At 70.6% G+C, this 209,152-nt stretch carries 165 protein-coding genes, 2 tRNA genes, 3 pseudogenes and 1 riboswitch; of the genes and pseudogenes, 97 read left to right on the top strand and 73 right to left on the bottom strand.

The features are described from left to right. The first annotated feature begins 164 nt into the window (after positions 1 to 164). The 5 genes from ACYVM4_RS10575 to ACYVM4_RS10555 all read left to right on the top strand — a co-directional run bounded on the left by ACYVM4_RS10575 (position 165) and on the right by ACYVM4_RS10555 (position 4,863). On the top strand, positions 165 to 932 hold the full coding sequence (locus ACYVM4_RS10575) for a hypothetical protein (protein WP_368821780.1): 768 nt from the start codon (positions 165 to 167) through the stop codon (positions 930 to 932). A 62-nt stretch (positions 933 to 994) separates the two neighbouring features. Beyond that, positions 995 to 1,067, top strand: a tRNA-Gln gene (locus tag ACYVM4_RS10570). A 232-nt stretch (positions 1,068 to 1,299) separates the two neighbouring features. Next, positions 1,300 to 2,796, top strand: coding sequence for a bifunctional UDP-N-acetylglucosamine diphosphorylase/glucosamine-1-phosphate N-acetyltransferase GlmU (gene glmU, locus ACYVM4_RS10565; protein WP_460668574.1), 1,497 nt, complete (start codon positions 1,300 to 1,302; stop codon positions 2,794 to 2,796). A 2-nt stretch (positions 2,797 to 2,798) separates the two neighbouring features. Then, positions 2,799 to 3,782: a ribose-phosphate diphosphokinase gene (locus ACYVM4_RS10560; RefSeq protein WP_368821782.1), complete on the top strand. Its 984-nt coding sequence runs from the start codon at positions 2,799 to 2,801 to the stop codon at positions 3,780 to 3,782. A gap of 46 nt (positions 3,783 to 3,828) precedes the next feature. Next, entirely contained in the window at positions 3,829 to 4,863 is a 1,035-nt protein-coding gene (locus ACYVM4_RS10555) for a chitinase (RefSeq protein WP_460668535.1), read from the top strand. Here the strand turns inward: ACYVM4_RS10555 and ACYVM4_RS10550 are convergent. The 4 genes from ACYVM4_RS10550 to ACYVM4_RS10535 form a co-directional block, all read right to left on the bottom strand. Then, a complete protein-coding gene (locus ACYVM4_RS10550) occupies positions 4,829 to 6,070 on the bottom strand; it encodes an acyltransferase family protein (protein WP_460668534.1) in 1,242 nt (413 codons plus the stop codon). The genes ACYVM4_RS10555 and ACYVM4_RS10550 overlap by 35 nt on opposite strands. After that, positions 6,057 to 8,357, bottom strand: a complete 2,301-nt coding sequence (locus ACYVM4_RS10545; protein ID WP_460668533.1) for a bifunctional polysaccharide deacetylase/glycosyltransferase family 2 protein — start codon at positions 8,355 to 8,357, stop codon at positions 6,057 to 6,059. The genes ACYVM4_RS10550 and ACYVM4_RS10545 overlap by 14 nt, the downstream gene beginning before the upstream one ends. 587 nt (positions 8,358 to 8,944) lie before the next feature. Next, positions 8,945 to 10,108, bottom strand: coding sequence for a CAP domain-containing protein (locus ACYVM4_RS10540; RefSeq protein ID WP_460668532.1), 1,164 nt, complete (start codon positions 10,106 to 10,108; stop codon positions 8,945 to 8,947). After that, entirely contained in the window at positions 10,105 to 12,000 is a 1,896-nt protein-coding gene (locus tag ACYVM4_RS10535) for a GH25 family lysozyme (protein ID WP_460668531.1), read from the bottom strand. Before ACYVM4_RS10535 ends, ACYVM4_RS10540 begins: the two co-directional genes overlap by 4 nt. Positions 12,001 to 12,327: 327 nt before the next feature. On the opposite strand from ACYVM4_RS10535, the gene ACYVM4_RS10530 reads away from it, so the two are divergent. Next, a complete protein-coding gene (locus ACYVM4_RS10530; RefSeq protein ID WP_460668530.1) occupies positions 12,328 to 12,939 on the top strand; it encodes an arsenate reductase/protein-tyrosine-phosphatase family protein in 612 nt (203 codons plus the stop codon). A gap of 96 nt (positions 12,940 to 13,035) precedes the next feature. Here ACYVM4_RS10530 and ACYVM4_RS10525 read toward each other — a convergent pair whose 3' ends face one another. From ACYVM4_RS10525 to ACYVM4_RS10515, 3 genes are read right to left on the bottom strand one after another with little or no spacing between them, the layout of a single operon-like run. Next, the gene (locus ACYVM4_RS10525) at positions 13,036 to 13,776 is read right to left on the bottom strand and encodes a hypothetical protein (protein ID WP_460668529.1); all 741 of its coding nucleotides are present in this window, start codon (positions 13,774 to 13,776) and stop codon (positions 13,036 to 13,038) included. Further along, positions 13,773 to 14,693, bottom strand: coding sequence for an ABC transporter ATP-binding protein (locus ACYVM4_RS10520; protein ID WP_460668528.1), 921 nt, complete (start codon positions 14,691 to 14,693; stop codon positions 13,773 to 13,775). Before ACYVM4_RS10520 ends, ACYVM4_RS10525 begins: the two co-directional genes overlap by 4 nt. Continuing rightward, entirely contained in the window at positions 14,690 to 15,085 is a 396-nt protein-coding gene (locus ACYVM4_RS10515) for a GntR family transcriptional regulator (RefSeq protein ID WP_460668527.1), read from the bottom strand. Before ACYVM4_RS10515 ends, ACYVM4_RS10520 begins: the two co-directional genes overlap by 4 nt. 351 nt (positions 15,086 to 15,436) lie before the next feature. On the opposite strand from ACYVM4_RS10515, the gene ACYVM4_RS10510 reads away from it, so the two are divergent. The 3 genes from ACYVM4_RS10510 to ACYVM4_RS10500 all read left to right on the top strand — a co-directional run bounded on the left by ACYVM4_RS10510 (position 15,437) and on the right by ACYVM4_RS10500 (position 20,162). Further along, entirely contained in the window at positions 15,437 to 17,539 is a 2,103-nt protein-coding gene (locus ACYVM4_RS10510; RefSeq protein WP_460668526.1) for a M36 family metallopeptidase, read from the top strand. 10 nt (positions 17,540 to 17,549) lie between these two features. Then, the gene (locus ACYVM4_RS10505; RefSeq protein WP_460668525.1) at positions 17,550 to 18,821 is read left to right on the top strand and encodes a M28 family metallopeptidase; all 1,272 of its coding nucleotides are present in this window, start codon (positions 17,550 to 17,552) and stop codon (positions 18,819 to 18,821) included. A gap of 162 nt (positions 18,822 to 18,983) precedes the next feature. After that, positions 18,984 to 20,162, top strand: a complete 1,179-nt coding sequence (locus ACYVM4_RS10500; protein ID WP_460668524.1) for a PP2C family protein-serine/threonine phosphatase — start codon at positions 18,984 to 18,986, stop codon at positions 20,160 to 20,162. Positions 20,163 to 20,246: 84 nt separating this feature from the next. Here the strand turns inward: ACYVM4_RS10500 and ACYVM4_RS10495 are convergent, their stop codons facing one another. The 3 genes from ACYVM4_RS10495 to opgC all read right to left on the bottom strand — a co-directional run bounded on the left by ACYVM4_RS10495 (position 20,247) and on the right by opgC (position 23,657). Continuing rightward, entirely contained in the window at positions 20,247 to 20,681 is a 435-nt protein-coding gene (locus ACYVM4_RS10495; RefSeq protein ID WP_460668523.1) for an ATP-binding protein, read from the bottom strand. After that, positions 20,674 to 21,006: an STAS domain-containing protein gene (locus tag ACYVM4_RS10490; protein ID WP_460668522.1), complete on the bottom strand. Its 333-nt coding sequence runs from the start codon at positions 21,004 to 21,006 to the stop codon at positions 20,674 to 20,676. Before ACYVM4_RS10490 ends, ACYVM4_RS10495 begins: the two co-directional genes overlap by 8 nt. 152 nt (positions 21,007 to 21,158) lie before the next feature. Continuing rightward, positions 21,159 to 23,657 (bottom strand): OpgC domain-containing protein, encoded by a 2,499-nt coding sequence (gene opgC / locus ACYVM4_RS10485; protein ID WP_460668521.1) that lies wholly within the window; start codon positions 23,655 to 23,657, stop codon positions 21,159 to 21,161. Positions 23,658 to 23,857: 200 nt separating this feature from the next. Here opgC and ACYVM4_RS10480 point away from each other — a divergent pair, with 200 nt between their 5' ends. Together ACYVM4_RS10480 and ACYVM4_RS10475 are read left to right on the top strand one after the other, a co-directional pair. After that, the gene (locus tag ACYVM4_RS10480) at positions 23,858 to 25,810 is read left to right on the top strand and encodes a glycosyltransferase (RefSeq protein WP_460668520.1); all 1,953 of its coding nucleotides are present in this window, start codon (positions 23,858 to 23,860) and stop codon (positions 25,808 to 25,810) included. A 72-nt stretch (positions 25,811 to 25,882) separates the two neighbouring features. Next, on the top strand, positions 25,883 to 26,887 hold the full coding sequence (locus ACYVM4_RS10475) for a glycoside hydrolase family 26 protein (RefSeq protein ID WP_460668519.1): 1,005 nt from the start codon (positions 25,883 to 25,885) through the stop codon (positions 26,885 to 26,887). Between the two features lie 19 nt (positions 26,888 to 26,906). On the opposite strand, the gene ACYVM4_RS10470 is transcribed toward ACYVM4_RS10475, so the two are convergent. Next, the gene (locus ACYVM4_RS10470) at positions 26,907 to 29,309 is read right to left on the bottom strand and encodes an ATP-binding cassette domain-containing protein (protein ID WP_460668518.1); all 2,403 of its coding nucleotides are present in this window, start codon (positions 29,307 to 29,309) and stop codon (positions 26,907 to 26,909) included. Positions 29,310 to 29,503: 194 nt separating this feature from the next. Between ACYVM4_RS10470 and ACYVM4_RS10465 the strand changes: the two genes are divergently transcribed. Together ACYVM4_RS10465 and ACYVM4_RS10460 are read left to right on the top strand one after the other, a co-directional pair. Continuing rightward, positions 29,504 to 30,124: a ClpP family protease gene (locus ACYVM4_RS10465; protein WP_460668517.1), complete on the top strand. Its 621-nt coding sequence runs from the start codon at positions 29,504 to 29,506 to the stop codon at positions 30,122 to 30,124. Next, complete coding sequence (locus ACYVM4_RS10460) at positions 30,121 to 30,723, top strand: ClpP family protease (protein ID WP_460668516.1); 603 nt, start codon at positions 30,121 to 30,123, stop codon at positions 30,721 to 30,723. The genes ACYVM4_RS10465 and ACYVM4_RS10460 overlap by 4 nt, the downstream gene beginning before the upstream one ends. A 25-nt stretch (positions 30,724 to 30,748) precedes the next feature. Here the strand turns inward: ACYVM4_RS10460 and ACYVM4_RS10455 are convergent, their stop codons facing one another. After that, positions 30,749 to 31,147, bottom strand: a complete 399-nt coding sequence (locus tag ACYVM4_RS10455; protein WP_368821804.1) for a helix-turn-helix domain-containing protein — start codon at positions 31,145 to 31,147, stop codon at positions 30,749 to 30,751. Positions 31,148 to 31,271: 124 nt separating this feature from the next. Between ACYVM4_RS10455 and ACYVM4_RS10450 the strand changes: the two genes are divergently transcribed. Further along, positions 31,272 to 32,948 (top strand): LuxR C-terminal-related transcriptional regulator, encoded by a 1,677-nt coding sequence (locus ACYVM4_RS10450; RefSeq protein ID WP_460668515.1) that lies wholly within the window; start codon positions 31,272 to 31,274, stop codon positions 32,946 to 32,948. A 123-nt stretch (positions 32,949 to 33,071) separates the two neighbouring features. Further along, positions 33,072 to 33,908 (top strand): class I SAM-dependent methyltransferase, encoded by an 837-nt coding sequence (locus ACYVM4_RS10445; RefSeq protein ID WP_460668514.1) that lies wholly within the window; start codon positions 33,072 to 33,074, stop codon positions 33,906 to 33,908. 163 nt (positions 33,909 to 34,071) lie between these two features. Here ACYVM4_RS10445 and ACYVM4_RS10440 read toward each other — a convergent pair whose 3' ends face one another. Continuing rightward, positions 34,072 to 35,085, bottom strand: coding sequence for a hypothetical protein (locus ACYVM4_RS10440; RefSeq protein ID WP_460668513.1), 1,014 nt, complete (start codon positions 35,083 to 35,085; stop codon positions 34,072 to 34,074). Between the two features lie 304 nt (positions 35,086 to 35,389). Between ACYVM4_RS10440 and ACYVM4_RS10435 the strand changes: the two genes are divergently transcribed. From ACYVM4_RS10435 to ACYVM4_RS10420, 4 genes are all read left to right on the top strand, one after another. After that, on the top strand, positions 35,390 to 35,683 hold the full coding sequence (locus tag ACYVM4_RS10435) for an ArsR/SmtB family transcription factor (protein WP_460668512.1): 294 nt from the start codon (positions 35,390 to 35,392) through the stop codon (positions 35,681 to 35,683). Continuing rightward, a complete protein-coding gene (locus ACYVM4_RS10430; RefSeq protein WP_460668511.1) occupies positions 35,680 to 36,087 on the top strand; it encodes a VOC family protein in 408 nt (135 codons plus the stop codon). Before ACYVM4_RS10435 ends, ACYVM4_RS10430 begins: the two co-directional genes overlap by 4 nt. Before the next feature lie 226 nt (positions 36,088 to 36,313). Further along, entirely contained in the window at positions 36,314 to 36,682 is a 369-nt protein-coding gene (locus ACYVM4_RS10425; protein WP_460668510.1) for a hypothetical protein, read from the top strand. Between the two features lie 5 nt (positions 36,683 to 36,687). Further along, positions 36,688 to 37,800, top strand: coding sequence for a M14 family metallopeptidase (locus ACYVM4_RS10420; RefSeq protein WP_460668509.1), 1,113 nt, complete (start codon positions 36,688 to 36,690; stop codon positions 37,798 to 37,800). 61 nt (positions 37,801 to 37,861) lie between these two features. Here ACYVM4_RS10420 and ACYVM4_RS10415 read toward each other — a convergent pair whose 3' ends face one another. Then, positions 37,862 to 38,056: a ferredoxin gene (locus ACYVM4_RS10415; protein WP_460668508.1), complete on the bottom strand. Its 195-nt coding sequence runs from the start codon at positions 38,054 to 38,056 to the stop codon at positions 37,862 to 37,864. A 9-nt stretch (positions 38,057 to 38,065) separates the two neighbouring features. Continuing rightward, positions 38,066 to 39,313 carry a cytochrome P450 family protein gene (locus ACYVM4_RS10410; protein WP_460668507.1) on the bottom strand — a complete coding sequence of 416 codons (1,248 nt, stop codon included), beginning with the start codon at positions 39,311 to 39,313 and terminating at the stop codon, positions 38,066 to 38,068. Positions 39,314 to 39,677: 364 nt separating this feature from the next. Here ACYVM4_RS10410 and ACYVM4_RS10405 point away from each other — a divergent pair. After that, positions 39,678 to 39,818: pseudogene (locus ACYVM4_RS10405) on the top strand (VOC family protein); the annotation flags it as partial. A 192-nt stretch (positions 39,819 to 40,010) separates the two neighbouring features. On the opposite strand, the gene ACYVM4_RS10400 reads toward ACYVM4_RS10405, so the two are convergent. After that, positions 40,011 to 41,282, bottom strand: coding sequence for an RNA-guided endonuclease InsQ/TnpB family protein (locus tag ACYVM4_RS10400; protein ID WP_460668506.1), 1,272 nt, complete (start codon positions 41,280 to 41,282; stop codon positions 40,011 to 40,013). 104 nt (positions 41,283 to 41,386) lie between these two features. Between ACYVM4_RS10400 and ACYVM4_RS10395 the strand changes: the two genes are divergently transcribed. Then, positions 41,387 to 41,644 (top strand): VOC family protein, encoded by a 258-nt coding sequence (locus ACYVM4_RS10395; RefSeq protein WP_460668505.1) that lies wholly within the window; start codon positions 41,387 to 41,389, stop codon positions 41,642 to 41,644. An 86-nt stretch (positions 41,645 to 41,730) separates the two neighbouring features. On the opposite strand, the gene ACYVM4_RS10390 is transcribed toward ACYVM4_RS10395, so the two are convergent. From ACYVM4_RS10390 to ACYVM4_RS10375, 4 genes are all read right to left on the bottom strand, one after another. Then, the gene (locus tag ACYVM4_RS10390; RefSeq protein ID WP_460668504.1) at positions 41,731 to 43,431 is read right to left on the bottom strand and encodes a tyrosine-protein kinase domain-containing protein; all 1,701 of its coding nucleotides are present in this window, start codon (positions 43,429 to 43,431) and stop codon (positions 41,731 to 41,733) included. 44 nt (positions 43,432 to 43,475) lie between these two features. Further along, a complete protein-coding gene (locus tag ACYVM4_RS10385; protein WP_460668503.1) occupies positions 43,476 to 44,477 on the bottom strand; it encodes a GDP-L-fucose synthase family protein in 1,002 nt (333 codons plus the stop codon). 14 nt (positions 44,478 to 44,491) lie between these two features. Beyond that, positions 44,492 to 45,523 carry a GDP-mannose 4,6-dehydratase gene (gene gmd, locus ACYVM4_RS10380; RefSeq protein ID WP_460668502.1) on the bottom strand — a complete coding sequence of 344 codons (1,032 nt, stop codon included), beginning with the start codon at positions 45,521 to 45,523 and terminating at the stop codon, positions 44,492 to 44,494. A gap of 79 nt (positions 45,524 to 45,602) precedes the next feature. Further along, complete coding sequence (locus tag ACYVM4_RS10375; RefSeq protein ID WP_460668501.1) at positions 45,603 to 46,838, bottom strand: glycosyltransferase; 1,236 nt, start codon at positions 46,836 to 46,838, stop codon at positions 45,603 to 45,605. 174 nt (positions 46,839 to 47,012) lie between these two features. Between ACYVM4_RS10375 and ACYVM4_RS10370 the strand changes: the two genes are divergently transcribed. The 9 genes and pseudogenes from ACYVM4_RS10370 to ACYVM4_RS10330 all read left to right on the top strand — a co-directional run bounded on the left by ACYVM4_RS10370 (position 47,013) and on the right by ACYVM4_RS10330 (position 55,412). Further along, positions 47,013 to 47,594 (top strand): LbetaH domain-containing protein, encoded by a 582-nt coding sequence (locus ACYVM4_RS10370; protein WP_460668500.1) that lies wholly within the window; start codon positions 47,013 to 47,015, stop codon positions 47,592 to 47,594. Positions 47,595 to 47,683: 89 nt separating this feature from the next. Beyond that, positions 47,684 to 48,973, top strand: coding sequence for a polysaccharide pyruvyl transferase family protein (locus ACYVM4_RS10365; RefSeq protein WP_460668499.1), 1,290 nt, complete (start codon positions 47,684 to 47,686; stop codon positions 48,971 to 48,973). A gap of 17 nt (positions 48,974 to 48,990) precedes the next feature. Continuing rightward, positions 48,991 to 50,211, top strand: a complete 1,221-nt coding sequence (locus tag ACYVM4_RS10360) for an MATE family efflux transporter (protein ID WP_460668498.1) — start codon at positions 48,991 to 48,993, stop codon at positions 50,209 to 50,211. Between the two features lie 419 nt (positions 50,212 to 50,630). Continuing rightward, the gene (locus tag ACYVM4_RS10355; protein ID WP_460668497.1) at positions 50,631 to 51,671 is read left to right on the top strand and encodes an O-antigen ligase family protein; all 1,041 of its coding nucleotides are present in this window, start codon (positions 50,631 to 50,633) and stop codon (positions 51,669 to 51,671) included. Beyond that, positions 51,668 to 52,723 carry a glycosyltransferase gene (locus ACYVM4_RS10350; RefSeq protein ID WP_460668496.1) on the top strand — a complete coding sequence of 352 codons (1,056 nt, stop codon included), beginning with the start codon at positions 51,668 to 51,670 and terminating at the stop codon, positions 52,721 to 52,723. Before ACYVM4_RS10355 ends, ACYVM4_RS10350 begins: the two co-directional genes overlap by 4 nt. Next, complete coding sequence (locus ACYVM4_RS10345; RefSeq protein WP_460668495.1) at positions 52,723 to 53,667, top strand: glycosyltransferase; 945 nt, start codon at positions 52,723 to 52,725, stop codon at positions 53,665 to 53,667. The genes ACYVM4_RS10350 and ACYVM4_RS10345 overlap by 1 nt, the downstream gene beginning before the upstream one ends. A 1,029-nt stretch (positions 53,668 to 54,696) precedes the next feature. Then, positions 54,697 to 54,807 (top strand): annotated as a pseudogene (locus tag ACYVM4_RS10340) (hypothetical protein); the annotation flags it as partial. 157 nt (positions 54,808 to 54,964) lie between these two features. After that, on the top strand, positions 54,965 to 55,135 hold the full coding sequence (locus ACYVM4_RS10335) for a hypothetical protein (protein WP_460668494.1): 171 nt from the start codon (positions 54,965 to 54,967) through the stop codon (positions 55,133 to 55,135). 49 nt (positions 55,136 to 55,184) lie between these two features. Further along, positions 55,185 to 55,412 carry a transposase gene (locus ACYVM4_RS10330; RefSeq protein WP_460668573.1) on the top strand — a complete coding sequence of 76 codons (228 nt, stop codon included), beginning with the start codon at positions 55,185 to 55,187 and terminating at the stop codon, positions 55,410 to 55,412. Positions 55,413 to 55,595: 183 nt separating this feature from the next. Here ACYVM4_RS10330 and ACYVM4_RS10325 read toward each other — a convergent pair whose 3' ends face one another. After that, entirely contained in the window at positions 55,596 to 57,134 is a 1,539-nt protein-coding gene (locus ACYVM4_RS10325; RefSeq protein ID WP_460668493.1) for a sugar transferase, read from the bottom strand. 303 nt (positions 57,135 to 57,437) lie between these two features. After that, positions 57,438 to 57,899, bottom strand: coding sequence for a hypothetical protein (locus tag ACYVM4_RS10320; RefSeq protein ID WP_460668492.1), 462 nt, complete (start codon positions 57,897 to 57,899; stop codon positions 57,438 to 57,440). Positions 57,900 to 58,237: 338 nt separating this feature from the next. On the opposite strand from ACYVM4_RS10320, the gene ACYVM4_RS10315 reads away from it, so the two are divergent. Then, positions 58,238 to 59,788: a Mur ligase family protein gene (locus tag ACYVM4_RS10315; RefSeq protein WP_460668491.1), complete on the top strand. Its 1,551-nt coding sequence runs from the start codon at positions 58,238 to 58,240 to the stop codon at positions 59,786 to 59,788. A gap of 67 nt (positions 59,789 to 59,855) precedes the next feature. Here ACYVM4_RS10315 and ACYVM4_RS10310 read toward each other — a convergent pair whose 3' ends face one another. Continuing rightward, the gene (locus ACYVM4_RS10310; protein ID WP_460668490.1) at positions 59,856 to 60,272 is read right to left on the bottom strand and encodes a VOC family protein; all 417 of its coding nucleotides are present in this window, start codon (positions 60,270 to 60,272) and stop codon (positions 59,856 to 59,858) included. A gap of 234 nt (positions 60,273 to 60,506) precedes the next feature. Between ACYVM4_RS10310 and ACYVM4_RS10305 the strand changes: the two genes are divergently transcribed. Together ACYVM4_RS10305 and ACYVM4_RS10300 are read left to right on the top strand one after the other, a co-directional pair. Next, complete coding sequence (locus tag ACYVM4_RS10305) at positions 60,507 to 62,234, top strand: cation:proton antiporter (protein ID WP_460668489.1); 1,728 nt, start codon at positions 60,507 to 60,509, stop codon at positions 62,232 to 62,234. A 114-nt stretch (positions 62,235 to 62,348) separates the two neighbouring features. Beyond that, entirely contained in the window at positions 62,349 to 63,227 is an 879-nt protein-coding gene (locus ACYVM4_RS10300) for an alpha/beta fold hydrolase (RefSeq protein ID WP_460668488.1), read from the top strand. A gap of 350 nt (positions 63,228 to 63,577) precedes the next feature. Here the strand turns inward: ACYVM4_RS10300 and ACYVM4_RS10295 are convergent, their stop codons facing one another. Both ACYVM4_RS10295 and ACYVM4_RS10290 read right to left on the bottom strand, forming a co-directional pair. Continuing rightward, entirely contained in the window at positions 63,578 to 63,997 is a 420-nt protein-coding gene (locus ACYVM4_RS10295) for a hypothetical protein (protein ID WP_460668487.1), read from the bottom strand. A gap of 196 nt (positions 63,998 to 64,193) precedes the next feature. Further along, positions 64,194 to 64,964 (bottom strand): IclR family transcriptional regulator, encoded by a 771-nt coding sequence (locus tag ACYVM4_RS10290; protein WP_460668486.1) that lies wholly within the window; start codon positions 64,962 to 64,964, stop codon positions 64,194 to 64,196. Positions 64,965 to 65,159: 195 nt separating this feature from the next. Here ACYVM4_RS10290 and ACYVM4_RS10285 point away from each other — a divergent pair, with 195 nt between their 5' ends. Both ACYVM4_RS10285 and ACYVM4_RS10280 read left to right on the top strand, forming a co-directional pair. Continuing rightward, on the top strand, positions 65,160 to 65,981 hold the full coding sequence (locus ACYVM4_RS10285; protein ID WP_460668485.1) for a maleate cis-trans isomerase family protein: 822 nt from the start codon (positions 65,160 to 65,162) through the stop codon (positions 65,979 to 65,981). Positions 65,982 to 65,993: 12 nt separating this feature from the next. Next, positions 65,994 to 67,391, top strand: a complete 1,398-nt coding sequence (locus ACYVM4_RS10280) for an SLC13 family permease (RefSeq protein ID WP_460668484.1) — start codon at positions 65,994 to 65,996, stop codon at positions 67,389 to 67,391. 59 nt (positions 67,392 to 67,450) lie between these two features. On the opposite strand, the gene ACYVM4_RS10275 is transcribed toward ACYVM4_RS10280, so the two are convergent. Together ACYVM4_RS10275 and ACYVM4_RS10270 are read right to left on the bottom strand one after the other, a co-directional pair. Continuing rightward, positions 67,451 to 68,083 carry a flavin reductase family protein gene (locus ACYVM4_RS10275; RefSeq protein ID WP_460668483.1) on the bottom strand — a complete coding sequence of 211 codons (633 nt, stop codon included), beginning with the start codon at positions 68,081 to 68,083 and terminating at the stop codon, positions 67,451 to 67,453. Positions 68,084 to 68,346: 263 nt separating this feature from the next. Then, the gene (locus tag ACYVM4_RS10270) at positions 68,347 to 69,831 is read right to left on the bottom strand and encodes a sugar transferase (protein WP_460668482.1); all 1,485 of its coding nucleotides are present in this window, start codon (positions 69,829 to 69,831) and stop codon (positions 68,347 to 68,349) included. A 352-nt stretch (positions 69,832 to 70,183) separates the two neighbouring features. Between ACYVM4_RS10270 and ACYVM4_RS10265 the strand changes: the two genes are divergently transcribed. From ACYVM4_RS10265 to ACYVM4_RS10250, 4 genes are all read left to right on the top strand, one after another. Next, positions 70,184 to 70,978, top strand: coding sequence for a WecB/TagA/CpsF family glycosyltransferase (locus ACYVM4_RS10265; protein ID WP_460668481.1), 795 nt, complete (start codon positions 70,184 to 70,186; stop codon positions 70,976 to 70,978). A 246-nt stretch (positions 70,979 to 71,224) separates the two neighbouring features. Next, positions 71,225 to 71,842, top strand: coding sequence for a 50S ribosomal protein L25/general stress protein Ctc (locus ACYVM4_RS10260; protein ID WP_460668480.1), 618 nt, complete (start codon positions 71,225 to 71,227; stop codon positions 71,840 to 71,842). Positions 71,843 to 71,940: 98 nt separating this feature from the next. Further along, positions 71,941 to 72,519: an aminoacyl-tRNA hydrolase gene (gene pth, locus ACYVM4_RS10255; protein WP_460668479.1), complete on the top strand. Its 579-nt coding sequence runs from the start codon at positions 71,941 to 71,943 to the stop codon at positions 72,517 to 72,519. Beyond that, positions 72,516 to 73,286 carry a hypothetical protein gene (locus tag ACYVM4_RS10250; RefSeq protein ID WP_460668478.1) on the top strand — a complete coding sequence of 257 codons (771 nt, stop codon included), beginning with the start codon at positions 72,516 to 72,518 and terminating at the stop codon, positions 73,284 to 73,286. The genes pth and ACYVM4_RS10250 overlap by 4 nt, the downstream gene beginning before the upstream one ends. Before the next feature lie 47 nt (positions 73,287 to 73,333). Here the strand turns inward: ACYVM4_RS10250 and nhaA are convergent, their stop codons facing one another. Then, the gene (nhaA, locus tag ACYVM4_RS10245) at positions 73,334 to 74,629 is read right to left on the bottom strand and encodes a Na+/H+ antiporter NhaA (RefSeq protein WP_460668477.1); all 1,296 of its coding nucleotides are present in this window, start codon (positions 74,627 to 74,629) and stop codon (positions 73,334 to 73,336) included. Between the two features lie 112 nt (positions 74,630 to 74,741). Next, entirely contained in the window at positions 74,742 to 75,239 is a 498-nt protein-coding gene (locus ACYVM4_RS10240; protein WP_460668476.1) for a DUF2505 domain-containing protein, read from the bottom strand. Between the two features lie 271 nt (positions 75,240 to 75,510). Between ACYVM4_RS10240 and mfd the strand changes: the two genes are divergently transcribed. Next, positions 75,511 to 79,230, top strand: a complete 3,720-nt coding sequence (mfd, locus tag ACYVM4_RS10235; protein WP_460668475.1) for a transcription-repair coupling factor — start codon at positions 75,511 to 75,513, stop codon at positions 79,228 to 79,230. Positions 79,231 to 79,380: 150 nt separating this feature from the next. Here mfd and ACYVM4_RS10230 read toward each other — a convergent pair whose 3' ends face one another. The 3 genes from ACYVM4_RS10230 to deoC form a co-directional block, all read right to left on the bottom strand. Next, positions 79,381 to 79,824, bottom strand: coding sequence for a hypothetical protein (locus ACYVM4_RS10230; protein WP_460668474.1), 444 nt, complete (start codon positions 79,822 to 79,824; stop codon positions 79,381 to 79,383). A gap of 262 nt (positions 79,825 to 80,086) precedes the next feature. Beyond that, complete coding sequence (locus ACYVM4_RS10225) at positions 80,087 to 80,524, bottom strand: hypothetical protein (RefSeq protein ID WP_460668473.1); 438 nt, start codon at positions 80,522 to 80,524, stop codon at positions 80,087 to 80,089. Between the two features lie 267 nt (positions 80,525 to 80,791). Then, entirely contained in the window at positions 80,792 to 81,445 is a 654-nt protein-coding gene (gene deoC, locus ACYVM4_RS10220; RefSeq protein WP_460668472.1) for a deoxyribose-phosphate aldolase, read from the bottom strand. Positions 81,446 to 81,954: 509 nt separating this feature from the next. Between deoC and ACYVM4_RS10215 the strand changes: the two genes are divergently transcribed. Both ACYVM4_RS10215 and ACYVM4_RS10210 read left to right on the top strand, forming a co-directional pair. Beyond that, the gene (locus ACYVM4_RS10215; protein WP_460668471.1) at positions 81,955 to 83,010 is read left to right on the top strand and encodes a chitinase; all 1,056 of its coding nucleotides are present in this window, start codon (positions 81,955 to 81,957) and stop codon (positions 83,008 to 83,010) included. A 113-nt stretch (positions 83,011 to 83,123) separates the two neighbouring features. After that, on the top strand, positions 83,124 to 83,474 hold the full coding sequence (locus ACYVM4_RS10210) for a hypothetical protein (protein ID WP_460668470.1): 351 nt from the start codon (positions 83,124 to 83,126) through the stop codon (positions 83,472 to 83,474). A gap of 112 nt (positions 83,475 to 83,586) precedes the next feature. Here the strand turns inward: ACYVM4_RS10210 and ACYVM4_RS10205 are convergent, their stop codons facing one another. The 3 genes from ACYVM4_RS10205 to cobA form a co-directional block, all read right to left on the bottom strand. After that, positions 83,587 to 85,995: a bifunctional polysaccharide deacetylase/glycosyltransferase family 2 protein gene (locus ACYVM4_RS10205; RefSeq protein WP_460668469.1), complete on the bottom strand. Its 2,409-nt coding sequence runs from the start codon at positions 85,993 to 85,995 to the stop codon at positions 83,587 to 83,589. A 933-nt stretch (positions 85,996 to 86,928) separates the two neighbouring features. Further along, on the bottom strand, positions 86,929 to 87,777 hold the full coding sequence (locus ACYVM4_RS10200; RefSeq protein WP_460668468.1) for a uroporphyrinogen-III synthase: 849 nt from the start codon (positions 87,775 to 87,777) through the stop codon (positions 86,929 to 86,931). Next, positions 87,767 to 88,789, bottom strand: coding sequence for a uroporphyrinogen-III C-methyltransferase (gene cobA / locus ACYVM4_RS10195; protein ID WP_460668467.1), 1,023 nt, complete (start codon positions 88,787 to 88,789; stop codon positions 87,767 to 87,769). The genes ACYVM4_RS10200 and cobA overlap by 11 nt, the downstream gene beginning before the upstream one ends. 142 nt (positions 88,790 to 88,931) lie before the next feature. On the opposite strand from cobA, the gene ACYVM4_RS10190 reads away from it, so the two are divergent. Continuing rightward, entirely contained in the window at positions 88,932 to 89,654 is a 723-nt protein-coding gene (locus ACYVM4_RS10190; protein ID WP_460668466.1) for a sirohydrochlorin chelatase, read from the top strand. Between the two features lie 417 nt (positions 89,655 to 90,071). Here ACYVM4_RS10190 and ACYVM4_RS10185 read toward each other — a convergent pair whose 3' ends face one another. After that, positions 90,072 to 91,571, bottom strand: coding sequence for an amino acid permease (locus tag ACYVM4_RS10185; RefSeq protein ID WP_460668465.1), 1,500 nt, complete (start codon positions 91,569 to 91,571; stop codon positions 90,072 to 90,074). A gap of 155 nt (positions 91,572 to 91,726) precedes the next feature. Here ACYVM4_RS10185 and ACYVM4_RS10180 point away from each other — a divergent pair, with 155 nt between their 5' ends. The 7 genes from ACYVM4_RS10180 to ACYVM4_RS10150 all read left to right on the top strand — a co-directional run bounded on the left by ACYVM4_RS10180 (position 91,727) and on the right by ACYVM4_RS10150 (position 105,402). Then, positions 91,727 to 92,767: an alpha/beta hydrolase gene (locus ACYVM4_RS10180; RefSeq protein WP_460668464.1), complete on the top strand. Its 1,041-nt coding sequence runs from the start codon at positions 91,727 to 91,729 to the stop codon at positions 92,765 to 92,767. A gap of 429 nt (positions 92,768 to 93,196) precedes the next feature. Continuing rightward, positions 93,197 to 97,204, top strand: coding sequence for a Pls/PosA family non-ribosomal peptide synthetase (locus tag ACYVM4_RS10175; RefSeq protein ID WP_460668572.1), 4,008 nt, complete (start codon positions 93,197 to 93,199; stop codon positions 97,202 to 97,204). Continuing rightward, positions 97,194 to 98,414, top strand: coding sequence for a heparan-alpha-glucosaminide N-acetyltransferase domain-containing protein (locus ACYVM4_RS10170; protein WP_460668463.1), 1,221 nt, complete (start codon positions 97,194 to 97,196; stop codon positions 98,412 to 98,414). The genes ACYVM4_RS10175 and ACYVM4_RS10170 overlap by 11 nt, the downstream gene beginning before the upstream one ends. Positions 98,415 to 98,812: 398 nt before the next feature. Further along, entirely contained in the window at positions 98,813 to 100,216 is a 1,404-nt protein-coding gene (locus tag ACYVM4_RS10165; RefSeq protein WP_460668462.1) for an MFS transporter, read from the top strand. A gap of 44 nt (positions 100,217 to 100,260) precedes the next feature. Next, positions 100,261 to 102,414: a molybdopterin oxidoreductase family protein gene (locus tag ACYVM4_RS10160; protein ID WP_460668461.1), complete on the top strand. Its 2,154-nt coding sequence runs from the start codon at positions 100,261 to 100,263 to the stop codon at positions 102,412 to 102,414. Then, positions 102,411 to 104,012 (top strand): FAD-dependent oxidoreductase, encoded by a 1,602-nt coding sequence (locus ACYVM4_RS10155; protein WP_460668460.1) that lies wholly within the window; start codon positions 102,411 to 102,413, stop codon positions 104,010 to 104,012. Before ACYVM4_RS10160 ends, ACYVM4_RS10155 begins: the two co-directional genes overlap by 4 nt. 166 nt (positions 104,013 to 104,178) lie before the next feature. Then, positions 104,179 to 105,402, top strand: a complete 1,224-nt coding sequence (locus ACYVM4_RS10150) for a heparan-alpha-glucosaminide N-acetyltransferase domain-containing protein (RefSeq protein ID WP_460668459.1) — start codon at positions 104,179 to 104,181, stop codon at positions 105,400 to 105,402. Here ACYVM4_RS10150 and ACYVM4_RS10145 read toward each other — a convergent pair. Next, the gene (locus tag ACYVM4_RS10145; RefSeq protein ID WP_460668458.1) at positions 105,384 to 106,526 is read right to left on the bottom strand and encodes a uroporphyrinogen-III synthase; all 1,143 of its coding nucleotides are present in this window, start codon (positions 106,524 to 106,526) and stop codon (positions 105,384 to 105,386) included. The two genes, ACYVM4_RS10150 and ACYVM4_RS10145, sit on opposite strands and share 19 nt — an antisense overlap. A gap of 391 nt (positions 106,527 to 106,917) precedes the next feature. Here ACYVM4_RS10145 and ACYVM4_RS10140 point away from each other — a divergent pair, with 391 nt between their 5' ends. Beyond that, on the top strand, positions 106,918 to 108,150 hold the full coding sequence (locus tag ACYVM4_RS10140; protein ID WP_460668457.1) for a heparan-alpha-glucosaminide N-acetyltransferase domain-containing protein: 1,233 nt from the start codon (positions 106,918 to 106,920) through the stop codon (positions 108,148 to 108,150). An 87-nt stretch (positions 108,151 to 108,237) separates the two neighbouring features. Here the strand turns inward: ACYVM4_RS10140 and nirB are convergent, their stop codons facing one another. Beyond that, the gene (gene nirB / locus ACYVM4_RS10135) at positions 108,238 to 110,856 is read right to left on the bottom strand and encodes a nitrite reductase large subunit NirB (RefSeq protein ID WP_460668456.1); all 2,619 of its coding nucleotides are present in this window, start codon (positions 110,854 to 110,856) and stop codon (positions 108,238 to 108,240) included. 226 nt (positions 110,857 to 111,082) lie between these two features. Between nirB and nirD the strand changes: the two genes are divergently transcribed. The 3 genes from nirD (at position 111,083) to ACYVM4_RS10120 (ending at position 114,036) form a co-directional block, all read left to right on the top strand. After that, positions 111,083 to 111,469, top strand: a complete 387-nt coding sequence (gene nirD, locus ACYVM4_RS10130; RefSeq protein WP_460668455.1) for a nitrite reductase small subunit NirD — start codon at positions 111,083 to 111,085, stop codon at positions 111,467 to 111,469. Between the two features lie 48 nt (positions 111,470 to 111,517). Next, a complete protein-coding gene (locus ACYVM4_RS10125) occupies positions 111,518 to 112,549 on the top strand; it encodes an alpha/beta hydrolase family protein (RefSeq protein ID WP_460668454.1) in 1,032 nt (343 codons plus the stop codon). A gap of 191 nt (positions 112,550 to 112,740) precedes the next feature. Continuing rightward, positions 112,741 to 114,036: a heparan-alpha-glucosaminide N-acetyltransferase domain-containing protein gene (locus tag ACYVM4_RS10120; RefSeq protein ID WP_460668453.1), complete on the top strand. Its 1,296-nt coding sequence runs from the start codon at positions 112,741 to 112,743 to the stop codon at positions 114,034 to 114,036. Positions 114,037 to 114,100: 64 nt separating this feature from the next. Here ACYVM4_RS10120 and ACYVM4_RS10115 read toward each other — a convergent pair whose 3' ends face one another. After that, on the bottom strand, positions 114,101 to 115,855 hold the full coding sequence (locus tag ACYVM4_RS10115) for a phospho-sugar mutase (RefSeq protein ID WP_460668452.1): 1,755 nt from the start codon (positions 115,853 to 115,855) through the stop codon (positions 114,101 to 114,103). A 69-nt stretch (positions 115,856 to 115,924) separates the two neighbouring features. Continuing rightward, positions 115,925 to 116,746, bottom strand: coding sequence for a purine-nucleoside phosphorylase (locus tag ACYVM4_RS10110; protein ID WP_460668451.1), 822 nt, complete (start codon positions 116,744 to 116,746; stop codon positions 115,925 to 115,927). 77 nt (positions 116,747 to 116,823) lie between these two features. On the opposite strand from ACYVM4_RS10110, the gene ACYVM4_RS10105 reads away from it, so the two are divergent. Beyond that, entirely contained in the window at positions 116,824 to 118,248 is a 1,425-nt protein-coding gene (locus ACYVM4_RS10105) for an NAD(P)H-quinone dehydrogenase (RefSeq protein ID WP_460668450.1), read from the top strand. Positions 118,249 to 118,321: 73 nt separating this feature from the next. Here ACYVM4_RS10105 and ACYVM4_RS10100 read toward each other — a convergent pair whose 3' ends face one another. The 14 genes from ACYVM4_RS10100 to ACYVM4_RS10035 form a co-directional block, all read right to left on the bottom strand. Continuing rightward, positions 118,322 to 119,734 (bottom strand): MFS transporter, encoded by a 1,413-nt coding sequence (locus ACYVM4_RS10100; RefSeq protein WP_368820750.1) that lies wholly within the window; start codon positions 119,732 to 119,734, stop codon positions 118,322 to 118,324. Positions 119,735 to 119,923: 189 nt separating this feature from the next. Next, on the bottom strand, positions 119,924 to 121,003 hold the full coding sequence (gene sbnB, locus ACYVM4_RS10095; protein ID WP_460668449.1) for a 2,3-diaminopropionate biosynthesis protein SbnB: 1,080 nt from the start codon (positions 121,001 to 121,003) through the stop codon (positions 119,924 to 119,926). Then, on the bottom strand, positions 121,000 to 121,998 hold the full coding sequence (locus ACYVM4_RS10090; protein ID WP_460668448.1) for a TauD/TfdA family dioxygenase: 999 nt from the start codon (positions 121,996 to 121,998) through the stop codon (positions 121,000 to 121,002). The genes sbnB and ACYVM4_RS10090 overlap by 4 nt, the downstream gene beginning before the upstream one ends. Before the next feature lie 20 nt (positions 121,999 to 122,018). Next, positions 122,019 to 124,535, bottom strand: a complete 2,517-nt coding sequence (locus ACYVM4_RS10085; RefSeq protein WP_460668447.1) for a non-ribosomal peptide synthetase — start codon at positions 124,533 to 124,535, stop codon at positions 122,019 to 122,021. Continuing rightward, positions 124,532 to 127,390, bottom strand: a complete 2,859-nt coding sequence (locus ACYVM4_RS10080; protein ID WP_460668446.1) for a Pls/PosA family non-ribosomal peptide synthetase — start codon at positions 127,388 to 127,390, stop codon at positions 124,532 to 124,534. Before ACYVM4_RS10080 ends, ACYVM4_RS10085 begins: the two co-directional genes overlap by 4 nt. After that, the gene (gene sbnA, locus ACYVM4_RS10075; RefSeq protein ID WP_460668445.1) at positions 127,387 to 128,460 is read right to left on the bottom strand and encodes a 2,3-diaminopropionate biosynthesis protein SbnA; all 1,074 of its coding nucleotides are present in this window, start codon (positions 128,458 to 128,460) and stop codon (positions 127,387 to 127,389) included. The genes ACYVM4_RS10080 and sbnA overlap by 4 nt, the downstream gene beginning before the upstream one ends. A gap of 769 nt (positions 128,461 to 129,229) precedes the next feature. After that, positions 129,230 to 129,937 carry a 4'-phosphopantetheinyl transferase family protein gene (locus ACYVM4_RS10070; protein ID WP_460668444.1) on the bottom strand — a complete coding sequence of 236 codons (708 nt, stop codon included), beginning with the start codon at positions 129,935 to 129,937 and terminating at the stop codon, positions 129,230 to 129,232. 10 nt (positions 129,938 to 129,947) lie between these two features. Next, the gene (locus ACYVM4_RS10065) at positions 129,948 to 130,862 is read right to left on the bottom strand and encodes a thioesterase II family protein (protein WP_460668443.1); all 915 of its coding nucleotides are present in this window, start codon (positions 130,860 to 130,862) and stop codon (positions 129,948 to 129,950) included. 19 nt (positions 130,863 to 130,881) lie between these two features. Continuing rightward, positions 130,882 to 132,675 (bottom strand): acetyl/propionyl/methylcrotonyl-CoA carboxylase subunit alpha, encoded by a 1,794-nt coding sequence (locus ACYVM4_RS10060; RefSeq protein ID WP_460668442.1) that lies wholly within the window; start codon positions 132,673 to 132,675, stop codon positions 130,882 to 130,884. Positions 132,676 to 132,816: 141 nt separating this feature from the next. Then, positions 132,817 to 133,452 (bottom strand): Maf family protein, encoded by a 636-nt coding sequence (locus ACYVM4_RS10055; RefSeq protein ID WP_460668441.1) that lies wholly within the window; start codon positions 133,450 to 133,452, stop codon positions 132,817 to 132,819. 148 nt (positions 133,453 to 133,600) lie between these two features. Further along, on the bottom strand, positions 133,601 to 135,148 hold the full coding sequence (gene exaC / locus ACYVM4_RS10050; RefSeq protein ID WP_460668440.1) for an acetaldehyde dehydrogenase ExaC: 1,548 nt from the start codon (positions 135,146 to 135,148) through the stop codon (positions 133,601 to 133,603). A 133-nt stretch (positions 135,149 to 135,281) separates the two neighbouring features. After that, on the bottom strand, positions 135,282 to 136,487 hold the full coding sequence (locus tag ACYVM4_RS10045; RefSeq protein WP_460668439.1) for a transcriptional regulator: 1,206 nt from the start codon (positions 136,485 to 136,487) through the stop codon (positions 135,282 to 135,284). 157 nt (positions 136,488 to 136,644) lie between these two features. Beyond that, on the bottom strand, positions 136,645 to 138,069 hold the full coding sequence (locus ACYVM4_RS10040) for a dicarboxylate/amino acid:cation symporter (RefSeq protein ID WP_368820737.1): 1,425 nt from the start codon (positions 138,067 to 138,069) through the stop codon (positions 136,645 to 136,647). A gap of 73 nt (positions 138,070 to 138,142) precedes the next feature. Continuing rightward, a complete protein-coding gene (locus ACYVM4_RS10035) occupies positions 138,143 to 139,885 on the bottom strand; it encodes a DUF885 domain-containing protein (protein WP_460668438.1) in 1,743 nt (580 codons plus the stop codon). A gap of 41 nt (positions 139,886 to 139,926) precedes the next feature. Here ACYVM4_RS10035 and ACYVM4_RS10030 point away from each other — a divergent pair, with 41 nt between their 5' ends. Then, positions 139,927 to 141,180, top strand: a complete 1,254-nt coding sequence (locus ACYVM4_RS10030; RefSeq protein ID WP_460668437.1) for an MFS transporter — start codon at positions 139,927 to 139,929, stop codon at positions 141,178 to 141,180. 139 nt (positions 141,181 to 141,319) lie between these two features. Here the strand turns inward: ACYVM4_RS10030 and ACYVM4_RS10025 are convergent, their stop codons facing one another. From ACYVM4_RS10025 to ACYVM4_RS10015, 3 genes are all read right to left on the bottom strand, one after another. Continuing rightward, positions 141,320 to 141,550: an acyl-CoA carboxylase subunit epsilon gene (locus ACYVM4_RS10025; RefSeq protein ID WP_368820734.1), complete on the bottom strand. Its 231-nt coding sequence runs from the start codon at positions 141,548 to 141,550 to the stop codon at positions 141,320 to 141,322. After that, complete coding sequence (locus ACYVM4_RS10020) at positions 141,547 to 143,130, bottom strand: acyl-CoA carboxylase subunit beta (protein ID WP_368820733.1); 1,584 nt, start codon at positions 143,128 to 143,130, stop codon at positions 141,547 to 141,549. Before ACYVM4_RS10020 ends, ACYVM4_RS10025 begins: the two co-directional genes overlap by 4 nt. Positions 143,131 to 143,289: 159 nt before the next feature. Next, the gene (locus tag ACYVM4_RS10015) at positions 143,290 to 143,592 is read right to left on the bottom strand and encodes a YciI family protein (protein WP_460668436.1); all 303 of its coding nucleotides are present in this window, start codon (positions 143,590 to 143,592) and stop codon (positions 143,290 to 143,292) included. Between the two features lie 210 nt (positions 143,593 to 143,802). On the opposite strand from ACYVM4_RS10015, the gene ACYVM4_RS10010 reads away from it, so the two are divergent. From ACYVM4_RS10010 to ACYVM4_RS09980, 7 genes are all read left to right on the top strand, one after another. Continuing rightward, positions 143,803 to 144,687, top strand: a complete 885-nt coding sequence (locus ACYVM4_RS10010) for a biotin--[acetyl-CoA-carboxylase] ligase (RefSeq protein ID WP_460668435.1) — start codon at positions 143,803 to 143,805, stop codon at positions 144,685 to 144,687. A gap of 2 nt (positions 144,688 to 144,689) precedes the next feature. Next, positions 144,690 to 145,370: a hypothetical protein gene (locus ACYVM4_RS10005; RefSeq protein WP_460668434.1), complete on the top strand. Its 681-nt coding sequence runs from the start codon at positions 144,690 to 144,692 to the stop codon at positions 145,368 to 145,370. A 3-nt stretch (positions 145,371 to 145,373) separates the two neighbouring features. Beyond that, positions 145,374 to 146,531, top strand: a complete 1,158-nt coding sequence (locus tag ACYVM4_RS10000; RefSeq protein ID WP_460668433.1) for an adenylate/guanylate cyclase domain-containing protein — start codon at positions 145,374 to 145,376, stop codon at positions 146,529 to 146,531. Then, positions 146,528 to 147,424, top strand: coding sequence for a PP2C family protein-serine/threonine phosphatase (locus tag ACYVM4_RS09995; RefSeq protein WP_368820728.1), 897 nt, complete (start codon positions 146,528 to 146,530; stop codon positions 147,422 to 147,424). Before ACYVM4_RS10000 ends, ACYVM4_RS09995 begins: the two co-directional genes overlap by 4 nt. Before the next feature lie 115 nt (positions 147,425 to 147,539). Continuing rightward, positions 147,540 to 148,514 carry a hypothetical protein gene (locus tag ACYVM4_RS09990; protein ID WP_460668432.1) on the top strand — a complete coding sequence of 325 codons (975 nt, stop codon included), beginning with the start codon at positions 147,540 to 147,542 and terminating at the stop codon, positions 148,512 to 148,514. A gap of 98 nt (positions 148,515 to 148,612) precedes the next feature. Further along, positions 148,613 to 148,975 (top strand): ArsR/SmtB family transcription factor, encoded by a 363-nt coding sequence (locus ACYVM4_RS09985; RefSeq protein WP_368820726.1) that lies wholly within the window; start codon positions 148,613 to 148,615, stop codon positions 148,973 to 148,975. 14 nt (positions 148,976 to 148,989) lie between these two features. Beyond that, complete coding sequence (locus tag ACYVM4_RS09980) at positions 148,990 to 149,487, top strand: SRPBCC family protein (protein ID WP_460668431.1); 498 nt, start codon at positions 148,990 to 148,992, stop codon at positions 149,485 to 149,487. Between the two features lie 169 nt (positions 149,488 to 149,656). On the opposite strand, the gene ACYVM4_RS09975 is transcribed toward ACYVM4_RS09980, so the two are convergent. Together ACYVM4_RS09975 and ACYVM4_RS09970 are read right to left on the bottom strand one after the other, a co-directional pair. After that, positions 149,657 to 152,014, bottom strand: coding sequence for an acyl-CoA dehydrogenase family protein (locus ACYVM4_RS09975; protein ID WP_460668430.1), 2,358 nt, complete (start codon positions 152,012 to 152,014; stop codon positions 149,657 to 149,659). Between the two features lie 88 nt (positions 152,015 to 152,102). Further along, the gene (locus ACYVM4_RS09970) at positions 152,103 to 152,870 is read right to left on the bottom strand and encodes a TetR/AcrR family transcriptional regulator (protein ID WP_368820723.1); all 768 of its coding nucleotides are present in this window, start codon (positions 152,868 to 152,870) and stop codon (positions 152,103 to 152,105) included. 69 nt (positions 152,871 to 152,939) lie between these two features. Between ACYVM4_RS09970 and ACYVM4_RS09965 the strand changes: the two genes are divergently transcribed. The 3 genes from ACYVM4_RS09965 to ACYVM4_RS09955 are packed head-to-tail and all read left to right on the top strand — an operon-like array spanning position 152,940 to position 156,733. Further along, positions 152,940 to 154,313 carry an acetyl-CoA C-acetyltransferase gene (locus ACYVM4_RS09965; protein WP_460668429.1) on the top strand — a complete coding sequence of 458 codons (1,374 nt, stop codon included), beginning with the start codon at positions 152,940 to 152,942 and terminating at the stop codon, positions 154,311 to 154,313. Positions 154,314 to 154,364: 51 nt separating this feature from the next. Further along, positions 154,365 to 155,747 carry a 3-oxoacyl-ACP reductase gene (locus ACYVM4_RS09960; RefSeq protein WP_460668428.1) on the top strand — a complete coding sequence of 461 codons (1,383 nt, stop codon included), beginning with the start codon at positions 154,365 to 154,367 and terminating at the stop codon, positions 155,745 to 155,747. 2 nt (positions 155,748 to 155,749) lie between these two features. Then, complete coding sequence (locus ACYVM4_RS09955) at positions 155,750 to 156,733, top strand: MaoC/PaaZ C-terminal domain-containing protein (protein ID WP_460668571.1); 984 nt, start codon at positions 155,750 to 155,752, stop codon at positions 156,731 to 156,733. 96 nt (positions 156,734 to 156,829) lie between these two features. On the opposite strand, the gene ACYVM4_RS09950 is transcribed toward ACYVM4_RS09955, so the two are convergent. Both ACYVM4_RS09950 and ACYVM4_RS09945 read right to left on the bottom strand, forming a co-directional pair. Next, positions 156,830 to 156,952, bottom strand: a complete 123-nt coding sequence (locus ACYVM4_RS09950; protein WP_460668427.1) for a hypothetical protein — start codon at positions 156,950 to 156,952, stop codon at positions 156,830 to 156,832. Beyond that, positions 156,949 to 158,226: an AI-2E family transporter gene (locus tag ACYVM4_RS09945; RefSeq protein WP_460668426.1), complete on the bottom strand. Its 1,278-nt coding sequence runs from the start codon at positions 158,224 to 158,226 to the stop codon at positions 156,949 to 156,951. Before ACYVM4_RS09945 ends, ACYVM4_RS09950 begins: the two co-directional genes overlap by 4 nt. 334 nt (positions 158,227 to 158,560) lie before the next feature. On the opposite strand from ACYVM4_RS09945, the pseudogene ACYVM4_RS09940 reads away from it, so the two are divergent. Further along, positions 158,561 to 159,520, top strand: a pseudogene (locus tag ACYVM4_RS09940) (glycoside hydrolase family 15 protein); the annotation flags it as partial. On the opposite strand, the gene ACYVM4_RS09935 reads toward ACYVM4_RS09940, so the two are convergent. Then, positions 159,498 to 160,250: a ZIP family metal transporter gene (locus ACYVM4_RS09935; protein ID WP_460668425.1), complete on the bottom strand. Its 753-nt coding sequence runs from the start codon at positions 160,248 to 160,250 to the stop codon at positions 159,498 to 159,500. The pseudogene ACYVM4_RS09940 and the gene ACYVM4_RS09935 overlap by 23 nt on opposite strands. Positions 160,251 to 160,505: 255 nt before the next feature. On the opposite strand from ACYVM4_RS09935, the gene ligA reads away from it, so the two are divergent. The 3 genes from ligA to ACYVM4_RS09920 all read left to right on the top strand — a co-directional run bounded on the left by ligA (position 160,506) and on the right by ACYVM4_RS09920 (position 164,830). Beyond that, a complete protein-coding gene (ligA, locus tag ACYVM4_RS09930; protein ID WP_460668424.1) occupies positions 160,506 to 162,812 on the top strand; it encodes an NAD-dependent DNA ligase LigA in 2,307 nt (768 codons plus the stop codon). A 2-nt stretch (positions 162,813 to 162,814) separates the two neighbouring features. Further along, positions 162,815 to 163,654: an inositol monophosphatase family protein gene (locus ACYVM4_RS09925; protein ID WP_460668423.1), complete on the top strand. Its 840-nt coding sequence runs from the start codon at positions 162,815 to 162,817 to the stop codon at positions 163,652 to 163,654. A gap of 459 nt (positions 163,655 to 164,113) precedes the next feature. Then, positions 164,114 to 164,830: a transglycosylase family protein gene (locus ACYVM4_RS09920; protein ID WP_460668422.1), complete on the top strand. Its 717-nt coding sequence runs from the start codon at positions 164,114 to 164,116 to the stop codon at positions 164,828 to 164,830. A 117-nt stretch (positions 164,831 to 164,947) separates the two neighbouring features. Here the strand turns inward: ACYVM4_RS09920 and ACYVM4_RS09915 are convergent, their stop codons facing one another. After that, positions 164,948 to 165,514: a hypothetical protein gene (locus ACYVM4_RS09915; protein ID WP_460668421.1), complete on the bottom strand. Its 567-nt coding sequence runs from the start codon at positions 165,512 to 165,514 to the stop codon at positions 164,948 to 164,950. A gap of 138 nt (positions 165,515 to 165,652) precedes the next feature. On the opposite strand from ACYVM4_RS09915, the gene gatC reads away from it, so the two are divergent. From gatC to ACYVM4_RS09895, 4 genes are all read left to right on the top strand, one after another. After that, a complete protein-coding gene (gene gatC, locus ACYVM4_RS09910) occupies positions 165,653 to 165,949 on the top strand; it encodes an Asp-tRNA(Asn)/Glu-tRNA(Gln) amidotransferase subunit GatC (protein ID WP_368820713.1) in 297 nt (98 codons plus the stop codon). A 4-nt stretch (positions 165,950 to 165,953) separates the two neighbouring features. Further along, positions 165,954 to 167,600: an Asp-tRNA(Asn)/Glu-tRNA(Gln) amidotransferase subunit GatA gene (gene gatA / locus ACYVM4_RS09905; protein ID WP_460668420.1), complete on the top strand. Its 1,647-nt coding sequence runs from the start codon at positions 165,954 to 165,956 to the stop codon at positions 167,598 to 167,600. Continuing rightward, the gene (gene gatB, locus ACYVM4_RS09900; protein WP_368820711.1) at positions 167,600 to 169,114 is read left to right on the top strand and encodes an Asp-tRNA(Asn)/Glu-tRNA(Gln) amidotransferase subunit GatB; all 1,515 of its coding nucleotides are present in this window, start codon (positions 167,600 to 167,602) and stop codon (positions 169,112 to 169,114) included. Before gatA ends, gatB begins: the two co-directional genes overlap by 1 nt. Positions 169,115 to 169,187: 73 nt before the next feature. Then, complete coding sequence (locus tag ACYVM4_RS09895; protein ID WP_460668419.1) at positions 169,188 to 170,315, top strand: NAD(P)/FAD-dependent oxidoreductase; 1,128 nt, start codon at positions 169,188 to 169,190, stop codon at positions 170,313 to 170,315. 74 nt (positions 170,316 to 170,389) lie between these two features. Here the strand turns inward: ACYVM4_RS09895 and ACYVM4_RS09890 are convergent, their stop codons facing one another. Further along, positions 170,390 to 170,563 carry a hypothetical protein gene (locus ACYVM4_RS09890; protein ID WP_368820709.1) on the bottom strand — a complete coding sequence of 58 codons (174 nt, stop codon included), beginning with the start codon at positions 170,561 to 170,563 and terminating at the stop codon, positions 170,390 to 170,392. A 63-nt stretch (positions 170,564 to 170,626) separates the two neighbouring features. Then, positions 170,627 to 172,798 (bottom strand): S9 family peptidase, encoded by a 2,172-nt coding sequence (locus tag ACYVM4_RS09885; protein ID WP_460668418.1) that lies wholly within the window; start codon positions 172,796 to 172,798, stop codon positions 170,627 to 170,629. Between the two features lie 111 nt (positions 172,799 to 172,909). On the opposite strand from ACYVM4_RS09885, the gene ACYVM4_RS09880 reads away from it, so the two are divergent. After that, on the top strand, positions 172,910 to 173,689 hold the full coding sequence (locus ACYVM4_RS09880) for a CPBP family intramembrane glutamic endopeptidase (protein ID WP_460668417.1): 780 nt from the start codon (positions 172,910 to 172,912) through the stop codon (positions 173,687 to 173,689). 36 nt (positions 173,690 to 173,725) lie between these two features. On the opposite strand, the gene ACYVM4_RS09875 is transcribed toward ACYVM4_RS09880, so the two are convergent. Beyond that, the gene (locus ACYVM4_RS09875; protein ID WP_460668416.1) at positions 173,726 to 174,364 is read right to left on the bottom strand and encodes a VOC family protein; all 639 of its coding nucleotides are present in this window, start codon (positions 174,362 to 174,364) and stop codon (positions 173,726 to 173,728) included. Positions 174,365 to 174,505: 141 nt separating this feature from the next. After that, positions 174,506 to 174,621: riboswitch (SAM riboswitch) on the top strand. Positions 174,622 to 174,697: 76 nt separating this feature from the next. Between ACYVM4_RS09875 and ACYVM4_RS09870 the strand changes: the two genes are divergently transcribed. Both ACYVM4_RS09870 and metX read left to right on the top strand, forming a co-directional pair. Further along, on the top strand, positions 174,698 to 176,110 hold the full coding sequence (locus ACYVM4_RS09870; protein ID WP_460668415.1) for a bifunctional o-acetylhomoserine/o-acetylserine sulfhydrylase: 1,413 nt from the start codon (positions 174,698 to 174,700) through the stop codon (positions 176,108 to 176,110). Then, positions 176,107 to 177,291 (top strand): homoserine O-acetyltransferase MetX, encoded by a 1,185-nt coding sequence (metX, locus tag ACYVM4_RS09865; protein ID WP_460668414.1) that lies wholly within the window; start codon positions 176,107 to 176,109, stop codon positions 177,289 to 177,291. Before ACYVM4_RS09870 ends, metX begins: the two co-directional genes overlap by 4 nt. Before the next feature lie 15 nt (positions 177,292 to 177,306). On the opposite strand, the gene ACYVM4_RS09860 is transcribed toward metX, so the two are convergent. Beyond that, positions 177,307 to 178,164, bottom strand: a complete 858-nt coding sequence (locus ACYVM4_RS09860) for an SGNH/GDSL hydrolase family protein (protein ID WP_460668413.1) — start codon at positions 178,162 to 178,164, stop codon at positions 177,307 to 177,309. 82 nt (positions 178,165 to 178,246) lie between these two features. Between ACYVM4_RS09860 and ACYVM4_RS09855 the strand changes: the two genes are divergently transcribed. Then, positions 178,247 to 178,933, top strand: a complete 687-nt coding sequence (locus tag ACYVM4_RS09855) for an alpha/beta hydrolase (RefSeq protein ID WP_460668412.1) — start codon at positions 178,247 to 178,249, stop codon at positions 178,931 to 178,933. Here the strand turns inward: ACYVM4_RS09855 and ACYVM4_RS09850 are convergent. After that, positions 178,917 to 179,159: an RNA-binding S4 domain-containing protein gene (locus ACYVM4_RS09850; protein ID WP_368820701.1), complete on the bottom strand. Its 243-nt coding sequence runs from the start codon at positions 179,157 to 179,159 to the stop codon at positions 178,917 to 178,919. The two genes, ACYVM4_RS09855 and ACYVM4_RS09850, sit on opposite strands and share 17 nt — an antisense overlap. Positions 179,160 to 179,356: 197 nt before the next feature. Between ACYVM4_RS09850 and ACYVM4_RS09845 the strand changes: the two genes are divergently transcribed. From ACYVM4_RS09845 to ACYVM4_RS09815, 7 genes are all read left to right on the top strand, one after another. After that, positions 179,357 to 180,739, top strand: coding sequence for a glycine--tRNA ligase (locus ACYVM4_RS09845; RefSeq protein ID WP_460668411.1), 1,383 nt, complete (start codon positions 179,357 to 179,359; stop codon positions 180,737 to 180,739). Further along, on the top strand, positions 180,739 to 181,719 hold the full coding sequence (locus tag ACYVM4_RS09840; protein WP_460668410.1) for a GNAT family N-acetyltransferase: 981 nt from the start codon (positions 180,739 to 180,741) through the stop codon (positions 181,717 to 181,719). Before ACYVM4_RS09845 ends, ACYVM4_RS09840 begins: the two co-directional genes overlap by 1 nt. 101 nt (positions 181,720 to 181,820) lie before the next feature. Next, complete coding sequence (dusB, locus tag ACYVM4_RS09835; protein ID WP_368820785.1) at positions 181,821 to 182,999, top strand: tRNA dihydrouridine synthase DusB; 1,179 nt, start codon at positions 181,821 to 181,823, stop codon at positions 182,997 to 182,999. A gap of 30 nt (positions 183,000 to 183,029) precedes the next feature. Further along, positions 183,030 to 184,361 carry a deoxyguanosinetriphosphate triphosphohydrolase gene (locus ACYVM4_RS09830; protein ID WP_460668409.1) on the top strand — a complete coding sequence of 444 codons (1,332 nt, stop codon included), beginning with the start codon at positions 183,030 to 183,032 and terminating at the stop codon, positions 184,359 to 184,361. A 115-nt stretch (positions 184,362 to 184,476) separates the two neighbouring features. After that, complete coding sequence (locus ACYVM4_RS09825; RefSeq protein WP_460668408.1) at positions 184,477 to 185,805, top strand: MFS transporter; 1,329 nt, start codon at positions 184,477 to 184,479, stop codon at positions 185,803 to 185,805. A 99-nt stretch (positions 185,806 to 185,904) separates the two neighbouring features. Next, positions 185,905 to 187,785, top strand: coding sequence for a DNA primase (gene dnaG / locus ACYVM4_RS09820; protein ID WP_460668407.1), 1,881 nt, complete (start codon positions 185,905 to 185,907; stop codon positions 187,783 to 187,785). A gap of 79 nt (positions 187,786 to 187,864) precedes the next feature. Next, positions 187,865 to 187,940: transfer RNA gene (locus ACYVM4_RS09815), tRNA-Asn, on the top strand. Between the two features lie 396 nt (positions 187,941 to 188,336). Here ACYVM4_RS09815 and ACYVM4_RS09810 read toward each other — a convergent pair. Next, positions 188,337 to 188,732, bottom strand: coding sequence for a hypothetical protein (locus ACYVM4_RS09810; protein WP_460668406.1), 396 nt, complete (start codon positions 188,730 to 188,732; stop codon positions 188,337 to 188,339). Between the two features lie 208 nt (positions 188,733 to 188,940). Between ACYVM4_RS09810 and ACYVM4_RS09805 the strand changes: the two genes are divergently transcribed. After that, on the top strand, positions 188,941 to 189,408 hold the full coding sequence (locus ACYVM4_RS09805; protein ID WP_460668405.1) for a hypothetical protein: 468 nt from the start codon (positions 188,941 to 188,943) through the stop codon (positions 189,406 to 189,408). 109 nt (positions 189,409 to 189,517) lie between these two features. After that, a complete protein-coding gene (locus ACYVM4_RS09800; protein ID WP_460668404.1) occupies positions 189,518 to 190,633 on the top strand; it encodes a DNA methyltransferase in 1,116 nt (371 codons plus the stop codon). Positions 190,634 to 190,828: 195 nt separating this feature from the next. Here ACYVM4_RS09800 and ACYVM4_RS09795 read toward each other — a convergent pair whose 3' ends face one another. Further along, complete coding sequence (locus tag ACYVM4_RS09795; protein WP_460668403.1) at positions 190,829 to 191,986, bottom strand: hypothetical protein; 1,158 nt, start codon at positions 191,984 to 191,986, stop codon at positions 190,829 to 190,831. Between the two features lie 1,732 nt (positions 191,987 to 193,718). Between ACYVM4_RS09795 and ACYVM4_RS09790 the strand changes: the two genes are divergently transcribed. The 3 genes from ACYVM4_RS09790 to ACYVM4_RS09780 all read left to right on the top strand — a co-directional run bounded on the left by ACYVM4_RS09790 (position 193,719) and on the right by ACYVM4_RS09780 (position 195,415). After that, positions 193,719 to 194,225: a hypothetical protein gene (locus ACYVM4_RS09790; RefSeq protein WP_460668402.1), complete on the top strand. Its 507-nt coding sequence runs from the start codon at positions 193,719 to 193,721 to the stop codon at positions 194,223 to 194,225. Positions 194,226 to 194,264: 39 nt separating this feature from the next. Next, positions 194,265 to 194,834 carry a dihydrofolate reductase family protein gene (locus ACYVM4_RS09785; RefSeq protein WP_460668401.1) on the top strand — a complete coding sequence of 190 codons (570 nt, stop codon included), beginning with the start codon at positions 194,265 to 194,267 and terminating at the stop codon, positions 194,832 to 194,834. Between the two features lie 404 nt (positions 194,835 to 195,238). Beyond that, on the top strand, positions 195,239 to 195,415 hold the full coding sequence (locus tag ACYVM4_RS09780; protein ID WP_460668400.1) for a hypothetical protein: 177 nt from the start codon (positions 195,239 to 195,241) through the stop codon (positions 195,413 to 195,415). A gap of 270 nt (positions 195,416 to 195,685) precedes the next feature. On the opposite strand, the gene ACYVM4_RS09775 is transcribed toward ACYVM4_RS09780, so the two are convergent. Beyond that, positions 195,686 to 195,955: a hypothetical protein gene (locus ACYVM4_RS09775; RefSeq protein WP_460668399.1), complete on the bottom strand. Its 270-nt coding sequence runs from the start codon at positions 195,953 to 195,955 to the stop codon at positions 195,686 to 195,688. A gap of 206 nt (positions 195,956 to 196,161) precedes the next feature. Here ACYVM4_RS09775 and ACYVM4_RS09770 point away from each other — a divergent pair, with 206 nt between their 5' ends. Together ACYVM4_RS09770 and ACYVM4_RS09765 are read left to right on the top strand one after the other, a co-directional pair. Next, positions 196,162 to 197,304 carry a hypothetical protein gene (locus ACYVM4_RS09770; protein ID WP_460668398.1) on the top strand — a complete coding sequence of 381 codons (1,143 nt, stop codon included), beginning with the start codon at positions 196,162 to 196,164 and terminating at the stop codon, positions 197,302 to 197,304. After that, complete coding sequence (locus tag ACYVM4_RS09765; RefSeq protein ID WP_460668397.1) at positions 197,232 to 197,690, top strand: ice-binding family protein; 459 nt, start codon at positions 197,232 to 197,234, stop codon at positions 197,688 to 197,690. Before ACYVM4_RS09770 ends, ACYVM4_RS09765 begins: the two co-directional genes overlap by 73 nt. 107 nt (positions 197,691 to 197,797) lie before the next feature. Here ACYVM4_RS09765 and ACYVM4_RS09760 read toward each other — a convergent pair whose 3' ends face one another. Beyond that, entirely contained in the window at positions 197,798 to 198,061 is a 264-nt protein-coding gene (locus ACYVM4_RS09760; protein ID WP_460668396.1) for a hypothetical protein, read from the bottom strand. Between the two features lie 465 nt (positions 198,062 to 198,526). Here ACYVM4_RS09760 and ACYVM4_RS09755 point away from each other — a divergent pair, with 465 nt between their 5' ends. Next, positions 198,527 to 199,675, top strand: coding sequence for a heparan-alpha-glucosaminide N-acetyltransferase domain-containing protein (locus ACYVM4_RS09755; RefSeq protein WP_460668395.1), 1,149 nt, complete (start codon positions 198,527 to 198,529; stop codon positions 199,673 to 199,675). Positions 199,676 to 199,825: 150 nt separating this feature from the next. Here ACYVM4_RS09755 and ectB read toward each other — a convergent pair whose 3' ends face one another. Next, positions 199,826 to 201,145 (bottom strand): diaminobutyrate--2-oxoglutarate transaminase, encoded by a 1,320-nt coding sequence (gene ectB, locus ACYVM4_RS09750; protein ID WP_460668394.1) that lies wholly within the window; start codon positions 201,143 to 201,145, stop codon positions 199,826 to 199,828. A 768-nt stretch (positions 201,146 to 201,913) separates the two neighbouring features. Here ectB and ACYVM4_RS09745 point away from each other — a divergent pair. From ACYVM4_RS09745 to ACYVM4_RS09730, 4 genes are all read left to right on the top strand, one after another. Beyond that, complete coding sequence (locus tag ACYVM4_RS09745; RefSeq protein WP_460668393.1) at positions 201,914 to 206,044, top strand: Pls/PosA family non-ribosomal peptide synthetase; 4,131 nt, start codon at positions 201,914 to 201,916, stop codon at positions 206,042 to 206,044. 6 nt (positions 206,045 to 206,050) lie between these two features. Further along, complete coding sequence (locus ACYVM4_RS09740; protein WP_460668392.1) at positions 206,051 to 207,187, top strand: pyridoxal-phosphate dependent enzyme; 1,137 nt, start codon at positions 206,051 to 206,053, stop codon at positions 207,185 to 207,187. A gap of 514 nt (positions 207,188 to 207,701) precedes the next feature. Further along, positions 207,702 to 208,088, top strand: coding sequence for a hypothetical protein (locus ACYVM4_RS09735; RefSeq protein ID WP_460668391.1), 387 nt, complete (start codon positions 207,702 to 207,704; stop codon positions 208,086 to 208,088). 159 nt (positions 208,089 to 208,247) lie between these two features. Next, entirely contained in the window at positions 208,248 to 209,102 is an 855-nt protein-coding gene (locus ACYVM4_RS09730; protein ID WP_460668390.1) for a phage holin family protein, read from the top strand. Positions 209,103 to 209,152 lie beyond the last annotated feature (50 nt).

Below are 209,152 nucleotides of genomic sequence, written 5' to 3'. Positions count from 1 at the left end.
ATGAGGGGCTAGAACTGGGGACTCGGCGGGATGGTGGTGCAAGGGCTGGGGGCTCGGCGGGCCAGGGGAGGGGCCCGGGAGGTCGGGGGTTGGCGGGGGGAGCGCAGATGTGCGGACAGGAATTTCTCAGCGCCGGCTCAAGCTCGGGTGAGAGCATAGGGGCCATGGAGCAGAACCCGACGGAGCGATCCTCCTCGACCCCGAGCACGCGTCCCCTGGGCACCAGGCTGGACGGGATCAGGGACCTGGAGACCGCCGTCCGCGCCGTGACGGAGCACCCCGGACCCGTGGAGATCCCGGCGGGACCCGGCCAGCTGATCGGGCGCCACCTCGGCTCGGTGCCGCAGCGGCAGGTGGGGGAGGCGCTGCGCGGAGCGGGCGCCGACCCCCTGATGCTCCGGGCGGACATCTCGATCGACGAGGACATCCCGGACGAGGGCGTCATCGCGGTCCTCGACGACCACCTCTCCCTGGCCGCGGGCGTGGGCGCGGAGTACCTCGTGGTGCCCCGGGCCGGGGTGGGCGGACGGGGCCGCAGCGAGGACCGGATCTTCTCGATGCTCGCCGCCCTCGACGAGGCCGCCTCGGCCCACCGGGTGCACCTGCTGCTGGAGACGGAGGGCGCCACCGCGGACGAGGTGGAGCTGGTCCAGTACCTGGAGCGCGCCCGGGAGGCGGGGACCCTGGACGTGGAGCCGCAGTTCGTGGCGTCCGTGGCCTGGAACGTGGCCGCGTCCTCCGAGGCGGGGGAGGGGTCGGCCGCCGCGTTCGAGCGGATGCGGCCCCTGCTGGACCGCGCGCCGCTGATCATCTCCGGGGTGGACGAGGACTCGGTCGAGGACCTGTTCGCCGCCGTCCCGGAGCTGCGGGAGGCCGCCGCCACGGCCCGGATCATCGTGATCCTGGGGCGCCCGGGAGCGGCCGGGGCCTGACGCCCGAGTGGTAGGGTGACTGCCTGTGCACAGCGTGCACCACTGCCGTTCCACGGCGGTGCTCCGCCTTGGTGTAATCGGCAGCACCCCGGCCTTTGGAGCCGTGGAGTCTAGGTTCGAGTCCTAGAGGCGGAACGTCCGCATCCCGCCAGAAAGCCCGGAAGCTCGAACGTCCCAGAGCCGAAGAGCGCACAAGCTAGTGAGACGGAACAGAGCCGGAGCCGGTGAGCCCACCGGCTCCTCTCTCAGATCGACGACCGAGGAGCTGCATCCCGCTGTGAGCACCCCCCAGACCCCTGCGAACCGTCCGGGGGCGGCCGTCGGGCCCGCCGCCGTCATCGTCCTGGCCGCCGGCAAGGGCACGCGCATGAAGTCCAAGACCCCCAAGATCCTGCACCGGATCGGGGGTCGTTCCATGGTCGGGCACTGCCTGGTGGCCGCCCGGAGCCTGCACCCGCGGCGGCTGGCGGCCGTGGTGCGCTTCGAGCGGGACCTGGTGGCCCCGCACGTCCTCGAGCAGGACCCCGAGGCGCTGATCGTCGACCAGGACGAGGTCCCCGGCACGGGCCGGGCCGTCCAGTCGGCCGTGGAGGCGCTCGACGCCCAGGAGCGGCTGGCCGGCACCGTGGTGGTCACCTACGGCGACGTCCCCCTGCTGACCCCGGAGGTCCTCCAGAAGCTGGTCGCCCACCACGAGGAGCGCGGCAACGCGGTGACCGTGCTGACCGCGGACCACGAGCAGCCCGGCGGCTACGGCCGGATCCTGCGGGACGCCGACGGCTCGTTCCGTGAGATCAAGGAGGCCAAGGACGCCACCGAGGCCGAGCTCGCGGTCGCCGAGATCAACTCCGGCATCTTCGCCTTCGACGCCGACGTGCTGCGCGACAGCCTCGCGAAGGTCACCTCGGACAACGCGCAGGGCGAGATGTACCTGACCGACGTCCCGCTGCTGGCCCGCGAGGCCGGCCACGCGGTGGACGCGCTGAAAATCGAGGACCGCTGGGAGGTCGAGGGCGCCAACGACCGCGTGCAGCTCGCCCAGCTCGGCGCCCACCTCAACCGCCGGATTCTCGAGGCGCACATGCGCAACGGCGTGACGATCGTGGACCCGGCCAGCACCTGGATCGACGTGCAGGTCCGGATCGCCGCGGACGCCACGATCCTGCCGGGCACCCAGCTGCACGGGGGCACCCGGGTGGGCGAGGACGCCGTCGTCGGCCCGGACACCACCCTCACGGACGTGGAGGTCGGCCCGGGCGCGCACGTGGTGCGCACGCACGGCTCCGGCTCCGTGATCGGACCCCGCGCGAGCGTGGGCCCGTTCGCCTACCTGCGCCCCGGCACGGTGCTCGGGGAGCAGGGCAAGATCGGGACCTTCGTGGAGACGAAGAACTCCCGGATCGGCACCGGCTCGAAGGTCCCGCACCTGTCCTACGTGGGGGACGCCACGATCGGCGAGCACTCCAACATCGGGGCCGCCTCCGTCTTCGTCAACTACGACGGCGTGCGCAAGCACCGCACCGTGATCGGCGACCACGTCCGGATGGGCTCCGACAACATGTACGTGGCGCCCGTGCAGGTCGGCGACGGCGCCTACTCCGGCGCGGGCACCACGATCCGCAAGGACGTGCCTCCCGGGGCCCTGGCCCTGACCGAGGGGGCGCAGCGGGTCGTCGAGAACTGGGTCGTGGAGCACCGTCCCGGCACCGCCGCAGCCGAGGCCGCGGCGCGTGCCCTGGGCAACGGCGCCGCGACCGCGTCCGGGACCGGCGCGTCCGGGACCACCGAGCACTCCAGCGCAGGAACCGGCGCCGGCACCACGGCGCACGGCACGGCCGGGGACACCACTGAGGAAAGCGAGTAGCAATGACCACTGCCATCACCAACGAGGGCGCCAAGCAGCTGGTCCTGGTCTCGGGACGGGCCCACCCCGAGCTCGCCGAGCGCATCGCCACGGAGCTGGGCACGGAGCTGATCCCCACGGACGCCTACGACTTCGCCAACGGCGAGACGTACGTGCGGTTCGGGGAGTCGGTGCGCGGCACGGACGCCTTCCTCATCCAGTCCCACCCGGCCCCGATCAACCAGTGGATCATGGAGCAGCTGCTCATGATCGACTCCCTCAAGCGGGCCTCCGCGAAGTCGATCACCGTGGTGTCCCCGTTCTACCCCTACGCCCGGCAGGACAAGAAGCACCGCGGCCGCGAGCCCATCTCGGCCCGCCTCATCTCGGACCTGTACAAGACCGCCGGCGCGGACCGGCTGATGTCCGTGGACCTGCACACCGCGCAGATCCAGGGCTTCTTCGACGGCCCGGTGGACCACCTGATGGCCATCCCGCTGCTGGCGGAGCACGTGCGCTCCGTCGTCGACGTCGAGAACGTCACGGTGGTGTCCCCGGACACCGGGCGCGTGCGCGTGGCGGAGCAGTGGACCGAGCTGCTGGGCGGCTGCCCGCTCGCCTTCGTGCACAAGACCCGCGACATCACCCGGCCGAACCAGGCCACCTCCAAGGAGGTCGTGGGTCAGATCGAGGGCCGCACCTGCGTGCTGATCGACGACATGATCGACACGGGCGGGACGATCTCCGGCGCCGTGCAGGTGCTGCGCGAGAAGGGCGCCAAGGACGTCATCATCGCCGCGACCCACGCCGTGTTCTCCGACCCCGCCGTGGAGCGGCTGTCCTCCTGCGGCGCCATCGAAGTGGTCGTCACGGACACCCTCCCGGTGCCGGCCGAGCACCAGTTCGAGAACCTCACGGTCCTCTCGATCGCGCCGCTCATCGCCCGCGCCATCCAGGAGGTCTTCGAGGACGGCTCCGTGACCAGCCTGTTCGACGGCAGGTCCTGACCTGGCCCGGAAAACGGTCGACGACGACGCAGCCCCTCACCGCGCGGTGGGGGGCTGCTCGACGCGGAGCTCCCGGCGCCTGCGGTCCCTGGGGCTGCTCGGCGCCGCAGGACTCGCCCTCACCGGGTGCGGGGCCCAGCAGGAGCCGTGGTTCGGCGGCTACGTCAACACCACGTCCTACCCGTACTTCGACTTCGGGACGGAGGCCGCGGGGCAGTCCCGCACGGTGCTGGGCTTCGTGGTGGCCGACCCCGAGGACCCCTGCACGCCCTCGTGGGGCGGCTACTACGGGCTCGACGAGGCCCAGGAGACCCTGCGGATGGAGCAGCAGATCGCCGGGCTGCGCGAAGCCGGCGGTGACGTGGTGGTCTCCTTCGGCGGTGCGGCCGGCGACGAGCTGGCCACCGCCTGCACCGACCGGGACCGGCTGCTCGCGGCGTACCGGACGGTGCTTGACCGCTACGACCTGCGCACCGTGGACTTCGACATCGAGCTGGACGACCTCGAGGACCAGGAGGCCAACCAGCGGCGGGCCGAGGTGCTGGTGCGCCTGCAGGAGGAGCGCGACGAGCCCCTGGAGGTGTGGGCGACGCTGCCGGTGGCCCCGCACGGACTGGACCAGGATCCGGTGGAGGTCGTGGCCCAGCTGCTCGCGGCCGAGGTGGATCTCGCCGGGGTCAACCTCATGACCATGAACTACAGCGAGAGCAAGCCCGCGGGGCAGTCCATGGCGGCGGCCTCGGAGGAGGCGGCCCGGTCCGCGCACGGCCAGCTCACGGCGCTGTGGGGCGCGGCGGGCCAGGACCTCTCCGCGGAGGAGGTGTGGCACCGCATGGGCCTGACCCCGATGATCGGGGTGAACGACGTCCCCGGGGAGGTCCTCGAGCCGGACGCGGCCGCCGAACTGGGCGAGTTCGCCCGGGAGCAGGGCGTGGGGCGGCTCTCCCACTGGTCGCTGAACCGCGACCGGCCGTGCACGGCCGAGGACGGGGACCCGGCCGAGGCCAACGACTTCTGCAGCGGCCTCGAGGTGGAGGCCGGGGAGTTCACCCGGGTCCTTCACCAGGGTTTCGAGGGCTGAGCGCCGCCGGCGGTGCCGTCTCCCGCACGGAGCGCGGATAGAGCCAGGATCCGGCTGGGAGGCCGCTGCCCGTGGCCCCCTGTCCGGAGACGGAGCCCGAAGCGGAAGCGGGGGCGGGCCGCACCGGCCACAGCCGCGGACGCCGTCCCGCGGCGAGGTCCTCCATCCAGCCCACGGCGAGCACGACCGCGGCGAGCAGCGGCCAGACCAGCACGAAGGACAGCCACGGGCTCTCCAGCAGCCCGGGCACGGCCGTGGCCAGGACGTCGCTGCTCCACAGCACGTCGACGAGGAGGACGGTGCCGACCAGCAGGAGGTTGTGCCACAGGTAGACGGTCATCGCCCGGGAGTTCAGCAGGGTCACGGCTCCGTCCAGGAAGCGCAGCGGCCGGGGCAGCTCCCGCCAGGCCGGGGAGATGCGCAGCAGCACGGCACTGAAACCGAACGACCACAGGGCCTGGGCGAACGGGATCTCGTTGAGGTCCCAGTCCGCCTCGCCCTGGTGCCCGGAGGCCCACCCCAGGCCCAGGACCATCACCGCGGGCCCGGCCACGAGTACCACCCTGCGGGGGATGCGGCGCAGCATCCCGCTCTGGTGTGCGAAGCCCAGGATCCAGCAGGAGCCGTAGGTGGTGAAGTCCGTCACCGGGGCGTCGGCCCAGGAGGGCAGCGGCACCACTCCGAGGGCGAGCAGGCCGCTCAGAACGAGGGGGGCCAGCAGCACCGGCCACGGACGCGCCCGGAACGCCCGCAGCAGGACGGGGGAGAGGATCATGAACCAGAAGTAGGCCCGGACGTACCAGAGGATCTCCCCGGCCTGCACCGCCCAGCTCGGATCCACCGTTCCTGATCCGACGCCCTCCGGGAAGACCGGGTCCCCGACCGGGAGGAACCAGAGGAGCACCTGCCCCCAGGACCCGTCGTCCCCGGGGGACCAGCCCTGCGCCACGAGCAGTGCCAGGACCGTGGCGGCGTAAACCCACAGCGGCACCAGCACCCGGCGGGCGCGGGACCGGAGCACCGTGCCCGCCGGCCGGCGCAGGGACCGGGCCATCAGGACCCCGGCCAGGGCGAACATCACGCCCATGGCGGGGAACACGAGGCTGAAGACCGCGCCCGCGAACGTGTGGTACGCGACGACGCGGACCAGCGCGATCGACCGCAGCAGGTCGAGGTACCGGTCCCGGCCGGGCTCAGACCCGCTCACCGCGCCGGCCCTCCTGCCACGGGGCCGCGGGGCCGCCGGCATCCGCCGCGGGGGTCAGGTCGATGACGCTGTTGGTGCGCTCGGGCTTGTACCAGCCGATCATCCGGCCTCTCAGCGCCTGGAGCAGCGAGGCGTAGAGCAGCCAGGCGCGCAGGGGCTCGTAGATGATCCGGTACACGGGCACGACCAGCAGGTGGCTCCAGGACTCGCCGACCATGCGGATCGCGATCACGCAGATCACGGTGTGGATGGCCAGCACGAAGGCGGCGAAGGCGGCGATGGGGGCCCAGTTGCCGGCGGCGAGGTTGAGCACGGCCATGAGCACGGTCAGGGGCAGGAAGACCAGCGGGACGAGGGTGGCGAGCAGGGTGTAGGGCAGGGCCACCATCCCGAGGAAGCCGTAGCGCGGCCGGAACAGCATCCCGGCGTGCTTCCACATGGCCTGGAGGTTGCCGTAGGTCCAGCGCAGCCGCTGCTTGGCCAGACCGCGCACGGTCATGGGGGCCTCGGTCCAGGCCACGGCCCGGTTCTCCTGGACCACGGCCCAGCCCAGCTTCTGCAGGGTCATGGTGAGGTCGGCGTCCTCGGCGAGGGTGTCGTGGGAGTAGCCGCCGGCGGCCTGGAGGGCGTCCTTGCGCCAAGCCGCGCACGCCCCGGGGACGATGGAGATCGCCCCGGCCACGCCCTCGCCCATGCGGGTGACGCAGATCCCGGAGATGTACTCCAGGGACTGCCACATGGTCAGCAGCCCGCGGCGGTTGCCGACCTTCACGTGCCCGGCCACGGCGCCGACCGGGCGCTTCGTGTCCTGGGCGGTGAAGTGGCGGGCGAACATGCGGATGGTCTGGGGCTCGAAGAGGGTGTCGCCGTCGAGGGTGACGACGATCTGCCCGCGGGCTGCCATGATCCCGTGGTTGGAGGCGATGGACTTCCCGCCGTTGGGCTGGGTGAGCACCCGCAGGGCGGGCCACTGGGCGGCGTAGTGGCGCAGGATGGTCAGGGTGGCGTCGGTGGAGCCGTCGTCGACGGCGATGACCTCGAGGTTCGGGTAGTCGCTCGCGCGCAGGGCGGCGAGGGTGCGGGCGATGACGGGTTCTTCGTTGAAGACGGGCAGGATCACCGAGACCAGGGGCAGGTCCTCCTCGGGGATCTGCGGCCAGATCCGGCGGGTCTGGCGGCGGTGGCCGATCAGGGCCAGCACCACGTAGAGGGCGGACATGAGGGTCAGGGAGCCGATGCCGAACCAGAACAGCCACGTCATCACCACGTCCGGGGCCACGGTGAGCCCGGCCACGGCCAGGGCGGTGGCGTCGTCGGCCAGCACGGGCTCGGTGTCCGCGACCGGCAGGTAGTCCTCGGGGAGGACCGGGGCGAGGGTGGAGAAGGTGTAGCCCTGGGACTTGGCCTCGGTGATCAGCTCCTTCAGCGCGGTCACGGTGGCGGTGCGGTCCCCGCCGCCGTCGTGCATCAGCACGATGTGGCCCTCGCCGTCGAGCGCGGGCAGCTCCACGGTCTCCCCCGGCGCGGCCTCCCAGTCGTGGGTGTCGTAGTCGAAGTCCACGTGCAGGTACCCCAGCTGCTGGGCCTCGAGGATGGGCAGGGCCTTGTTGTCGGGGTCGCCCGTGGGCAGGCGGAACAGCCGGGTCGCGTAGCTGCCCACCGAGCGCATGGCACGGTCGGTGCCGATGAGCTCCTCCCGGTTGCGCAGGTCGTCGTCCCAGGCCGTGGTGTGGGTCATGGTGTGGTTGCCCACCATGTGCCCCTCCCGGACGATCCGGCGGAAGAGATCGGGCTGACCCACGACGTTGGTGCCGACGTTGAAGAACGTGGCTGGTACGCCCTCGGCCGAGAGCACGTCGAGGATCTCACCGGTGTAGGTGGCGTCGGGTCCGTCGTCGAAGGTCAGCATGAGCTGCCCGTCCGGCAGCTGCCCGAACCGCTCCATCGCGTAGGGGCTGTCCCCGACGAGCTCCTGCTCCTGTTCGGTCAGCGCCCGGAAGACCTCGTCGCTGAACGGGCTGCGCAGCACGGTCCCGGTGTCCGTCCGCTCGACGAGACCGATCCGGCTGAAGGGGTTGGCCGCGTCCCCGAGCAGCGGGATGTTCTCCTGGTCGCCGGTGGCGATCAGCTCCCGCGGGTAGCCGCTCTGCTGGTGGAGCGGCCGCTCCCAGGGCTGGGCGAGCGCCTGCGGGACGATCCAGGTGACGGCTCCTGCCACGATGGCCAGGAGCACCACGAGGGTCGCGAGGATGCGGTACCAGCGCTTGCCGCTGGGGTCGAAGAACACCGGCGGCGCCACCGTGCTGCCGGAGCGATCGGCTCGTCGACGGTGCGGAGAGTCGTGATGGTCCTGCCTGTGGCGCACAGCATGCTCGTTCCCCCGGACGGCGATCCGCCACGTCGACGGATCGGCCGGCTCGTCCCCCCCGGACGGACCGACGTGGTCAGCGTGCCAGGCGGGGACCGCCCTGTCACAAGCGCAAACATGTGCGGACGCACACCTTTTTCATCGGACAGCATGCATGTGGGAAAGCAAACCCCCGTCGGTGTCGAGCATGGTCGTACCGCTCGGTACTTAATGTTGGGGAATGGCCCCGAAGAGGGGGACAACTGCGGGCAGATCTGTCCCCCTATGTGCGGACGCAAAAAGTGACGGAGCGCGGATGTGGAGGCCGGGGCGACCGCCCGGAACGGTCCTCGATGTGAGACAGACCACGTTCTGACCTGTTGTTCCGTCCCCGCGACCCTCGTGCGGGGGACATGCGAGCGTGCGCCCGCCCGTGGCCGCCGATCGGGGGACAGGGGGACAAGGCTGTGGGCAGCAGAACGCCCGGCCGGGCAGTCCGGCCGGGCGTTCTGGAGGCGGCGAGAAGGTCAGCGGGTGACCCAGGTCCGCTTCGTGATCGAGGACCAGTGCACGGTGTAGCCGTTCGAGAACCGCTGGCGCACCTCGGAGCCGTACCGGTACTCGTCGGTGCTCGGGTAGCCGTAGCCGCGCTCGTAGCCGGCGGCCTTCCACCGCTGGCCGACCGCGCTGTTCTCCTTCACGGTCTTCGCCCCGGTGCGGGGGCTCCAGAGCACCTTGTGCACGTTGGCGCCGCTGCGGAACACCTGGTAGGCGCCGCCGCCGGGAAGTCCGCCGCGCTCCTGACCGCTGGGGTAGCCGTAGCCGCGCTCGTACCCGGCGGCGGCGTACTTCTGGCCGATGGCGCTGTTGAGGCGCACGGGCCAGGCGCCGGTGGGGGCGCTCCAGTAGAAGGTGGCGCTCTTGGCGAAGCTCTGCAGGGCGCCGCCGCCCACCAGGCCGCCGCGCTCGTTCATGGTGGGGGCGCCGAACACGGCGGCTCCGCCCAGGGCGCGGTACTGGTTGCCGATCCCGCCGCGCACCTGGTACCCGGCGGAGGTGATCGGGGCGGTGGGGGGCTTGGGCGCCGGGACCGTGCCCACCGTGGTGCGGGCGTCCGCGGGGGCCTGGCCGGCGGCGTAGCCGTAGGAGCCCACGGTGCCCACGAGCTTCCAGCCCTGCTTGTTCCGGGCCAGCTGCCCGTCCACGTAGGTCAGGCCGATGCCGACGACGTCCATGTCGGGGTCGGTGAGCACCTTGTTGTGCGCCTTGGAGCCCTTCCACCAGGTCATGAGCTCGGTGACGGTGCCCTGCCAGGACACGGAGTGGATCTCGCCGACGGCGTCCCAGTTCCCGGCGCGCTTGTCCTTCCAGAAGTCGTCCGTGTGGTCGATGACCTCCTCGCGGACCAGCCGGCTGGACTGCTCCTGGCTGATCTGGGAGAGCGTGGCCGAGTACTTCACCGGGGCGAGGCCCTTGGCCTTGCGGTGGGCGTTGATCAGGTCCAGCAGCCGCTGGGTGTCGGCCGAGCGGGTGCTCGAGGAGACGCTGACGATGTCCGAGCTCGCCGCGGTGGCCGGGGCCGCCGCGAGGATCCCGGTGGCGGGGACCGCGAGGGCGAGGGTCGCCGCGGTCAGCGCCAGGCGGCCGGGGGTGCGGGTGCGCGCCGTGGCGCGGTGCTTGGCGTTGCTCATCGGGTGGCCCAGGTCCTCTTCGTGGTGGTCGAGTAGTGCACGGTGAAGTTCTTGGAGAACTTCTGGCGGACCTCGGTGCCGTAGCGGTACTCGCCGGTGGTCGGGTAGCCGTAGCCGCGCTCGGAGCCGGCGGCCTTCCACTCCCGGCCGATCGCGCTGTTCTCCTTCACGGCGTGGGCGCCGGAGGCGGAGCTCCAGAGGACCTTGTGGACGTCGTTGCCCTTGCGGAACAGCTGGTAGGAGCCGCCGTTGACCAGACCGCCGACCTCGGGGGTGGAGGGGTAGCCGTAGCCGCGCTCGTAGCCGGCGCGCTTCCACGCCCCGCCGATCCCGCTGGTCTCCCGGACGGGCTGGGCGCCGGTGGCCGAGCTCCACAGCACCTTGTTCACGGTGCCGCCGCTGCGGAAGATCTGGTACGCGCCGCCGCCGGTGAGCCCGGAGACCTCGCGGCCGGTGGGGTAGCCGAAGCCGTTCTCGTAGCGGTTCGCCGCGAACTTCCGGCCGATGGCGCCGTTGAAGTTCACGGGCCACGCCCCGGTGGGGGAGCTCCAGTAGAAGGTGTGGTTCTTGGAGAACCGCTGGTGGACGCCGCCGTTGACCAGTCCGCCGCGCTCGTTCATGGTCGGGGTGCCGAAGACCGAGGACCCGCCGAGCGCCCGGTACTGGTTGCCGATGCCGCCCGTGACCACGTATCCGGCGGGGGCCACCTGGGTGGGGGTCCCGGTCGGGGTGCCGGCCGGTGCCCGGCCGCCGATCGGCTTGTGGTAGCGGTTGCGGACCAGGTCCCGCAGCTGCGTCGCGCTGCCGCGGTAGACGTTGGCGTCGATCCGCTCGTTGAAGCCGGCGTCGGTGTACTGCCAGAAGTCGTAGGTGCTCCAGGCGCTGGGCACCCGGGGCGCCGTGGTCCCGTAGGAGGCGATGTGCATGGGGTGGTCGTTGAACGCGGCGGAGTTGCCGGTGCAGTCCTGCCACCAGTAGTAGTTCGTGTAGATGGCCGGCAGTCGCCCGGTGCGGGCCTTGTACCGGTTGGAGAAGTCGCGGATCCAGCCGACCATCTCGGCCTGGCTGAAGCCGTAGCACTGGTTGCCGTACAGGGAGGGGTACGGGTTGTTCTCGACGTCCAGCAGACCGGGCAGGGTCTTGCCGTCCGCGGACCAGCCGCCGCCGTTGTTGACGAAGTAGTCCGCCTGCTTCGCGCCGGAGGAGTCACGGGTGGGGATCGCGAAGTGGTAGCCGCCCCGGTACATGCCCACGGCTCCGGCGCCGGCGTACTGCTGCTGGAAGAGGTTGTTGCGGATGCTGTCGCCCTCGGAGGTCTTCACGTAGGCGAAGCGGGAGCCCTGGTTCCACAGGCTCGACCAGTTCAGGGACGGCTGCCAGTTGGAGACGTCCGTGCCCTTGATGCCGCTGGGGGCCCAGGAGGCGGCGGCACCGCGGGGGTCGGCCGACGCGACCCCCGCGACGGCCTCCTCCGCGGTGTCGGCGTCCGTGGCGCCGGGAGCAGCGCCGGTCCCCGCGTCGTCGTCGGTGACCCCGGAGAGTTCCTCCGCCGTGCGGGCGGAGGTCGCCGCCAGCTGCTCGAAGTGGTTCTCGGACTTCGCCCACTGGCCCATCACGGCGCCGCCGTGGGGGTCGCCGGCGGCCGGATGCGTGCCGGCGCGCGCCGGGTCGGGGAGGACCGCCTCGCCGGTGGCCGCGTCCACCAGGGTGGAGACGATCTCGCCGTCGGATTCCACGACCTTGGAGACCAGGCTGCCCTGGCGCTCCTCGGAGAGAGTGGTGGATCGGGGGGTGGCGGCCTCGTCCAGGGCCGCGACCGGGGTCAGTGTGGTGATGGCCAGCACCGCCGCCGTGAGGGCAGCGGGCAGCGTCAGTCGGGGGGATGCTTTCACGCTGGAACGCCTATCTCGCATGGATCGTTGGGGGAACGACTCGTGCAAGGCCATCGGGATGGGGGGAAGATCCTCAGAGCCACGTCGAGTATAAAGGCGCGTTTGCATAAATAATCAATAACGATGGGCCGTGTTACGCACCCGTACCTCTCTGCGCGTAGTGATTGGGTCCGGGTGTTTCGCTCCGAGTGTTTCGTTCCGAGGGACGACGACGGACCCTTTGCGCTTCCACTCCCGTCGGCGGCGCGATCCCGGTGGGCGGGATGGGCCCGGCCCGGGACCCGGTGCCGGATACGATGAACCGGACTCGACCCCCAGAGGAGAACCATGGCCCCCACGCGCATCCTGACGGTCTGCACGGGCAACGTGTGCCGCTCACCCATGGCGGCGGTCGAGCTCGACCACGGCCTCAACGAGATCTCGCCCGGCGGCTTCGAGGTGACGAGCGCCGGGATGCACGCGCTGGTGGACGAGGGCTTCGAGCAGCGGGTCGGCAGGCTGGCCCGGGACCGCGGCCTGGAGGCCGCCGCGGACCACCGGGCCCGGCAGGTCACCCCGGACGTGCTGCGGGACGTCGACCTGGTGCTCGTGATGGCCCGGGAGCACACCCAGCCGGTGCTCCAGCAGTCGCCGCGGCTGCTGAAAAAGGTCTTCACCCTGCGGGAGTTCGCCCGGATCCTGCTGTACCTCTCCACCGACCCGGAGCTCGACCGGGCGGTGCCGGCGGACCGCGCCGAGCGCTGGGCCTGGCTGGTCCAGCAGGCGCCGCGGCTGCGGCAGCGGGTGCCGGTGCGCCACCCCGAGCGCAACGACGTGATCGACCCCTACCGCCAGGAGGACGCGGTGCTCCAGCAGATGGCGGACGAGCTGTTCGAGGCCACGGACGCGATTCTCTCCTTCGAGCGCCGCTACGCGGAGCGCGTGCCCACGGCCCAGTAGTGCGCCGGGCCGCCGTCGGGCCCGCCACGACCTCCTCGGGGGTGGTGGATTCCGGCCCCGGGGACCTGCCTCTCGTGGTCGGCGGTCATCCGCTCGTCAGGCGGGCATCCTGCGCAGCGTGAGATAAGAGCCGATCGCGAGCAGCGTGCTCACCAGGACGGCCCACATCGTCAGGCCCAGGGAGCCGGTCTCGAGGATCCACGTCCCCACCTCCGGCCAGGCCTGCCGCAGGCTCACCAGGGCGATGAGCCCGACGACCACGAGGCCGATCGCGAGCATGACGATCACGAGCCTGGTCGTGCCGAACCGCTTGAAGACCGTCGCGAACCAGAAGCCGATGATGAAGAACAGCATCGTCGACACGAAGTACGTCAGGCCCGCCGCGAGCGGCCCCGCCGCCCACACCCATTCGAGGTAGGCGAAGTACCCGTTCATGCCGTACCCGTCGGTCGCCTGCTCGATCAGTCCGAGCAGCACGAAGATCAGCGACATCCCGAGGCCGCTCACTGCGGCGGCCGCCAGGGAGCCGACGTAGAACTCCCGGCGCGTCAGGCTCATCGCCTGCGAGAACGGGAACGTCAGCGTCATGGCCTGGACGCCGACGACGAGGAAGTACCACAGCGGCGCCTGCGAGCCCCCGCCGATCTTGACGTCGACGCCGCCGGCACTCTGGATGATCCAGTAGATGAGCAGAGTGAGCACCCAGGCGCCGCCGAGCACGAGCGCCGGCACCCAGACGAACGTCTGCGTGTTCACGAACTGCAGGCGCACCACGTTGAGCGTGCGATGGCGCACCGCGGCGGGGCGCGTGACGCTGCCGGCATCGAGGGCGGTCATCGGAGGGCTCCTTCCTGGGCGGCCGCGGTGAACGCGTCGCGGCCGGGGGCGCGCCGCTGCGTGCGGCGCACGATGAGCTGCTGCAGCGAGACGGGCGCGAGCTCGAGTCCTGCCGCGGCGAGTGCGGCGCGCTCGGTGTCGTCGAGGCGGCCGAGGAACGTGACGGACGAGACGCGGCCCAGGCTCTCGCGGTGGATGACCTCGCGGCCGCGCAACGCCTCCTCGACCGCGGCGGCGTCGCCGACGACGTTCGTGGCCTGTGCGCGGGCGTCGTCGGTGGACTCGTCCAGGATGATGCGGCCCTCGTCGATCACGAGCACCCGCTCGAGGAGGTTCGCGACCTCGTCGATGAGGTGGCTCGAGAGGAGGACCGTCCGCGGGTGCTCCGCGTAGTCCGCCAGCAGGCGGTCGTAGAAGCTCTGCCGCGCGACGGCGTCGAGGCCGAGGTACGGCTCGTCGAAGAAGGTGATCTCCGCGCGGGACGCGAGGCCGAGGATGACGCCGACGGCCGAGAGCTGCCCGCGGGAGAGCTTCTTGATCGTGCGCTTCAGCGGCAGCTGGAACTCGTCGACGAGCTCGTCGGCGAGCTCCTGGTCCCACCGCGGGAAGAACAGCCGCGCGGAGGTGAAGGCGTGACGCGGCGTGGCGTCGTCCGGGTACTTCTGGCTCTCGCGCACGAAGCACATGCGACTGAGGACCCGTGCGTTCTCGTAGGGGTTCTCGCCGAACACGCGCACCTCACCGCTCGTGGGGAGGTTCTGTGCCGTGAGGATCGACATCGCGGTCGTCTTGCCCGCGCCGTTGCGGCCCAGCAGGCCGTAGATGGTGTCCTTCTGGACGTCGAAGCTCACGTCGTCGAGAGCAACCTTGTCCTTGTAGCGTTTCGTCAGGTTCCGGACCTCGATCACGGGATTCATGGTGTCCTTCGATCTGGCGTGGCTGGTGAGGTCGTCCGCTCGGCACCGGCCCGGACGAGGTCGGCGACGTCGTCGGGTCCGAGTCCGATCTTGCGCGCCTCCGCCAGTAGCGGCTGCACGTAGCGGCGGGCGAAGGCGCTGCGGCGCTCCTCGAGCAGAAGGTCCCGGGCTCCGGGGGCGACGAACATCCCGATTCCCCGGCGCTTGTAGAGCACCTTCTTGTCGACCAGCATGTTCACGCCCTTCGCGGCGGTGGCCGGATTGATGCGGTAGAAGGCGGCGAGTTCGGTCGTGGACGGAGCTTGCGCCTCCTCGGCGAGGCTTCCGTCCACGATCGAGTCCTCGACCTGTTCGGCGATCTGCACGAACAGGGGCTTGCCTTCCTCGATCAACGCGGCCTCCGGGTTCTCTGGTTAGTTACTCCACCAGTACACCCCAGGAGTAAAGGTGCGTCAAGGGTGTCGCTGGATTCCCGTCCTGCGTCCGGCGCCCGCACCGGGCTGTCCGGCACGGGAACGTCCGGCACCGTTCGCACCGGCAGGGCGTGCAACCCGGGGGGCGCGGCCGGTGCGGGACGTGCGAGGGCAGCGAACGAGCACGTCACACGCCTGTTCGCGGCTTGACCGGCGAACCGGGCCAGTCCCTTAATGGAGCCCAGGTCGGCCACGCCGTCGAGGAGAATCCGTTCCCGGACCCGTGGGCGACGATCAGGCGGTGCACCGATCGTTCGCGAGGAGTTCCTGATGCCTGCTGACCGAGCCCTGCCGGAGGACTTCCACGCCCTGTACGACACGGGCGCCCGGACCGCCCGCGGCACCGCGCCGTCCGCCGCCCCGCCGCTCGCGTCGCCGGGCCTCCGCCGGTTGGACGCCCAGCTCGGCGACCTGGAGGTGGACTACGACCGGGCGACGGCACGGCCGAACCGGATCACGCGGCGGGCCCCGGCAGCCGGGCTCTCGGGGGAGGTGGGCGCGTCGCCGGAGGAGACCGTCCAGCGGTTCGTCACCGAGCACGGCGATCTGTGGCAGTTGTCGGAGGCAGACGCGCAGGGCGTCGAGGTCGTGACGGTGAGCGGACGGGGGCTGCGCACGGTGCAGCTCGTGCAGCGGGCCGACGGCACGGAGGTCTTCAGCTCCGAGGCGACCGCGGCGATCGGCCCGGACGGCGATGTGATCTCCGTGGCCGGCCAGTTCTTCCCCGGCGCCGCGGAAGCCCGCAGCACCCGCTCGGCCACCGCCACCAGTACCACTGCGGAGGAGGCGATCGCGGTGGCGGCGCGCGACCTGACCGGTGTCGAGTACGCCTCCACGTCCTTCACCGAGGCGAGCGCCGAAGCCGGCGACTCCGCCGGCGGCACCTACCGATTCTACCGCTCCACCGCGCCGGCCGGTGCGGGGCGGCCCGCGTTCGAACGGGCGGTGCGCGTGAAGGACGTGCTGTTCCCCCTGTGGGAGCAGCAGTTCACCCCCGGTTACTATCTCGAGCTCTGGATCGAGGGCTTCCCCTCCTTCAGCTACGTGATCGACGCGCTCGGGGAGCCGGAGGTGCTGTTCCGGAAGAACCTCCGGGCCGACGCCGCCTTCACCTACCGGGTGTTCAACACCGGCGACGCCCTGTTCCGCCCCGAGGACGGGCCGGCGCCCGGGTCCCCGCACCCGACCGGGCGCCCGGACGGCTTCCAGGCCGCGACCATCCCCGACCGGCTGGTCACGCTCGAGAGCCTTCTCCCGGCCGCTCCGTGGCTGCCCGAGGACGCCACGACCACCCGGGGCAACAACTGCATCGCCTACGCCGACCTCCGGGCCCCCGACGGGAACCAGCACGGCGACGTGGACGGCCGGATCACGGGGCCGCACACCTTCGACCACGCCTACGACCCCACCCGGCCCGCCGGCGACCCCACCAATCTGCAGGCCAGCCTCGTCGGCATGTTCTTCCACGTGAACTGGCTGCACGACCGCTGGTACGAGGCGGGTTTCGACGAGGCGGCCGGCAACGCCCAGCAGGTCAACCTCACGGGCTCCGGCCTCGGCGGGGACCCGATCCTGGCCGAGGGCAACGACTTCAGCGGCACCGACAACGCCAACATGCAGACCCCGGCCGACGGCGCCAGCCCGCGGATGCAGATGTACGAGTTCCGCGGCGTCGCCCCGCTCCCGTCACGCACCAGCAACTTCGACGCGCTGATCACCTACCACGAGCTGGGCCACTACATCACCAACCGTCTCGTCGGGAACGCCGCCGGGCTGGCCAACCAGCAGGGCAGGGCGATGGGCGAGGGCTGGGGCGACTTCTTCGCCATCACCATGACCTCCCAGGCCTCCGACGACTTCGGCACCGGCGCCTTCCCCGCCGGGGGATGGACCGACCTCACCTCCGGCTTCACGGACAACTACTACTTCTCCATCCGCCGCTTCCCCTACTCCGCGGACCTGGCCAAGAACCCGCTGACGTTCAAGCACATCAGCAACGGGGTGGTGCTGCCGGCCGGGGCGCCGCGCCATCCGCACGGGGGTGGGCCGAACAGCGAGGTGCACAACGCCGGCGAGGTCTGGTGCGCCGCCCTGTGGGAAGTGTTCGTCAACCTCGTCGCCGCGCACGGCCACGTGGAGGCCGAGCGCCGCGTGCTCGAGTACGTGGTGGGCGGGCTCAAGCTCACACCCAGCATGCCGACCTTCACGCTGGCGCGCGACGGCATCATCACCGCCGTCTCCGCCCTGAACCCCGGGGACCTCGACGCGGTGTGGCGCGGTTTCGCCAAGCGCGGCCTGGGCACCGGTGCCGTGTCCCCGCCCAGCACCTCCACGTCGCTCGCGGGCGTGGTCGAGAGCTTCAACACGCCGTAGGAGGCGCACCATGACGGCCCTCCGCTTCGACGTGGGGAAGACCCCGGGGAACGACGACGTGCCCCGCGCCGCGGCGCCGGACGCACTGCGGACACTGACCACCGCGGCCGCGGACGCCGGCGCCGCCTGGACGCGGCTCGACGACACGCTCCTGGTGACCGGGGCGCCGGCCCAGCTGGAGCGGGCGCGCGCCGGCCGCGTTCCCGCGGAGCGGATCGAGGTCCCGGCCGCCCGCCTGCACCTGGTGATCCAGAACGGCCGGCAGTTCCAGCAAGGGCATCCCGAGGTCCCGGTCCTGGTCGACCGGGGCCGCTACCTCGTCGTCGACCTCGACCCGGCCGAGGCCGGTCAGCTCGTCGAGCCGTCCGAGCGGCACCTGCCGTGCTTCGGCGTCCGCCCCCTGCCGGCCGACACCGTGGTGTTCGAGCAGCGGCCACCCGCACCCGCACGGGCGCGGGCCGTGGCCGAGCCACGCGTGGCCGCCGTGTCCCGCGACGCCTTCGTGGCGGACCTGCGCACGCTTGCCGGGTTCCGGACACGGCACTCGACGAGCACGGAGTTCGGCACAGCCCTCGACTGGGCCGACCGCGTGCTGAGCGCCCTGGGCTGCGTGACCCGGATCCAAGCGGTGGCTCTCCCTGGAGGCAGCACGCAGAACCTCATCGCCGAGCGGCCAGGCCTCGGCGGCGACGGCCGCGCGGTGCTCGTCACGGCGCACCTCGACTCCATCAACGTCCGGGACGGCGCCGACGCACCGGCACCGGGCGCGGACGACAACGGGTCCGGTGCCGCCGGGGTGCTCGCCGTCGCCCGGGCTCTGCATGACCACCCGGGCGCTCGCGACCTGCGCCTGATCCTGTTCGGGGGCGAGGAGCAGGGGTTGTTCGGCAGCCGCCACTACGTCGCGGAGCTGGCTCCGGCGGAACGGGACCGCATCCACGCGGTGCTCAACATGGACATGATCGCGAGCCGGAACACGCCCTCGCCCACGGTGCTGCTCGAAGGGGCCGCCGTGTCCCAGGCCGTGCTGGAGGAACTGGCCGCCGCGGCGCAGGTCCACACGGGCCTGACCGTGCAGACCAGTCTGATGCCCTTCAACAGTGACCACGTCCCCTTTCTCGACCACGGCATTCCCGCCGTGCTCACGATCGAGGGAGCCGACGGCGCCAACGACCGCATCCACACCGCCGGCGACACCCTGGAGCACCTCGACCACGACCTCGCCCTCGAGATCCTGCGGATGAACGTCGCCTACCTCGAACAGGCCCTCGGGCGGGCATGAGCCGGGGCCGGCGCCGCACGCCTGCCTGATTCCCACCACCGGTGCCCTCCCCGAGGGCGTGCGCACGGCCCTGAACCGGGACGCCACCGTCTCGCGACTCGGGCCCACCCCCGGGGTGCACCCGGCAGTCGTCGGGCGGAATGGGCCGGTAGCGTAGGGGCCATGACAGTGGAAACTGAGACGCCGGAGGAGGAAGCCCGGGTCCGCGCCCTGCACGCGCTGCACATCCTGGACACGCCGCGGGAGGAGCGCTACGACCGAGTGGTGCGCATCGCCCGCGAGGTGTTCGGGGTGAAGGCCGCCGCGGTGAACCTCATCGACACCGATCGCCAGTTCACGAAGGCCGAGACCGGTCTGGACGGGCTGATCCACGCCACGCGCACCGACTCGTTGTGCGCCCGCACCGTGGAGGCCGACGAGATGCTGGTCGTGCCGGACGCAGTGACCGACGAGCGGTTCACCGGCAGCTCCTTCATCACCGCACCGGACCCGGTGCGGTTCTACGCAGGGCACCCGTTGCACGCCCCCGGCGGGGAGACCGTGGGGTCGCTGTGTCTGGTCGACGACCACCCGAGGGAACTGGACGAGCGGGAGCGGCGCCTGCTGGGCGAGATGGCCGGGTGGGTCGAGCGCGAGCTGGCCGCAGCCGAGGAGATGGACCGGGCCGAGCAGGTGCAGCAGATGCTGATGCCCCGCACCGGCCTCACGACCCCCACGATCGAGGCTGCCGGACGGTGCCTGCCGGCGAGATCGCTGGGCGGGGACTTCTACGACTGGATGGTCCAGGGCGAGCAGGTGCAGGTCATGGTGGCCGATGTGATGGGCAAGGGGATCCCGGCCGCCCTGCTGGCCGCCTCCGCCCGAGCGGTGCTGCGCGGCACGTTCCAGTACAACGCCGCGCCCGAGGCGATGGCACGCGCGGCCGGGGCGTTGACCCCGCTGCTGGAGAATGCCGGGGCGTTCATCACCACGTTCATCGCCCGGCTGCACACCTGCAGCGGTGACCTCGAGTACATCGACGCCGGCCACGGCCTGGCGCTCATCCTGTGCCCCGACGGGACCTGGCGTCAGCTGGTCTCCTCCGGACCGCCGCTGGGTGTGATGCCGGACTGGACCTGGGACCTCCACACGGACACTCTGCAGCCGCGGGAGACGCTGCTGGTGGTCTCCGACGGGTTCCTGGACTTCTTCGCCGACCTCGAGGAGGCCGTCGCCACCGCCGCGGCGCTGAACACCCTGGCCACGACCGCCGAGGAGCTCGTGGCGCTGTGCATCGACTACGCCGACTCCTCGGCGGCCCAGGACGACACGACGGTGCTGGCCCTGCGCCGTACCGCCTGATCCGGGTCTGCGCTCCTGACGCCGGCGGTGTCCAGCCGGCGCCGACGAGGTGCCGCCGAGGCCGGTGCCGTCTTCGGGATGCTCCTACGGCTGGTCCCGGTGGTACTCCCTGCGCAATTCCCACATGTTGGTATCGCCGTGGCGTTCGAACACCACCGTGCTCACCAGAGCCTGGATCAGTGCCATGCCGCGGCCGGACTCCTCCAGTTCCGTCACGGCATGGGCGGCCTCGGGATCCAGGACGGCGGGAGCGGCACCGATCTCGTAGATCTTCGCCTGCAGCCGCTGCGGTGCGGCGGTCACGTCCACCTCGAGTTCCAGGGGCGCTTCGGTCGCGGGCACGGCATGCTCCACCACATTCGTCGCGGCTTCGACCACCGCCAGGGTGAACGCCATCCGGTCGGCCTCCGGGACGAAGTCCGCCTCGTCCCACAGACTGTCGAGGTCGTCGTGCACCGCCTCGACGGTCTCGGCCCACGCCGGCCCCCGGCGGGACCGGTGCGCAGTGGCCTCAGGCATCGGGAAAGGCCTCCTGCACGGAGCCGTAGGGGGTGAGCACGCGGTCCATGCCGGTCAGCTTCAGCACCATGCGCACCTGGTCGTTCACCTGGGCGATGCGCAGGTCGCCGCCGGCCTGGCGGGTGAGCTTGAGGCAGCCGATCAGGGCGCCGAGACCGGAGGAGTCCACGAACTCCACCCCCGCCATGTCGAGGACGACGTGGTGGTGGCCGGCGGCGACCACCTCGGCCACGACCTCTCGCAGCTTCGGTGCTCTCACCATGTTCAACCGGCCGGTGCCGGCGATCACGGTGTAGCCGGGAGCGTGCTCAACAGTGAACTCCAACGGTCGTCCTTTCCTCCGGGAGTGTCCCCGGGCGTGATGTCCGGCGCAGAGCGCCGGGGTGTCGGCCACCCACGATCCTTGCATCACAGTACCGAGCAGTCGATCGCCTCCGGGGGAACACCGGTGGCATGTCGACCTCGGGCGCCGTCACCTCAGCGGGGAATGATCCGGAACAGGAAGCGCGTCTTCACCATCACCCAGAGCAGACCGAGGACGACCACGTAGGCGCCGGTGTTGAGCCACAGGTTCCCCTGCTGCAGGACGGGGACGTTGGCGGCGAGCAGGATCAGGAACACGTGGAGGATGAAGACGTAGAGGGTGGCCTGGCCCAGCGGGATCAGGAACCAGCCGAGTGCTCGCTCCAGCGGTCGCCAGTAGGCGCTGAGCAGCGCGTAGGCGGTGACGACGAGCAGCAGCACGTTGACCAGCCGCCCCACGCCCAGATAGGTCCGTTCGAAGAAGCCGTCGTAGACGGTGTGGAACGTGCTCTCCGGAAGCAGGGCCAGCCGGACGTCGTAGGCGTTGGTGAAGTACGGGCTTGACCAGGAGAAGGCGGCGAACGCGACGGTCAGGAGCACGCAGGTGATCAGCAGCGCCCGTCGTGGTGGCGCCGAGAACCAGGTGACGATCCGGCGCCGGTAGTAGCCGGCGACCATGCCCAGGACGAACAGCACCTGCCACACCAGCAGCGGGAACGAGTCCTCGAACTGGGAGGGCAGCAGCCGGAAGCGGGTGGTCGTGCCCACGGCGTAGAGACCCAGGCTGACGATCAGCACCAGCCACGCCCTGCCGCGTGCCAGGGCCGCCAGGACCAGAGGACTCAGGGCCAGCAGGATCACGTAGAGGCCCATGACGTTGAACTGCCACGGACCGACCTGCAGCAGGAACACCGAGGGGATCAGGTGGGCGGGGACGGGGAACGCGAAGAACCCCTCCATGCCGGCGTAGAGATCGTAGGTGCTCCCGGCGCCGCCTGCGCCGGTGCCGCCGGTGCCCTGGTCGGTGAAGGTGGTGACGGCGGTGGCGTCGAGGAAGGGCAGGCGGCTGAGCAGGAAGACGAGCAGCACGACGGCGAGGGCGGTGACGTAGAGCTTCCAGGCACGTCTGCTCGTGCGGTCCACCACGTCCCCGAGTCCTTCCTTGGCCCGGGGGCCGTACGCCATGCCCAGCACCGCGCCCGAGAGCAGCACGAACAGCTCCGCGCCGGAGACGACGCCGATGGTCTCCTGGGTCAGCAGCTGGAACAGCGAGGTCAGACCGACATGGTTGACGACGACGAAGACGATGGCCACCCCGCGCAGCATGTCGATGCGCGCGTCCCGCGAGGAGTCGCTCGCATAGGCCCAGCGTCGGACGGGTCCTCGCCGGAGCGGGACCAGGCAGAGGACCAGGGCCAGAGCCAGGGCGGCCACCGCCACGGTCCAGGCCGTGGCACCGTCCAGCGCCGTGCCCGTGGCGGACGGGGCTGCTCCCTGCAGGACGGACTGCTCGACCACCGGCCCGCTCACCACCCCGGAACGGTCCACGTCCTCGGCGAAGGCGTCCGCCAGCCCGGTGCCGGCCGTGACGCGCCAGTCGACGGTCAGGGCGCCGTCCTCGCGCTGGTCCACCGTCTCGTTCCACACCACGGCACCGATCCGGTCGTACTCCCCGGCGGAGGCGGTGGCGAGCACCTGCTCCCACCAGGCACTCTTGACCTCGAGCTCGGAAGGGCCTTCGGCGCCGGGGCTGAAGAACGCCCCGGTCTCGACCATCAGGGGCTTGCCGCGGCCGGAGGCGTAGGCGGCGTAGAAGTCCTCGGAGGCCGGTGGTCCGGTCGTCGAGGCCGGACCGATCAGGGCGGCGAACTCCCCGGACCCGGGAACAGCGTTGGGCACGGAGGCCCCGTCGGACTCGTCGTGGTAGGCGGTGAGTCCCACCCAGTCCACGACGTCGTCCCCGGGGTAGTACGGGCTGTAGGCATCGTCGTCGACGTCCCACACCCCGTCCCCGGTGGTGTCCAGGGCACCCAGGGCGCCGCCCTCCGGGCCGGTCGTGGACGGCGCCCGGAAGGGGTAGTCCTCGGCCGCGGTGGGGGACCAGACCAGTACCGGGTCCTCGAGCTCGGCGTCGAGGGCGGCGGCCACGGTGCGGAAGGCCTCGGTGTAGGCCACCGGCTGCTGTCCCCACGGGACCCAGGAGGCGTTCATCTGCGGGGCGAAGCGGATGAACACGGTGCCGTCGTACCCCTCGGCGACGTCGGCCACCTGGGCGGCCAGGACCGCGGCCCGCGCGTCGTCCACCCGGGCCAGGGGCACCTCGGGCCGGATGGTGAGCAGGGCGTGGGCCCCCTGGGCCGAGACCTGCCCGAAGTAGTCCCGGAGGTAGCCCTGCTCCTGCTCGCTCATCGGCAGCGGGACCGGCCGGCCGTAGATCGCCGCGGGCGCGCCGAGGCGTTCGGCGTGGCCGGCGGCGGTGTCCGTGGCCCAGTCCAGCATCGCCCCCAGGTACGGGCCCTTGTCCGGGGCAGCCGCCGGCTGCGGGTTCCCGGTGGCCCGCGCGGGGCCGGCATGGACCAGACCGAGCACGGTCATCAGCAGGACCAGCAGCAGGACCAGCAGCAGGGGCGCGGCCACGGCCGAAACCCAGGACCGGTGAACGGTGGAACTCATGGTGCCCCCAACCATCGTCGCAACGGGATGTGAACGATCTGTCCGAGGCCCCGTCGGACCACCACAGAGGACGCCCTTCGGCCCATGCCTGAAGCAACCACGGAAAAGATACTGTTCAGCAACCGTGGCCGTGTCTGCCACTAGGCTGGGTGCCCGTGGGCGGGTGAGCCCTCGCCGCAGGACACCGACAGGGAGATGATGTGCACCGTTTCTGGATCCGCCTGCTGGTCGTGCTGACCGTCGTTCTCGGAGTGAACTACGTGGGCTGGCGGTGGATGGAGTCGCTGAACTGGTCGGCGTGGTGGATCGCGGTGCCGCTGGTGCTGGCCGAGACCTACAGCCTGATCGACGTGATGCTGTTCGGCCTGACGATGTGGCGGCTCAAGGAGCGCACGCCCCCGCCCGCTCCGACGGGTCTGACCGTGGACGTCTTCATCACCACGTACAACGAGCCGCTGGACATGGTCATGGACACCGCCCTCGCCGCCCAGCGCATCCGGTATCCGCACGCCACGTGGATCCTCGACGACGGGGCGCGCGAGGAGCTGCAGGAGCTGGCCGAGGCGCACGGCATCGGCTACCTCACCCGCAGCGCGGAGTGGAAGGACCGGCCCCGCCACGCGAAGGCGGGCAACCTCAACAACGCCCTGATGCTCACCCAGGGCGAGTTCATGCTCATCCTCGACGCCGACCAGGTTCCGGAGCCGGAGATCCTGGACCGGACCCTCGGCTACTTCAACAACCGCAAGGTCGCCCTGGTCCAGACCCCTCAGTACTTCGTCAACGTCCCCGAGGACGATCCGCTGGGCAGCCAGGCGCCCCTGTTCTACGGTCCGCTGCAGCAGGGCAAGGACGGCTGGAACGCCGCCTTCTTCTGCGGCTCCAACGCGATCCTGCGCCGCGAGGCGCTGATGCAGCTGGGTCTGGTGGGCTACGTGGAGGAGGTCGAGCGCAACATCCGCAATGCGCTCAGGGGGTCCGGCTCGGCGGTGCGGAAGGCGCGCCGGTCCGCGCAGGCGGCTGACCCGGTGGTCTCCCGGCTGCTGGACGAGGTGGAGCAGGCCACCCGGAAGGCCCAGACGGATCTGAAGGCCGGGCGGTCCTTCAGCGAGATCACCTACGAAGTGCGCCGCGCGGTCGACGACGCCGTCCAAGAGCTCGTCGCCGCGGACGTCTCCGCGCTGCAGGCCGACCTGGCGGAGATCTCCGCGATGGGCCTGGACAGCGGCCACGGGCACCTGTCCCCGGAGGAGGTCGAGGAGGCGGTCGCGCAGCTCTCCGCCCGGGAGTGGTCCCCGCTCGGGGCGCTGGAGTCCGTGCAGGCGGTGCTCGACGCCATCTCCGTGGAACGCGGCGACGAGGCGCAGCCGGTCATGCCGTTGGCGACGATCTCGGTGACCGAGGACATGGCGACTGCGATGCGGATGCACGCCCTGGGCTGGCGCAGCGTGTACCACCACGAAATCCTGGCGCTGGGCCTGGCGCCGGAGGACCTCAAAACCATGCTCACCCAGCGGCTGCGCTGGGCGCAGGGCACCATCCAGGTGCTGCTGCGGGAGAACCCGCTGTCCAAGCGGGGCCTGAAGTGGACCCAGCGCCTGATGTACTTCGCCACCATGTGGAGCTACCTGTCGGGCTTCGCCGCGGTGGTCTACATCGCGGCGCCGATCATCTACCTGCTGTTCGGCGTCCTGCCCGTCGCCAGTCTCAGCGCGGACTTCTTCGTCCGGTTCATCCCCTTCATGATCGTCAACCAGGTGCTGTTCGCGGTGGCCGGGCGGGGGGCCAAGACCTGGCGGGGGCAGCAGTACAGCCTGGCCCTGTTCCCCACCTGGATCAAGGCGTGCACCACTGCCGCGCGCAACGTATGGTTCGGCCGCCCGCTCGGCTTCGCCGTCACCCCGAAGGTGAAGGAGGGGGACAGCCGCGACTGGCACCTCATCCGGCCCCAGCTGGTCGCCATGGGCCTCCTCGCCGCGGCGGCCGTCGTCGGCTCCGTGCGTCTGGCGGTGGGGTTGAGCGAGCCGGTCGGCACCCTCGTCAACGTGGCGTGGGTGGTCTTCGACCTCGTGGTGCTGAGCGTGCTGATCAAGGCGGTGCGCTACGAAGGATTCGCGCCGGAGGAGGAACCCGCACGCACCGAGGCGCACTGACATCGCCTCTCGCTCCGTGAACCGGGCAGGGTCTCATCGACAGGCTCTGCCACGAGTCAGGCAGGCACGACCATGGACATCCACCACCCGAACCGTCGCTCCGTGCTCACCGCCGCAGGGGTGGCGGCCCTGGTGACCGCCTGCGCGGAAAGGACCACCATCGAGACGTTCCCTCCCCATCACCGCGTGCACCCGCTGGAGCACGGGGTCTTCCTGCCCCACGGGCCCCAGGACGGACCGGCCTTCACCACCATGATCGGTGCTGCACCACAGTGGATGCTGCTCTTCCGGGACTGGACCCACGAGTCCCCACCGGTGGGCGCCCTCGAGGCCGTGCGGGCACAGGGGGCCACCCCCGTGCTCACCTGGGAGCCCTGGTACGCCCCGCCCATGGACACGGCGCCCGCGGACGCCTCGCACCAGCCGGCCTTCGCGCTGGCCCGGATGGCGGCCGGGGACCACGATCACCGCATCGGCACCTGGGCGGAGGCGCTGGCCTCGTGGGGCCACGACGTCGTCCTGCGGTTCGCCCACGAGATGAACGGCCACTGGTACCCGTGGGGGGCAGGCGTCCTGGGCAACACCGCCGATCAGTACGTCCGCGCCTGGCACCACGTCCACGACACGTTCGCCGCGGCCGGGGCCGCCAATGTCCGCTGGTGCTGGGCCCCCAACATCCCGGCCTCCGGACCAAGCACGGACGGTGCACGGCTTGCCGACTTCTTCCCCGGGGACGACGTGGTCGACGTCCTGGGCATCGACGGCTACAACTGGGGGTTCCCGAACCCTCCGCTGTCCTGGACCACGCCCGCGGAGCTCTTCGATCCCGGCCTGGCGGAGCTCCGCGGCCTGGGCACCCGGTTGCCGATCGTGGTGACGGAGACGGCGTCAGCCGAAGGGCACGGCCCCGGGCACTCCAAGGCCGAGTGGATCTCCCAGCTCTTCGACTACCTGGACCGACAGGGAGACGTGCGTGGCGTCCTCTGGTTCCACGAGCGCAAGGAGCGCGACTGGCGGGTCGACTCTTCTCCGGCCGCCGAGACCGCGTATCGCCGCGCCGTGGCGAAACTGCGCTGACCCGCGCGGGGTGTCCCGCTCAGGCGCCCACGTAGGCCGCGAGGTGCTCGCCGGTGAGGGTCGAGCGGGCGGCGACGAGCTCGGCGGGGGTGCCTTCGAAGACGATCCGGCCGCCGTCGTGGCCGGCCCCGGGACCGAGGTCGATGATCCGGTCCGCGTGGGCCATGACCGCCTGGTGGTGCTCGATGACGATCACCGACTTGCCGGAGTCGACCAGCCGGTCGAGCAGACCCAGCAGCTGCTGCACGTCGGCGAGGTGCAGACCCGTGGTCGGCTCGTCGAGGACGTAGACGCCGCCCTTCTTGCCCAGGTGGGTGGCCAGCTTGAGCCGCTGCCGCTCGCCGCCGGAGAGCGTGGTGAGCGGCTGGCCGAGGCTGAGGTAGCCCAGGCCCACGTCGGCGAGCCGGTCCAGGATGGCGTGCGCGGCCGGGGTCCGGGCGTCCCCGGCGCCGAAGAACTCCTCGGCCTGCTCGACCGGCATCGCGAGCACCTCCGCGATGTTGCGCCCGCCGAGGGTGTACTCGAGCACCACGGCCTGGAACCGCTTGCCCTCGCACTCCTCACAGGTGGTGGCCACGCCGGCCATCATCACCAGATCGGTGTAGATGACGCCGTTGCCGTTGCAGGCGGGACAGGCGCCCTCGGAGTTGGCGCTGAACAGCGCCGGCTTCACGCCGTTGGCCTTGGCGAAGGCCTTGCGGATCGGATCCAGCAGCCCCGTGTACGTCGCCGGGTTGCTGCGGCGGGAGCCGCGGATGGCGCCCTGGTCGATCGACACCACGTCCTCCCGGCCGAGCACCGACCCGGAGATCAGCGAGCTCTTGCCCGAGCCGGCCACCCCGGTCAGCACCGTCAGCACGCCGAGCGGGATGTCGACGTCCACGGAGCGCAGGTTGTGGGTGTCGGCGCCGCGGACCTCCAGTACCCCGGTGGGGGTGCGCACCGAGGACTTCAGGGCGGCGCGGTCGTCCAGGTGCCGCCCGGTGAGGGTGCCGCCGGCGCGCAGACCCTCGACCGTGCCCTCGTAGCAGACGGTGCCGCCGGCCGTGCCGGCGCCGGGGCCGAGGTCGACCACGTGGTCGGCGATCGCGATCGTCTCCGGCTTGTGCTCCACCACCAGCACGGTGTTGCCCTTGTCCCGCAGCCGCAGCAGGAGGTTGTTCATCCGCTCGATGTCGTGCGGGTGCAGCCCGATGGTCGGCTCGTCGAAGACGTAGGTGACGTCGGTGAGCGAGGAGCCGAGGTGACGGATCATCTTGGTGCGCTGGGCCTCGCCGCCCGAGAGCGTGCCCGAGGACCGGCTGAGCGAGAGGTAGCCGAGCCCGATCTCCACGAAGGAGTCGAGGGTCTCGCCCAGGGCCGTGAGCAGCGGTGCCACGGACGGCTCATTCAGCTCCCGCACCCACGCGGCGAGGTCGCTGATCTGCATCGCACAGGCGTCGGCGATGCTGATCCCGCGGATCTTCGAGGACCGGGCCGCCGCGCTGAGCCGGGTGCCCCCGCACTCGGGGCAGGCGGTGAACGTCACTGCCCGCTCCACGAAGGCACGGATGTGCGGCTGCAGGGCGGCCACGTCCTTGGACAGGAAGGACTTCTGGATCCGGGGGATCAGCCCCTCGTAGGTCAGGTTGATGTTGTCGACCTTGATCTTGGTCGGCTCCTTGTGGAGCAGGTCGTGCAGCTCGGTCTCGGTGTAGTCGCGGATCGGCTTGTCCGGGTCGAGGAAGCCGGAGCCGCCGAAGATCCGGCCGTACCAGCCGTCCGCGCTGTAGCCCGGGATCGTGAGCGCGCCCTCGTTGAGGGACTTGGACGCGTCGTAGAGCTGGGTCAGGTCGAAGTCGTTGACCTGGCCCATGCCCTCGCAGCGCGGGCACATGCCGCCGGTGATGGAGAAGCTGCGCCGCTCCTTGATCGTCTTCCCACCGCGCTCCATGGTGACCGCACCGGCGCCGCTGATCGAGGCGACGTTGAAGGAGAACGCCTTGGCCGTGCCGATGTGCGGCCGCCCGAGCCGGCTGAAGAGGATCCGCAGCATCGCGTCCGCGTCGGTGGCGGTGCCCACGGTGGAGCGGGCGTTGGCGCCCATCCGCTCCTGGTCCACGATGATCGCGGTGGTGAGCCCGTCGAGGACGTCGACGTCGGGCCGGGCCTGCGTGGGCATGAAACCCTGCACGAAGGTGCTGTAGGTCTCGTTGATCAGCCGCTGGGACTCCGCGGCGATCGTGCCGAACACCAGGGAGCTCTTCCCGGAGCCGGAGATCCCGGTGAACACCGTCAGCCGGCGCTTCGGCAGCTCCACGCTGATGTCCCGCAGATTGTTCTCCCGCGCGCCCTGGACGCGGATCAGGTCGTGGCTGTCAGCCATGTGCGGCGCAGCCGACGGTGCGGGGGACTGCGGGTCCTGGTGCGGTGGTGTGCTCATCGTGTCTCCATCCCTGGGGCGCCGACGTCGGGAATCCACAACGCTGCCCGGTTCGATCCGACCGCTTCCGAGCATACGTGCGGCCCGCCCGGCGGTGGCGGAGTCAGCGCCGCTGAGAGCGGAGCCGCTCAGGGCAGAGCCGCGCACAGCAGAAACGGGTTCCGCTCGAGGGAGCCCGGGTCCACGCTGGGCCCATGAACACCACCACCGCACCACCCCGGACCCCGATCGACGACGAGCTCGCCTCCCGGCTGCTGGAGCAGCGCATCATCGTGCTGGGCGCCGAGCTGGACCAGACCACCGGCAACCGGCTGTGCACGCAGCTGCTGCTGCTCTCCGCCCAGGACCCGCGGCGGGACATCAGCCTCTGGATCAACTCCCCGGGCGGCTCCGTCCCGGCCATGCTCGCGATCATGGACGTCATGCGGATCATCCCCAACGACGTGTCCACCCTCGCCATGGGGCTCGCCTGCAGCGCCGGGCAGTTCCTGCTCTCGGCCGGCACCCCGGGCAAGCGCAACGCCCTGCCGCACGCACGGATCCTGCTGCACCAGGGCTCGGCCGGGATCGGCGGCACCGCCGTGGACATCGCCATCCAGGCCGAGGACCTGCGCCACACCCGGGACACCGTGCTCGGGCTCATCGCCGAGCACACCGGCCAGCCGCTCGAGCGGATCATGGCCGACTCCCAGCGGGACCGCTGGTTCACCGCCGAGGAGGCCCTCGCCTACGGCTTCGTGGACCGGGTCATCGCCGGGCTCGACGACGTGCGGCCCCGCTCCGCCACCACGGCCGCCGCGGGGGTGGGGTCGTGAGCAGCTACGCCGTGCCCTACGTCGTCGAACGCACGCCGAACGGCGAGCGCAGCATGGACGTCTTCAGCCGCCTGCTGGTGGAGCGCATCGTCTACCTCGGCACCGAGATCGACGACGGGGTCGCGAACGTCCTGATCGCCCAGCTGCTCTACCTGGACTCCTACGGCTCGGATCAGCCGATCGGCTTCTACATCAACTCCCCGGGCGGGTCCACCACGGCGATGCTCGCCGTCTACGACGCCATGCAGCACGTGGCCGCGCCCGTGGAGACCACCTGCGTGGGCCAGGCGGCCTCGGCCGCCGCGGTGCTGCTGGCCGCCGGCGCCCCGGGGCGCCGCTCGGTGCTGCCCCACGCCCGGGTGGTGCTGCACCAGCCGGCCGCGCAGGGCCAGGGCACCATCCCGGACCTCATCCTCGAGGCCGAGGAGATCGCCCGCACCCGGGCGCAGCTGGAGCAGGTGCTCGCCCGGCACACCGGGCGCAGCCCGCAGCAGGTGCGGGTGGACACCGACCGGGACCTCGTGCTCACCGCCGAGGAGGCCGTGCGCTACGGGGTGGCGGACCGGGTGGTGACCCCGCGGGAGGTCCGGGGCCGGTGAACCAGGCGGGACCCGGGGGGAGCGCTCAGACGGCCAGGGCCACGGGCCCGGCCAGGCAGACCGGCCCGCCCGGGACGGCGCGGGCGGCCGGAGCGCTGTCGAGCAGCACCCCGGTGGTCCCCTCGGTGAGGTCGACCAGGTTCAGCCCCAGGGCACCGACCACCGCGGCGATGATCTCCGACGAGGGGTCCTTCACTCCGCGCTCGATCTCGGAGAGGTACTGCGTGGAGACCCCGGACGTGCGGGCCACCTGCGCCAGCGTCAGCCCCTGCGCCAGACGGTGGCGGCGCAGGAACATCCCCAGCACGGACCGCCACAGCGGGTCCACCGGCGCTCGCGGCGCGGCGCGCTCCCGCGGTGCCGGCACCCGGGCCGGACCGATCGTCGCGCTGGGAGCCGGTGTGGGGCGGATCACGCTGCTCATGGACCCATGCTAGGTCCGCCCCCGGTCCGGCGGGGAACTGCTCTGCTGTGAGCAGATCACCTGCTCGCTCCGGGCAGATCACCCCAGCCTGTCCCCGGGGCGGGTGCGGTGGGATACTGCTGGCATGCAGTCGCCACAAATGGGCGATCTAATCCACGCGGGCACGGAGGCGCTTGAACGGTCCGACTGGGCCGGCGCGCGCCTGGTGTTCGAGCGCGTCCTGGACGGCGACGGATCCGCCGTGAACGCGGAGGCCGCCGAGGGTCTGGGCCTTGCCCTGTGGTTCCAGGGCCAGGTCGCGCAGGGCATCCAGTGGCGCGAACGGGCCTCCACCGCGTACGCGGCAGAGCGGTGTGCCGACGACGCCGCCCGGGTGGCGGTCTGGGTGTCCGATCAGCACATGATCGCCGGCCGCCCGTCCGCGGCGCGGGGCTGGCTCGCCCGGGCCGAGCGGGTGGTCGAGGGCACTCCCGTGAGCACTGGGCACGGATGGGTGGCGATCGGGCGGGCCGAGCACGCGACGTCCGTCGAGGAACAGGCGAGACAGGCGGAACGGGCGCTGCGCATCGGCCGGGAGACCGGCGCCGAGGACCTCGAGGTCCTCGCGCTGAGCCTCCTCGGCCGGGCGGAACTGGCCGCCGGTCACCGGGAGCCGGGCATGCGCCTGCTCGAGGAGGCCATGGTTGCGGCCACGGCGGGACGGGTCCGCAACATCCACACCGTGGGCTCGGCCTACTGCCACCTGGTCACGGCCTGTGCCGAGGCGGAGGAGTGGGACCGGGCCAGGGAGTGGTGCGAGCACGTCGAGGCCTTCGCGCAGGCCCACCGTGCGGCGCCGCTCATGGGGGTCTGCCGGACGGTGCACGCCGACGTGCTGCTCGCCACGGGCCACTGGTCCGAGGCCGAGGTGGCGCTGGAGTCCGCCGTGGCGGCCCTCGACCGGTCCATCCCGGAGCTGAGCGTCCCGGCGCTGGCCTCCCTGGCCGAGCTGCGGATCCACCAGGGCCGGCTGCGCGAGGCGGAACAGGTGTTGTCCGGGCGCGAGGAGCACCCGTCGTCGTTGCGGTCCCTGGCCCTGCTCCACATCGCGGAGGGACGACCGCAGGTGGCCGTTTCCCTCCTCGAGCGCGGCCTGTCCGAGACGGAGGGGCACGCAGTGCGCACCGCGCAGCTGCTGGCGGCCCTCGTCGACGCCTGCCTGGCGGCCGGGGACCTCCAGGCCGCGGAAACGGCCACCGAGCAGCTCGACCGGCTCGCCGCGGAGTCCGGGATGCGTCTCGGCTCGGGGCGCGCGGATCTGGCCGGAGCACGGTGCGCCCTGGCCGGTGGCGACCGGGGCACGGCCGCCGAGCGCGCCCGGCGGGCGCTGCGCGCCTTCGGCGCCCTGGCGATGCCACTGGACGCCGCCCTGGCCCGGCTCGAACTGGCCCGCTCGGTCATGGGCGATTCGCCCGAGCTGGCGCGGGAGGAAGCGCTGGCCGCCCAGCGCGCCTTCCGCGCACTCGGCGCGTCCCGGGAGCTGGACGCCGCGGCCCAGCTCCTGCGCGAGCTGGGGGGCGGCACGGGCCCCCGGCCGAGGAACGGGGGAGACCTGACGTCCCGGGAGCACGAAGTGCTCGACCTCATCGCCCTCGGGATGTCCAACGGGCAGATCGCGAGAGCCCTGCGGATCAGCGAGAAGACCGCCGGGCACCACGTGAGCCGAATCCTGATGAAGCTGGGCGTGCACAACCGCGCGGAGGCGGTGGCGCACGCGGTGGGAAGGGACCGGGGACATGAACCCGGGATAGGGCACGAATAGGGAGTTCTCCCGATGTTCCGTCCTGTCGATCGGCGGATGCTGGGACGCATGGCACAGCTGAACAGCACTCCAGCAGCAGGCCTCGACCCGAGGCGCCCGACCCATCGACCAGGAGACCCCGTCATGAGCCAGACCACCACGAACCAGACGGCAGACCAGCAGCTCAAGGCCAAGCACCGCGCCATCTGGGCCTCGGGCGACTACCCGACCATGGTGGACACGTTCCTGCTCCCGCTCGGCCCGCGCCTCGTCCAGGCCGCGGGCATCGGCGCCGGACAGCGCGTCCTCGACGTCGGCGCCGGCAACGGCAACGCCTCCCTCCCCGCGGCCGCCACGGGCGCCCGCGTCACCGCCAGCGACCTGACCCCTGAACTGCTGGCCAGCGGCCGGGAGCGCGCCGCGGTCGCCGGACTCGACCTCGAGTGGGTCGAGGCCGACGCCGAGCACCTCCCGTTCGCGGACGCCTCCTACGACGTGGTGATGTCCTCGATCGGCGCGATGTTCGCCCCCCACCACCAGCAGACGGCCGACGAACTGGTCCGCGTGGTCCGCCCCGGCGGGACCGTCGCCCTGCTGAGCTGGACGCCCGAGGGGATGGTGGGCGAGCTCTTCCGCACGATGAAGCCCTTCGCCCCGACCCCGCCTCCGGGGGTGCAGCCCCCGCCGCTGTGGGGGAGCGAGGAGCACCTGAGGGGGCTCTTCGGCGGACGGGTGGAGTTCCACACGGTCCGCCGCGACGTCCTCGAGGTCACGGCGTTCCAGCGGGCCCGCGACTTCGGCGAGCACTTCAAGGCCAACTACGGTCCCACCATCGCCACCCGGGCGAATGCGGACCGCGAGGGCCGCGCCGCAGATTTCGACGAGGCGCTCGACCAGCTCTGCGACGAGTGGAACCAGGGCACGCCCGATCGAGCACGGTTCGAGATCGAGTACCTGGTGGCGATCGGCACCCGGCCGTGACCGACGTCGGGTGAGCCCGTCGGGCCACCGGCCTCGGTGACCGTTGCCAGAGCCGACGGCCCAGCGGATCCGGGACGGGACCACGTCTCGTCAGTCAGGGCGGGGGACGCACAGCGTCCCCCGCCCTGCATCCTGCCCTCGGGGTCGGGCTCTGCGGCCAGTCTCAGGAGCAGGTGTTGCGGCGCTGCTCCGCATTGGACGGGTTGTTGTAGCAGGTCTGACCGGTGCCACGCGTCGAGGTCATCACGACCGGCTCGCCGGGGCGGCTGGTCTCGGCGCTGAGGGGCGCGAGTTCACGCCGAGTCGTCGTGACGGCGGGATCAGCGGGCGTGCAGGTGGGTCCGGTCACGATCGGCTCACCGGGCAGCGTCTCCCTGGTGGTGCTGGGCTGGATCGGAATGGTGGTGGTCTCCTCGAAGGGATCGGCCGGTGCACTCTGGGTCGAGACGCGCGGGTTCGTTCCGCCTCCCGGAAAGACAATGAGTTGCAGCTCATCACGGCCGTTGTACGAGTAGGTGGTCGTGGTCGTCGTGGTGATCGTGCGCTGTCGGTACGAGATCGTCCGGTCCTGTACCTGGCCCTGCGTCGTCGTCCGCACGAAGCTGGTCCGCTGCGTCGTCGTGGTGCAGGTTTCGCGCGCCTGCGTCGTGACCGTGTGCTCGGTCTGCGGCGTGGTGACCGTCGTGTACACGGTGGTGGGAGTCGTCGTGGTCGTGACCACTGCGCGCTCACACTTCTCGACCGGCTTCTTCGCGTTGTCGTTGTTGACCCGCTTACATCTGATCGTGCCGGGGGCTTCGGTGCTGGTCGGCGTGCCGCGCTCGGTGCGATCCGTCGTCCTGGGCGTGCCCGGAACGACCGTCACGACGTCGGTCGACTCGCCGACATCGCGCTGCTCGGTTTCAGTCGTGGGCGCTCCGGTCGGGGTCGTGGGACCGTCGACGAAGATCGGGCTCGTGCCGTCGGGCCGTGGTTCGCTGACCGTGGTGGTCGGCCCACCGAACGGTCCGGTGACGGATTCGCTTGTCGTGACGACACAGCGGTCCCCGCCTCGAGTCGCCCCGGCCGTGAAAGCCCCGCCTCGCTGCTCACACGTGTGGGGGCGCGTGTGGTCCGCATGCGCCGGAGGCGCTGCAAGTGCTCCTGCGAGAAGCAGTGGTGCTGCGACGGCGATCACGCTACGAATCCTGAACATGAGTGGTCTCCTTCAAGTTACAGGGGGGTAGTTGCAGACGTTACGGACTGGACCGGCGCTCGACCAGACTTTTGTCCAGGTTACGATTGCAAGCCTTCCGTATGCGGCGCAGCACTGTGGACAACCTGAACGGTGGGTTTCATGGCAACGACGTCCTGCCCGCGGGCACTGGTGTATGCCCATCACCAACGGCGAGAATCCGGAGGGTCCGATGTCGATGGAGACGGCGATGACGATCAACCTCGGACCCTTGACCGGCAACCAATAGGTTGCCTATTCTCAGTGCGTGGACATCGTGTTCCAGGCCTTGGCCCATCCCGCGCGGCGGCTCCTGCTGGAGGAGCTCGCCGCGCGGGATCGCCAGAGCCTCTTCGAGCTCACCGTGCGGCTCGTCAACGACCACGGCCTGGCCATGACCCGGCAGGCCGTGACCAAGCACCTGGCCGTGCTGCGCGAGGCCGGCCTGGTGACCACCACCGTCCAGGGGCGCACCACGGTGCACCACCTGGACACCTCCCCGCTCACCGACGCGCGGCAGTGGATGGACTCCCTGCCGCCCCCGCCGAAGGACACGCCGTGATCATCACCTACGCCTCCGTCTTCGTGGACGACCAGCAGAAGGCCCTGGAGTTCTACACCGACAAGCTCGGCTTCCAGCTCAAGGTCGACGTGCCGACCGGCCCCTACCGCTGGCTGACCGTGGTCTCGCCCCAGGCCCCGGACGGGGTGCAACTCCTGCTGGAGCCCTCCGAGCACCCGGCCGTCCACCCGTTCAAGGAGGCCCTGGTGGCCGACGGCATCCCGTTCAACAGCTTCGGCGTCGAGGACGTGCAGGCCGAGTACGAGCGGCTCACCGCCCTGGGCGTGCACTTCGTGCAGGAACCGTCGCCGATGGGCCCGGTCACCACCGCGGTGCTCGACGACACGTGCGGGAACCTCATCATGATCGCGGAATTGACCGACCCGGAAGCCGCTGGGCAGTGAGCGCGGCACGGGGCATGGCCGTCCTTGGGAACGGAAAGCCTGCCCCTCCGCCTCGAGGTGGTCCGATAACGCGGTAGTCACGCCCTGGTGATTGGATGTCTGGTACGGCGACGCAGGCGCGGCGTCGGCCGCGGGGCGAGATCATCGCGCCCCTGGCCACTCGGTGCCGCCCGGCCGCAGTGCGGGCGGCGGAGGAGCTGCTCCCCGCGCCGGTGAGGAGGATGTCATGAGCAACGAACCCGATCTGCCCCCGCTGATCCACGTGGAGGTCCGGGCAGCCGAGCTGGAGGACCTGCGGGTCTTCGCCCGGGAGACCGGCGCGGATCTGGGCTGCCGGGCGACACCGCGGCGCGAGGCCGACGACTGGGTCGTGGACGCCTACCTGCCGGAGGACCGGCTCGCGACCGCCCGGAGCTTGCGCGCCGCCGGCCGGGTGCAGCTGGAGGCCCGGGAGAACGCCACCGCCGTCGGCCGGGAACGCCAGGCCGAGGTCGGCACCGGCAACCGGTTCAGCGGCGGTGACGTCACCCGCGGCGGTCAGACCGTCCGCGGCACGGATCTGGCCCCCGTGCGGGGCCTCGGGGAGAAGCGCTGATCACCATGGCCTACCTCAATGTCGACGAGATCGAGACGGCCCTGCAGTCCCTGGCCGCCGAGTACCCCGAGCTCACGGAGCTCATCGACCTCCCGCACCCCACCCACGAGGGCCGCCGCACCCGCTGCCTGCGCATCGGGGCCGACCCGGATCGGAACGGCATATTGCTCCTCGGCGGCGTCCACGCCCGGGAGTGGGTGCCGCCGGATGCCCTCGTGTCCCTCGCCGCCGATCTGCTGGAGGCCGGCGCCCTCGGCACGGGCCTGGTCTACGGGAATCACCAGGTCCCCGCTGAGCGGGTGCAGCAGGTGCTGGAGGGCACCAACCTCTACGTTTACGCGTGCGTGAACCCGGACGGTCGGCACCACAGCCAGACCGTGGAGCCCATGTGGCGGAAGAACCGCCGCCCCCACCCGGCCGGCGGCCTCTGCACTGGGGTGGACGTCAACCGCAACTTCGACTTCCTCTGGGACCACACCACGGCGTTCCACCCCGGGGCCGAGGTGGCAACCTCCGCGGATCCCTGTGATCCCCGTCAGGTCTACCGTGGGCCCTCGGCCGCCTCGGAGCCGGAGACCCGCAACGTGGTGCACCTGCTGGACACCCGGCCCGGGATCCGCTGGCACGTTGACGTGCACAGCTTCGTCCCGGTGATCCTGCACAACTGGGGCAGCGACGAACACCAGACCACGGACCCGCCGCAGAACTTCCGCAACCCCGCCTTCGACGGGCTGCGGGGGATCCCCGACGACACCGCCTACCGCGAGCACCTCCCCGCCGCGGACCTCGACGCCGAGATCGCGCTGGGGACCGTGATGAGCGACGCGATCCGGCAGGTGCGCGGCGACGTGTACCCGGTCGTGCCGTCCTTCGGAGGGCTGTATCCGACCTCCGGGACCAGCGACGACTACGCCTACAGCCGGCACTTCACCGACCCGTCACGCTCCCGGGTGCTGGGCTTCACGATCGAGTGCGCGCACAGCTTCCAGCCCACGTGGGCCGAGGCGGAGCACGTCATCCGCGAGGTGTCCGCGGGCCTGCTGGCCCTCGCCGCAGAAGTCGCCGACGCGGTCGCCGGCGAAGGACAGGCGTCCACCGCTCAGGAGAGGACGTCCTGAGCAACACGTCCGGTGGATCGGGACCCGGGGCATCCGGGTCCGGGCGATCACGACAGGCCGTTCAGTCCTCGGCCACGCTCAGGGCACCGGACGGGCACCTCTCGACCGCTTCACGAGCCGCATCCTCCTGCGCGGCCGAGGGCGTGTCGGTGAGCAGGACGACGACGGCGTCCTCGTCCTGGTCGAAGAGGTCAGCGGCGACGAGCACGCAGTTGCCGGAGCCGATGCACACGCTGCGGTCGGCGCAAATACGCATGACGTCCTCTCAGCCCAGGTGCACGGGCAGGGCGCGGTAGCGCAGCCAGAGGGGCAGGGGCTCGACCTCGAGCTCCGAGCGGTCCACGGCCAGACGCAGCCCGGGATTGCGCTGGACGAGGACGCCCACGGCGATGCGAGTCTCCAGGCGGGCCAGGTTCGCCCCGAGGCAGAAGTGCACGCCGTGGCCGAACGCGAGATGATTGTTGGGCCGGCGGTCGATGTCGAACCGGTCCGGGTCGGGAAACTCCCGGGGGTCGCGGTTCGCGGCGTGCAGCAGCGGCACGACGGAGGCCCCGGCCGGGATGGTGGTGGCGTGCCAGGTGACGTCCGTGACGGCGGTGACCGGCTCGGTGCCGCCGATGGGGCTGCCGTAGCGCAGCAGCTCGTCGATGGCGCCGCGCCAGAGCCCGTCGTCGTCGGGTGCGGCGCGCAGCCTCTCGAGTTCCTTCGGGTGGTCCAGCAGGGTGAGGACCGTGTTGGTGATCAGGTTGTAGGTCGTTTCGTAGCCGGCCGTGACCAGCAGGAACACCATCGCGGTCAGCTCGTCGTCGCTGAGGCGGTCGCCTTCCTCCTCCGTCTGGATCAGTCCGGTCAGGATGTCCTCGCCGGGTGCGGAGCGCTTGTGCTCGATCAGTGCACGGACGAGGTCGGTCAGCGCGTTCACGTCCCGGGACCAGCTGTCCTGGCCGAGCGCGGTCATGCCGGCGATGAGGGCCTGCACTCCCTGCTGGAACCGGTCCCGGTCGGCGAGGGGAACACCGACCATCTCGTTGATCACCGTCGTGGGGATGGGCAGGGCGAACTGCTTCCGGAGCTCGATCTCGCCGGCCGGTTCGAGCCGGTCGAGCAGGTTGTGGGACAGCTCCCGCACCCGGTCGCCGATGCCGGCGATCGCCCGCGGGGTGAAGGACTTGGCCACCAGTCCACGCAGCCGCCGGTGCGCGGGATCGTCCATCAGGATCATGCTCGAGGTGGTCAGCAACCGCATCGGTTCCTGCACGGACTCGGAAAACTGGTCCAGCAGCGCCGGGCCTCGCCCACCGGGGGAGCGCTGGAACCGCGCGTCGGACAGCAGCGCTCGGCAGTCGGCGTAGCGCGAGAGCATCCACAGGTCCTGCTCGCCCATGTACGCCATCCGCCCCTTGTAGACCGGGGCGTTGTCCCGCAGCCACGCGTAGTGGGAGTCGGGATTGGCCAGGAACTCGGGGCTTCCGACGGTAATGGGGTGGACGATCGAGGAGTCAGCGGCGTTCATGACGGTTCCTGCTCACCTCAGGGCGGACCGACTCCCGCCCATGCCGACCGACCATCCGTGCCATGGCTGCTCCTACCGTCCACATTCAACGGTAGTAAGGCAGCAGGGCGCCTTCAAGGGCAGGAAGCGCGGTTGCCGCGCCACGGACGACGGGCGGATTCCACGGTGGGTGCCGGCGGGCGTCGTCGACCCTGGCATGCAGCTCGGGGCGCCTTCCCGCAGGAAGGCGCCCCGTGGACGGCATGGCCGGAGACCGGCCGGGCTCAGTGCCCGGTGGCCGACGATCCGCTGGACGAGCCGGACCGGTTCCACGCCTCGAGGCCGAGGGTCTCATGCGTGGGATAGACATCGGCGTCCGCCGACGCGCCTCACCGCCTTGGGCGTGCGCTTCGTGCAGGAGCCGACCGCGATGGGCCCGGTCACCACCGCGGTGCTTGATGACTCGTGCGGCAACCTGATCCAGATTGCCCACTTGAACGATCCGGCGGCGCATGCCGCCCAGTGAGTAGACCGTCGGCAGGTATCCGCAACGCGCATGGGTCGCCGTCGGTTGCTGATTGTCGAGGCGCTCAGCGCGAGGTGCGGTGACGGCTATCTGCCCGACGGATGTCGGTACTGACGGTTCGTCTGCATTCGAGTAGCAGCTTTCCCGTAATAACCGTATTGACTTCCTCCCCATCCTGGCGGATGCGGATTCCTACGCGGCCGCTCGGGTGCGGTCCGTTCGGTGGGTTCCTGCTTCGCTGGGGTTCGCGCACGCGAGCGTACGTCTGACATCCCCTCCACAGGCGTTTAGGGTCTCCGCCAGCCCGGCGGCGACCATAATATTCACAGCAGCGTTGTAGTCTCGGTCCAGCCGCGCGCCGCACGCTTCACAAGTCCAGATGCGTATGTGCAAAGGCTTGACGCCGTCCTGCACTCCGCACACGGAACACACCTGGCTGGTGGGCTCCCATCGGTCGATCCGTACCACGGTGCGCCCGCGCGCGATGGCTTTCTCTTCAACAAGCCGCCGGAGCGTGCCCCATCCGGCGTCGTGAATAGACTTGCCCATCCGTGTCCGAACCAAAGCGATGATGCTCAATGTCTCCAAGGCGACCGTTTGGTTCTCACGGACGAGTCGGAGAGCGAGCTTGTGGTGGTGATCCAGTCTAGTCTCGCGCACCTTCCGGTGCAGCACGGCAACCCGATGACGGGCTTTTTCTCGATTGTGGGAGCCTTTCTGTTTACGGGATAGAGCTCGTTGGGCTCGAGCAAGTCGCCGTTCTTCCGACCGGAGCCACTGTGGGTTGCCAATTTTCTCCCGCGTGCCGTCCGAGCAGGCGATGGTGGCGAGGTCAGTGAGTCCGACATCGACTCCTGCAACTCTCTCGATTGCGGGCAACGGCGGTAGTAGTGGAGTTTCTACCACGAATGAAACGAAGTACCGGCCGTCAGCCTCCAGGATGACCGTCACCGAGGACGGGACCGAGGGTAAAGGGCGAGAAGAAGCGAACCGAACCCGCCCTACCTTCTGCAAGTTGATGTGACCGACACCGTCGGCAGTTTGCTCCACCTTGAAGCGAGCGTTCGCAGTGAACCGTGCAGATTGTTTGCCACGCCTGGACTTGAACCTCGGAGCCCCGACCTTCTTGCTCTTCTGATTCTTGGCGAGCGCGGCGAAGTAATTCCGGTACGCCCTGTCCGCGTCCCGGAGAGACTGCTGGAGCGCAACGCTGGACACCTCCGCCAGCCACGCTCGTTGCGGAGTACGTTTCGCCTCCGTAAGCAACCGCTTTGAAAGCTCTCCGACGGTGGGAAATGGTTCCCCGTTGCGCCGGGCGGTCTCACGGGCTGCTATTACGTCGTTGTAGACCACTCGGGTGCACCCGAACACCCGGACAAGGTGTTTGACCTGGTCACCTGTGGGATAAGCGCGGTATCTGTAACGCTTGAACACACTCATAACCGTAGACACAGCCTCAGACATTTTTATTGCTGTATCGCCAAGCCCGAACGACGCCGCGAACCCTCGTCGTGTTGACCGAGGCCTTCGGGTAGCTGGCCGTCGTCTCGCCGCAAACTCCAGCTGGGGTGCCGCTGCTGCTCGAGCTCTCCGGCCGCCCGGGTTCCCACCCATTCAAGAAAGCCCGGGTCTCCTACGGCATCGCGTTCAACAGCTTCGAGGTCGAGGGTGTCCACTCTGGGTACGAGCGGCTCGACGCCCTGGGCGTGCGCTTCTTGCAAGGGCCGACCGCGATGAGCCCAGTCACCACCGCGGTGCTCGACCACACCTGCGGCACCGTGATTTGGGTCGCCCAGATGAACGACTCGGCGAATGCTGGCCATTAGGCACGGCACTGGGTCGGCAACGACTAAGGGGCGCCTCCCGCAGGAGGCGCCCCTTGTGGGCGTTCGAGCCGGAGCCCGGCCGGGGGTCAGTGCCCCGTGGACGTGGACCCGGTGGAGGACCCGGACCGGCCCCAAGTTTCGAGCCCGAAGGTCTCGCACTCAGTGGACTCGGGGGCCTTGGTCTTCTCCGTGCGCGGGGCGGGTGCGGCGTCCTCGGCCGACGGAGCCGTCAAGTCATGCTGGGCCCGAGGCGTGACCGGCTGCGGGGCCTCGCCTGACTCGGGACGCGTCTCCGTGCCCCACGGCTGCTGCTTGCCGACCGGTGCAACGACGACCGGCTGAGCGCCGGTCTTCCGCGCCGGCTGCTCGTCCGAGTTCGCATAATAGGATTTGCCATAGTATCCGTAATACCCCGCGTCCATACCAGTGGTAGGCACCCGGTTGAGCACCACGCCGAGCACGTTGCCGCGCACCTGGTGCAGGTTCCCCAGCGCCTTGGACAGCTCGTCGGTGGTGGTCCGCTGTGCCGTGGCCACGATGATGGCGCCGTCGGCGGAGGCCGTGAGCAGGGCGGCGTCAGTGACCGGCAGCAGCGGAGGAGCGTCCACCAGGACCAGGGCGTCCTCGGCGAGGGTTTCGAGCATGGCGTGCATGGCCTTCGAGGACAGCAGCTCCGTGGGGTTCGGGGCGGTCCGGCCGGCACCGAGCACCTGAAGGTTCGGGAACTTGTCGTAGGTCTGGAGGACCTCGTCCACCTGCACCTGCCCGGTCAGCACGTCGGTGACGCCCACGCCGGGCACGAGCCCGAACAGGTCAGTGACCACGGGACGGCGGAGGTCGCCGTCCACGACGACGACGTTTCGCCCGGTCGAGGCGATGGCCACCGCCAGGTTCGCCGTGATCGAGGACTTGCCCTCACCCGGCAGGGAGGAGGTGACCACGATCATCTTCGGCGGATTGTCCACGGAGACGAAGCTGAGGTTGGTGCGCAGCTCGCGCAGGGCCTCGGAGAACTCGTGGTGGCCGCGCCCGGCGGAGAAACCGGTCTCGATGATCTCGCGGTGGTCGGCCAGCCGGTCGTCGGTGGGGATGACACCGAGCACCGCGACGCCGAAGCCGTCCCGGATCTCCTCGACGGACTTGATGCGACGGTCCATCTTGTAGCGGGCAAAGGCGTAGAGCAGACCCAGGCCCAGACCGCCCACGAAACCGAGGGCCAGGTTGAGCTTGAGGTTCGGCGAGGACGGCGCCAATGGCAGGGAGGCGTTGCTGAGCGGCTGGACGGCGACGCGGTTGATCGCGTCCTCGTCGCCCTGGCTCTCGAGCTCCTGCACCTGGCCGGCCAGGGCCACGACCCAGGCGTTGGCCAGGTCGGCGGCCTCCGTCGGGTCCTCTGCCTCGGCGGTGATGCGCAGCTCCGGGGTGTCCAAAGGGACGTCCGTGGCGATGCGCGGCAGCAGCTCCTCCGGCGTGGCGTCGAGGTCGAGCTCGTCGATCACGGACTCCGCGACCGGTCGGGACGTGGCCAGGGACTCGTAGGAGACGGCCTTGGACTGCGCCAGGTTGTTGCCGGCCAGAGCGCTGGCCAGGTCCTGTTCGCCCGTGGCGACGACCAGACCGGACGCGGTGGCCGAGTAGATCTTCGGCTGGATGAGCGTCCAGCCGAGTGCGAGCAGCGTGCACAACAGCGTGATCAGCGTGATGGCCCGCCAGTGCGTGCGCACGAGCCGGAGGAGATCCCGTGCATCCAGAGCGGGGGCCTCCCGCTCTGCGTCAAGGTGCTCCATGGTTCTCCTCGGGATCGGCTCGGGGGTGGGGGGATGGATGGGCGTCACTCGCGGATGCCGTCCTGGTGCTCACGGAACCAGTCGACGGTGGACCGCAGACCCTCCTGCAGGGGGATCCTGGCGGTCCAGCCGGCGTCGGCCAGCTTGGAGACGTCCATGAGCTTGCGGGGGGTGCCGTCGGGTTTGGTCGTGTCCCACTCGATGGCACCTTCGTAGCCGACGGCCTCGGCGACCAGGCTGGCGAGCTCCTTGATGGTCACATCCGTGCCAGTGCCCACGTTGACGTGGGAGTCCCCGTCGTAGTGCTCGAGCAGATGCAGGCAGGCCTCGGCCATGTCGTCCACGTGCAGGAACTCCCGCAGCGGGGACCCGGTGCCCCAGTTGGTCACCGACTCCGCCCCGGACAGACGGGCTTCCTCGTAGCGGCGGATCATGGCCGGCAGCACGTGGGAGCCGGTGGGGGAGTAGTTGTCCCCGGGCCCGTACAGGTTGGTGGGCATCGCCGAGATCCATGGCAGTCCGTACTGGCGGCGGACGGCCTGGATCTGCAGGATCCCGGCGATTTTGGCGATCGCGTAGGCGTCGTTGGTGGGCTCCAGGTGCCCGGTGAGCAGGTACTCCTCCTTCAGCGGCTGCGGGGCCAGCTTCGGGTAGATGCAGGAGGACCCCAGGAACAGCACCCGTTCCACCCCGTGGGTCAGGGCGGCGTCGAGGACGTTGACCTGGATCCGCAGGTTCTCGCTCAGGAAGTCGACCGGGTAGGTGTTGTTGGCCAGGATCCCGCCGACCTTCGCCGCGGCCAGCACCACGTACCGCGGCTTCGCCTCGGCGAAGAAGGCGAACACCGCCTCCCTGTCCTTGAGGTCCAGCTCGGCGGAGGACCGGCCGATGAGGTCGGTGAAGCCCTCGGCCTGGAGCCTGCGCCAGATCGCGGAGCCGACCAGTCCGCGGTGGCCGGCCACGTAGAACGGGGCGGTGCGGTCCAGCGGGCCGGGCGTGAACGACGTCGTGGCCTCGGCGGTCTTCTCGGTGGTCTCTGCTGTCATGGTGCGGCCCTCCGTCACTTGGCCCAGGAGGCGAGATCGACGGTGTCGATCCATGCGTCGTTCTCGAGCAGGGCGATGTCGGCGTCGACCATGAGCCGGGCGAGCTCCGGGGCCTTGACGGTGGCCTCCCAGCCGAGCTTGTCCTTGGCCTTGGCGGGGTCCCCGATGAGGGCGTCGACCTCGGTGGGGCGCAGGTAGCGCTCGTCGAACTCGACGTGCTCGCGCCAGTCCAGCCCGGCGTGGTCGAAGGAGATCTCCAGGAACTCCCGCACTGTGCACGGGTGGCCGGTGGCCAGGACGAAGTCCTCGGGCTCGTCGGCCTGGAGCATCCGCCACATGCCCTCGACGTACTCCGCGGCGTAGCCCCAGTCGCGGATGGCCTGCAGGTTGCCCATGTAGAGCTTGTCCTGGGTACCGGCCTTGATGGCGGCCACGGCCCGGGTGATCTTGCGGGTCACGAAGGTCTCACCGCGGCGGGGGGACTCGTGGTTGAAAAGGATCCCGTTGACGGCGTACATGTCGTAGGCCTCGCGGTAGTTCTTCGTGATCCAGTAGGAGTAGATCTTCGCCGCCCCGTAGGGGGAACGCGGGTAGAACGGGGTGTCCTCGTGCTGCGGCGGCGGAGTGGCGCCGTAGAGCTCACTGGTGGAGGCCTGGTAGTAGCGGGCGTCCACGTTGGCCAGGCGCATGGCCTCGAGCAGGCGCACGGTGCCGAGGCCGGTGGTGTCCCCGGTGTGCTCGGGCTCTTCGAAGGAGACCTTCACGTGGGACTGGGCGGCGAGGTTGTAGACCTCGTCCGGGCGGATCTGGGCCATCAGCGTCACCAGCCGGGATCCGTCGGAAAGGTCCCCGTAGTGCAGGAACAGCTTCGCGTCGGCCTCGTGCGGGTCCGTGTAGAGGTGGTCGATCCGGTGGGTGTTGAAGGTCGAGGCGCGACGGATCAAGCCGTGGACCTCGTACCCCTTGGCGAGCAGCAGCTCCGCCAGGTAGGAGCCGTCCTGACCGGTGATGCCCGTGATGAAGGCCTTCTTGGGGGTGGCGTGCATGATCGTCCTTCGGGGGGATGAAGCGTGGGCCGTTGGGGGGACAGCTTTATGCTAGTGAATGAACCGACAAAGCCGGTGATCAGAGCCGGACATGTTGCGTCAAAGACCGGAGCACATCGTCCCACCGGCGCATGGCGGCCTCCGCGGCGAGGTGCTCGGCAACGTATCCGGGACCGCGCCCGCCGATCTCCGAGGCGAGCGCCCGGTCGCCGCCGAGCTCCTCAGCGGCCTGCAGGAGTCCTGCAGGGTCCCCGGACGGAATAACCTTGCCCGCTCCAGAGGACTCGATCTCGCCGGCGGACGAGCTCTCGTCGTCCACCGCAGCCAGGACAGGGCGCCCGGTGGCGAAGTAGGACGTGAGCTTGCTCGGCACGCACATCTCCCGGAGCTCGGGCTTCTCGTTGACGAGCAGGACGTCCGCCGCGGCCAGGGCCGCAGTGTACTCCTCGTCGGGCAGGGGCTCGACGAACTCCAGACTCTTGATGCCGGCTGCCAGCTCCTTGAGCCGCTGCAACTGGTTGCCCGCACCGAGTAGGACAAACCGCACGCGAGAGCCCCGCTCATCGGCGAGCCGGGCGGCGTCCACCACGTTCTCGAGGTACTGCTTCACGCCCATGTTGCCGGCGTGGAGGACCACCACCTCGTCCTCCGACCAGCCGCGACGAGCGCGGACCGCCGCGGTGTCGATCGCGTGCTGCGGGGTGATGTGGGACCAGTTCCGGTGGATGAGTGCCCGCTCGGACACCACGCCCAACTCGTTCACCGCGTGGCGGCGAAACCGGTCATGGATGACGATCACGCGGTCCATGGCGCGAAGGACCAGGCCCTCGACCTGTCGCATAACCGGAGCCAGAGCGGCGGCGGAGGTGTGCACCTCCTCGAGCCCTCGGGAGTACAGGTCCTGAATCCAGATCGCCGTTCCGGGGCGGTGCCGACCGAGTTTGGCGCGGAGAGCCGCGATGCCGGAGGAGAACAGGCCGGGATTGACGAACAGGACCACGTCCGGACGGCCCCAGTCCGCCATCGCGGCGCGGAGACCGAAGTGGACCTCCATGAGCAGCCTATTGAGCAGCTTCGGCTCCGCGGGCACGTAGTGACGCAGGCGCAGGACGTGGACCCCGCTGTGATCCTCTTCCAGCGTCCGGCCGTCGTAGCCGTCATAAACCTGCCACTGCGGGTAGTGCGGGAAGCCGGTGATGACCCGGACGTCCCACCCGAGCCCGGCCATCCCTTCGGCGAGGGCCGTGGTGTAGGGAGCGTTGCCGCTGGACTCGGGTGCGTAATTGATGCCGATGATCGTCAGACGTGGGGGCATGGGGATGCTTTCGTCACACTGGGAGCAACGCCGAGGGGGATCAGCGGCCCACCGAGGGGGATGGGGTATAAATCGAACGATACATGTGAGCGCATTCAGCCCCAGGACGACGCCCCACGTCGACCCGTCGTTCAGCTCACATGACCTCCCCGCCCCCCACACGCAGAGGTATTCATGGCCACCGGCGCTGAGCGCAGCCCTGCCGATCCCGACGTCCCTGTCATCGACCTCTCCCAGGCGCCCGGTGAGGGCGAGGCCTGGAACAGACCGAAGTGGATGATCTACCTGTGGTCAGCCACCGAGCTCGTCCTCGTTACCAACCCGTGGCAGATCAGCTCCGGCCTGCGCACTAAGGCGCTCCGCGCCTTCGGCGCCAAGATCGGCGATGGTGTCATCATCCGGCCGCGTACCCGCATCAAGTTCCCCTGGAACCTGGAGATCGGTGACCGCTCCTGGATCGGTGAGGGCGTGTGGATCCATAACCAGGACCAGGTCACCATCGGCCACGACGCGGTCGTCTCGCAGGAGACTTTCATCACCACCGGCAGCCATGCCCACCGCAAAGACATGGGTCTCATCACCCGCCCGGTCACGATCGCCGACGGCGCCTGGGTCACTTCGCGCTGCGTCGTGACCGGGGGAGTCAAAATTGGGCGTTCAGCCCTAATCCAACCGCTCACATTGGTCAACCGAGACGTCGAGCCAAACATAGTTTTAGGGCCACCTGTAGCCCAGCCAAGGGGATACCGACACTAGCCCGTCAATATAACCGCGCCTATAAAATACGTACCCAATCAAGTTCGAGTCATATCAATTGAGCGAAAAACAGATCGAGAGTCAAATCTATGCCTGACGAACTCGTAAGCGGCACACGTGAAGCACGCAAAAAGGTCGTCGTAACAAACGCTGTACTATCGAACACGGGCGACGCCGCGATATACGCAGGCATCATTAGGAGTCTTGTTCAAGAAGAATTCACAGGCAGTGAAGACGTCCATGTCATGGATAGCGATGCACCAGCGACGAAGCAACTCTATCCCGACTGGCGGGTGCACCAGCAAGTGGCAATGCCCTCGTCTCACAAACACCGAATGCTCCGCGTCCTCGAAAGCAAGGCGCGCTATGCGCTGTGCGAAATAATAAGTCAGTACCCTAGCAAAGCGCCGCACATCGCCCGTATATTGCGACTCATTGGACAGACAGACATGTCAAAAAGCCTTGAGGTGATGATTGAGGCTGACCTCGTCATTAGTAGCGGCGGCACGTATCTAGTTGACCATTACAATTTTACGTCGAGGATCGCTGAGCTAAAAATGGCCAAAGCCCTAGGGGCCGAGGTAATACTATGGACTCAGTCCATGGGGCCGTTTGAGGATGTGCGATCCAGGCGCGCAATGGAAGATCTTAGCGGGGTTGTTAGCGCAGTATATGTGCGCGACGTGCCCTCCCGAGAAGCCCTCCGGAAGGTATTGCCCAGCCTCAATAAGGTTTACATAGCCCCCGACATTGCATTTGTACTAGCCCCACCGGAAAAACAACAAACGACCCTGCCATATGGTGAGTCCATTATAGTGTCAGTGCGAAACTGGTCCTCGTCGGTTTCCGGCGGAGAATTTAGGTTTGAGTCTTATGTTCACGCGATGAGGTCCTTTGCCAGAAAATTGACCGAAAATGGTGCGACAATGCGCGCTATGTCAACGTGTCAAGGCGTGGCAGCGTATAACGTGGACGATTCAGTGGTAGCTAGAGAAATTTTTCGGGATCTACCGGTGGAAATAGATTGCGAGCACCATTCGCCAAACCAGCTCTTAACTGAAATACAAAAATGCACTCTAGTTGTCACTACAAGGATGCACCTCGCTATCCTAGCCTTGGCAGCCGGAAAACCGGTGATCGCAATAGCTTACGAATTTAAAACCCTGGAGCTATTTAAGAAGCTCGGATTCTCAGAAAACGTATGTCTCATAGAAAATGTTTCAGCTGAGTGGTTGATAGAACGTACAAAAGAGGCACTCATAAACCCAAAAGAATTTGGCCTTACGTCGAGGCGTAGAGCGGAGTTGGCTTACGAAGCATCAATGCCTGCCAGGCATCTCGCAGACAAGCGTGAATCGCGCGCAAGACAGCGGACGTAGGCCCTGCGTTGTTAAGAATGCTCCCGCGAAAAAGTAATCACTTATGGACCGTCGTTGACCAAGGCATTAGCAGCATATCCAATCTTGGACTTTCAATCGCTGTCGCACGCCAGTCGTCTCAGGAATCTTTTGGAGCATTTGCGCTGGTGTTCGCCGTGTATCTGCTCTGTCAGGGATCTGTCCGAGCCATATTTGGAGAAATACTACTTCTAAAAGCCAACCAATGGTCAGCGGAGACCATACGTTCCAAATGGACTGCAAACACGAGCGGCGTGCTAATATTCTCCATTGCCCTTGGCGGCATCATAGCTACCATCTCCGTTTTCACTCCCGATGTCATCGCGGCTACCCTTTTAGCTCTCGCATTTTCTTGTCCCTTCCTCTTGCTCGCTGACAATTTGCGGTACTGGGCATACGCAACAAAAGTCCCCGCGCGAGCGGCTATGATCGACGCGATCTGGCTTTTCTTCCAAATCGCTGCCTTTTCCTTTCTACTGATTAACGACGTGCAGGGCAGTAATCTTTACGTTCTCAGCTGGGGTCTAAGTTCCGCGTTTCCTGTATTGGTAATACTCGTCGCAAGGAAATGGTCTCTCCGTCCAAGCCCGGCCTTGGCCATGTGGAAGGAATCCCGCGTCCCATCAAGTCACTACTTAGGTGAGTACATCACCCTATCCGCCGTGCAGCATGCGACTACATTCGCGAGCGCTGGTTTTGGCGGACTTGCAGCGGCCGGCGGCCTTAGGGCGGCCCAGACTATTATGGGCCCAGCCAATGTTGTTACTGGAAGTGCCAACGTTGTAGTTCTTCCTATAATGGCGCAAGTTTGCGCTTCCAATCCTAAACGACTGCCCGCCGTATCAACTATGGTCTCGTGTACCTGGGCGATCTTTATTGTTTGCACTGCGCTTCTGGTGCAACTTATTCCGGACGATTTAGGTGCAGCTTTTCTTGGGGAAAGCTGGGAAACTGGACAGTATCTGACGGCTATATTGGCAGTGACACTTGCCTTCAATGGCGTCTCATATGGGGCCACAAGTGGCCTGAGGACCTTGGGAGCATCTGCTAAGAGCCTTACATTCCGTCTAATCGCCGCTCCACTCACATTGGGTGCAGTTTGCCTGGGTGCATTTCAAGGTGGAGCATCTGGGGCTTTGATGGGTTTAGCTGCGTCGACGATCGCTCAGACCCTTGGTTGGTGGATCTTATACATATCAATTTGGAATAAACAAATTTAGTAACTAGTTCAGTTACCTATTAAGGCAAAGTAGTTCGATTCACAGTTTCGAGCAAAGCGTTTCTTGTACCTTGGCGGAAAGGCCGGTAAGCCCAAGTGACACTATTTTTAATACCACCTATATTGGCGGGATTGTGCGCAGTGTGGCAATGGCCACGGCTATTTCTTCTCATTGGCCTGGTCGCGCTAGTCTCCAGCCGAACATTGATTGCTGTGTGGCCGAACGACCTGAGCCGCTTTATCGATGAGGCAATTGTCGTCGTCGCTTGCCTAATATTTCCCACAAGGCGCATCGCCTCCGGGCGAAAACTACGAACTTTCCCAGGTTTGAGGTGGTTTATTGGGTTTTTCGTAATGGGAGCTACTGGAGCTTTATTGGCGGGAGTGCCTCTCGGTACTATGCTCACAGGAGCTTTCCTGATGATTAAGGGACCATTGTTTGGATGGTCTGTATGTCAGTTGGACTGGAACAACAAGCATCTTAAGGTTCTTGTTCACTGGGTCTCTTGGCTGCTTATAATAGTTTTCTTATGCGTTGTCATTAATCTACTCGCTCCGGGCGTGTGGCTAACCTGGCTCCTTGAGGATTTCGCTTACGCTGAGCGATCGAGATTTGGACTTCCCATTGTTGTGGGGCCATTCGCCCATCCTGGCTATTTCGGCACTTTGATGGCGATGTCTGCTCTAGCGCTACTCACTTTCCGACACGAAGTGTCAAGGTCATTATTTTCGGCTTTTCTGCTGGCCGGTTCCCTTTTGTCCGTTGTAGTCGGATTTAGACGTAAGACCCTTATTTCACTTCCTCTTTCTGTCGCTGCCTACGCGTACTTTGCAAAAAGGCGTTGGTTGCCCTTAATTTTGTCCCCGGCCATAATTGCGCTGGCGATAGTTTCCTGGAATTTTGTCGCAAACGTTCTCCGGTCAACAGCTCAGGAGTATTTGGAAAATCCTGACCAAGTTGCTCGACTGCGCTTGACCATGGACGCACCGGTTCTAGCCCGTGATCATTTTCCCTTTGGAGTCGGTTTTGGTCGTTTTGCAAGCGGTGCGGCCAGGCAGGATTACAGCCCTGTCTACACCGAACTGGGGTACGAAGGTATTTGGGGACTGGGACCGACGGAGGAAAACGGCAAATTCTTGACTGACACTTTTTGGCCGGCCATTGTCGGTGAGTCAGGATTCCTGGGTACATTTTTCTTCGTTGGAGGTCTGGCGGCAATATTTGTGTATGCCAGACGTCGTCACCGGAGTGAGGATCAGTGGGGGCGATGGTTAGGTCTGACCGCAATTCTCTGGTCAATGCATTTGTTTTTCGAATCCTTCGTAGAGCCAGTTTATTCATCGACTCCGGTATTCGGACTATTTTTCGGATTTATTGGCATTTTGGTGGGGTATCGCAGTTACTCATCTGTTCGACCGCCGAAACTTATGGCCGCAAATAAGGTGAGGAAAACTAAATGACCGTACAACGAGTGATTCTAGTGGGGCCCGATTGTAGGGGAATTGGGGGCATTGAGTCCGTTTTGCGTGCCTACGGACAGATTGGTTTGCCTGGGTATGATTTCGAATACTTGACGACCTGGAATAAGACAATCGCTGATCGCAAGCGCGTTCCAGTTTTCGCCAGGGCGCTGGTTGATTATGTCCTTCGTCTCCGTGAGTGGCGTCAGGTTCGCCCATTATTCCACGTTCACCTTAGCCATAAGGGTTCATTTTTGAGGGAAGGCTTGTTTCTTTTTGTTAGTCGCGTATTAGGATTCAAAACGTTCGCGACCGTGCACGGATCGGCTTTTGTAAGAACGGCCCATGACTCACGCTTTTGGTTCATGGTTTACAAGATTTTATTAAAATTTGCTTGTCGCATCTCTGTTTTAAATGAAGACGCGTTAGCCGCGGCACGACAGTTGGGTTTTCACAATGTCGTCATCATGAACAATCCGGGACCCGTTTTCAACTCGAGCGAGTTTACGTCTGCTGGCGATTGTCCGCCTATTGCAGTGTTTGCTGGGTCTGTCGGGCGGCGAAAGGGAGTGGATACGTTGCTGGCGGCTTGGAAGATCGTTAACTCACGGGTGCCGGACGCCGAACTGTTCATTGTAGGTCCTGCTGAAGACGCTGAAGTCGTTGAGGCTGCAGGTTCGTACTGGAAAGGGCCCATGGATGCGTCAAGCTTGTTTCAGCTGCTTGGGTCTAGCCGGCTTGCAGTTCTGCCTTCGACTGCCGAAGCGATGCCCATGTTTCTTATTGAAGCTATGGGTTGTGGACGGCCGTTGGTGGTCACGAATGTGGGGGCAATGGCTGGACAAGCTGAGGACTGTGGGCTTGTATCAGTCGTGGGAGACGTTCAGCAATTGGCGTCCGCGATTGTGGCCTATCTGTCAGATCGAACTCGGGCCAGCGAGCACGGTTCCATTGCACTAGAGAAGTATAATCAGTTGTACGGTCGTAGCGCTGTGAATGCGGCTTTGAATCGCTTTTTCGGGAGCGTCGTTAAGAGCATGGAGTTGAGTTGATGTCAAGGACCATTTTGGCTGCTGGGAGTGGCGGTCATCTTATGCAGTTGTATACGCTTCGCAAGCGTATGTTTTTTGCGGAGAAACCAATCTGGGTAACGGATGACACGCCGCAAAGTCGCTCTCTCCTACGGGGTGAGGAAGTAATCCAGTTGCCTTATGCGGCGCCTCGGAATGTTTCTGCGGTGCTCAAAAATGGTCTTCTCTTGCATCGGATCCTTGACGGGGTTAGCGTTGATCAGTTTGTTAGCACCGGTGCAGGTGTTGCGTTGTCTTGTGCGGTCTCTGCTGCGAGGCGCAGAGTTTCATTGGTTTACATTGAAAGCGCGACAAGGGTTTCGGGTTTGTCCTTGACGGGGCGCGTCTTAAGCCCATTGCCGTATGTGCGCAGATATGTACAGTACCCCCACCTTGCCAACAGTCGCTGGCAATATGAGTTCTCTGTTTTTGACGACTTTAGCGTCGAGTCCTCTGAGCGTATTGCTGCAGTGGAAAGATTAAAAATTTTTGTTACTGTAGGCGCGAATAAGCATTATGGTTTTCGCCGTTTGGTCGACGCGGTTGCACGGAGTGCGCCGAAAAATGCGGAAGTGTTCGTGCAGTATGGGCCAACTGGCATGGCGGGCATCGAGTTTGATGGGAGTTCGTCGATGTCGTCGAGTGAGATGGATGATCGTATTAAATGGGCAGATACGGTTGTAGCGCATGCTGGCACGGGGTCAGCCCTGTCGGCACTGAAGCTCGGCAAGTTGCCCGTCCTCGTCCCGCGCAGTTCGGCCCGAGGTGAGCATGTAGATGAGCACCAGCACGATTTATCTTCTTTCCTTGCAAAGAAGGGGCTTGCGGTGGAAAAAGAAGCCGAGGATTTGCGTGTCGATGATTTATGGTTTGCCGCTTCGAAACGCGTCTTGACTCGCACTAGCGCGTCCATAATTGCGTTGTAGAATTTTTGGCACACTATCTAGTGTTGGTCTTGAGATTTGAAGTAGTTGCGGGCTGTTCGCATTGATTTAGTCGCCTAGGAGTGCTTTAGGTGTTTCTAACAAGGTAACAAGTGTTTGTTTTGGGCAAAATGGCGTCAATGTAGGAGGCATTGACTGGGGTTTGTGTGCCTTAAGGCTTTAGTGCCGTTGCGTGGATGAGATGCTGGTCCGCCGTTTTACTTTAGAATGGACGTGCTTATTTAAACCGTCCACAGAATGGCAGCCGGCGTACCTCGTTAGATTTATGCGTGACCGGGGCGCGTAGTGGTGGCTGTTAGGGGTCCTTCTCCAATGAGCGTGGGTAAGCGTTCGAGCCGGGTGCGTGTCACGAGACTTGGGTAGAGGTTGGGGCCTCCAGGATGGGAGTGTTGAATCCAGCCGTCCTCGAAGGCCTCGACTTGTCTCATGTTTGTTGCGCGCTGGCGTGCGCGCTTTCTGATCTGCCCTATGTCCACGTGCTCACGATTGAGCGTTACCGGTCCTCCTTCACCATGGTCATTGAGACTGTGTCCTCGCAAACGGGCTGCCCCTCCTGCGGTGTGATCCCCGTCGGCCACTGAAGGGTGCTGGTGTTGTTGCACGACCTGCCCTGCGCCGGAGTGCCCGTGCGCGGCGTGTGGCGCAGGAGCCGCTACCGTTGCCATGACACGGCGTGCGAGGCGAGGATTTCCAGGGATGGCCGCGAACAGGCCGCGCCGCGGGCCATGCTCACCACCCACTCGATCGCCTGGGCCGTGTCCCAGCTGCGCGCCCACGACATCGCAGTCTCGCGCCTGGTCCAGACGCTGGGAGTCGCCTGGAACACCGCCTGGGACGCCATCGCCCCGGTCTTCGAGGACCAGTTTAGCGCCGATGAGCGGTTGGCCGGGGTGAACGCCCTGAGCCTGGACGAGTACGTCTGGCGCCACGAGGGCCCACCCGGGACCCGGTTTGGTCACCGGCATTCTGGGCCACTCCCGCGACGAGCACGGCCGGCTCCGGGCGAGGTAGCTGGGTCTGGTAAGGGGCCGCACCGGGGCGGCCTACGGCGACTGGCTGGCTGATCAGGGAAAGGCTTTCACAGATGGGATCCACACTGCGACGCTGGACCTGTTCCACGGCTATGCCAATGCGATCCGCGACGAGCTCTCGGTGGCTGACACGGTGTTCGACGCCTTCCACGCCCGTGTTCCTCGGCGGGCAGGTCGTCAACGGAGTACGTCGTCGCGTGCAGTAGGGCACTTTGGGTCCCCGCGGTCGTGCAGGGCATCCGCTCCACGTGATCCGGCGCACACTGCAGATCGAGGCCGAGGACCCCACCGAGAAACAGGTCCGGCGACCCAACGTGAAGCTGGCGGCCGGGGACCCGCACCACGAGGTGATACTGGCCTGGTACTGCTACCAGAAGCTGCGGGCCGACTACTGCGCCTGCTCTGACCTGGGACGCTAGCACGTGATCGAGGTCCTCGCCGGCCTCCCGACCTGCCCCATCTGAAGAGATCGCGCGCCTGGGACGAACCCTGCGAAGGTGGCGGTCGGCGATCCTGGCCTACTTTGACACCGCAGGGGCCTCGAACGGTCCCACGGAGGCGATCAATGGCGTGATCGAGAAGATGCGCCCGGTCGCCCGCGGCTTCCGGAACTTCGACTATTACCGGTTACGAGACTTGCTGGCTGCAGGCAGCCACCGGCCCTGGCGACAGGCCCTCACCCACACTCAATCGTGACAGGCCACCATACTGCTCATTGCGGCCACCGCCGTTCCCTTGAAACGTCGCAACTTCCAAGGATCACGCGGTGGCCGACCCCACGCCAGAGCGCGCAACACATCCATGGGGATCGCCAGCCTCAGGGGTCAAACGGCGAGCTAAGTGCGAGTAGCTCTAGTGAATCCGGTCTATGACGCATTTTTAGTACGCGCCTTCCTTGGCTACGACGGCCTTAAGCGTGCGCCCTAAGATGAGCATGTCCTGCACCGGCGACCAGTTCTCCACGTAGTAGAGGTCCAGGCGCACCGACTGCTCCCAGTCCAGGTTCGACCTTCCGGAGACTTGCCACAGGCCGGTGATGCCGGGTTTCACCCGCAGCCGGCGGTGGACGTAGTCCTCGTACTGCTCCACCTCCGCGGGTAGCGGGGGACGGGGGCCGACCAGGGACATCTCGCCCTTGAGGACGTTGAGGAACTGGGGAAGCTCGTCCAGGCTGTAGCGGCGCATCCACTTGCCGGGGGCGGTGACGCGGGGGTCGTCCTTCATCTTGAACAGCAGACCGGCGCCCTCGTTCTGCTCCTTGAGGCGCTGCAGCACCTGCTCGGCGTCGGTGCGCATGCTGCGGAACTTCAGCATTCTGAAGCGGGAGCCGTCTTGGCCGATGCGCTCCTGGGCAAAGAAGGCGGGGCCCTTGTCGTGGGCTTTGACGATCAGGGTCAGGGCGAGCAAGAAGGGGGAGAGGACCAGCAGGGCCGCTCCGGAACCGAGGATGTCCATGAGGCGCTTGGTCATGGCGCGGCTGCGGCTCAGCTTGGGGGTGGCCACGTGGATGAGAGGGAGGCCGGCCACCTGCTGCATGTGGATGCGGGGGCCGGCGATGTCGGTGAGTCCGGTGTCCATGACCAGGCGGATGTGGGCGTCGGCGAGCTGCCAGCTGAGGTGGCGGATCTCCGTGGTGCCCAGCGGGACGTTGGAGGACAGGACCACGGTCTCGATGTCGCGCTCGTGACAGGCGTCGACGATGCCTTCGACGGTGGGGCGTTCACCCGGTGCGAGTGCGTTGGGCGGGAGGCTCATGCGCTGCAGCTCCGCGGGGACTGACTTGCGGGTCTCGGGAACATAGATGGCGGCCGCGTCGAGTCCCGAGGTCGGGTGCTGGCGCAGGGACTTGATGAGGTCGCACGTGCCGGCCAGCCGACCCACCACCATGGTCCGGGAGAGTGCATCACCCTTGTACCGGGCCTTGACCAAGCGGTCCCGCACAATGAAGCGCCCGAGGATCAGGAATCCCAGTCCCAGGGGAAGGGCCAGCAGAACGTAGCTGCGTGCCATGGGGAGGTCGAAACCGAAGGAGATGATCGCGATGGCGCCGAAAAGGATGAGGCTCGAATGCACCACCTGCCGGGTCTCCTCGAGGCCGTGGCCGATGAGCCGGACGTCCCGGGCACCGCGGGCGCCGAGGTGCATCCACCAGACCAGGGCCAGGGCGACGCCGACGGTCCAGTAGGGGACCGAGAAGTCGCCGCCGAGGTGCAGGCCGGCGTTCTCCAGCTGGAAGCGGAGCAGGTGGGCGCCGAAGAGGGTGACGATCAGCGCCAGGCCGTCGGCCCAGCGCATCCGGGTCAGGTAGGTGGACCGCCAGCCGGACCGGGATGCGGGGTCGCGGGCGGTGGTGCGTGCGGCGTTGAGCTGCGGACGCCGGTGGTCGCCCGCTCGGCTGATCTCGTTGGCCTTGAGCATGCTGGTGCTCCCTCCCCGAAAAGCACGCGGCCACCTGGGGTTGTCTCTTCCCAGCCCGTGGGGGAGACGGTGGACCGCGCGCTGCATTGCACTTGTCACCAGTTTAGTGGCGCAAATCGATGAAATCGGCTCTATGACGAAAGGTGTTTGCAGTTGCACTTGACTGTGCCGGGAACCCGCGGAACGGCATTGTGCCTAGTGGTGACGGGGGTCACGACGTCGGGCGGGGAAGTTGACCCCGACGCGGACTATGCCGTCCCGTGTCCCCCAACCGGGGGACCGTGGTGCCGTCGGACGTGCAGCTCAGGCGGCGCGGGCCTGTGAGCCGGTGTGGCCGGCGCTGCGGAGGTGCTCGGCCTTGAGGCGGCGGAGGTTCAGCGCCAGGCAGCTGGGGGCGTAGGCCGGGCGGAACACGACGGGCGTGCCCTCGTAACCATGGGTGGCGAGAATCTCGCCCAGTGCGGCCTCGTGACGCTCGAGGAGCACGTGCCCGAAGTAGTGCTCGTTGAAGAGATACGCCAGGTCCAGGGCGTAGGCCCAGGTGGGGGTGCCGACCTCCATGGACGCCTTCGGGCAGTCCCAGTCGCTCGGGGTGCCGGCCGTGCGCAGCTGGGTGCGCAGCACGCGGTCGAGGGCCTCGGGGGTGAAGGCCAGGGTGAGTTCGGCGACGTCCTCGACGATGTCGAGCTCCAGGAGGGTGAGGCCTGCGGGGGAGCAGGACTCGAGGTAGCGCTGGACGTCGGTGGCGAGGGGGGTGGTACGCATCGGATTCTCTTTCGTCCGTCGAGGGGTACGGATCTTCGGGCACTCCGAGCGTATCCGGGTGACAGCCCTAGTGGGGGGCTGTTTCTGTCCCCACATGGTCCCCATCGGACCGGACAAAAGTCTATTGTCACGCCCTTGTTCCTATGCGGAGAGTGATTGGGTATGGACCATTGTCCAGTACGGATTTCCAGGATGTGTCGGGGACCACACAGGCGCTGCTCTCTGCTCGGCAAGCGTGCGTGAATTCATACGTGTACTGACTTCTTTCCGGGCGCGGATACGCTGGAACAGTGAAGTCTCCTGAGCGAGCGCGGGGCAGACGGTCGTCGCCCGGACCGGTGCTCCTCGCCGAGCTGGTGCACGCGATCGGGGGAACGCTCGCCACGGACGACGTGCCGGGAGACCTGGAGGTGTGCGGGGCCGTGGAGGACCACCGCGAGGCCGGCCAGGGCGACCTCTTCGTCGCCCTGCAGGGCGGTCGGGGCCACGGCGTCCAGCATGCCGCGGCTGCCGTCGGTGCCGGTGCGGTCGCGGTGCTCACCGACCGCCAGGGTGCGCAGCTCCTGGAGCAGGGAATCAGGGTGCCCGTGGTCGTCGTCGACGAGCCGCGGGCCGCGCTGGGCCCGGTGGCGGCCCGGCTGCAGGGCCACCCGGCCGGGGACCTGACGATGCTGGGGATCACGGGCACCAACGGAAAGACCACCACCGCCTATTTTCTCGAGGCGGCACTGCTCCGCCTGGGCCGCCGCCCCGGTCTGCTGAGCTCTCCGGAGACCGTGGTCGGCGACCGGCGCCGGCGCAGCGTGGTCACCACCCCCGCCGCTCCGCAACTGCAGGAGCTGCTGGCACAGATGCGGGACGCGGGCAACGACGCATGCGTCATGGAGGTCAGCAGCCACGCCCTGGACCAGCACCGGGTGGACGGCATCCACTACGACGCGGTCGCCTTCACCAATCTCTCCCACGAGCACCTGGACTACCACGGGGACATGGCGTCCTACTTCGCCGCCAAGGCCCGTCTCTTCACCCCCGGGTTCGCGTCCCGGGCGGTGGTCGTGGTCGACGACGACGGCGGGCGCCGCCTCCGCGACCTGGCCGGCCGCCGCGGGGTGCCCGTGGTGAGCCTGGCCAACGATCCCGGGGCGGACGCGCAGTGGCACATCGTGGGGGAACGGGGCGAGGACGCCTTCTTCCTGCGAGGGCCGGACGGCAGCCTCGCGCTGCGCACACCCTTGCCCGGGGAGCACAACCGGACCAACACCGCGGTGGCCGCGCTCGTGCTGCTCGAGCTCGGTGTCCCGCCGTCTGAAGTGACGGCCGCGCTCGCCGGGCCGGTGAGCGTGCCGGGCCGGATGGAGCATGTCGACCTCGGCTCGGGGTGGCCCCGCGTCGTCGTTGACTTCGCCCACACCCCGGACGCGCTCTCGTCCTCGGCGGCCGCCCTGCGGGCGCGCACTTCCGGGCGGCTCGTGGTGACGGCGAGCTCCGGCGGAGACCGCGACCCCTCCAAGCGGGAACCCGCAGGCGTCGCGGCCGTGGAGTCCGGCGCCGACGTGGTCCTGGTGACGGACGACAACCCCCGGTCGGAGGACCCGGCCGCCATCCGTGCCGCGGTGATGCGGGGAGTCCGCTCAGCCGTGGCGGCGCGGAAGTCGGCCGGTCTGCCCGTGCCCGAGGTCCACGAGCTGCAGACCCGGCGGGAGGCCATCCGCTTCGCCCTGGAGACGGCCGGGCCGGACGGCACGGTGGTGCTCAACGGCCGGGGGCACGAGCAGTGGATGGAGATCGGCCCGCGGGGAAGCCGGGTCCCGTTCGTCGACCGAGACGAGGCCCTCGCGGCCGCCGCCGCGATCACCCTCGCCAGGAACGCTCCTCGTCCCGGCCTCTAACGGCGCTTGTCGCGTCTGCGTGCGGCACCGGTGTGGCCCGGGCTGTGCGGTGGAGTTCTGGGCGGGCCTACGCGACGAAGATGCAGAACGGGTGCCCCGCCGGATCGGCGAACACGTACAACGGTTCGTCCGGGTCGTCCGTGCGGTCGAGCAACTGCTCGGCGCCCAGTTCGAGGGCCCGTTCCCGCTGGAGCTCGAGCGCCTCCTGGTCCGGGACGGTCAGGTCCAGGTGCAGCTGCTGCGCGACCCCGGAGGCGTCGGGCCATGTCACCCGGGGAAGAATGGGGACGGCCTGGAACGCCAGCTGCCGCGCTCCCTGCGCGTCGGTGAGGACCAGCCAGTCGTGCTCGTCGGCAGATCCGTGCGCCGGGGGCTCGTCCCCGGTCCGGTACTGTAGGCCCAGCAGCTCCCGGTAGAACTCCGCCAGCTTTCGGACGTCCGTCGCGTCCAGCACGGTGGTCTGCAACTGCGGATAATCGGCCATGCGTCCACTCCCTGCGCTCGGTGTCACCGCTCACGGTAGCCAATGGCCGGCCGCAACGGCACCGTCCGTAGGGGGCACGTGACTTCGCCCGTGCAGCATGAAGACTCCGCCGACGACCCTGCCGAAGGCCGCTCCGGGCGCCGTCTCGTCGCCCGAGCGGGACGGCGTCGTGGCGTTGTCGTCGGCCAGGGGCACAAGCTGGGTGCGGCGGGTGGCCCTGGATAGAGTGCGGGGATGGGACTGGCAATCGTGGGTGTCCTGGTGATCGTGCTGATGGTGGCGGTCACCGGTCTCTCGAGGCGGCTCGGTGTCGCCGCCCCGCTGCTCCTCGTGGTGGTCGGCCTGGCGCTGTCCTACGCCCCCGGCGTGCCGGCCATCGAGGTGCCCCACGAATGGATCCTCATCGGGGTGCTGCCACCGCTGCTGTACGCCGCTGCGATCAAGGTCCCGGTGATCGACTTCCGCCGCAATCTCGGCGCCATTACGAGCCTGTCCGTGGTGCTGGTGCTGGTCTCCGCCCTGATCACGGGGCTGGTGCTCTACGCCCTGCTGCCGGACCTGAACCTGGCCGCGGCCATCGCTCTGGGGGCCGTGGTCAGCCCGCCGGACGCGGTCGCGGCCACGTCGATCGGCAAGCGGCTGGGCCTGCCGCCGCGGCTGGTGACCGTGCTCGAGGGCGAGGGCCTGGTCAACGACGCCACCGCCCTCGTGCTGCTGCGCAGCGCCCTGGCGGTGACGGCGGGGACCATGTCGGGGGTGTGGAGCGGGGTCGCAGACTTCGGCTACGCCGTGGTCGTCGCCGTGGTCGTCGGCCTGCTCGTCGGGGTGGTCACTGTCTCCGTGCGCTCCACGATCCACGACCCGGTGCTGGACACGGCCCTGTCCTTCGTCGTGCCGTTCATGGCCTTCATTCCCGCGGAGGAGCTGGGGGCCTCCGGGGTGCTGGCCGTGGTCGTGGCCGGGCTCTACACCGGCCACCGCAGCGCCAGTGTCCTGGACGCGCCGGCCAGGATCAGCGATGACGTGAACTGGCGCACCGTACAGTTCCTGCTCGAGAACGCCGTGTTCCTGCTGATGGGCCTCGAGCTGCGGCACCTGGTCGAGGACATCGACCAGGAGCTCCTGAGCATTCCCCACACGGTGCTGATCGGCCTGCTGTTCACGGCGGTACTCATCACGATCCGCGTCGCCTGGGTGTTTCCACTGGTCCTCCTCCTGCGACGGCGCGCCGGCCGGGCGGAGCGCCGGACCATGCGCCTGTGGCTGGGGCTGGACCAAGCCAGCGCCCACCTCGCGGATCCCCGGCAGGAACGCCGGCGTCGCCTGCGCCAGCGCGTCTACGCCCAGCGCCGGGCCGACCTGGAGCAGGAGCGCCGCGAAGGGCTGGGCTGGCGGGGCGCCGTGGTCCTGGGCTGGTCCGGCATGCGCGGGGTGGTGACCCTGGCTGCGGCCCAGTCCCTGCCCGGCTCGGTGCCCTACCGGGAGCAGCTCGTGCTCATCGCCTTCACCGTGGCGGTCACCACGCTGCTGCTGCAGGGCGGCACCCTGCCCGCGCTCATCCGGGCCCTGGGCATCCGCGGCGTTGACACCACCGCCGACCTGCGGGAGTCCGCCGCCCTGTTCGACGAGATCGCCGACGCCGGGCTGCGGGTCCTCGACGCGCCGGGCGCGGTCCTGGGCCCCGGCACCGAGGTGGACCCCGACGTCGTCGAGCGCGTCCGCCAGGACACCTTCCTGCGCAGCGAGTCCACGTGGGAGAGAGCCCACGCCCGCGAGGAGAAGGACGCCCCCACGCCCCACCACCAGTACCGGCAGCTGCGCCTGGCCGTCGTCCGCACGGAACGGGAGGCCCTGCTCGCCGCGCGCCGGGAGGGGAAGTACCCCTCGCGGATCCTGGCCGACGCCCAGAGGATCCTCGACGTCGAGGAAGCGCGGCTGCGCCCGCGCGCCGCAGGGCACTAGCGAGTCCAGCGCCGCTCGCGGTCACAGCACTCTGGTGTCCGCGAGCGCCGGGGTGCATGACGTGTCGCTGATCACCTCATGGCTCGATGAGCGCGGTGCGGCGATGATGGGCGCATGGAGAAGTTCGTGCGCGTGAACGAGCACTACGAGCTGTGGGTCCAGGACACCGGTGTCCCGGAGGCGTCCCCCGTGCTGCTGGTCATGGGCGCCAACGCCTCGGGGCTGGGGTGGCCGGAGGAACTCGTGGAGCGGCTGGCCGTACGGCACCGGGTGATCCGCTACGACCACCGGGACACCGGCCGCTCGACGTGGGCCTTCGCTGCGCGCCCCTATGCGGTGCGGGAGCTGGCGGAGGACGCGATCGCCGTCCTGGATGCCCTGGGCATCGACAGGGTCCATGCGGTGGGCATGTCGATGGGTGGCACGCTCGTGCAGCTGCTCCTCCTGGACCATCCCGACCGGCTGCTCAGCACCACGCTCTTCGCCACGTCCGCTCTGGGCGCGGGCCTGGCCGATCCCACTGGGCACTCGGAGCTGCCGGGCCCGGACCCCCGTCTGCTGGAACTCTGGTCGCACCTGGCTGACCCCCGCGCACCCGAGGAGGAACTGGCGTGGCGCATCGAGCACTGGCGGATCCTCCACGGCGACGCCCTGCCCTTCGATCCCGACGAGTTCCGCCGGCTGGAGGAGCACGTCATCGCCCACGCCGGCACCGCCGGCAACCCCGCCGCGCACGCCCTGGCCGACCAGTCCGGTCTGGACCGCGCCGCAGAGCTCGCCGAAGTGACGCTCCCCGTGCTGGTGATCGAGGCGCCGGAGGACCCGGTCAACCCGCCCCCGCACGCCCAGCACCTCGCCGCCGTCATCGGGTCCGCCCGGCTTGTCAGTATCCCCGGACTCGGCCACGCCCTGCCGGCCACGGTGCTGGCCCCGCTGGCGGACGCGATCCTGGAGCACACCGTCGCGGCGGATCACCGGGAACCCACCGGCTGAGACGCCCGGGATCGCCGGTGTTGTCCCCTCAGTGTTCCGGTGAAGCAGCGCCCAGGTGCTCTGTCATCTGTTGTTCGGGGTGCCGTCCGCACCGCGGCGGCGTGCTGTGCGGGCCTGCGCGACGAAGATGCAGAACGGGTGCCATGCGGGATCGGTGAACACGTGCAGCAGTTCTTCGGGGTCGTCCGTGCCCCATCAGCTTTCGGTGGGACTCCGCCCCGTCCCAGGAGTGGAGCGGGGGGCCGCGCCCGCGCAGCGCGCGGACACCGTCGTCGGCCTCGTTCGGCATCGGAGTGCAGGAGTGCCCCGCCGACGTCTCGGCGGGGCACTCCTCGGGTGTGGCTGATCGATCAGTACTTGTTGTCGGCGTACTGAACCTTGTACCACGTGTTGTGCTTCTTGTACTCGCAGACCTTGTACCAGTGCTTTACGTCGTACTTCTCGATGTGCTTGGCTTGCTTGTGAGCCCAGTCGTACTTGACGTGGCACTTGTCGGCGGCGTACTTGGCGGCCCAGTTGTGGTGGCTGTGCGTGTAGTGGTGCTCTTTGTGCCACTTCTTGTACTGGTGGTCGTACTTCCAGTGACTGACCTGAATGTAATGGTCTTGCTTCTGGTCAGCCTTCTTGTCGGCGATCTGCCGACTGACCGCAGCAGTGTCGGAACTGGACTCCGACACTCCCGCCATGGCCGAGGCCGGGGCGACAAAAGCTCCGGACATGAGCGCGCCGGCCATCATGGTGGCGGCGAGCCTCCCGCGCAGATTTTTCATGATTCCTCCCGAAGATCTGGCACTCACAAGGCTACGCCCCTAGTGAGAGGCCACTTCCGGGATGAGGTGAAGATCCGGCACCGGGTGGGTCACGGAGCGGAACTACTGCGACGTATGCTCTTCGATCGAATTGGGGGGATGTCCCTGCACTCGGGACCTTGGGGCTTGTGTGCCCAGGCTGCGGGCACCAGGCGACTCAGGGGACGTGCCCCAGGGCCTTGCTGGCCTCGATCGCTGCCTGCTTCACGATCGGACCCAACCGGGGGACGTCGTCGGGGCTGACCCGCTGCGTGGGGAAGCCCAGGCCCAGCACGCCGGCCAGCCGGCCGGAGTGGTCGAAGACCGGGGCGCTGATGGATCCGACGTCCTCGTGGCGTTCTCCGAACGCCGCGTAGTATCCCTGGTCGCGGGCCACGGCCGCCTGCGTCTCGAGCGTCGTCAGGGTGTCGGGGGTGGCAGGGGCGAACTTGGTCAGTGGTGCGTCCTGGAGGGCGTCCCACGCCTCGGGATCATGGGCCAGGAAGATCTTGCCCGGAGCACCGGCGTGGATGGGCATGACCTGGCCGACCCTGAACGGCCGCATGACCACGTGTCGGGTCTCGGCGACGGCCACCACGGTGCGGAAGGCCCCGTCCCGGATGTAGAAGCAGGCCGTCTCCCCGGTCTCGTCGCGCAGCCGTTGCAGGATGGGCCGCACCAGGCGCACCACGTCCAGGCCCACGGTCCCCGGCGTGGCCCACCGGACGAGACCGATGCCGATCCGGTACCGGTCGCCGTCGCGGTCCAGGAAGCCCTCCCGCACCATGTTCTGCACCAGCCGCTGGCAGGTGCTGGAGGGAAGACCCGTCTTCTGGATGAGCTGCTGCAGCGTGGGCTCGGGCTCCTCGACCGAGAAGCAGTCGAGGATCTCCACCACCTTGTGCAGCACCAGAAGGGGCGCCGCCCCCGAGGGCTGTTTTGTTGCCACTGTGCCTTCCCTTGCCGCTGCGGCCGTACCGATGAGCGCCTCTAGCCTAGCCACTGCGGATCGCGGGCGACCTCGCCTGAACGGGCCGGTCGCAAAGTGTGATCTGGTTGACACTCCTCTTCGAGCACCCACATACTGGTTTGACATCCCACGAAGTGGGTTTCTGTCGCATCGCATCGATCCCATGGAGCATCTGTGAACCTCTCTGACATCACCGGCGAGACCGCCCCCGAGCCCAAGGCGCCCCGCACCTCCCGTGTGGGCCTGATCGTTCCCAGCTCCAACACCACGATGGAGACGGAGCTCCCGGAGCTCTTCCGCCGCCAGTCCGAGGCCACCGGGCAGCACTACACCTTCCACTCCGCCCGGGCGGGACTGAAGCAGGTCAACCGCGAGGAGCTCCTGGCCATGGTGGACAAGGCCGGTGACTGCGCTCGAGCGGTCTCCGACGCCGACGTCGACGTGATCGCCTACGCCTGCCTGGTGGCGGTGATGGCCCAGGGCCCCAACGCCCACACCGGTTCCGAGGACGTCATCGCCTCGGCCGCGCAGGAGAACGGCCACCCGGCCGAGGTCACCAGCAGCGCCGGCGCCCTGGTGCGCACCCTCCAGGAGATGGGGGCCCGGAGGATCGCCATGGTGGCGCCCTACATGCTGCCGCTGACCCAGATGGTGCGCGAGTACATCGAAGGGGCCGGCATCGAGGTGCTGGACGCCATCAGCCTGGAGGTCGACGACAACCTGGCTGTCGGGGCCCTGGACCCGCACAAGCTGCCCGAGATCGCCAGGGACCTCAAGCACGAGGGCGCCGACGCCATCATTCTCTCCGCCTGCGTGCAGATGCCGTCCCTGCCGGCCGTGCAGGCGGTCGAGGACGAACTGGGCCTGCCGGTGATCACCGCCGCCACGGCCACCACCTACGAGATCCTCAAGGCCCTGGGCCACACCCCATCCATCACCGGCGCCGGCGGGCTGCTGTCCGGGGCCTACACCGCGGCCGCTGCCGACCGCGGATAACCAGGGGGAGCCATGTCCTTGTCACTCATCGCGTTCCTGGTCCTGATCGCAGCCTTCGCCCTGGGATCTTTCACCCGGGTCAACGCCGGCCTGGCGGCCACGGTCGCGGCCTTCGGCGTGGGCACCCTGGTCGCCGGCATGCCGATCGCGGACGTCATCGCCGAGTTCCCCTCCGGGCTGTTCTTCATCCTGGTCGGGGCCACCCTGCTGTTCGGCATCGTGCGGGTCACCGGCACGATCGACCTGCTGGCGTACTGGGCCGAGCGGCTGGCCGGGCAGCGCAGGCTCCTGGTGCCGGTGCTGATGTTCCTGCTCACCGCGCTCCTGGCCTCGGCCGGGGCGTTCACGCCCGCGGCCATCGCCATCGTGGCTCCCGTGGCCCTGGCGCTGGGCGCCCGGTTCGGGATCAGCGCCCTGGCCATGGGCCTGGTCATCGTCCAGGGCGCCAACGCCGGGGCGTTCTCCCCGGTCAACCCCTTCGGCGTGCTGGCCAACGTGATGCTTGACGAGGCAGGGGGAGGCGCCCAGGACACGCTGAAGCTCTACGTCTACTGCTTCGTCTTCAACGCGATCCTGGCCGTGCTCGCGTATTCCGTCGTCCAGACGATCATGAACCGCCGCAACGGCCGGGCCGACGGTTCGGCCCCGGGCTCGGCAGGGGGCTCCACCGCCGCCGAACGAGTGGCGGAGGAGGCCTGGAACGATCCCGAGGAGGAGGCCGAGGCCGCCGGCTCGCAGAGCGGTGTCCTGACCGCAGCACCCCGGACCAAGGAGACCCCGGCGTCCTCCGGAGACGGCCCCGTCAAGGTGGCCGTCACCCCCATGCGCCTCCTGACCCTGACCGGCCTGGCCGCCCTGCTCGTGCTCACCACCGCCTTCGGGCTCGACGTCGGGGTCGCCTCTCTGGTGATCGCCCTGGTGCTCATCTGCGTGAAGCCCGCCGTCCAGAAACCGGCCGTGGAGGGCATGCCGTGGTCGGCGATCATCCTGGTCACCGGCATCGTCACCTACGTGGGGATGCTGGAGTCCATGGGAGCCCTGGAGGAGCTGCAGGCCGGCATCGCCAGCTTGGGCAACAGCTCCGTGGCCGCACTGATCACCAGTTACGTGGTGGGCATCGTCTCGGCCTTCGCCTCCACCACCGGCACCCTCGGAGTGATCAGCCCGATCGTCACCCCGATCGCCGCCGACCCGCTGCTGAGCCCGATCGGCGTCGTCACCGCCATCGCCATCAGCTCCTCGGTGGTGGACGTCAGCCCGATGTCCACCAGCGGAGCGCTGCTCATGGCCAGCGCCCAGCCCAAGGACGAACGGCTCTTCTTCCGGGCCCTGCTGCTGTGGGCGATCGCCATGATCGGCATCGTGCCCCTGCTGGTGTGGTTCGTGTTCGTGCAACTGGGCATCGGCTAGTCCGTCCACGCACACGAGAGGCGCCCGGGAAGTCCCGGGCGCCTCTCGTCGTCACGGGCTCAGGAAGCCGGCCCGCCCTTGCCCTTGAAGTGGCCCGGCCAGTCCGCAGCCCGGATCCGCCGGATCTCGCGGATCGGACCGGTGGTGCCCCACTCGTTGCGCCCCAGCCGAGCCAGCGGCTCCAACAGGTCCATCTGCGGATGGGAACCGTCCAGCACCTCGGCCGAGACCGCGGCATGGGTGATCTCACCGAACACCAGGGTGCAGTCGCCCATCGGCAGCGTCCGGTGGAGCCGGCACTCCAGCGCCACCGGTGATTCCTTGACCCTCGGGGGTCCCACCGTGGTGCTGGGTTCCCGGGTCAGCCCCACAGCGTCGAACTCACTGATCTCGGCCGGGAAGTCGGTGCCGGTCGCGTTGACCTCCTCGAACAACCAGGCGGGGGTGAGGTTCACGACGAACTCCCCTTGCGCCTCGATGTTGCGCAAGGAGTCCTTCTCCCCGACCGACGTGAACTGGACGATCGGCGGGTTCACGGAGGCGACCGTGTAGAAGGAGTGCGGAGCGAGGTTGTCCACACCGGTGTCGGAGGTGCTGGAGACCCAGGCGATCGGCCGCGGCACCACCACCGCCGTCAACAGCCGGTAGAAATCCCGCGACGACATCTCATGGGGGTCGAAATCTGCTCGCATGATGAGTCCTCCATCCTCTGTGCAGCCCAGGCCTGGTGCCGCCCTCGTCGGGCACGTCTCCTGGAACTGTACGACGAGCAGCCGAGATGGGCGTGAGCCATTGACGACGGTCACGCCAGGGAGACCGTCACGGTCGGCCCGCTCAAGACGGCTGCGACGGTGCGCCCTCCGCTGCACCTGTCGGCTCCCGGTTGAGCCCTGCACATAGGGGCGAAGCCTTCGCAACGGCTGACGGCGCCCGGCCCCGCGCCCTGCCGGAGGAGCTAGTGCGCGCCTTCCTTGGCGACCACGGCCTTGACGGTGCGCAGCAGGATCACGAAGTCCTGCACCGGGGACCAGTTCTCCACGTAGTAGAGGTCCAGACGCACGGCCTGCTCCCAGTCGAGGTCGTCGCGGCCCGAGACCTGCCACAGCCCCGTGATGCCCGGCTTGACCCGCAGCCGGCGGTGGACGTGCTGCTCGTACTGGGCCACCTCGGAGGGCAGCGGCGGGCGCGGGCCCACCAGGGACATCTCGCCCTTGAGGACGTTGAGAAACTGCGGGAGCTCGTCGAGGCTGTACTTGCGCATCCACTTCCCCGGGGTGGTGACCCGGGGGTCGTTGGCCATGAAGAACAGCACCCCGCCCTTGGCGTCGTTGGCGGCCATCAGCTCGGCCTTGCGCTCCTCGGCGTCGGTGTACATCGAGCGGAACTTCAGCATCCTGAACGTGGAGCCGTCCAGTCCGGTGCGCTCCTGCGCGAAGAGCACGGGTCCGCCGTCGTGCGCCTTCACGATCGCGGCGAGCACGAGCATGACGGGGGACAGGACCACCAGCGCGGTGACGGCGCCCATGATGTCGACCAGGCGCTTGAGCATCCGCCGGGAGCGGCTCAGCCGCGGGGTGGAGACGTGGATCAGCGGCAGCCCGGCCATCTGCTGGGTGTGGATGCGCGGACCGGCGATGTCGGTGAGCCCGGTGTCGAGGACCAGGCGGATCCGCTCGTCGGCGAGGTACCAGGACAGGTGCCGGACCTCCTCCGAGCTCAGCGGCGCGGACGCGGCCATCACCAGGGTCTCGATCCGGTGGGCGCGGCACGCGGCCACGATGCCCTCCACACTCGGCTTCTCCCCGGCCGGCAGCGTGTTCTCGGGCACCGGCACCCGTGACAGGTGGTGCGGCAGGACCCGGGACGACGACGGCGCGTAGACGGCCACCGGGGCGAAGCCCGCGGCCGGGTTCTGCTGCAGGGACTTGAGCATCTCCACGACCCCCGGCACGCGCCCGACCACCAGGGTCCGGGACATCGCCTCGCCGGCCAGCCGGCGGCGGGTCAGCCCTCGCCGCACCAGGCTGCGTCCCGCGAGCAGCAGGACCGTGCCCAGCGGCAGGGCGATGACCACGTAGCTGCGGGCCATCGGCACGTTGAGCACGTAGGACAGGATCGCCATCGCGCCGAAGAGCACGAGCGTGGCGGAGACCACCTGCCGGTTCTCCTCCACGGCGTAGCCGATCAGGCGGACGTCGCGGGCGCCCCGCAGTTCCAGCCAGCCCCACCAGGCCCCGCCGAGCACGGTACCCACCAGCCAGTACGGCACAGTGAGCCGGTCGGTCACCAGCGCCTCCTGCTCGAAGCCGAAGCGCACCAGCTGCGTCAGCACGAGCGTCACGGCCAGTGCCACCGCGTCGACGCGGCGCAGGCTGCTGATGTGGGTCTCCCGCCAGGCGGCAGGGCGCACGGACATGTTCTTCTTCAGCACGTTGGTCACTCCCCCCGAGTGTGCGGGGGCCGGAACACTCCTCCTACGCCCCCCGGCGTGGTTCCGGCCCCCGTCGATGACTTTACAAGTGCACATCGATGCAAACAGGTGCTTAACAGGGGACAGTTCCGAGGGGGTCGATGCTCCACTGTCTTTGCTAGCGTAAATGCAGGTGCATGTTCGTCGATCGCCAGGGCTGGTGGTCGTGGGACGTGCGCCGCAGGGGGTGCCGGTCCGCCGGCGGGATCCGGGGGGATCCTGCGGCGCCACGGACAGTACGTCCTGCGAAGACGCCGGCCCGGTCTCCGGGTCCCGGCGGGGGAGCGAGGCGCCGCAGAGGCGCAGCACAGGGGGAATTCGCATGTTGAAGCACCAGACCCGTGCCCCGAGCACGGGCCCGATCGAGATCCCGGTCAGCGGTGTCCGCGTGACGCCCATGGACGCCGAGGAGCTGCACCGATGGATCTCGGCCACGTGGCTGGAGCGGCGCAAGGCCGCTGTTCTCGCCCACAATCTGCACAGCCTCTACACGTGGGAGGTCAACCCGACCTTCCGTGCCTTCTACGAGAAGGCCGATGTGGTGCTGACGGACGGCTTCCCCGTCCTGAAGCTGGCCAAGTGGCGGTCCGGCCGTGCGCTCAGCGCCAAGCGGCACCGCCTGGGCACCCTGGACTGGCTGCCCGGCCTCATGGGGCGCACCCCGGTGCGGCGCGTCGCCGTCGTCGGCGCGACCCCCGAGGGCAACGCCCGTACCGTGGACATGCTCCGGCGGGACGCGCCCGCCGGGCGGATAGAGGGCTGGCCGGGGGAGGGCTGGAACCCCGTGCTCGAGGAGCACGTCGTCCGGTCCCTCCAGGAGTTCCGGCCGGACTTCGTCATCGTGGGCCTGGGCATGCCGCTGCAGGAGGAGTTCCTGAGCCGGCGCTGGGAGGAGCTGCCCACGGCGATCTACGCCGCCGTCGGAGGCGGGATCGACGAGTACGCGGGCATTCAGAAGCCGCCGCCCCGCTGGCTCGGACCGATCGGACTGGAGTGGGCCTATCGGCTGGTGACCCAGCCGCGCCGGCTGGGCCACCGGTACGTCGTCGAGCCGTGGATCCTGGCCTACCTCTTGGTGACCAAGGGCCTTCGGAAGGATGCGGCGCCGGTCGCCTGAGGCTGAGCGGAGACGTCACGGCGGGCCCGGCCCATGCCTCCGGGCCCCTGGAACCGACCACCGTGCTAGCCTTGTCCGGTTGCCAAGGCGAGGGGACCCCTGCGGGTCCCGTGATCGACGACGGCTGGTTGAACGTTCCCGCCTCGCGGGCGCGGCCGCTCCTGAGGAGCCCGCGGCACCGGGGGAGGGTCTGCGGCCGGTATCGCCTGGCCATTCACACGACAGACCCGACTTCGAGGAGTTCCCATGGCTGACACCATCCGCATCCCCGCCACCACGCGCAGCAACTTCGGCAAGGGCTACGCCCGCCGCATCCGCAACAACAGCCAGATCCCCGCGGTGGTCTACGGCCACGGCGCCGAGCCGCAGCACGTGGTCATCCCCGGCCACGAGACCATGCTCGCCGTGCGTCACTCCAACGCCGTGCTCGAGCTCGACGTCGAGGGCGCCACGCAGCTGGTCATGGTCAAGGACATCCAGCGCCACGCCACCCGCCCGGAGATCCTGCACGTGGACCTGCTCGCCGTGCGCCGCGGTGAGAAGGTCGAGGTCGAGATCCCCGTCCACGTCATCGGCGAGGTCGACCAGACCGCCGTGCACAACGTCGAGGAGAACACCCTCACGGTCGAGGCCGACGCCCTGAACGTGCCCGACGCCGTGACCATCAACCTCGACGGCCACGGCGTGGGCGACCACGTCTACGCCGCCGACGTCCGCCTGCCCGAGGGCGTGACCATGGTCTCCGACCCGGAGCTGCTGGTCATCAACGTCTCCGAGCCCCAGGCCCAGGACCTCGGCGAGGAGTCCGCCGGCGGCGAGGACGCGACCCCCGAGGGCGACGTCGTCCCCGAGAACGAGGCCTGAGCCTCACCGCTCAACCGATTCTCCGAAGTGCGGGGCGGCTCACCAGCCGCCCCGCACTTCGCATGACCGCTCTCTTCTCAACTTCGATGGAGGCACTGATGGCCGACGCATGGCTGGTCGTGGGACTGGGCAACCCCGGCCCCGAGTACGCCCGGACCCGGCACAACGTGGGGCAGATGGTCCTCGACGAGCTCGCCTCCCGGCTGGGCGGCGCCTTCAAAGTGCACAAGGCCCGCGCCCAGGTCCTGGAGTCCCGCCTGCGCCCGGGCGGGCCGCGCGTGGTGCTGGCCAAGCCCTTGACCTACATGAACCTCTCCGGCGGGCCCGTGGCCGGGCTCGCCAGGTTCTACGACATCCCCGCCGAGCGGGTCATCGCCGTGCACGACGAGATCGACATCCCCTTCGCCGCCCTCAAGCTCAAGATCGGCGGGGGAGAGGGCGGGCACAACGGACTGCGGGACATGTCCAAGGCCCTGTCCACGAAGGACTACTACCGGGTGCGCGTGGGCGTGGGCCGTCCGCCCGGTCGGATGGACGCCGCCTCCTACGTGCTCAAGCCCTTCTCCTCCACCGAGGGCAAGGAGCTGCCCTTCCTGCTCGACGACGCGGCCGACGCGGTCGAGCACCTCGTCGAGAACGGACTGCTCGAGGCGCAGCAGAAGTTCCACGCCCGGTGACTCCCGCCCGCGAGCTGTGGACGCGGGAGCTTGCCGTGCCCTGGCCCGTGCGGATCGCAGGTGCGGCCATGGTGGTCAACGCGCTGCTGCTGATCGCCCACGTCCTCCACCGCGGTGGATTTGTCCTGGACCCGGACGACAGTTCGTATCGACCTTTCCGCTCGGGCGCCCTCTGGAACGGTGGAGCTGACGGCTCACTGATGGAGCTGTTCGGGCTGATCCAGCTCGGTGCCGCCGCGGTACTTCTCCTTCACATGGGCCTGCGCGATGCGGCGCAACGCGTGCTGGCCGCGTGGGGCGGTGTCTTCCTGCTGCTGGTCTCCGACGACCTCTTCCGCATCCACGAGCGGGTGGGCGCCCGCCTCGGCCTGGACCGGCTGGTGCCTTCGCTGGGCGCGACCACCGCCCAGGAGCTCGGCGGACTCGTCTTCTGGGCGGTGTCCGGACTCGTGCTGGTGGGCGGGCTGATCCGGCTGCATCGAGCGAGCGCGCCGACCGCCCGCTCCGAGTCCTGGGCGCTGCTGGCCACCGTGGTGCCGTTCGTGCTCGTCGCCGTGGGCTACGTCCTGGTGGGCGCCGCCCGTCCCGGCCTGTTCGACGGCCCCTGGGGCGAGGTCGCGGCGATGGTGCGGATCACCCTGAAGCTGCTGACCATGACGCTCCTGCTGATCCGGGCCATGAGGATCGTGGGCCTCCACCCGGAACTGACGCCGCGTCCAGACCCGCCCGCCGGACTGCTCCCCGGCGGAAGGCCGTTGTCGTACTGAGGGTTCCAGTACTCCGGTCATCGACGAGGAGCACGTGTTCCGGATCGTCAGTCGGGGGCGTCCAGCTTGTCGACCTCCACGCCCTGCGCGCGCAGCTTCTTGTAGTGGGTGTTGCGCACGGCCAGCAGGGAGCCGCCGAGCACTGCGGCGATCGCGGAGCCGGTGAGGATGCCGACCTTCGCGTGCTCGTTGTGGGGGCTGCCGACGCCGAAGCTGAGCTCCGCCACGAGCAGCGAGACGGTGAAGCCGATGCCGGCGACCACGGCCAGCCCGCCGAGGTCCAGCCACGTGTAGTCCTCGTCCTTGGCGGCCGGCGTGAACCGGTCCATGAGCCACGCGGAGCTGAAGATGCCGATCATCTTGCCGAACACCAGGCCCAGGACGATGCCGATCGCCACGGGGTCGGTCAGGGACGTCATCACGCCGTCCAGTCCGCCCACGGCCACGCCGGCGGCGAAGAAGGCGAACACGGGGATGGCCAGCCCGTTGGTCAGCGGCCGGAACCGGTGCTCCAGGGCCGGGGCGAGGCCCAGCTCGGGCTCCTCCTGGCGGATCACCCGCGGGGCGACCTTCTTGACCGGGACCACGAAGCCCAGCAGCACTCCGGCGATGGTCGCGTGGATGCCGGCCTCGAGCACGAAGAGCCAGGTGATCACCCCGATGGGCAGCAGGATGACCCAGGCGGCCCAGTGGTGCTCCATGAAGAAGTCGGGGAACTTCTGGACCAGGAAGGCGTAGATGCCCACCGGCACCAGGGCCAGCAGCAGGAACAGCGGGCTGAGGTCGTCGGTGTAGACGAAGGCGATGATGACGATGGCGATGAGGTCGTCCACCACGGCGAGGGTCAGCAGGAACGTGCGCATGGCCACGGGCAGAGATGCCCCGACCACGGCGAGCACCGAGACCGCGAAGGCGATGTCGGTGGCCGTGGGGATAGCCCACCCGTCGATGGTGCTCGGGTCCGCGCTGCTGATCAGGTTGACCACCACGTAGATGAGCGCCGGCACGATCACGCCGCCGAAGGCGGCGACGACGGGCAGCATGGCCTTGCGGATGTTGCGCAACTCGCCGTCCACGAACTCGGTCTTGAGCTCCAGACCCACCAGGAAGAAGAAGATGGCGAGCAGGCCCTCGGAGGCCCACTCGCCCACGGTGTGGTCCAGGCCGGGGAAGTCGATGCCGATGTGGGTGTCGCGCAGCGCGAAGTAGCGCTCGGCCAGCGGGGAGTTGGCGATCACGAGCGCCGAGAGCATCGCGACCAGGAGCAGAACACCGCCCACCAGGTCCTTGCGGAGGAAGTTGCCCAGTCCGGGCCCGTGCTGGTCCGTCTCGCCTGCGCTCACAGTGGGACTCCTCGTTCGTCGTCGGAAATATCGGGGTCGGTCTACGAGCGTACTGTGAGGCCGGTCTCCGGCCGACCGTGACCCGAGGCCCCGGGGCCGGCGGCTGAGCGGCTCAGCGGCTTGCGAGCCAGGCCTCGGCCTCCTGGGACTGCAGGGACAGGGCCTTGCCGATGAACGGCTCGGCGGCCTCGGCGACCATCTTCCCCACGAAGGGGATGTTGGCCTTGACCACGCAGTGCACGTGCACGTCGGTGGACTCGCCCTGCGGGGTGAGAGTCTGGGTGGCGGATCCCGAGACCGGCAGGGCGCCCACGGAGATCTCGGTGCGCACCACCCGGATACCGTCGGCGTCGGCGGTGGAGTAGGTGTCCACCTGGGTGAGCTGCACGGAGGAGCCCACGAACTTCCGGGCCATCTCGGGCAGCTTGTCCGCGGTCATGTTGCGGACCGTGGTCACGGCGAACTGGGCCTCGACGTCGCCGACGACCTCCACCGACTCCAGGGTGGCCCCGGCGCGGTGGGTCACGTGCCGGATGAACTCCTCGTCGGAGAAGGTCACCACGACCTGCTCGATGTGGGCGGGGACGGTGGTGGTGGCGGTGACGGCCATGAAGGGCTCCTCGGCATCGGTGAACGGACGGCGGTGGTCGCGTGCTCCCATGGTAGGCGGGCACCGGTCCCCGGCGTCCGCGGACGCCGAAGCATGGGCGCTGGGGCATAACTCCCGGGCCGAAGCCGGTGAGCCGCAGGATTCCGGACGGTGTGTACCGGGCCGGGGCCCTGTCGGGGTCCGGGAGTAAGCTGGGACCCGCGAACGTTGGCTCCGACAGCCTCTGTGCTCCACCAGCACCCCACTCAGCGTCCCAGGAGACTGTTCACCTATGACCTTGTCCGGACTGCTCGCCGCCCTCGGGGCGGAGCGCTCCTTCGCCAATCTGCGCACCCAGGCGGGCCTGCCGCCGGGGGAGCGCAGCGCCGAGACCGTGATCAGCGCCCCGGACGGGATGCGCGCGGTGCTCACGGCCCAGCTGAGCCGCGCCCTCGACGACGCCCCGGCCCCGGCCGCCCACCGGGCCCCGGTGCTGCTGGCCGTGACCGCGACCGGCCGCGAGTCCGAGGACCTCGCCGCGGCCCTGGGCGGGTACCTGCCGGCCGAGGAGGTCGCGGAGTTCCCGTCCTGGGAGACCCTGCCGCACGAGCGGCTCTCGCCGCGCTCCGACACCGTGGGCCGCCGCCTCGACGTGCTGCGCCGGCTGGCCGGCCACGACGCCGAGCGCCCGCTGCGGGTGGTGACGGCCCCGGTCCGCTCCGTGCTCCAGCCCGTCGTCGAAGGCCTGGGGGACTTGGCCCCGGTGCGCTTCGCCCGGGGCGAGGAGCTCGACTTCGACGCCGCCGTGACCGCCCTGGCCGAGGCCGCCTACGCCCGGGTGGACATGGTCACCCGGCGCGGGGAGTTCGCCGTGCGCGGCGGGATCATCGACGTCTTCTCCCCGGTCGAGGACCACCCCGTGCGCATCGAGTTCTTTGGCGACGAGGTCGACGAGCTGCGCTGGTTCGCCGTGGCCGATCAGCGCACCCTGGCCACCGGGGACCACCCGGACCGGCTCGTGGCCCCGCCGTGCCGCGAGGTGCTCATCACGCCGTCCGTGATGTCCCGCGCCGCGAAGCTCAAGAACTCCTTGCCCGGCGCGGAGTCGATGCTCGAGCGGATCGCCGGCGGCATCTACGTGGAGGGCATGGAGTCCCTCGCGCCCCTGCTGGTGGACGGCCTGGTGCCCATGCTGTCCCTGCTCCCGCCCGGCTCGCTCGTGGTGGTCATGGAGCCCGAGAAGGTCCGCACCCGCGCCCACGACCTCGTGGCCACCAACGAGGAGTTCCTCCTCGCCGCGTGGGAGTCCGCCTCGGACGGGCAGTCCGCGCCCATCGACATCACCTCCGCGGAGCACGTCGTCCGGAACGACGACGGCGAGGCCCGCACCCTGGCCTCCGGGTCCTTCCAGACCCTCGCCGAGGCCCGGGCCACCGCGCTGGAGACCGGCCTCGGCTGGTGGGCCGTGACCGCGCTCAACGTCAACGCGGTGGCCGGCCAAAACGTGGACGCGGACACCGCCGCGGAGGACATCGCCCTCATCGACTCGGACGCCGACACCCTCACCGTGGCCGCCCGGGACCCGCTCGGCTTCCACGGCGACGTCGAGGCCATGCTCGAGTTCCTGCAGGGCCGGGTGGCCGACGGCTGGCGCGTCGTCGCCGTCACCGAGGGCCCGGGCCCGCTGGCCCGGATCGCGGAGCTGCTGCACGAGGCCGGGATCCCCGCCGCCCGCCGCGAGACCCTCGCCGAGGAGCCGCAGCCCGGGATCGTGGAGCTCACCACCGCCGTGGCCGGCAAGGGCTTCGCCCTGGACGGGCCGCGGATCGTGCTGCTCACCGAGGCGGACCTGCTGGGCAAGGCCAGCCCGTACACCACCAAGGACATGCGCAAGCTCCCGGTGCGGCGCAAGCGCAACGCCGTGGACCCCCTGGCGCTGAGCCAGGGCGACTTCGTGGTGCACGAGCAGCACGGCATCGGCCAGTTCGTGGAGCTCATCCAGCGGCCTATCGCCGGCGCGATGATCAAGCCCGGCCAGCCGAAGCCCGTGCGCGAGTACCTGGTGCTCGAGTACGCCCCCTCCAAGCGCAACGGCCCGCGGGACCGCCTGTTCGTGCCCACCGATCAGCTCGACCAGGTCACCAACTACGTGGGCGGCGAAGCGCCCACGCTGTCCAAGATGGGCGGGACGGACTGGAACAAGACCAAGCGCGCCGCCAAGCGGGCCGTCCGGGACATCGCCAACGAGCTGATCCGCCTGTACTCGGCGCGCATGGCCTCCCGCGGGCACGCCTTCGCGGAGGACACCCCGTGGCAGCGCGAGCTCGAGGAGGCGTTCCCCTACATCGAGACGCCGGACCAGCTGACCACCATCGACGAGGTCAAGGCGGACATGGAGCGGGAGGTCCCCATGGACCGGCTGATCTCCGGGGACGTGGGCTACGGCAAGACCGAGGTGGCCGTGCGCGCGGCGTTCAAGGCCGTGCAGGACGGCAAGCAGGCCGCCATCCTGGTGCCCACCACGCTGCTCGCCCAGCAGCACGCCGAGACGTTCACCGAGCGCTTCTCCGGCTTCCCGGTGCGCCTGGCCGCGCTCTCCCGGTTCCAGACCGCCAAGGAGACCAAGGAGACGCTCGCCGGGCTCAAGGACGGGTCGATCGACGTGGTGATCGGCACCCACCGGCTGCTGTCCAAGGAGGTCCAGTTCAAGGACCTCGGCCTCGTGGTCATCGACGAGGAGCAGCGCTTCGGTGTGGAGCACAAGGAGAAGCTCAAGGCGATGCGCACCAACGTGGACGTCCTGGCGATGTCCGCGACGCCCATCCCGCGCACCCTGGAGATGTCCCTGACCGGGATCCGCGAGACCTCCACCCTGGCCACCCCGCCGGAGGAGCGCCACCCCGTGCTCACCTACGTGGGCGCCTACACCGACAAGCAGGTCTCCGCCGCCGTCCGGCGCGAGCTCATGCGCGAGGGCCAGGTCTTCTACATCCACAACCGGGTGTCCTCGATCGAGCGCAAGGCCAAGGAGATCGCCGAGCTCGTGCCCGAGGCGCGCATCGCCGTGGCGCACGGACAGATGTCCGAGTCCCGGCTGGAGCAGATCATCGTGGACTTCTGGGAGAAGAAGTTCGACGTCCTGGTCTGCACCACCATCGTGGAGACCGGCCTGGACATCGCCAACGCCAACACCCTGATCGTCGACGGCGCGGACCGCTACGGCCTCTCGCAGCTCCACCAGCTGCGCGGGCGCGTGGGCCGCGGCCGGGAGCGGGCCTACGCCTACTTCCTGTACCAGGCCGAGAAGCCGCTCTCCGAGACGGCGCTGGAGCGGCTCAAGGCCGTCGCCGCCCACAACGAGCTCGGCGCCGGAATGCAGCTGGCCGTCAAGGACCTCGAGATCCGCGGCGCCGGCAACCTGCTGGGCGGGGAGCAGTCCGGGCACATCGCCGGGGTGGGCTTCGACATGTACCTGCGCCTCGTGGGCGAGGCCGTCGCCGAGTACCGCGGCGAGGAGGACGAGCGGCCCACCGAGATGAAGATCGAGCTGCCGGTCAACGCCTACCTGCCGCATGACTACGTGCCGGGGGAGCGGCTGCGCCTGGAGGCCTACCGCAACCTCGCCAACGCCGCCACGGAGGAGTCGATCCAGGAGGTCGCCGACGAGCTCGTCGACCGCTACGGCGAAGTGCCCGAGCCGGTGCAGAACCTGCTCGAGGTCGCCCGGTTCCGGGTGGCCGCCCGCGCCGCCGGCCTCACCGACGTCGCGGCGCAGGGCAACATGGTCCGCTTCGCCCCCGCCGACCTCCCCGAGTCCCGGCAGATGCGGCTCACCCGCCTCTACCCGGGCGCCCAGGTCAAGGCGGTGCCCGGCACCGACACCTTCCAGGTGCTGATCCCCAAGCCCAAGACCGAGCGGATCGGGGGCAAGGACCTCGTGGACGGCGCGGTGCTCGCCTGGGCGCGCGGCGTGGTCGAGGCGGTCTTCGCCAAGGAGCCCGCCACCGCCTGACTCGAGCGCGCGGTGGCCGCCCCGGTCCACCGGGCACGGAAAAGGTCCCCTCCCGCTGCGGGAGGGGACCTTTGTGGTTCGATCCGTCAGCGCCGTCGCTGGACCTGTCGCCTCCGGACCCCGGTCAGCCGGGGTCCGGCCGATACGGTGCTACTCGGTGGCCTTGCCGTACTTGTCGTCGTGGTGGACGGCAGCGGTGTGGGTGTCGCGCTCACGGATGTCCCGGGGACCGTCGTCGAACTCGGCGGCGGTGCCGCCCTTGCCCATCCGGGGCACCTCGGTGGACGAGGGGACGTCCATGGCCACGGCGCGCCCGCCCACGGACTTCTTCGCGGTGCTGTTGTGCAGGATGGTCACCGGGATGAGCAGGGCCAGGGTGTAGAGGCCGAGGCCGATGAACCAGATCAGCGGGCTGTTGGGGTAGCTGGCGAAGGCGATGAAGCTGCCGATCATGATGGCCATGCAGACCGCGAGGAACACGAGGTTGTTGACCGTGCGTCCCTGACCCGAGTGCGAGCGAACGGTGGCGCCACCGCTGCGGCCGGTCGACGAGTCCGCCGAGGTGCTGGTGGACGACTGGGCTCTGTTGGCCATGGATCTAACCCTTCTGGCGGTGGGAGGCGGCCGGTCACGGGCGGCCGCGAAGCATTCGCGTCCAGTCTAGTCCCACGGACCGACGCCCCGGACGTTCCGCGTGGCCACCCCCGGCCGACCACGACGGGCGGCCCCGCGCCGACCCACGTGACCCCATTCCACCCGGGCGGCCCCGGACGTTCCGCGCGGCCGCCCCACGGGAACCGCGACGGCCCCCGCCCGCGAATGCGGGAGGGGGCCGTCGGTCGCCGTGCGGGGTGGACTACTGGGTGGCCCTGCCCAGGGCGTCGTCCTGGTGCTCCGCGCGGACCTGGGCGTCCCGGGTGCCGATGTCGCGGGGAGCGTCCGGGAAGCTCGCCGCGGTGGTGGGCTCGCCGGCGACCTCCGTGGTCGGCGGGACGTCCATGGCCAGGGTGCGCCCGCCCTCGGCCTTCTTCGCGGTGCTGTTGTGCAGGATGGTCACCGGGATGAGCAGGGCCAGGGTGTAGAGGCCGAGGCCGATGAACCAGATCAGCGGGCTGTTGGGGTAGCTGGCGAAGGCGATGAAGCTGCCGACCATGATGGCCATGCAGACCGCGAGGAACACGAGGTTGTTGACCGTGCGTCCCTGACCCGAGTGGGAACGCACGGTGGTGCCGCTGCGGCCGCTGGGCGTGGCGTCCGCCGAGGTGCTGGTGGACGACTGGGCTCGGTTGGCCATGGATCCAATCCTTCTGACGGTGGGAGCGGCCGGCCGCGGCGGCCGCGGGGAGTTCGCGGTCAGTCTAGTCGCTCGGGTGCGGCCGGCGGCGGCGCGCCGCGGAGGGTGCGGCGGACCCGGCCGAGCAGGACCCGGTCGAGCAGGGCCCGGTCGAGCAGGGCCCGGCGTGCTCAGCCGGGTCAGGGCGCGGCGGGTCGGCTCGAGCCGGGTCCGGCGCCTTCGGCCCGGTCGGGGTCCGGCGGGCCGAGCCGAGCGGGATCGGCGTGCTCAGCCGAGGAGCGCGGGACCGCTGCTGGCGCCGATCCGGGAGGCGCCGGCCTCGATCATTGCCAAGGCGTCCTCGCGGGTGCGGATGCCGCCGGAGGCCTTGACGCCGATCTCCGGGCCCACGGTCGCCCGCATCAGCCGGACGTCCTCCACGGTGGCCCCGGCCGTGGAGAAGCCCGTGGAGGTCTTCACGTAGTCCGCTCCGGCGGCCACGGCAGCCTCGCAGGCGAGAACCTTCTGCTCGTCGGTGAGCAGGCACGTCTCGATGATTACCTTGAGCCGGGCCCCGCCCTGGTGGGCCGCCTCGGCGACGGCCCGGATGTCCTCCTCGATCCGCTCGCGCTCGCCGGCGCGGGCGGCGGCGATGTCGATGACCATGTCGATCTCGTCGGCCCCGGCGGCCACGGCCGTGGCGGTCTCGAACGCCTTGACCTCGGTGGCGGACGCGCCCAGCGGGAAGCCGACCACCGCGCAGGTCAGCACGTCGCTGCCCGCCAGCTGCTCCCGCACGAAGCCGGTCCACACCGGGTTGGTGCACACCGAGGCGAAGCCGTACTGCCTGGCCTCCGCGCACAGGGTGGCGATCTGCTCACGGGACGCCTCCGGCTTGAGCAGCGTGTGGTCGATGTAGGGGGCGAGCTGGGGGGTGGTCACGGGCGGCCTCTCGACGGTTGGGCGGGTCGGCGCCCAGCCTACCGGCCGCCGCTCGCCTCTTCCCACGGGTTCGCACGGGCGTGCTGCACTCCGGCACGTGAGATCGCTGGCTCGGGCCATGACGGGGCGGTTGGTCTCCTCCACGATCTGCGCGAGAGCGATGACGCTGCAAGTGTGCCCTGGCTGTGGTTCCCCGATCATTGCGGGCAGGCTCTGTAGGACACGACGATGCCGACGGTGGTGCCCGGCCGCTGTGACTGTGATCATTCTGTACTTCCGGTGTCCGATCAGATTCGACATCGGTGGTGTCCTCGTCCCGGTCGTTCTGCGATACCCGTTCCGGGCCCTCACGTGCTGGTGCTCGGTGCATCGGTCCCGCGGTGACACCAGTAGAATAATGCGGGCGTGCCGCCAGGCCGCCGAATCGGCCGGCCCGCGTTGCCACCGTGCCGTACGGGCATGAGTGGGGCCCCGGAGCGGGCTACGAACGGTCGAACGGAGGGGGCTCCATGGTGCTGAGACGACAAGGCGGCAGCCGGCGGCGTGCCGTCGGTTGCCTTCTGCTGGCCGCTACCACCACCGGGCTCGTCGCCTCGTGCTCTTCCGGCCCGGAGCTCAACGATCCGTGGTTCGCCGGCTATGCGTACTTGGCCACGGCCCCTAGGTATGAGCTGCAAAAATCAAATCTCGGCGGAGGCGGAGCGGTCTTCTCGTTCCTCGTGGCGGACGCACACGACTCTTGCACCCTCACATGGGGCGACGCCGGATCCCTGGAGGATGCTTCGCGCGAGTTCGAACTCGAGCAGCAGATATCCGGCCTCCGACACAACGGCGGCGATGTGGCGCTCTCCTTCGGCGGCGCGGCCGGGGATGAACTGGCGACCGTATGCCACGACGTGGAACGTGTTCATGAAGCCTACGACGAGGTCTTGAGCCGTTACCGGGTCGATACGGTGGACTTCGACGTCGAGCTGGACGATCTGGGGTACGAGGATGCCAATGTCAGGCGTGCCCAGGCCGTGGCGGAGCTGCAGGACGAGCGCATCTGGAACGATCCGCTGCAGGTCTGGCTCACACTGCCGGTGACTCCGCGGGGGCTCGACGCCGATGCAAGCGATGTCGTGGCGCAGACACTTGACGAAGGTGTCGATCTCACCGGCGTGAACCTGATGACAATGAGCTTCGGAACCGGCAAGGAACCAAGCCAGAGCGTGTCAGAGGCTGCTCAGTCTGCGGCTCGTGCGGCGCACGGACAGCTAAAGGGGTTCTACCAGGAGGCCGGGGTCGAGCTGACCGACGAACAGGTATGGAATCGCATCGGGCTTACCCTCATGATCGGACAGAACGACGTCCCCGGAGAGGTCCTCGACCAGGCTGATGCTCGAGAGCTGGGGCAGTTCGCGCGGCAACTGGGCGTGGGCCGGCTGTCGTTCTGGGCACTCAACCGGGATCGTCCCTGTCCTGCAAACCGGGTCGCTGACCCCATGGCTTCGGTCGAGTGCAGCGGGGTGGATCAACAGGTGGGGGAGTTCGCCGGTCTGCTGGGAGCAGAGTTCGTCAGGTAGACCGAGTTCATCGAGGTGGCATCGCCGCGAACGTGCCGCGTCGAGCGAGAAATTCCGCGACCTTGCTCGTAGGCTGATAGTGACGCTCCCCCCACGTCACCGGAAGGCCCCCCATGGACCTGCTCCAAGCGCTCATCGTTGCACCGTTCATGTTCACGCTGTTCGCTTCACGGATCGTTCGGCGTCGCCGTTCGATCCGGCTGGACGTGATTCTTGCCGAAGTCGAAGCAGCCAGCGCCCTCGTCATCGCGGATTGGCCCCACACGCACACGTCAGCTCGCCTCGAGCGGCTCGCTCTGGAACGACGGCTGCGCAGTGCTTCCTACAAGCAGGGGTGGCACACGGCGGCCAGCCGTGAGATCGACTACCTGCTGCTGCAAAGGATCGGAGTTGCGGAGAAGCGGCTGCGGACAGCGCGGGACATGGCTTGCAAGACCGCGGCCGTGACTGCAGATCACCACTGACCAACGTAACGGACCCAGCAACCGTGCAGTTGCTGGGTCCGCGGCGAGCGGATCATCGACGGTATCTCACCGAAGGTGGTTCTCGCCCATGAACCGAGGGCGCTGTAAGGCCTCAGCCTTGTTTCGCACGCTGTCCCACAGGAACAGCACCCATAGCGTCGACGCTGTCGATGTCGATAACGCTGTTGGTGCGGTCCGGTTTATACCATCCCACGACGCGGCCTTTCAAGACCTGAATCAGAGACGCATAGATCACGTAGGCGCGCAAAGGCTCGAAAATGAATCGGTAGATAGGCACGACAAGAAGGTGCATCGGGCTCTCCTTGACCATGTACATCGCGATCAAGCAGAAAATCGCTTGGACCACGGCTCCAATGAGCACAATGAATGCGAAATGCTCCCAGTCGCCGGATACGAGGCTCAGAAGGATGAGCACCATGACAAGGGGTAGGAACACCAGGTGGATCACAAAGGAAACGAGATTGTAGGGAAGGGCCGCCATTCCCAACGCCCCGTACCTCGGATTGAAAATCATGCTGGAGTGCTTGCGCAGGGCCTGTAAGTTCCCGTACGTCCACCGGACACGCTGCTTGGTAAGCGCACGGAGGGCCATCGGCGCTTCTGTCCACGCCACAGCCTCGTTCTCCTGCACCACCGCGTAGCCTTGACGATGTATGGACAGCGTCAGGTCCATGTCCTCAGCCAGCGTGTCGTGAGAGTAGCCGCCGGCGCTCTCAAGTGCTTCACGGCGCCAAGCCGTGCAGGCGCCGGGGGCCACAGATATGGCGCCTGCTACTCCAGCAGCCATGCGGTTGATACAGATGCCGCACATATACTCCAGGCTCTGCCACAGTGTGAGGACGTTTCTCCGGTTACCGACCTTAACTTGGCCTGCCACGGCTCCGACCTGACGGCTGCCGTCGTGGTCATAGAAGTGCCGGGCCAGCATGCGAATGGTGGAGGACTCGAACAACGTGTCGCCGTCGATGGTGATGATGATCTCTCCGGTGGCATGGAGGATGCCCCGGTTGCTGGCGACGGACTTGCCGCCGTTGGACTGTGTGTGAACCCGGAGCTGCGGCCATGTGTCAGCGTAGGCTTGGAGGATCGCCAGGGTCCGATCTGTGGATCCGTCGTCGACGGCGATCACTTCCAGTGCCGGGTAGTCACTGGAGCGCAGAGCGTTGAGCGTCCGCTCGACGACCGGTTCCTCGTTGAAGACGGGCAGGACGACGCTCACCAGAGGCAGCTCGTGATCGGGCAGCGCACGCCACTGGCGACGCTTCCGGCGCCGGTGGCCGTGCAGTGCCAGGACCACTGAGAGCACGGAGAGCAGCACCAGTGACCCGGTCCAGAACCAGAAGAGCCAGCCGCTGATCACACCGGGGAGCACAGTGGCGGTCGACAGCGCCGCAGCCGTCGCGTCGTCGGCTAGAAGTGGTTCTGCGTCGGGGTCCGGGACGTACTCGGCTGGGAGCAGCGGCTCCAAGGTGGTGAACTGGTAGCCCTGGTCCTTGGCCCGTTCGATGAACTTTTTGAGCATGGACACCGTGGCCGTACGGTCGGTGCCCCCGGCGTGCATGACCACGACGTGCCCTTGGCCGTCCAACTCCGGCAGAGGGACCGTCTCGTCCGGCCCGTACTTCCAGTCCCACGTGTCCAGGTCCATGTTCACATGCAGGTACCCGAGCTGTTGGGCGTGCAGCAATGCCAGGGGTTTGAGCTCAGGATTTCCCTCGGGGAAGCGGAACAGACGGCTTCCGTAACTCGCCACGGACCGCATGGTGCGGTCGGTCCCTATGAGCTCTTCCCGGTGCCTGAGACCAGGATCCTCCCAACCGATCATGTGGGTCATGGTGTGGTTTCCCACCATGTGCCCTTCCTCGACCGTCCTGCGGAAAACTTCCGGGTGCTCCACAATGCTGCGCCCAGTGTTGAAGAAAGTGGCAGGTACCTGTTCCTGCGCCAGCACATCGAGGATCTGCGGTGTGAAGGTGGAGTCGGGACCGTCATCAAAGGTCAGTATCAGCTGACCCGGACCTGGCTCGCCAAAACGCTCCATGGCGTAGGGGCTGTCGCCGACCTTTCTCGCCTCCTGCGGAGTCAGCTCACGCAGCTCTTCGTCCGTGAACGGATCCACGAGGACTGTCCTTCCGGCCTCTCTTTCCACCAGCGTCATGCGGACGAAAGCGTTCTGGCTCAGATTTCCGACCACCGGGATGGCCTCAGGGTTGCCTGCGGCGAAGAACTCCTCGGGATATCCGAGATGCTGGTTCAACGGCTGCCCCCACGTCTGTTGCAGAGCCTGCGGCAAAATCCACGCTGCTGAGCCGAGAGCCATCACCAGCACGATGGCGAGCCCTATGAGAATCCGATGCCAGCGGCGGCCGCTCTTGTCGAAGAAGACCGGAGGCGCGACGTCGTTCTCGGGATTCTTTCTTGACGCACCGTTGATTCTGTGGCTTTCATAGGCCCAGCCGTCTGAAGACAGCAGGGTGTGATGATTAGGTGGATTTGCCAAAATTCACTCTTTCAAGATCGATGCGAGCCCATCGCAGCGGGCTGATCGATTCGTCCCCCTGACGAACCGCATGGGTAGCATCGTGGCAGGGTGGCGGAGTGCTGAGCAGAAATGAACGTCAATTCATCAACCCTTGCAGGGTTGAATCTCAGGGGATTTGCGAACCCAACTAGGTGATATGTCGTCTTCCTTCTCGTGCTGGTCATGGAGCCGTCGCGTCACGGCGTGGGCTATGTGGGGGACAAGAGGGCAATCCTTTGTCCCCTTTATGGCTACATTGTGCCGCTTCCGGCAGTCGCTCATGTTACGCACGGCAAGTACTCAGATTTCTTTCCGTTGCGCGTTGCGGAAGCCCCCGGCCCCCGATGGCGCGTGCACGCGCCTCCTCCGTCTCCCCTGAATGTCGCTCCTGGGGTGAACCGGCGGGAAATGCTGGCTCCAAGCAATGAGGCGGGTTCCGGCTGATACGGTCCCACTGTCCCTGTCTATCGAGAACAGGTGACACCGCCCGAGCTGGGCTCCAGTGGCACCCTGGCACGGCCTGGGGTCAGAGCAGGTGTCGCAACGGCCTCCTCGGCGCGGCGCGGTCTGACCGTGACCGTTTCGTCACCATTACATCAGGAAAGTGTTCGCTAATCCGGCACGGTCTGCTACATTCGATGCACGGCGAACGATTGTCCGCCCGACCTGCGGCCTTGGCAGTTGCCGAGCGGTCGCAGGGGTGCGTCGGGATACCCCCGGTTCCCCTGACCCCCATCCTGGCGCGCCCCCGCAATCGTCCCGCGCCCGCCGAGGCACCGATCGGTTGTCGATCCACCATCGGTCGCGCGTCCACTGCCGTTCGCGCTTCCGCGACCCGGCCCGCCTCCGCTGCCAGACTGCTCCTACCGCCGCGCCCGTTCACCCCATCGGGTGCCGCAGCAGTCGGAGCGGCTACCGTCCGTCGTCGGGCTGCGCGCCGGACAGGGCGTCCGTGAGCTGCTTGAGCATCGCGCCCATCCGGAACCGCTCGGGCACGAGCGGCTCGATCCCGAGCTCCAGCAGCGGCGCGGCCGTCACCGGCCCCACGGTCGCGGCGAGCATCCCGCCGCGGAACGCCGCCAGCAGCTCCTCGTGCAGCCCCAGCTCCTCGGCCGTGCTGAACAGCGCGTCCACGGCCGGGGCGGCGGTGAACGTCACGGCATCCACCCGCCCGGCGGCGGCCTCGCGCACGAGCACCGGCACCTGCCCGGCGTCGTCGGCGGAGGCCCACCGATAGGGGGTCACGGTGAGCACGCGGGCCCCGGCGTCGGTGAGCCGGCGGCGCTGGACCACGTCGGCGATCCCGTGCAGCTGCAGGCCGATCGTGCGTCCGGCGAGGTCCCCGCCGTGCTCGGCCAGGACGAGGTCCACGAGCCCGGCGGTGGTCTCGTCCGCGGACATCCCGGCGTCCTCGAGGCCCAGGCCGCGCACCGCGCCCCGGCCCTTGGGCCCGCGCACGTAGACGGCGGCCTCGCGCAGGCACAGCAGCAGGTCCGCGTCGAAGCCCTGGGCCACGGCGGCGTCGTGCCAGCGGCGCAGACCGTAGCCCGTAGTCAGCAGCACCAGGTCGGGGCGGGCCTCGAACATCGCCCGGGAGGCGGCGGCGAGACTGGCGTCCTCGCCGATCGGCTCCACGCGCAGGGCGGGGGCGTGCAGCACGCGGGCACCGCGGCGCTCGAGGGCCGCGATCTGGTCCTCGGAGCGGCGGTGCGCGGTCACGCCCACCACCCGCCCGGCCAGGGGCAGGTCCTCAGCAGCCATGGGCGGTCACCTCCGCGAGGAACGCGTCCCGCTCGGCGGTCGCCAGGCGGACCACCGGGCCGACGACGACGACGGCGGGCGAGCCGCAGCCCGCCGCCGCGGTGTCCGCGACCGCGGTCGCGAGCGTGGTGACCGTGGAGCGCTGCCGGTCGGTGAAGCCGCGCTCGACCACGGCCAGCGGGGTCGCGGGATCGGCGCCGGCCCGGACCAGGCCGGCCACGAGGTGGGGGAGGGTCGCCACGCCCATGAGCACCACGAGCGTGCCGCCGCCCGCGCCGAGTCCGGCGAAGTGGGCGAGCTCCGCCTCGGAGAACGGCACGTGCCCGGAGGCGACCGTGAACATCCGGGACACCTCGCGGAAGGTCACCGGGATCCCGGCCGCGCCCGGCACCGAGACCGCGCTGGTGATGCCCGGGACCACGTCCACGGGGATGCCGTGGGCGGCGCACGCGGCGAGCTCCTCGGCGCCGCGGCCGAAGACGTAGGGGTCCCCGCCCTTGAGCCGCACCACCGAGCGGCCGGCCAGGGCGTGCTCCACCATGAGGTCCTGGATCTTCGCCTGCGGGACCGGGTGGTGGCCGGGGGTCTTGCCGACGGGGACGATCTCGGCGCCGGGGGCGGCGGCGGCCACCGCGCCCCCGGGGGCGAGCCGGTCGACGAAGACCACGTCGGCGTCCTGCAGGGCCGCCACGGCGCGCACGGTGAGCAGGTCGTCGGCGCCGGGCCCGCCGCCGACCAGGGTCACGCGGCCGCCGGTGCGGGCGGCGGGCTCCTGCACCACGGGCACGCGCGCGCCGGCCGCGTCCAGGGCCTCGCGCCAGCGCGGTGCCGCCCGTCCGACGACCACGGCGAGCGCGACGCCCGCGAGGTCCGCCGGGCCGAGCAGATCCGGTTGGGTCACGGATCGGACGGCCGCCCCGGCCGCCTCGTAGCGGCGACGGGCGCGCCGGGTGTCGTCCGGGACGCCGAGGACGAGCACCGGGACTCCGGTGAAGTCGGCGGTCAACAGCATGCGGTCCTCCAGGGGGCGAGCGGGGGTCGTGGCGGGCCGGCCACCACTACCAGGATGAGGCACGCGTGTTACAGCACGGTTGCCCGCGTGACGCCGCGTGACGCCGGCGCCGCGGTCCGGGCCCCGATCGTAGGCTGGATCCATGACGACCACCGAGCCCCCCGTCCTGCTCGCCTGCGCCCACGGCACCAGCTCCCCGGCCGGCCGCACCGCCGTGCAGCGTCTCGTGGACGCCGTCGCCGCCGAGCTGCCGGACGTCGAGGTGGTGCCCACGTGGGTGGACGTCCAGACCCCCGACCTGGCCGAGCGCACCGAGCAGTACGCCGGGCGCCCCGCGGTGGTGGTCCCGCTGCTGCTTTCCGCCGGCTACCACGTCTACGTGGACGTGGCCGAGGCGGTCGCCGCCGACGACCTCCACCGGGTCTCGGCCGCCCTGGGCCCGGACCGGGAGCTGGCCCGGCTGCTCGCCCGGCGGGTGCACGAGGCGTGCACGGCCGCCGGGGCGCCGCTGGGCGAGCACGACGCCGTGGTGCTCGCCACCGCCGGGTCCTCGGACCGCCGAGCGGTGGCGGACTGCGCCGCGGTGGCGGACCTGCTGGCCGAGGAGCTCGACCGGCCCGTGGCCGTGTCCTACCTGGCCGCCGCGCGCCCCCGCGTGAAAGAAGCGGTGTCCGGCGCCCGCGCCGGCCTGGCGGACGGCGGCCGCGTCGTCGTCGCCAACTACCTGCTGGCGCCCGGCTACTTCCTGGACCTCTCACGGAAGGCCGGCGCGGACGTGGACACCGAGCCGCTGGCCGTGCCGGAGGGCGAGGTCCCCGCCGAGCTCGTGGACGTGGTGGTCTCGCGCTACCGCTCGGTGGCCTGAGCCCCTGCCCGCTCAGCCCACCGGGTGTGCCAGGTGTCCAGGTGCACTCGCCCGGGCCACTTGGTGCGCCGAGCCCCCAGTGCACGCGCTCCCTGCATCGAGTCCCCGGTTTCTCTCACCCTTCTGCGCCGAGCCCCCAGTCCCGGCGCAGATCCCCAGATGTAGTTTGGGGAGCTGCCACGGGGTTGGGGACTCGGCGGACATGCCACCCGCACAGTGGGGACTCAGCGCCAGGGCAGCCGCGGCGCTGGGGTACACGGCGAGGGTGACACCTGGAGTCTGGGGACTTGGTGGGCGTTTCGCCGGGAGCTTGGGGACTCGGCGGAAGTGTCGCCGGGGACTCGGGGACTGGGTGGAAGTGCTGCCGGGATCTTGGGGACTCGGCGCCGGGGTGGCCGGGCGTGGGACCCGGGGCGGTCAGTCGCGCGGGCGGGCGAGGTCCGCGTCCTCGTAGCGGACCATCTTCGACCCGGTGACCAGCTTGTGGCCGAACCACAGGGCCAGGAACAGCGGCAGGCCGATGTAGGCGGTCAGGGCGGCCATGAGGTCCATGTCGCCGATGAACGCCTGGTAGTTCTGCCCGAGGATCACCACGGCGCACAGCACGAGCGCCACCACAGGACCGAGCGGGAAGAACCGTGCCCGGTAGGGAAGATCGGCGAGGTCGTGGCCCTGGGCGGTGTAGGCCTTGCGGAAGCGGTAGTGGCTCCAGGCGATGCCCATCCACACGATGAACCCGGCCAGCCCCGAGGCGCTGACCAGCCACACGTAGGCGTCCCCGTCCCCGATGAACGTGGTGAGGAAGGACGCCCCGCCCACCAGCGTGGTGGCGATCAGCGCGTTCATGGGCACGCCGCGGCGGTTGACCTTCGCCAGGAAGCGCGGCGCCTTGCCGCCCTTGGCCAGCGCCCAGAGCATGCGGGTGGAGGCGTAGAGACCGGAGTTGCCGGCCGAGAGGATCGCGGTGAGGATCACCGCGTTCATCACGGACGCCGCCGCCAGGACGCCCGCGTTCTGGAAGACCAGGGTGAACGGGGAGATGGAGATGTCCTCGACGCCGCTCGTGAGCAGGTTGGGGCTGGTGTAGGGGATGAGGAAGCCGATCACGGTGATCGCGCCCACGTAGAACAGCAGGATCCGCACGAACACGGTGCGGATGGCCTTGGGCACGTTCTTCTCGGGGTTCTCCGCCTCGCCGGCGGCGACACCGACGAGCTCGGTGCCCTGGAAGGAGAAGCCGGCCACCATGAAGATCGCCAGGATGCCGAGGCCGCCGCCCACGAAGGGCGCGTCCCCGGTGGTCCAGTTCTCGAAGCCGGGCGACTCCCCGCCCAGGATCCCGACGATCATCAGGATGCCGAGCCCCAGAAAGAGCACGATCGTGACGACCTTCACGAGGGAGAACCAGAACTCGCTCTCGCCGTAGGCCCGGGCGCTCAGCGCGTTGAGGGCGAACAGGATCGCCAGGAAGGACCCGGACCAGATCCACGAGGGCGAGTCGGGGAACCAGTAGCGCATGATCAGCGCGGCGGCCACGAGCTCGGCGGCCACGGTGATCGCCCAGTTGTACCAGTAGTTCCAGCCGATGGCGAAGCCGAAGGAGGGGCTCACGAAGCGGGTCGAGTACTCCTCGAACGCGCCCGAGACCGGCAGGTAGGTCGCCATCTCGCCGAGGCTCTGCATCAGCAGGAAGACCATGAAGCCGATGACCACGTAGGCCAGCAGCGCCCCCCCGGGACCGGCGGTGGCGATGGTGTTGCCCGAGGCCACGAACAGGCCGGTGCCGATGGCCCCGCCCATCGCGATCATGGTCAGGTGGCGCGGCTTGAGGCTGCGGCGCAGCTTCTGCTGGGACTGCAGCTGCTCCTGGGTCGCAGGAGGGCTCTGCTCGGCCCGAGGACGTGCGGTGCTGGTCACGCGGAATCTTCTCCTCTGGTGCGGTGGACGGACCACGGAAGGAGGAAGTGGGGGGCGCCGTCCCCCCGAACGGTCCTGGCCGATTATGGAGGACCGGTTGCGAAACCGAAATTCGGCAGGAGGCGGCTGCACGTGCTTCCACCTAGAATGGACGGGTGAAAACGCATGCGGATCCGGGCGAGGCCGCGCCGCGCCGCGGATCCCGCTGGGTCGTGGATGTGGCCATTCTCACCGGCGCCCTGCTGGCCCTGGTCATCGCGACGCTCGCCGTCCGGTGGTCGTGGACGCCGGCCCCGGGGCCGGAGGAGCAGGTCTCCTGCGCCCCCTACGGCCTCGAGGGCGTGAGCACCGCCCCGCGCGGCGGGGCCCGCCCGCTCAGCACCGGCCCTGCGCTCACAGGGGGGCTGCGCTGGGCGGAGGGGACCTCGGACCGGCTCGACGTCGCCTTCGAGCACGACGGCACGACCAGCAGCTACCACGTCTTCGCCGACGGCATCGACTGGAGCGAGCCGGTCGGCGTGGTCTTCCGCCTGCACGGGGACGGGGCCTACGAGTACCACCACCCGGAGCACAAAGTCTCGTGCCTCGCGGAGGTCGCGCGCTCGCACAACGCGGTGCTCGTGACTCCCCGCACCCCGGACCGGCAGGGCGAGCCCACGTGGTGGGAGGACCTCGACGGCAACGCCGACTGGTTCGTGGCCCTGGCCGAGCACCGGATCCTCGCCGAGTACGACCTCGACCGCTCCCGCACGTGGCTGCACGGCTACTCCGGGGGCGCCGAGTTCATCAGCTACGAGCTGCTGGCGGACCGCGCGGACTTCCTGGCGGGCGGAGGCGCGGTGCTCTCCGGCGGCGGCGGGGCGCCGTCCACCGGGTCCTCGGAGCCGACGGACGAGCAGCTCGAGCAGCTGGTCCTGCACTGGGACGTGGGTCTCGACGACGACGGCACCGACCCCGACGCACCGTTCGACGCGCTCTCCGCGGCGGCGGCCGGGCGCGCCTGGTACCAGGACGCCGGCTGGACGCGGACCAGCGTGCGCTACCGCGAGGGCGTGGACCACTTCGAGCTGCCCGAGGCCCGGGTGCTCGACGCCGCCATGACCGCCGGGGGGTCCGCGTCAGGGCCCTCGGCAGAGCTCCCGCCCGGCCTCCCGGCAGACCCCGCGACGGAGCCATCGGCACCCGGACGTGACTGATCTCTCGTCGTCGTCCCCGGTCAGCGGACGATCCGCGGATTGGCGCGGCCCAGCGGGGGAGGGAGCGCTCCCGGAGCGGACCGCCGCTCCCCTCTCGGCTTGCACATGCAATAACACCGACCGTACGGTGCAGTAAGCAGAGCTGGCAGGGGAGCCGGTTCAGGGGGAAGGCCGATGCCGGGGGCATCGAGGCCGAACAACCGCTTCCGGTACGGCGCTGATCCGCGCATGCCTTTAGGGAGCCTTCCCACCGGTCCGTCCGGCACCTGAGCCCATCTCTCCCGCCGGCACCGGCCGTTGTGCAGATCCGCAGCGGCAGTGAAGTCGATGGGGGAATCAATGACAGTGCGCCCAACCACGCGCAGCGGCTCGACCCGCCAGGGAGGCGGTCGGCACCTGCTCGAGGACCGGTACCCGGGGCAGGATCCGATGGAGGACAGCGAGGTCCTCGACCGAGCCCTGCACACGCAGCCCATGCCGCAGGTCCCGGGCCGCGCCGTCTTCCCCGTCGCGTCCGCGCCGGCCCCGCGCACGCTCGTGGACATCGTCATGGACACCGTCTCGCGCCACCCGGACGCGGTGGCCGTCGACGACGGGAGCACCGTGCTCAGCTACGCCGAGTTCCTGGAGCGCGTCGAGGCCCAGGCCCAGCGCCTGTGGGACCTCGACATCGGCCGCGGGGACCGCGTCGGCATCCGTGTCCCCTCCGGGACCGTGGACCTCTACGTGGCCGTGCTCGGCACGATCTTCGCCGGCGCCGCCTACGTCCCGGTCGACTTCGACGACCCCGACGAGCGCGCCGACACGGTCTGGGAGGAGGCGGGGGTGTGCGCCGTCTACGGCGCGGGCCTGTCCCTCCGGCCCCGCGGCGGCGTCCGCGCGGGCGCGGATTGCCGGCAGCCCGGCACGGGCGACGACGCCTGGATCATCTTCACCTCCGGGTCCACCGGCAAGCCCAAGGGAGTGGCGATCAGCCACCTCTCGGCCGCCGCCCTCGTGGACGCCGAGGCCGAGCTCTACCTGCCCCGGCGCCCCCTGGGCCCGGGCGACCGCGTGATGGCAGGGCTCTCCGTGGCCTTCGACGCCTCGTGCGAGGAGATGTGGCTGGCCTGGCGCTCCGGCGCCGCCCTGGTCCCGGCCCCGCGCGCCGTCGTACGCTCGGGCACCGACCTCGGCCCGTGGCTCGTGGAGCGGGGCATCACCGCCGTCTCCACGGTGCCGACGCTCGCGTCGATGTGGCCGGCCGAGGCGCTGAGCCGCATCCGCCTGCTCATCTTCGGCGGGGAGGCGTGCCCCAACGAGCTCGCCGCCCGCCTGGTGCACCCTGGCCGCGAGGTCTGGAACACCTACGGCCCCACCGAGGCCACGGTCATCGCCACCGGCGCTGTGCTCACGGGCGAGCCGCCCGTGCGCATCGGCCTGCCGCTGCCCGGGTGGGAGCTGGCCATCGTCGACACCTCCGGCAATCCGGTGCGCTGGGGCGAGGAGGGCGAGCTGATCATCGGCGGCGTCGGGCTGGGCCGCTACCTGGACCCCGCCAAGGACGCCGAGAAGTTCGCGCCCATGGACTCCCTGGGCTGGGAGCGGGCCTACCGCTCCGGCGACCTCGTGCGCGCCGACCCCGAAGGCATCGTCTTCGTGGGCCGCGCCGACGACCAGGTCAAGATCTCCGGCCGGCGCGTGGAGATGGGCGAGATCGACGAGCAGATGTCGCGGCTGCCCGGCGTGCAGGCCGGCGCCGCCGCCGTGCACACCACCCCGGCCGGCAACCAGGTCCTCGTGGGCTACCTCGTGGCCGAGGCCCCGGGCTCGGTGGACCTCGCCGACGCCCGCCGCCTGCTCGCCGACCGGCTGCCGGGCCAGATGGTGCCGGCGCTGACCCTGATGGACGAGCTGCCCCTGAAGACCTCCGGCAAGGTGGACCGCAAGGCCCTGCCCTGGCCGCTGCCCTCCGCCGGCGCCGCCGCGGAGGCCTCGCAGATCGACGCCGAGCTCGAGTGGCTCGCCGCCCTGTGGGCCGACCAGCTCGGCCCCCTGCCCATCGACGAGGACAGCGACTTCTTCGTCCTCGGCGGCACGTCCGTGGCGGTGGCCAAGCTCGTCTCCGAGATTCGCCGCACGTACCCGGACGCCGCGATCGCGGAGATCTACCGGCACCCCACGCTGGCCGGGATGCACGAGTACCTGGCCGCACTGGCGCCCGTCGACGTCGTCGCCCAGGAGGCCGCGCGCGAGCGGCGGGTGGCGGACGTCCCCCGCTGGAACGGCCTCGTGCAGGTCCCCTTCCTCACGGGCCTGTACGCCGTCTCGGGGCTGCGCTACGTGCTCGGCGCCGCGATCGTCGTCTGGCTGCTCTTCAACGTGCTCGGCGCGGGCTGGGTCCCGAACCCGCCGCTGCTGCCGCTGGTGGTCGGCTGGCTCGTGCTCTTCGCCCTGCCCGGCCGGCTGGTGTTCACCGCCCTGGTCATCCGGCTGCTGACCTTCCGGCTGCGCCCCGGTGCCCACGCCCGCGGCTCCTGGACCCACCTGCGGGTCTGGATGGCCGAGCGGGTCCTGATCCTCAACAAGTTCGAGCCCCTCATGGGCACCCCCGTGATGGTGCTGTTCTTCCGCCTGCTCGGCAACCGGGTGGGCCGCCACGCCCACCTCGACACGATGCCTCCCGTCAGCGGCATGGCCCGCATCGGCGACGGCGCCGCCGTCGAGCACGAGGTGGACCTCTCCGGCTACTGGCTCGAGGCCGACGTCTTCCACCTCGACGGCGTGACCGTCGGCGAGAACGCCCGGGTCGGTACCCGCACGCTGCTGAGCCCGGGTGCGGTGGTCGAGGCCGGCGCGGAGGTCGACCCCGGCTCCCACGTCACCGGCACCGTCCCCGCCGGCCGCCTGCAGGGCGGCTCCCCGCTCGTGGACCTCGGCGCCGCCGGGGAGTCCTGGCTGGAGTGGGCCCCGGGCCGCAGCAACCGGTTCCTGACCGGGCTGCTGTACGCGCTGGGCCTCGGCACGGTGGGGGTCCTGCCCGTGCTGGCCGTGATCCCCGGCGCGCTGATCGTCTTCACCCAGGTCCGCGGGCTCGAGCTCTACGAGCTCGTCTTCCCCGTCATGGCCCTGTGGGTGCCCGTCTTCGCCGTGCTCACCTTCCTGGTCTACCTCGCCCTGCTCGTGCTCGTCGTGCGCGCGCTCGCCCTGCTGATCCGTCCCGGCCACCACCCCGCCGACGGGACCGTGGGCTGGGCCGTGTGGCTCACGGGCGTGCTGCTCCAGAAGAGCCTCGTCTCCACCTACCCCGTCTACGCGTCCATCGCCACGCCGTTCTTCCTGCGGCTGCTGGGCGCCCGCGTGGGCAACCAGGTGGAGATCTCCACCGTGGAGACCCTGCCGCACCTGACCACCTTCGAGTCCGGCTCCTTCATGGCCGACCACTCGATGGTCAGCTCCGCCCGGATCGGCTTCGGTTGGATCCACGTGGGCCCCTCGACCGTGGGGGAGCGCTCCTTCGTGGGCAACTCCGCGATCGTGGGCCCGGACCGGGACGTCCCCGAGGACTCCCTGGTCGCCGTGCTCTCCTCCGCCCCGGCCGACGCCGAGCGCGGCACCTCCTGGCTGGGCCGGCTGCCCGAGCCGATCAGCCGCGTCACCGACACCGCGGACGAGGCCGTCACCTACCGGCCCCGCCGGCGCCTGGTCGTGGCCCGCACGCTCGTCGAGTCGCTGCGCGCCGTGCCGTTCATGGTCACCGCGTGGCTCGACCTCGCGATCGTGTTCGTGCTCACCACCGTGTACATGCGCGCCGGGGGAGGCCTCGACGGCATCGTCTCGGCCTTGCTGTGGGCCACGCCCGTGGTCCTGGCCGCCGGCGTGGTGGCCGCCCTGATCCCCGTGCTGGTCAAGTGGGCCCTGATGGGCCGCTTCCGCGAGGGCGAGCGCCCGCTGTTCAGCTCCTTCGTGTGGCGCAACGAGCTCGCCGACACCTTCGCGGAGTCCCTGGCCGTGCCCGGACTGATCCGACTGGCCGTCGGCTCCCCGGTGTTCAACGTCTGGGCCCGCCTCATGGGCGCCCGGATCGAGCGCGGCGTGTGGTGCGAGACCTGGTGGCTGCCCGAGTTCGACCTCGTGCACCTGGGCCGCGGCGTGTCCGTCAACCGCGGGACCGTGCTCCAGACCCACCTGTTCCACGACCGCATCATGCGGCTCCAGCCCGTGTCGATGGAGGCGGGCTCCACCCTGGGGCCCAACAGCTTCGTCCTGCCCGGTTCCACCGTGGAGGCCGGCGCCACCGTGGGCCCCGGCTCCCTGGTCATGGCCCAGGAGACCGTGCCCGCCGGCAGCACCTGGGGCGGCAACCCGATCCGCCCGCTGCACGCCGACGCCCTCGAGACCGTGTCCGCCGGCGCCCTCGGGACCGTGGCCGCCGGAGGGACGACCCGTGAGCGCTGAGCACGCGGCCGCCACGCGTGGCGGGGGCACCGCGGTGCTCAACGTTCCCGGCGCCTCCGGCCGACGCACCCGGCGGCGGCTGGTCGGCGTGGACGCCGCCCGGGGCTTCGCCCTGCTCGGGATGGTCGCCGTGCACACCCTGCCCTACTGGGACGCGGAGAACGAGCGAGCCTCGCTGAGCTGGTCCCTGTTCGCCGGGCACTCGGCCGCGCTCTTCGCGACACTGGCCGGAGTGAGCCTCGCGTTCCTCTCCGGGGGCCGAACCCCGCACACCGGCCGGCGCCTGGCCGGGGACCGGGCGGGGCTGGTGGGCCGCGCCGCGGTGATCGCCCTCGTCGGGTTCCTCGTGGGCTTCGTGGCCCCGCCGGTGGACAACATCCTCATCTACTACGGGATGTTCTTCCTGCTCGCCATCCCCTTCCTGGGCCTGCGCATCCGGCACCTGCTGATCAGCGCGGCGGCGTTCACCGTGCTGGCCCCGTTCCTCATGCAGTGGGCCGTGGACGTCCTGCCCGCGCACGTGTACGGCAACCCCACGCTGTGGAACCTCGTCACGGAGCCGGTCACCGTGCTCTCCCAGCTGCTGCTGACCGGCACCTACCCGGCCCTGCCGTACATGGCCTACCTGTGCGCGGGGATCGCCCTGGGCCGGATGAACCTCACGAGCCGGCGGGTGCAGCTGTGGCTCGTGGGCGCCGGCGCGGCACTGGCCCTGCTCTCCTGGACGGTGTCCATGGCGGCGCTGCTGGCCCTCGGGGTCTACGACCGGATCTGGGAGGCCACGCCGTGGCTGACCGAGGAGCAGATCGACGAGATCCTCGTCTTCGGCCCGGACCCGTCCCTGCCGACCACCACCTTGTGGTGGCTCATGGTGCCCGCCCCGCACAGCAACACGCCCGTGGCGCTGCTCCTGAGCCTCGGCATGGCCGCGTTCGCGCTCGGGGCGTTCCTGCTCCTGGCCCGGCTGATCGGCAAGGCGCTCACGCCGCTGGCGGCCGCCGGGTCCATGACGTTCACGCTCTACACCCTGCACCTGCTGTTCCTCGCCACCGAGGTCTACGACCTGCACCCGGCGTTCTGGTTCTGGATGCAGGTGGCCGCCTTCGGCCTCCTGGCCGTGGCGTGGCAGCGCGCGGTGGGCCAGGGGCCGCTCGAAAAGCTCGTGGCCCGCACCTCGAAGCGCATCTCCCAGAGGGTGGCTGAGCGCTGACCTGACGCCGAGTCCCCAACCCGGTGGCAATTCCCCACGCAATGACATGGGGGATTGCCACCGGGTTGGGGACTCGCCGCGTGGGAGCGCCGGTGGTTGGGGACTCGGCGCACCGGGGTCACCGGTGGTTGGGGACTCGGTGCACCGGGGTCACCGGTGGTTGGGGACTCGCCGCACCAGGGGCGCCGGTGGTGGGGAACTCGGCGTGCCAGGGGGCACCGGCGACCCGGGACTCGGAGCAGCGGCGGGGCGACCTCACACGGGGGCCGCGGTCGTGTGAGTGAAAGTGCATCGGGGCGTTACCCCTGCCGTCGGGGACGGAAACACGGGGTTCGTAGCGTGGGAGCATCGCACGCCGCCGTCGCCGTGCTCCGCCCCGCTCGCCCAGGAGGTCACCCGTGAGCTCAGAACTGCATCCCGACCCCGTCACGACGGCGGCGACCACGCCCGCCCCGCTCGCGCTGCGCGAGCGGCCCGGCCGCTGGCTGGACGGCTACCGCCCCGAGGACCCCGCGTTCTGGGAGTCCACCGGCCGCCCGATCGCCCGCACCAACCTCAAGTGGTCCATCTTCGCGGAGTTCCTCGGCTTCGCCGTCTGGCAGCTCTGGGCCATCACCGTGGTCTTCCTGCCGGGCGCGGGCTTCACCTTCAGCGACTCGCAGATCTTCTGGCTGATCTCCATCCCCTCGCTGGTGGGCGCCACGCTGCGCATCCCGTACACCTTCATGGTGGGCCGTTTCGGCGGCCGCAACTGGACCATCGTCTCGGCCCTGCTGCTGCTGATCCCCACGGTGGGCCTGGCCCTGGCGGTCGGCAACCCGGACACCCCGTTCGGGGTGATGCTGCTGCTGGCGGCCACCGCCGGGTTCGGCGGCGGCAACTTCGCCTCCTCGATGGCCAACATCACCTTCTTCTACCCGGTGCGGGAGAAGGGCTGGGCGCTCGGGTTGAACGCGGCCGGCGGCAACCTCGGCACCGCCGTGGCCCAGCTGGTCGTCCCGATCGCCGTCTCGCTCGTCGCCCTCGGCGCTACCGGCCTCTCGGTGGCCGGGTGGATCTGGGTGCCGTTCATCCTCTTCGCCGCCTGGGGCGCGAAGAAGTACATGCACAACCTCTCCCACGCCAAGGGGGATGTCGCGGGGTCCCTGGCCACGGTCAAGGAGCCGCACTTCTGGATCATGTCCTTCCTCTACGTGGGCACGTTCGGCTCCTTCATCGGCTTCTCCAGCGTGTTCCCCAAGCTCATCGCGGACACCTTCCCGGAGTTCTCGTCCTTCAGCGTGGGCGCCGCGGCCCTGTCCCTCGCGTTCCTCGGCCCCCTGGTCGGCTCGGTCTCCCGCCCCTGGGGCGGCCGGCTCGCGGACCGCTTCGGCGGCGCCCCGATGACGGTCGCCGTGTTCGCCGTCATGGCACTGCTCGCGCTCGCCGTGGTGCTGACGCTGCCGCTGGCCGACTTCTGGCTGTTCCTGGGTCTGTTCCTGCTGCTGTTCACGGCGGCGGGCATGGGTAACGGCTCCACGTACCGGATGATCCCCTCGATCTACCGGGTGCTGGGGCTGCGGCAGCAGCAGGACGTCGCGGTCTCCACCGAGCGCAGGGCTTCGGCGGCCCTCGGCCTGATCGGGGCGGTCGGCGCGTACGGCGGCTTCCTGATCCCGCAGGCGCTCAACCTCTCGAACAGCACCACCGGCGCCTACAGCGCCGCGTTCTACGGCTTCGTGGCGTTCTACCTCGTGGCACTGGGCGTGACCTGGTTCTGCTACCTGCGCAAGGGCACCGAGATGGGCGACAGCCACATCTGAGCCCGCGCCACCCCGTCCGGACGGCACCAGGAGGTTCTCCCCGCATGAGCACGACGGCGACCCACTGTCCCTACTGCGCCCTGCAGTGCGCGATGACCCTGGACACGGGGTCGGACACCGCTGCCGAGCAGGGCTTCCCGGAGGTGCTGGGACGGCAGTTCCCGGTGAACCAGGGCGGGATGTGCCGCAAGGGCTGGACGTCGTCGGAGCTGCTGGCCAACCCCGCGCGGCTCACGGCGCCGCTGCTGCGCGGAGCGGACGGGGTCTTCCAGGAGGTCTCCTGGGACGTGGCCTTGGACCGGATGGCCGGGGAGTTCCGGGCCGCCCAGGAGCGCTGGGGCCGGGACGGGGTGGGGATCTTCGGCGGCGGGGGCCTGACCAACGAGAAGGCCTACCAGCTGGGGAAGTTCGCGCGGGTGGCTCTGCGGACCTCGCGGATCGACTACAACGGCCGGTTCTGCATGTCCTCCGCGGCGGCCGCCGCGAACCGCTCGCTGGGGCTGGACCGCGGCCTGCCCTTCCCGGTGACCGACCTCGACGACGCCCACACCGTGCTGCTGCTGGGCACCAACCCCGCCGAGACCATGCCGCCGTTCGTCCAGCACCTGCAGCACGCGCAGCGGCACGGCGGCCTCGTCGTCGTCGATCCCCGCCGCACCGCCACGGTGCGGATGACCGAGGACGGGGGCGGACTGCACCTGCAGCCCACCCCCGGCTCGGACCTGGTCCTGCTGCTGGGGATGGCCCACGTGGTCCTGCACGAGGGCCTCGCCGACCGGGAGTACCTCGAGCGGCGCACCACCGGGCTTGAGTCCTTCCTGCCCAGCGTCAACGCGTGGTGGCCGGAGCGGGTCGAACAGGTCACCGGCGTCCCGGCGGAGCGGATCCGCCGGGCCGCCCGCCTGCTGGCCCGCGAGCGCAGGGGAACCTACGTCATCACCGGGCGCGGCGTCGAGCAGCACGTCGACGGCACGGACACCGCGACGGCCGCGATCAACCTGGCCCTGCTCCTCGGTCTGCCCGGGCGCGAAGGCTCCGGCTGGGGCACCCTCACCGGGCAGGGCAACGGGCAGGGCGGGCGCGAGCACGGCCAGAAGGCGGACCAGCTGCCCGGCTACCGCACGATCACGGACCCCGCCGCCCGCGAGCACGTGGCCGGCGTGTGGGGCGTGGACCCCGCCGACCTGCCCGGCGCCGGGATCCCGGCGGTGGAGCTGCTGACCACCCTGGGCACCGGGCACGGTGTCCGCTGCCTGTGGGTCAACGGGTCCAACGTGGTGATCGGCGCCCCGGACGCGGACGCCGTGGTCCGCGGCCTGCAGGCACTCGACTTCCTGGTGGTCTGCGACTTCTTCTTCTCCGAGACCGCCGAGTTCGCCGACCTCGTCCTGCCCGTCCTGCAGTGGGCCGAGGAGGAGGGCACCATGACGAACCTCGAGGGCCGGGTGCTGCGCCGCCGCCGGGCGGTGGACCCGCCGCCCGGGGCCCGGGACGAGCTGTGGATCATGTCCGAGCTCGCCCGGCGGCTCGGGGCCCCGGGCACGTTCAGCACCGTGCCGGAGGAGGTCTTCGAGGAGCTCCGGCTGGCGTCGGCCGGGGGCAGGGCCGACTACTCGGGCATCAGCTGGGCCGCCCTGGACGCGGGCGAGGCCTGCTACTGGCCCTACCCCGCCGGCGGTTCCGCGGGCACGCCGCGGGCCTTCCTCGACCGCTTCGGCCACGAGGACGGGCGGGCCGTGCTGGTCCCCGTGCGCACGCGCGCCGCCGGCCGGGCCGTGGACCCCAGCCCGCGCGGGCATCGCCGGGAGCCCCTGCACCGGGTGGGGACCCTGACCCTCGTGACGGGCCGGTACCTGGAGCACTACCAGTCCGGGAACCAGACCCGGCGGGTGCACTCGCTGCACGAGGCCCGGCCCGAGTCGATGATGCAGATCCACCCCGCGACGGCGGCCTCTCTCGGCATCCGCGACGGCGCCGCGGTGGCGCTCACGAGCGCCCGCGGCCAGGCCGTGGCCCTCGCCCGGCTGACCACGGACATCCGTCCCGACACCGTGTTCCTGCCCTTCCACTACGCCGGGGACCAGACCGCCAACAAGCTCGTGTCCTCGGACGCCGTGGACCCGATCTCGTCCATGCCCGAGTTCAAGGCCGGCTCCGTGACCGTCCGGGCGATCGACCCCGAGGAGACGACCCGATGACCGTGCACCGTCCCACCCGTGCCCACGGCACCCCGATGCGGCCCGGCGAGCACGTGGTCGTGATTGGCTTCGGCCCCGTGGCCGCGCGCTTCGTCGACGACGTCGCCGACCTCGCCGCCGCGGGCACGATCCGGCTGACCGTGATCGGCGGGGAGCCCGACCCCGCCTACAACCGGGTGCTCGTGGGCGAGCACGCGATGGGCCGCACCGAGCTCGCCGTGATGGGCCTGGCCGACCCGGAGTCGCTGTCGCAGTCCGGGATCGACGTCCTGCTCGGCACGGAGGTGACCCGGATCGACCGCTCCCGCCGGGTCCTGCACCTGACGGACGGACCGACGGGGGAGGCCCGCGAGCTCGGCTACGACCGCCTGGTCCTCGCCACCGGCGCCCGCCCCAACCTGCCCGTGCTGCGCGGGATCAATCCCGATCCCCGTGCCTACGAGCACCTCCCGGCCGGCGTCACGGCCCTGCGGGACCTGCGCGACGCCCGGGCCGTGCGCGAGGTCGTCGACCGGCGGGGCCGCGTGGTGGTCCTGGGCGGCGGCGTCCTCGGGCTCGAGGCCGCGCTCGCCGCGAGCGAGGTCGGCTGCCCGGTGACCGTGGTCCACCACGCCCCGTGGGTGATGACCCGCTCCCTCGACGCGGCCGGTGGGGCGCTTCTGGGCCGCGCGCTCGGGGACGCGGGCGTGGGGGTGGTCTCCGGGACCCAGGCGCGGGAGGTGCTCCTGGATGAGGACCGGCGCTTCCGCGGCCTCCTCCTGGAGGACGGCCGAGAGGTCCCCGGCGAGCTGCTGCTGCTCTCGATCGGGGTCACGGCCCGCTCCGAGCTCGCCGAGGGCGCCGGTCTGCGCACCGCCCGTGGGGTCGTGGTGAACCACGAGCTCGAGGCCGACGTGGAGCAGCGGGTGTTCGCGATCGGCGACTGCGCCGAGGTGCTGTGCAAGGACGCGTCCTGCCAGGTCTGCCCGGGCCGGGAGGGCGTGGGCCCGTCCGGGCTCGTCGGCCCCGGCTGGCGGCAGGCGGAGTGGCTGGCCGCCCGGTTCCACGCCGATCTCGAGGCCGTGGCCGACGGCGGCACGGCGGTGCTCGCGCCGCTGACCAGCGGGCCCGCCGGCGCGGTGCGGCTCAAGGCGCACCAGGTGGAGCTCGCCTCCGCCGGGGCGGTCGGCGGGCTGCCGTGGGAGTTCCGTCCGGACGGCGGATCCGTGGTGCAGTGGGCGGACGGTGGGGCCGGGACCTACGCGAAGCTCGTGCTCGGCCCGGACCGGACGCTGGAGGGATACATCGTGCTCGGCCTGCCCCGCTCCGCGGCCGGCATCGGGCTGCTGTACGACCGCGGCGAAGCGGTGCCCGAGGACCCGAGCGTCCTGCTGCGCCTCGACGGCCCGGACGCCGGGAGCGGGGAGAGCCCGATGACCCCGGAGTCGACGGTCTGCCACTGCGCGGGCGTCACGATGGGCCGGATCACGGACGTCGTCGAGGAGGGCGCCGCCACGGTCGAGGAGGTCGGCTGCGCCACCCGGGCCTCCACGGGCTGCGGCGGCTGCAAGGCCGCGGTGGCCCGGATCATCGAGGTCCACCGCGGAGTGGCCGTGTGAGGAGGGCCGATGCCCCGGGAGGACCACCGTTGCGGTACGCGCTCCCGCACAAGGGTGGACGCCGTCACCGTCCCGTTCCGGTTGGCCGGTGTGGCCCGGGGTGCGAAGATGGTCGCGCCCGTCGCCCGTCGCCGCGGGCCGGCCCCGACGAAGAGGACGACCATCCATGAGGGAGCGCCCCACCGAGAACCGGCCCCCGGCGGCCGGGACCCGCAGCGCCGCACGGCGTGCCTCGAGGCGCCTGGTGGGCATCGACGCCGCCCGCGGGCTGGCGCTCGTGGCCATCATGTGCGTGCACATCCTGCCCGCGTCCTACACCGCCACGGGCAGGCCCACGGTGACGTGGATCCTGTTCCCCGGTGACTCCCCGGCCCTGTTCGCCCTGCTGGCCGGCACGGGGCTGGCGCTCACCTCCGGCGGCCGCCGCCCGTTCCGGGGCCGCGAGATGACGGCCGCCCGGGCCGGCATCGCGGTGCGCGCGCTGCTGCTCCTGGTCCTCGGGCTGCTCATCGGCCTGCTCATGCCGCCGGAGCCCCCGGCGCTCAACATCCTGATCTACTTCGCCGCGTACTTCGTGCTCGCCCTGCCCGTCCTGGGGCTCGGGCCCAGGGCCCTGTTCCTCGGCGCGGCCGTCGCCCTGGTGGCCGGCCCGCTGCTGCTCCACTTCGCGGGGGGCTCGCTGCCGGAGTTCTCTTCGTACAACCCGACCTTCGGCACCCTGGTCGGCGAACCGCTCGCGGTGCTCGGGCAGCTGCTCCTGACGGGGACCTACCCCGCCCTGCCGTACCTGGCCTACCTGCTGGCGGGTCTGGCCATCGGCCGGCTCAACCTCCGCCGCCGCGACGTCCAGGTCCGGCTGGTCGTGGTGGGCGCGGCGCTCGCGGTCACGGCGAATCTCGTCTCGCGGCAGCTGCTCTACGCCGGGGACGTCTACACGAGGCTGCTGTTCAGCGACCCGGACCTCACCGCGGCGCAGCTCGAGAGCGTGCTGATCTACGGTCCCGACGGGAGGCTGCCGACGACCTCGCCGTGGTGGCTCGTCCTCACCACCCCGGACGTCAACACGCCGTTCTCCGTGGCGTGGAGCCTCGGGGTGAGCCTGGCCGTCGTCGGGACGTGCCTGCTCCTCGCCCGCCGGCACAGCGCGTGGCTGCTGCCCGTGACGGCGATGGGGGCGATGAGCCTCACCCTGTACACGGCGCACCTCGTCTTCCTGTCCTTCGAGGTGTTCTACACCGCCCCGATGCTCTGGCTGGTCGCGAGTCTCGTGCTCTCCGTGCTGTTCGCCCTCGCCTGGCAGCGGGCCTTCGGGACGGGCCCGCTCGAGCGGGCGATGAACGCGGTGGTCCGGCCGGTCCGCCGGGCGGTGGCTCAGGGGTCCAGCCGGTAGCCGCGCTTGATCACGGTGGCGACCAGGGGAGCGGGCAGGATCCTGCGCAACCGGGAGATCACCATCTCCAGGGCGTGCTCGGTCTCCAGACCCGGCACCGCGGACAGCAGCAGCCCCCGGGAGACCACCGCCCCGGGGTGCGCCGCGAGCGCCCGCAGCACCGCGACCTGGGCGTCGGAGAGCGGGACGAACGCGCCGTCCAGGGCGGCGCCGGTGCTCATCAGCCGCAGCGTCCCGTGCCGGGTGGGCACCACCAGGGTGCGCTCCTCGACCGCGTGGGTGCACACCGCCCGGACCAGGGCGCCGAGCCGGAAGCGCTCCGGCACGAGCGGCTCCACGCCGACCTCCAGCAGGGGCCCGGCGCACACGGGTCCCACCGCGGCGGCCGTGACGTCCGTGCGCAGGGCCGCCACGAGGTCGTCGAAGCAGCCCAGCTCCTGGGCGGTGCTGAACAGGGCGTCCACGGCCGGGGCGGCGGTGAAGGTCAGCACGTCCAGGCGGCGTTCGCACACGTCGCGGATCAGGGCCGGCAGGCGCTCGCCGTCGTCGGCGGACAGCCACCGGTAGGGGGAGACCGTGTCCACCTGCGCCCCGGCGGCGACGAGGCGTTCCAGCTGGAGCTCGTCCGTCAGCCCGTGCAGCTGGACGGCCACGCGGGCGCCGGTCACCCCGTCGGCCAGGAGCCGGTCGACCACCGAGGAGGTCCGCTCGTCCTCGGAGACCTCCGCGTCCTCGAGCTCGAGGGAGAGCACCTGGCCCCGGGCCTTCGCCCCGCGGGTCAGGACCCGTGCGGCCCGGAAGGCGTCCCGCAGGTCCTCACCGAGGCCCGCGGCGTCGGCGGCCTCGAACCACCGGCGCAGCCCGTAGGCCGTGGTCACCACGACGATCTCGGGCCGGTGGGCGAGCAGCGTGCGGGTGTCCTCGACCACCCGGGTGTCCTCGGCGACGGGCGAGATCATCAGGGCGGGCGCGTGCACCACCTGCGCGCCGCGGCGCTCCAGGGCGGCGATGAAGTCCGTGGCGCGGCGGTGGGCCGTCACGCCGACGCGGAACCCGGTCAGTTCGCCGAGCCCGCCGGGCGTGCCGTGGTCACCGGGTGCGGGGGCGGTGGGTGCGGCGGTCATGCTCCGAGCGTAGGTCGGTCCTGTGACCACGGTGTTTCCCCGTGTTTCCGTTTCCGCACCCTCTGCTCCACGGACGCGGTACGGCTCTCGGTGCGCCGTGGCCGGAATCCCTGCGGGGGCACCGGCCACTGCTCCGGAGCACCGGGTGTCCGGCCTGTGGGGTGCCGGCCACCCCGGCGACCGCAGGGCGCTGGACGGGCAGGACGGATGTCCCGCTGACGTGCACGGTGGCCCTCGCAGAACTTCATGGAATCTTGAGGTCCGCTCGACGGGAGCGCCGGGTGCGGCAGTGATCCTGAGTCCGGAACGGTCCCGGAGTGCTGGGACCTCGGATGCGGCTCGGTTCCGGACCCTGGGAGGGCCGGGGCGGGACCGGGAGGTCGGGGGAGTCATGAGCTGGACGTCCAGAACGGAGAGTTCCGCCCCGGTCGACGCCACGGGCGGCGCGGGCAGGTCCCCGACGTGGTGGGCGGGCATCGACGCGGCCCGCGGTCTGGCGCTGATCGGGCTGATGTCGGTGCAGTTCCTCCCCGTCCACGACCCCCGGACCCAGGCGCCGACCTGGACGAACCTCCTCTTCCCGGAGGCTTCGGCGGCACTGTTCACGCTGCTGGCCGGGGTGGGACTGGCGCTCGGTTCCGGGGGGCGGTTTCCGCACGAGGGCAGATGGCTGGCCGCCGATCGGGCGGGGGTGGCCGCGCGGGCGGTGCTGATCGCCGTGGTGGGTCTGGGGATCGGGGCGCTGATGCCCGAGGACGCCCCGGCGGACAACATCCTGATCTACTGCGGGCTGTACTTCGTGCTGGCCATCCCGTTCCTGCACCTGTCCGCGACGGCGTTGTTCGTCTGCGCGGCGGTCTTCTGGATGGTGGGTCCGCTGCTGATGCAGGCCTTGACGGATGTCCTCCCGGCACACTCCTCCTCCCACCTCTCGTGGGCCGACGTGGTGGAGGAGCCGGGTGGGACGGTCTCCCAGCTGCTGGTGACCGGCACCTACCCGGCCCTGTCGTACATGACCTGTCTGCTGGTCGGGCTGGGGGTGGGGCGGGTGCACCTGCGCGACACGGGGATCCAGGTCCGTCTGCTGGCGGTGGGGGCGGGACTGGTCGTCCTCGCCCGGACCGCCGACACCTTCGGACCCTATGCCTTCGGCGGGCACGGCCGGGTGCTGACGACCAGCGGGACGGGCGCGGACGAGCTGGGGGAGGTGCTGGTGAAGGGCCCTGACTCGTTGCCCACCGGCACCGCTCGGTGGCTGGCGGTCAGCACCCCGCCCACCGACACCGTGTGGGCGATCGCCGCCGGCCTGGGGGTGGCCCTGCTGGTGCTGGGGAGCTTCATGCTGGTCTCCCGGAAGTCGTCCGGGGCGTGGTTGCTGCGGCTGTCGGCCATGGGCGCGATGGCCCTGAGCCTGTACACCGCCCACCTGGTGGCGCTCTCCTGCGAGGGCGGGTACGACCTCCCCGTCATCGGGTTCATCGTCCACCTGGGGGCGGCGGTCCTGTTCGCCGTCGGCTGGCCACGAGCGCTGGGCGAGGGGCCGTTGGAGCGGGTACTCAGCGCCGGGGAGGAAGCCGCCCGCCGCACCGTGCTCCACTTACACCGCCGGTTCCACCGGACGTGAACCCCGGTGCTGCGGCCCCTCCGGCCCGGTTCCGGCCGGGATCTCGATCCGGACCCGGACGCATCCCGCCGGCGGTCCCGGGCCGCATCAGGACCCGGGGGTCGCGGCGCCCTCGCGCACCGGGATGCGCGGACCGGTCAGCAGCACGGGGCCGTCGCCGGCCTCGGCGGCGGCGCGCTCGGCGTCGGTCGCGGGGCGGCGCTGACCGCGCTCCAGCACGTAGTCCTGGGAGTCGTCCGGGGCGGCGTCGTTGACGAAGGAGCGGAAGCGGCGCAACCGCTCGGGGTCCTTCAGCGTCGCGGCCCACTCGTCCTCGTAGCGGTCCACGTGCCGGGCCATCGCGGCCTCGAGCTCCTCGCCGATGCCCAGGGAGTCCTCGACGACGACGGCGCGCGCGTGGTCGATCCCGCCGTCGAGCTCCTCCTGCCAGCGCGCCGTGCGCTGCATCCGGTCCGCGGTGCGGATGTAGTACATGAGGTACCGGTCGATGTACCGGACCAGGGTCTCGTCGTCCAGGCCCTGGGCCAGGAGCTGGGCGTGGGCGGGGTTCGCGCCGCCGTTGCCGCCGGTGTAGAGGTTCCAGCCGTCGGTCGTGGAGATGATGCCCACGTCCTTGCCGCGGGCCTCGGCGCACTCACGGGCGCACCCGGAGACGCCCATCTTGAACTTGTGGGGGGAGCGCAGCCCCCGGTAGCGCAGCTCCAGGCGCACGGCCATGCCCACGGAGTCCTGCACCCCGTAGCGGCACCACGTGGAGCCCACGCAGGACTTCACGTTGCGCAGCGCCTTGCCGTAGGCCTGACCGGACTCGAAGCCGGCGTCCACGAGCTCCCGCCAGATCTCCGGCAGCTGCTCGAGCCGGGCCCCGAACATGTCCACGCGCAGGGCCCCGGTGATCTTGGTGTAGAGCCCGTACCGGCGGGCCACCTCGCCGAGCACGATGAGCTTCTCCGGGGTGATCTCACCGGCCGGCACGCGCGGGACCACGGAGTACGTGCCGTCCTTCTGCATGTTGGCCAGCGCCCGGTCGTTGGTGTCCTGCAGGGCGCCCCGGCCGGCGTCGAGCACGTACTCGTCGCGCTGGGAGGCGAGCACGGAGGCGACCACGGGCTTGCAGATGTCACAGCCCAGCCCGGTGCCGAAGCGGGCGACCACCTCGTCCCACGAGGACAGGTCGAGGGCGCGCACGGCCTCGAAGAGCTCGGCGCGGGAGAGCTCGAAGTGCTCGCACAGCGCCCTGGAGACCTCCACGCCGGCCTTCGCCAGCTCCAGGTCCAGGGTCTTCTTGAGCATCGGGAGGCAGGACCCGCACTGCGTGCCGGCCCGGGAGCACGTCTTGAGCTCGCCGATCTCGTGCACGCCGCAGGAGATCTGCTCCCGCACGGCCCCGGTCGTCACGTTGTTGCAGGAGCAGATGACGGCGTCGTCGGGCAGGTCCCCGGCCGGGGCGTCCGCGCCGGAGGCGGAGAGGTAGGCACCGGGCTCGCCCGGCAGCTCGCGGCCCAGCAGCGGGCGCAGCGCGTTGTACGGCTCGGCGTCGCCCACGAACACCCCGCCCAGCAGGGTCCTCGCGTCCTGGGTGACCACGACCTTCTGGTACATCCCGCGGGCGGGGTCCGCGTAGACGACCTCGAGGCAGTCCTCGGTCTCGCCGTAGGCGTCGCCGAAGGACGCCACGTCCACGCCGGAGAGCTTGAGCTTGGTCGCGGTGTCGAAGCCGTCGAACGTGGAGCGCCCGCCCGCCAGCCGGTCCGCGACGATCTCCGCCATGGTGTTCGCGGGGGCCACGAGGCCGAGGCACTCCCCGTTCCAGGAGGCGACCTCCCCGATGGCCCACACGCGCTCGGCGGAGGTGCGGCACGCCTCGTCGATGACCACGCCGCCGCGCGGGGCGGTCTCGACGCCCGCGTTGAAGGCCAGGCGGTCCCGGGCCCGGATGCCGGTGGCCACGATGACCAGGTCCGCCTCGAGGTCGGCGGAGTCCCGGAACTCGACGGCGCACACCTCGCCGTCGGACTTGCGCAGCCCCACGCCGGAGGGCCGCTCGCCCAGGTGCAGGCGCACGCCGCGCGCGGCGATGAGGGCGTTGAGGGAGCGGCCGGCGCCCTCGTCGAGCTGGGCGTTCATCAGCCACTTGCGGGAGTGCACCACCGTGGCCTCCGCGCCGAGCTCCTGGAGCCCGCCCGCGGCCTCGAGGCCCAGCAGGCCGCCGCCGATGACCACGCCGCGCGGGGTGCGCCCGTAGAGCGAGCGCAGCCGCTCGACCTCGGCGCGGATGCCCGCGACGTCGTCGAGGGTGCGGTAGACGAACGCGTGGTGGGCGCCGGGGACGTCCAGGCGTGCGGCGTCGGAGCCGGTGGCCAGGACGAGCTCGTCGTAGCCGGTCACGGTCCCGTCCGCCGCGGTGACCGTGCGGGCCGCAGGGTCGATCTCCCGGGCCTTCACGCCCAGGCGGAGATCCACCCGAGGGTCCTGCCACACGGTGCCCCCTCCCAGGGTCAGGTCGACGGCGCCGGCGGGGCCCGTCAGCGCCTTGGACAGCTGGACGCGGTCGTAGGGGACCCACGGCTCGTCGGCGAACACGGTCAGGCGCACGTGGTGGTCCTCCGCGGACAGCACCGCCTCCGCGAACCGGTGGGCGGCGGGGCCGCCGCCGACCACGACGACGTGCTGTGGGGACTGCGGGGAGAAGGGGGAGCGCGGCACGGGGACCTCCGGGAGCTGGCGGGCGGCTGGGGCGTTCCCCCCGACTCTAGGGAGACGGGATTGCCCTGCCGTTGCCCCGCCGTTCCGGTCGCTTTTCGCTTCCCTCACCGGTGCCCCGGCCCCGTGTGAGCGGGCTTTGACCGGCGCGAAACCGACCCGGAGCACGCGCGACATCGGCCGCGCCTAACGTCGAGCACGACGTTCCCCCGAGCCGCAGGAGGCCCCCATGACGACGACCCTCACCACGACCACGATCGCGGCGGACGCCCCCGCTCCGGCGGCCGGCACGACGTGGCACGACGTGTGCGCCCTGGCAGACCTCGAGCCCCTGTGGGGCGAGGCCGCCCGGGTGGCGGGCCGCCAGGTGGCCCTGTACCGGGTGGACGCCATGACGGTTCTCGCGGCCGACCACCGCGACCCCCGCACCGGGGCCTGTGTGATGGCGCGCGGCATCCTCGGCTCCCGCGGCCTGGCCGTCACGGTCGCCTCGCCGCTGCACAAGGAGGTGTACGACCTCGCGACCGGCCGGTGCCTCACCGGGGACGGCCCCGCCCTGCCGGTGCACCCTGCCGAGGTGCGCGACGGCCGGGTGCTCGTCGGCCTTCCCCGCTGACGGCACGTCGTCGGCGTTCTCCCAGGAGCCCGTCCGTAAGATGACCGGGTGACACGACAACACCCTCGGCGCGGTCCCCGGTGGCCGTGGTCCTGGCTGCCGCACCGCCACCGCGGCGGGACGTCCGGGCGTGCCCGGCGACGGCTGCGCCTGCTCGGGGCCGGTGCCCTGGCGCTGGTGCTCCTGCTCGTCGCGACCGTGGCCCTCCTGCTCGGCCGGGACGAGGAGAGCCCGGAGGCCGAGGCCCCCGAGACCGTCTCCTGCGCCCGCTACGGTCTCGACGGCGTCCGCGTGACGGCCCGTGGGCCCGGCGGGCCCACGGACGGGGCCGTGCTGGACGCCCGCGTGTTCGGCCCCGGGGCGGAGCGGCAGGACCGCTTCCAGCTCGACCACGAGCACGACGGGATCACCAGCTCCTACCACGTCTTCGCCGAGGGCCTGGACTGGGACCGGCCGGTGGGCGTCGTGTACCACTTCCACGGGGACGGCGCCTTCGAGTACGAGAGCCCCCAGTACACCGCCTCCTGCCTGGCGGAGGTCGCGCGGGAGCACAACATGCTGCTGGTGGTCCCGCGGACCCCCGACCGTGCGGGGGAGATCACCTGGTGGGAGGAGCGGGACCTCAACGCGCGGTGGTTCCTGGCGCTCGTCGAGGAGCGCCTCGAGCCCGAGTACGACATCGACCGCTCCCGCACCTGGCTGACCGGGTACTCGGGCGGGGCCCAGTTCATCAGCCAGAAGCTGCTGGCGGACCACATCGACCTCGTGCGGGGCGGTGGCGCGATCATGATGGGCGGCGGCCAGGCCCCGGACTCGCCCTCCGCGGAGCCCACCCGCGAGCAGCTCCAGGACCTGCGACTGCGCTGGGACGTGGGCACGGAGGACGACGGGGACGACCCGCAGGCACGGTTCAACGCCCTGTCCGCGGCGTGGGACGGGCACCGATGGTACGAGGAACAGGGCTTCGAGCGCGCCCGGATCCGGTACCGGGACGGCGTGGACCACTTCGGGCTGCCGTACGCCCGCATCCTCGACCGCGCGCTGGACGCCGCCGAGGAGGACTCCCAGGACAACTCCTAGGTCGATGCCCGGCACGATTCCGGGGTCGGAGGCCCGCTGGGCGTTTGCTCTAGTAAGCTGGAGCGTGCACCAGTGCTCCGCGCGGCGGTCGACCACGACGCCCGGGCGGGCACCGGGCGCCGTGCCGGGGGGCGCGGACGGGGCCGACCTCGGCGCGGGTGCACGGAACGACCGATTCCTGGGGGAACCACATGTCCGAAGAACGCACACCGCCGTCCGGGACGGCCACCGCCACCGGGGCCGTGACCGGAGGGCCGGGACAGGACGTCGCCGAAGTCACCCGGCCGACCCGGCGCCTCCTCGGTGTGGACGCCGCCCGCGGCCTGGCCCTGTTCGGCATGGTCGCCGTGCACACGCTTCCCTCGTGGGACGAGCAGACCGGCGAGGCGGACCTGTCCTGGACCCTGTTCGCGGGCCACTCGGCCGCGCTGTTCGCCACGCTCGCCGGCGTGAGCCTGGCCTTCAGCTCGGGCGGGCGCACTCCCCGGACGGGCCGGCGGATGACGGCTTCCCGGTGGGCGCTGGCAGGGCGGGCGGGGCTGATCGCGCTGGTCGGCTTCCTCCTGGGCTTCCTCGAGCTGCCGGTGAGCAACATCCTCATCTACTACGGGATGCTCTTCCTGCTGGCCGTGCCCTTCCTGCGTCTGCGGACGCGGTCCCTCATGCTGTGCGCCGCGCTGTTCGCGCTCGTCGCACCCTTCCTCATGCAGTGGTCCGTCGACGTGCTGCCTGGTCTCGAGTACGAGAACCCCAGCCTCGTCGACCTGGTCGTCGACCCGGGCACCGTCCTGTCGCAGCTGTTGCTGACCGGCGTCTACCCCGCTCTGCCCTGGATGGCGTTCCTGCTGGCCGGCCTGGCCGTGGGCCGCACCGACCTCACGAGCCGGAAGGTGCAGACGCTGCTCGCGGCGGTCGGGGCCGCCGTCGCGCTGCTCGTGTGGTCGGCCTCCGTCATCGCGCTGCGAGTGCTCGGCGGCTACGAGGCGATCGTCCGGGGCACGCCGTGGATGGACGAGTCGGAGATCGACGAGGTGATGGTGTTCGGCGGGGACCCCGCGCTGCCGACCGACACCCTGTGGTGGTTGCTGATCCCGACGCCGCACTCGAACACTCCGGTCTTCCTGGCACTCAACGTGGGCCTGGCGCTGTCCGTCCTCGGCATCTGTCTGCTGCTGGAGCGCGTGGCCGGCCGGGTCCTCGCGCTCATCGCAGCGGCGGGCGCGATGACGTTCACGCTCTACACGGCCCACCTGCTGATCCTCTGGCCGGAGTACTACGATCTCGCGCCCTCCGTCTGGACCTGGGGGCAGATCGTGGGGTTCACGCTGTTCGCCCTGCTGTGGAAGCGTGCCCTGGGCCAGGGCCCGCTGGAGAAGGTGGTCACCCGCTCCACCCGGGCCATCACGCGGCGGGTCATGGCGCGCGGCGGGGACGAGGCGCGGTCTCCGGCTCCCTGGTCCGGGCCGCGCGGACGGGACCGGCCGTAGCAGCCGACGACGTCGGAGGCGCCGCACGGTCAGGCCCGCGGCGCTGCCTCAGTCGGCTGCGCCGTCAGAGCCCCAGCGCCGCCTCGAGCTCGGCGCGGATCCGCCCGAGCCGCTCCTGCGCCTCGGCGCGGGCGGCGGGCAGCGCGGCACGGCCGGCCACCGGGGCGACCACCTCGAGGTAGCACTTGAGCTTCGGCTCCGTCCCGGACGGGCGCACGATCACCCGGGTGCCGTCCGCGGTGACCAGGCGCAGGCCCTCGGTGGGCGGCAGCCCGGTCCCCGGGGCGGCGAGGTCCGCGACCTCGACGACCTCGGAGCCGCCCAGCGCCGCCGGAGGAGCGTCCCGCAGGGCGGCCGCCATGACCGGGATGCGGCCCAGGTCCGCCACCCGGATGCTCAGCTGGTCGGTCGCGTACAGCCCGTGGGTCACGGCGAGGTCGTCCAGCACGTCCAGCAGGGTCCGTCCCTGCGCGCGCAGCTCGTCGGCGAGCAACGCCACCGCCACGGCCGCGCTGATCCCGTCCTTGTCCTTGACGACCTCCGGCGCCACGCAGTAGCCCAGCGCCTCCTCGTAGCCGAACGCGAGTCCGGGGACGCGGGCGATCCACTTGAAACCGGTCAGCGTCTCCTGGTGCGCGATCCCCGCCGCGGCGGCGATCCGCCCCAGCAGGCGCGAGGAGACGATGGAGTTCGCGAACACCGCGCCGGCGCGGCCCGCGCACCGGGCCGCCGCGGCGTGGCCGAGCAGCGCGCCGACCTCGTCGCCCCGCAGCATCCGCCAGTCCTGCGCCGTGCCCGCGACGCCGCCGGCGCCGGGCACCGGGACGGCCACGGCCACCCGGTCGGCGTCGGGGTCGTTGGCCAGGACGAGGTCGGCGCCCACGGCGCGGGCCGTGGCCAGGGCCAGGTCCAGGGCCCCGGGCTCCTCGGGGTTGGGGAACGCGACGGTGGGGAAGTCCGGGTCCGGCTCCGCCTGCTCCGGGACCACGTGCACGTCGGCGAGACCGGCCCGCCGCAGGGCCTCCGTCGTCGTGCGCCCGCCCACCCCGTGCAACGGGGTGAGGACGATCCGGAGGCTCTGCTCAGCGCCCGCGGCCGCAGGGACGACGGCGTCGAGGTAGTCCTGCTCGACGTCGGCGGGCAGGACGGTCCACCCGTCCTGCGCCCGGGGGATGTCCTCGACGGGGCCGACGGCCGCGATCCGCTCGGCGATCATCCGGTCGTGCGGGGCCACGATCTGGCAGCCGCGGGCCTCCGGCTCCACGGCCCGGCCGCCGAGGTAGACCTTGTAGCCGTTGTCCGCCGGCGGGTTGTGGCTGGCCGTGACCATGACGCCCACCTCGGCCTTGTGGGCCCGGACGGCCCAGGCGAGGACGGGGGTGGGCAGCGGGGCGGGCATCAGCAGCGTCTCGATGCCGGCGGCCGTGAACACCGCGGCGGTGTCCAGGGCGAAGACGGCGGAGCCGTGCCGGGCGTCGTAGCCGACCACCGCGCGGGGGCGCCGGGCGGAGCCCGCCGTGTCCTCCGTCGAGGTCTGCACGGCCAGGACGTGGGCGGCCAGCCCGGCGGCGGCGCGCAGCACCACCACCCGGTTCATCCGCATCGGCCCGGCGCCCAGGGCCGCCCGCAGCCCGGCGGTGCCGAACTGGAGGGTGCCCGAGAAGCGGTCGGCCAGCTCCGCCCCCGCGGCGGCGTCACCGGCGGCGGCCGCCTCGACGAGGGCTTCCAGCTCGGCGCGGGTGACGGGGTCCGGGTCGGCGGCCCCCCACGCGCGCGCGGCGTCGAGCAGCTGCGGCTCGGGGCGGGAGTCGGTGGTCATGGCGCGGCCTCCTGGGGGTGTCCGGTGCGCCGGGGTGCCGGGCCGGGGTCCGTCCCGGCCCGGGGCCGGTCAGAGCTGGGCGACGATGCGGGCGAGCAGTCCGGAGATCCTGGCGCCCGCGGCCCGTCCGGCCTCGAGGACCTCCTCGTGGGAGAGCGGGGTCGAGGAGATCCCGGCCGCCTGGTTCGTCACCAGCGAGATCCCGAAGACCTCCATCCCCGCGTGCCGGGCGGCGATGGCCTCCAGGGCGGTGGACATCCCGACGAGGTCGGCGCCCAGCACCCCGGCCATCCGCACCTCCGCCGGCGTCTCGTAGTGCGGACCGGGGAACTGCGCGTAGACCCCCTCGTCGAGGGTGGGATCCACCCCGCGGGCCAGCTCCCGCAGCCGCGGGGAGTACAGGTCGGTGAGGTCCACGAACGTGGCGCCCTCGAGCGGGGACCGGCCCGTGAGGTTGAGGTGGTCGCTGATCAGCACCGGGGTGCCGGGACCCCAGGACGGGTTCAGCCCGCCGCAGCCGTTGGTCAGGATCATGGTGCGCGCCCCGGCGGCGGCCGCGGTGCGCACGCCGTGGACCACGGGGCGCACGCCGCGGCCCTCGTAGTAGTGGGTGCGGGCGCCGATCACCAGCGCGTGCCGGCCCGCGGCGGTGCGCACGGAGCGCAGTGTGCCCACGTGGCCCTCGAGGGCGGGCGGGCTGAACCCGGGGATCTCCGCGGCCGGGATCTCGGCGACGGTCTCGCCGATCAGCTCGGCGGCCTGACCCCACCCGGAGCCGAGGGTCAGGGCGATCTCGTGCGTGTCGACCCCGGTGGCCCGGCGGAGGGCGTCCGCGGCCTCCTGGGCGAGCTCGAAGGGGTCGGCCCGGTCGGCGCTGTGCTCTGTGTCCACCCGCCCAAGCTACCGCATGGTCAGCGGTCGGGGCGGTGGCGGACCCCGTCGTCGGACACCTCTGCAAGAATGGCCGGGTGACTGCACACAGCGAATTCTCCATCCAGAAGCTCGTCATCATCGGGGGCGGACCGGGCGGCTACGAGGCCGCCCTGGTCGCCGCCAGCCTCGGCGCCGACGTGACCATCGTCGAGCGGCAGGGCCTGGGCGGCTCCGCGGTCCTGACGGACGTGGTGCCCTCCAAGACGCTCATCGCCTCCGCCGACGCCATGACCCGCTTCGCCGAGGCCGCGGACCTGGGGGTGCACGTGCGCGGCGGCAGCAAGGACGGCGACGAGATCAACGACCTCGCCGTGGACCTGGAGAAGGTCAACACCCGCCTCCTGCGCCTCGCGGCCACCCAGTCCCGCGACATCAAGCGCGGGCTCGAGCGGGTGGGGGTGCGCGTGATCGCGGGCACCGGCCGGCTGCTCAGCCCCACCAGCGTGCAGGTCACCACCGACGACGGGCTGGAGTACACCCTCGACGCGCAGGCCGTGCTGCTCGCCGTCGGGGCCTATCCGCGGGAGCTGCCCTCCGCGAAGCCGGACGGGGAGCGGATCTTCAACTGGAAGCAGGTCTACCACCTCACCGAGGTCCCCGAGCACATGATCGTGGTCGGCTCCGGCGTCACCGGTGCCGAGTTCGCCTCGGCCTACCGGGGCCTCGGGGCCGAGGTCACCCTCATCTCCTCCCGGGACCAGGTGCTGCCCGGCGAGGACCAGGACGCGGCGGCCGTCCTCGAGAACGTCTTCGAGCGCCGCGGCATGAACGTGCTCAGCCGCTCCCGCGCCGACTCCGTCGAGCGCACCGACAACGGGGTGGTCGCCACGCTCTCCGACGGGCGCAAGATCGCCGGCTCGCACTGCCTCGTCGCCGTCGGTGCGATCCCGGCCACCGACGACCTCGGCCTCGAGGAGGTCGGGGTGGCCCGCGCCGAGTCCGGGCACATCAAGGTCGACGGCGTCTCCCGCACCACCGTGCCGGGGATCTACGCCGTGGGCGACTGCACGGGCGTGCTCCCGCTCGCCTCGGTGGCGGCCATGCAGGGCCGGATCGCCGTGGCGCACCTCATGGGCGACGCTGTCAAGCCGCTGCGCACCCACCTTGTCGCCTCCAACATCTTCACCTCGCCGGAGATCGCCTCCGTGGGCGTGAGCGAGAAGGCCATCGAGGACGGCACCTACCAGGCGGACACCATCATGCTGAAGCTGTCCACCAACCCGCGCGCCAAGATGATGGCGCTCGAGGACGGCTTCGTGAAGATCTTCTCCCGCAAGGGCTCCGGCACGGTGATCGGCGGCGTGGTGGTGGGACCCCGCGCGTCCGAGCTGATCTTCCCCATCGCCCTGGCCGTCACGCACAAGCTGCACGTCGACGACCTCGCCGACACCTTCACGATCTACCCGTCCCTCACGGGCTCGATCTCGGAGGCGGCCCGGCGCCTGCACGTGCACGTCTGAGTCCTCCGAGCACGCGGACGGCCGCATCCCGGAGGGGATGCGGCCGTTGCGCGTGCGGGGCCGAGGAGACGGGTCAGCGGCGGGTGACGACGTTCTCCATGTCGACGTCCTTGGTCTCCGGGGAGAACCAGAGCGCCACGAGCGTCAGCACGGCGCCGAACGCCAGGTAGAGCCCCACGGAGCCCACGCCGTAGTTCGCGTTGAGGGTGACGGCGACGTACGGGGTGATGGCGGCCCCGAGGATCGAGGCCGTGTTGTACGCGACGCCGGAGCCGGTGTAGCGCACGTTCGTGGGGAACAGCTCGGGCAGGATCGCCGACATCGAGCCGAAGGTCAGGCCCATGAGGGTCATGCCCACCGTGAGGAAGAACAGCACGCGGGCCGTGCTGACGTCCTCCCCGGTCCCGACCGCGGCCGGGTCCATGAGCAGCCCGAAGCTCAGCCCGAAGAGCAGGATCACCGAGGTGATCACCAGCTGCGAGCTGCGCCGGCCGAAGCGGTCGGCGACCCATCCGGAGACGGGGACCATCGCGGCGAACAGGAGCACGGCGAGCAGCTGCAGCACCAGGAAGTCGCGGTAGGGGATGCCGAGGCCGCCGTTGGCGGGGCTGCCGATGCCGTAGGAGAGGATCCACGCGGTCATCAGGTAGAAGAGCATGTAGGTGGCCAGCATGATGAACGTGCCCTGGATCATCTGCAGCCACGAGCCGCGGAACGCCTCGACGAGCGGGGTCTGGACCTTCTCGCCCTGGTCCAGGGCCTTCTGGAAGACCGGGGTCTCCTCGAGCTTGAACCGCACGTACAGACCGACGACCACCATGATCACGGAGGCGAGGAACGGGACGCGCCAGCCCCACGCGAGGAACGGGTGGTCGGCGCCCTGCTCGGCGACCGAGACGAAGCCCATCACGATGGTCAGCAGCAGGAAGAAGCCGTTGGCCAGGATGAAGCCGAACGGGGCGCCGAGCTGCGGCCACATGGCGGCGCGCGCCCGCTTGCCCTCCTCGGCGTACTCGGTGGCCAGCAGGGCCGCGCCGGACCACTCGCCGCCCAGGCCCAGGCCCTGGCAGAAGCGCAGGATCGTCAGGATGAGCGGGGCCCAGATGCCGATCGAATAGTAGGTGGGCAGCAGGCCGATCAGGAACGTGGCGATGCCCATGGTGAGCAGTGCGCCGATCAGGGTGGCCTTGCGCCCGATCCGGTCGCCGAAGTGCCCGAAGATCACGGAGCCGATCGGGCGGGCCACGAAGGCCGCGGCGAAGGTCGCCATGGAGGCGAGCAGCTTGGCCGTCTCGTCCTCGCCCGTGAAGAACAGGGCGGGGAACACGGCCACGGCCGCGGTGGCGTAGACGTAGAAGTCGTAGAACTCGATCGTCGTGCCCACGAGGGAGGCCAGGATCACCCGGCTGCGGGGCACGCGGTCGGACAGGGGGAGCGAGGGGGCGGACGCGCCGGTGGCGTCCTGCCCGGTCACCGAAGAGGACATGGGGAAACCTCGGTCGTAGCAGTGGGCGGGGACAAGTTCCCGATAGTACGCCCGGGTGTCCGCATCCCGGGTGTCCCGTCTCACATCCTGGAACGGCGGCGCGGCCAGGGGCGCGCTCGACGTCGACGCCGCGCCCGGGCGTCCACCGGCTGGGCCGGACCCGGCCGGTGGACGTCCAGGGGGCGGACGTCACCCGTAGCGACGGACTTCGTGGAAGAAGGAGTCGATCGTGTGCAGGCCGACGGTGTCGGCGACCGTGTCGTAGACGTGCTTGCCCACCGCGAGGTCGAGCACTCCCAGGCCGAACGGCGAGAAGACCACCGGCCGGTCTGTCGGCACCTCCACGGCACCGGTCATGACGTCGTACAGCGTGCCGGCGAGGAAGTCCCGCGAACCCGTGAGCTGCTCGGTCAGGTGCACGGACGTCTGGGCCTTCAGGCAGTGGTCCACGTCGTCGACGATGTTCGTGGCGGCGAGGATCACCTCGGGGCCGAGATCGCGCAGCGAAATGTGGAGCACGATCGGGTGGTGCTCGAACCAGGACGGCTCGGTGACGTGCGGCTCTGCCGCGGTGGTCGCGAACACGACCAGGTCGCTCGAGCGGACCAGTGACTCGGCGTCCTCGTGGACGGTGACCGTGCTCTCGGGCGCGGAACGCTCGAGGTAGCCGCGGAAGCCCTCGCAGCTGCCCGGCAGCAGGTCGAAGACCCCCACCTCCTCGAAGTCCCACCCCGTGTCCGCCAGGAACGCGTGGACGAAGCGGGCGATGAGCCCGACGCCGAAGAAGCCTACCCGCGTGGGACGGCCGCGCTTCCGGCTGAGCCAGTCCGCAGCCAGGGCCGCGGAGGCTGCGGTCCGGGAGGCACTGATGATGGAGCTCTCCAGACAGGCGAAGGGGTAGCCCGTGTCGGGATCGTTGAGGATCAGCACGGCCGAGGCCCTCGGGATGCCGAACTCCACGTTGGTGGGGAAACTGGAGATCCACTTCAGGCCGTCCACGGCGTCGGGTCCGCCCAGGGAGGCCGGCAGTGCGATGATCCGCCCTGTGGGGCGGTCCGGGAACCGCAGGAAGTACGACGGCGGGTTCACCGTCTGTCCGTTGCCGTGAAGGCGGTAGGTCTCTTCCACCAGCGCGACGATTTCCGCCCGGTGTCCCTGCAGCGCCTGGTCGACCTCCGCGCCGGAGATGACCGCGAAGGACGGGATGGTCGGTCCCCGTCCCGGGGTGTCCGGCCTCCGATCCGTGTCGGGCCTGTCCGTCAGTGTCATCGTCCCTCCTCCTTCGAGGTCGCGTCCTGGATCGAGACCGGGTCGCTCATGGCGACGAGGATCTCCCGCTCGCCCTCGTACGGCTCGCGGCTGTGCGCCGTCCGGACGTTGTCCACGAGCATCAGGTCGCCCGCACGCCAGGGCTCGCGCAGCGTGTGGGCCTCGTAGATCTCGTTCAGCATGACCACGACGTCCTCGCCGATCGGGTCGCCATTGCCGAACGCCGTCGTGAAGGGGAGGCCGTCGTGCTCGTACATGTCGATGAGGTACTCGCGGACCTCCGGGTCGATGGTCCACTCGCTGAGGAAGGCGACCTGGTTGAACCAGCAGCGCTCCCCGGTGACGGGGTGACGGACGATCGCGGCACGGCGCTGACGCGTGCGCAGGCCGCCGTCGGGCTGCCACTCGAACTCGATCCGGTTCTCCGCGCAGTAGCGTTCGACCGCTCCGCGGTCGTCCGTGCCGAAGGCGTCCGCGACGGAGGCGCCGATCTCGTCGTTGTAGCTGCGGATCAGCATCCAGCCGTCGCGCTCGAACCGTGCGACCAGGTCCGCGGGAAGGGCGCCCAGCACCGCCTGGGAGTCCGCCACACCGCTCACGCCGCCGGCGGCCGGGGCGGTGAGGCAGGCGAGGAGCAGCAGCCCGGGGGCGTGCAGGGTGTAGCTCAGCTCGTGATGCATGCACATGGGCTGGTTCGCCGGCCAGGTGGCCGAGGAGTACACGCCCGGCTCATAGGACCTGCGGGCGGCGAAGGCCTCCCGCTCGGTCATCAGCTCGGAGCCGACGGCCCGGAAGACGGCCGCGACCTGCTCGGGGTGGGACAGCCCGAGGCCGCGCACGAGTACGGCCCCGTGCCGGGCGACGGTTGCCCGCAGCGCGTCACGGTGCTGCTGGGCCCAGGACACCGGGTCGCCCGGGGGAGAGACCAGGGCAGTGGCCGGCGCACCCGGGCGCGCTTCGACGTCGAGCTCCGGAGGTGCGGATGTGGCGGACATGGTGGTTCCTTCCGGTGGGATCACGGTTCGGTGGGTGAGCCGGCCGCGGCGGACCTGGAGTCCAGCTCCGTGGCGAGGTCGGTGAGGACCGGGTGGCTGAGGAGGTCCTTGAGCGAGACCTTCCGGTCCAGGGCGATGGCGAGCCGGACAGCGGTCAGCGACGTGCCGCCGCGCTCGAAGAAGTGGTCACGACGGTCGATCCCGCCCTCCGGCACGGCGAGCACGCGCGACCACGCCGCCGCCAGCCACTGCTCGGTGGGGGTGCGCGGAGGCTCGAGAGAGCGGCCCTCGAGCTCGACGTCCGCCGCCAGTGCGGTGAGGCGTTTGCGGTCGATCTTGCCGTTGGCCGTCAGCGGGAGGGCCAGCTGCCACTGGAACACCTGCGGGACCATGTAGCCGGGCAGCGACCGCGCCAGGCGCTCGCGCAGCGTGCCGAAGTCCAGCGGCTCGGGCGCGTGGTAGAAGGCCACCAGGTGCTTGCCCCGGTCCGGTCGCTCCGCCACGACGACCGCCCCATCGCGGACTCCGGGAACCCGCAGGAGGGCGTTCTCGATGTCGCCGATCTCGATGCGGAACCCGGAGATCTTGACCTGGCTGTCCCGGCGGCCCAGGTACTCCAGTCTGCCGTCCGGTGACCAGCGTCCGTAGTCACCCGCCCGGTAGAGTCGCGCGCCGTCCACGTAGGGGTCGGTGGAATACGCCTGTGCCGTCCGCTCCGGGTCGTTGACGTACCCACGGCCCACGCACACTCCGGAGAAGGCGATCTCGCCCGGTGCTCCGAGCGGCACGAGCCGCTGCCGCTCGTCGAGGATGTGGATCCGGACGTTCGGGACCGGCCGGCCCAGCGGCACGTGATCGCCCGCCGGCGCGGCGCTCATCACCTCGTGGTTCGTGTCGTCCGAGGTCTCCGTCAGCCCGTAGGCGTTGACGAGCTTGACGTCGGGCAGCACCTCGAACCAGCGGCGGACCAGCTCTTTCTTCAGGGCCTCCCCGGTCGCCGAGACGCTGCGCAGACGGGGCAGGGGGCGGGGCCTGCTCTCGAGGTAGGCCACCACCGCGTCCAGGTACGAGGGGACGACCTGGAAGACCGCGACCCCGCCCTGTTCCACCGTGTCGACGAAACGCTCGACGTCGAGGATCCGGTCCTGGCCGACGATGAGGGTGGTGCCGCCGACGAGCAGGGCCGAGACCAGCTGCCACAGGGAGATGTCGAAGCACTGGGGGGCGCTCTGGGCCACGACGTCGCCGGGGCCGATTCCCAGGTCCTCGATCTTGGCGTACAGGTGGTTCAGCATCCCGTCGTGCTCGCACATCGCGCCCTTCGGTTCACCCGTGGAGCCCGAGGTGAAGTAGACGTAGGCGAGCTGGTCCGGACCCACCTCCAGGCCGAGGTCGTGGGTGGCGTGCCCCTCCGCCTCGACGTCCTCGACGAGGAGCTTCGTCACGGCAGGCATCCCGGCGAGCGCTCCGTCCAGCGAGGTGGTGCTGCCCTCCTCGGTCAGCACCGTCCGGCACCCGGCTCGGGTGAGCGTCCTGGCGATCCGGTCGGCGGGGAAGTGCGGTTCGAGCGGCAGGTACGCGCCTCCGGCCTTGAGGATGCCGATGACGGCGGCCATCCACTCCAGGTTCCGCTCGGCGACGACCGCCACGACGTCCTCCGCTTGCAGTCCGCGCGCGAGCAGGACGCGGGCAAGCCGGTTGGCGCGGGCATTCAGCTCCGCGTACGTCCACTGTCGCGTGTCCTGGACGGCCGCGATGCGTTCGGGATGCTGCCGCACGCGCTCCTCGAAGAGCTCGTGGAAGCGTCGCTCGGGCCGGGGCCGCACGGGCCCGGCCAGCTGCTCGAGCTGGAGGCGCCGCTCGTCCGGAGCGACCAGGTCGGCGTCCACCGGCTCCGCCTCGGGGTCGGCGGTCAGGTGGCGGAGCGCGGTCAGGTGGTATCCGGCGATCCTGAGGGCGGCATCGGCGTCGAGGACCTCCTGTCGGTACCGCAGGCGGAGCACCTCGCCCCCGGTCACCTGCTGGAGCGAGACGCCGAGCACGACGCCCTCCGGCAGCTCGGAATCGGCGTCCTGGCGGGTGTCGAGGACCACCTCGTACCCCGCAGAAGCCGCCTGATGCGGAGCCTGCCCCCGCCCGGACTGCTCGGCGCGAGCCTGGATCTGCCGGACGTGCAGCTCGCGGACCAGGGCTCGCCAGGACCGGTGGCCCAGGTCGAGGTGGCACCGCCAGGTGCCCGCCGTGTCCGTGCAGCCGGTGGTGATCTCCGTCTCGCCCGACAGGGCCTGGAGCACCCGCGCGTGGGCCGCCAGCCAGATCGAGCCCGGTGCCACCTCCGAGTCCCGGGCGAGGGACCGCACGGCGGTGCGCAGGTCCTCGGGCACCTCCACCTCGACCTGTGCCTGACCCGGCCGGCGGTCCTGCGTCCACCGGGGGATCTGCGTCGGTGCGGCCGCTGGGAGGACGGGACGGTCGCGGGCCGGATCCGTCGAGTGGTCGGCGACGGCCCTGCAGGTGAGCGCACGGGTGGTGGTCATGACAGGGGCCTTTCCAGGGCGACGGGGGACGTGGTGGCGGCACGGACCTCGTCGGCCGGGTTGCCGCCCCACAAGGATCCCCGGGTGAGGGTCGTCCCCTTCATCACGAAGGAGTCGGTGGCGACGACGACGCCGTCCTCGACGGTCACGCCGTAGTGGACGAGGGCGGCGACACCGAGCGTGACGTCGTCACCGATGACGTCCTGGTCGGACTTGAACATGCCGTCCTCCTGGGAGTGGCACTGGATGCCGGTGCCGACGTTCAGCGTGCAGCGGGAGCCGATCGTCACCAGGCTCCGCTCGGGGATCGAGCAGCCGTCGTCGAAGACCCGGTTGCCGATCCGCACGCCCAGCAGACGCCAGATCAGCGGCTTGAACGGCGTCCCGTTGAGCATGTTCATGCGCCAGTTCACGATCTGCAGCTTCCAGTACCGCTCGTGCCACCAGAAGTACGGACGGTAGATGGAGCAGAGCTGAGGCTGGAGCGCCCGGGAGCGCGTCACGATCTGCTCGATGCCGATGGGGACCAGCACTCCGATCAGGAGCATCATGACGAACGACGCGGAGAAGGCGAGGACACCGAACCTGTCGGACAGCTCGAGGGCGGCGAACGCGGCCACCATGGCCAGGGAGGCGTTGAGCCACCGCACCAGCAGGAAGAGGGCCATCGTGCGCAGATTGTGCTTGTTCTTGGCCGAGAGGACCCGTTGGAGCTGGGCGGGGTCCGTGTGCTCCGCGAGCGGGGCGTCCCGCAGGACCGAGCGGGGGATCTCGAACGCCGGTGACCCGAGCAGACCCACGTCATGACGCACCGGTCCGTCGAGGGGGACCATCACTTTGGTCGCGAGCAGACAGTTGTCCCCGGTCCTGGCCCCGGCCGGGTAGAGCACGAAGTTGCCGAGGAAGCTGTGCGCGCCGATCGTCACCGGACTGACCGTGAACGACGTCGCCGAGTAGTCGGTGTTCATGAACGACACCCCGTCGGCGATCATCGTGCCGGTGCCGATCGTCGACAGGTACGGATTGTCGTGTTTAAACTGCGTGCCCAGGTTCGAGCCGGTCTGCTGGAGGTGCGGCTGGTCGTACCCGAGGGCCCGCACGTAGTTCACGACGTACGAGCTGTCGCCGAACAGCGTTCCGAGCATGGGCCTGTTGGTCAGCCTCTCGACCGCTCGCTCCGCCGCGTGCCGCAGTCCGAACAGCGGATATACCGTGTCGGGCTTCAGCGCGAGCTGGAGCACCCGCGGCACGGTCGTCATGACGATCAGTGTCACGATCGTTCCGCCGAGGACGCCCACGCCGGCAAAGGCGACGGCGTCGGCGTAGAAGACCCAATTGGTGAACGCGTCCGGATGCGACTCCAGGAGCGCCGCCACGCGCGGGAACGCCAGAACGGTCAGGATCATCGCCAGTCCTAGCATGACGCGTCCCAGCGCGAGCGTGGCCAGGAGCTGTGCGGCGGCGTACACGGCGCGCCGCCACGGGCGGTAGGGCGCGGCGGCGACCGTGCCGAAGTCCGTCTCCGTGCGCCGGCCCGGCGAGCCGTGCCATCGCTCGCCCGCGGGCACAGTCTGACCGGTGTACAGAGTGGACCGGTGGCCCAGCTGGGAACCGTCTTCCATGGCCGTGCCGACGTCCAGGACGCTGCCCTCGCCGACGATCACGTCACGGCCCAGCGTCACGGCACCGATCTGGATGACGCCGCCGTGGGCGCGGTAGCCGTTGGCGTACACGTCCTTGCGGATCACCGTTCCCTCCCCGATCGTGAGCAGATCGGTGCAGACCGGCAGGTGAGTGGTCAGGATCGTCACGTTGCGGCCCACCCTGGCGCCCATGGCTCGGAGATAGAAGGTCGTCAGCGGGGAACCGGTCATAAGCGCGAGGGGCGAGGTGCGCATCAGGGTCTTGACCAGCCAGAATCGGAAATAGCCCAGGCTCCAGATGCGGATCTCCCGGGGCCTGAAGCGCCCGATGAGGATCCACTTTCCCGCCACGGGCAGGATGCACAGCAGCAGGAACGTCGCCGCGCCGAGGGCGACCGACCGCAGATAGAGCTCCCAGACACTCATCCCGTGGCCCACCCAGTGGTGGTTGCCCGGCCCAGCGACCGGGAACACCCACAGGTACCCCACGACCGCGACTGCGCCGGCGAGCAGGCAGTAGCCGAGGTAGACGAGCACCTGCAGGACGCCACAGGTGACGTACTCCCACGTCCGCGCGTCCATGGGCGGCGGTGTCGACGGCACGGAGGCCACGACCGGATCGGGCCCCTGCGGCTTGTCCTGCTGCGCGGCGCCGCCCATCGCCGCGGCGAGTGCGGAGACACTCGGATTGCTGTAGACGTCCTTCATGGACACCGCCGGCAGGTCCGGCTGCTTGCGCACCCGGGCGCAGAACCGTGCCATCACGAGCGAGTCCGCGCCCAGGTCGTCGAAGAAGTCGGCGTCCGCCGGCACCTGCTCCACGCCCAGCACCCCGGTCAGCACCTCGGCCAGCCGGTCCTGCACGGCCGCAGGCACCGGCTCCGGCGGCGCCACGGCCCCGGCCAGCCCCGTGATCGTCGGGTGCTGGTAGACGTCCTTCATGGACACCGCCGGCAGGTCCGGCTGCTTGCGCACCCGGGCGCAGAACCGCGCCATCACCAGCGAGTCCGCGCCCAGGTCGGCGAAGAAGTCCGCGTCCACGGGGACGTCGTCCTGCTGCACCACCGAGGCGAGGAGATCCGCCAGCCGGCGCTCGAGGGGCAGGTCCGCGCCGGTCCCCTCGACGGCCGGTGCGGACGGGGGCTCGCGCCTGGTGGGGACCGAGATCGGGGGGAGGGGGGACGCCGGGGGGGCGTCGGCGAGCTTCTTCACTGCGAGAGACTCCTCGGTGAGGTGGTGGCCGCGGAACCGGTCTCCGGTGTGGTGGCCGCCTGCCGACGCCATGACACTTGGTGAGGCGGTCGGGCCCGAGCGGCCGTCGAGTCGGAGCCGGCGAGCGCCTCGGCCCCGAAGTGGTCGAGGACCCAGTCCGGCTGGTAGATGGTGTCCAGGTACGGGCGGCCCAGGTCGGGGGAGATGGCCACCGCGGTGACGTCCTCGGCGTGGTGGTCCGCGAGCCATGTCATGGCGCCGTGGACCACGGTCCCGGTGGAGCCGCCGAGCAGGAACCCGCGCCCGGCCAGGCGGTGGCAGGTGCGCACCGTGTCCAGCTCCTCGACCATCACTACGTCATCGATCAGGGACTCGTCGAGCTGGGGCGGCCGCACACTCATGCCGAGCCCGGGGATCAGACGGGTGGCCGGCCGGCCGCCGAACGAGACGGAACCGGTGGCGTCCACCGCGACGATCCGGACGTCGGGCCGGTGCTTCTTGAAGTACCGCGCGCAGCCCATCAGCGTGCCCGTGGTCCCGGCCCCCACGAAGAGCACCTCGAGCTCGGGGAACTGGGCCTCGATCTCGGGGGCGGTCCAGCGGTAGTGCGCCCCCCAGTTGCCGGGACTGGTGTACTGGTTGAGCCAGACGTACCGCTCGTCGGACCTGCACAGCTCCCGGACGTGGTTGAGCCGGGCGCCGAGGAAGCCGTCGACGGGATCCGGCTCGGTGACCAGATCGACGTGCGCCCCGAGCGACTCCATGAGCTGCCGGGTCGCGGGGTTGCAGCGCGGGTCGATCACGCACACGAAGCTGTACCCCTTGCTGGCGGCGATCATGCTGAGCGCGACGCCGAGGTTCCCGGAGGAGGACTCCACGAGCACGGAGCCGGGGCCGACCCTCCCTTCCCGCTCGGCCCGCTCGACCATCTCCCGGGCGGGCTTGAGCTTGATCGAGCCGGCGAAGTTGAACCCCTCGATCTTCAGGTAGAGGCGGCGGCTCAGCACGCCCTCCAGGTCGATGAACAGACTCTGCTCGTTGAACAGGTGCGGAGCCTTGATGACGGTCATGGTCTTCCTCGTTCTCTCGCCGTGCGCTCGGTCCGTGAGGCAAGCGCGGGGACGGCGTTCTGCATTCGGGTCGGCTCGTAGCTCGGCTGACGGGCACCGCAAGGACCCTCTTCTCGGCATGCCGATCGATCACGGCTCCGTCCTGCGGGGCGCCGCCTCGACGGATCGGTTCAACGCTGCGCTGCGAGCCCGGAGCGATCGACGGATGTGAGTCCCCCACTCGCGGCAGGAGCCGCAGGACAGTGGTGCCAGCCGCGAAGGCGGCGGTCGTGACTGCTCAGGTGATTCGTCTCATGGGTCTGTCCCATCCGGTGGAGAAGCGAGATCCGCTTCGCGACTGGTGCTGGCCGCTGGCGCGTTCCCCCGAACGCCCGTTGGGCTCTGTGTATGGTTCGACGTCACCAAAGTAATCTCAGGTCAGGGGGTCTCGACCAAGATTTGCAAAGATGACGGACACGATTCGGACACGGCCCCGGTGGAGGCCCGGATGATCGCGGAACCGGCTCTCCTCGTCAGCGCAGGAATCCGGGTGCTGAGAAGGGCGCATGACGGATGCTCCAGACGTGACGGAGTGGCTGGACCGGGAAGGTGCTCCGCTCCGGGATCTCGAGGAAGCACGGCACAGGGCGATTGAGTTGTTCGCCGCTCCCGCCGGACCCTGTTCCCTGAAGGGGGCCCGACATGCTTCAAGGGTGACCGACGGGTCAGACGTTGTAGTCCGCCTCCGGTTGGAGAAATCCAGTCCACCGGTGGTTGTACGCGGTGACGGTCACGGGACGCGGACGGTCAGCGCCGCCCGCGACACCTCACCGGCCGGGCCGGGGGCCGGTGGAAGATCCAGGTCCAGGATCCGCCACCCGGCCACGGGCCGCCCCGGGACGGGACCAGCACCGACCTCGTCGACGGAGGGGTCGCGGAACAGTCCGGAGCCCATGGCCTTGAGCAGGGACTCCTTGCGCGCCCACACCGTGGTCACGGCGGCCGGCCGGTCCGCGGGGGGCAGGACCTGCACGGCGGCGATCTCGGCGGGGTGGAGCAGGGGGAGCACCTGCTCGGCGGCGACCGGGTCCTGGAGGTGCTCGACGTCCACCCCCACCTCGCGCTCGGCGGTGGCCACGAGCACCAGGTCGCCGCTGTGCGAGAGGGAGAAGCGCAGGGCGTGGTCCTCGAGCCGCGGCTTGGGCCGGGACCCCCGGGCGGGGACGGGCGGTCCCAGGCGCAACGAGGCCGGGGCCGCGCCGGTGCGGGCGGCGAGCACGTGGCGCAGCACGCAGTGGGCGACCACGAACCGCCGCCGGTCGGTCTCGTGGCGGAACGCCGCGGCCCGGGCCCGCTCCTCGTCGTCCAGGCAGTCCCGGACCGACTCCGCCCAGCCGGCCAGCGGGGCCACGCGGGCGAGCACCACCCTCACGTCCGCGGGGGCGCCCGCCACCGGCAGCTCGACCACGCCGGGCACGCTCGGCGGGACCTTCGTCACGACGACGGGCTCACCGGGACCGGCCGGGAGCGGCGCACGCCTCGAGGTCCTCGAGCAGGCGGTGCCGGTTCCCGGCGAGCGGGTGGTGGCCGCCCGGGTACTCCCGCCGCTGCACGGGTCCGGTGCTGACCGGGCGCCAGGCGTCCATGCCGGCGTCGTCCACGGTGTGGTCCTCCGTGCCGCGCAGCAGCAGGAGGGGCGCCGCGACCGGGGCGGGCAGCCGGTCGTGGGCCATCGAGACCAGCAGGTCCGCGCGCAGGGCGGGCAGCTGCAGGGCCAGCAGCTCGGGGTTCGCGAGCACCGCCTCCGGGGTGCCGCCGAGCTGCCGCAGCCACCGGGCGAGCGCCTCGTCCGCGCCCGGGTCCTGCGGGTCGAGCCCGGCCCGCAGGTCCTCGTCCCCGTCGTTCGCCACGTCCACGGCGCCCGGCGCGGACTTCGCGGACAGCGCGAGCAGCGACACCCGGATCCCTTCCCGGTGCTCGAGGAGCGAGGCGAGCTCGGCCGCGACGGACGCGCCCATGCTGTGGCCCAGCACGACGAGCGGGACGTCCGAGGACGCCCCCGGGGACGATGCGGTGGACGTCGCCGCGGACGACTCCACGGTCGCCCCCGAGGACGTGACGGCCGATGTCTCCGCCGACGCCCACGGGGCCGCGGCGACCGCCTCGGCCGCCTCCGCGGCGAGAGCGGCGACCGAGGGGGCCGCAGGCTCCCGGAAGCGGTTCTCCCGTCCGGGGTACTGGACGCCGAGCACGTGCACGTCCTCGCGGACCAGGAACCGCCAGTAGCCCGCGGCCGCGCCCGAGGGCGGGCAGCACAGCACCCGCAGCCGCGGCGCCCGGGCGGGGGCGCCGGTGCGCAGCCGGTCCTGCGCGGAGAGGTCCACGAGGCAGCGCCCGGGGGAGCCGGTCGGTCGGGTGCTCATCGGGGCCGGACCGCCCCCGTCAGGAGATGGTCGCCAGGACGGCGCCGGCGGAGACGGTGTCGCCGGGGCTCACGGAGAGCCCTGAGACCGTGCCCGACTTGTGGGCGGTCAGCGGCTGCTCCATCTTCATGGCCTCGAGCACGAGCACGAGATCGCCCTCGGCCACCTCGTCCCCGTTGTCCACCGCGATCTTCACGATGGTCCCCTGCATCGGGGAGCTCAGGCTGTCGCCGCTCGCCGCCGGGGTGCCGCCGCCGCGCGCCGAGCGGGACTTGCGGGGCTTCGCTGCGGTCCCGTTGGGCTTGGCCGTGCCGGACAGCGCGGGAAGGACCACCTCGAGGCGTTTGCCGGACACCTCGACGACGATCGCCTGGCGCTCCTCCGCCTCGGGCCCGGCCTGCGGGACGCCCTCGAACGGCGGGATGGTGTTGTCGAACTCGGTCTCGATCCACCGCGTGTGCACGGAGAACGCGGTGCCGTCCGCGGGGGCGAACGCAGGATCGGCGACCACCGCGCGGTGGAAGGGGACCACGGTGGGCATGCCCTCGATCCGCAGCTCCGCCAGCGCCCGGCGGGAGCGCTCGAGCGCCTGCTGCCGGGTGGCCCCGGTGACGATGAGCTTGGCGAGCATCGAGTCGAAGTTCCCGCCCACGGTCTCGCCGGCCTGCACGCCGGAGTCGACGCGCACGCCGGGACCGCCGGGCAGGTCGAGGGCGGCGATGGTGCCGGGGGAGGGCATGAAGTGCCGTCCGGGGTCCTCGCCGTTGATGCGGAACTCGATCGAGTGGCCGCGGACCTCCGGGTCGTCGTAGCCGAGGGCCTCGCCGCGGGCCAGCCGGAACTGCTCGCGCACCAGGTCGATGCCCGTGACCTCCTCGGACACGGGGTGCTCGACCTGCAGGCGGGTGTTGACCTCCAGGAACGTGATCGTGCCGTCGCGGCCCACCAGGAACTCGCAGGTGCCCGCGCCCTGGTAGCCGGCCTCGCGCAGGATCGCCTTCGAGGACGCGTAGAGCAGGCGGTTCTGCTCCTCGGACAGGAACGGCGCCGGCGCCTCCTCCACGAGCTTCTGGTTGCGCCGCTGCAGGGAGCAGTCCCGGGTGGAGACGACGACGACGTTGCCGTGGGCGTCGGCCAGGCACTGGGTCTCGACGTGCCGCGGGGCGTCGAGGAAGCGCTCCACGAAGCAGTCGCCGCGGCCGAACGCCGCGGTGGCCTCGCGCACGGCGGACTCGTAGAACTCCGGGATGTCGTCGCGGTCGCGGACCACCTTGATGCCGCGGCCACCACCGCCGAAGGCGGCCTTGATGGCCAGGGGCAGCCCGTGCTCGTCGGCGAACGCGAGGACCTCCTCGGCCGAGGTGACGGGGTCGGTGGTGCCGGGGACCTGCGGGGCGCCGACCTTCTCCGCGATGTGCCGGGCGGCCACCTTGTCGCCGAGCTTGGCGATGGCCGCGGGCGGGGGCCCGATCCAGGTCAGCCCGGCCTCGAGCACGGCCCGCGCGAAGTCGGCGTTCTCGGACAGGAAGCCGTAGCCGGGGTGCACGGCGTCGGCGCCCGAGCGGGCGGCGACGTCGAGGATCTTGTCGATCACCAGGTACGAGTCCGCGGCGGTGGACCCGCCGAGCCCGTACGCCTCGTCCGCCGTGCGCGCGTGCAGGGCGTCCCGGTCCGGGTCGGCGTACACGGCCACGGAGGCGATGCCCTCGTCGCGGGCGGCGCGGATCACGCGCACCGCGATCTCGCCGCGGTTGGCGACGAGCACCTTGGTGATGGGGCGGATGGCGCCGTCCGCGGGGTTCTTACCGGTCACGTCTCACTCCTTGTCGAATCCTCCGATGCACTGTATTCCCCGCCGCGAGCAATCGCCCAACCACCCGGCGGTGGACCCGAAATGCGTCGCCGTTTCTGTAGGAGTCCTACAAAGCGCCGGCCGCTCCCGCGGTGGGGGTCCTCAGCGGCGGGCCGTCCACAGCTGGGGCACGCCCACGCCCACCCGTCCGAGCAGCGTGCGCAGGGTGCTGAGGCTCAGACCGACGACGGCGTGCACGTCGCCCTCCACCCGCTCCACGAACGCCGCGCCGAGGGCGTCGATGGTGAAGGACCCGGCCACCTCCAGGGGCTCGCCGGTGGCCACGTAGGCCGCGACCTCGTCGTCGGACATCTGCGCGAAGAACACCTCGGCGCGGGCGGCCGCGCCGCCGCTCCAGCCGGTCCCGCCGTCGGCCGGGCTCCGGGTGTCCACGAGCCAGTGGCCCGTGTGGAGCACCCCCGAGCGCCCGCGCATGGCCCGGATCCGGGCGGTCGCCGTCGCGGCGTCCAGGGGCTTGCCGTGCACCTCGCCGTCGAGCTCGAAGACCGAGTCGCAGCCCACCACCAGGGCGCCGGCGGCCTCGGGCAGCGCCGCCACGGACTCCGCCTTGGCCCGGGCCAGCACCATCGCGGTCTCCTCCGCGCCGGTCACCCCGAGCTCCCGGACCACGGCGTCCTCGTCCACGTCGGAGACGAGCCGGTCGTGGCCGATCCCGGCGTCGGCCAGCAGCTTGGTGCGGGCGGGGGAGCGGGAGGCGAGGACGAGGCGGGGAGTCACCGTCCCAGGATACGCAGGCCGCGGGCGCGGGGGCCGCGCTCCGTCCCGCCCACGCGCGAGGGGTCGCGTCCTGCTGGTGAGACGTTCTCCCACCGGCAGGACGCGACCCCTTGCGGTCACCCGGTTCCCCGGGGCGGGCCGCTGCGGCCTAGAAGAAGCCCTGGGCGTCCTCGGAGTAAGAGACCAGCAGGTTCTTGGTCTGCTGGTAGTGGTCCAGCATCATGAGGTGGTTCTCGCGGCCGATGCCGGAGGACTTGTAGCCGCCGAACGCCGAGTGGGCGGGGTAGTTGTGGTACTGGTTCACCCACACGCGCCCGGCCTGGATGTCGCGGCCGGCGCGGTAGGCGAGGTTGCCGTTGCGGGCCCACACCCCGGCGCCGAGGCCGTAGAGGGTGTCGTTGGCGGTGGCCATGGCGTCGGCGTAGTCGGTGAACCGGGTCACCGACAGGACGGGCCCGAAGATCTCCTCCTGGAAGATGCGCATCGAGTTCTCGCCCTCGAACACCGTGGGGGAGACGTAGAAGCCCTCGGCGAGGTCGCCGTCCAGGACGTTGCGCTCCCCGCCCACGAGCACCTTCGCGCCCTCCTGCCTGCCGATGTCGATGTAGGACAGGATCTTCTGCAGCTGGTCGTTGGAGGCCTGCGCCCCGACCTGGGTGTCGAGGTCCAGCGGGTTGCCCTGGACCATGCCCTTCACGCGCTCCACGCCGTCCGCGAGCAGCCGGTCGTAGATCGAGCCCTGGATCAGGGCCCGCGAGGGGCAGGTGCAGACCTCGCCCTGGTTGAGGGCGAAGAACGCGAAGCCCTCCAGCGCCTTGTCGTAGAAGGAGTCCTGGGCTGCGGCGACGTCCTCGAAGAAGATGTTCGGGGACTTCCCGCCCAGCTCGAGGGTCACCGGGATGATGTTCTGGGACGCGTACTGCATGATGAGCCGGCCGGTGGTGGTCTCACCGGTGAAGGCGATCTTGCGGATCCGCGGGCTCGAGGCCAGCGGCTTGCCGGCCTCCACGCCGAAGCCGTTGACCACGTTGACCACGCCCGGGGGCAGGATGTCCGCGAGCAGCTCCATGAGCACCATGATCGAGGCCGGGGTCTGCTCGGCCGGCTTGAGCACCACGGCGTTGCCCGCGGCCAGGGCCGGGGCGAGCTTCCACACGCCCATGAGGATCGGGAAGTTCCAGGGGATGATCTGGCCGACCACGCCGAGGGGCTCGTGGAAGTGGTAGGACGTGGTGTTGTCGTCGAGCTGGGAGAGGGTGCCCTCCTGGGCGCGGATGGCCCCGGCGAAGTAGCGGAAGTGGTCGATGGCCAGGGCGATGTCCGCGTTGATGGTCTCGCGCACGGGCTTGCCGTTGTCCCAGGTCTCGGCCACGGCGAGCATCTCGAGGTTCTGCTCCATCCGGTCGGCGACCCGGTGGAGCACCAGCGCCCGCTCGGCGACCGAGGTCTTGCCCCAGGCCGGGGCGGCGGCCCACGCGGCGTCGAGCGCGGCGTCGATGTCCTCGGCGGTGCCGCGGGCCACCTCGGTGAAGGGCTTGCCGTTGACCGGGGAGATGTTCTCGAAGTACCGGCCCTTCACGGGCGGCACCCACTGCCCGCCGATCCAGTGCTCGTAGCGGGGCTTGAAGGAGACCTTCGAGCCCTCCGTGCCCGGCTGCGCGTAGACGGTGGTGAGGGACTGGGTTTCAACGCTCATGGTGACGTGCTCCTGGTGCGTGACGGTGCGGGTGTCACGAGCGCGGGCCGGACCCGGCCCGCGCCGTGAGGTGATGCACATCACGTTAGGCCGGGCCCCGTTGCACGCACGTTGCACCGGGCGCCGGGCCCGGTCAGCGGCGCAGCCGCTCCAGCTCGAGCACGGCCGCCGCCCGGGCGGGGGAGCGGGGCGGCAGGAGGCGCAGCAGCAGCGCCCAGGCCTCGGCGTCGTCGGCGGCCTCCGGGAGGGTGAGGTACTCGCGCACGGCCTCGGCCGAGCCGTCGGTCAGGACGGCTTCGCGCAGGAGCCCGGTGAGGCGGTGGCGCAGCGCCACGAGGGACGGCGCCTCGGAGTGCGGCAGCAGCGCCCCGGTGTACTCGCGCAGCGCCCGCCGGTGCGAACCCCGGGCGAGCAGCTCGAGCACCCGGCCCGCGTCCGAGGGCAGGGGGGTCTCGAGCCGGTAGGGGCGTGAGGCGATCGCCGGGCCGCCACGGGACTCGAGCAGCCGGCGCAGCCGCAGGACCTCGGCGCGCACCGTGGTCTCCTGCGCCCGGCCGGCCCACAGCTGCTCCGACAGCTCCGCGGTGCACAGCCCGGAGCCGGCGCGGGACAGGGCCAGGAGGATCTCGGCGTGGCGCTCGGTGAGCTCCAGGGTCCGCCCGTCGAGCACCAGCGCCGGAGGGGCGTCGCCGAGCACGCGCAGGAACGCGCCGTGGGCGGGGGCGGCGGCCGGGGTCGCCGCGGCCTCGGAGCGGCCGGCGGTGCGCAGGGCGAGGGCCAGCTCGGCCCGGGCGGCGCGCACCGCCGCGCCGACCAGCGCCCGGGTGGTGGTGGCGGCGGCGGCGTCCCCGCCCGTCAGGTCCACCGCCCCGAGCAGCGCCCCCGTGACGGGGTGCAGCAGCGGGGCGGCCGTGCAGGACCAGGGCCGGGCCTCGGGGTAGAAGTGCTGCTCGCGGTGCACGGTCACCGGCCGGCGCAGGACCAGGGCCGTGCCGGGGGCGTTGGTGCCCACGGCCGGCTCGGACCAGTCGGCGCCCTCGACGAAGCCCATGGCCTCGGCGCGCCGCCGCGTCGCGGCACTGCCCCGGACCCGCAGGATCACGCCGCGCGGGTCCGTGACGGCCACGACCAGTCCGGTGTCCTCGGCCAGCGGGGTGAGCAGCTCGTCGAGCACGGGCATCAGCAGCCGCAGCGGGGAGCGGGCCTCCCGGACGTCGGAGCCGTCCAGCACGACCCGCGGGGCGCAGCGCTCCGGCGCCGAGAGGTGGTCCAGGGACCGGGCCCAGGACAGGCGCAGCAGCGGGTCCGTCGTCGTCGGTCCGTCCGCCGGTGCGCCCACGCGCCGCCTCCTGTCCCGTGCTGTGCTCCAGCTCTCGTGCCCGTCCCAGGGTAGCCCGTGACGCGTCCGGCAACGGCGAGGGGCGGGGAACTGCCGGAATGCGTCGAGCATTCTCGCAGTTCCCCGCCCCTCGCGGTGCGGACGGCGGCGCCGGGGCTCAGCGGCCGGCGGCCGCCGGGGCGTCTCCCAGGTGCGGCTCCGTGCCGGACCCGGCGGGGCCCGTGGCCTCGGGAGCCGCGTCCTCGGGCACGAACGGGTCGCCGGAGCGCGGGGCGTCGTAGAGCCCGCGGTCCAGCAGTCCCTCGCGGTGGGCGACGATCGTGGGCACCAGGGCCTGGCCCGCCACGTTGAGCGCGGTGCGGCCCATGTCGATGATCGGGTCCACGGCCAGCAGCAGCCCCACCCCGTCGAGCGGCAGGCCCAGCGTGGACAGCGTCAGGGTGAGCATCACGGTGGCGCCCGTGGTGCCGGCGGTCGCCGCGGAGCCCAGCACGGACACGAGCGCGATGAGCACGTAGTGGGTGACGTCCAGGTCGATCCCGTAGAACTGGGCGACGAACAGGGCGGCGATCGCGGGATAGACCGCGGCGCAGCCATCCATCTTGGTGGTCGCGCCGAGCGGCACGGCGAAGGACGCGTAGGCGCGGGGCACGCCCAGATTGCGCTCGGTGACGCGCTGCGTCAGCGGCATGGTGCCCACCGAGGAGCGGGAGACGAAGCCCAGCTGCACGGCCGGCCACACGCCGGAGAAGTACTGCCTGACGGAGAGCCCGTGCGCCTTGACCAGCGCCGGGTAGACCACGAGGGCCACGAACAGCAGGCCGGCGTAGACGGTGGCGACGAACGCCAGGAGCCCGCCCATCGAGGTCCAGCCGTACTCGAACACGGCCCGGCCGATCAGCCCGAGCGTGCCCAGCGGGGCGAGCCGGATGATCCACCAGACGACCTTCTGCACGATCGCCAGGGCGGAGCGCACGACCGCGAGGAAGGGCTCGGCGGGGGCGCCCACCTTGAGCGCGGCGATGCCGACGGCCGCCGAGACCACGAGCACCTGCAGCACGTTGAAGTTCGCCGCCGTCGTCACGGTCTCCGCGTCGACGACGGTGGAGGAGACCTGCAGCCCCAGGAAGTTCGCGGGGACGAGGCCGGTGAGGAAGCCCAGCCACGAGCCCTGCGTCCCGGTGTACGCCTCGGCGGGTGCCGCGGCGCCGCTGCCCGCCCCGGGCTGGACGACCAGCCCGAGGACCAGGCCGACCGTCACGGCGATCAGTGCCGTGATCCCGAACCACAGCAGCGTCTTCCACGCGAGCCGGGCGGCGTTGGAAACCTCCCGCAGGTTGGCGATCGAGGAGATCACCGCGGTCACGATGAGCGGGACCACGGCGGCCTTGAGCAGGCTGACGTAGCTGGTGCCGATGGTGTCCAGCGCGGTCATCAACCAGTTGGGGTCGGTGTCGGGGTCGCCGCCGAGGGTGTCGGCGACGGTGCCCAGGACCACGCCCAGGAGAAGGGCGAGCACGATCTGCGGGCCGAAGGAGGTCGTCCATCGGGGCAGCCGGCGAGTGCTTTCTGCGGAAATCATGTGCCCACGATAGAGCGCGGAAATATACAACACCCAATGACGATGACGAAATGTGACGCCATTATGACTGAGTTCACAGGTCGAGCGCGTACCGCAGGGTGTCCAGGCCCACCGATCCGACCCGCAGGGCGCGCGTGTGGAAGTCCTTGAGCCGGAACTCCGGGCCCGCCGCCGCGCGGGCCACCTCCCGCGCCTGCTCCCACAGCTGCTGGCCCACCTTGTAGGACGGCGCCTGCCCCGGCCAGCCCATGTACCGCATCCACTCGAAGCGCAGCATCGGGTCCGCCATCACGATGTTCGAGCGCAGGAACCGCCAGCCGTCCTCGGGCGTCCAGCCCTCGCCGGGGCGGGCCCCGCCGAGGGCGTCCCCGAGCTCCGGGGGCACGCGGTAGCCGCAGTGGAAGCCGACGTCGAAGACCACCCGCGCCGCCCGCAGCCGCTGGGCGTCCAGCATCCCCATCCGGTCCCCGGGGTCCTGCAGGTGGCCCAGCTCCTCCATGAGCCGCTCGGCGTACAGCGCCCAGCCCTCCCCGTGCCCCGAGACCCACACGCCCATGCGCCGCCACCGGTTGAGCTCCCCCGAGTTGGCGAGCGCGGTGGAGAACTGCAGGTGGTGACCGGGGACGCCCTCGTGGTAGACGGTCGTGGTCTCCTGCCACGTGGTGAAGGTCGCGGTGCCCTCCGGCACGGACCACCACATGCGCCCGGGGCGGGAGAAATCGGCGTTGGGCATCGAGTACCAGATCCCGCCGTCGTGGGTCGGGGCGATGCGGCACTCGAGCCGGCGCATGGGACCGGTCAGCTCGAAGTGCGTGTCCGCGAGGGCGTCCACGGCGGCGTCGGAGAGGTCCTGCATCCAGGCCTGCAGCGCGTCGGTGCCGTGCAGCTGCCGCGCCGGGTCCGCGTCCAGGGCCGCCATGGCCTGGGCCACCGTGGCGCCGGGGGCGATGCGGTGGGCGAGCTGCTCCTGCTCCGCCACGATCGTGCGCAGCTGCTCCACGCCCCACGCGTAGACCGTGGCCGGGTCCAGGACGGCGCCCAGGAACTCCTGCAGGCGCAGCGTGTACACGTCGGGGCCCACCGCGTCGGTGCGGGGCGCGTCCGCGGCGAGCTCCTCGCCCAGCACGGCGGCGAGGCCCTGGTAGGCGTGCCGCGCCGTCTCGGCCGCCTCCGCGACCTCCTGCCGCAGCGACTCCGGGACGCGGGGGTCGCGTGCCAGCCGGTCGAAGAAGCCGCGGCGCGCCGCGTAGCCGGTGCACTGCCGGGCCGCGTTGCGCAGCTGCGCCCCGGAGGCCGAGCGGCCGAGGGAGCGGGCGTGGCGCAGGCCCAGGACGTAGGAGTCCACGGCGGCGGGGACGGCGCGCAGCCGGCCGGCGAGGTGCGCCCAGTCCTCGGCGGTGCCCCGGGGCAGGTCGTCGAAGACCTCCCGGATCTCCTGGACCGGTGAGGAGATGTTGTTGACCTCCCAGCCCCGCAGCCCCTCCTCGTGCAGGAGGAGGTCCAGGCCGAGGCGCTCGCGCAGCGCGTGGCCGGTGATCCGGTCGACGTCGTCGGCCGGGGCCGCGCGCTCGAGCTCGGCCAGCGTCCGGCGGGTGGCGTCCGCCCGGGCCTCCAGGCCCTCGGGTCCGAAGTCGCGGTACTCGGTCTCGTGACCCGGGAAGCCGTGCACGGTGGCCTGGGCCGGGTCCAGCTCCATGGCGCGGGCGAACCAGCGCTCGGCCACGGCGTCGACGGCCGTGGGCTCGCGACGGCCGGTGCCGAGGGGAGAGGGCCCGGCGCCGCTGGTGGAGGGGGGATCGGGCCGTTCATCGGTCATGCACGTCACAGTAGTGCCGGGTGCTCCCTAGACTGCGGAGCATGTCAGCCCCTGTGCCGCCTGCCGGTTCCGCGCCTGCCGCCACCGTCCCGGCCGGGCCCTCGGGCGCCGCCGGGACCGGGCCCGCCCTGCTCGTGGTGGTCGCGGGGGTGGTGGGCGCCCTGCACGTGTGGAAGCTCTCCCCGGCCCTGCCCGTGCTCTCCGCCGAGCTCGGCCAGAGCCTGGTGCAGGGCGGCTTCCTGCTCTCCACCGTGCAGGTGGCCGGCATGCTGCTGGGCGTGGTGGTGGGCCTGTTCGGGGACCGCATCGGCCTGCGCCGGGGGCTGGTGCTGGGGCTGGGCCTGCTCACCGCGGGCTCCGTGACGGGCCTGCTCTCCACGGGGTACGGCCCGCTGCTGGGCTCCCGGGTGCTGGAGGGCGTGGGGTTCATGCTCGTGTCGATCTGCGCCCCCGCACTGATCCGGCGCACCGTGGCCCCGGCCAGGGTGTCGCTGCTGGTGGGCCTGTGGGGCTGCCACATCCCGGTCGCCGCGGCCCTCTCCCTGCTGCTCGGCGGACTGCTCAGCGAGGCCCTCGGCTGGCGCACCTGGTGGGCGGCCGCCGCGGCCGGCTCCGCGCTCCTGGGCCTGCTGGTGCTCGTCGTGCTCCCGCCGGACCCGGCCCACGTGGCGGTGCACGGGGTGCGGCAGCGCCTCGGGCTGACCCTCCGCGCGCCCGGCCCGTGGCTCGTGGCCCTGGTCTTCGGGCTCTACACCGCCCAGTGGAACGGGGTGGTGCAGTTCCTGCCCTCCATGTACGCCGAGGCCGGGATCGCCGCGGGCGCCGCAGCGGGGCTCAGCGCGCTCGCCGCAGGGGTCAACGCGGTGGGCAACCTCGGGGCGGGCCGGGCCCTGCAGCGGGGGGTGCGCCCCGTGGTGCTGTGGTGCACGGGCTTCGCCGTGCTGGGACTGGCCGCCGTGGTGGCGTTCGGGCTCGCCCCGCTGCTGGACGAGGAGGTGCGCTTCGGCACCCGGTACGGCGCGGTCCTCGTCTTCTCCGCCGTGGGGGGAGTGGTGCCGACGACGGCGATCGCGAGCCTCATGCGGGTCGCGCCCACGCCCACCACGGTGGCCACCACGCTGGGGCTGGGCCAGCAGTTCAACGCCGTGGGCCAGTTCGCCGGCCCGCCCGCGGTCGCGTCGGTCGCGCAGGCGACGGGCAGCTGGGACCTGACGTGGGCGGTGACGGCCGTGCTCGCCCTCGCGGGCATCGCGGTGGCGCTCGTCGTCTCGCGGCGGATCCCCCGGGAGCCGTGAGCGGCGACCAGCTGGTCAGCACCCGGCCGCGCGGCCCCGCACCGCACGTCGCTCACCCGGAGTCACCGTCCCGCCGCGCCCGATCCACGGGGACCGACTCCACCGGGCTGCCCCCTGCCGGGTCACTCCGCCTGCCGGGTCACTCCTCCGGCCGGGTCCGCCGCCACGCGCCGCGGCCCGGGCGCAGCCGCAGGCCCAGCCGCATCCGGCGGAACTGGTCCCGGCGCCCCGGGGAGCCCTTGGCGTCGGCCTCGCCCGCGTCCTGCCGCGCGAGCAGGACGGCCGTGACGGCGGCGATCTCCTCCGGCGTGGGGCTGCCGGCCGTGAAGCACAGGGACGGGGTGCCCTCGACGGGCTCGCGGGGGGTCACAGCGGGATGTTCCCGTGCTTCTTGGTGGGCATCGTCGCGCGCTTGTCCCGCAGGGCCCGCAGGGCCTTGAGCACCTGCACCCGGGTCTCGGACGGGGAGATCACCGCGTCCACGTAGCCCAGCTCCGCGGCCTGGTACGGGTTGAGCAGGCTCTCCTCGTACTTGCGCACCAGGTCGGCGCGCAGCGCCTCGACGTCCTCGTCGTTGTCCGCGGCGGCCTTGAGGTCCCGGCGGTAGAGGATCTCCACGGCGCCCTGGGCGCCCATCACGCCGATCTGCGCCGTGGGCCAGGCGAGGTTGATGTCCGCGCCGAGCTTCTTGGAGCCCATCACGATGTAGGCCCCGCCGTAGGCCTTGCGGGTGATCAGGGTGACCAGCGGGACGGTCGCCTCGGCGTAGGCGTAGAGCAGCTTGGCGCCGCGCCGGATGATGCCGTTGAACTCCTGGTCGGTGCCGGGCAGGAACCCGGGCACGTCCACGAGCGTGAGGATCGGGACGTTGAACGCGTCGCAGTGGCGCACGAACCGGGCCGCCTTCTCGGACGCCGCGATGTCCAGCGTGCCGGCGAACTGCAGGGGCTGGTTCGCCACGACGCCCACGGTGTGACCCTCGACACGGGCGTAGCCGATCATCACGTTGGGGGCGTAGAGGGCCTGCATCTCCAGGAAGTGCCCGTCGTCGACGATCGCCTCGACCACCGCGCGCATGTCGTACGGCTGGTTGGCGGAGTCCGGGACCAGCGTGTCCAGGGCGAGGTCGGCGTCCGTGACCTCGTCCTCCTGGTCGTGGTCCACCAGGGGCGCCTCCTGCAGGTTGTTCGCCGGGAGGAACTCGAGCAGCTCGTGCACGAAGTCCAGCGCGTCCTGCTCGTCCTCGGCGAGGTACGTGGCCGTGCCCGTGGTCGTGTTGTGCTGGCGCGCCCCGCCCAGGGTCTCCATGTCCACCGTCTCGCCCGTGACCGTCTTGATGACGTCCGGACCGGTGATGAACATGTGCGAGGTCTTGTCGACCATCACGATGTAGTCGGTCAGGGCCGGGGAGTAGGCAGCCCCGCCCGCGCACGGGCCCATGATCAGCGAGATCTGCGGGACCACCCCGGAGGAGCGGACGTTCATGTTGAAGATGTCCGCGAACATGGCCAGGGAGGCCACGCCCTCCTGGATCCGCGCCCCGCCGCCGTCGTTGATCCCGATGACCGGGCAGCCGTTGCGCAGGGCGAACTTCTGCACCTTGACGATCTTCTCCCCGTTGACCTGGGACAGCGACCCGCCGAACACCGCGAAGTCCTGGGAGTAGACCGCCACGAGGCGCCCGTCTACCGTGCCGTAGCCGCTGACCACGCCGTCGCCGGGCAGTTTCTTCGACGCCATCCCGAAGGCGGTCGAGCGGTGGGTCGCCAGGGCGTCGAACTCCACGAACGAGTCCTCGTCCAGGAGCATCTCCACGCGCTCGCGGGCGGTGTTCTTCCCGCGGGCGTGCTGCTTCTCGATCGCCGCCTGGCCCGCGGGGGCCTCGGAGCGGGCCTTCCGGTCGTGGAAGTCGGCGATCTTGCCGGCGGTGGTCGTCAGGTCGTGGGTCACAGGCACCTCGTGGTCTGGTACGCGGCCGGCCCGGCGGGCCGATCGGTCCGGTCCGGGGTGGTCAGGGGACCTGCTCACTCTAGTCCGCGGCCGCGGGGGCCTCTGTTGTAGAACTCCTACAAATTCCGTGCCCGGTGCCGGGGGGCACCGGCGCGGTGCTCAGCCGACGCGGCCAAGGACCACCTTCCAGGGGCGGACGGTCCGCTCGGTGACCACCCCGTGGCGCACGAACGGGTCTTCGTCGGTGAGCCGCTCGACCTCCGCGGGGTCCTCGGCGGCGAACACCAGCAGCGCGCCGGGCGCGCCGTCGTCGTCGAACGGACCCGACGCGAGCAGGTGCCCCTGCTCCACGAGGCCGCCGAGGTACGTCCGGTGCTCCGGCCGGCGCGCGGCCAGGACGTCGGCGGGACCTCCGTAGACGTAGGTGACGGCGAACGTCGTGCTGTTCTCGGCTGCGCTCACGATGGCTCCTGAGGGTCGTGCCGCGGCCCCGCCCGGCCGGACGGGACCGTCCAGCCGGTTCCCGGGGAAGCGGGCTACTACTGTGGATGTGGTCCGAACACTACGCGGACGGCGCCCGCCCGGACAGCACCGTCCGCCCGGGACCGCGACGACCGGCCGTGACGACCGGACCGCGACGACCGGACCGCGACGACCGACCAGAGGAGAACCGTGCCCGACCCCTGCGCCGACGACCTGCGCGCCCCCGCCGTGATCGCGGCCCTGGCGGACCTCGGCCTGGGGCGGATCGACGTCCTCGACGAGGTCGGCTCCACGAACCAGCACCTGACGGCCGCCGTCGCCCGGCAGGCGCGCGGGCCCCGCCCGGACCGGCCGTGGACCGATCTGTCCCTCGTGCTCACCGGTCACCAGAGCGCGGGGCGCGGCCGGCTGGACCGGGTGTGGACCACCGAGCCCGGCACCGCGCTGACCTTCAGCGTCCTGCTGCGGCCGGCCGACGAGCGCGGCCGGCCGCTGCCCACCCAGCACTTCCCGTGGCTGACCCTCCTGATGGCCGCCGCCGTCGTCGACGCCCTGGACGGGCTCGCGGCGGCGGGCGCGCGGATCAAGTGGCCCAACGACGTCCTGGTGGACGGGCGCAAGGTGGCCGGCCTGCTCGCCGGTCTCGTCCTGGACGAGCAGCGCCCGCCGGCGGTGGTCCTCGGCACCGGCATCAACGTCGCCCAGGAGGAGCTGCCCGTGGACACGGCCACGTCCGTCCGGCGCGCCACCGGCCGCGAGGTCGAGCGCGCCGCCGTCCTGCAGGCCGTGCTGGGCGCGTACGTCCCGCTCTACCGGCAGTTCTGCGCGGACCCGGCCGCCGCCGTGCGCCCCGGCGGCGCGCTGCGCGCCCGGATCACCGAGCGGATGGAGACCCTCGGCCGCCCGGTGCGCGCCGAGCTGCCCGGCGGGGCCGCCCCTGTCACGGGCACCGCGACGGGCCTCGGGGAGCACGGGGGCCTGCTGGTGCGCGAGGCCGGCGGCATCCGGCGCGAGGTGACGGCGGGCGACGTGGTGCACCTGCGCCCGGCCCCGGACGCCCCTGGGACGGACTGAGCGTGCCCGCCCGTCCCGCCTTGCAGCCCGGCGAGCGCGTGCTCGTGTCCACGCGGGCCCACGGCGCGCGGCTGACCCGGCCCTTCCTGGTGCTGCTGCTCACGGTGTTCGCGCTGTCCTTCGCCCAGCGGGCCCTCGAGCTGCGCTGGCGCCCCGTGGCGGAGCCGTGGACCACGGTGCACGCCGGGGTGGAGCTCACCCTGGTCGTCGCGGCCGGCTGGGTGGTGCTCCGCAGCTGCCTGCGCCCGCTCCTGCGCTGGTGGCGCACCCGCTACGTGCTCACCACCCGTCACCTCGTGCTGCTGCGCCCCGGCGGGGCCCGGAGGACCGTGTCGCTGCCCCTGCACCAGCTGCGCCGGGTCTCGGTGGATCGCCGGCGCAGCCCGGCCCTCGGCCGGCACGACGGGCGCGTCGTGGCCGACTTCGGGCCCTTCGGCGGCCTGCGCCTGGAGAACGCCCCGGAGGCGCAACGCCTGGCCGGGCTGATCCGCCGGGCCGCGGAGGACGAGTGGGCTGCGCGCGGCGGCGCCGGCCGGGCCGGGGATCCCGGATCCGGCGGGGGCGCGCCGTGGCCGCGTCCCACTAGAGTGGACCGCGACGCGGTCGTGGCGCCACGCCCGGGCCCGCCCGTCGCCCCGCGCCGGCCGTGGAGCCGGCGGGGCGTCCACCAGGAACAGGAGTGACGTGTGGCGAGTGAGGACCCGGAGACCCAGGGCGAGCCGGAGCTCGGCCCCCAGACGGCACAGCTGAACCTGAACCTGCACAACCCCGTCCAGGCCAACCTCTACCGCTCGGACGAGTCCAAGGCCGCCGTGCAGGCCCTCGAGCAGACCCTCCTGGGCTCCGAGCGCGACCTGCGCCGCCGGGAGGCCGCACGCCGGGGCGGGCTGTCCCTGCTGTCGGCGCGGAAGGTGTGGCGGGCCCTGGGCTTCCCGAACCTCACCGACGACGACCTCTGGTTCACCGAGCAGGACTCCGAGGCCCTCCGGGTGCTGTCCACCATGGTGCTCGAGGAGAAGGTCACCGAGGAGGCGGCCCTGTCCCTGGTGCGCTCTATCGGGCAGATGACCGACCGCATGGTGGTGTGGCAGGTCGAGGCGCTCGTCGAGGACATGGTCGTCCACCGGGGCATGACCGACGCCGCCGCCCGGCGGCAGCTGCTGCACCTGCTCCCCGCCCTCATCGACGCGATCGAGAACCTCCTGGTCTACTCGTGGCGGCGCCAGATGAACGCCGCCGTGCAGCGGCTGGCGATGCGCGTGGAGCGCCCGGACGGCTCGACCGCCACCGGACCCACGTCCGACGACGGGGCGGCCTCCATCCTTCCGCTCGCCCGCGGGGTGGGCTTCGCGGACCTGGTCTCCTACACCTCGCTGTCCCGGCAGATGAACGAACGGACCCTGGCGAACCTCGTGCAGCGCTTTGAGAACCGCTGCGCGGAGGTGATCGCCGTGGGCGCCGGCCGGCTCATCAAGACCATCGGGGACGAGGTCATGTTCCTCGCCGAGACCCCCGAGGGCGGGGCGCAGATCTCCTTGGCCCTGGCCCGCGCCATCCGCGACGACCCCGAGCTCCCGCAGGCGCGCGTGGCCTTCGTCTGGGGGCGCGTGCTGCCGCGGCTCGGGGACATCTACGGGCCCACGGTGAACCTCGCCTCCCGGCTCGTGTCGCTGACCGAGCCGGGCTCCGTGCTCGTGGACGCCTCGACCGCCGCGGTGCTCTCCGGCGACGACCGCTTCATCCTCCTGCCGCAGCCCACCCGCAACGTGCGGGGCTTCGGCGACGTCCAGCCCGTCGCGCTCTCCCAGGGCGCCGGTCCCGGGCTGGAGGTCGACTTCGAATGAGCGCACCCCTCGTCATCCGCGCGGGCGCGTCCACGGACCGGGGCCTGCGCCGGGAGTCCAACGAGGACGCCCTGGTGGTCACGGCCGCGATGTGCGCCGTGGCGGACGGCATGGGCGGGCACGAGGCCGGCGAGGTGGCGAGCGCCCTGTGCGTGCGCACCCTCGGGGCGTCCCCCCTCTTCCAGATGGAGGACTTCCGGTCCTTCGAGGTCCTCGAGCCGGAGCCGCCCCGGGACATCGTCCGGTTCCGCGCGACCGTGGAGCGCGAGCTGCGCCTGGACCCGGAGATCCCCGACGACGCGATCGAGGCCGTCCGCCGCGTCCGCTCCGTGCTGTGGCAGGCGGACCAGCACATCCAGCACGCCGTCGAGGGCCGGGCGGGCACCACCGTCACCGGCGTGTGGCTGCTGCGCATCGACGGGCGCATGCTGTGGGTCGTGTTCAACACGGGCGACTCCCGGACCTACCGGCTGGTCGCGCCCCAGCCCGGGGGTCGTGCCGGGGAGGGCGAGGGCGGGCCCAGGATCGAGCAGCTGACCGTGGACCACTCCGAGGTGCAGTACCTCGTGTCGATCGGGCAGCTCACCGCCTCGCAGGCGCTCGTGCACCCGCGCCGCAACGTGATCACCCGCGCCCTGGGCACCGGCCAGGTCTGGGAGCCGGACGTGTGGGTGCTCCCCGCCCGGCACGGGGACCGGCTGATGCTGTGCTCGGACGGGCTGACCAACGAGCTGAGCCCCGCCCACATGGCCCGGGTGCTCGCCGCGGTGTCCCACCCGAAGGAGGCGGCCGACGTCCTGCTGCAGGCCGCGCTGCGCACCGGCGGGCGGGACAACGTCACCGTGATCGTGGCCGACGCCGTGCGGCCGGGGGAGTACGCCCCCGGCTTCTGAGCCGCGCCCCGCGGGCCCCGCGTCCCCGAAGTGGGGGCGCCGTCCCCAGAAGAGGGTGGCCTCATGATCCGTCACATCGGCATCGCCCCCACCTGCCCTGTTTACCTTTGAGAACATGGTTCTCTCGCGCCGCTCCTTCGTCCTCTCCGGCCTGGTCCTCGCCGCCTCTGGGGCCTTCGGAGGCTCCCTCGCCGAGCCCTCCGCGGGCCGGCGCCCGTTCGTGCTGTGGGGCTCCTCGTCGGCGGCCAGCGCGCTCCACGCGGACCGCCCGCGGGGCTTCCCCGCGGTGCGCATCGACGACCTGCTCTCGCATTTGCTGGAGGCGCCCGGGACCTCGCGCGCGGTCAGCGGCGACCGGTCCTGGCAGACCCTGTCGATGCGCAGCAGCGCCCACCCCTATCTGCCGCGGCTGGGCTCCGGCTTCGGGGTCGGACGGATCCCGGCCCACGGGCCGCTGGTCGTGCCCACGGTGGACGGCCGGGTGCCGAGCGCCCACCTCCCGATCCCGGGCACCGTCTCCGGGCTCCCGTGCACGATCCAGGCCGTGGGGCGGGACGGAGGCGACGTGGTGCTGCGCCGCGCGGTCCCCGGGGCCCAGCTCGAGGTGGCGCCGGCGTCGGCGGCGCGGTGGCGCACGGCGCTGGAGGAGCGGCACCGGGGCCACGTCCACCTGCTGTGGACGGGCAAGAACAACATCGAGGACCCGGACCAGGTCCTCGCCGACACCCGTGCGGCGTGGCAAGTCGAACCGGACACGTCCGTGGTGATGGGCCAGTGGCACACCGCGGCGGACCGGCCCGGCACGGCGGGGTGGGACCAGGTGCGCGGCGTGAACGCGGCCCACCGGGCCGAGTACGGCGGCCGGTTCTACGACACGATGGCCGACCTGCGGGATCCCGGTCTGTGGTCCCTGCCGGGTCTGCTGCCCCACCGGATCGGGGCCTCGGCCGCGGACCGCCGGTGGCTGGGCCTGGGGCTGCCCCCGCGCTCGGTCGTCGCCGCGGACCGCCGGCACCTGAACGCGCTGGGCAACACGATCGTGGCCCACGGCCTGTACCGCCACCTGACCGGCACGGCGGGCCTCTACTGAGCGGAGCCCGGACCGGTTCCGAGGCCATGGAGGTCACCGTCCGCCCACCGGCGCGGACCTCTTGTCCCGGGACGCTGGACGGCCTAACATACAACCAAATGGTTGTACGAAATGAGCTGGCGGACGACGAGGTCGACCGCATCTTCCAGGCCCTCGCGGACACGACGCGACGGGACATCGTGACGCGGGTGCTCCGGCAGGAGCAGTCGGTCTCCGCGCTGGCCGGGCGCTACCGGATGAGCTTCGCGGCCGTGCAGAAGCACGTGGCGGTGCTCGAGCGGGCCACGCTGGTCACCAAGGAGCGGCGCGGCCGGGAGCAGGTGGTGCACGGCAACGTGACCGCGCTGCGCCGGGCGGCGGGGCTCCTGGAGGACTACGAGCAGATCTGGCGCGGGCGTGCCCGCGTCATCGAGGACCTCCTCGCCGAGGAGGTGCCCCCCGGGGACCGGGGGGCCCAGTAGGAAGGGAGCAGGACATGCCGGTCATCGACGTGCACAAGGACACGGAAACGCTGACCCTGACGTTCGTCGCGGAGTTCGCCGCGGACGTCGAGCGGGTCTGGCAGGTCTGGGCCGACCCGCGCCAGCTCGAGCGCTGGTGGGGGCCGCCCGAGTGGCCCGCCACCTTCGAGGAGCACGAGCTTTCCGAGGGCGGGCGGTGCCGCTACTACATGACCGGTCCGGACGGGGAGAAGGCCCGGGGCTGGTGGACGGTCACGGCCGTGGACCCGCCGCACCGGCTGGAGTTCGACGACGGCTTCGCGGGCGAGGACGGCGAGCCGGACCCCACCCTCGGGGCCACCCACGGCGTCGTGACCTTCGAGGCCGTCGACGGCCGGACGCGGATGACCACGGTCTCGACCTTCGAGAGCGCGGACCAGCTCGCGCAGATGTCCGCGATGGGCATGGAGGAGGGCATGCGGGAGGCCATGGGCCAGATCGACGCCCTCCTCGCCGGTGCGGTCTCCCGCTGAGCGGTCAACGGCTGAGCGGTCAACGGCTGGGCGGTCATCGGCTGGTCGGTCCACGGCCGGCCCGTCCGCGCCCGGGCGTCTCCCGTTCGCGGCGCGGGACCGGACGACGACCCCGCCCCGGGACCTGCGGGGCGGCGTCGCCGGTGCCCGGTGACAGCGGACCGGCGGGTCAGGCGTCCTGGGGCACGGGAGTGCCCGCGGCGGCGTCGGTGCCGGGGGAGCGCTCCGGGCCCTCGGCGGACTCCCGGGCCGGTTCCGCGGACGGCCCGCCGGACGCCGCGGCCCGCTGCGCCGCCTTTTTCAGCGGCTTGAGCTCGAGCCGGCGCTCGTGCTTGCGCTCGGCCCGGCGCTCCGTGCGCCGCTCCGCCTGCTTCTCGGCCCGGCGCTCCCTCTTCGCGTCCTCCGGGGCCTTCTCGCCGGGCGCTCCGGCGGCGGGGGTGGCGGACTCCCTGCGCGGGGCGCGCTCCTTGACCGGGGCGCCGCCCGAGGCGCGCAGCCGCCGGTAGTGCTCGGCGGCCTCCTCCTGGCGCCGCGCCTCGACCCCCGTGGCGATCTCGGCCCGCAGGTGCTCCGGCTCCAGCTCGAACGCGGCCACGAGGTCGAGCGCGTGCGGGCGCAGGCGGGCGAGCAGCCGGTCGATGTACTCGTCGAGGCTGCGCCCACGCCGCATGGACAGCCGGCCGTAGGAGAGGTACCACGCGAGGTTCTTCTCGATGAGCCGCAGCCCGAAGACGTCGCGCAACCAGGTCAGCACCGTGCGGGTGCCCGGGTCCTCGACCTGCTCCAGGCCGCGGGTGAATGCCTCCCACTGCAGCAGCTCCGCGTGGGCGCGCGCCGCGGCGATGATCTTGTACTGGTTGTCGTTGAACAGCGCCGCGGCCTCCGCCCGGGGGAGCTTGGCGCTGGGCCGCAGGCTCTCCGCGATCTCGGCGACCATGGTCTGCACCCGGTCCGTGAGCAGCGCGCGCTGCGCGGACTCCTCGCGCAGGGCGTTGACGGAGCGGCGCACGTCCCCGGTGTCCCGGAAGGCCTGGCCGAGCTTGCGCAGCCCCGACCGGTGGTAGGTGGCCTCGGTGGCCCGGCCCGCCACGTAGCGGGCCATCACGCCCACGTCGACGTGCTTGAACTCGTCCGCCCAGTCGGACAGCAGCCGCTTGGCCACGAGCTGCAGCAGCACCGTGTTGTCGCCCTCGAACGTCGCGTAGACGTCCAGGTCGTGGCGCAGGGAGGTGAGCCGGTTCTTGGTCAGGAACCCCGCGCCGCCGCAGGCCTCGCGGCACTCCTGGACGGTGTCGAGGGCGCTCCAGGTGGACAGCGCCTTCAGGGCCGCGGCGAGGGTCTCGAGGTCCTGCCGGTTCTCGTCGGTGTCCTCGCGGCCCGAGAAGACGTCGTCGTACTTGTGCAGCAGCTCCTGGTGGGCGAAGTGCATCGCGTAGGTCTCGGCCAGTCGCGGCAGCAGCCGCCGCTGGTGCTGCTGGTAGTCCATCAGCACCTCCTCCTGGATGTCGGAGGACGCGTTGAACTGGCGGCGCTCGCTGCCGTAGCGGATCGCGATGGTCAGCGCGGCCTTGTTCGCCAGGACCGCCGCCCCGTCGAGGGAGACCCGGCCCTGCACCAGGGTGCCGATCATCGTGAAGAACCGGCGGCCCGGGCTCGCGATGGGCGAGCTGTAGGTGCCGTCCGCGGCCACGGCCCCGTACTTGTCCAGCAGGTGCGTGCGCGGGACCCGCACCCGGGTGAAGTGCAGCCGTCCGTTGTCGATGCCGTTGAGCCCGCCCTTGTGGCCGTCGTCCTCGCCGCCCACGCCGGGCAGGAAGTTCCCGTCCTCGTCCCGCAGGTCCACCCAGAACGCGTGCACGCCGTGGTTCACGCCGAGCGTGACGAGCTGGGCGAAGACCACGGCGGCGCGCCCGTGCACGGCGGCGTTGCCGAGGTAGTCCTTCCACGCCGCCGTGAAGGGGGTGTGGATCTCGAACTCCTCCGTGGCGGGGTCGTACGTGGCGGTGGTGCCGATCGAGGCGACGTCGGAGCCGTGGCCGATCTCGGTCATCGCGAACACGCCCGGGATCTTCAGGTCCCGGATGTCCGCGAGCCAGCGCCGGTGGTGCTCCTCGGTGCCGAGGTTGAGCACCGCGGAGCCGAACAGGCCCCACTGCACGCCGGCCTTGATCTGCATCGAGGGGTCCCCGAGCAGCAGCTCCTCGAAGTTCGAGACGTTGCCGCCCGGGTCGTTGTGCCCGCCGTACTCCTCCGGCAGCCCGCGGTTCATCGCGCCGTGCTCCACCAGCAGGTGCAGCTGGCCCAGCACGCGCTCGCGGTGCTCCTGGTAGCCGAGGTCCGGCTGCTGGTGCAGCCGCTCGTCGAGCAGCATCCGGCGGGCCTCGCGCCGGACCTCGGCCCAGCGCCCGAGCAGCACTTCGCCGAGGGCGGCGACGTCCACGGCGGGGGCCGGGAGCCCGGCGTCGTCCGCGGTGGTGGGTCCGGCGGTGGGTCCGGCGGTGGTCGGTCGGTCGACGGTGGTGGTCATGGTCGCTCCTGTCGTGGGTGACCGGCGGTGGCCGGTGCGGTCACGGGGTGGTCGGGGCCGGCCGGGGTCCGCGCCGGCCCGGGGGTGGTCAGGTGGGCGGCTGCTCCGGCACGGGCGCGCCGGGCGGGCGCAGCCCGTCGACGGCCCAGCCCACGATCAGCTCGGTCATCCGCTCGCGGGACGGGCGCTGCGTGCCCTGAGGGGTGTTCATCCAGGCCTCGCCGGCGCCGCGCACCATGCCGATCGTGGACGCCGCCCAGTAGCTGAGGACCGGCTCCTCCAGCCGGCGCTCGGCGGGGGTGTGGCGCACGTGGGCCTCCGCGAGCAGCCCGCTGACGGACTCGGTGAACTCCTGGATCAGCCAGCGCTCGCCGCCGTCCTCGGCGGGGGCGTCCTCCTTGTGCTCGCCGCGGGCCCGCTCGGCCCGGTGCCGGTCGTGCCGGGAGCGTCCGGGGTCGGGGGAGAGGGCCACGACGAAGCGGTACACCGACGCGGAGCGCTCGATGCTCAGCAGGTACTCCGCGACCATCGCCTCGACCGAGTCCTCGAAGGAGCCCGCCGCGCGGGCCGCCTCCTCGAGCCGGTCGCGCATCCGCGTCACGGTGTACTCGCCGACCGCCCGCTGCAGCCCGGCCTTGTCCCCGAAGTACCGGTAGTAGACGGACTTGGAGGTCTGGCACGCGGTGGCGATCTCCTCCATGGACGCCTGCGCGCCGAGCTCGTCCACGGCGCTGCGCGCCGTGCGGATGAGCTCGATCCGCCGCTGCGCACGGTGCCGGGCCCAGCGGGAGGAGCGGCCGTCCGTGGCGGGCGTGCCGCCCGGGGCGGCGGAGTCAGTGGCATCGACCTGTTTCACGATACCCAGAGTATCAGGTATTGTCGTTCGTGACGTGACCATCATCACAACACCACCGAGGAGTTCCCTGTGAGCGAGTCCACCCCCGAGCAGACCGTCGAGCCCACCGCCGAGCACACGACCCCCAGCGGCGCCGGGCGCACCGGCGTGGCCCGCCGCGCCGTCGTGGTCGGCGCCAACCGCATTCCATTCGCCCGGGCGCACGGCGCCTACGCGAACGCGGGCAACCAGGACATGCTCACCGCCGCCCTCGACGGACTCGCCGCCCGCTACGGCCTCGCCGGGGAGCGGATCGGCGAGGTCGCCGCCGGCGCCGTGCTCAAGCACCCCAAGGACTTCAACCTCACGCGCGAGTCCGTGCTCGGCTCGGTGCTGGACCCGCGCACCCCCGCCTTCGACGTGCAGCAGGCCTGCGCCACGGGCATGGAGGCCGTCTCCACGCTGGTCAACAAGATCCGGCTCGGCCAGATCGACTCGGCCGTGGCCGGCGGCGTCGACTCCGCCTCGGACGCGCCCGTGGTGGTGAGCGAGCGGCTGCGCCGGACCCTGCTCGAGCTCAACCGGGCCAAGAGCACCCAGCAGAAGCTCCGGGCCCTCGCGGGCCTGCGCCCGGCCGACCTCAAGCCGGTGGCCCCCGGCACCGGGGAGCCGCGCACGGGGCTGTCGATGGGCGAGCACCAGGCCCTCACCACCGCCCGCTGGGAGATCTCCCGCGAGGCCCAGGACGAGCTCGCCGCTGCGAGCCACCGCAACCTGGCGGCCGCCTACGAGCGCGGGTTCTTCGACGACCTCGTCACCTCCTTCCGCGGTCTGTCCCGGGACAACAACCTCCGCCCGGACAGCTCCGTCGAGAAGCTCGCCGGGCTCAAGCCGGTGTTCGGGAAGTCTCTCGACGCCGAGCCGACCATGACGGCGGGCAATTCCACGCCGCTCACCGACGGCGCCTCGACCGTGCTGCTCGCCTCCGAGGAGTGGGCGGCGGAGCGCTCCCTGCCCGTGCTCGCCGACGTGGTGGACGTCGAGGCGGCCGCCGTCGACTTCGTGCACGGCGACGAGGGACTGCTGATGGCCGGCGCCTACGCCGTTCCCCGCCTGCTGGCCCGCCAGGGCCTGGCTCTCGACGACTTCGCCTTCGTCGAGATCCACGAGGCGTTCGCCGCGACCGTGCTCGCGACCCTCGCCGCGTGGGAGGACGAGCAGTTCGGCCGGGAGCGGCTCGGCCTGGCCGGCGCCTTCGGCACCGTGGACCGGAGCCGGCTCAACGTCACGGGCTCCTCCCTCGCGGCCGGGCACCCCTTCGCCGCGACCGGCGGGCGCATCGTCGGCACCCTCGCGAAGCTGCTGCGCGAGCGCGCCGACGAGACCGGCCGGCCCGCCCGCGGGCTCATCTCGGTCTGCGCCGCCGGCGGCCTGGGCGTCACCGCGGTCCTCGAGGCCCGCTGACCCTACCCTCCCGACCGCCCCGCCGACCCGCACAGCAAGGACCTCACCCCCATGGCAGACACCTATCTCGACCTCGTCAGCTCCGGCCCCGGCGGCCGGCTCGCCCGGCAGCTCGGGCTGCCCGCTCCCGCCCGACTGCGCCGCCACCGCGCCGGGGACCCGCTCGTGCCCGGCCCGGTCCTCGTGCTGGGGCGGGGGGAGGACGCCGACCGGATCGCCACGGCCCTGCTCGGCTGGGACCTCGACGTGCGGCGCCACCCCGACGGCGTCCACCGGTTCGGGGCGGTCGTGCTGGTCCTGACCGGGCTCGCCCGGCCCGCCGACCTGGCCGAGCCCGCGCTCGGCCTGGGCGGGGTGCTTCGCGCGCTCGCCCCCGGCGGCCGGGTGGTCACGGTGTCCCGGCCCGCGCCGGGCATCGGCACGGGCGCGGCCTCGGCGACGCCCGCGGCGGCGGAGCCGCTCGACCCGGCCGCCGCCGCGGCCCGCCAGGCGGTCGTGGGGCTCCTGCGCTCCACCGCCCAGGAGATGCGCGGCGGGGCCACCGCCAACGGCGTCCTGCTCGCCGAGGGCGTCGCCCCGGAGGTTCCCAGCGCGCTGGGCGCCCTGCGGTTCCTGCTCTCCGGGCGCAGCGCCTTCGTCTCCGGGCAGTTCGTGACGGTGGGCGACGACGCCGGGGCCCTGCCCGCGGACTGGGAGGCCCCCCTGCGGGGCAAGGTCGCCGCCGTCACCGGCGCGGCCCGCGGCATCGGCGCGCAGATCGCGCGCACGCTCGCCGGCGCCGGCGCGCGCGTCGTCGTCGTGGACGTGCCCGGCGCTGGCGAGCCCCTGGCCGCGCTGGCCAACGAGATCCGTGCAGTGGCCCTCCAGCTCGACGTCACGGACGCGCACGCCGGCGAGAAGATCCTCGCGCTCGCCCGCGAGCGCTTCGGGCACCTGGACGTGGTGGTGCACAACGCCGGGATCACCCGGGACAAGCTGCTGGCCAACATGGACGAGTCCCGCTGGGCCTCGGTGCTGGCCGTGAACCTCGAGTCGCAGCTGCGGATGAACGAGCAGCTCCTGGCGGGCGAGGGCCTCGGCGAGGCCCCGCGGATCGTCTCCCTGGCCTCCACGAGCGGTGTCGCGGGCAACCGCGGCCAGACCAACTACGCCGCCTCGAAGGCCGGGGTGATCGGGATGGTCGCCGCCAGCGCGCCCCTGCTGGCCCGGCGCGGCGGCAGCATCAACGCCGTGGCCCCCGGGTTCATCGAGACGGAGATGACCGCCCGGATCCCGGCGGCCCGCCGCCAGGTGGCGCGCCGGCTGAACTCCCTGCAGCAGGGCGGGCTGCCGGAGGACGTGGCTCAGGCGGTGCTCTTCCTGGCCTCGGACGCCGCCGGCGGCGTCAACGGGCAGACGCTGCGCGTGTGCGGCCAGAACCTGGTGGGGGCGTGAGCATGGACGCCGACCGGCTCGAGACCGTGGTCCTCACCGACGTCCCCTCCCTGGGCGGGCTCTACGCCCGCGCCGCGGCGGGCGCGGCCGGCGGCCTGCTGCCGCGCACCCTGACCGAGCGGCGGCCCGCCCGGATCCTCCGCCGGCCGGCCGGGCGCCGCGGCACCGGCGGAGCCACGCTCGAGCTGCCGGCGGTGGCGCACGTGGTCGAGGGCGTGGTCGTCGACCCCGCCCGGCACGAGGCGCTCTGCCGCACGGTCGGCGCACCGCTGCGCGAGGGCCCCGGCGGCACCGAGGCCTTCTCCGGGCACCTGCACGCCCTGGCGTTCCCCGTGGCCATGAGCGTGCTCACCCGCCCCGACTTCCCGCTGCCAGTCCTCGGCATGGTGCACCTGGCCAACGAGGTCGAGCACCGCGGGGCGACAGCGGTGGGGGAGGACCTCACGGTCACCGCCTCCGCCGAGCGCCTGCGCCCGCACCGGTCCGGCGCGCAGGTCGACGTCGTCGCCCGGCTCGCGCGGGAGGACGGCGAGACCGTCTGGACGGGCCGCTCCACCTACCTCGCCCGGGGCGTGCGCGTGCCCGGGACGGCCGGCGACGCCCCGCGGGAAGAGTTCGTGCCGCCGGCCCCGACCGGGCACTGGCGCCTGACGGCCGGCACCGGACGGGACTACGCCGCGGTGAGCGGGGACTGGAACCCGATCCACCTCTCCGGCCCGACCGCCCGTGCCCTCGGCCTGAAGGGTGCCATCGCCCACGGCATGTACTCCGCCTCGCGCGCCCTGGCCGAGGTGGGGGTGCCGCCCGGGGTGCCCTTCCGCTGGACGGTGGAGTTCGCGGCCCCGGTCCTGCTCCCCGGCACGGTCGCGGTCGCGATCACCGACGACGGACGGGGTGCCGCCTGGCGGGACTCGCGCTTCGCCGGGTGGGACCCGCGGCGCAGGCGCCCGCACTTCACGGGGACGGTGGCTCGGCTCGACGGCTGAGGCACGGCCACGAAGGGTGGGGCCGCGCGCTTCGCCCCTCCTCCCTGGCCACGAGGATCGTCGGCGCCTCGGACCGGGCCCCGGGCGGCCGGTGCCCTAGCCGACGTGGACGCCGGGACGCCGGCGGGGAGCGGGTTCGTGCTCCCGGAGGATCCCCCGGACCACCGCGGCGGCGCGCACCACACCGGCGGGCATCGTGAAGGAGACCGGACGCTTCATGACCGACGACTTCCCGGGCGGTGGTCGCTGCGCCGGGACCGCGACAGCGACGAGGCGTCCCGAGCGGCTGCGCCGGGGCGTCGAGCAGCGGGCGCGGCCCAGGGCGCGGGGCGGGCCTGGCGGCGCATGCGCTGATACTTCCACCGCTGGAGCCGACTGACCCGGTCGGCGACGCTCTCCTTCGGGGAGATGGGATCGGGGCCAAGGACTGGGTCGTCTCCGGCCTGGTAGCGGGTCGTCCAGACCCGCAGCACCGCCCAGGCCACCGCGGTCAGGGGCACGGCCAGCACGGCCCCCGCCACCCCGCCCAGCACGGTGCCCACGGACAGTGCCAGCAGCACCACCAGTCCGTGCAGGCTCAGAGTGTGCCCCATGATCACCGGTTGCAGGAAGTAGCCCTCGACGTGGTTGACGACCACGACGATCAGGACCACGATCAGGGCCTCCACCGGCCCGTTGGCCACCAGCGTCACCAGGGTGGCCAGGGTCCCGGCTGCCAGCGCCCCGACGATGGGCACGAAGGCGGTGAGGAAGACGGTGACCGTCAGCGGGAGTGCCAGGGGTACGTCCAGCGCCCACAGACCGATGCCGATGAAGGTCGCGTCCACGGTGGCGACCAGGCAGATGCCGCGCACGTAGGAGCCGAAGATGCTCACGGCGCGGTCACCCGACTCCGCCAGTTTGGCCCGTTGCTCCCCGGTGAACCAGCGCAGCACGAAGCTCCACAGCCGTGGGCCGTCCTTGAGGAAGAAGAACAGGACGATGACCATCAGCACGGTCCCCGTCAGGACCTCCGAGGCGATCGTCAGGCTGCTCAGGGCGCTGCGCCGGGCCGCCGCGCTGGTGAGGTAGTCCTCGAGCTGGGCGGCGGTGGCGTTGACGGTGTCCGCGTCCACCGGCACCGGCAGCGGACCGGAAGTGACCAGTTCCTGCAGGTGCTGCCATCCACCGGATGCGGCGGCCAGCAGGTTGTCCACCTCCCCGCGGATCCCGAGCACCACCCCGGTGACCACCCCGCCCAGCACCGCCAGCAGGGCAGCGAACACCGCCAGGGCCGCCCCGGTGGCGCCCCAGCCGTGGTGCTCCAGTCGCCGCACCAGTGGATGGACGGCCGAGGCGAGGATGAGAGCGACGATCACCGCCAGGACGATCACCTTGATCGCCAGCAGGACGTAGAGCACCAGCGCGGCGACGGCAGTCAGTGCGAGGAGCTGAATCGCTCGCGAGCCGGCCCGCCCCAGCCCGTCGGCCCAGGACGAGACGGCCTGCGGCACAGCAGGCGGCGGGTCGGACGAAAGCGCTCCGCCCGAGGGCGACCCGGGGGCAGAAAAGGGCTCGACGTCGCGATGTACCGGTGGCCCGAGCCGGGAGAAGAAAGGGAAGGAACTGCCCACAGCGACCACTTCCTACGGCCAATAGGCGCTGACGCCGCTCATGGTACGCCCGCCGGAGAACAAAAGATCCTCGTCTCCTGACGGTGAACGGCCGCCGCTCTGGCCACCGGGCCGAGGAGGTCTACGGTGTGCGCACCGATCGTTCCATTCCTGGGCCATGCACGGCGATCGGATCGGGAGAGGCAGTGGACGCCGGTGCTCGAGACGGACTGGGAGACCTCCGGCGGGAGACCCGGCGGAGCTGCAGATCATGTACGGCATCGACGGGCGCCGGCGGCTGCCCGAGACGACGTTGCCCTGGTTGGCCGGCTACGAACAGTCCTCCCCGGTGCGCATCGGCAACGCCGCCGCCGACCAGCTGCAGCTGGACGTGTGGGGCGAGGTCCTCGACGGACTGTCGCTGACCCGGGACGTGCTGCTGGACACCCCGGACAGCTCCTGGGACATCCAGACCGCCCTGATGGACCACCTCGAAGGCGCCTGGCGGGCTCCGGACAACGGGCTGTGGGAGGTGCGCGGTCCCCGCCGGCACTTCACCCACTCCAAGGTCATGGCCTGGGTGGCCGCCGACCGGATGGCGTCAGGGGTGCGCCGCTCCGGGCTGCCCGGCCCGGTGCGGCGGTGGGAGGCCCTGCGAGAGACCATCCACGCCGACGTCCTGCGGCACGGCTTCGACACGGCGCGCAACACCTTCGTGCAGACCTACGGCGGCACCGCGCTGGACGCCTCCCTGCTGCTGATCCCGCGGACCGGTTTCCTCCCGCCGGGCGATCCGAGGGTGACCGGCACCATCGAGGCGGTCCTGCGCGAACTCACGGAGGACGGACCCGTCCACCGGTACCGAACCGGGCCCGCCGACGACGGGCTCCCCGGGGACGAGGGCGTGTTCCTGGCCTGCTCCTTCTGGCTGGTGGACGCCCTGGCCGGAGCGGGCCCGCGGAGGGAGTCCGTAGACCTCTTCCAGCGGCTGCTGGATCTGCGCAACGACGTGGGTCTGCTCAGCGAGCAGTGGGACCCACGCACCCGCCGCCAGCTCGGCAACACCCCTCAGGCGTACAGCCACTTCAGTCTCGTCGGCAGCGCCCTGCAGCTGCACCACGGCCGCGCCCACCGCAGCAACACCGCCATCCCCTCCCGGCCGGCAGTCCGCGTCAGCCCAGGGAGTGCAGGCTGAACGCCGCCAGGAAACCCAGGGTGGCAATCAGCCCGGAGTACAGGGCGGCCTCCTCGAACGCCTCGGGGATCATCGTGTCGGTGATCATCGCCAGGATGGCCCCGGCCGCCAGGGCGTTGACAAACGCCAGGGTGGTCGGGCCGGCCCCGTCCAACAGTAGGTAACCGGCCAAGGCCGCCAGCCCCGAGGCCGCCGCGATGGCACCCCAGATGCCGAACACATAACCGGGGCTCCGGCCGGCCCGCTTCCATCCCGCGGTGCTGGAGAGCCCTTCGGGGACGTTGGAGATGAACACGGCGGCGAACATCGGCAGGCTCAGCCCGGGCCCGGTCAGGAGGCTCAGACCCAGCACCATGGACTCCGGCACCCCGTCGAGCAGGGCGCCGACGGCGATCGCCCCGCCGCTGCCGCTGTGCTCCGCCTGCGAGGGCTGCTGCGTCCCGGACCGTTTGCGGTGCCGGGCGCCGCGACGGGCCAACAGCACGTTCAGCCCCACGTAGACCACCGAGCCCAGCAGGAAGCCCCCCGCGGTGGGGGCCAGCCCGCCCTCCTCCACGGCCTCCTGCACGAGCTCGAAGGCCAGGGCCGAGATCAGCACACCGGAGCCGAAGGCCATGACGACCGCCACGACCCGGGCCGGCACGCGGACGAACCACGCCACCGCGCTGCCCAGCAGCAGCGCACCGCCTGCGATCAGGCCGGCACCGCCGGCCAGGAGCCAATCCGGCACGAGGGCTCCTCCCGTTCCTGCTCCCGCCGCGGTGGGGGTCGACTCCTCCCATTCCACCACGACTTCTCGGGGGAGAACGCGGTCCAGCCGCACGGGAAGGGCGGAGTGCAGCGGCCGGGCCGGACGGTGCTGCGCCGCCCCGACCCGGACCACGCGAGGTCCGTCGCCGGGCGCCCCGTGCCCGAGGTCGGCCCGATGCGTGTCCCCGGCCGTGCCGACGGCCGTCCCGTCCGGCGCGTGGGCCACAATGGTCGGGTGAGCCCACAGCAGAGGACAGACGCCCGACCCGTCGACGCCACCGGCCAGGACCTCAACCCCGCCCCGCCCAGCGAGGACCTCAAGGAGCAGTACGCGGAGCTCGTGGACCGGGTCCGCGCGGCGCGGACCGCCTACTACGTCGAGGACGCGCCCACCATCTCGGACGCGGAGTACGACGAGCTCTACCGGCGGCTCGAGGAGGTCGAGGCGCTGAACCCCGAGCTGGTCGCCAACGACTCGCCCACCCAGGAGGTCGGCGGCGAGGTCTCCGCGGCGTTCACGCCCGTGACCCACCTCGCGCGGATGTACTCCCTCGAGGACGTCTTCTCCATCGACGAGCTCACGGCCTGGATGGCGAAGGCCTCCGCCTCCATCGAGGCGCTGCCGGACGCCCCGGCGTCCGCCTGGCTCACCGAGCTGAAGATCGACGGGCTGGCCGTGAACCTGCTCTACCGCGACGGCGAGCTCGTGCGGGCCGCGACCCGGGGTGACGGCACCACGGGCGAGGACGTCACGCACAACGTGCGCACCATCGCGACCATCCCGGGCACGCTCACCGGGGAGGACGTCCCCGAGGAGGTCGAGATCCGCGGCGAGGTGTTCATCTCCTCCCGCGACTTCCGCTCCCTCAACGAGGCGATCGTGGCCGAGGGCCGTGCCCCCTTCGCCAACCCCCGCAACGCCGCGGCGGGCTCGCTGCGGCAGAAGGACCCGCAGGTCACGGCCCGGCGCCGGCTGTCCATGTACGTGCACGGGGTGGGGGCGGCCACGGGCCTGCACGCCGACACGCAGTCCCAGGTCTACGAGCTGCTCGAGCGGTGGGGCCTGCCCGTCAGCCCGTACTACAAGGTGCTGCCCTCCACGGAGGACGTCCTCGCGTTCATCGAGGACTACGGCCGCCGCCGCCACGACCTCATCCACGAGATCGACGGCATCGTGGTCAAGGTCGACGACCGCCGCACCCAGTTCCGGCTCGGGCACACCTCGCGGGTGCCCCGCTGGTCCGTGGCGTACAAGTACCCGCCCGAGGAGGTGCACACGAAGCTTAAGGACATCCTGGTCAACGTGGGCCGCACCGGACGGGTCACCCCCTTCGGCCTCATGGAGCCGGTGCGGGTCGCCGGGTCCACGGTGGAGATGGCCACCCTGCACAACCAGGACGTGGTGAAGGCCAAGGGCGTGCTCATCGGGGACACCGTGGTGCTGCGCAAGGCGGGCGACGTGATCCCCGAGATCGTGGGACCGGTGGTGGCGCTGCGGGACGGCACGGAGCGCGAGTTCGTGATGCCCACGCACTGCCCGTCCTGCGGCACGGAGCTGCGCCCGGCCAAGGAGGGCGACGTCGACATCCGCTGCCCCAACGCCCGCAGCTGCCCGTCCCAGCTGCGGGAGCGGGTCTTCCACGCCGCCGGCCGCGGCGCGTTCGACATCGAGGCCCTCGGCTACGAGGCCGCCCTCGCCCTGACCCGACCCGACGAGCCGGAGACCCCGCCGCTGACCAGCGAGGCGCACCTCTTCGACCTCACGCCCGAGGCCCTGCGCGAGGTGCGGATCCGGCGGGAGAAGAGGTCGCGCGGCACGCCCACGGGCGAGACCGAGCTCGTGCCCTACTTCTGGACGAAGGGCACGGCCAAGAAGCCGTCCGAGCCCACCGCCACCACCCGCAAGCTGTTCGAGGAGCTCGAGAAGGCCAAGGCGCAGCCGCTGTGGCGCGTGCTCGTGGCCCTGTCCGTCCGGCACGTCGGCCCGACCGCGGCCCGGTCCCTGGCCACGGCCTTCGGCTCCCTGCCGGCCATCCGCGACGCCGACGAGGAGACTCTCGCCCATGCCGACGGCGTGGGCCCCGTGATCGCCGCCGCCCTCACCGAGTGGTTCGCCGAGCCGTGGCGATGCGAGATCGTGGAGCGCTGGGCGGCAGCCGGCGTGCGCATGGAGGACGAGGTGGACGAGTCCTTGCCCCGGACCCTCGAGGGCACCACCGTGGTGATCACCGGCACCCTCGAGCGCTTCAGCCGCGACTCCGCGAAGGAGGCGGTGCTGGTGCGCGGCGGCAAGGCCTCCGGCTCCGTGTCGAAGAAGACGCACTTCCTGGTGGCGGGCGAGAACGCCGGCACCAAGCTGGACAAGGCCGAGCAGCTCGGCGTGCCCGTGCTCGACGAGGCCGGGTTCGAACGGCTCCTCGCCGAGGGGCCGGACGCCTTCGGCGGTCCGGCCGGGGGCACGGAGAACAGCACCCTGGACAGCATCGAGAACAGCACCGAGAACAGCATCGAGAACAGCACGGACGACGAGGACGGGGCCTGAGCATGGGACGGCACGACGACGCGCTGGAGGGCCTCGGCCCGACCGGCGCGCACCTGGAGGAGCTGCTGGAGCTGGCCCTGGCGGCCGCCGCGGCCGGTGCGGAGGTCCTGCGGGGCCGCGACGCCGACCGGCTGGGCGTCACCGGCAAGTCCGGCGAGGGGGACTGGGTCACCCGCTTCGACGTCGCCGCCGAGCAGGCCGTGCTGCGCACGATCCTGGACCGCCGCCCGCACGACACCGTCACCGGCGAGGAGTCGGGCACGCACCGGCCGGAGCACCCCTCCGGGATCCGCTGGTCGGTGGACCCGCTCGACGGCACCACCAACTTCATCCGCGGCATCGTCTACTACTGCACGTCCGTGGCCGCCGCCGACGCCGAGGGCAACTGGCTCGTCGGCGCCGTCAACGCCCCGGCCCTACGCCGCACCTACTTCGCCGTGCGCGGCGCCGGCGCGTGGGTGGAGGCGGACGGGACGTCCCGCCGGCTCGAGGGCCCTGTGCCGGACCGGCCCGGCCGGCTCTACGGCACCGGCTTCTCGTTCAACGCCGAGCGGCGCGAGCGGCAGTTCCCGGCCTTCCTGGCCACCATGCGGCAGTACACGGACATGCGGCGCCTGGGCTCGGCGGCCCTGGACCTGTGCATGGTCGCGGACGGCGCGCTCGACGGATACGGTGAGCAGGGCCTGCACGAGCACGACTGGGCCGCCGGCGCGCTCATCGCCGAGGAGGCCGGCGCGCTCGTGACCCGCCCGGAGCTGCCCTCCCCGGCGGCGGGCGAGGTGCCGGCCGCCGACCGCCTCGCGGCCTGGACCACCGCACGAGAGCGCGGGATTCCGGGCTGAGCACGGGGCGGGGTGCGACCCCTCGGCACTGTGAGATGGCTCTCGTAACTTGACCGAGACCAAAAAGTTGCCATAGCGTGACCTTTGAAGCGTTCTCCCCGAGGGCAAGCCCTCCGCTTCCCGGAGCGTCAGCTCCGGACGCCGGCATCCGTCACGGGCCGGCACCCCTGCAGGCTGCGGACGTGTGATACCTCACGTCGGGCCGAAAGGGGTAGCGCAACGAAAATCGTTACGCTATCGTGATAAACAGCTTCCCCGAGGATTCCTCCGGGGATCCGGTGTGCCTGGAGTCCGAATTCCCGGCGCGCCACGACACCATGCTGGGTGCTGCCGTAACACCGCACGTCGTCTAAAGGGCAGACACCTGTAAGCACTTACCCACCAAAACCTTTCACGGGTAGACGACGGCGCGAAGACATCCGGGGACGGAAACGAGCGCAGGTGGCCCCAGGGAGCATCATGACCAACGCTTTCGCTGTTCGTCGCAACGTCCGTCGCGGTGCCGCCGCTCTGATCCTCGGCGGGACCGCCGTGGGCGCCATGGCCCTCCCGGCCAACGCCGCCCCGGCCTCCACCTGGGACGCCCTCGCCGAGTGCGAGTCCGGTGGCAACTGGAACACCTCGACCGGCAACGGCTTCTCGGGCGGGCTGCAGTTCACCCCCTCCACCTGGGCCGCCTTCGGTGGCACCGGGTCCCCCGAGTCCGCCTCCCGCGACCAGCAGATCGCCGTGGCCGAGAACGTCCTCGACGGCCAGGGCTGGGGCGCGTGGCCCGCCTGCTCCGCGAAGCTGGGCCTGTCCGGCTCCGCCGCTCCCTCCGCGAACCCGATGGGCTCCGCGTCCGTGACCACGCAGTCCGTCGAGGCCCCGGCCCCGATCGAGGCTCCGGCTCCCGCCCCGGTCGCCGCCCCCGAGCCCGGCCCGGTGGCCGCTCCCGTCGAGGCCCCGGCCGCCGTCCAGGCCCCGGTCGCCGAGTACGTGGCCCCCGCCGCCTCCGTGACCCCTGCCGCCGTGTCCGGCGAGGACTACACCGTGGTCGAGGGCGACACGCTCTCCATCATCGCCGAGAAGCTGGACATCGAGGGTGGCTGGGAGGCCCTGGCCGCCGCGAACGAGGGCACCATCGCCGACCCGAACCTGATCTTCCCCGGTCAGGTGCTGAACATCCCCGCCTGATCCCCACCGGACAGGCACCGCGCGGCCGCGCCGCGCGAGAGCACGCGAGAGGGCCCCTCCGGACGGAGGGGCCCTCTCGCGTGCCCGGTGGGTACGGGGGCGGCGCGTACGCTCAGCTCACGGCGTGCGCTCGGGCCGGGACCACAACCACGGCTCGGCGGGCTCGGCCCCGGCGTCGCCGAAGCTCACGGAGCGCTCCGCGCCCTTGACCCGGTACGGCTGGATCACCGTGAGGGACTCGCCCTCCCGGTGCTGGGCCTCCACGGCCACGGCCGTCTGCCCGGACCGGTCCGGCAGGGTCACGGGGAAGGCGACCGCGGCGCAGAGGAGGTCGTCACGCAGCTCCACGGCCCTCGCCCGCAGGGCGTCCAGGGCGGCGTCGGGGCTCAGCTCCTCCGCCTCCTCGGCCGGCAGGCTGTCGAGCTCGTACTCGCCGTCCTTGCGGGCGGTCACGAGGAAGGCGGGGAACGCCCCGTGCTGCTTCAGCTGCTGCTCGACCACGGACTGGACGTGGGCCATGACTGTGTCGATCGTCGTGGCGGCGTCCTTGCTGACCCGCTGGCGCCACGCGTTGGCGGCATCCGTCGCGGACGTCGCGCGCGCGGCCTTCCCGGCGCGGGCGCCGGGGCGCCGGGTCTTGGCGCCGCGGTCCTTCTTCGTGCGGGCGGGGGTGCTCTTGGCCATGTCCGGGTGCTCCTGTGTGGTGGTCGGTGCTCCCCTCCAGGGTATGCCCCTGCAGGGCCCCTCCCGGCCGGGAGGGAGGGGGGTGCCGCGCGGCTAGACTGGACCGGAAACCACCCCCGATCACGAGCAGGAGTGCGCATGTCTGCGATCACCCGCGAGCAGGTCGCCCACCTGGCGAAGCTCGCGCACCTCGAGATGACCGAGGCGGAGCTGCGGTCCATGGCGAAGGAGCTCGACCTCGTCGTCGACTCCGTCGCGTCCGTCAGCGAGGCCGCCGGACCGGACGTCCCGGCCACGAGCCACCCCATCCCGCTGCAGAACGTCTTCCGCGAGGACGTCGTCGGCGAGACCCTCACCGCTGAGGAGTCCCTGCTCAACGCACCGGACGCCGCCGAGGGCAAGTTCAAGGTGCCCGCGATCCTGGACGAGGAGTAGCCGCATGAGCAGCACCGGAACCCCCCCGGGAGTGGTCGGCCTCTCGGCCGCCGAGCTCGCACGGCGGCTCGCCGCCGGCGAGGTCACCTCCGTCGACGCCGTCCAGGCGCACCTGGACCGCATCCGCGAGACCGACGGCGACCCCGTCGACCCGGCCGACCGCAGCCGCGGCAAGACCGGGCTCAACGCCTTCCTGCACGTCAACGCCGAGGAGGCCCTTTCCGTGGCCGCCGAGGTGGACGCCGCGCGCGCCCGCGGCGAGGAGCTGCCCGAGCTCGCGGGAGTGCCGATCGCGGTCAAGGACCTCATCGTCACCAAGGGCCAGCCCACCACCGCCGCGTCGAGGATGCTCGAGGGCTGGATGAGCCCGTACGACGCCACCGTGACCCGGCGGCTGCGCGCCGCCCGGATGCCGCTGCTGGGCAAGACGAACCTCGACGAGTTCGCGATGGGCTCCTCCAACGAGCACTCCGCCTTCGGCGACACCGCCAACCCGTGGGACCTCTCCCGCATCCCGGGCGGGTCCGGCGGCGGGTCCGCCGCGGCCGTGACCGCGTTCCAGGCGCCGCTGGCCCTGGGCACGGACACCGGCGGGTCCATCCGCCAGCCCGCGGCCCTGACCGGGTCGGTGGGCGTCAAGCCGACCTACGGCGGGGTCTCGCGCTACGGCGTGATCGCCATGGCCTCCTCGCTCGACCAGGTGGGCCCCGTGGCGCGCACGGTGCTCGACGCCGCGCTGCTGCACGAGGTGATCGGCGGGCACGACCCGCAGGACTCCACGTCCCTGCCCGACCCGGTCGGCGACCTCGTGGCCCAGGCCCGGGCCGGTGCGGCCGAGGGCGGCCTGGCGGGCCTGCGCGTGGGCGTCGTCAAGGAGCTCACGGGCGAGGGCTTCCAGCCCGGCGTCCAGCAGCGCTTCGAGGAGGCCGTGGAGCTGCTGCGCTCCGCGGGGGCCGAGGTCGTGGAGGTCTCCACCCCGAACTTCAAGTACGCCCTGGGCGCCTACTACCTCATCATGTCCTCGGAGGTCTCCTCGAACCTCGCCAAGTACGACGGCGTGCGCTTCGGCCACCGCGTGCTGCCCGAGGACGGGCCCCTGACCATCGAGCGGGTGATGGGCTCCACGCGGGCCGCCGGATTCGGCGCGGAGGTCAAGCGCCGCATCATCCTGGGCACCTACGCGCTGTCCGCCGGGTACTTCGACGCCTACTACGGCTCGGCGCAGAAGGTCCGCACCCTCGTGCAGCGGGACTTCGCGGCCGCGTTCGAGCAGGTGGACGTGCTGGTCTCCCCGACGTCCCCGACCACGGCGTTCGAGCGGGGCGCCGTGGACGAGTCCGCCGATCCCATGCAGATGTACCTCAACGACATCGCGACCATCCCCACCAACCTGGCCGGGGTCCCCGCGATCTCCGTCCCCGCCGGCCTCGCCCCCGAGGACGGGCTGCCCGTGGGCATCCAGTTCATGGCCCCGGCCCGCCAGGACGCCCGGCTCTACCGCGCCGGCGCCGGCCTGGAGGCCCTGCTCGAGCAGCGCTGGGGCGGACCGGTCTGGCAGCGGTTGCCGGACACCGCCGCCCTGGTCCGGGACCTTGCCGGCGGCCCCGCCGCGTCCGATCTGTCCGCACCCGTCCGGGGAGGAGCCCGCTGATGAACCGGAGCACCGAAGAGGTCCTGTCCTTCGACGAGGCCATGGAGAAGTACGACCCCGTGCTGGGCTTCGAGGTCCACGTGGAGCTCAACACCCGGACCAAGATGTTCGACGCCGCCCCCAACGTCTTCGGGGACGAGCCGAACACCAACGTCACCCCGGTCTCGCTCGGCCTGCCCGGGGTGCTCCCCGTGGTGAACCGGGTGGCCGTGGAGTCGGCGATCAAGCTCGGGCTCGCCCTGGGCTGCGAGATCCGTCCCGTCTCCCACTTCGCCCGGAAGAACTACTTCTACCCGGACACCCCCAAGAACTTCCAGACCTCCCAGTACGACGAGCCGATCGCCGAGAACGGCTCGGTCGACGTCGAGCTGGAGGACGGAACCGTGTTCACGGTCGAGATCGAGCGAGCCCACATGGAGGAGGACGCCGGGAAGCTCACGCACATGGGCGGCGCCGCCGGGCGCATCCAGGGCGCGGACTTCTCCCTGGTCGACTACAACCGCGCCGGCGTCCCGCTCATCGAGATCGTGACGAAGCCCATCGTGGGCGCCGGCACCCGCGCGCCCGAGCTGGCCCGCGTCTACGTGGCCCTGATCCGGGAGATCGTGAAGAACCTCGGGATCTCGGACGCGAAGATGGAGCGCGGCAACGTCCGCTGCGACGCCAACGTGTCCCTCATGCCCAAGGGCAGCGCCACGTTCGGCACCCGCTCCGAGACGAAGAACGTGAACTCGCTGCGCGCCGTGGAGCGCGCGGTGCGCTTCGAGATCCAGCGCCACGCGGCGGTCCTCGACTCCGGCGGCACGATCGTGCAGGAGACCCGGCACTGGCACGAGGACACCCGCTCCACCACGAGCGGACGCCCCAAGTCCGACGCCGACGACTACCGCTACTTCCCGGAGCCCGACCTCGTGCCGGTCGTGACCGACCACGAGTGGATCGAGCGGCTGCGGGCCGAGCTGCCCGAGCCCCCGGCCGAGCGCCGGAAGCGGCTCAAGACCGACTGGGGGTTCTCCGACGAGGAGTTCCGGGACGTCGTCAACGCGGGGGTCCTCGACGAGATCGAGCAGACCGTCTCAGCGGGCGCCGCCCCGGCCGCGGCCCGCAAGTGGTGGATGGGCGAGATCGCCCGACTGGCCAATCAGCGGGAGACGGAGATCGCCGAGCTCGGCCTCACCCCGCAGCACGTCGTCGAGCTCGACGGGCTCATCGACGCCGGCAAGATCAACGACAAGCTCGCCAAGAAGGTCCTCGCCCACGTCCTGGAGGGCGAGGGCTCGCCCGCGGAGATCGTCGAGCGGCGCGGCCTGGCCGTGGTCTCCGACGACTCCGTGCTGACCGCGGCGATCGACGACGCCATGGCCCAGATGCCCGACGTCGTGGCGAAGGTGCAGGCCGGCAAGGTCCAGGCCGTCGGTGCCCTCATCGGTCCGGTCATGAAGGCCACCCGCGGCCAGGCCGACGCGGGCCGGGTGCGCGAGCTGATCCTGGAGAAGCTCGGCGTGCAGGGCTGACCCGCGCCCACACGCACGCCGAGGGGTCGCTTCCGGTGCCGGGAGCGACCCCTCGGCGTGCAAGCATGGGCGCATGGACCCCGCGTGCGACGTGCTCATCATCGGCGGCGGCATCGCCGGACTGTCCCTGGCCTCGGAGCTGGCCGAGCGGCGGGGGAGCGGGGCGGGCATCACCCTCGCGGAGACCGAGCCGGCCCTGGCCCACCACACCTCCGGGCGCTCGGCCGAGCAGCTGATCCCCAGCTACGGCCCGGCGCCCGTCCGGGAGCTGACCGGGGCGACCGTGGCCCAGCTGCTCGACCCGCGCCCGGCCCCGTCCTGGCCCCTGGCCTGGCCCAGCCGCATGGTCCTCGTGGGGACCGAGGAACGGCTCCGCGCGGAGGCCGCCCCGGGGACGGAGCTGCTGTCCCGTGCGGAGCTCGTGGAGCTGTGCCCCGAGCTGACCTGCTCGCCGGTGGACGTGGTGGAGGCCGGGAGCCTCGACAGCACCTCCGTGCGCACCGACGCCGCGGCCCTCGTGGCGTGGCACCGCGACCGCGCCGCGGCGGCGGGCGCGCGGCTGCTCACCGGAGCCCCGGTGGGCGCGGCGGAGTCCGACGGCGCCGGCTGGCGGGTCGCGGCCGGCGCGCACCGGCTGCGCGCCCGGCAGGTGGTCGTCGCCGCGGGGGCCTGGTCGGACGCGGTGGCGGCCCTGTTCGGGGCGGTCCCGCTGGGCCTGCGCCCGCTGCGGCGCACCGCCGCCCTGGTGCGGCTCGCGAAGCCCCTGGCCCCGAACCACCCCATGGTCGTGGCCGCGGACCACGGCTGGTACTACCGGCGGGCCGGGGACGGTGCCCTCGTCTCCCCGTCGGAGGCCGTGCCGTCCGAGCCCTGCGACGCCCAGCCGGTGCTCGAGGACGTCGAGGACCTCCTGGGGCGGCTCAACACCGTGACCTCCCTGGGCGCCACCGGGATCGAGCGGGCCTGGACCGGGCTGCGCACCGAGTCCCCGGACGGCGTGCCCGTGTGCGGGACCGACCCGGCGGTCCCGGGGCTGGTCTGGCTCGCCGGGCAGTCCGGCTACGGCTTCCAGACGAGTGCCGCCATGGCGCGGGCGGCCGCGGACGTGCTGCTCGACGGGGCCGTGGGCCGGTGGTGCTCCCCGGAGACGGCCGCCGCCCTGGACCCGGCGCGGTTCCGGGCGGACGCCCCCACCGTCTGAGCTCCCGGGGAGCCTCCCCGGCGTGCCGGGGCGAGCGCGCCCGGGAGCTGACGCGGTCCGGGTCCTCTCCTGACTCAGCGGCCGAGGTCGTCCAGGAACGCCACGAGGTCGGCGGCGACCCGCTCCGGGCACTCGCACAGGACCAGGCGGCCCGTGTCCTCGTCGACGACCAGCGGGCCGGTCGCCGACCACGGCAGGCCCACTCCGGTGGCCAGGGCGGTTCTGCCGCCGGCAGGCTCCTGGTCCATGCGCTCGGGGTAGTCCTGACACGCGGGTGGCGCCTGCGGGCAGCGACCCCGTCCGCCGGTGCCTCAGGCCCCGGCGAGGCCCATCCGGTCCAGCGCCCAGGCGTACTCCCAGGCCGTGTCCTTCCACTGCGAGTACCGGCCCGAGGCTCCCCCGTGGCCCCCGGCCATCTCGCAGCGCAGCAGCACCGGCTCGCCGGAGGTCGAGGCCTCCCGCAGCGCGGCGACCCACTTGGCGGGCTCCACGTAGAGCACCCGGGTGTCGTTGAGGCTCGTCACCGCGAGGACCGGGGGATAGGGCAGGGGGCGGACGTTCTCGTACGGGGAGTAGTCGCGCATGTACCCGTAGACGTGCGCGTCCTCGATGGGATTGCCCCACTCCTCCCACTCCAGGGCGGTGAGCGGCAGGCTCGGGTCGAGGATGGACGTCAGCGGGTCCACGAACGGCACCGCCGCCAGTGCGCCGCAGTACTTCTCCGGGGCGAGGTTGAGCACCGCGCCCACCAGCAGTCCGCCGGCGGAGCCCCCCATCACCAGGATCCGCCGCTCGTCGACGTCCGGCCGGGCGGCGAGGTGCTCGGTGACCGCCACGTAGTCGGTGAACGTGTTCGTCTTGTGCAGCTTCTTGCCGTGCTCGTACCAGGTCCGCCCGAGCTCCCCGCCGCCGCGCACGTGCGCCACGGCCCAGACCACGCCGCGGTCCAGCAGAGACAGCCGTGAGACGGAGAACGCGGGGTCGGTGCTGTGCTCGTAGGAGCCGTAGGCGTACTGCAGCACCGGCGCCGGCACGGAGGGGTCGAGGTCCGCCCGGCGGACCAGGGAGACGGGGATGCGGGTGCCGTCCGCCGCCGTGGCCCAGTCCCGCTCGACCGCGTAGTCGGCGGGGTCGTAGCCGCCGAGCACCGTGGCCTCGCGGCGCAGCAGCGGCTCGGCGGGCAGCGCGTCGTCGTCCCCGGTGGCGCCCGCCACGAAGACGTCGTAGACGCGCGGGGGCGTCGTGAAGGAGGTGTAGGACAGGCGCACCACGGGGGCGTCGTGCTCCGCGGCGGAGACGCTCGCGGTGTAGAGCTCCTCGGCGAACGCCGGCTCCACGGGGGCGGCCTGGGCCGCCGTGCCCAGCCCGGCGAGCGGCACCAGCCGGACCCGCAGCGTGGTGTCCGCCCGGACGGAGACCACCAGGTGGGTGGCCGTCACGGCGCAGCCGTTGACGCGGACGGTGTCGGACGCCGGCACGACGTCGCGCAGGGCCACCTCCGCGACCGGGCGGCCGAGGTCGGCCGGATCCATGAGCGAGATCCGGGAGTTCGGGGCGCCGTGGTCGTGGGTCAGCAGGATCTGCTCCCGCCCGTCCAGTAGCAGGGGCTCTGCCTCGTAGAGCACCCGGTCGGTGCGGGGGAGCACCACCTGCAACGGCGCGGCCGGGTCCGCGACCGGCTGGATGAGCTGCTCGGAGAACTCGGAGCACATCGCCTCCACCACGATCCAGCGGCGATCCGCGGACAGGCCCGCCCCGAGCCAGAGCCCGGGGTCGGCCTCCTCGTGGACGACGACGTCCTCGGCCACCGGGGTGCCCAGCTCGTGCCGGCGCAGCTGGTGGGGGCGCCAGGACTCGTCCACCACGGTGTAGTACACGGCGCGGGCGTCCGGAGTGAGGAAGGACCCGTAGAAGGTCCCGGGGATCTCGTCGGCGAGCAGCGCGCCCGTGGTGAGGTCCCGGACCCGCAGGGTGAAGCGCTCGTCCCCGCTGACGTCCTCGGCCCAGGCCAGCAGCTCCCCGTCCTCGGAGACGTCGAAGCTGCCGAGGGAGTAGAAGTCGTGCTTCGCGGCCTCCGCGTTGGCGTCGAGGAGCACCTGCTCCCCGGTCATGGGCGTGCCGGCCTCGACGACGGGCGGAGTCCAGTCCGCGAGGACGTCGCCGGTGGTCACCGCCGGGACCCGGCAGAACACCTGGTGCGCGCCGCCCTCCACCGTGCGGGCGAAGTACCACCAGCCGCCGCGCCGGCTGGGCACGGACAGGTCGGTCTCCTGGGTGCGGTCCTTGATCTCCCCGAAGATCGTCTCCCGCAGCGCCGTGAGGTGGGCGGTGGCGGACTCCGCGTACTCGTTCTCCGCGGCGAGGTGGGCCAGGACCTCGGGGGAGTCCTTCTCCCGCATCCACTCGTACGGGTCGGAGAACACGTGGCCGTGAAAGGCGCGCTCGACGGGCTGCTGGCGGATCTGCGGGGGAAGGACAGTCATGGCTCCCATCCTAGGGAAGACGCCCCGGGCCGTGCGGGGCGGGCCGGCAGGAGGGGCTCGGCAACCACCGGGTGCGCGGGGCGCCAGGTGCGCCGGTGCCAGAATGGCCGCATGAGCACCCCCGCCCACCTCGCCCCGCGACCGCCCGCCTTCGGATCCACCCGCGCCGACCTGTGGATGCAGGTGCTCCTGGTGCTCGGGGTGTCCCTGGGCGCCTCGGCCCTCTACGCCGCGCTCTCCCTCGCCGAGCACCTCGCGCGAGGACCGCTGTCCGAGGCGCAGGCCACGATGAACCCGCCGCTGAGCCTGCAGCCCCTCTTCGACCTGCTGCGCCAGCTCACCGGCATCGCCCTGGACCTGGTGCCGGTGCTGCTCGCGCTCTACCTCCTCGCCGGCTCCGCCGGCGCCCTGGGCACGGTCCGCCGGCGGATCGGCCTCGACGCCCGCATGCCCGCCCCGGACCTCGGCCTGGGCACCGTGCTCTTCCTGCTCATGGGCCTGGGCACGCTGGCGCTCTACGGCGCCGGCCGGGCGCTGGGCGTCACCGCGGAGGTGACCACGTCCGGGCTCGCCGAGCACTGGTGGACGGTGCCCGTGCTGCTGCTCTCCGCCGTGCGCCACGCCCTGGTCGAGGAGGTCGTCGTGGTCGCGTTCCTCACGGACCGGCTGACCCGCATCGGGTGGAGCTGGCCCGTGGTGCTGGTGATCACGGCCCTGTTCCGCGGCAGCTACCACCTCTACCAGGGGGTCGGGCCCTTCCTCGGCAACGTGGTGATGGGCCTCGTCTTCGCGGAGCTCTACCGGCGCACCGGCCGGGTGATGCCCCTCGTCGTCGCGCACTTCCTGCTGGACGCCGTGGGCTTCCTCGGCGCCGCCCGGCTGCTGGGCTGAGCACGGCACCGTCGGCCGGGTCCGGGCCGTCCGATCTCAGATGGTGACGGGACCGTCCGGAGTGCTGAACGTGACGGAGAGCACGCCCGGGGTGCCGTCCGGATAGCGCCAGTCGACCTCGAGGTCCTCGAGCGCGGTCTCCACGGGGGCGCCCAGCCACTCGGCGACCCGTTCCGGGGCCCCGGCGATGGTCATCCCCGCGAGTCCCACGTCCGTGATCCGCGCCTGGGACGGGTGCATCTCCGGGTCGGAGTCGAAGTGGATCATGAACGGCAGCTGCGGGTCCGCGATCAGGCCCTTCACGCCGATCTGGTGCCACTCCAGGCACCGGCCGTCCGGGAACACCCGGTGTCCCGGCACGGCGTGGCGCCCGAGGCGCCGCTCGAAGGGGGTGAGGTCCTCGACCTCCACGACCCAGCCCAGCCAGCCGCCGCCGGCCTCGGACCGGGCGCGCACGGCCTGGCCGAAGGGCGCCTTCTCCGCCGCCGGGTGCTGGAGGACCTCGACGACCTCCACGTACTGGTGGTTCGTCAGCGGCAGGATCATGTTGCGGGTGCCGAAACGGGGGTGCACCCCGCCCTTGACCGGCTCGATCCCGAGCTGGTCCGCGATGCGCTCGGTGGTGGCCGCCAGGCCCTCCGGGCGGCAGGCGTAGGACACGTGGTCGACTCTCATGGGCACATCGTGCACCCTGTGAGTTTGGTCTCCAAATCGGTCCGCGACGCGCCGGGCGTCGTGCGGGCGACGCTCCGTGCCGGGCGTCACGCCCGCGCCCGGCTTGACGCCGTGACGCCCTGATCCGGAGAATGCTGTCCAGGTCATGAGCGCCAGCGTCCAAGCCCCAGCTAGCTGGCCGGCAACCCTCCACCGCGGTGGGGTGCCCTGGGTGAAGACCAGGCTCCTCGCGACCGGCGAGCGAGCAAGCGCGGGTCCCCGGCGCCCGGCCGTTCCCGGCCGCACCGCCTCGGCCGGGACGGGACCCCTGACCTCCGCAAGGAGTCCCACGGCATGTCCGATCTCCCCGCTTCCAGCACCGACGTCTCCGTCACCCGCACCGGCGAGGCCGGGACCGGACGGCCCACCCCCGAGAACCCCGGGGGCTGGGCCTTCGAGACCCGGCAGATCCACGCGGGGCAGAACCCCGACCCGGTCACCGGCTCCCGCGCCCTGCCGATCCACCAGACCACGTCCTTCGTCTTCCCCGACGCCCAGGCCGCGGCCGACCGCTTCGCGCTCGCCGAGCTCGGCCCGATCTACACGCGGATCGGCAACCCGACCACGGAGGTTGTGGAGAACCGGATCGCCGCCCTGGAGGGCGGGGTGGGCGCCCTCATGCTCAGCGCGGGGCAGTCGGCGACGACGTTCGCGGTGCTCAACGTCGCCGGCGCGGGCGACCACATCGTGGCGAGCCCCAGCCTGTACGGCGGGACCTACAACCTCTTCAAGTTCACGCTGCCCAAGCTCGGCATCGAGACCACCTTCGTGGCGGACCCCGACGACCCCGAGTCCTGGCGGCGGGCGGTCCGGCCGAACACGAAGGCCTTCTTCGCCGAGACGATCCCGAACCCGCGCAACGACGTGCTCGACCTCGAGACGGTCTCCGGGATCGCCCACGACCACGAGGTGCCGCTCATCGTGGACAACACCGTGGCGACCCCGTACCTCATCCAGCCCTTCCGCTGGGGCGCGGACGTCGTGGTGCACTCGGCCACCAAGTTCCTGGGCGGGCACGGCACGGCCATCGGCGGCGTGATCGTGGACTCCGGGAACTTCGACTTCGGCCGCTACCCGGAGCGCTTCCCCGGCTTCAACCAGCCGGACGAGTCCTACGGCGGACTCGTCTACGCCGAGGCACTGGGCGCGGACGGCCCCTTCGGCGTCAACCTGTCCTACATCCTCAAGGCCCGGGTGCAGCTGCTGCGCGACCTCGGCTCGGCGATCTCCCCGTTCAACGCGTTCCTCATCGAGCAGGGCATCGAGACGCTGTCCCTGCGGATGGAGCGGCACGTGGCCAACGCCGGGAAGGTGGCCCGCTGGCTCGAGGCGCGCGAGGACGTGCGCTCGGTGTCCTGGGCCGGGCTGGAGTCCTCCCCGTGGCACGAGCGGGCGCAGAAGTACGCGCCCCGGGGCGCCGGGTCCATCCTAGGCTTCGTCCTCGACGGCGGCCGGGACACCGGAGCCGCCTTCGTCGACGCCCTGACCCTGCACTCGAACGTCGCGAACATCGGCGACGTCCGCTCCCTCGTGATCCACCCGGCGTCCACCACGCACAGCCAGCTCCTGCCCGAGGAGCAGCTGGCCGCCGGCGTGGAGCCCGGCTTCGTGCGCCTGTCCGTGGGCCTGGAGAACATCGACGACATCCTGGCGGACCTGGAGCAGGGCTTCGCCGCGGCCGCGGCCGCGCAGGGAGGACAGGAGTGACCGTGACGGTCGTGGGGGGCGCCGACGCCGGGACCGCCGTCCGCGAGGACGGCGTGCCGCGGGTGACCGGGATCGGCGAGCTGGAGCTCGAGTCGGGCTTCCGGCTGCCCGACGTCCGGATCGCCTACGAGACGTGGGGGACGCTCGCCCCGGACGGCTCCAACGCGGTCCTCGTCGAGCACGCGCTCACGGGGGACACCCACGTGGCGAGCGGGCGGGCCCGCCCCGGCGCGCCCGAGGTCGAGCGGCGCGCCGCGGAGAGCGGCGGCTGGTGGGAGGGCCTGATCGGCCCCGGCGCCGCCATCGACACGGAGCGCTGGTTCGTGGTCTGCACCAACATCGTGGGCGGTTGCTACGGGTCCACGGGCCCGGCCACCCCCGCGCCGCCGAGCGTGGATCCCGAGGGCCGCCCCTGGGGCTCCCGCTTCCCGCTCGTGACCGTCCGGGACTCCGTGAACGCCGAGGCGGCCCTGGCCGACGCCCTCGGCATCGACGCCTGGCGGCTGGTCATCGGCGGCTCCATGGGCGGGGCCCGGGCCCTGGAGTGGGCCGTGACCTATCCCGACCGGGTCCGGGCGTGCGCGGTAGTCGCCGCGTGCGCCCAGTCCAGCGCCGAGCAGCTCGCCTGGGGCCAGGCGCAGAACCTCGCGATCCGCCAGGACCCCCACTTCCGGGGCGGGGACTACTACGACGGCCCGCTGCCCGTCACGGGCCTGGGCCTGGCGCGGCGGATCGCCCACATCACCTACCGCTCGGCCGACGAGCTGCACCACCGGTTCGGGCGCTCGCCGCAGGCCGACGAGCAGGTCATCGACACGCACGCCGACGGGCGGGGGCGCTACCAGGTGGAGAGCTACCTCGACCACCAGGCGTCCAAGCTCGCCGGCCGCTTCGACTCCAACAGCTACCTCGCCGTCAACGAGACGCTCATGTCCCATGACGTCGCCCGGGGCCGCGGCACGCTCGAGGAGGCGCTGTCCGTGACCTCGTGCGAGTGGCTCGTGGCGGCGGTGGACTCCGACCGGCTGTACCTGCCCCGCGAGTCCGACATCCTGGCCGCCGCGCTGCCCGGGGAGGTCCGGCGGCACACCCTCACCTCGCCCTCAGGCCACGACGGCTTCCTCATCGAGGCGCCCCAGCTCGGCAAGCTCCTCGTGGAGACCGTGCTGCGTGAGCACTGAGCCGGAGCAGGCCCTTCAGCCGTCCCCGTCCCCGGTCCCGTCGCCGGGCGCGATGCCGCCCCCGGGCACGGTGGCGGTGCCGAAGTGCGGCCGCTTCGGCCGGACCTGCGCCCCGGAGCTCGTGCGCCGGATCCGGCGGGCCACCCACGGCCGCAGGTAGCGGTGGGCCCAGACGAGGTCCTCGCCCCGGGCCTGGCGCCACGACGAGGGCGGGCGGTCGGGCACCACCTCGGGCACGAGGCCGTGCCCGAGGCCCAGGGTGTCGAGGACCTCGACCGCGATCCGGTGGTGGCCCAGGGGCGAGAAGTGCAGCCGGTCGGGGTCCCACATCGCCGGGTCCGCGAGCTCCCGCAGCCCCCACAGGTCCACCAGGACGGCGTCGTTCCGGGACGCGACCACGCGCACGTTCTCGTTGTAGATCGCGATCCGGCCCCGGATCCCGCGCAGCACGGGCGTGGCGCCGATGTCCGGTCCGCCGACCATCACGACCGTGGCCCCGTCCGCCGCGAGCCGGCCCACGACGTCGTCCATCTCCTCGGCGATCGCGTCCGGGTCCCCGCCAGGGCGCAGCATGTCGTTGCCGCCCGCGCAGATCGTCACGAGGTCCGGGGTCAGCTCCAGGGCGGGCTCCACCTGCTCGTCGACGATCTGACGGAAGAGCCGGCCGCGGATCGCCAGATTGGCGTAGGACAGGCCGGGGGAGAGCCGGTCCAGCTCCTCGGCGACCCGGTCCGCCCAGCCGCGGTGCCCGCCGGGGGAGCCGGGGTCCGGGTCCCCGATGCCCTCCGTGAACGAGTCGCCGATCGCCACCATGCGGCGCCACGGGTGCAGGGGAGGTGCGGTGTCCGGGGGCTCCGGCGTCGTCTCGGTCATGCCCCCGGTCTACCACCGGGTCCGCACGGGCGTCCACGCGCCCGTGCGGCGGGTCCCCGGACCCGGGTGGCACACTGGTGGCATGACCGACGCCACCGTCCCGACCGGGACCGACACCCCCTTCGCCGTGTGGAGCAAGGACGCCGACGCCCGCCCCGGCACCCCGCTGCTCGTGCTCCTGCACGGCTACGGCTCGCACGAGCGCGACCTCATGGGCCTCGTCCCGGCCCTGCCGGACGAGTTCAGCGTGGCGTCTGTGCGCGCCCCCCAGCCCGTCCAGTTCGGCTACCAGTGGTTCCCGCTCGTCGCGGACCTCAGCTTCTCCCTCGACCGGGTCGCCGAGGCCGTGGAGCCCGTCGCGGCGTGGCTGCGGGAGCTGGCCGCGGACCACCCCAGCATCACGCTGCTCGGGTTCTCGCAGGGCATGGCCATGGCCACGTCCCTCGCCCGCCACATGCCGGGCGAGATCGCGGCCGTGGTCGGGCTCTCCGGGTTCGTGGTGCCCGGCGAGCACACCCTGTTCGCCGACGACCGGCTGCGGGAGCGGCCGCTGCGGATGTTCTGGGGCCGCGACCCGCAGGACCCGGTCATCCCGCAGGAGCTCGTCGACTCCACCGCCGAGTGGGCGCTGGCCCACGCCGATGTCATGAAGGTGCACTACACCGGGGTCGGCCACGGGATCAGCCCGCAGGAGGTGGGGCACGTGCGGGAGTACCTCACCCACGTGGTGCTGGGCGACCCGGACCGCCCGGTCAGCCCCCCGCGGTGATCCGGACCGAGGCGCCGCCGGCGGAGACCACGTCCCCCGCGTGCAGCTGCCGGCCGCGCCGTGTCTCGACCTCGCCGTTGACCGAGACCTGACCGTCCTCCACGAGGCCCCGGGCGTGCGCCCCGTCCTCGGCGAGGTTCGCCAGCTTGAGGGCCTGGCCCAGCCGGATCATGTCGTCGCGGATGGGCAGTTCGTCAGGGCCGCCGGGCTGCTGGGGAGTCGTCATGCTCCCAGTGTTCCAGGTCCGGGGCGGTCGGCGGGCACGGCGGGAATTGGCTACCCTGGGACGAGGACGTCGCACGCGGCGTCCTCGTTCGTGACGGCCGCCGACGGCCGGTTCCCGCCCCGGCGCACCGCCGGGCCACACCACCCACCACGCGCGTCCGCAGCCGGCGGTCGGGCGAGACCCTGGAGGAAATCCACATGGCCCCCAAGTCCACGCTGGACAACGTCATCTCGCTGGCCAAGCGCCGCGGTTTCGTGTTCCAGGCGGGTGAGATCTACGGCGGTTCCCGCTCGGCCTGGGACTACGGGCCCCTCGGCGCGGAGCTCAAAGAGAACATCAAGCACGAGTGGTGGCAGACCTTCGTGCGCGGGCGCGAGGACATGGTGGGCCTCGACTCCTCGATCATCCTCCCGAAGGCCGTGTGGGAGGCCTCGGGGCACGTGGCGACCTTCACGGACCCGCTCGTGGAGTGCACCTCCTGCCACAAGCGCGCCCGCCAGGACCACCTGGTCGAGGCCTTCGAGGAGAAGAAGGGCCGCGCCCCGGAGAACGGCATGGCCGACATCCCGTGCCCCAACTGCGGGACCAAGGGCCAGTGGACCGACCCGCAGCAGTTCTCCGGGCTGCTCAAGACGTTCCTCGGCCCGGTCGACAACCAGGAGGGCCTGCACTACCTGCGGCCCGAGACCGCGCAGGGCATCTTCGTGAACTTCAACAACGTGGTCACTGCGGCCCGGAAGAAGCCGCCGTTCGGCATCGGCCAGATCGGCAAGGCGTTCCGCAACGAGATCACCCCCGGCAACTTCATCTTCCGCACCCGCGAGTTCGAGCAGATGGAGATCGAGTACTTCACCCACCCGACCGAGGCCGGGCACTTCTTCGACGAGTGGGTCGAGGCGTGCTGGAACTGGTTCACGGACCTGGGCATCGACCCGGACCACATGCGCCGCTACGACGTCCCCGAGGACGACCGGGCGCACTACTCGGCCGGCACCATCGACATCGAGTACCGGTTCGGCTTCCAGGGCAACCCGTGGGGCGAGCTCATGGGCGTGGCCAACCGGACCGACTACGACCTCGGCGTGCACAACGAGCACTCGAACACGGACCTCAGCTACTTCGACCAGCAGACCAACGAGCGCTACGTCCCGTACGTGATCGAGCCCTCCTTCGGCCTGACCCGCTCGATGATGGCCTTCCTGGTGGACGCGTACACCGAGGACGAGGCGCCGAACTCGAAGGGCGGGGTGGACAAGCGCACGGTCCTCAAGCTGGACCCGCGCCTGGCCCCCGTCAAGGCCGCGGTGCTGCCGCTGTCCCGCAACGAGGACCTCTCGCCCAAGGCCAAGGACCTGGCCGCCGAGCTGCGCCGGAGCTGGAACATCGACTTCGACGACTCGGGGGCGATCGGGCGCCGCTACCGCCGCCAGGACGAGATCGGCACCCCGTTCTGCATCACGGTGGACTTCGACACCCTCGAGGACCAGGCCGTGACCATCCGCGAGCGGGACGCGATGACCCAGGAGCGCGTGGCCCTCGACCAGGTGAAGTCCTACCTCGCCGGGAAGCTCGTCCGCTGATGAGCGGCGCGCTGACCGGACCGGGGCTGCGGCCCTGGCGGGACGGGGACGACCTGCGGCTGCTCGAGGTGTGGCCCGCCCCGGAGACGCCCCAGGCCGCGGCCTTCCGGGCGACCCTGCGCCCCGACGACGACGTTCCGTGGTCCCGCACGGTGGTGGCGGAGGACTCCGGCGTGCCGGTGGCCGCCGGCACGGTCTACGAGTCGGCGCTGCACCCCTCGAGGCTGTGGGCCTACGTGGAGGTCGCCCCCGACCGCCGCGGCGAAGGACTCGGACGGGCCCTGCTGGAGCGGCTGCGCACCGAGGCGGCGGGCTCGCCCTCGGGCGTGCAGGCCCTGCGCACGAAGGCGGCGCCCGGTTCGGCCGGCGAGCGGTTCGCACAGGCCGCCGGGCTGGACCCGGTCCAGGACTCGCGCGTGGTCCGCGTGGCGGCCGGGGCGCTGCCCCTCCAGCCGCTGCGGGAGCACGCCGACGGGACACCGGCGCAGGCCGTCGAGGACCTGGCCACCGGGTCGGTGGAGCTGACCCGGGCGCTGTGGGCGTTCTACCGTTCCGTGCACGCCTGGGACGAGCCCGCGGACCTGCCCGTGGGACGGGTCAACCAGCTGTTCCTCTCCGACGCCGCGCACGCCTTCGGGGCCCTGGTGCTGCGCAACGGCATGGGCCCGGGGGAGCGGGGCAGGATCTCCGCCTTCGCCGTGAGCTACCGGCCCGTGGAGCTCGACGCCGCCCCGGACGCCCGGGCCCCGGAGGACGCGCCGGACGCGCCCGCCCACGTCGTGCTCGGCTGGACGCCGGGGGACGACGCGGCAGGTCCCGCGCTCGAGCAGCTGCTCGCGCTGCTGGCCCACCACCACCCCGTGCAGTTCCAGGTGGACGGGTCCATGGAGCCGCTGACCGCCGTCGTCGACAACCTGCTGGCGGCCGGTGCCGCCACGGTCGTGGAGACCTCCGTCGTCCTCGCGGAGCCCGGGGACTGAGCACCGGGGACCGGGCGCCGGACGACGTCCGGCACGGGAAGGGCCCCGGGGCGCACCCCGGGGCCCTTCGCCGTTCCCGTCCGTGAGAGAATCTCCCGGTGATGGACACCGCTACCGAGAACCACCCCGCCCGGCTCGACCTGCCGCCGCTGCACCTGGGCGAGCTCACGATCGACGTCCCCGTGGTGCTGGCGCCCATGGCCGGGGTCACCAACAAGGCGTTCCGCCGGCTGTGCCGCGAGTACGGCGGCGGTCTCTACGTCACGGAGATGGTCACGGCCCGCGCCCTCGTGGAGCGGCGGCCCGAGTCGATGCGGATCATCGACCACGACCCGGACGAGACGCCCCGCTCCATCCAGATCTACGGCGTGGACGCCGTCCACGTCGGCCAGGCCGTGCGGATGGTCGTCGAGGAGGACCGGGCCGACCACATCGACCTGAACTTCGGCTGCCCCGTCCCCAAGGTCACCAAGCGCGGCGGCGGCTCCGCCCTGCCCTGGAAGACCGACCTGTTCACCGCGATCGTGCGCACCGCCGTCCAGGAGGCCTCCCGCGGGAACGTCCCCGTGACGATCAAGATGCGCAAGGGCATCGACGACGGCCACCTCACCTTCCTGGAGGCCGGCCGGATCGCCCGCGACAGCGGCGTGGCAGCGGTCGCCCTGCACGGGCGCACCCTCGAGCAGCACTACTCGGGCACCGCGGACTGGGACGCCATCGCGCAGCTGCGGGAGGCCCTCCCGGACGTGCCCGTGCTCGGCAACGGGGACATCTGGAGCGCCGAGGACGCCGTGCGCATGGTCGAGCAGACCGGCGTGGACGGCGTGGTCGTCGGCCGCGGCTGCCAGGGCCGGCCCTGGCTCTTCGGGGACCTGCAGGCCGCCTTCGAGGGCCGGTCCGACCGGTTCCGCCCCGGGGTGGACCAGGTCGCCCGCACGATCTACCGCCACGCCGAGCTGCTCGTGGAGATGTTCGGCGACGAGGCCAAGGGGCTGCGCGACATCCGCAAGCACGTCGCCTGGTACTTCAAGGGCTACCCGGTCGGCGGAGAGCTCCGCGCCCGGATGGCCCAGGTGCCGGACCTCGCGACCCTGCGCGAGCTGCTGGACGAGCTCGACCTGTCGCTCGGCTACCCGGGCGCGGCGGTCGAGGGACCGCGCGGCCGCGCCGGCTCGCCCAAGAAGCCGCACCTGCCGGACGGCTGGCTGGGCTCCCGGGAGCTGGGGGACGCCGAGCGGCTGGGACTGGTCGCGGCGGAGCTCGACGTCTCCGGCGGCTGAGCCGTCCCCACGACACGGAAAGGACCGGGCATGCCCCACACGTCCATCGAGATCGACCGCACCGGCGCGCCCGCCCCGGGCTACGAGGCCCGCGACGTCGCGCGCTGGGTGGCGGAGGACCACCACAACAAGTACCGCTCCGACTTCGAACGGGACCGCGCCCGGATCCTGCACTCCTCGGGGCTGCGGCGGCTGGCGGCCAAGACCCAGGTCGTGTCCCCGAACACCGACGACTTCGTGCGCAACCGCCTGACCCACTCCCTCGAGGTCGCCCAGATCGGCCGGGAGCTGGGCCGGATGCTCGGCTGCGACCCCGACGTCGTCGACGCCGCCTGCCTCTCCCACGACCTCGGCCACCCGCCGTTCGGGCACAACGGGGAGTCGGCCCTGCACCGGCTGACCCAGCGCATCGGCGGCTTCGAGGGCAACGCGCAGACCCTGCGCCTGCTCACCCGGCTCGAGCCCAAGGTGCTCGACGACGACGGGGGACCCGCCGGCCTGAACCTCACCCGGGCCGTGCTGGACGCCGTGTGCAAGTACCCGTGGGAGGCCCACGAGGCGCCGCTGCGGCCGGACGGCACGCGATCCCCGAAGTTCGGGGTCTACACGGACGACCTGCCGGTGTTCGCATGGCTGCGCGACGGCGCCCCGGCCCGCACGAAGTGCCTCGAGGCCCAGGTCATGGATCTCTCGGACGACATCTCCTACTCCGTGCACGACGTCGAGGACGCGATCGCCTCCGGGCTCGTGCAGCTGGGCTGGCTCGCCGACACCACCCAGCGGGACAGGGTGCTCGAGCTCACCCGCCGCTGGTACCTGCCCGAGGCCGCCCCGGAGTCCCTCGACGCCGCCCTGACCCGCCTCGAGGACTCGTCCCTGTGGGTCCGGGAGATGGACGGGTCCCGCAAGGACCTCGCCCGGCTCAAGAACATGACGAGCCAGCTCATCGGCCGCTTCGCGATGTCCGCGGTCGGCGCCACCCGGGACATCTACGGCGAGGACCCGCTGACCCGATACGACGCCCAGCTCGTGGTCCCGGAGGGGACCACGGAGGAGATCGGCGTGCTCAAGGGCATCGCCACGACCTACGTCATCACGGTGCGCGACGCGCAGCCGATCTACGACAACCAGCAGGAGGTGCTCTCGATCCTGGTGGGGGCGCTGATGGAGTCCGACGGCCGCTACCTCTCGCCCGCCTTCGCCGCAGACTGGCACGACCTCGGCGAGGGACCGGGCACGGAGGCGGCCCGGCTACGCCTCGTCGTGGACCAGATCGCGTCCCTCACCGACCTGTCCGCCGTGTCCCTGCACGACAGGATCCGCGGCACCCACTGGCGGGTGGGGGACAAGCCGCTCTGGTGACCCGCTCCGCCGGGGCGGCGCCCGATCTCGTTCAACGACTGTGAGCTGGGTCGCACGCGGTGCCGCTCCCTAGACTCGGCGCACCTGTGCTCCTCCTCACAAAGGTCTGATTCTCATGGGAAACTCCACCGGACCCGCCCCGCGGGCGGCGTCCCCCTCGTCCCCGGGCTCCCGGCCCGTCCTCCGCTCCCGGGCGTGGGTGGCGCCGCTGTGCTGGATCGCCGTGCTGCTGGACGGCTTCGACGCCGTGGTCCTGGGCGCGGTCCTGCCCTCCATGCTCGAGAACGACGAGCTCGGCATGACCACCGCGCAGGGCACCGCCGTGGCCACCGTCGGCCTCGTGGGCATGATGATCGGCGCGCTGACCATGGGCTATCTCACCGACAAGCTCGGCCGCCGCAAGATGCTCATCGGAGCCGTGGTCCTGTTCTCCCTGCTGACCTTCGCCGCGGCGTTCTCCCCGAGCGTCCTGGTCTTCGGCGTCCTGCGCTTCCTCGCCGGCCTGGGCCTCGGCGGGTGCCTGCCCACCGCCATCGCGATGGTCACCGAGTTCGCCCGCCTGGGCCGGGGCTCCAACGCCACGACCCTGGTGATGACCGGCTACCACGTCGGCGCGGTGCTGACCGCGGCGCTCGCCATCGTCGTCGTCCGCCAGTTCGGCTGGCAGGAGATGTTCGTCCTGGGCTCCCTGCCGGCGCTCGTGCTCGTGCCCCTCATGCTCGTGTTCCTGCCCGAGTCGCCCTCGTTCCTCGCGTCCAAGGGACGCACGGCCGAGGCCCGCGCCGTGGCCGAGCACTACGGCCTGCACCTCGAGCACCACACCGCCGAGGAGCAGGCCGAGAAGGTCGGCGCCACGATGCTGCTCTCCGCCGGCTGGCGCCGGAACTCGATCGCGATCTGGATCGCCTCCTTCATGGGCCTGCTGCTCGTCTACGGCCTCAACACCTGGCTGCCGCAGATCATGCGGGCGGCCGAGTACGACCTCGGCAACTCCCTCGGCTTCCTGCTGATCCTCAACGTGGGCGCCATCGCGGGACTGGCGGTCGCCGGGCGGGTGGCCGACCGGGTCACCCCGCGCGTGGCGGGCATCATCTGGTTCCTCGGCTCGGCCGCGCTACTCGCGGCCCTGGCGATCAAGCTGCCGCTGCTCGGGATCTACGCCATGGTCTTCGTCACCGGCTGCTTCGTGTTCTCCTCCCAGGTGCTCGTCTACGCGTTCACCGCCGCCAACCACCCGCCGCGCGTGCGCGCCACGGCGCTGGGGATGTCCGCCGGGGTGGGCCGGCTCGGGGCGATCTCGGGTCCGATCATCGGGGGCACCCTGCTGACCGCGGGTCTGGCCTATCCGTGGGGCTTCTTCGCCTTCGCCGCGGTGGGCGCCCTGGGCGGGCTCGCCCTGACGGGCACCAGGACCCGGCAGGACCTGCGGGAGCGCTCCCGCTGAGCCCCGCCCGCGGTGCGGAGCCCCACCGGACCGCGCGGTGCTCCACCGCACGGTCCGGTGCGGCCCTCGGGCGTCGGGCCGCGCGCCTAGACTGACGGTGTGCCAGGACTGATCAGACGCGAGGACATCGACGAGGTGCGGGCGCGCACCGACATCAAGGAGATCGTCGACGGCTACGTCACCCTCAAGAGCGCCGGCATCGGCTCCTGGAAGGGGCTCTGCCCGTTCCACGACGAGCGCACCCCGTCCTTCCACGTGCGGCCGCAGATGGGCACGTACCACTGCTTCGGCTGCGACGAGTCCGGGGACGTCATCTCCTTCCTGATGACCATGGACCACACCACCTTCTCGGAGACCGTGGAGAAGCTCGCCGCCCGGGTGGGCTACGAACTGCACTACGAGCAGGGCTCCGGACCCAACAAGGAGGAGGTCGGCCGCCGCCAGCGGCTGCTGGACGCGCACAAGGTCGCCGCGGAGTTCTTCCAGCGCAACCTCTACACCCGCCAGGCCGCCCCCGCGCAGCTGTTCCTGGGCGAGCGGGGCTTCGACGGCAAGGCCGCCCGGCGCTACGGCGTCGGCTACGCGCCCCGCGGCTGGGACCACCTCCTGAAGCACCTGCGCGACCGCGGCTTCACGGACCAGGAGCTCAAGCTCACCGGCATGTTCTCCGAGGGCAACCGCGGGCTCTACGACCGGTTCCGCGGCCGGCTCGTCTGGCCCATCCGCGCGGTCGCGGGCGAGGTCATCGGCTTCGGCGCCCGCAAGCTCCACGACGACGACCAGGGCCCGAAGTACCTCAACACCCCCGAGACCGCCCTCTACAAGAAGTCCCAGGTGCTCTACGGCATCGACCTCGCGAAGCGGGAGATCGCCAAGCAGCGCCGGCTCGTCGTCGTCGAGGGCTACACCGACGTCATGGCCTGCCACCTCGCGGGCGTGACCACGGCGGTGGCCACGTGCGGCACCGCCTTCGGGGCCGAGCACATCAAGATCGTCCGGCGGTTCCTCTCCGACGACGGCGGCGGGGGAGAGGTGGTCTTCACCTTCGACGGCGACGCCGCCGGGCAGAAGGCCGCCCTGCGCGCGTTCGAGGAGGACCAGAAGTTCGTGGCGCAGACCTACGTGGCGGTCGAGCCCCACGGGATGGACCCGTGCGACCTCCGGCTCGCCCGCGGGGACGCCGCCGTGGCCGAGCTCGTGGAGAACCGCCGCCCCCTGTTCGAGTTCGCGATCCGGGCGACGCTGAAGAACTTCGACCTGGACACCATCGAGGGCCGCATCCGGGCGATGCGGGCCTGCGCGCCCATCCTGGCGCGGATCCGGGACCGCTCCCTGCGGCCCGCCTACGCGCGGCAGCTCGCGGGCTGGCTCGGGCTCGAGCCCGCGGAGGTCCAGCGGGCCGTCGACTCCGCGGGCCGCGACCAGCGGGAAGGAGGTCCCGCGCCGCACCGGCCGGCGGAGCCGGAGGCGGCCGGGCCCGCCCCGGGGGAGCTCCCCGACCCGCGCGAGCCCGTGGCGCGGATGGAGCGCGAGGCACTCGAGACCGTCATCCAGTGCCCGGACCTGATGCTCGAGCGGCACTGGGAGGAGTTCGGCCTCAGCGCCTTCCGCTACCCCGTGCACGGGGCCGTGCACGACGCGGTCCTCGCCGCCCGCGCCGAGCTCCTCGGGAACGGGTCCGCCGTGCCGAGCGGACAGGTCTGGGTGGACGCGGTGCGCGGGCACCTGCCGGAGCCGCTGCACGGCTACCTCGCCGAGCTCGCGGTGACGCCGCTGCCGGCCACCACCCAGCAGCAGCTGGAGCGCTACACCGCTGACATCCTCAACCGCCTCTTCGAGCTGCAGATCAACCGGCGGAAGTCGGACCGGCTGGCGGAGCTGCAGCGCACGGACCCCGCCGGTCAGCGGGAGCGCTACCAGGAGCTCCAGCGGGAGCTGCTGGAGCTCGAGATGCAGCGGCGCGGCCTGCGCCAGGACTGACGCGGCCGGGCGTGACCGGATTTGTCGAAGCCCGGCCGGAACGGTAAAGTGATGGCTCGTTGCACGCGTGCGTGCACGGTCCCCCGTAGCTCAATTGGCAGAGCATTCGACTGTTAATCGAAGGGTTACTGGTTCGAGTCCAGTCGGGGGAGCCAATTGAGGGCCCTGACTAGCGGAAACGCGATCAGGGCCCTCTTTCCGTGTCCAAATGCCCACACATTGCCCACGCTTTCAATTCGGAAATGCATCTCCGGCGGACGCCGCAAAGCCCGCAGCGCGTAGCGAAGTAAAACATGTGTGCGGCCGGCCGAGTCCTTGAATGGCCACCGCCCCCGGTCCGGTGGTCGGCGCGGGGGCGGTGCTGGAGAACCTTAGCGGTGCCGCTGCGGCCTCGGGCTACGGGATGGGTACCGGGTCGGGGGGCGCCTCGTCGAGGAGCTTGCACACGTCGAAGACGTAGGCGGTGGAGTTCTCGGTGATCTCCGCGGTGAGCGCCTGCGGGTACTGCTGACCCAGCTCATTGGGCGCCCTGTCGTAGATGACGGTCTCTGTCAGGCCCCGGAGAAGTAGAGGAAGGTCTCGGGCAGCCCTGCCTCGGCGAACGCCTCTGCCTCCACCTCGTCGGAGGCAGCCACGATCGCCGGCCCAGGACGGTCGTAGGTCACCGTCTGGCCATAGGGATCGTAGATTTCGAACCAGGTTCCGGACACGCCTACCTCTTCGAGCGAGGCATCGTCGGAGAGCCGGTCCACATCGACGGTGAGGTCGCCGCGGCACTCCACTACGGTCGCTCCCTCGTCGTTGACCAAGGCCCGGTACTGCATGTCGAACACATCGCCGGGGGCGACAAAGATGTCCGACCCGCAGGCCGGGTAGGTGCGGCTCAGATCGACGTTTGCCGGATAGGGGAGGAACTTGCCGTGTGTGCTGGGAGGTGGCCAGGGCACCCGGTCCAGCGGACCAGCGGGAGAACCGGCCGCCGACGGGGCGGTGGCGACGACGAAGGCGGCGACGAGCTCTTGAAGACGATCCTGCGCTGATCTGCGTCCGCGGCGGGGGAGAATCGTTGACGGAGGGGTTGAGACTGACCACCCCGCCACCACCGTTTTGAAATGGAGCCTCCTCATGCGCCTCGCTCGCCGTGCCCTCGGTCCCATGGCACTCATCACCATGGTGCTGCTGTCTGGATGTGCTGGTGAGCCGGCCCCGGCCTCAGCGCCCCTGACCGCTGAGGCGGAGACTCAGCCGGACGAGAAGGTACGGGCTGAGACGGAGGAGTTCGGGGAGCAGCCGCCCACCGACATCTACCCCGGCGCCTGGGCCTCCGACCAGGAGCGCGCCCTATTGGACTACTGGAACGTCTCCACCTGGGAGGAGGCCGCCGTTGGGATCGGCTGGGCCGGGCTTGTGACCGACGTGCGCGCCAACGAGGTGGGCGAGCTGATTTTCGTCTTCGACGGCTCCAACGTCGACCAGGGCGTGGAGCAGGCCGCCGATCACGCCGTCCAGGAGGTCATGTACTCATTGGGCCCGCTGGACGAGTCGCTCACTTCCGTGGCAGTCATGGACACCCTGCAGGGAGACCTCTTTGAGTGGTGCACCCGCTCGGTCCTTACCCAGTAGGGCTCCAAGACTTGTCCGTACCGGTGCCACTAGTTCGGCACAGTGGAGGTCTGATCTCCCGTTGTGTGCTCCGCCCCTCCGAAAACGTTCCCATCAGGAAACCCTGCAGATGCTGATCTCCCCCCACCCCGCCGTCACCGTTGGGGTCGGCCCTGCCGCGCGCATGATCGCGAAGGTTGCCGACGCCGGCTCGGTATCGATGGTCTACCTTGATCCTCCATACGGCACCGGCCGCCACTTCGGCCACTACGCCGATCCGCTCATCGGTAAGCGCTGGTCCGAGGATCTCGCCTCCACCCTGCGCGCCGTCGAACCCACCCTGGCGTCCCACGCCACTGTCTGGATCCACCTCGACGACGTTTCTGTCTACGCCGGCAAGGTTGTGGCGGATGACGTCTTCGGGCCCGGGCGCTACATCTCCACGGTGGTTTGGGAGAAGAAGGACCGCCCGTCCTACACTCACCCGATCATCGCCAACGTCCTGGACCACATCCTCGTCTACGCCGGCACTGGCACCCCGCGCCAGCTCACCGTCGGTCAGACCACCGAGGGCAAGCGGATCCCCGTCCATCACCGCCAGAACAAAGTCGCCACCCTGACCTTCCCACCGGGGTCGGTCACCATCGGCTTCGACGTCGAGAAGATTGCAGCCGGTCCCCACGACACGAAAGCGATCGAGTCCACCCTGGACGTCGACGTTAAGTTTGAGAACCGGGTCAACGCCATCCCGATGGTGATGACCGGGCCGTTTCGGTATTCGCAGTCCACCATCAACGCCTTGGCCGCCGACGGGGGGATCTTCCACTGCCCGCGACTGCCGCTGCGCCCGAACTACCTGGCCCAACAGATCAAGGGCAAGCCGATGACGACCCTTCTTTCCAATCGGATCCATGGGGTGCCGACCAACGAGGTCGGCCGGTCCGAAACCGGATTTCCGACACCGAAGCCTGTGGGGCTGATCGAGACAATCATCGCCGCGGCCACCCGTCCCGGGGAGCTAGTGCTGGATGCTTACGCCGGTTCCCACACCACCGGTCTTGCCGCGGTGAACTCAGGCCGTCGCGCTGCGTTGGTGGAAATCAGCCCCACCACCGTTCGTGACTTCGGCCTGCCCCGTTTCGGCGCAATGGATCCGGATACCGCAGCGGCTCTGACTGCGATGGCCTATCCGGCTGCCGCAGCCCTCAGAAGGACAATCTCCAAGTTGGAGTTCGCATTGGCCTAGACGGCGGTCTCGAGCTGCAATGACTCATGCCTCCCGCTGAGCGAGGAGACCGGGGGCTGGTTTGGAAGTGCTCTCGCCAGCGGCCGGTTCCGGGTGTGTGATCCAGCAGCGGGTCCTGCAACGCGGCCTGGACTTCACGACGGCCCCGTCCTCAATGACCCCGGCACGACACGCACCGGGCGCGACTGCAGTCGATCATCGCCGAGAGCGGGTTCCGACGCCAAGTGGATCGTGCAGCCGGGCCGGTGGACGCGTAGGACTGACCGTGTCGTTGAGTGCGACCCCGATGCCCTGACGGCTACCACTGGCCGTCGGGCAGGGGATGCCAAGTTGTTGGGAGGGCAGACCCAGCACGTCGCCTGAACAGAGGGTGCGCATCCAGTGCGGTGTTGCTCCGATTGCCTGGACCTGGGTGAGAGCTGCGGTGGCGTCGAAGCCAGGCCACGGGGCGAATTCCATGCCCAGGAACAGATCGGTGCTCGACCACGTGCGGGTGTAGGTGTTGAAAATCTTGACGGTGCCATCGAGGAACTGCGGCGAAAAGCAATGAGAGGCGGGAAACCACTGGTCCCAGGCGACCAGACCCATGCGCGCCGGCGGGGCATCAGTGGAGTAGGGAGGATAGTGGCGCAGCGCCCTGGCCATCCGCTTGCGGGCGCCGGCCAACACCGTGGCGGGGGAGCTGCCCTTGCGGGACGCGTCGGGGTGGGCGGCGACGACGAAGAGCACGACCAGCCCGGAGGTTTCCATGGGGTTGTCGTGCAGCACCTTGGCCCAGCGCTCCATCTTCGCCTCAAGGCCCGCCGAGTAGGAGGCGGTGATCTCCACGACGATGCGCCACCCGTCGTCGCGGACGATGACCGCATCGCCGGTCTTGCCGCCGGCGCGCACCGCGGGCTTACCGAGGCCAACGCCGGTGAGCAGGTCCACGGAGGCGTACTTCTCCCCGAGCACGGTCATGCCGGTGAACTCTGCGACGCGCAGCCCCAGCTCGGTCGCGAGCAGGTTGTGCCGGTCGTACTGGTGGCTGGCCGACCAGCCGTAGCCGCCGTGCACGGCGATCGCTTCAGGGCCGGTGAGGTGGGGCGCCAGGCGCTGCTCGAACACGTTGGTCGGGGCGGGGCGGTACAGCCTTGTCGGGGAGGAGTCGAAGGGGCGAGGGAAGGAACCGATGTCGATGAGCCCCGCCTGGAAAAGACGGCCGACGAAGTTGCGGGAGTTGACGGTGGCGAACTCTTTGGCACCGGTGATCGCGCAGACCTGCTCGCTGGTGATGGTGCGCCAGGAGTCGATGGCAGACAACGCGGCCAGCCGCGAGCCCCGCTTGGTGGGGTGACCCAGCCAAGACGTCATGTTCACATCCTCACCGGGCTCCGCAGAGTGGGGGCGAGGGCTCTTCTCTCCGGTGCTTTCAAGCGGAGAGCGCGAATCGGCGTAGCCCAAGTCGGTCTGCCACACCGCCTGTGAGCCGGGCACCCATAGCCGGCCCCAGTACGGATCCAGTCGACTGGCTGCACGAGAGATCGCTGGAATGCCGGTGTCGAATTCATTGAAGCGAAGGGTTGGGGCCGCCATGCTCCTCGTCCTGACTGGCGTAGGGGCAAGAGGCTCTGCCGCCGCAGCCGACCGGGCGCTCACCAGGACCCTGCTACAGCGAGGGCGACGGGTGCCGTATCGATCCCTGTCCGTCGCGCGACGGCGTCGTGGACGACCACGCCCACGGCCGTCTGGCCGTGCCTGTCGGCGCGCGCCCGCCCTGCCGTGTGGCAGTGATCGGTGCGCAAGGTCTGTGCCGTAGAGGTGTGGGCGGGGAACTGGACGGGGTACATCGCGGCTCCAGCTACGGGGCTCAGCGTGAAAGTCTTGTGGCTCATGAACCACAACATGCGTCGAAATATGGGCCCGGCGAACACCTGAAGCATTTTGCATTTGGCACCGCCAAATCAGTACCCACAAAGTCCGAATCCGTGCGCCCCGCCCCAGCCAGGGCTTCCGTCCTTCCACCCGGCGGTGGCCTGGGCTGATTCGTCATGTCGGCCGTCGCTCTCCCCCGAAAGCTTGATGTGTGTGCGCGGTACCCGTTACGGCGCGTGATGAAAGGTGCGCAACCCACATCGGGGCCGCATCGAACGCGTCGTCATCACCGTTTCACGGCGGAGGCCTTCCCTGGTTCAAGGTGTCCCGGGAACCATGTATGCCAGCGCCTACTCCAGGACGTCCACGTCGCTGAAGACCACCGCGATGCGTGCAGTCTCCCGACTTCATGACGGACACTGCAATGACAGCGGCTTGGACGATCGCGCCGCGCCGCGCGTCACCCAAGAAGCAACTCCGGTACGACCAACACTGGCGGAGTCGGTCTCCGATACGAGAGTTGGGACGTCTATCCGGACGCTTGTCGGGCCCACCATTGGGGCCTTGGGGCGCAGCCCGTGAGTATGCACAGCATTGCGTTGGGGGGGCCATGCGCCAGCGCGGGGAGCGCCATGCCGTCATCCGAGACGCCACGGCGCAGGCGGCGGAGCCGCCAGACAATCAACTGCAGAGCATGCACCTCGTGGCCGGGACGGATCGCCCACGCAGTGGGCCCGCCACGTCCGTCGGCGAGACGGCGAGGACGCGCCAGCGGACGAGCCGGTGACGCCGGCTGTCCACCATGGCGCATCCTCGCCGCGTCGCCCGAGACGTGTCTCGATCCGCCCTTCCCCCGTGGAGACTTCAGAGCAGAGACAGGTGTAGGAAGCAGAGAGTCAGAGGCCAGCAGAGACCCACGAGCGCGAGCGAGGAGGCGCGCCAGCGCCGGATCGGGAAGCGCGAGCGTGACGCCCTACGGCTGCCCCACGCCTCGGTTCTCCCTCTCACCAACACCTTCCTTCATCGCGCCCCGCCCGCGCCCAACCTCCCCCTCCCCATCGACGTCACCACCCCACCTCGACAGCCGTCACACCTCCGCTACCGCGGCCGGCCCGCACGACCTGACGGTCGCGCGCAGGGGAGCACTTCGTGCTCGAAGACCTGGTGCGCGACACCTGCCCTACCGGGCGCTGGGCCTTCTCCCCGGCGGTGCGGTCGGCGATCATGAGGCATGACCGATCACGCTGATGAGGAGACACCGAAGTTCGTCACGTTCCAGCCGTGGCGCGTTCGAGCCTCCATCGGCGTCGTCTTCCTCGTGGTGATCTTCACGGTGCTCGATTCCGTGCCGGGCGGCACATGGAACGGGTGGGGCGCCGTCGTCTACATCGGCGGCTTCGTGAGCTACTCGCTGGTGGTCAACAGATCGGTCACGCTGCGGCTCGACGAGCAGGCCGTGGACATCCGGCAGGGCTGGCGCAAGGCGCGAATACCGTACGAACAGATCACCGAGGTGGCCGTCGGGCCGCGCACCCCGTGGTGGCAGATCGGCCGGCGTCGCCTGGCGGACGGATCCACCGGCTACCTGATGGGCGGGCCCAGCGTGCGCATCGCCACCGCGACGACGTCGGTGGTGGTCTCGGCCAAGGAGTCCTACCGGGTGGTCGGCACGATCCAACGACAACGCGATCACGCCGCCGCGGCACGAAGTTCGGACACGGAGCAGGCCGGGCGCTGAGGCAGCCGAGCCGGCGCCATATCAAGGGAGAACAACGAGATGAGACCACTGCGATACTCGATCAACGTCACGCTCGACGGCTGCTGCCATCACGAGGCAGGGCTTCCCCCGGACGAGGAGTCGATGCGCTACTGGACCGCTGAGATGGAGCGAGCCGATGCCCTGCTCTTCGGCAGGATGACCTACGAGATGATGGAGTCGGCGTGGCGGAAGCCGGCCACGGGCACGTGGCCGGACTGGATGGACGAGTGGGAGATCCCGTTCGCCGAGGCCATCGACCGGGTTAAGAAGTACGTCGTGTCGAGCACGCTGAGCGAGGTCGATTGGAATGCCGAGCTGGTGCGAGGCGACGTGGGGCAAGCGGTTCAGCGGCTCAAGCAGGAGTCGGGCGAGGGCCTGTGGGTGGGTGGCGTGACGCTGCCGACGGCGTTGGCGGATCTGGGACTGATCGACGAGTACGAGTTCGTGGTGCAGCCGGTTCTTGCCGGACACGGGCCGACGTTGCTCTCCGGTCTGCGCGAGCGCATCCAGCTCGGGCTCGTGGATCGCCATGAGTTTCGGTCGGGGGCGGTCGCCATGCGATACCGGCCCACGCGAGTGACGGCTTGACGTGCTTTGTCCTGACACGTTGACCGCTTCCTCGCGAGGGAACAGCGGCTCGGTGTCGTGTTGCCCCGTGTTGGTAGTGCCCCGATCGCGCGGGCATATCGACGGAGGGTCATCGCCCCGAGATGCCGATAGCGGACAGGGCTCAGGGCCGTCCATGCTCGAACGCTTCCGATGACGGGACAGTGTTGGCGATGCAGGCGAGGGGCAGTGACGGTGACGCGGTGACCGTGCCACGATACGAGCAAGGGGGAGGGGGCTGACATGGTGAGGAAGAGTCGCGGGCTGCTCGACGTCCTGGGGCTGGTCCGGGACAGCGCAGGCCGGCGGGGTGGTCGACGGTGAAAGCGAGAGCGCCACGGCGCCGGTCACGGAAGGCTACGGAGGCGCAAGCGCGGAAGGTCTGGTTGGCTGTAGCGCTCCTGGGCTATCTGGCAGGCATCGTGCTGATCGTGATGCTCGTCGGGTCGTGGGACCGCTTAGGGTGGGCGATCGTTGTGCTGATCGTCCTGATCATCGGAGCGGGCGCTGCGTGGTGGCAGGAGCGACGGCGACGGCGGCAGGACCCGCAGGAGCCGAAGTGAGGAGCGGGTTGCGTCGGTTGTTGCTCTTCGTGGCGGGAGTTCTCTTCGTCTACGGGGCGCTGGTCGCCTTGGACGGCACAGGGATCGGCTGGGTGGCACTCCTCGGGGCTGTGCTGATCTTCTTAGGTCTGGTCCTCGACCGTCGCGGCAAGCATGGTGGCCGGCGGTGAGCGTGCGGGCTCCGCAGTCGGCTTCGGTGCGGTCACAGCTCAGTGAGGTCGTTGCTCGATCGAATGCTCATCGCGGCCCCGGGCACTTCCTGCAGCCGGCTCAGTTGTAGCCGTACAGAATGACGTAGCGGTAACTGATCCTGTCGCCGTTCAGCGGCTTGATAGCCGTGCAGGGCTTGGATGAGATGTACCAGGTCGTCGGCCCTGCCTCGACGCTGGCGGCGTCCCTCTTCAGCGCTGCCTGGCACCCGCTCAGAGTGTTGAAGTAGTTGATCATCGTGTTCTGGTAGGCCTGAGCAGGCGCAGTGACTCCGACACCCAACCCCAGGGCGAGCACTGCGGAGAGCATGACTCGACGGACGAGTCGCATCGTGTTCCTTCCGGGCGAGAACCGCTTCCGGTGCGGACGGAAATGCCCGCACCTGGGGAGGAACGTACCGCGCCGGGGCATCGGCGTCATGAACCTGCAGGTCGTTGCGGTCACGTCGGCGGGTGCCGTGAGAAAGTGCCGAGAATCTCCGCTGCAGGCCATGGATGCGTGTTCGGACTGGGACGTAGTCCGCACACATGGTGTTCATGAGCAACCTACGCATGAGCGCCACCGAGCGCCTCGAGCAGCTGCGGGACTTCGTCGCAGCACACGACCGGGCCCCGTCGTGCCGCACCGGTCAGCAGGAAGAGCGGTCGCTGGGAGAGTGTGTCGCCAAGCACAAGAACGCCGAGACCCCCACCGGTGACGCCGTGCGCGAGCTGCTGGACAGCGGCACGATGACCGGTCCCGTCAACGACCTGGAGGACTACCAGAAGTTCTGCACCAAGCACATGCGGGCCCCGATGCCGGGCACCAACGTGGAGCGGGAGCAGGCGCTGTGGGAGTGGGCCAAGGAGCAGTCCGACCCGGCCACACTGGCGAAGATCGCCGCCGTCCGCACGCAGTGCCGGGTCGCGACCCCGGGCGGGAACTACCGGGAGAAGCTGGCGGAGCTGGAGCAGTTCGCCAAGACCCACCGGCGCCCGCCCTCGCCCGAGGCGAAGGACCGGCACGAGAAGACGCTGGCCGCCTGGGTGCGGGTCAACGTCGCCGCCAAGTCCTACCTGGCCAAGGAGATCGAGCTGATCTACCGCGCCCACCGTGCCGACCAGCACCACGCGCAGCGCATCGCCGCCGGTCGGCTGAACGGTCTGGTGGCGTTCATCGCCACCACCGGCCGGCCCCCGCGCATCGACTCTGCCAACGACCGGGAAGTCATCCTGGCGAAGTGGGCGGCCGAGTACTCCCGGTACCCGGAGCGGACCTACGCCGCTCAGGTGACCCGCGTCCTGGCCGCGGCCGGCACCGCCGTTCTGGCGGGGCTGATCACCTGGCCGGTCCCGTCGAGCACCGCCGCCTTCTCTGCGCGCACCGGCACCCGCGCCTCCTGGGCCGTCGCCGCCCCACCACCAGCGCCGACTCTCGGCCGCGCCGTACCCTATGGACTGCTGGCAGCAACCAGCGTCGTCAACAACACCCCCGGCGGGCACGACGCCTCCGTGGGCGCCGACGTCGGAACCCACCCGGGACGTCCATCGAGGCGCTGCACAACAGCGGCTCACGCCCCAACGTCACCGGCTCCGTCGAAGCCGGCACCCCGGTGGCAGCCGCTGCAATGGCCGACGCTCGGGCCCTGGAGAGCGCCCTGTCAGCTCGACAAGCCACCGCGAGCCGCCCGGCGATGCTGACCGACCGGATCACCCCCGGGGTCCACACCAGCACCACCGGGCCGTTCACCATCTCCTCGACGGTCACCCTGGACGCCGAAGGAGACCCGTCGGCTCTGTTCGTCTTCCGCGCCACCACCCTGACCGCCGCCCCGAACAGCCGGATCTTCCTGGCCGGCGGAGCTAGGGCCGCCAACGTCTACTGGGTCGCGGCCGGGAGCATCACGCTGGGAGCCGGCACCACCGCCCGCGGCACCTACCTTGCCCGCGGCAACATCGCGGCCAACCTCAATGCCGGCGGCCCCACCCATCGACTCACCCTGGAGGGGCGCCTGATCAGGCTAGGCACCGCATCCCCCGGCGGTGCCGTCGAAGTCAATCGGCCCCTCATCACCCTCCCCGCCTGAGCCGTTGTGCGTCGGCGCCGCCCCTCCGTCCGCGCACACGGAACCCACGGGCGCCGCACGTCCGGGACCGCCTGCGCAGACCGGAAGGAGTGTCCCGTGCAAACCCTTCACCCGATGATGCTGATTCGGACCCCCTCCGCGGGGGCGGACACGTCAAAGACGGTCGTGTAGTTGAGGACGGCGGTCCAGACCGCAATCCGCACGTCGTTCTCTGACATCCCGGGCGGGTGGTGGGACACGGTCACGGCCCACTCCTGGCCGTCGAACAGCATCTCGACGGAGGTGACGGTGACGTCCCGGGCGGCGAGCGCTCCGACGACGCCGGCGCGGACAAGTGACCCGGCGGGATGAGCGCGAGGAATGGCGGTCATGGTAGTCGTCCTTCCGGCAGCAGCTCGGATCGGCGCTCCCCCATTCATGCGCATCCGGTCGCGAATGTAATGCCCGCTCTTTGCCGGACAACTCGCCCCAGCGCACTGGATCCGTTCCGGTGCGGGTGGAGTCCGCCGTGGTTCCGGCCGGCAGTCCATAGGTCCGTCCCTTGTCCGATGGAACGCCCATGACGTGGAGGAGGCGTCAGAATCCAGCTGCTCATTTTCGCGAAATTCTTATGAAATCCAAAGGTTCTTCCTAGCCCGAGCCGAAGTTCGGGCCGCAGTCTTGGTCCAGGACGGCCCCGGATGCGCCGGGATCCCGGATACGTCGGGCAATTGGGCCGGCGAAGTTCCCGGACGAAGTCCGGCTCGACAGGGAGAACTATGCGTTGGACGTTCAGGACAGTCGAACGTGCCTCTTCCCGAGACCGAAGTGCCGCCCGGAAGCTGTCCAATCGCTTGGTGGGCGTCGACGCGGCCCGCGGCCTGGCGCTCATCGGTCTGATGTCCGTCCACGTCCTGCCTTCCTCCGACGAGACCTTGGAGCCGACCTGGTCCCACATTCTCTTCTCCGGGGACTCGGCGGCGCTGTTCGCTCTGCTGGCCGGCGTCGGTCTGGCTCTGGCATCCGGTGGGACTCGCACGCGCAGGGGCCAGGAGTTGACCGCGGACCGGGTGGCGCTCGTGGTGCGGGCTGTGCTGATCGCTGTAGTGGGACTGGGCATCGGGTCTTTGCTGTCCGACGACCTGCCGGTGGACAACATTCTGATCTACTACAGCGTGTTCTTCCTGCTGGCCGTTCCCTTCCTGGGCTCGGGTCCGATGACGCTGTTCGGCTCAGCGGCGGTCTCCCTGGTCACGGCGCCAGTGCTCATGCAACTGCTGCGCGATGACCTGCCTGGGTTCGTCTCCGGCAACCCCACGTTCGGGGACCTGCTGACGCACCCGGGGGCGACGGCCGCCCAGCTGTTGCTGACCGGTACGTATCCGGCACTGGCGTATCTAACCTATCTGTTGGTCGGGATGGGGCTCGGTCGGCTCGATCTCAGGAGGAGGGCACTCCAGGTCCGTCTGCTGGCGGTCGGCGTGGGCGTGGCGGTCCTTGCCCAGGCCGCCTCGTACGTTTTGCTCTACCGCGCCGGCGGCTACGAACGGTTGCTGGCCGCCTTGTCGGGTGACGAGGAAGAACTGGCTGACGTGCTGGTCTGGGGATCGGACTGGTTGCCCACCGACACGTGGTGGTCACTGGCGATCGACACCCCGCACACCAATGCTCCGCTGGCCATCGCCGCCAGCCTCGGCACAGGCATGGCGGTCTTGGGCTTGTTCCTGCTGATCTCTCGCGATGTCGGGGCCTGGTTGTTGCCGCTGTCGGCGATGGGGTCGATGACTCTGTCCATGTACACCACCCATCTGCTTGCGCTGTCCTTCGAGGTCCACTATGACCGGCCCCACCTGTGGTTCACCATCCAGCTGGTGACGGCGATCCTGTTCGCCGTGGTGTGGCAACGGACACTGGGACAAGGACCGCTGGAGCGGGTGGTCGGCACCATGGCGAAGAGCGCACGCCGACGGTCTCTGGCCGCACCGCCCGGAACGGAGCGTGGTTAAGGGGTCTGTTTGCCAGCAGGGGACTGCGCTCGACCCGTAGGTCCCGGGGTCGTCAGGGAGCGCGCCGTCCCGAAGTCGCTGATCGTCTAGGGTCCCGACACCGCGCCGGTACCGCGGTTCTCGCCGCGGTACCGCGGTGCTGCTCGGACCTCAGTAGCCGCTGGCTCTAGGCATGGTCTCTCTGGTCCCCCTTTTCGAGGGGCCGAACCGATAGCGGTCGGCAAGCACGGCGCACGTGGCCTCCTTCAGGACCTCGAGACCTTCGTTGAGCTCCTCCCGAGAGATGTTCAGGGCGGGCATGGCCTTGAGGACTTCGGACTGGGGGCCCGAGGTCTCGACGAGCAGATGTCGTTCGTAGGCGGCACCGGCAATTTTTTCCGCGAGAGCCGGGTCGGGAAAGTGCACCCCGGCCAGCAGTCCCCGTCCGCGACAGGTGGCTCCTTCCATGAGCGATGCGACCCTAGCGAGGCCTTCCTCGAGCTGCTCCCCACGCTCGACGACGGATCGCTCGAAGCACCCGCCGTCGGCCCAGTACTTCTCCAGAGCGGCGGTGCCGGTGACGAAGGCGGCGTTGTTGCCCCGGAAGGTCCCGTTGTGCTGGCCCGGTTGCCAGATGTCCAGTCCGGGGCGCAGGAGGACCAGCGCCATGGGCAGTCCGTAGCCAGAGATGGACTTCGACAAGCACACGATGTCCGGCGTGATGCCGGCCTCCTCGAAGCTGAAGAACGCACCGGTGCGCCCACAGCCCGCCTGGACGTCGTCGACGATCAGCAGGACGTCGTGCTCCCGGCAGAGCGTCTCGAGACTCCGCAACCACTCGGCACCGGCCGCGTTCAGGCCGCCCTCGCCCTGGACGGTCTCGACGATGACGGCAGCGGGACGTTCCACCCCGGAGCTGGAGTCCGCCCAGGTCCTGGCCAGCCAGGAGAATCCCCAGGACGGATCGTCCAGGTAGCCGTCGTATGGTGCTGTCGTGACGAACGGGAGCGGTACACCCGCTCCATTGCGCTTCATGGCATTGCCGGTGACGGACAGGGACCCCAGGGTCATGCCGTGGAAGGCGTTCGTGAAGGCTGTGACGCCGGTTCGGCCGGTGTTCAGCCGCGCCAGCTTGAGGGCGGCCTCCACGCTGTTCGTCCCTGTGGGACCGGTGAACTGGACCTTGTGGTCGAGGCCGCGCGGTCGGAGCACGTGCTTCTCAAAGGCGGCGAGGAAGCGGCGCTTGGCCGTGGTATAGGTGTCCAAGGAGTGGACGACGCCGTCGGCGGCCAGATATGCGAGCAGTGCACCCTTCAGGTCCGGATCATTGTGCCCGTAGTTCAGCGCTCCGGCGCCGGAGAAGAAGTCCAGGTAGACCTGGCCGTCCTCGGCGTGAAGCCGAGAGCCGCGAGCGGTCTCGAAGACCGCCGGCCAGCTACGGCAGTAGCTGCGAACGTTGGACTCGATGTCCTCGAAGATGGTGGTGGACATGGTGGTAACCCCCGGTGAATGAGAAAGGTGCCAGGCGGTCACCGTGGTGACCGGCGTTCCGCCCGGGCGCTTTTCGGGCGCGTGGTGTTGGGTGCCCGTCCGGGTGAATGCCCTGACGGGGGGAGGTGTCCGGCCGGGATGGGAGTTGGGGGATCGGCCTGTGCCGAAGCACCCTCCGGTCCGACAAGATGCATCGGTTGGAAATTACCGGCTGGTTATCGGAGTGATTCGGCATGGCTTAGACCCTAGTCACACGCAAACGCCTTGCCTAAGAATCTCCGAACATTACCAAGGGTTCTCCATCGCAACCCGTCATGTTCACATCTGCAACGAATATTTGCTTTAGCACCTCTTTGACATGGAGAAACATCGCGACCAACTCTCTAACGTTTGAATCTCCGGCGTTACCCTGATTTCCATCTGACCACTTCGGATGGGGAATGCTAGAGGGATCCGAGGGAGAAACTGAGGCGACGATGGCCGTGATTTGACGTGCTTTGGTCACGCCACTTTGAATCGATGGGGGAGTTGTATGTTTGTTAACAGGCACGGCTCGCAGACGTTGTGCGCGTCACAGTCCATGCGTGTCGCCATCCGCCGCGACGTAGTGGCACGACGAGCTGTTCGGCACGACAGGGCTGTCCGGGGCTGGTCGGAAAACTTGGGAAGCAGCTGTCCCGTCCTGGCGGCTGGTGCTCCCGCATGGTTTTCTCCTCTGCGTGTCGGTGCTCCCGCCGTCCTGATCCTGCTCGAAGCAAGAAGCATTTAATGCAGAAACAAGTGACGGCTGAGCCGCGCGTTCCGCGACACCACCATGCCGGTCCGGACCCTGCACCTACCGGTTCGAGCCACGTGCTCGTACGGCAGGACGTCGACAACACGGTCCGCTGGCGGTCCGGTGAGCGTTTGGAGCACTACTTCGAACAGCGGTGCGACGAGGTGCCGTCCGATCATCCGGCGGTGATCACCGAGGACGGCGCCCTGACGTTCCGGGATCTGGACGCGCGGGCCAATCAGACGGCCAGGTACTTTCTGGAATCGGGCCTGCGGGCCGGCGACCGGATCGGGGTGCTCTTCGACAAGTCGGTTCACGGCTACGTGGCACTGTTGGCTCTGCTCAAGATCGGGGCCGCCTACGTTCCCCTAGATCCAAGCTTTCCGGCCGACCGGATCGCCTACATCATCGATGACGCGGGGATCGGGGCAATCGTCTCGGTCTCAGCGTTTGAAGCCAAGCTCGTGGATTTTCCGGTCCGGCGCTTCTACCAGGACGAGATTGCCAATCAGGTCGGAAGCAGACCTGCCCACCGTCTGGAGGACCACGAGAAGCCCTCCGGGGATGGCGATGAACTCTTCTACATCATTTACACCTCGGGCACGACCGGCAAGCCCAAGGGCGTGGCCATCGAGCACGCCGGAATCTGCAACTTCGTCAAGGTCGCCGGGGAGCTCTACGGCTATCAGCCGGCGGACCGTTGCTACCAGGGCATGACCCTGGCCTTCGACTTCCACGTCGAAGACTTGTGGACGCCGCTCGTGGCCGGTACGACACTTGTGGCGGGCAAATCCGGGGGCAGCCTGTTCGGTGCTGACCTGCACGCCTATCTGAGTGCGCAACACGTCACGGTGCTTCCTTGTGTTCCAACGCTGTGGGCGACCCTCGAGGAAGACCTGCCGGAGGTCCGGATCATCCAGCTGTCCGGGGAGTCAGTTCCGCACCATTTAGTGGCCCGCTGGCACCGGCCGGGCCGCCAGATCCTCAATGCGTACGGTCCGACCGAGTGCTCGGTGAGCTCGACCCTGCGGGTCCTCGAACCCGAGCGCCCGGTCACCATCGGAGTGCCGCTGCCCACGTATACGGTGGTGATCCTCGACGAGCACCGGCCCGCTGAGGCCGTGCCGGGGTCGATCGGGGAGATAGGCATCGCAGGTCCCTGCCTGGCTCGCGGCTATCTGAATCGGGAGGAGCTCACCGAGCAGAAGTTCATCCCGGACTTCCTGCGCCTTTCTAACAACCCCTCGGGCCGGATCTACCGCACCGGTGACTACGGCCGCATCAGCGCGGACGGTGAGTTGGAGTTCCACGGACGGATCGACACTCAGGTGAAGCTGCGGGGTTACCGCATCGAGCTCGGCGAGATCGAATCGGTGCTGACGCAAAATCCTTCGGTGGCTCATGCCGTCGTCAACCCTTACGAGACTGCGCCCGGCACCACCGAGTTGGTGGCCTACTACATCCGCAAACAAGGCGCCCCCGATCCCGTACCAGCCGAGGTGGCCGAGAACCTGCGCCGTCAGCTGCCTCCCTACATGGTGCCGGGCTACATGGAGGAGCTGGCGTTCATTCCCATGACGAGCAATCTCAAGGTCGATCGCAAGGCGCTGCCCGCCCCGAAGGGCCCCCGCCTGGCCGTGTCCGCGGGCACGCACGTTCCGCCGCGGACCGACACGGAGAACGTCCTGGCCGAGGCCCTCATGGAGATCATGAGCATCGAACAGGTGTCGATTACGGACGACTTCTTCATGGATCTGGGGGCACACTCCCTGCTTATGGCCAGGTTCGGGGCCGAGATACGCAAACGGATGAACCTCCCCTTCGTGTCGATGCGCGAAATCTACCTCCACCCCAACCTCGAAGACCTCGCGCTGCGACTCGAGTCGATGGTCATGGAAGCACCATCCGCCACGGATGGACCGTCGTACCAGGAAGATTTCTACCGGCCATCGAGCTTCGACTACCGTCTGTGCGGAACGCTTCAGGTGTTCACCTACGTCGGGTGGTCATTCGTCAGCCTATGGCTGTTCGTGACGGGGATCGTGTGGGCGTACGAGGCGTTGCCTAACCTCGCGGAGACCTATCTGCGGCTGATCGTCTACGCGATGGCGATCTTCGTCCTCTACAGCATCATTCCGATCCTGCTCAAGTGGTTGCTGATAGGCCGGTGGCAAGCGGAGGTCATCCCGATCTGGAGCATGAGATATTTCCGTTTCTGGTTCGTCAAGACGTCCACGCGCATCGCTCCCATGGCCCTGGCCGGAGGCCCCATCCGCAATCTGTACCTGCGGCTTCTCGGAGCCAGGATCGGCGCCAACACAGTGATCCAGTCCCGGATGATCCCCGTGACCACGGATCTCCTGTCGATCGGGTCGCACACCATCATCGAAAAGGACACGGTCGTCCAGGGGTACAAAGCGCGGTCTAACCGCATCTACATCGGTGCCATCGACATCGGTTCGAACGCATTCGTCGGCGAGGCCGGGGTGATCGACATCAACACTGTCATGGAGGACCGTGCGCAGCTGGCCTTCGCCTCGTCGCTGCACGAGGGACAGAGAATTCCTGAGGGCAAGCACTTCCACGGCAGTCCTGCCGTCGAGACGACTGCCGACTATTGCGCAATCGACGCAAGACGATGCGGAGCAGTGCGTCGATGGATCTACGCGCTGGGATTTCTGCTCTTCGGTTTCGCCCTCGCCGCGGTGCCGATGACCCTCATCCTCCACGGAGCTCCTGAGCTGTGGCGCAGGATCATCCAGTGGGAGAACGAAGTGCTCGCCCACGACATGCACCTTCTGACCCACGTAATCTCGGCGACTGTCCTCGCGCTGATCTGGTTCGCATGTCTCACGGTGCTCAGGCTTCTCACCATCGGCATTGTCCCTCGCGTGCTCAACCTGTTCCTGCAGGAGGAGCGCACCTATGTGCTCTACGGCTTCCACTACTTCATCCAGCAGATGATCAGCCGCACCAGCAACTCCGTCTTCAGCAACCGGTTGTTCGGGGACAGCTCAGCCATCGTCTACTACCTGCGGTGGGTGGGCTACCGGCTCAACAATGTGATCCAAACGGGATCCAACTTTGGGATCAACCAGAAGCACGAGAACCCCTTCATGGTCGATGTCGGCTCTGGCACGATGGTCTCCGGGGGCATCAAGTTCGTCAACGAGACGATGTCGAGCGACGCCTTCAAGCTCGGAACCGTGAAAGTGGGGGAGCGAAACTATCTGGGCAATTACCTGCACCTTCCGAGCAACTCGGTGGTCGGCGAGAACGTCCTCATAGGCACCAAGGCCCTCACCCCCATCTACGGGCCCGTGCGGACAAACATCGGCCTCCTCGGCTCTCCGGCGTTCGAAATCCCTCGTGCCACGGCGAGAGACCTTCGGATGTCCCAGATCGATGAGCCCACCCGAGAGCGCCTGTTGCACGCGAAGAACCGCTACAACTTCGGCAGCGCAGTGCTGTACCTGCTCAATGCCTGGGTCGTCTCCATGATCCTGACCACGGGGGTCGTCTCGGCCGTCGCGGTCTATCCAAGTGCAGGGATCCTCGGTACCTATGCCGTCACCGGGCTGTTGCTGCTCTGCACCGTGCTGTGGATGTGGGTAGTCGAACGAGGCGTGCTGCGATTCGGACAGCTGGAGCCGCAGATAGTTCCGCTCCTCGACTCTTACTTCTGGTTTCACGAGCGGGTGTGGAAACTCACCACACTGTGGTTCATCGCTCCACTGTTCGCCGGCACACCGATCAAAAACATGTTTTCCCGCATGGAAGGCGTCCACCTGGGGAAAATGGTGTTCGACGACGGCGCCTACTTCGACGAATACACCCTCATCACGATCGGTGACTACACCAATCTCAACTCGCACATCGTCATCCAGCCCCACTCTCTCGAAGAAGGTGTCTTCAAATCGGGACGGGTGAACGTGGGCATGGGCTGCAACCTCGATTGCGCCGCCAACCTGCACTATGACGTCACGATGGGAGACCTGGCCGTCATCGGTCAGAACTCGTTTGTGATGAAGGGCGAGGTGATCGAAAGCGGCTCGACGTGGATCGGCAATCCTGCGCAGTCTGCTGCCAGTTCTCTTCCCGCTTCGGCCGTGAAGGGTGGATGACCTCTCATGCGTGTGCTTCTCAATGAACCCGTGGACACTGGGGCTGAACTCGACCCCGACCCTCCGTTGGACTTCCACCGCCGGCTTCCGGGCTATGCGGTCACCCGGCTAGTCCAGGCGCCGCGCCTGGCAAGGCTCTTGGGTGTGGGAAGCGTCGTGGTGAAGGACGAGACCTCACGTTTTGGACTTCCCTCCTTTAAGATCCTGGGGGCGTCCTGGGCGACGTACGCGGCTCTGCGCGAGACCCTGGGGCCTGCTCCGGGCGGCAACCTCACACCGGAGATGCTGCAGGCCTGGGCTTCGCCCGCGCGCCCGCTGACCCTTGTGGCGGCCACCGATGGCAACCACGGCCGAGCCGTCGCCCGTGTGGCCAACTGGTTCGGCTTCGGGGCGCGCATCTTCGTTCCGCAATTCGTCTCGGAGGGCCGCCGCCGGGCCATCACCGATGAAGGGGCGGAGGTGGTCGTGGTGAACGGCAACTACGACGCAGCGGTGGACGCAGCGCTAGAGGACGCCGAACTGCACGGCCGGTTCCTCATCAGTGACACTGCCCGATCCGTGTCCGACGTTATACCACAACTGGTCTCGGCGGGGTACACCACTTCGTTCCTGGAAGTCGAGGCACAGCTGTGCGCCGAGGGCGGGGAGGACGTGGATGCGATAGGCATTCAAGCCGGCGTGGGCGGTTTGGCCGCGGCGGCCACCGTCTGGGCGCGACGGCCGCGCTCCGGACGCCCGGCGAGTGTGGTCGTCGCCGAGCCCGAAGGAGCTGCAAGTGTCTTGACGGCTGTGGCCTCCGGGCAGCCGCAGACTGTCGCGGCCGCCACACCGACTGCCATGGCCGTCCTACAGTGCGGAACTGTGTCGCTCACCGCCTTTCCCCGGCTCGCGGCCGGCGTCAGTTGCTGTGTCGCCATCGAGGACACCTGGGGCCTCGTAGCGGCAGCTGAAATGGCGTCCTCAGGCGTGGACACCGGTCCCAGCGGCGCAGCCGGTCTTGCCGGGCTGATGGCAGGACTCCGGGGAACGTTCGCAGGGGCAGTCAGGGAGCATCTCGGCCTCGGAGTCCATTCGCGCTTGTTGTTCGTGGCCACCGAAGCCGCGGCGGCGAGTCCCTGCCCGGAGAACAAGCTGCCCCTGTAACCGGATCCGGCTCCCTCTTCGAGCGCAGAGCGCGATCTGGGCGAACGTCGACGGCAGCGTGGGGACAGAGCTTCGTTCCCGGCGACGAACGGCCAAAATGAAGAGGCGAGCACATGCTCTGGAGGTGCACTGCGGTGCGGCCGCGGCCCGTCTGCGATTCACCCTCACGCATGTCCACAAGCACCCAGGCTGACACAAGGGGCCCGAGCACAGCCGAGCACGCCGTGGGTGCATGGTTCGGCCGTCGGACGGGAACTCTTCGTGCGCGGGACGTCGTGGGTGTCCCGGAAGACCGACGGGGGGAGCACTCCACGGACCTGGCCCGCGGCACTTGCGTCGTGTGTCGGTCGGAAGGTAAGCAACTACCGACCAGTCAACGAAGCAGTAGCGGAAATTTATTATCGTAATGATTTGTCTTTGTCAAGATTTGCTATTGAACCCCTAGTCAGAACGGACTTAGGCTCGCCTCACCTTTTCCGACTAGGGGGATACAGTGAAAAATCTGCGCAGCAGGATGGCCGCCGCCACACTGGCCGCAATGCTCGTGACGGGTGGGTCCATGGCACCGGCACTCGCCGACGGCGGGGGCGGCAAGGACACCACGGACGGCAAGGTCGTCGTGCACATCGAGACCTACAAGAAGAACGGGGCCAAGAAGAGCGTCGAGACCAAGGACCTGTCCTACGACAGGGCCGCCAAGCGGGCCGCCGACAAGTGCGGTCTGAAGAGCGAGCGGGCGCTCAAGGACCTGCGGCGCCAGGCGTGGTCCGTCGACAAGCACGACACGAAGTGGAAGGTCCTCGTCTGCTCCGACGAGAAGGGCAAGAAGGGCAAGAAGGAGTACGTCAAGGTGCACTTCGTCGACAACAAGGAGAAGAAGGACGACAAGAAGCGGTACTAGTCACCCGCACACGGAAGGTGCCCGTCCGGCGATCGGACGGGCACCTTCCGTGTGGGCGGCTCCGGCGGACGACCGGCCCGAGCGCGCCCGCCGGCGGCGTCCCCGATGGTAGCTTGGTGCTCAGTCCACGTACTTTTCTCATCATCAACGGAGGCGGGCATGAGTCATTCGGTAGGCCCCAGCACGGGCGCGACGTCTGGAGCGAGGTCGGAGCACTCCGACCCCGGATCGGCATCGATCCTCGACGTCGTCAAGGTCTTCGCCCGGCTGCTGCCCAAGCAGCTCAAGGACGAGGCGCAGCTCGCCAAACTCGAGCTCACGGAGAAGGCGAAGACGCTGGGCAAGGGCGCGGCCTTCGTCGTCGTCGGCCTGGTCTTCCTGCTGCTGGCCACGATCGCCCTGGTCGGTGCGGCGATCGCCGGCCTGTCGCAGATCATGCCGGCCTGGCTCGCGGCCCTGCTGCTCGCCGTGCTGTTCCTGATCATCCTGGCCGTCGCGGCGCTGATCGGGGTGTCCACCATCAAGAAGGCCCTGCCGCTCGTGCCGCGCAAGGCCGTCTTCGGGACGAAGTACGACCTCGGCGTGGTCAAGGAGGGCTCCGCCTACACCGAGAGCCGCGTCCAGCGCGAGGAGCAGCTGGCCCGCGAGCGCAAGGAGCAGCAGAAGCGCGAGGCCGCGCAGGACCCCGCCCAGCAGAAGCCCCCGGCACCCACCGAGGAGCAGCTGCGGCACCGGCTCAAGCTGCGCCGCGAGCACCTCAAGACGTTGCGCGACGACGTCCAGGGGCGGGCGGAGACCATCCAGTCCGCGACCAAGGGCTTCGTGGACCGCACCAGCCACACCGTGAAGACCACCCCGAAGGACGTGAAGAGCCTGCTCGTCCAGGGCGGCGCGAAGCCGCGCTCGTCCGCCCGCACCGGGCAGGCCGGCCTCGGCGACCGGTGGCAGCCGCTCACGGTGCTGGCCGTGGCGGGGAGCGCGTTCGTCGTCTTCCTCCGCAAGCTGTTCCGGTGACGTCGCCGTCCACGGGCCGCCCGTGGACGAGCGCACCGGTCGAAGGCCCG

Source organism: Kocuria himachalensis, from assembly GCF_054784195.1.
Note: the sequence above shows the minus strand (reverse complement) of the source record. Positions and strands in the feature narration are given on the sequence as shown.

What these genes read in the sequence shown, in the direction of transcription:
- ACYVM4_RS10575 (WP_368821780.1), top strand. Translation starts at nt 165, where the DNA reads ATGGAGCAGAACCCGACGGAGCGATCCTCCTCGACCCCGAGCACGCGT.
- glmU (WP_460668574.1), top strand. Translation starts at nt 1,300, where the DNA reads ATGAAGTCCAAGACCCCCAAGATCCTGCACCGGATCGGGGGTCGTTCC.
- ACYVM4_RS10560 (WP_368821782.1), top strand. Translation starts at nt 2,799, where the DNA reads ATGACCACTGCCATCACCAACGAGGGCGCCAAGCAGCTGGTCCTGGTC.
- ACYVM4_RS10540 (WP_460668532.1), bottom strand. Translation starts at nt 10,108, where the DNA reads ATGAGCAACGCCAAGCACCGCGCCACGGCGCGCACCCGCACCCCCGGC.
- ACYVM4_RS10530 (WP_460668530.1), top strand. Translation starts at nt 12,328, where the DNA reads ATGGCCCCCACGCGCATCCTGACGGTCTGCACGGGCAACGTGTGCCGC.
- ACYVM4_RS10525 (WP_460668529.1), bottom strand. Translation starts at nt 13,776, where the DNA reads ATGACCGCCCTCGATGCCGGCAGCGTCACGCGCCCCGCCGCGGTGCGC.
- ACYVM4_RS10520 (WP_460668528.1), bottom strand. Translation starts at nt 14,693, where the DNA reads ATGAATCCCGTGATCGAGGTCCGGAACCTGACGAAACGCTACAAGGAC.
- ACYVM4_RS10510 (WP_460668526.1), top strand. Translation starts at nt 15,437, where the DNA reads ATGCCTGCTGACCGAGCCCTGCCGGAGGACTTCCACGCCCTGTACGAC.
- ACYVM4_RS10505 (WP_460668525.1), top strand. Translation starts at nt 17,550, where the DNA reads ATGACGGCCCTCCGCTTCGACGTGGGGAAGACCCCGGGGAACGACGAC.
- ACYVM4_RS10500 (WP_460668524.1), top strand. Translation starts at nt 18,984, where the DNA reads ATGACAGTGGAAACTGAGACGCCGGAGGAGGAAGCCCGGGTCCGCGCC.
- ACYVM4_RS10495 (WP_460668523.1), bottom strand. Translation starts at nt 20,681, where the DNA reads ATGCCTGAGGCCACTGCGCACCGGTCCCGCCGGGGGCCGGCGTGGGCC.
- opgC (WP_460668521.1), bottom strand. Translation starts at nt 23,657, where the DNA reads ATGAGTTCCACCGTTCACCGGTCCTGGGTTTCGGCCGTGGCCGCGCCC.
- ACYVM4_RS10475 (WP_460668519.1), top strand. Translation starts at nt 25,883, where the DNA reads ATGGACATCCACCACCCGAACCGTCGCTCCGTGCTCACCGCCGCAGGG.
- ACYVM4_RS10470 (WP_460668518.1), bottom strand. Translation starts at nt 29,309, where the DNA reads ATGAGCACACCACCGCACCAGGACCCGCAGTCCCCCGCACCGTCGGCT.
- ACYVM4_RS10465 (WP_460668517.1), top strand. Translation starts at nt 29,504, where the DNA reads ATGAACACCACCACCGCACCACCCCGGACCCCGATCGACGACGAGCTC.
- ACYVM4_RS10455 (WP_368821804.1), bottom strand. Translation starts at nt 31,147, where the DNA reads ATGAGCAGCGTGATCCGCCCCACACCGGCTCCCAGCGCGACGATCGGT.
- ACYVM4_RS10450 (WP_460668515.1), top strand. Translation starts at nt 31,272, where the DNA reads ATGCAGTCGCCACAAATGGGCGATCTAATCCACGCGGGCACGGAGGCG.
- ACYVM4_RS10445 (WP_460668514.1), top strand. Translation starts at nt 33,072, where the DNA reads ATGAGCCAGACCACCACGAACCAGACGGCAGACCAGCAGCTCAAGGCC.
- ACYVM4_RS10425 (WP_460668510.1), top strand. Translation starts at nt 36,314, where the DNA reads ATGAGCAACGAACCCGATCTGCCCCCGCTGATCCACGTGGAGGTCCGG.
- ACYVM4_RS10420 (WP_460668509.1), top strand. Translation starts at nt 36,688, where the DNA reads ATGGCCTACCTCAATGTCGACGAGATCGAGACGGCCCTGCAGTCCCTG.
- ACYVM4_RS10415 (WP_460668508.1), bottom strand. Translation starts at nt 38,056, where the DNA reads ATGCGTATTTGCGCCGACCGCAGCGTGTGCATCGGCTCCGGCAACTGC.
- ACYVM4_RS10410 (WP_460668507.1), bottom strand. Translation starts at nt 39,313, where the DNA reads ATGAACGCCGCTGACTCCTCGATCGTCCACCCCATTACCGTCGGAAGC.
- ACYVM4_RS10400 (WP_460668506.1), bottom strand. Translation starts at nt 41,282, where the DNA reads ATGTCTGAGGCTGTGTCTACGGTTATGAGTGTGTTCAAGCGTTACAGA.
- ACYVM4_RS10390 (WP_460668504.1), bottom strand. Translation starts at nt 43,431, where the DNA reads ATGGAGCACCTTGACGCAGAGCGGGAGGCCCCCGCTCTGGATGCACGG.
- ACYVM4_RS10385 (WP_460668503.1), bottom strand. Translation starts at nt 44,477, where the DNA reads ATGACAGCAGAGACCACCGAGAAGACCGCCGAGGCCACGACGTCGTTC.
- gmd (WP_460668502.1), bottom strand. Translation starts at nt 45,523, where the DNA reads ATGCACGCCACCCCCAAGAAGGCCTTCATCACGGGCATCACCGGTCAG.
- ACYVM4_RS10375 (WP_460668501.1), bottom strand. Translation starts at nt 46,838, where the DNA reads ATGCCCCCACGTCTGACGATCATCGGCATCAATTACGCACCCGAGTCC.
- ACYVM4_RS10370 (WP_460668500.1), top strand. Translation starts at nt 47,013, where the DNA reads ATGGCCACCGGCGCTGAGCGCAGCCCTGCCGATCCCGACGTCCCTGTC.
- ACYVM4_RS10365 (WP_460668499.1), top strand. Translation starts at nt 47,684, where the DNA reads ATGCCTGACGAACTCGTAAGCGGCACACGTGAAGCACGCAAAAAGGTC.
- ACYVM4_RS10360 (WP_460668498.1), top strand. Translation starts at nt 48,991, where the DNA reads ATGCTCCCGCGAAAAAGTAATCACTTATGGACCGTCGTTGACCAAGGC.
- ACYVM4_RS10355 (WP_460668497.1), top strand. Translation starts at nt 50,631, where the DNA reads ATGATTAAGGGACCATTGTTTGGATGGTCTGTATGTCAGTTGGACTGG.
- ACYVM4_RS10350 (WP_460668496.1), top strand. Translation starts at nt 51,668, where the DNA reads ATGACCGTACAACGAGTGATTCTAGTGGGGCCCGATTGTAGGGGAATT.
- ACYVM4_RS10345 (WP_460668495.1), top strand. Translation starts at nt 52,723, where the DNA reads ATGTCAAGGACCATTTTGGCTGCTGGGAGTGGCGGTCATCTTATGCAG.
- ACYVM4_RS10325 (WP_460668493.1), bottom strand. Translation starts at nt 57,134, where the DNA reads ATGCTCAAGGCCAACGAGATCAGCCGAGCGGGCGACCACCGGCGTCCG.
- ACYVM4_RS10320 (WP_460668492.1), bottom strand. Translation starts at nt 57,899, where the DNA reads ATGCGTACCACCCCCCTCGCCACCGACGTCCAGCGCTACCTCGAGTCC.
- ACYVM4_RS10310 (WP_460668490.1), bottom strand. Translation starts at nt 60,272, where the DNA reads ATGGCCGATTATCCGCAGTTGCAGACCACCGTGCTGGACGCGACGGAC.
- ACYVM4_RS10305 (WP_460668489.1), top strand. Translation starts at nt 60,507, where the DNA reads ATGGGACTGGCAATCGTGGGTGTCCTGGTGATCGTGCTGATGGTGGCG.
- ACYVM4_RS10300 (WP_460668488.1), top strand. Translation starts at nt 62,349, where the DNA reads ATGGAGAAGTTCGTGCGCGTGAACGAGCACTACGAGCTGTGGGTCCAG.
- ACYVM4_RS10295 (WP_460668487.1), bottom strand. Translation starts at nt 63,997, where the DNA reads ATGAAAAATCTGCGCGGGAGGCTCGCCGCCACCATGATGGCCGGCGCG.
- ACYVM4_RS10280 (WP_460668484.1), top strand. Translation starts at nt 65,994, where the DNA reads ATGTCCTTGTCACTCATCGCGTTCCTGGTCCTGATCGCAGCCTTCGCC.
- ACYVM4_RS10275 (WP_460668483.1), bottom strand. Translation starts at nt 68,083, where the DNA reads ATGCGAGCAGATTTCGACCCCCATGAGATGTCGTCGCGGGATTTCTAC.
- ACYVM4_RS10265 (WP_460668481.1), top strand. Translation starts at nt 70,184, where the DNA reads ATGTTGAAGCACCAGACCCGTGCCCCGAGCACGGGCCCGATCGAGATC.
- ACYVM4_RS10260 (WP_460668480.1), top strand. Translation starts at nt 71,225, where the DNA reads ATGGCTGACACCATCCGCATCCCCGCCACCACGCGCAGCAACTTCGGC.
- pth (WP_460668479.1), top strand. Translation starts at nt 71,941, where the DNA reads ATGGCCGACGCATGGCTGGTCGTGGGACTGGGCAACCCCGGCCCCGAG.
- ACYVM4_RS10240 (WP_460668476.1), bottom strand. Translation starts at nt 75,239, where the DNA reads ATGGCCGTCACCGCCACCACCACCGTCCCCGCCCACATCGAGCAGGTC.
- mfd (WP_460668475.1), top strand. Translation starts at nt 75,511, where the DNA reads ATGACCTTGTCCGGACTGCTCGCCGCCCTCGGGGCGGAGCGCTCCTTC.
- ACYVM4_RS10230 (WP_460668474.1), bottom strand. Translation starts at nt 79,824, where the DNA reads ATGGCCAACAGAGCCCAGTCGTCCACCAGCACCTCGGCGGACTCGTCG.
- ACYVM4_RS10225 (WP_460668473.1), bottom strand. Translation starts at nt 80,524, where the DNA reads ATGGCCAACCGAGCCCAGTCGTCCACCAGCACCTCGGCGGACGCCACG.
- ACYVM4_RS10215 (WP_460668471.1), top strand. Translation starts at nt 81,955, where the DNA reads ATGGTGCTGAGACGACAAGGCGGCAGCCGGCGGCGTGCCGTCGGTTGC.
- ACYVM4_RS10210 (WP_460668470.1), top strand. Translation starts at nt 83,124, where the DNA reads ATGGACCTGCTCCAAGCGCTCATCGTTGCACCGTTCATGTTCACGCTG.
- ACYVM4_RS10200 (WP_460668468.1), bottom strand. Translation starts at nt 87,777, where the DNA reads ATGGCTGCTGAGGACCTGCCCCTGGCCGGGCGGGTGGTGGGCGTGACC.
- cobA (WP_460668467.1), bottom strand. Translation starts at nt 88,789, where the DNA reads ATGCTGTTGACCGCCGACTTCACCGGAGTCCCGGTGCTCGTCCTCGGC.
- ACYVM4_RS10190 (WP_460668466.1), top strand. Translation starts at nt 88,932, where the DNA reads ATGACGACCACCGAGCCCCCCGTCCTGCTCGCCTGCGCCCACGGCACC.
- ACYVM4_RS10175 (WP_460668572.1), top strand. Translation starts at nt 93,197, where the DNA reads ATGGAGGACAGCGAGGTCCTCGACCGAGCCCTGCACACGCAGCCCATG.
- ACYVM4_RS10160 (WP_460668461.1), top strand. Translation starts at nt 100,261, where the DNA reads ATGAGCACGACGGCGACCCACTGTCCCTACTGCGCCCTGCAGTGCGCG.
- ACYVM4_RS10155 (WP_460668460.1), top strand. Translation starts at nt 102,411, where the DNA reads ATGACCGTGCACCGTCCCACCCGTGCCCACGGCACCCCGATGCGGCCC.
- ACYVM4_RS10150 (WP_460668459.1), top strand. Translation starts at nt 104,179, where the DNA reads ATGAGGGAGCGCCCCACCGAGAACCGGCCCCCGGCGGCCGGGACCCGC.
- ACYVM4_RS10145 (WP_460668458.1), bottom strand. Translation starts at nt 106,526, where the DNA reads ATGACCGCCGCACCCACCGCCCCCGCACCCGGTGACCACGGCACGCCC.
- ACYVM4_RS10140 (WP_460668457.1), top strand. Translation starts at nt 106,918, where the DNA reads ATGAGCTGGACGTCCAGAACGGAGAGTTCCGCCCCGGTCGACGCCACG.
- nirD (WP_460668455.1), top strand. Translation starts at nt 111,083, where the DNA reads ATGACGACGACCCTCACCACGACCACGATCGCGGCGGACGCCCCCGCT.
- ACYVM4_RS10120 (WP_460668453.1), top strand. Translation starts at nt 112,741, where the DNA reads ATGTCCGAAGAACGCACACCGCCGTCCGGGACGGCCACCGCCACCGGG.
- ACYVM4_RS10115 (WP_460668452.1), bottom strand. Translation starts at nt 115,855, where the DNA reads ATGACCACCGACTCCCGCCCCGAGCCGCAGCTGCTCGACGCCGCGCGC.
- ACYVM4_RS10100 (WP_368820750.1), bottom strand. Translation starts at nt 119,734, where the DNA reads ATGTCCTCTTCGGTGACCGGGCAGGACGCCACCGGCGCGTCCGCCCCC.
- sbnB (WP_460668449.1), bottom strand. Translation starts at nt 121,003, where the DNA reads ATGACACTGACGGACAGGCCCGACACGGATCGGAGGCCGGACACCCCG.
- ACYVM4_RS10090 (WP_460668448.1), bottom strand. Translation starts at nt 121,998, where the DNA reads ATGTCCGCCACATCCGCACCTCCGGAGCTCGACGTCGAAGCGCGCCCG.
- ACYVM4_RS10085 (WP_460668447.1), bottom strand. Translation starts at nt 124,535, where the DNA reads ATGACCACCACCCGTGCGCTCACCTGCAGGGCCGTCGCCGACCACTCG.
- sbnA (WP_460668445.1), bottom strand. Translation starts at nt 128,460, where the DNA reads ATGACCGTCATCAAGGCTCCGCACCTGTTCAACGAGCAGAGTCTGTTC.
- ACYVM4_RS10065 (WP_460668443.1), bottom strand. Translation starts at nt 130,862, where the DNA reads ATGAGCACCCGACCGACCGGCTCCCCCGGGCGCTGCCTCGTGGACCTC.
- exaC (WP_460668440.1), bottom strand. Translation starts at nt 135,148, where the DNA reads ATGAGCGTTGAAACCCAGTCCCTCACCACCGTCTACGCGCAGCCGGGC.
- ACYVM4_RS10040 (WP_368820737.1), bottom strand. Translation starts at nt 138,069, where the DNA reads ATGATTTCCGCAGAAAGCACTCGCCGGCTGCCCCGATGGACGACCTCC.
- ACYVM4_RS10035 (WP_460668438.1), bottom strand. Translation starts at nt 139,885, where the DNA reads ATGACCGATGAACGGCCCGATCCCCCCTCCACCAGCGGCGCCGGGCCC.
- ACYVM4_RS10030 (WP_460668437.1), top strand. Translation starts at nt 139,927, where the DNA reads ATGTCAGCCCCTGTGCCGCCTGCCGGTTCCGCGCCTGCCGCCACCGTC.
- ACYVM4_RS09995 (WP_368820728.1), top strand. Translation starts at nt 146,528, where the DNA reads ATGAGCGCACCCCTCGTCATCCGCGCGGGCGCGTCCACGGACCGGGGC.
- ACYVM4_RS09990 (WP_460668432.1), top strand. Translation starts at nt 147,540, where the DNA reads ATGGTTCTCTCGCGCCGCTCCTTCGTCCTCTCCGGCCTGGTCCTCGCC.
- ACYVM4_RS09985 (WP_368820726.1), top strand. Translation starts at nt 148,613, where the DNA reads ATGGTTGTACGAAATGAGCTGGCGGACGACGAGGTCGACCGCATCTTC.
- ACYVM4_RS09980 (WP_460668431.1), top strand. Translation starts at nt 148,990, where the DNA reads ATGCCGGTCATCGACGTGCACAAGGACACGGAAACGCTGACCCTGACG.
- ACYVM4_RS09975 (WP_460668430.1), bottom strand. Translation starts at nt 152,014, where the DNA reads ATGACCACCACCGTCGACCGACCGACCACCGCCGGACCCACCGCCGGA.
- ACYVM4_RS09960 (WP_460668428.1), top strand. Translation starts at nt 154,365, where the DNA reads ATGGCAGACACCTATCTCGACCTCGTCAGCTCCGGCCCCGGCGGCCGG.
- ACYVM4_RS09955 (WP_460668571.1), top strand. Translation starts at nt 155,750, where the DNA reads ATGGACGCCGACCGGCTCGAGACCGTGGTCCTCACCGACGTCCCCTCC.
- ACYVM4_RS09950 (WP_460668427.1), bottom strand. Translation starts at nt 156,952, where the DNA reads ATGAAGCGTCCGGTCTCCTTCACGATGCCCGCCGGTGTGGTGCGCGCC.
- ACYVM4_RS09925 (WP_460668423.1), top strand. Translation starts at nt 162,815, where the DNA reads ATGGGACGGCACGACGACGCGCTGGAGGGCCTCGGCCCGACCGGCGCG.
- ACYVM4_RS09920 (WP_460668422.1), top strand. Translation starts at nt 164,114, where the DNA reads ATGACCAACGCTTTCGCTGTTCGTCGCAACGTCCGTCGCGGTGCCGCC.
- ACYVM4_RS09915 (WP_460668421.1), bottom strand. Translation starts at nt 165,514, where the DNA reads ATGGCCAAGAGCACCCCCGCCCGCACGAAGAAGGACCGCGGCGCCAAG.
- gatC (WP_368820713.1), top strand. Translation starts at nt 165,653, where the DNA reads ATGTCTGCGATCACCCGCGAGCAGGTCGCCCACCTGGCGAAGCTCGCG.
- gatA (WP_460668420.1), top strand. Translation starts at nt 165,954, where the DNA reads ATGAGCAGCACCGGAACCCCCCCGGGAGTGGTCGGCCTCTCGGCCGCC.
- gatB (WP_368820711.1), top strand. Translation starts at nt 167,600, where the DNA reads ATGAACCGGAGCACCGAAGAGGTCCTGTCCTTCGACGAGGCCATGGAG.
- ACYVM4_RS09895 (WP_460668419.1), top strand. Translation starts at nt 169,188, where the DNA reads ATGGACCCCGCGTGCGACGTGCTCATCATCGGCGGCGGCATCGCCGGA.
- ACYVM4_RS09890 (WP_368820709.1), bottom strand. Translation starts at nt 170,563, where the DNA reads ATGGACCAGGAGCCTGCCGGCGGCAGAACCGCCCTGGCCACCGGAGTG.
- ACYVM4_RS09885 (WP_460668418.1), bottom strand. Translation starts at nt 172,798, where the DNA reads ATGACTGTCCTTCCCCCGCAGATCCGCCAGCAGCCCGTCGAGCGCGCC.
- ACYVM4_RS09880 (WP_460668417.1), top strand. Translation starts at nt 172,910, where the DNA reads ATGAGCACCCCCGCCCACCTCGCCCCGCGACCGCCCGCCTTCGGATCC.
- ACYVM4_RS09875 (WP_460668416.1), bottom strand. Translation starts at nt 174,364, where the DNA reads ATGAGAGTCGACCACGTGTCCTACGCCTGCCGCCCGGAGGGCCTGGCG.
- ACYVM4_RS09870 (WP_460668415.1), top strand. Translation starts at nt 174,698, where the DNA reads ATGTCCGATCTCCCCGCTTCCAGCACCGACGTCTCCGTCACCCGCACC.
- ACYVM4_RS09860 (WP_460668413.1), bottom strand. Translation starts at nt 178,164, where the DNA reads ATGACCGAGACGACGCCGGAGCCCCCGGACACCGCACCTCCCCTGCAC.
- ACYVM4_RS09855 (WP_460668412.1), top strand. Translation starts at nt 178,247, where the DNA reads ATGACCGACGCCACCGTCCCGACCGGGACCGACACCCCCTTCGCCGTG.
- ACYVM4_RS09850 (WP_368820701.1), bottom strand. Translation starts at nt 179,159, where the DNA reads ATGACGACTCCCCAGCAGCCCGGCGGCCCTGACGAACTGCCCATCCGC.
- ACYVM4_RS09845 (WP_460668411.1), top strand. Translation starts at nt 179,357, where the DNA reads ATGGCCCCCAAGTCCACGCTGGACAACGTCATCTCGCTGGCCAAGCGC.
- ACYVM4_RS09840 (WP_460668410.1), top strand. Translation starts at nt 180,739, where the DNA reads ATGAGCGGCGCGCTGACCGGACCGGGGCTGCGGCCCTGGCGGGACGGG.
- dusB (WP_368820785.1), top strand. Translation starts at nt 181,821, where the DNA reads ATGGACACCGCTACCGAGAACCACCCCGCCCGGCTCGACCTGCCGCCG.
- ACYVM4_RS09830 (WP_460668409.1), top strand. Translation starts at nt 183,030, where the DNA reads ATGCCCCACACGTCCATCGAGATCGACCGCACCGGCGCGCCCGCCCCG.
- ACYVM4_RS09825 (WP_460668408.1), top strand. Translation starts at nt 184,477, where the DNA reads ATGGGAAACTCCACCGGACCCGCCCCGCGGGCGGCGTCCCCCTCGTCC.
- ACYVM4_RS09805 (WP_460668405.1), top strand. Translation starts at nt 188,941, where the DNA reads ATGGCACTCATCACCATGGTGCTGCTGTCTGGATGTGCTGGTGAGCCG.
- ACYVM4_RS09800 (WP_460668404.1), top strand. Translation starts at nt 189,518, where the DNA reads ATGCTGATCTCCCCCCACCCCGCCGTCACCGTTGGGGTCGGCCCTGCC.
- ACYVM4_RS09795 (WP_460668403.1), bottom strand. Translation starts at nt 191,986, where the DNA reads ATGACGTCTTGGCTGGGTCACCCCACCAAGCGGGGCTCGCGGCTGGCC.
- ACYVM4_RS09790 (WP_460668402.1), top strand. Translation starts at nt 193,719, where the DNA reads ATGACCGATCACGCTGATGAGGAGACACCGAAGTTCGTCACGTTCCAG.
- ACYVM4_RS09785 (WP_460668401.1), top strand. Translation starts at nt 194,265, where the DNA reads ATGAGACCACTGCGATACTCGATCAACGTCACGCTCGACGGCTGCTGC.
- ACYVM4_RS09775 (WP_460668399.1), bottom strand. Translation starts at nt 195,955, where the DNA reads ATGCGACTCGTCCGTCGAGTCATGCTCTCCGCAGTGCTCGCCCTGGGG.
- ACYVM4_RS09770 (WP_460668398.1), top strand. Translation starts at nt 196,162, where the DNA reads ATGAGCAACCTACGCATGAGCGCCACCGAGCGCCTCGAGCAGCTGCGG.
- ACYVM4_RS09765 (WP_460668397.1), top strand. Translation starts at nt 197,232, where the DNA reads ATGGCCGACGCTCGGGCCCTGGAGAGCGCCCTGTCAGCTCGACAAGCC.
- ACYVM4_RS09760 (WP_460668396.1), bottom strand. Translation starts at nt 198,061, where the DNA reads ATGACCGCCATTCCTCGCGCTCATCCCGCCGGGTCACTTGTCCGCGCC.
- ectB (WP_460668394.1), bottom strand. Translation starts at nt 201,145, where the DNA reads ATGTCCACCACCATCTTCGAGGACATCGAGTCCAACGTTCGCAGCTAC.
- ACYVM4_RS09745 (WP_460668393.1), top strand. Translation starts at nt 201,914, where the DNA reads ATGCAGAAACAAGTGACGGCTGAGCCGCGCGTTCCGCGACACCACCAT.
- ACYVM4_RS09740 (WP_460668392.1), top strand. Translation starts at nt 206,051, where the DNA reads ATGCGTGTGCTTCTCAATGAACCCGTGGACACTGGGGCTGAACTCGAC.
- ACYVM4_RS09735 (WP_460668391.1), top strand. Translation starts at nt 207,702, where the DNA reads ATGGCCGCCGCCACACTGGCCGCAATGCTCGTGACGGGTGGGTCCATG.
- ACYVM4_RS09730 (WP_460668390.1), top strand. Translation starts at nt 208,248, where the DNA reads ATGAGTCATTCGGTAGGCCCCAGCACGGGCGCGACGTCTGGAGCGAGG.